Source organism: Sandaracinomonas limnophila, from assembly GCF_004005965.1.
GTDB lineage: Bacteria > Bacteroidota > Bacteroidia > Cytophagales > Spirosomataceae > Sandaracinomonas > Sandaracinomonas limnophila.
In genome coordinates, this window is the sequence record NZ_SACY01000001.1 from 403,701 (window position 1) to 634,386 (window position 230,686).

Below are 230,686 nucleotides of genomic sequence, written 5' to 3' on the forward strand. Positions count from 1 at the left end.
GAATTTGCATATTAATATTCGTGAGGAAGTTGAATATTTTTTAATTCATTCCAAGGTAATCCATGAACATTTAACAATTCCATGAACGGATCTGGATTAAACTCTTCAACATTATAAACACCTTCTTTAAACCACTCGCCTGAAGTCATTAAGGCTGCACCAATCATTGCAGGAACACCTGTTGTATAAGATACACCTTGTGCTTGAACTTCTTTGTAACAATCGGAGTGGTGGCAATTATTCCAAACATAATAGGTTGTATCTTTTCCACCTTTTATCCCCTTAATCTGACAACCAATACTAGTCTGCCCAGTATAATTTTCACCCAATGTACCAGGTTCTGGTAAAACTGCTTTTAAAAATTCTAAAGGAACAATATCCATTCCGTTAAATTTAATTGGCTGAATAGAAGTCATACCCACATTTTGTAATACTTCCAAATGTGTTAAATATTGTTGACCAAAAGTCATCCAAAATCTTGCTCTCTTTAAAGTTGGAAAGTTTTTCGTTAACGATTCTAATTCTTCGTGGTATAACAAATAGGACTCCTTTGGACCGATATTTGGGTAATCAATAGGTTTGTGAATAGACATAGGTTCTATTTCAACCCATTGGCCATTCTCCCAATATTTACCTTTTTGAGTAATTTCTCTAATATTTATTTCTGGATTAAAATTTGTAGCAAAGGCTTTTCCATGATCACCTGCGTTACAATCAATAATATCCAAATAATGCATTTCATCAAAATAATGCTTATTGGCATAGGCTGTATAAACACCAGTAACCCCTGGATCAAATCCACAACCTAAAAGAGCCATTAAACCAGCTTTTTTAAATCGCTCTTGATAGGCCCATTGCCAAGAATACTCAAATTTAGCCTCATCTTTAGGTTCGTAATTTGCTGTATCTAAGTAGTGGACTCCAGCCTCTAAACAAGCATCCATAATAGGTAAATCTTGGTATGGAAGTGCCACATTGATGACCAAAAATGGTTTTTCTTCTTTCAATAATTTTACCAATTCAGGTACATTATCTGCATCAACTTGTCTGGTTTTTATTTCAGTTGGCAAACCAATGTTTTTTGCTTCCTGAGCAATCGCATCGCATTTTTTTAATGTTCTAGATGCTAAAACTATTTCTGAAAAAAATGCAGGATTCATTGCACATTTTTTGGCAACTACATTTCCAACTCCACCTGCTCCAATAATTACAACCTTTTTAGACATACCTATTTTTAAAAATGAACGCAAAAATACAAAAAAAGAAGACTGAATAAATTATATTTTATTTAATTTTTAAAAGGTCTAATTACTTTTACAAATGATTTATTCCAAAATTTATTTGTCAAGTTATCTTCCCTTACCCCTTTTGAAGTAGAAGAGTGAATAAAGGTAATGTCAAATCCTCCTTTATTTTTTGTGACAATACCCGCATGATTGATAATGGTGCTACCATTTGTTTTAAAAAAAATCCAATCTCCAATTGTTATTTGATCTATGGAAACAGGCAATCCAAAATTAGATTGATCTTTTGATAATCTAGGAATTTCAAATCCTTCTAATTTATAGCTTGTATATAATAAACCAGAACAATCCATTCCATTTTCATCTATCCCTCCTGTTTTGTACGGTACTCCCGTAAAAGTTTTCAACCGATCAATAATTGAATTTATTTCCCTAAAAGAATAATTTTGAATGTATTCTGATTTTTCTAAACCCACAAATTGTTTAACCTTATGCCAAATACCACAAGAACTTAATCCTACACAGAATATTAAAAAAAATAGAGGCTTTTGTATTGAATTCTTATACATCCACAATAGTACTTTCTTCAAAGTAAATTAATTTACATTTAACATCTATATACCCCATTTCTTTCATCAGTGATTGATAATTTAAAATTTGATCTCGATGTGATTCTTTAGATTTACCAGTTTTATAATCTACAATTACAAACTGATTTCCCTTTTTAAATATTCTATCAGGCCGAATAATTGTTCCATCATCCTTGATGATTTCTTGTTCATTGATAAACGTATTAAATTCTGTTACCAAAGTTAAATAATCTTGATTTTCCAATAAGTTTAAAACACCATCAATAGCAGATTTATTGGCTTCAAATATTTCTTCAGGTAGCTTGTGTAATTTATCCTTGATCGCATCAGACTCCCAATTTGATAATAATTGATGAATATAATTTCCAAATTTACGTTTCTCTAAAGATTGTGAAAAGAAATCTTCTTTAGATTCTTTCTGTCGCAACAAAGGTCTTTTTTCCAAATTTCTTTCTAATTGAATTTGAAAATTTTCTTTCTTTTTAAAGGTATCTTTAAATTCATTTGTTGACTTACTGTCATTTAAAATATATTGAACAGAATTTTCATATTCATTAAAAGATTTATATTCTTTTTTTGAAAAATTATATAATAAAGTAGCTACATTTTCTAATTCATCTGTTGAAACCCAAGTACTAAAAGTGTACAAATCATATTTAGCACGAGTAGTAGCCACGTATAACATATTCAAAGAATCCAAAGCATTTAATTCTTTTTCTGATTCATATTGTTCTTTTAGGTAATCGAATTCTACCAATGCCTTTGAATTACCTGCCAAATAATGATTCCCCAAGAATTTATTGGAGACTTCTAACTCCTCAAAACCTGAAACTTGGTTAAAATCAAACCATTTTGGTGAATCTGTCAAATTAAAATCCCAATCGGCAAAGGCCATAATCACAACAGAATATTCTAATCCTTTACTTTTATGAATGGTTGAAATAGTAATTGCATCTGAATCATCTGACGGATTAATGGAAAATTTATCAATATTTTGATCGTAATAACTTACAAAAGCTTCAATACTATTAGAATTGTTTAATTGATATTCATCAATCAAATCAAGTAATTTCAATAAATAAGGAATTTCTGATTGATAGGATAAAAGTTTGAATGTATCTATTAACTGAATAATTACTGCTTTGGAGTCAATAGTTTGCATACAATTACTGATATCAAAATTCAAGGCGAAAAATTGATTTTGTAAAGAATCTTTTTTGTCAAAATTAAATTCAGTGGAACCAATTAAAATATGGTAATTAGCTAAAACAGTATAAGAATTTAGAGGTAATTTACTTTCTTGTAAAAATTTTAAAAAACTAATCACAAATCGAATAGCAGGTGAAAAATGTAATAATAATGAATCTGCAGAGGTGATTGTTATCGTTGGATCATTCAATTGAGTCAATTGTAGCGCTAGGAAGTTTGCTTCTTTATTCCCTCTAGTTAATATGGCAATATCTTTGTTTTTAAACCCTTTAGACTTAGAAATCTGAATTGTTTCGAATACATTTTGAAAATGCCAATTCCATTCCTCTTGACTGCGTCCTCTCGAATTTTTTGGCTTTAAATAAAAGGAACTTTCAATAGAAGAACATCCTTCAATTTGTGAGCTAGCGTTTTGTTTGAGTTGATTATTATAAACATTTGCAATAAGTGGAAAGGTTTGGGAAAGAAAAGTATTTTCCTTAATCCATTCATAAAAATTATTGTTAAATTTTACGATTTCCTTTGAACTCCTAAAATTATTAGGCAAATTTTCAGATTCCACATAATTTATTATATTTTCAAATCGTTCAAGGTCAAACTCATTATCACCTATTCGATTTTCAACAAGTGCTAAATTAGCATCGTTTAAAGCAGCAATTAAACTGACCTCTCCTCCACGAAATTTATAAATAGATTGTTTTGCATCGCCTACTATTAAACTGTTTTTATTAGAAGAAATTGCATTATCTAACAAAGGCATAAAGTTTTTCCATTGAAGAATAGAAGTATCTTGAAATTCATCAATAAATATATGTATATATCTTTCTCCCAATTTTTCATAGATAAAAGGAATTGGGTCTGCTGCAACAATTTGATTTATTTTTTTACTAAACTCAGAAATAGAGACTAGACCTTTATCTATTTGAAATTCATTCAAATCTTTTTGGATAAAGGTCAATAAAGTATATTTCCTCAAATTTCTTTTTATCAAATTGAGCAAAATAAATTTTTGAGAATGTAACTGATAGGAATTGTAAAATTCTGAAACAAATTGATTTAATTCTGTTGAAATTGTATCAATGGAAGTTTTTATATCTGCAGATGCTGATTTGGAATACCAAGTTTCTGTATCTATCGCAGTTTTCATGTAGGAATAGGGTTTTGCTTCCAATTGTGGATTTTCAAAATACTTGAAAATATCGTTAACAGGTCCCGTTTTCCCTCGTACAAAATCCTCTAAATTTAATCCATTGGAATGAATTAATTCAATAATTGAATTTGTTAAATCTTGTAAATATTTTAGGGAAAGCTTTTCAAAGGCAATGATTTGCTTTTCAATTTGTATGAAATCTTCTGTGCTGAATGAGGCAAGTTCCTTTTCTATAGCCATGTAATCTTCAGTAAAAAGAATCAGTAAAAATTTCTGTAAACTTTCTCGAAGATTATTCCATGATTTTTCATCTTCCACTTCTTTCATCGAAAAATCAATAAAAGCTTGTTTAAGCGATGAATCTGGGTATTGATTAATTTTATCTAAAATTTCATCAATTAAATCAGTTAATAATTTTTTATTATCTAAAACCACCTCAAATTGATCGGGTAGATTTAATTCTTCAATAAAACTTTGACTTAATTTTTGAACAAAGGCATCTATGGTCATTACAGAAAACAAACCATAATCTTGAAGCATTTGATGAAGGGTCTGATTTGCCCTATTGATTATTTCATCCTTTGAGATTTTGTCATTATTTAATTCTGACAAAATTTTAGTAATTATTTCTTCAGATTTCTCATATTTTTTTACATCTGTTTTTTCAAAAAACTTATTTTGACTTATTGAAAACAAAAATTCTACAATTCTTTTTTTCATTTCTTCAGCAGCCTTGTTAGTAAAAGTCACTGCCAAAATTTTACGAAAATACCCTTTGGGATCAACCTCAGACAAGGCCAATGTTAAATAATTTATGGTTAAGGTATAGGTTTTTCCAGCACCAGCAGAGGCTGAAAAGAGTTTCAAGGGCCTTTTATTCATCAAATTCTAATATTTATGCAATTTAAAATAAAAATAGGATTAAAAGGAATAGGGAAAATTCATTAACTTTGTATCCCGTAAACGAATAATTCTACAATACAATGTCTGCCAAAGCGACAAGCAAAAAAACGAAATATATATTTGTTACGGGGGGAGTAACATCATCATTAGGAAAAGGTATTATTGCCTCTTCATTAGCTAAGTTATTGCAAGCTCGCGGACTTAGTGTCACTATCCAAAAATTTGACCCGTATATTAATATCGATCCTGGTACTTTGAATCCATACGAACATGGTGAATGTTATGTAACAAATGATGGAGCTGAAACAGATTTAGACTTAGGACACTATGAGCGTTTTTTAAATGTTCCGACTAGTCAAGCCAATAATATTACTACCGGTCGTATTTATCATAATGTAATTACCAAAGAAAGAAAAGGTGATTATTTAGGTAAAACGGTTCAAGTAGTGCCTCATATCACTGACGAAATCAAAAGAAATGTTCTTTTGTTAGGTGAGACAGGCAAATTCGATATTGTTATAACAGAAATTGGCGGTTGTGTGGGTGATATTGAATCATTACCATTTATAGAAGCTGCAAGACAACTAAAATGGGATTTGGGTGAAAAATATACACTTTTTATCCATTTAACTTTGGTACCCTATTTATCTTCTGCAGGTGAATTAAAAACAAAACCAACCCAACACTCTGTAAAGGCACTTTCCGAATCAGGAATCCAACCTGATATTTTGGTTTGTAGAACAGAACATCCGCTACCTCAGGATATGAAGCGTAAAATTGGATTATTTTGCAATGTTTCGGAACAAGATGTAATTGAAGCAATGGATGCTGAAACTATCTATGATGTACCACTATTAATGAAGGAAGAAAAATTAGATAGTCGTGTTCTTTACAAATTAGATATCTACAACGATCAAGATTCCAATTTAACGCAATGGAATAATTTCTTAGGGAAATTAAAAAATCCCAAATTTGAAATTAATATCGGCTTAATAGGTAAATATGTTGAATTAAAAGATTCATATAAATCAATTGCAGAAGCGTTTATACATGCGGGGGCGGCCAATGAAATTAAGGTTAATGTAAATTGGATCTCTTCGGAAACCATGGATCCTGAAAATATGGATGAAACGCTAAAGCATTTAGATGGCATTTTAGTAGCACCTGGTTTTGGAGAAAGAGGCATTCAAGGTAAAATTGAAGCTGTTAAATATGCAAGAGAAAACAAAATTCCTTTTATGGGAATTTGTTTAGGAATGCAATGTGCTGTGATTGAATTTGCAAGAAATGTATTAGGACTTGAAAATGCTCATTCATTTGAAATGAATCCCGATACAGACAATGCCGTTATTGATATTATGGAATCTCAAAAAGATGTTTCTGAAAAAGGAGGGACCATGCGTTTAGGATCATATCCTTGTAAAATTGAAAAAGGAACATTGGCTTATAAAATTTACGGTAAAGCAAATATTCAGGAGCGACACAGACATCGTTATGAATTTAATAATAAGTATATGGATGCATTCAAAAAAGCAGGAATGCAGATGTCTGGAATAAATCCTGATACAAATTTGGTAGAAATTGTAGAATTACCTAATCATCCATTTTTTATTGGAGTACAATTCCATCCAGAATATAAATCAACGGTAGAGGTTCCCTCTCCTATTTTCGTTCATTTCATCAAGGCAGCATACCAACATGCATTGCCATTAATTAAGAATTCAAAAAATTAACCATGGATAGAAATTCAATAACCGGAATAGTTATTATTGTCGGAATGCTTTTAGGTTACGAATATTTTTTCGGATCAAAGACTCCCGCTCCAGAAACAAAAAAAACAGAAGCTGTATCAAAGGTATCTGTAAAAAAAGATTCTGTCACTAATCAAGTAATTTCAAAAGCTCTTGCATCAGATTCTGTTCAAGTAAAAGCACAGGATTTTATTTTAGAAAACAAGGATTTAAAAGTTACCTTAACCAATATTGGAGGGGCTATCAAAGAAATCAAACTTAAGAATTTTGAAACTTACAAAAATTACAATGATAAGTTAAAATCTGGTTTAGTTTTATTTGAATCAAAGAAAGATAAATTAGAATTAAGTTTACCTATTGCTGGTAAAAAGGTTTCTTTAAACTCTATCAATTATTCAACAGAAGGAGTTCAAAATGGAAAAATCACTTTTATTGGCTCCCTTCCTTCCGGAAAAAGTATAAAACAAATTTATTCATTAGCTAACGAAGGTTTTGAATTAAATTATGCAATAGATACGAAGGAAATTTCTTCTGAAATAAATGGATCTGAATATTCAATTAAATGGGTTGAAAATATTCAACAAACAGAAAAGGATATTAACGAGGAAAGAAAGGCAACGATTAATTACTTGATGCAAGAAGATGAAGAATTTGATAATTTGACAGAGAATCCTTCCAACAAAGAAACCGAAACTATTGCTAAATCTTTAGAATGGATTACTTTTAAAAAGAAGTATTTTATTGGTAGTATCATTCCTCAAAACTTTACATTTTCAAAAGCAGAATTAAATGCTACTCCTAATTTGAGTGATTCAGTTAATATTAAGACATTAGATGCAAAGATTATTGGTAATACTTCTGATTTACAAAAAGGACCTTTGAATTTCAAGTTATACTTTGGCCCAAATGATTATTCTAAAATCAAAAATATAGCTCCATCATTTGGTAAAAACGTAAAATTGAGTTACGATTTCTTGTTGCCTATTACTAAATACATTTATGTTCCCTTATTTGATTTCTTAGAAAGTATCATTTCAAATTATGGACTTTTAATTGTTATTCTTGTGCTTATCATTAAAATGGCACTTTTACCATTGACCTATAAATCGTATGTTTCAATGGCTAAAACAAGAATTTTGGCTCCAGAAATAGCTAAAATTAAGGAGCGTATCGGAGACGATGCAGCAAAAGTTCAACAAGAAACGATGAAGCTTTATCAAGAGGTTGGTGTAAATCCTTTAAGTGGTTGTATTCCGGTTTTAGCAACTATGCCAATTTTGATGGCAGTTTTCTTGTTATTTCCCAATTTAATAAATCTTAGACAGCAATCTTTTCTTTGGGCAAATGACCTTTCAACATTTGATTCTATTATCAATCTGCCATTTAAAATACCTTTTTATGGTTCTCATGTAAGTTTGTTTTGTTTATTGATGACTGCATCGCAATTGGCTTATGGTTATTATAATAATCAAATTACACCAGATCAGCCAGGGCAGCCTATCGATATGAAAAAGATGGCCTACATCACTCCTGTTATTTTTATGTTTGTGATGAACTCTTTCGCAGCTGGTTTAAGTTTCTATTATTTTGTTTCTAACTTGGTTACAATCGGCCAACAATTAGCTATTCGAAAATTTGTAAATGAGGATAAAATCAAAGTACTTTTAGATGAAAATCGTAAGAAAATAGCTGCTGGCGGAGGAAAAAAATCGAAATTTAGCCAATATCTTTCCAACCAAATGAAGGCGATGGAAGAAGCACAGAAAAGCCAACAAGCTAATAAGGGAAAAGGTAAAAGGTAGTAGTTAGTTGCAACCCTTGTGGTAGCTATTCTACGAACTCCGTAGGGGTTCAATTTTAAATAGCCGGCAATGAAATTGTTGGTAAATTAGATAAAAATGACATTAAGCGAACAATATTTTTTACGCGCAAAGGAAGTAATTCCCGGTGGAGTAAATTCACCAGTTAGAGCCTTTAAATCAGTTGGAGGATCACCAAAATTTATTGCTTCTGCAAAAAGAGAATATTTAATTGATGTAGATGGTAAAAAATATCTTGACTTAATTGGTTCTTGGGGACCCATGTTGTTTGGACATGCCCACCCATTTATTCAAGAAAAATTACAAGAAGCCATTCAAAACAGTTTTTCTTTTGGTGCCCCTTCCCTGAAAGAAATTGAATTGGCTGAAAAAATCATTTCAATGGTACCATCCATAGAAATGGTCAGATTGGTTAATTCTGGTACCGAAGCAACAATGGCAGCTATTCGATTGGCTCGTGCTTATACTTCAAAGGATAAAATAATCAAATTTGAAGGCTGCTACCATGGACATGGTGATTCCTTTTTAATTGCTGCTGGTTCTGGTGTTGCAACCTTAGGTACTCCTGATAGTCCAGGTGTTACTAAATCAACTGCAAATGATACCTTAACCGCAATTTATAATGATTTAGAATCTGTAAAAAAATTATTTGAAGCTAATCCAAAACAAATTGCAGCTATAATTTTAGAACCTGTAGTAGGAAATATGGGTTTGGTTTTACCCAAAAATGGCTTTATTGAAGGATTACGTGACCTTTGTAATCAAAATAATGCTTTATTGATATTTGATGAGGTAATGACAGGCTTTCGCCTTTCAAAATCGGGTTATCAAGGATTAACTGATGTTAAGCCAGATTTAACCACACTAGGTAAAATTATTGGAGGAGGTTTACCCGTTGGAGCTTATGGAGGTCGTAAAGATATAATGTCTATGATAGCACCATCAGGACCTGTTTATCAAGCTGGAACATTGTCTGGAAATCCATTAGCAACAACAGCCGGTTTAGCTATGTTGGAATTAATTGAAAATAATCCAAATATTTATACAGAATTGGCTAAAAAAGGAGCACAATTAAAAGCAGGGTTTGATAAAATTTCTAAAGATTTGAACATTCCAATGTTTGTTCAGTCATTGGGTTCCATGTTTACAGTTTTCTTTACAGCACAAGAAGTAAATAATTTTACAGATGCAAAAACATCTGATACAACTTTATTTGGTCAATTTTTCCATGGAATGTTGAATAAGGGAATTTACTTACCCCCTTCTCAATATGAATCTTGGTTTTTAAGTACAGTTATTTCAGATGAACAAATTCAATTTATCATTGATTCTGCATTTGAAGTATTAGAAAACTTTAAAAAATAAGCATGTTATTCAGTTTCATCATACCCGTTTATAATCGTCCTGATGAACTAGATGAATTATTATTCTGCATTCAGAATCAAACGCAAAAAAACTTTGAAATTGTTATAATTGAAGATGGTTCAAAAAATACTTCAAAAGATGTTGTTTCAAAATATCAATCCTGCGGATTACCAATAAATTACTTAGAAAAAGATAATGCAGGTCAAGGTTTTGCACGTAATGATGGATTCAAAATAGCTAAAGGAGATTTTTTTATCATTTTGGATTCTGACGCATTAATTGAGCCCAATTATTTACAAATTGTAGAAAAGGAAATTACAGAGCAAAAATTGGATTTATTCGGCGGACCAGATAAAGATCATCCTTCCTTTACAGCTATTCAAAAAGCTATTTCTTATTCAATGACTAGTTTGTTTACCACCGGTGGAATAAGGGGCAAAAAATCTAATGTAGCTGGTACTTTTCATCCCAGAAGTTTCAATATGGGAATTTCTAGAAAGGTATTTGAAGTGACTAAGGGATTCAAAATAACTCGAATGGGTGAAGATATTGAATTCTCCATACGATGTATCTCATTAGGCTTTAAATCAGGTTTGATTCCTGAAGCTTTTATCTATCACAAAAGAAGAACAAGTTTTGGCCAATTCTATAAGCAATTGCATTTTTTTGGCAGAGCTCGTATAAATATTGGTAGATTTTTTCCCAAAGAGTTAAAGTTGGTTCACTATTTCCCATTAGCCTATTTAATGGGAAGTTTATTTGCAATAATTTCAATTACCTTTTTTTCAAATTCTCCCATTTCACAAATTCTTTTTGGTGGATGGGTCTTATATAATTTAGGTATTTTTATTGATGCTACCAGAATCTACAAATCTATAAAAATTGGAATTTTAGCCTTAATTGCGGCAAATATTCAATTATCTGCCTATGGCCTCGGGTTCGTAAAAGAAAAACTTGGATTAATTAAAGATAAGTAGTCGGAATTAAATAATTCTTTACATAATCTTCTACCCCATCTTCTAAACTTGTAAACGCTTTGATATAACCAATTTGTTTTAATTTATTCATATTCGCCTCGGTAAAGTATTGATAGGTTTCGCGAATATCTTCTGGAATATCAATATATGAAATATTAGATTCTTTGTTAATTGCCTTGAATGTTGCATTAACTAAATCTAAAAAGGTTCTTGCCTTTCCAGAACCCAAATTATAAATGCCCGAGTTTTTACGATGGTACATTAAAAATATACAAACATCAATTAAATCCTTCACATAAATAAAATCGCGCGCCTGCATACCATCTGCAAAATCAGATCGATGCGATTTAAATAATTTCATGGCACCAGTATTTTTTACCTGATTAAATGTATGAAAAATTACAGAAGCCATTCTGCCTTTGTGGTATTCGTTTGGACCATAAACATTAAAAAACTTTAATCCAGCCCAAAAAAATGGCTTTTCATTTTGCTGTAATGCCCAAACATCAAAATCATTCTTAGAATCCCCGTATGGGTTTAAAGGTTTTAATTGTGGAATCAAAGACTCATTATCCTCATATCCTAACTCTCCTAGGCCATATGTAGCAGCAGAAGAAGCATAAACTAATGGAATTTGATATTCAATACACTTATTCCAAACTGTTTTAGAATAATTGAAATTTAACTTGTCAAAAATTGATTTATCAAATTCCGTTGTATCTGTTCTAGCTCCTATATGAAAACAAAATTCAATTTCATTATAATTGCTATCGATCCATTCAAAAAAATTGTCTCGATTAACGTATTCTTTGATTTTTTTTCCAACTAAATTTTTATTTTTTTCTTCATTTGAAAAATCATCCACTGCAATAATATAATTAAAATTCAATGAATTTAATTTACTAATTAAGCAAGAACCAATAAATCCTGCAGCGCCAGTGACAATGATCATAAATTGAAATATTTAAAGTTCAAAATTACAATAAAGACAGGAAGAATCCTTAAATTTGTAAATATTTAAAGTCTGCTAATGTTTTCCCAGACTTTTCATTTTAAACTGAAAACAAATGGTACACGTCATTCGTAAAGAACATTTCAACGCAGCTCACCGCTTATTTAATCCCAACTGGTCAGAAGAAAAAAATGATGAGGTTTTTGGACCTTGTGCGAATAAAAACTGGCATGGGCATAATTTTGAGCTTATAGTAACTGTAAAGGGCCAACCTGACCCTGAAACAGGCTTTGTTTATGATTTAAAGGAATTAGGAGATTTGATTAAAAAGGAAATCATTGACAAAGTAGATCATAAAAATCTGAATGTAGATGTAGATTTTATGTTTGGTAAAATGTGCAGTTGTGAAATTTTAGTAGTAGAATTTTGGAAAATTTTAGCTCCTAAAATTGCATCAAGCTCATCAAATGCTAAATTGCACAAAATTCATTTAATCGAAACTCAAAAGAATTCGGTTGAATACTTTGGTGAATAGGTATGAAATATTTTATCCTTGCTGGTGAAAAATCAGGCGATTTGCATGGGGCAAATCTAATTCGCGCTTTACACCAACAGGATAAAACAGCAAAAATTTTGGCTTGGGGAGGAGATGAAATGCAAGCTGCAGGAGGAGATTTATTAATTCATCATAAGGATATAGCCATCATGGGACTTATCGGGGTTTTACAAAACATTACCCGATTAAAAAGATTATTCAAAACATTTGAAGTCCAAATAAATGATTTTAAACCTGATACAATCATTTTTATTGATTATGGAGGGTTTAATTTGAAAGCTGCTAAGATTGCAAAATTAGCTGGATTCCACACTCAATTTTATATTGCACCAAAAGTTTGGGCTTGGAATTATTCTCGTGTTAAAACGATCAGGAAATGGATTGACGAATTATATGTAATTTTTCCTTTCGAACAAAAGCTTTTTGAAGATGAAGGAATAAGTACACACTATGTAGGCAATCCTATTATGGATGAACTTTCAGCGTTTAAAGTAGACAAAAATTTCTTAGCTGAAAACCATATCTCAAAACCTTTTATTGCACTTTTACCGGGAAGCAGGAAACAAGAATTAACTTATTTATTACCTGTATTTAAGCAATTAAAAGAAACTTTACCCCAATATAATTTTATTATTGGCGGGGTTAAGGAGTTTAAAAATTTGATTGAAAAAACGGGTATTCAAGCCGTATATGATAATACTTATTCCCTCTTAACTGCATCTCAAATTGCAATCGTTTGTTCGGGTACTGCCACTTTAGAAACAGCCTTATTAGGTACTCCATTAGTAGTAGTTTATAAAACTGATAATTTGTTTTACAACTTAGCTAAGTTACTAGTTAAACTAAAGTATATTTCATTGGTAAATATCATTTTGGATAAGTTAGCTATTCCTGAACTCTTACAAAATGAGGTTAATGTTTCAAAAATATCACAGCATATAGAAAGTCTATTTCCTGAAAATTCAATTGAAAGAATCAATCAATTAGAAGATTTTAAAACACTAAAAAAATTAGTTGGAGAAAAAGGGGCATCCGATCGAGCCGCTCAAATAATAATTGAAAAGGCTAAGAATTTTTCAAATAATTCTTAATCCATGATTTTTGTATGCCAGGAACCGTCTGGTAAAATTTAGCAATATCTATTTTATCTTTCTCAAAATCACCACTCGGATAATAGGGCTCATTAAGCATTACCTTCTTATTTACGAAATCAAAACCCACCATAACAATTGGTATATTGGCCTTTTGCGCGATGTAATAAAAACCAGATTTTAGTTCTTTCACGTCTTTTCTTGTTCCTTCAGGGGCCAATCCAGCGTAAAATTCATCTTTTGAATTATATATTTCTGCAATAGCATCTACCAAATTTGTATGTTTAGTTCGATCTACCGGATATCCTCCTAATTTTTTAAATATCCAACCAAAAGGACCTTGGAATAATTCTTTTTTACCCCAAAAATATATTTTGCGTTTAAGAATAGACCGTACACCCACACCCACTGGAAAATCTACCCAGGTAGCATGAGGACATACGATGATAATGCACTTTTTTAAATGGTATGGAATATTTCCCGATACTTTCCAGCCAGAAAGTTTAAATAGCCAATCAAATAGCCAATTACTCATCCACATAGTTCGAAAGTGTATTTGTTATTTGTAATAAAGATGTATTAGGATTGATCAAAATAGCTTGGATTCCAAGATTTAATGCAGTTTCTATGTTAGCTGCATTGTCATCGAAAAAGATAATATCTTTATAATCTACTTGTAAATTTTCAGCTACTTTTTGGTAAATTAATGCATCAGGTTTAACCAAACCCAATTCATAAGAAAGAAATATTTGATCAAAAAGATCAAATAAATTTTCTCCGTTTGGACCTATATTATTTTTAAAATAAATATTTGAATGAATTGAACTGGTATTAGAAAGTAAATTTAAACTTTTAAAGTTAGGTTTAAATTGTTGTAAAGTGAGGTAGCTTTCAACTGGTATATCTAATAACAAAGCATTAAAAGCTTCATCAAATTGTTCTTTAGTACATATAAGATGTAGTTCTTTCTTTAAAAACGAACGAAATTCATCCTCAGATTGATTACCACTTTCATAAGCCTCCCAAAGTCCTAATTCGTGTGTAATTTTTTTAATCTCTTCAAAAGAATATTTACTTGAATACTTTGCAAATCCTTTAAATGTCAAATCTAGATCGATTGGCAAAAGAACATTTCCTAAATCAAATAATAATACTTTTGAATTTGTCATTTATTCTTGAACAACCCCCATTTTGCTGAATTTTTCAATACGATCTAAAATTCGAACTTGAGGATTTACTTTATTTAAAGCTGTTAATTCTCTTTTAATAACTTCTTTTAGGGTTTTTGCGGCTCCATCGTGATCTAAATGAGCTCCACCCAAAGGTTCTGGAATAATACCGTCAATCAAACCATTGCTAAGCATATCATTTGCTGTCAATTTTAAAGCCTCTGCTGCTTGTTCTTTGTAATTCCAACTTCTCCATAAAATTGAAGAACATGACTCTGGAGAAATAACAGAATACCAAGTATTTTCCATCATTAGAACCTTATCCCCTACTGCAATCCCTAAAGCTCCACCAGATGCACCCTCGCCAATGATGATACAAATTACAGGCACTTTCAACATAAACATATCACGAATGTTACGTGCAATTGCTTCACCTTGACCTCTTTCTTCAGCTTCTAATCCTGGAAAAGCACCGGGAGTATCAATTAAACAAACGACAGGTTTATTGAATTTCTCTGCCATTTTCATCAATCGCAATGCCTTTCTATAACCTTCTGGATTTGGCATTCCAAAATTACGATATTGGCGTTGTTTCGTATTTCTTCCTTTTTGTTGTCCGATGAACATCACAGAAAATTCATCATCAATATTTCCAAATCCACCTACCATGGCTTTATCGTCTGCAACAGATCTATCTCCATGAATTTCAATAAATTCCGAACATATCTTTTCAATATAATCTAAAGTATAAGGACGATCTGGGTGTCTAGAAAGTTGAACTCTTTGCCAACGAGTTAGGTTTGAAAAAGTTTCTTGTTTCAATTCTAATATTTTTTCAGTTAATGACTTTACGGCTTCAGTTACATCCACATTATTTTCAATAGCCAGTTTTCTCATTTCAATTAACTTATCCTCTAACTCAGCTATTGGCTTTTCAAATTCTAATAATGTTTTCATAATGATTATTTAATGCTACAAAATTATAATTAAAGATCGAATGTTTGATTTTTTTCTGGTAAAATCACTTGATTAAAACCAAATTCTTCTAATTTATGTTTAAAATCTAACATACTTTGCTCTTCACCGTGACTTAAAAATATATTTTTAAGTTTTTTTGGATTCTGGTGACGTACAAATTCAATTAAACCTTTTTGATCCGCATGTCCAGAAAAAACATCTATTTTACGAATTTGGGCATTTACACGATACTCTTTCGTTTTAATTTGAAGGGTTTTCATTCCTCCCAATAATTCTCTTCCTAGCGTTCCTTCTGCCGCAAAACCAATTAATAAAATAGTACAATAAGAATTTTCAATATTATTGGCAATGTGTTGCTCAACCCTACCACCAGAAATCATACCAGAAGAACTAATAATGATACATGGTTCACGATAATTCTTAATTGCTTCACTTTCTTTTTCTGTTTGAAGAAAAACTAAATTGTCAAAATCAAAAAGACTATCGTTTTCCTTAGCAAAGTCTTTTGCCTCTGGATTTAAATAAGATAAATATTTCGAATATATTTTAGTTGAACTTCTACCTAATGGACTATCAGTAAATACTCTAATAGATGGCAAATTATGTTCTTCAATCAATTGATTCAAGGTGAATAATACAGCTTGTGTTCTACCTACAGAAAAAGCAGGAATAATTAATCTTCCAGGTTTATCTACACAAGTTTCACGAATTATTCTACCCAAGGATTCAATAGGAGATTCAATATCTTCATGCACACGATTACCATAGGTGGTTTCACAAATTAGATAATCAACCTCTGGAATAGCCACAGGATCAACATGTAATGGATAATCTTTTCTACCAATATCTCCACTAAAACCAATTTTTTTAGTTACTCCTTCCTCCAAAACCTCGAGTACTACATGAGCAGCTCCTAATAAATGTCCGGCAGGATAAAAAGTAATCCAGACGTTATCAATTATTTGAAATTTTCGATTAAACTGAATGCAAACAAAATTTTTAATTGCATCATCTACATCTTTATTTAAGTATAAATCTCCTTTTTTAAGAAGATTATCCATTTTCTTTTGTTTTTTTCGGCTATCACCTTGCGCAGCTTTTAATTTGCGAAGGTTTAAACTAGCAGAATCATATAAAAGAATTTCAGTTAAATCTGCAGTGGGAGATGTACAAAGGATTTGTCCTTCAAAACCTTCTCGATACAACATGGGTATATTTCCAGAATGGTCAATATGTGCATGCGTTAATATCAATAAATTTATCAACGATGCATCAAAAGGAAAGAATGTCTTTGAAGGTTCTGCTGGTTGTGAATAATCAATTGTACGTTCCATATCGGTCCCACAATCAATTAAAATCTTATAATCTTCAAGTTCCAGCATAAACATACTACCGGTAACTTGTCTGGCGGCGCCCAGAAAATGTAATTTCATATCAAACTAATTGGGGGACAAAAGTCCCCCTATTTATTCCACAAAAATACAACAAAATTTTACTTATTTTACCTCTTTCGCAAAATCTTCCTGCATTTTATCTAATTCTACTTTACTTAAATTTTTATCTGCAACAATAGTTCTATATCTAAATGTTAGTGTTTCTCCTTTTTTCAAGGTATAGTTAAGTTCTGATTTCCCATTAGAAAATACTTTAACACCTAAAGGATTCACGGCAAACAATCCATAACCTCTTGCATGCCAATAACTTGGATAAGAAACATTTTTCGGATGATCTAAAATAGCTACATTAATGGTATGGTTGTCCATTTGTCCTTCTAGATTCATCCATTTACCACGAGTTGACCATACAGCTTCTCCTGTTATACCCTCACTACTAATATAATTTCCGGTAACTCCCGTATTGTCCATTTGGGGAACTTTAGTTTCCACACCATGTGCGTCGGTAAACACATCTGGCTTATTAGAAGGCATTTCTAATTGTCGAGCCACACGAATAGCAAACATTCCATCCTTTACATCTTTAAATACAACCTGGTCAGCTGAAGCTGTTAAACTTGTAATCCGATCAATAATTCGAATATCCTTTGATCCCGAAAAAGTATAGGTAGTTTTTTCATTTAAAACTGTTGAACCTTTCCCATCATTGTCAATCCAATTTGCAGTTACTTGCAATTCCCCAGAATCTTTATTAATCTTTTTTGAGACTACTTTTTCATGAACAATAGTTCCCATTTTGTGATTTTGAAGAGAGGCTACAATGTTATTGGAGTTATTCCAATAATCAAATCCATTCACATCCTCATAATTTAACCACATTCCCACATGATGTGGGTGGTCTACACGCTCACCTGAACGCGGAGCAACAGGGTATCCCCTAGTAATTGTAGTTCCTTGAGCAGAAACAATTGGAAATAAAACAGCCTTTTTTAATACTGATTCTCCAGGATAAAAATAACTCGTAAGGAATTTACCTCCTACTAGGATATCAATTTTATGTTCAGATGTTTTTTCAACGAAGCTGACTTTTTCTTTTTGAGCAAAAGTTGAAAAAGCAGACAGTATACCGATAGTTAAAATAAGTTTTTTCATAATTCAAATTTAGTATAAAAGTAAAAAACCGAGGAAATCTCCTCGGTTTTTTTACTAAATAAAAGAAATCAAATTTTAATAACCTGTATTTTGTGGAAAACCACCATTTTCAGATAAGTCAACTTGCTTTTGAGGAATTGGACGAACATAATGTTTATCAGTAATTCCTACTGCAGCATCTGTATTATTGGCTTTAACACGCTCGATTAAATTTCCCCATCTTTTTAGGTCCATCCAACGAGTTTGCTCTCCAGCTAATTCACGAGCTCTTTCTTCCATGATCAAATTCATATCAACAGAAGTAACCTTCATTGCTTCAGCCTTTCCAGCAGCAGCTGCACGAACACGAACCATGTTAATGGCAGCAACTGCCTCATCTTGCTTACCTAACTTAAATTGAGCTTCAGCCAACATTAAATAGGTATCAGCTAAACGATGAACGAAATAATCACGACTACCATTTTCATACGTCATATCTGGACGAAGTGGATCAAAGAATTTCTTCAAAGTTGGGAACAATGCATAGTTGTAAAGAGATGGCACCAATACTTGGTACGGTTTCTTTGCTCTTTGCTCTTTAGTCCACTCAACACCTGGAATATAGATAGTTGTATCTCCGGCCTTGTAAGTTACAGAAGCTTTTGAATTATCGAATGTGGTGTTGTAAGTACCAGGTTTGTTAGACAACCAAGTATCCTTAAACGTTTTGTTGTAACGAGTATCATTTACTCTATCCGCAAAAACTGTGTTTAATAAATATGGAGTTGGTTTCAAACGCTTAAATGGACGACCATTCGCCACATCTCTTTGCATACCTGGTTGAACGTCATATTGCATACCGAAGTATAAGTGTAACTTATTTCCTTGGTTATCCACAAAACCATTAGTCAATGGATCTGAAGTATATTGTACTGAGAAAATAACCTCATCATTAATTTGATTCGCTTGGTCAAAAACTGAAGCAAAATCAGTTAATAATTTGAAACCATAGTTATTGATTACGTTATTACATAATGTAGCTGCATTTGCATAATCAGTTGCCTCAGCAAATTTAGAAGAAGCACGAGTTAAATAAACTTTTGCTAATAAATTTTCTGCTGCTGCCTTCGTTGCACGACCGAAGTCTGAAGATGCCTTCTTGTTTTCCAATGCTGGAATTGCTTCTAACAAATCTTTTACAATTTGTGCATATACATCCTTTTCAGGTGTACGTGTAGCAGTTTTAGTTGGACCCGTAGTTTCCTTTAAACGTAAATCTAATGGGCCAAACTGTTGAACTAAAATGAAATAATAATGAGCTCTCAAATATTTCATTTCACCTACTCGCTGAGCTTTAACTGCATCAGTAATTCCTGTAACAGTTGGTGCACGATCAATTACAGCATTAATTGTATTAATACCTTTGTACGTGTCATCCCATAGTTGTGCCAAAATATCAACTGATGATGTTAATTGGGAATCATAAAAATGGAAGCCCTTGTATGAACCGTCAGCACCAGCACTATAAATATCGGTACCATATTCAGACATAGTTAAACCACGTTCAGTTGCATAAAAAGAACGCAAGGGAGTGTATGCCGCATTAGTTGCAGCAATAAAACCTGGAGTTGTAGCGATATAATCATTACTGATATTTGAAACTACGGTCTCCTTTAGCATATCACTACACGAAGAGGTTCCCAACATAATAGCTGAGGCCATTCCTAGTGCTTTTAGTGTATTTTTCATATATAAACTTTTCATTATTCGTCGAATTAAAATTTAATATTTAAACCGAAAGTGCTAACACTTGTTGCAGGAGTAACGTTGTTTTCTACGTTACCATTAGAAGTTTCTGGATCTACACCATTATCTTTGCTACGATATTTCGAGAAGATAAATGGTTGCTGAATACTCGCATACACACGCAAAGAAGATAATCCTAACTTATTAGCAACTTTAGCTGGGAAAGTGTAGCCTAAGTTAATATTACGAACCTTGATAAATGAACCATCAAAATAAGAGATAGCTGTATTATAAGCAGGAAACTCTTGGTTAAAGTTCGGACGAGGATAATATGCATTCGGATTATTTGGAGTCCAATAATCAACCTTAATTTGGTTATAACGACCTTGTAGGTAGTTAGAATTTTGGTGGAATTTAGACATAATCATTTGTCCTTGACGAGTAAAGATAAAGAATGACAAATCGAAACCTTTGAAAGAGAAACGGTTTGTGATACCACCTGTCCAAGCCGGAACGTCAGAACCTAATAACACACGATCATCAGCAGTAATTTTACCGTCACCATTTGAATCAGCAACCTTAATTTGACCTACTGTAAAGCCCATTGCAACAGCCTGTGCTTTTTCAGCTTCTTGCCAAATACCTGCATATTTATAATCATAATATGAGTTCAATGGTTGACCGATAAACCAACGGTTACCTACGTCATCTTTTGCACCATTATATAATGATAAAATAGCTTCCGTATTCTTGTAGAATGTAAAATCTGTTGACCACTTAAATCCATTTGCTGCATCAACGTTTACAGTTGATAAGGAAATTTCAATACCACGGTTTCTAGTCTCTCCTACGTTACGTGTTACTGCAGCAAAACCAGTTGAAGTTGGTAATTGGTCAGACAATAACAAGTCCGTTGTATTTGTTTGGTAATATTCTAAGGATCCAGAAACACGACCTCTTAAAATAGAGAAGTCAGCACCGATGTTTTGAGAAGTTGAAGTTTCCCACTTCAAATCAGCATTACCAATTGTATTTGGACGATATCCGTATGCAGCTGTGTTATTCCAAGCATAAGAAGTTCTACTTTCCAAACCTTGAGTTTGGTAAGGAGATAAACCTTGGTTACCTACTGATGCGTAAGAAGCACGAAGTTTTAATTCATCTAACCAAGTTAAATCCTTCATGAAATCTTCTTGATGTAAATTCCAACCTAAAGCTACACCTGGGAAATTACCCCATTTAGAGTTCTCACCGAAACGAGAAGAACCGTCACGACGCATGGTTGCAGTCAATAAGTACTTTCCTTTGTAATCGTAATTCACACGAGCCATGTAAGAAGCAATCGTCCACTGAATTAAGTTTGAACCTACTCCTTGGATTGAAGAAGCATTTGCTAAATTGTAGAAAGCTTGAGTTTCTACCGGAACACCCATTACAGATTGAGTATATTGCTCAAAATTATCACGTTGCATAGATTGTAACAAAGTCACACCTAAGTTGTGATTCTTCCATTGCTTGTTATACGTCAAGATATTTTCTAAAGTATAGTTAAATCCAAAACGGTTGTCAGTAGTAGCAGTTGGGTTACCACCTTTGATATCATTTGTTAATGCACCATTGAAACGACCATTTCTAGAAATAGTAAAGTCAGGACCAAAGTTTACACGATATTTTAAACCTTCAGCAATTTGGTATTCAGCATAAATACTATTGAAAATACGATATTTCTTAGTCTCATCAATTTTAGCTCCAGGAACTACCTCATTTAATGGGTTAGTCAATAAAGCATCATCAGTTTGTTGGAAAATTAAGTTTCCAGCATCATCATACGCACGAGCTAATGGATTTTGAGAAGATAAATAACCATAAGGGTTTAAGTTCGCACCATTTGTTAATGAATACATTCCGTAAGAAGAAATACCAACTTTCAAACGCTTATTCACTTGATGATCAACATTTACACGTACTGAATAACGAGTAAAGTCTAATCCAGCAATAATTCCTTGGTCTGAAAAATAACCCGCATTAATTGAGAACTGAGTTTTTTCATTTCCACCCTGCACACCTAAAGCATGATTTTGTTGGAAACCTTTTCTAACCATTAAATCTTGGTAATCAGTCGTTCTATTTTTAGAAATACCATCCAATTCAATTGCAGTAAATAATTTTGAATCTGCATAAGCATCAATAACACCAGTTGGAACGATATTTCCATTAGCATCCTTATAAGTACCGATTGTACGACGCGATTCACGCTTCATCTCAGCATATTCAGCACCATTGAATAATTGAATCTTATCTAAAGATTGAGTTGAACCCGCATACGTGTCGTAAGAAATAGTTGTTTTACCATCCTTAGCACCTCTTTTTGTGGTAATCAAAACAACACCATTAGCACCACGAGCACCATAAATTGCAGTAGCAGTTGCATCTTTAAGGATTTCCATTGAAGCTACATCATTTGGATTCATATCTTCGTAACCACCTGAAAGAGGTATACCATCCACTACATATAATGGATCATTACCCGCATTAAATGAACGACGACCACGAATCAAAACTTTTGGCACAGTACCAGGCTTAGAACCTGACTGAGCAACGTCAACACCCGCTACCCTACCTTGCATCGCTTGTCCAAGGTTCGTAATTGGCATTTCTGTAATTTGTTTTGATGTTACAGATGAAATAGCACCTGTTGTTTGACTTTTCTTTTGTGTACCGTAACCTACAACTACTACCTCCGAAAGGGCTTTATTGTCGACACTTAAAGAAACATTGATCTGAGATTTGTTTCCAACAGATACATCTTGGTTATTGAAACCAACTGATGAAAAGATCAAAACATTAGATCCTGAAACAGAAATTTTAAAGTTTCCATTCGCATCGGTAGTAGTACCCTTACTAGTACCTTTAATTGAAACGCTGGCACCTGGGATACCTGATCCATCTTCTGAAGATGAAACTTTACCAGAAACCATTCGATCCTGTGCAAATACCTGCACTCCAATTAGTAACATAATGAAACTAAACAGGACCTTAGAAAGTAATTGTTTTCTCATAGGTAAAAAATTAGTTAAAAGATTGCAAAGTTTGATTTATTCTAAGCCAGAGTCTTGCTACCTCCTCTATACTTAGCTGTTCGGTGCTACTATTTTTAAGATTATTATCTGAACAGTAAGATAAATCATCTTTTTTTTCATTAATGATGTTTGACAAGGGACTTTCAATTCCTTTATTATTTTGAATATTTCCCTTGTTATTTTTCATTGCATTATAGAAACTACCCTATAAAGCAGTACAAAAATACTTTTTACTCAAAAAAATATAAATAAAATACCACAATCAATAGGCAAAGTCTGAACCAAGATTAGTTTTCAAACTTTTTAATGCCCCAAATATCAGATTGTAAACTGATTGAGGGTTGATTTGCATTTTGGTAGATATTTGATCAGTATCTAAATTATGGAAGTATTTTAAAGAAATTGCTTCCCTTTGTCTTTTACTTAATTTACATAAACTGTTTTCTAACAAACGATTATTAATTTTTTCACTTTCAACTTCAATCATTTTACTTTCAGCACTTTGAAAAAATTCAGTTTGATGAATAACGTAATTAAAATCATTTGAGGCCATTTTCATAGATCCTTCTAAATGACGCACTAATTTTCTTTTGATAGAAGCCATTAAATAAAATTTAACAGAAGTAGTTGGACCTAGGTTTTGATGATTTTTCCATAATTCAACAAATAAATCATGCAAACAATCTTTGATCAATTCTTTATCAGCTGTCATACTTAAACAATACGAATACAATTGCTGTACAAAATATTGATATAACTCGCCAAAAGCTTGTTGATCCCCTCCTCTTAAAGAATCCCAAAGTTTTACTTCATCAATTGCCTTTTTCATTTGAAAACTTGTAATATTTTTATTTCAACAGATCTCTGTGATGTATTAACCTGTGTAATATAAGGATCACTTTTATAAAAAAACAAAGAAAAACTATAAATTATTTCCGTAAACGTTTACGGAAACGTTTACAATCTAAAGTTTTTTCAAAACCCTAAAAAAATAAACGTTTTTGAACATTTTTTTGGAAAAATTGAAATAAAAAAGGAGCTTTAAAGAATTGAATTATTAGAAGATTTATGAATATTAAAAAGTTAAATACTTTAGATGCCAGTATGTTGGTAATGGGATCAATGATTGGATCAGGCATCTTTTTAGTAAGCTCTGATATTGCTCGTTCATTAGGTTCAACTTCCCTATTATTAGCAACTTGGATTTTATCCGCTTTTCTTACAATTACAGGTGCATATGCCTATAGCAAGCTTTCAACTGAATTTCCTAAAACGGGTGGACAGTATATCTATTTAAAGGAAGCATATTCTCCATTAATGGGATTTCTTTTTGGTTGGTCTACTTTTTTAGTGATTCAAACAGGTACAATCGCTGCCGTTGCTGTGGCTTTTGCAAAATATACAGGATATTTATTCCCTGAATTGATTAATACAAGTTCCATTGCCGGAACATTTATAAATACTCAAACTTTACTAGCAGTTTTTTCAATTATAATATTAACCTTGATTAATTTGAGAGGAGTAACGATGGCATCATTGGTACAAAACCTTTTTACATTTACCAAAATTGCATCACTTATATTTTTACTGGGATTAGGAATTTATATTGGCTTTCAAAATAATTGGATTAATCTTGAAAATATTTGGCAAACACCTAAGTCTTTTATTCCTACTACTAACAATTTCACCAATATAGGTGGATTAACTACTCTTTCTGTTTTTGGAGCTGCAATGATTGGTCCTTTATTTAGTTCATCAGCTTGGAATAATTTAACCTTTGCATCTCAAGATTTTGAAAATCCTAAAACGACCGTAGCAAGAGGCCTAGTTTATGGGACCGTTTTGGTTTGTTTAATCTACTTTCTGACAAATATTGCCTATCTGGGTATTTTACCATTTGAGGGAAATCCAAATGGTACTGATGCCCTTTCAAAAGGAATAATGTTTGCTGAACAAGACCGAATTGGTTCAGCTGCTTTAGAAGTGGCACTGGGACCCATTGGTGCTGTGGTAATGGCTGTTATGATTATGATTTCAACCTTTGGTTGCAATAATGGCATAATATTATCTGGAGGCCGTTTATTTGAAGCAATGTCAATTGACAAGTTATTCTTTAAAAATGCAGCTATTCAAAACAAAAATGGAGTACCCAAATACTCTTTGGTAATTCAATGCATTTGGGCATGCCTTTTATGCTTTTCCGGAAGTTACAATGACCTACTTGATTTTACAGTCTTTGCTATTCTTATTTTTTATTTTTTAACTGTATTAATTTTATTCAATCAAAAAATTTACCAAAACAAATTAAATCTAAATCAAAAATTATTATTTGCTTGTTATTTAACAATTTTGGTTGCAATTGCAGGAAATTTATTACTTGCAAAGACTTTTACATCAAGTATAGGACTGATAATTGTCCTTTCTGGAATTCCAGTCTATTATATATTTAAAAGAAGTCTTAATTAAAGAATCTTCTGATCTTTCAGCCATATAACCAGTCTATCGAACCATTGTTCTTGACTGGTTTTGTTGTTTAAACCAAAACCATGTCCACCATTAGGATAAATATACATTCCAAGGGGTACCTGATGATAAGCTAATGCATCTGCGTAAACCAATGTATTTTTTAATGGAACAGCACCATCATCAGAAGCGTGAACAATAAATGCTTTAGGTGTAGTTGAGGTAACATGTAATTCATTTGAAAATAAATCGACTGAGTCAATTTTTGCCTTTGCTCCTATTAAATTATTTTTGGAACCTTGATGTCCAAATTCTTTCATTGTGATCACTGGATATAATAATATTTGAAAATCTGGACGTAATGAAATCCCATCCCCAAATTCAGTAAAATCGGTTTCAAAATGTGTCGAGGCAGTTGAAGCTAAATGTCCACCAGCAGAAAAGCCCATTATTCCTATTTTATTGACGTCAATACCCCATGCATTTGCATTTTTACGAGCAATCCGAATAGCTTGTTGAGCGTCTTGAATTGGAGCTATCGATTTGTTTTTCTGTGATTTTACATCTGGTAAACGGTAATGTAACAAAAGCACATGAATACCTAATTCATTAAATTTTAATGCCACATCAGCCCCTTCGTGCGAAGCCGCTAAAATGGTGTAACCACCTCCAGGACAAATAATTACACAAGGAGCATTTTCTTTCGCTTTAGCAGCTTTAAAAAATTTATATTTAGGGATACTAACTTTAGAAATTCTTAAGATTCCGTTTGTGACAACATATTTAGAAGAATCGGGTCCTTGAATATAATTTGGAATTTCGCCAACATACAAAGGTGTAAAATCTTGTGCTACTATTGAAGTTCCCATTAGCAGTAAAATAAAGGTTAAAAATTTCATGTTATTTAGATTTATCGGTTGTAATTAAAACAACAGCTGTAAGTATGAACAAACTTGCTAACAATAATAAGGGACTTAAACTTTCATTCAAAATAATATTTCCTAAAATTAAAGCAAAAATCGGATTGACATAGGTATAGGTAGCTACCAAAGTTGCATCACATTCCTTTGATAAATAGGCAAATATTGAAAATCCAAACATTGAACCTATCAAAGCTAAATAAAAGAAAACATAATAAGCTTTAGCAGGTAAAATACTTAAATCTAATGTTTGAATATCTCCTCTAAAATAGGAAACAATCAAGGCCAATATTGCCCCAGTACACATTTGAATAAAACTAGTTTGTGTAAAGTGATACACATTTGCCCCGGTGCTTTGAATTCTAAATACACCATAATTCCAACCTAAAACTCCAAGAACCAAATAAAGAATTCCTTGTAAAAAATCTGATTCTTTTCCCGGAATTGCCAATGACTTAGAACTTGTCATTATTAAAATACCAATTAAACCTAAACTAGTTCCAATCAATTTTCTATTAGAAGGTTTTTTACCATCTATCCAAAAGAAAATAACCAAAAGTAATGGCCCTAATGCCATAAATACTGATGAAAATCCGGATGGTACAATTGAACCTGCCAATGCCATACAGCCATTGCCAATGAGAATTAAATAAAACCCGGCCATCAAATGTGTTCTAAGATGCTTGGCTTCCATTTTTTTCCAATATCCTCCTAGCAAAGAAATTATTCCTAACAGTGAACCTGCTAAAAAATTTCTAGAAAAGGTAATCATTAATGGAGGTAAATAGGAAAGTAATATACGAACACTTAAAAAGGTACTTCCCCATACTAAATAAAGCAGGCCTAATGCTAGTAATAGAGAAGGTCTTAAGGCTTTATTCATTTGTTAGTAAATCGGGTCTTCGTTGTTTGGTACGTGATAAAGATTGTTCAAATCTCCATTCAGAGATTTTTTTGTCGTGACCAGATAATAAAACTGCAGGCACTTCCATTCCTTCAAAATTTGCAGGCCGGGTATAAACTGGTGCTGAAAGAAGTCCGTCTTGAAAGGAATCAGTCAAAGCTGAAGTTTCATCACCTATGGCCCCTGGTATTAATCGAACGATTGCATCAGCTGTAACCGCTGCTGCTAATTCACCACCAGATAAAACATAATCGCCAATGGAAATCTCTTGGGTTACATATTTTTCCCTAATTCGCTCGTCAATCCCTTTATAATGGCCACATATAAAGATCATATTGGTTTTATTTGCCAAACCATTAACTATATTTTGTTGTAAGGTTTGCCCATCTGGACTAAAAAATATCACCTCATCATAGAGTCTATCTGCCTGTAGACTTTCAATAGCCTTGGATAAGGGTTCAGGCGACAAAACCATTCCTGCCCCACCACCAAATGGATAATCATCAACTTGTCGATGTTTTTTGGAAGAAAAATCATGCAAATCGTGTAAGTGAATTTCAACTAAATTATTCTTTTGCGCACGTTTACATATCGAGTGTTCAAAAAAACTCTTCATGAGATCAGGTATTACAGAAATGATGTCAATTCTAATCATTTAAATAAATATCTAATAAACCTTCAGGCAAAACGGTATTAACTATTTTATCTTTTTTATTAACCTTGGGTACAATTTCATCTGTCAAAGGAATTAACACTTCTCTTTCCTTATACATCATTACTAGTACATCTTGAGCACCTAAAGAGACAATTTCTTTAACTAAACCTAAAAGTCCCAAATTGACATCTTCTACCTGATATCCGATGACTTCGTGAAAATAAAATTGATTTTCTTTCAATTTTGGTAAAAAACTCATGGGTAAAAATAATTTTTTACCAACCAATTCTTTTGCCTTATCAACTGAATCAATTCCTTCAAATTGTATTAGATTCAAATTGGGTTTAATTTGAATATCATCTATGAAATAAGGAACCAAATCGTGTCCTTCTTGTACAAAAACAGAGGTTAATTCATCATATTCGTAAGGGTCATCTACATCCAAAAAAGCATGTAAAGCTCCTTTTATACCATGAGGTTTTGCAATTGCCCCTAATTCAAAATATTCTTGCTTAGCCATATACAAAAAAAAATCATACAAACTTGAAAACAAATTTGTATGATTTTAAGGAATTTTTAAAATTATTCAGCTGATTCTTCAGCAGGAGCTTCTGTTTCTTCAGTTGCAGCTGGAGCCTCTTCAACTGCAGGTTCTGCAGCTACTTCAGCCTCTACTTCTGGAACTTCAACACCAGTTGCCTCTTCTTCAGCTTCTTGAATTGCCTCTACAACGCTTGCAACTACTGCATCATCAGCAGCTTTGTTTTTCGCAGCAATAACCTCTGCACGAGCAGATGAAACTTTAGATTCTGCAGCCAAACGATCTGCTTTAGCAGATGCTTTACCTTTAGAAATGCTATCTAAATTTGCTTGTACTTTTGCATCTTTCTCTTTCTTCCAAGCTTCAAACTTAGCGTCTGCTTGTTCTTGAGTGATTGCTCCTTTGTTTACCCCTACTTGTAAGTGTTTCTTTAACAAAATACCATTTTGAGATAAAATACCATTTGCTGTATCTGTAGGTTGAGCTCCATTCATCAACCATTTTAATGCTTGCGCATCGTTCAAATTTACAGTTGCAGGATTTGTGTTAGGATTGTATGTTCCGATTTTCTCGATAAAACGTCCATCTCTCGGTGCACGTGCATCCGATACTACGATGTCATACATTGCTAACTTTTTACGTCCACGACGCGCTAATCTAATTTTTACTGCCATTATATATGGATTTAGTGAGGGATCTCGTCCCTCGTTATAAAAAATGTCTGCAAAATTAACGATAATTATCCTTTAATGCAAAAAAGGAGAAAATAAAATATAAGCCGAATTCTGTAAGCTAAAAGCTCTCTTATCATTTATCTTGGACTTTCATCACTGAAAGTCTCTAGCAATCTACCCATCGGCATCAGGCGAGCAACCTGTGCATTACTGCACCGACCTATTTGATTTTGCAACACGTGAGGTTTACCTAGCCAAACTTGTCACCAAATTTGCGGTGGGCTCTTACCCCACCTTTTCACCCTTACCCGAAGGCGGTAATTTTCTGTGGCACTTTCTGTGGATTTCTCCCCTTCCCGTTAGGAAGCACGTTGCTCTGTGTTGTTCGGACTTTCCTCTTTAAAAAGCGATAAGACTTTTATTTTCTCCGATGCAAATTTAAGGATTTATCAGCAATATCGGATTTAAAATTTTTCCTCTTATGAAAATACCTTCCTGTTGACTTTGTAAATTAATTAATTGAATATTACCAATTTGGTCAGTCATTCCACTATTAACCAACATTTGAGAAAAATCAATTTTGTTTTTCTCAATGCTTTCGCTAATTCTCTTTTCAACCCGTTTTGGCATTAAATTATAAGGAAATCTCAACTTTTCCTGTTCAATATTTTTACAAGTCAAATACAAAAATTGGGAATCATTATATACTTGAATAGTAAAATTTATCTTTGATTTTTTACCCAGCAACCCTTTGGTTTCAACGTATAAACCTTCCTTTTCAATACTTAAATTATCAATTTGAAGTTTACCTTTATTTAAATTAGTTAACATTGCCAACAAACTGGATTTACCGGTAAAAAACACCAACTGATTATCTATTAATCCATTTAAAGGTTTAAAATTTGCTTTTTCTCCCCCAACAGTAGAAATCCCTAAATTTCCTCGCAATTCAAAATCCCCCGTAACAGCTCTATTTTCAAATGAAAAACTTTTGGGTATAATACTAAATTTGTCATTTAGCCATTCAAATTGAGCACTCTTACGAGATATAATTTCCTGTTGAATCTTTGGTAACCAATTTTTTGCAGAAACCACAGCATTTAAATTATCCAAAATTCCTTTAGAAATAAACTCCTTTTTACTTTCAATGTATTTATCAATAATTGAACTTGCATTTACAGAAAAACCAGCAACTTTAATGCTAGGCTTTTGAAGCCAATCATAACTATAATCACATGTTTCAAAATAAATATCCGGCCCAACATTTGAGCTAATTGGAAAACTTACCTGTGCTTTGATAGTCCCCTGAAACCAACCTGCATTCATTCCTAAAACACTAGGCTTGGCTTTGAAGATTAATTGTAAATCTGAAATAAATATTTTGTCATTTCGGTATTCGATCTTTGGCGTATTATTCAATTGAATCAAAAAGGGATCATTTTCTTTTTGTTCAGCTAATATTTTACCTGGGACGAAGGCTAAACGACGTAAAAGCGAATCGTAGCTGTAGTGTATTCGAACTAACAAACGAGTGGGCTGTAATCCCAAGGTGCCATCAGTAAATGACATTTGCTTACCTTCTGGCTGATTAGGTTTGTGAACAGCACACGAACCTAAAAACAAAAAAAATCCCAGACCAATGAAAAACATTAATCTGGGAAAAATAATTCTTTTTTCCATTAGGTTAATAAACCTCCATTAACAGAAATAACTTGACCAGTAACATAAGAAGACAATTCAGAGCCTAAAAACAGACACACGTTTGCAACTTCTTTAGAATCTCCTCCTCTTTTCATCGGAATATTTTTCTTCCAATCCTCTACCGTAGCAGCGTCTAACTCTTCTGTCATCTCAGTTTCAATAAATCCTGGTGCAATTGCATTGCAACGAATATTTCTTGATCCAAGTTCTAAGGCAACAGATTTCGTAAAACCGATAATACCAGCCTTAGAGGCTGAATAGTTAGCTTGACCTGCATTTCCCTTAATACCAACAATAGAAGTCATATTAATAATAGAACCTGATTTAGCCTTCATCATTGGTTTAATACAGGCTTTAGTCAAATTAAAAACAGATTTCAAATTAACCTCGATAACTTCATCCCATTGTTCTTCACTCATTCGCATCAATAAACCATCTCTGGTAATACCCGCATTATTAATCAAAACATCAATTTGTCCAAAATCAGCCATCACCTGATTAATAAGTTCTTCTGCTTGATCAAATTTAGAAGCATCCGAACGGTAGCCTTTTGCCTTAACACCAAATGCCTCTAATTCTTTTTCCAATGCTTGTCCTTTTTCTACAGATGACAGATAGGTAAAAGCTACATTCGCCCCTGATTGAGCAAATGTGGTAGCAATTGACCTACCAATACCTCTTGACGCACCGGTCACTAAAACAACTTGATTTTCAACTAACTTCATCTTTAAACTTTTAATTTTCAAATTCAATATTTCCACTGCCCAATACCCACTACTTACTTTTCTTCTTTCTATTAAAACTCAACTGCTCCTGACCTTCTTCAAAATCAATATAAATACACTCTCCTTCTTTTAAAGCTCCCTTAAGAATTTCTTCTGCCAAAGGATCTTCTACATATTTTTGAATCGCTCTGTTTAAAGGTCTAGCACCAAATTGTGGATCATAGCCTTTTGCTGAAATTAAATCTTTTGCCTTTTCTGATAATTCTATTTCAAAACCCAAATTTAATAATCTATCTTTTAGCTTAAGCAACATAATATCAATGATTTTATGAAGGTGCTCCTTTTCTAAAGAATTGAAGACGATAATATCATCAAGGCGATTGATAAATTCTGGTGCAAAAGCCTTCTTCAAGGCACTTTGAATAGTGGATTTAGCATGTTCTTCCTGATTATCCAATCTAGATTTAGTTGAAAATCCAATTCCCGATCCAAAATCCTTCAAATCACGAGCTCCAATATTGGAAGTCATAATGATGATGGTATTTCTAAAATCAACTCGTCTCCCTAGTCCATCAGTTAAAATACCGTCGTCCAATACCTGAAGCAATAAATTGAATACATCGGGATGGGCTTTTTCAATTTCATCTAATAAAATAACCGCATACGGTTTTCTACGAACTTTTTCAGTCAATTGTCCACCTTCTTCATAGCCAACGTATCCTGGAGGCGCTCCCACTAAGCGAGATACTGAGAATTTCTCCATATACTCACTCATGTCAATTCTAACCAAAGCATCTTCTTTATCAAACAGATAAGTTGCTAAAACCTTGGCTAATTCTGTTTTTCCAACACCCGTAGGACCTAAAAAAATGAAACTTCCAATAGGTTTTTTAGGATCCTTTAAACCAACCCTGGTTCGTTGAATGGCCTTCACTAACTTTTTAATGGCATCATCCTGACCAATTACTTGTTTAGTCATTTCGGATTCCATGTTAAGTAGTTTCTCTCCTTCTTTTGTTGCCACACGTTTAACAGGAATACCTGTCATCTGCGCTATTACTTCGGCGACATGCTCATCATCTACTGTAAATCGTTTCTGTTTAGATTCTTCTTCCCACAATTGCTTTGCACGCTCTAATTCATCAATTAATTTCTTTTCTCGATCTCTTAATTGAGCAGCTTCTTCATATTTCTGAGATTTAACCACTTGGTTTTTCTCTTTTTTAACCAATTCTATTTGTGATTCTAAGGCAACAATATCTTCAGGTACAGAAATATTTGAAATATGTACCCTAGCACCAACTTCATCCAGCACATCAATCGCTTTATCAGGTAAAAAACGATCTGAAATATATCGATCAGATAATTTTACTGCGGCAACAATAGATTCATCAGTATAGTTTACATGATGATGCTCCTCGTATTTTTCTTTAATGTTATGTAAAATTTCAATCGTTTCATCAACGGAAGTTGCATCAACCATTACAGTTTGAAATCTTCTAGCCAATGCTCCATCTTTTTCGATATATTGGCGATACTCATCTAAAGTAGTTGCACCAATAACTTGAATATCACCACGTGCTAAAGAAGGTTTAAACATATTAGAAGCATCCAAACTACCTGATGCTCCCCCTGCACCTACAATGGTGTGTAATTCATCGATAAACAAAATAACATCAGTAGATTTCTCCAACTCATTCATTACCGCCTTCATGCGTTCTTCAAATTGTCCACGGTATTTAGTACCCGCAACCAAAGAGGCAATATCAAGGGTAACAACTCGTTTTCCAAACAAAACACGCGATACTTTTTTTTGAATAATTCGTAAGGCCAAACCTTCAGCAATTGCTGTTTTACCAACCCCTGGTTCTCCAATTAAAATAGGGTTGTTTTTCTTTCTACGAGATAAAATTTGGGCAACACGTTCAATTTCTTTTTCGCGTCCTACTATTGGATCTAATTTACCAGCTTCTGCTATTTTAGTTAAATCTCTACCAAAATTATCCAAAACTGGTGTTTTGCTTTTTTCTGCAGATTTTGTGCCTGTAGAACCGGCAGATGAACCCGACCCAGCCGAGTACATTCGGCTATCGTCCTCATTATCTTCCATATCCATTGATGCACTTGGTTTCTCAGATTTACTTGGATTTCCTCCTTGAAATTCAACCATTTCTTTAATCAAGTCGTAATAAACTTGATATTTTTCTAAAATCTGAGTAGCTACATTATCTTCATCACGCAAAATGGCCATTAACAAATGATCTGTTTCAACCAAATTGGTTTTAAAATATTTGGCCTCTAAATAGGTCAATCGTAATACTTTCTCCGCCTGTTTTGTTAAAGGGATATTTTGCAAACTTTTTGCTTCAGAACCTTTGCTAGTCAAAACTGTTGAGTTTTCAATATTTTGCTTTAATTGTTCTAAAGAAACTCCTGAACGTAATAGTAAATTAATACCAGGTCCTTCCCCATCTCGAATCATACCCAACATTAAATGTTCGGTACCAATATAATCGTGACCCAGACGAAGAGCTTCTTCTCTTGCGAAGGTAATAACATCTTTCACTTTATTGGAAAATTTCGCTTCCATAATAATATAATTTTAAAGCACAACAACAATGTTAGGCATTTTGTTCAATATTCAAACTCTTCAATATACTTAAACTATCTCGCCCCCTATTCATAACTAAATCGACTACTGACAAACTCTCAACAAATTCCATGCCAAAACATTGCTGATAGGAATAATCTGACACATTAATTTTTTGAACTTTCGGATGAATCAAATTATAATAAATAGAATCTTTAGATTCAAAGTCAGAAGAAAATTTAAACTGACAACTACTCCCCAAAAATTTAAATATTAATTCCAAAAGTTCAATATTTAAATCTACTAAAAATTTCTGTTTTTTTGAAAAAATATTCCATAAATAAGGTGCAAAATATTCATAATAAGCAGATTTTCCATAAGCTGCCTGAAATGCTCCTATATGCTGTTTTTGCCAATTTTGTGAATAATCAATTTGAATATCCTTTGTTAGGGTTTTGATTCCGTGCTGATGAACCTGAGGAATAATTAGGGTCAATTTTCCATTTGAAGTTAAAATTTCACATCGATTTCGAAAAGTTTGTTTTGGGAAATTTTCAAAAATTTCGAATATAATTTCTTCTTTTTGAAGTATCAACGAAATATATTCAATGGATGGTAAATAATGAAGTTCAATATGCATTCCCAAAAATAAAGTGGATATTTGTAAAATTATTAAATAATTTTCAAGGATGATAAATTTCATCAAATTACTGAGCAAATTACCTCTATTTGTACTTTATGGCATTTCGGATTTTTGCCATTTTATACTTTGTTATATTTTTCCTTATCGGAAAAAAGTTATTGATCAAAACCTGAAAAATTCCTTTCCTGAAAAATCAGAAAATGAACTAAATAAAATAAGAAATAGGTTTTATCTTTATTTCACTGATCTTTTTATTGAATTTGTCAAAGGATATTCAATGTCAAAGGAACAAATTCTCTCCAGAGTTAAAATCATTGGCGATGAAGAGGTTCAAAAAAGAATTAGTAATAAACAGCCCATTATTTTAGTAGCTGGGCACCAAGGTAATTGGGAATGGGCAATACATCGTTTAGCATTTACTAATTATACAAGCGACATTATTTACCAAAAATTGAATAACAAAAAATTTAATGATTTCACTTTACAACTTCGTACAAAATTTCCAGGAATTTTAATGATGGAAAAGCGGGAATCTATTCTTTTAACAAAGGATAGAAAGGATGTACCAAGGGCTGTTTGTTTATTATCAGATCAGGCTCCTCAAAAACCTGAAAGTGCCTATTGGACATCATTTATGAATCAAGACACTGCCTTTTTTACTGGGATGGAAAGATTCGCACGAGACTATAATTATCCTGTTTTTTACATAGAATTGGTTAAAATAAAACGAGGTCAATATGAAATGCGTTTTGAATTATTAGCCGATTTACCTCTTTCAAACATTTCAAATGGTGAAATAATTGAACGCTTTGCTAGACGATTAGAAAGATCTGTAAATGAATTTCCAGAACAATACCTTTGGTCACACAGAAGGTGGAAACACAAAAAGCCCGAACAATTAAAATTGAAATGGAATTAATAAAAACCAGAACAGTCACCTACTCCCTCTCGGATAACCTCAAAATCTTCATCAAGAATCTCAATGACTGAAGATGGCTGAAATCCGCCAATGCCACCATCTAATAAAATATCAATCTGGTGACCATATCTTTCTGTAATCAATTCAGGATTTGTAAAATATTCAATTTCAACACCATCAAATGGTAATGTAGTGGTTATCAAAGGCACTCCTAATTTTTCTACAATTTCAAGAATTGGATCATAAGCAGGTATTCTTACCCCAACAGTTTTTTTACCTTGTATTAAAATATTAGGAACCTCAGAACTTGCTGGAAGTATAAAAGTGTAAGGGCCTGGTAAATAATGTTTTAAAGTTTTAAAAGCAAAGTTGGAAACCTTTGCATATTGTGAAATATTACTAAGGTCTGGACATATAAAAGCAAATCGATTTTTATTGACCTTCACATTTTTTAATTCACAAATACGATTAACCCCAGAGACAGATTTAATAGAACAACCTACTGCATACATGGTGTCGGTGGGATAAATAATCACAGCATTTTTTTCTAGGGCTGAAACTATTTTCTGAATTACCTCATCTTTATTATTTTTTGGATAAATTTTAATGATTTCCATTTATTCAAAATAATTTGATTCCATATTTTCTTTTTCTTCTTCCCTTACCTGATCTATACTCGCATTAATTTCAAAACCAACGATTAAAATCAAAGCTATAAAATACAACCAAGCCATAAGCGCAATTAATGAACCAATAGATCCATAAACCTTATGGTAATTTGCAAAATTTACTAAATAATAGGAAAATATATTGGTAATTAAGATCGTTAAAATTGAAGCTGTGATAGATCCCACATTAAAAAATTTCCATCTTTTATGAATAGCCGGTGCGTAATAATAAATAATAGAAATTGTGAAAAAGAAAACCGAAAATGTAACAAAATATGTTATGGAAGTAACCAAATAATAATTGAAATTATAATTAATAAGGTCTTTCTGAGCTAGATATTTCACTAAAAAATTTCCAACAATAAAAACTAAGATTGCGACTAGCAAAACAAAGGTTAAAAGAAAATTTAGACCAACTGCAATAGCTCTTTCCTTCATCCATCCTCTATTTTCATTAGTTTTATAGGTCATATTGAAAGACTTAATCAAAGCCATAATTCCACTGGTACTTGCATAAAGTGCCAAAATAAAACCAAAAGAAAGTACTCCACCTCGTTTTTGTGTCACAATTTCTAAAACCAACGACGTCAAATCTTTACGTAAGTTGGGAGGAACCGTCGATTTTAAAAATCCAATGACCTTTTGATCAAAATGCTCTATGGGTAAATAAGGCAATAAAGAAAACAAAAAAATGATAGTAGGAAAAACAGCCAGAGTGAAATTATAGGCTACTGCAGCTGCGCGTACATCTATATCAATTAAAAATAGTTTACTGTACAAAATTCGTATTACTCTGAAAAAAACATAATGTTCTTCAAGTTCCTTCCAAAACAATTTCAATTCATGAAGTAATTTCTTTCTTTTCATTAAAATTTACTTTCAATTGCTGTTAATACATTCGCAGGAACACGAATAACTTTTTGTGTTTCCATTTGCATAAAGACAAGAGAAGTCTTTCCTTCATGGATTAATACACCCTCTTCGTTTTCAATTAAATAATTAAAAACAATTCGAACAGCAGGTAATTCCTTTATTTGACATTTGATCGTCAATAAATCATCATATTTTGCGGGTTGGTGATATTTGGAATAATTTTCAAATACAGGTAAGCCTACCCCAGAATCTTCAAGATCTTTGTAAGAAACCCCCAAACTTCTTAACATTTCTACACGACCAATTTCATATAAACGAGCATAGTTACCATAATACATATAACCCATTTTATCTGTATCGGCATAACATACCCTATATTTTAATTCAAATTGGAGCATTAGTTGATATTATTTTTATCCAAAGCCCTTTGATAATTAGCTGCATTCACCAAATGTTCTTCATAGGTTTTGGCAAATGAATGGTACCCAGAAAAATCTTCTTTAGCACAAAAATACAAATATTGATGTTTTTCTAAATGAAGTACTTTATCAATAACCTTAGGGTTCGGAATCGAAATTGGACCTGGAGGTAAGCCTATATTTTTATATGTATTGTATGGTGAATTTAATGCAGTATACTTACCAGTTACTCGTTTAATTGTAAAATCTTTCCAGGCAAAAACCACCGTAGGATCTGCTTGTAAAGGCATTGATTGTTGAAAACGATTCCAATATACTCCGGCAATCCGAGCTTGTTCATCACTTTTTTTACTCTCCCCTTCCACAATTGAAGCCAATGTAGCAACCTGAACAGGTGTCATACCTAATTTCTTAGATTCTTCTATTCTTGTACTATTCCAAAATTTTTTATTTTGTTTGTTCATTTTCTGCATAAATGAATCAAAATTGGATGTCCACAATACCTCATAGGTATCAGGTATAAATATTGCAGGAATAGTTTCTTTTGTAAACCCAAAAGAAGCCACATATTCACTTGAATCTAATCTTTTGTAAATATAAACTGAGTCAAATGGTAAAACTTTACCTAATTTTCCGGCTATGTCTTCCTTTAAGCGCCAGGTATTGACAACAACTTTAATAGCATCCTGACGACCATTTCTAATTTTTCGAATAAGCTCCCAATTGCTTGAGGTTTCATGAATCAAATACCTTCCCGGACGAACTTTTTCTTGTATTCCTAATACTTTTGATAGGAAACGAAAAGAAAGATTATCTCGTACTATATCATGTTTTTTTAAAGTATCTTCCAAAGTTTTAAAAGTAGCACCTTGAGGAATTAATAATTCAAAACTTTCACCTTTTTTAACGTTGAAATTGGGCGTTTTGAAAATTTGCCAAGCATAGTAAGAAAACATGGCAGATAGCAAGGCAAATACTAAAATTGCTATTTTTATTCTTTTATTGAACATTTTATAAATCTAATTTAATATTAAAACGAGTTCCTAAACCTTCCAAATCTTTTAAAACGGGGTCCAAAAGAGGAATACCTTCTATTTTTCGTTCAGCTTCTAAAATTCTTTCAGGATCTCCTGGTATTAAAACTTTCTGACCTTCAACTGCTTCTGCAGAACGGAATCTTTGAATCCATTTATCCATATCCGCTAAAAATTCCTCAATAGGCCTAAATCCATCAACGCGCATGGCACCTAAAAAATGACCTGTTCCGTTTCCTACAGAATCACCAGCCGACATAAATCCTGCGGTTGCAAAAGGTGGTACCCAAGGCCCAAAATTAGCTCCAGACAAAACTCCTGACAAAATATCTACAGCTGCTCCTAATCCATAACCTTTATGGGAACCATGTTCTCTATCTCCTCCAAGAGGCAATAAAGCTCCTCCATTTTTTATGGCAAATGCATCATTACAAGGCTTACCATCTTTGTCTTGCACCCAACCATCGGGCGTGTCCAATCCTTTTCTTTGTAATATTTCCAATTTCCCATAAGCTACCGCTGTAGAAGCAAAATCGGCAACAAAAGCGGGTTCTGTTAAAGCAGGAATAGAAATAGCGATTGGATTTGTGCCCAATAATTTCTCTTTTGAAAAAGTTGGAGTAACTAAAGGTGCTGCATGAGTCATTGCCCAACCGATCATATTCTCAGGTAAGGCTTTCATCGCATGGTACCCTGCAATTCCAAAATGGTTGGAATTTTGAACTGCTATCCATCCCGTACCTACCTTATGTGCCTTTTCCATAGCAATTTCCATTGCAAATGGTGCAACTACCAATCCTAGACCTTTATCTCCATCTATTGTGGCAGTAGATGGGGTTTGGTGTATTATTTTACATATTGGTTTAGGATTTAATCGCCCATTATCAAACAAACGAACATATCCTACTAATCTCGCAACCCCATGAGAATCAATACCTCTTAAATCGGCTGATACCAAAACTTCAGCAGCCAATAGAGCTTCCTGTTCTTTACAACCAATCGATTGGAATATTTGAACAACAAATTTCTTTAATTTGTTATGATCTACTTTCATATTAAAATCAAAGTACAAAGATAAAATAAAGAATCGGATAAAATTTAATCATTAATTTTCCGTTACATTTACAACATTATCTTCATCATAAATATGCAAACAATTCTAAATTTATTTACACAAACTTATTTTTATTGGCTTCTTTTTGGATTTTTCTTACTTGCTGTAATTATCCGGGATGTTTTCATTCAAAAATCACATACAATAACACATAATTTTCCAATTATAGGACATATACGGTATTGGATTGAAAAAATAGGTCCGGAATTACGACAATATATTGTAGCAAATAACAGGGAGGAATTACCATTTAATCGACAAGAACGTTCTTGGATTTATGCCTCTTCCAAAAATGAGAACAATTTACAAGGTTTTGGTAGTGATCAAGATTTTAATTCTCCAGGTTATATTTTTATTAAAAATGCTATGATGGGATTTAATCCTCCCAAAGACCACTTTTCAAAGAAAAATCCTGGAGTAATTCCTGCAGCAAAAGTCATGGGAACTTTTCACAATAGAAAAAGACCATACAGACCTCATTCAATTATAAATATCTCTGGAATGAGCTTTGGTTCATTGTCTGCAAAAGCTGTTGAATCATTGAATAAAGGTGCGCTTCAGGCTGGCTGTTATCACAATACAGGTGAAGGCTCTATTTCACCCTATCATACTTTTGGATCAGATATAGTTTTAAACATTGGTACTGCCTATTTTGGAGTAAGAGATATAGAGGGCAGCTTTTCAATGGAGAAATTGCTTGAAAAAGTTAATTCCTTACCTCAACTAAGAGCTATTGAGGTTAAATTATCTCAAGGAGCCAAACCAGGAAAAGGTGGAATGCTACCTGGATCTAAGGTAGATGCTGAAATTGCGGCAATTAGAGGAATTGAAATTGGGAAAGATGCTTTCTCCCCTGCTTTTCATAAGGAATTTAATACAATACCTGAAATGGTAGGGTTTATAGAAAAAATTGCAGATGCTACAGGATTACCCGTCGGCATAAAATCTGCTATAGGTAGATTAGAACAATGGGAAGAATTAGCAAAGTATATGAATAAAACAGGTAAAGGACCTGATTTTATAACTATAGATGGAGGAGAAGGTGGTACGGGAGCAGCTCCCCACGCATTTGCAGATCACGTTTCTATGCCCTTCACCTTTGCATTTGCCAAGGTGTATCAGATTTTTCAAAGAGAAGAATTAACTGATAAAATATTCTTTATTGCTTCAGGAAAATTAGGATTCCCAGAAAAAGCATTGATGGCTTTTGCAATGGGAGCCGATTCAATTAATATTGCACGTGAGGCAATGTTATCGATAGGTTGTATTCAGGCGCAAAAATGTCATACGAACCACTGCCCAACAGGAATCGCAACATCAAACAAATGGTTGCAATCTGGAATTGATATTACCTTAAAAAGTGAGCGTTTTTATCGATACCATTATACTTTGGTCAAAGAAATATCAGAAATCACCCATGCCATGGGTTATGAACACCCATGTGAAATTTCCATGGATGATTTAGAATTTTCAATGGGTGATAACAATAGAACCATTGCCATTTCAAAGGCATTAGGTTACCACAAAACAAAAATTGAATTTGATGGATTTGAAAAAATTATAAAATGTGATCATATTGGTGGCATTGGATCAAGAATTCATTTTTAAAGTTCCATAATTCCGTCAATTCAATTAATTTTGTGGGATGTTATCCATTTCAAATTTAAATTTCTACTTCGGTAGTCGCGCCTTATACGAGGGAGCCAATTTACACATCAAGCCTAAAAATAAAATTGGACTCATTGGAGCCAATGGAACAGGAAAATCGACTTTACTTAGACTAATTTCTGGCGAATATTCACCCGATGGTGGAAATATTTCTAAATCGGGAGATTGTACAATCGGTTTTCTAAATCAGGATTTACTTTCCTACCAAACAGATGAAAGTATCCTTCAGGTGGCTATGCAGGCCTTTGAAAGGCAATTGGAACTTCAAAAAAAGATAGATAAGGTTCTTCATAAAATGGAAACAAATTATGAAGATAAAGACGTTGATACCTTAGCAACTCTGCAAGAAGAATTTGAACATTTGGATGGATATACAATTCAATCTAAATCTGAAGAGATTTTGGAGGGTTTAGGTTTTTCAACAGATGACCTAAATAGACCCTTGAAACTATTTTCTGGAGGATGGCGAATGCGCGTAATGTTGGCAAAATTACTTTTACAAAAACCAGCTTTACTTTTACTAGATGAGCCAACCAACCACCTTGACTTACCTTCAATTGAATGGGTTGAAAAATACATTCAAAATTATGAAGGTGCTATTGTTGTTGTATCCCATGATAGGTATTTTTTAGATAGAACAATTGACCATATAGCTGAAGTTTCTGGAGCTAAAATTACACTTTACCCTGGCAATTATTCTTATTACATGGAGGAAAAAGCCCTTCGCAATGAAATTCAAAAAGGGGCATTTGAAAACCAACAGGCACAAATCAGACAAACAGAAAGATTTATAGAGCGCTTTAAGGCGAAAGCATCTAAATCAAGACAAGTTCAGTCAAGAGTAAAAGCATTAGACCGTTTAGAATTAATTGATGATGTAATTGATGAAAAAGCAAAGGTTAATTTCAAATTTAATTTTGGAACTCAGCCTGGTAGATTCATTTTATTTTTAGAACAAGTTTCTAAAGCTTATGGAGAAAAAGTAATTTTAAAAAATACCTCAGCTACTATCAATCGTGGTGATAAAATTGCTTTAATTGGTGCTAATGGTAAAGGTAAATCAACACTTTTGCGGATTATTTCGGGGACCGAAAAAATTGAAGGAGAAAGAAGAGCAGGCCATAACGTAATCGAGTCATTTTATGCACAGCATCAGCTTGAAAGCCTAAATGTGGATAATACCCTGTTAGATGAATTAAAAGAAACAGGTACTAACAAAACCGAAATGGAATTGAGAAGTATTTTAGGATGTTTCTTATTTTCTGGTGAAGAGGTATTTAAAAAGATTAAGGTACTTTCCGGAGGAGAAAAATCACGTGTAGCTCTTGCTAAAGTGTTAATTTCAGAAGCCAATTTCTTGTTGTTGGATGAACCCACCAACCACTTGGATATGCAATCGGTAAACATTCTTATACAGGCTCTTCAACAATATGAAGGAACATATATTGTTGTTTCACATGATCGATATTTTGTAGAGAATATTGCTAACAAGATTTGGTTCATCGAAGATCAAGAAATCAAGGAATACCCAGGTACTTTTGATGAATATGAAGAATGGCAAGCAACTAGAGAAAAATCAGATGAGAAGCCTATAATTGAAAAAGTTAAAGAAAAGAGTGAGCCAGTTAAAGTTGTAAAATCCTCTCCTACTAATGAAAAACTTATTCAACAATTAGAAGATAAAATTGTTAATCTTGAAACTCAAAAGGAAGATTTGCAACACCAAATGGCTGAATTAGCACAAAATTCTAAATTTGAAGAATTAAAACAACAGGAAATCCGTTTAAATGATATTAATTTAGAACTGACTAATTTAACGACGGAATGGGAAAGACTTCTTTCATAAAAATAATCATATTTGGCTTGTATTTGCTTTCATTTGGATCATTTGGACAAATACAATCCAAGTATTTTGAAAAATATCCAGGCATACATACCGTCTATCTAGCTCCCAATACTGAACGTTATTTAATTAAACAAAATCCTGTAATTCCGTTAGAAAATCAATCTGAATGGTTTATAAATTTTGATGATTTAGATTTAAAATATAAAAATTATTTCCTTCGAATTGTTCATTGTGATGCAAATTGGAAAGATTCTAATTTAAATGAAATTGAATATTTACAAGATTTTAATGATCAACCCATTCGTGATTTTAGAACTTCTTTAGGAACTAAGGTTCCATACAATCATTATACCGTTGAAATACCGAAAGGCAAGATTTCAGGGAATTATGTAGCCATATTATATGCCAATCGAAATACACGAGATACGGTATTTTCGATAAGATATTCCATAGTCGATCGTAAAACATCGATTTTTTCTAAAGTTAATTTTGCAAATCAAAATGAATATAGAAAAACACACCAATCCGTTTCATTAGGATTTAAATATCAAGATCAATTAATTATAAACGACGAAAGTAATTTGCATTTGACCTACAGAAGAGTAAATTCAAGTGAAAACCTTATCAAAAAACTTCCCACCCCTATTCATAATGCATCTGACAAAACTTTTTATTATCCTTTTTTCGGAACTGAAGGCCTAATTCCAGGCACTAATGAATATCGAATAATCGATTTACGAAGTGCTCAACAACGGTTAAGTTTTGTTTTTAGCTTAAACCAAGAGGGATCTATTACTTCCATAAGTACTTTTCCTGAAAGTCCGCAGGGAAATTATTCTTATACCCAAAAAAATGATATGAATGGGAATTATTTCATAGAGAATTATGAAAATCAATCTAATAATCTTTACGCAGATTATGTATACTGTGATTTTCAATTGAAAACTAAAGAAATCCTAGATAATAAAATTTACCTAAGTGGTGGATTTACCCAAATGGAAGACAAAAATAAAAATGAATTAGTCTTTGATGAATCTACTTCTATATATCGTATACAAAAGTTAGTGAAACAGGGAATTTACAATTATCAATTTACGGGTACTAAAGACGTATTTAATTATTTGGAAGGCAACTTCTCTCAAACAGAAAACGAGTACGAGGTTTTGATCTACTTCAAACAACCTGGTACTCGTTATGATGCTTTAATTGGTTTTCAGGAAATTAAATTTCCCTAAACATTAAATCTAAAGTGCATGATGTCACCGTCAATTACAACGTAATCCTTTCCTTCAACTGACATCTTACCAGCTTCTTTACAAGCTAATTCCGACTTATAGGTTTGATAATCGGCAAATTTAATTACTTCCGCACGAATAAATCCTCTTTCAAAATCTGTATGAATAACTCCAGCTGCCTGGGGTGCTTTCCACCCTTTCTGAATAGTCCATGCTCTTACCTCTTGTACTCCTGCAGTGAAATAAGTAATTAGATTTAATAAGGCATAGGAAGACTTAATTAATTTAGATAAACCTGATTCTTTTAAACCATACTCTTCTAAAAATATTTGACGTTCATCTAAATCTTCAATTTCAGCAATTTCAGCTTCAATAGCTGCACAAACTACGATAACTTCAGCATTTTCAATTGCTACATTTTCTCTCAATTGATCAACATATTGATTTCCACCCTCTGCCAATGCACTTTCATCCACATTAGCTACATAAATAACAGGCTTATCGGTTAAAAGAAATAAATCGCCAATTGCTGTTTTTCTTAAATCATCATCCATTTGGACTGAACGTGCTGAACGACCTGTTTCAAGTGCAGCTTTAAACTGTTGCAAAGCTGCAACTTCAGCTTTTGCTTTGGCATCTCCAGCTTTAGCTGCTCTTTCTGATTTAGCTATTTTTTTATCAACAGAATCTAAATCCTTCAATTGTAATTCCATATCAATAATCTCCTTATCGGAAACAGGATTTACTCGACCTTCAACATGGACAATATTTTCATCCTCAAAACAACGTACCACGTGAATAATTGCATCAACCTCACGAATATTAGCTAAGAATTTGTTACCTAAACCTGCACCGGTAGAAGCACCTTTTACTAAACCTGCAATATCTGTAAATTCAATAACAGTTGGTAAAATACGTTGAGGTTTAACAAACTCAGCTAAAACATCTAAACGCTCATCTGGCACTGTAACTACCCCAACATTTGGCTCGATAGTACAAAATGGATAATTAGCAGCTTCTGCTTTATTTGAAGAAATGGCTGAAAATAGAGTTGATTTTCCTACGTTCGGTAATCCGACGATCCCACAAGTTAATCCCATTGAAATATTTTTTAATTAAACTACAAAGATAATAAAAAAAGCCTCTGGTCTAACAGAGGCTTCATTTTATAATATTTAAGATTTTATTCCCATTTTAAATCGGAATTTGATCCATACTCCTCTTCATCTCTTGCAAATTGTGAGAAATCCACATCAGGCATTAATTCTGTTTTCACATGAGCTACAACATCTTGTAAACCCTCTACAAATTTGTCGAAATCTTCTTTATATAAAAACATTTTATGCTTTTCATAAACAAATCCATCTTCTTTCTGATGTCTTCTACTTTCTGTAATTGTGATGTAATAATCCTGAGAACGCGTCGATTTCACATCAAAAAAATAAGTTCTCTTTCCTGCTCTAATTCTCTTGGAATACAATTCCTCTCTGTCTCTTTCTTCCACTTTTAAACGATTTTAATTTATTTATATAACTCAAAGCTAATATTTTCTTCTTAGTTATTAAAATAATTCTCATGTAAATTTTAAAAAAAGCTCATCGTTAATCTTAAAATGATAAAATAAATTCTAAATAAAAAACAAAATTTATTTATCACATAATATTTCTATCTTGCAGGCATGAAGAAAAACTTCACCGTTTATTTTCTTTCAATCTTTCCAATATTATGCCTTTTATTTGCGTTACTTGAGCCCAATCAGGTTCGATCACAAAAATTAGGTGATGAGGATATTGGTATCGCCTCCTTTTATTCCAAAAGTTTTTACCATAAAAAAACTGCTAATAATGAATCATTAAAAAAAAAGGAGTTAACTGCCGCCCATAAATACCTCCCTTTTAATTGTTTAATCGAAGTAACCAATTTAAAAAATAAACGTTCAATTATTGTTCGAATCAACGACAGAGGTCCATATCGTAGAGGACGAATTGTTGATTTAACAGAAATAGGTGCCAAAAAATTAGGTTTAAAAAAAGAAGGTTTAACCCGTGTAAGAATCAAAATAGTGGGTTTTGAAAAAGAATTAATGTTGATACCTTACGACCACATCGTAATGGATAGCCCTCCAAAATTCTCTAGGAAATTTTACCAAAAAACTAAATTACGCTTTAAAAAGAAATATCGATTAAAGAAAAGGATTAGGCATAAAAAATACTTTTAACTTATCACTTATTTTCTTTTTTCATAATACTCCAAAAAAGGCTTAATATCTTCTACTCCAATTCTTTTAACAATTATATTCTTTTTGGCATCTAGTAAATAAATAACAGGTGTAGAATATACGTCAAAGGTTTTTAAAAAATCTGTATAATATTCTTCTTTCCCAGTAACTTGATTTTTGTGTATATCTATACCGTTATAAAAATCATTCGTTTTAAATTCTGCAATAAATTTTTTCCATTTATCTTTTTCCCGAACAATAGAAGCTGCTATTACAGAAACCCCTTTGGATTTTAAATAATCTTTTTGAGCAACTAATTTCGGAGTTTCTTGTCGACAATGACTACATTCTGGATCATACAAAAAAACCAAGGTGTATTTTCCAGGTAAATTATTAACCGTTACCAATTTTCCTTCTTGGTTAGTCAAATACATTTCTGGGAATTTTTTACCTATCAGTAGGGGTTTGATTATTTTAATGCGATCTCTTAATTGTCGAACCGTTGAGGTATCCCACAAAGCAGGTTCATTGATATAATATTTTTCAGCCATGTGCACAAATGCACCCTCGGTTCCAACAATTTTAGAATTTTCATACGTATTAGAAATTTTATAAATCACGTATTTCCTAATATCGGGTTGAGAAATTTTAGCTAACAAACGGTCGGCATCGTTGGCTATAGAATCTGCTTGTTGAACAACTAAATCTTCAAAATATTTATCTAATTTCTTTTGTAAAAATGGAGTACGCAACATTCGTTCATCATTTAAATCAATACGATCAAAATAATGTGATTTGTAATACGCGAATTGAAATCTATTATTATCTAGGGTATCTTTTTTAGTTAGTAAAATCTTTTTGTTACTTGGGACATCAACATCTAAAGAAGAACCTATAATTTTTGATACAAATAAATCTCGATTAGAAGCCAGCCAAGTTGTTTGGTAGTCTTTAACCTGTGTTCTAATTTTATCTAATGCTTGCTTATTATTTGCGAGAGTTCTATCTTTTTGAAGTGGTGCAAACAATTCATTCATTCTTTTTTGAAATCCAAAAAAAGCATCGTTCTCTTTAGAATTAACTATTTTCATGTTTCCAATCAAATCCAAAGTATCCGTAGAAAAACTAAAAAAAGGATCTCCAATAACAAAGTCTATAAGTTTATTCTTTGAAAAATTTACAAAGTATAAACCTTTAGGCAATTCGTCGGTTCCAGAAATGGTAAAATTTCCATTATCATCTACTTGTGCTGTATCTTTTATAACTTGTTGTGTAGAACCAAAATAATGCGAAAAATATAATTCAGATTTACCTAATCCTTTAATTTGACCTTTAATCTCAAACTTTAAGGAATTCGAAGTACCTTTGTCTTGGCCAAAAGCCAAATTCAAACTGCACAATAAACTAAATAATAAAACTACTTTTTTCATAGGCTAAAATTAACCTTTAAATATACATGTTTTTTGTCCTTTCTAAAATACTTGACCTTTTCCTATTGCCCATTTTTTGGATAATAATCAGTATAGTTATATTAAAATTTGTTAAATCGGAAAAAATCAGAAAATGTATAATTTGGGGACAATTGTTTTTTCTACTAATTCTCTCAAATGGTCGATTTACGCATTGGGTTTATAACTTATGGGAACCTCCCTATCAACCTTTTCCAAATCAAAAATATTCCTATGGTGTTGTGTTGACTGGTGGTATCATTTCTGATCTAGGGAAAAACAGTAATCTTATTCATTTTTCTTCCCATTCAGACCGTTTAATGCAGGCTGTGATCCTATATAAAAGAGGAATTATTGAACATATTTTAATTTCTGGAGGAAATGTGAGTATTCAAGGGGGATTAATTAAAGATAACACTAAGGAAACCGAAAAATCAATTGAATTTCTACGTTTGATTGGTATTCCTGATTCGTCTATCATTATGGAGAATCAATCGAGAAATACGCATGAAAATGCAGAATTCACCAAAAGGAAATTAACAGAATTAAATGCACAACAAGAAAAAATCTTATTGATTACATCAGCCTTTCACATGAAAAGATCATCTGCTTGTTTTACAAAAGCAGGTGTAGCTCATGATGTCTTTCCTGCTATAAAAGCAGGAAAGGATACCAATGCTGGTATCCTTAACGACTTTATTCCTGATGAGGAAAACTTATACAAAAACTCGCAATTAATACATGAAATAGTTGGATACGTCGTGTATAAACTAATGGACTATTGCTAAGTACTTAAAATTTCAACCATTCTGATTAAATCTTCAGAAACTGGTTTTTTCTTGGTAATAGTATCGTGGAAAGGTGTGTAAACCAATTGGTTATTAATTACACCAGCCATTACATTTTTCTCCCCTCTCAAAAGTCCTTCTAATGCACCCAAACCTAATCTAGAAGCTAAAATTCTATCATAGGCAGTAGGCATACCACCACGTTGAATATGTCCTAAAGTAGTAACACGAATATCTACTTCAGCTTTCATCATTCCTTTGATTTTTTGGGCAACTTTTTGTGCATTACCTTCTTCATCTCCTTCTGCAACTACAACAATTGAAGAAGATTTAGCTTTCGCAAAACCTTTTTCTAAGGTATTAACAATTTCACTCACAGGAGTTAAATTTTCAGGAATCATCACCGCCTCAGCTCCACCTGCAATCCCACATTGAATTGCGATATAACCAGAGTCTCTTCCCATTACTTCTATAAAAAATACACGATCATGTGAGTCAGCTGTATCTCTAATCTTATCAATTGCATCTAATGCAGTATTTACGGCAGTATCAAAACCGATAGTATAATCAGTACCGTACAAATCGTTATCAATAGTTCCAGGAGCACCTACAGCAGGAATTTTGAATTCATTGTAGAAAATTTCAGCACCCGTAAAAGTACCATTTCCTCCAATGCCTATTAAGCCTTCAATTCCTCTAGCCTTCAATTGCTCATAAGCTTTCTTACGACCTTCAGCAGTCATAAATTCTTTCGAACGAGCAGATTTCAATATTGTTCCTCCTCTTTGGATGATATTACTTACTGATTGTGAGTTTAATGGAATGATATCTCCATTAATCATACCATTATAACCTCTAACAATTCCATATACCTCAACACCATGATGGGCAGCACCACGTACAATTGCACGAATACAAGAATTCATTCCTGGGGCATCTCCTCCTGATGTATAAACAGCTATTTTCTTCATCAAATTTAATTTTCTTAAGCTAAAAGGACCAAATAAAACTTACTTTGGTCTAAATTTATATTAATCTACAAATTTAAGTGTAAAAATGGCTTTTAAAACTTATTAGCTCATTTTTTTTATATTTCAATATAAATTTATTCATAATCATTAACTTGCAGGATTAAGAAAGAATTAAATATGAAAAAAGAATCCGCTAAAAAGTTTTTGTACGAATATTTGAACAATGCATCTCCTACTGGTTTTGAAGAATCTGGACAAAAAATCTGGTTAGATTATTTAAAACCCTACCTTGATGAAACAATTGTAGATGTCTATGGTACTGCCGTAGCCGTTATAAATCCAGGTAAACCCTACAAAGTAGTTATTGAAGCACATGCCGATGAAATCTCTTGGTTTGTAAATTATATTGACGAAAATGGTTATCTATTTTTACGTAGAAATGGAGGATCAGATGCATTAATTGCTCCATCTATGAGAGCAAACATTCATACGAAAGACAAAGTAATTAAAGGAATATTTGGATGGCCGGCTATACATGTAAGAGATACGACGAAAGACAAAACTCCCTCCGTTTCAGAAATATTCATTGATTGTGGTGCAGCTAATAAAAAGGAAGTAGAAGAAATGGGAATCCATGTGGGAACTGTTGTTACTTTCGAAGATGGTTTAATGGAATTGAACAACAAATATTTAGTTGGAAGAGCTTTAGACAACCGAATCGGTGGTTATATGATTGCCGAAGTGGCTCGCAGAATCAAAGAAAATGAGATTGAACTTCCATTTACCCTTTATGTAGTTAATGCAGTTCAAGAAGAAATAGGTTTACGAGGTGCGGAAATGATTGTTCGTCGATTAAAACCGGATGTAGCAATTATTACAGACGTAACTCACGACACGCAATCGCCTATGTATAATAAAAAAACACAAGGTGATATGGCATGTGGTAAGGGCCCAGTCATTTGTTATGGTCCGGCTGTTCAAAACAAAATACGAGATTTTATCATTGATACAGCAACGGAAAAAAATATTGAATTTCAACGCCAAGCAGTTTCTCGTTCTACTGGAACTGATACAGATTCATTTGCCTATGCGACAGAAGGTGTAGCTTCTGGATTAATCAGTTTACCTTTGAAATACATGCATACAACTGTTGAAACAATTGCTATTTCAGATATGGAGGCAGTAATTGATTTAATTTTTGAATGTCTATTGAAGCTGAAGGGAAATGAAGATTGGAGATATTTTTCTTAAAGAAAAAGGGGCGAAAGCCCCTTTTTTTATTTAATATATCGTGTGAAAAATTCATACGTACGAAGCATCTGATCTATTCTTTGTCGATTGTTTCCTGAACGTGTAATTTCATGCGAAGCTCCAGGGTGACGAACATATTCAACTTCTCGATTCAAAATTTTCAAACTTTTATACAACATTTCACTTTGAATTACACCTGTTCGTAAATCATTTTCACCATGAAATATAATTAATGGAGTTTTAATATTTTGAACATAGGAATAAGGTGATTCGCGATCCAAAATAGTTTTAGTTGCTTTCTCCCAAGGATATCCTCCAAAATAATTAGGAACCAAACGCCATGCATTCCCCTCCCCCATAAATGTTGTCAATTCATACACACCTCTTTGAGCACAAGCTACTTTGAATTTATTGGTATGTCCAACCATATAAGACACCAAATATCCTGCATAGGATCCTCCTGTCACTGCTAAACGACTTGTATCCGCCCAGCCTTGTTTAATCGTTAAATTAAGGGCTTGCATCACATCATCCATAGGTCCTTTACCCCAATCGTTCACGTTGGCAGCCATAAAAGGTGTACCATATCCACCAGAACCACGTGGATTCGAATAGACTATTCCATACCCTTTAGCTGCAAAATACTGAAACTCATGCCACATACTTAATTCACCCGTTCCCCACATTGCAGTAGGTCCACCATGAATTTCAAGTAATAATGGATATTTATTTCCAGTAACATAATTAATTGGTTTCATCACCCAATAATCTATTTCCATTCCTTTAGAATTTTTAAAGGTATATTTCTCAGGTTTTGAAATGTTTTTTGTTTTCAACCAATCCGTATTCAAATTAGAAATCTGATTTTCATTAATTCCATCAAATAAATAAACTTCAGAAGGATCAGAAATTTTAGTTTTATTATATACAAACTGATTTTCAATTTCATCAAATCCTAAAATCCCTTCTGATATATCAGATTTAATATTAGTGAGAATGGCAGAATTTAAATTATAAGCTACTAAAGGTACACCCCCATGATCTTGAATGGTAAAGAATAATTTAGATCCTTCTTCATTGAATTGAATTTGAGTAAGCACACGATCCACTGGTATATTTTTTTCAGGTAAATCTTTTTCTAAATCGCAAACCACATAAACTCCATTTTGAACTTGTCCAATTTTGCTTTGAGAATAAACCAATTGCTTTTCATTTGGAGAAATTAAAACATTACTATACCTGATTCCTTCCTTAGATTTTAAAACTGTTATTTTTTGACTTAAAATATCAAATTCAATCACTTCAGTTTCTTGAGTTTTGTCGGGATGAATCAATTTATTAACAGCTCTAATCACATAAATTTTGGTTGAAGATTTATTTATTTGAAAATCTAACCAATTTTCAAAAATTGGACTCACTAAACTAGCTTCTTGATTTTTCTCTAAATCAATTTTAAACAATTGATTAATTCTGATATCAGAATTAGTTGTTGTTTCATCTTGGAAATTTAACTTGTTAAAAACTTTAGCTTTTTTATCAATTTCATTTAATTGTAAATAAGCCCTTATTTCATCTATTGATCCATTTGGATTCTTTTTAAGCTTATTATTTTGTAAAAATTGATTACTATTTATTCCTGCCTTTTCAAGATTTAAAGCAGGTAAAAGTTTCATTGGATTTAATAATGAGTCATTCACTAACTTTTGTAAAGAAAATGAAGCTAAAAAATAGATTGATTTACCATTCTTTGTCCATTCATAAGCAGCAGGAGCAATATTTGAATTACCAATTGCGAATGGCTCTCCTCCCATTCGATCTAAAAGATACAATTGGGTTTTTCCTGCCTCCGTGCGAATAAACGAAATATATTTTCCGTCTGGACTAAACGTTGCTGAACTTACATTTTTTCTACTATCGGTTAATGCTTTTGTAGTTTTATCCTTAATAGAATACAACATTAATTGATTGGTATTGTCAAATTCATTTGCATTTTCTTTATTCACAATTGTTCCATTTTGTTGGTATAAAACAAATTGTTTGTCTGGAGAAAATTGTGGATTCGTCCCCGTTTTAATTTGTAATAAATCAGTAACTAAAATGTTTTCCTTTTGAGAATAAATCAAAAATGAATCTACCAAGAAGACAAAAAATAGGAATAGTTTTTTCATAAGTTTAATTTGTGATAAAAAAAAAGTCCCAAAAACTTGGGACTTTAATTTACAATAAATTTAAAAATATTAAATCATTTTTAATATTTCTTCTCCGATTGCATCAGTTCCTAAAATCATATCTTTAGGTGTATTTGCATCAGCAATATCTTTGGTACGGAATCCTTTTTTCAATACTTGATCAACTGCGTTAATAACTGCATTAGACTCTTCCTTTAATCCGAATGAAATATCTAACAATAAAGCAGCAGATAATACCGAAGCCATTGGATTAGCTAAGCCCATACCCGTAATGTCATGAGCAGAACCATGAATTGGCTCATAAACTCCTGTTCCATCACCAATTGAAGCTGATGCTAACATTCCCATAGATCCTGCAATTTGAGATGCCTCATCTGTTAAAATGTCGCCAAATAAATTTGCAGTAACCACTACATCAAATCGCTTAGGGTCTTTTATTAAAATCATTGCAGTTGCATCTACAAATTGGTATTCAACTTCTACATCTAGATATTCCAAAGCCAACTTTTGAATTTCTTCTCTCCATAAACGTGAAGATTCCAATACATTTGCCTTATCTACCGAAACTAATTTTTTGTTTCTTGTACGAGCAGCTTCGAAAGCCTTGCGACCAATACGTTGTACCTCATAACGAGAATATTCAGCAACATCATAAGCTGTATCTCCATTATTTTTTCTTCCTTTCTCACCGAAATAGATATCACCCGTTAATTCACGGAAGAATAAAATATCAGAACCTTTTAAGATTTCAGGCTTAATAGAAGATGCACTTAATAACTCATCAAATAATTTGATAGGGCGTAAATTTGCATATAATCCTAACTCCTTACGCATTTTTAATAAACCTTGCTCAGGACGAACCTTAGCTGTAGGGTCATTGTCGTATTTCGGGTGTCCTACTGCACCAAACAAAACGGCATCAGAGTTTTTCATTTTCTCTAATGTTTCATCAGGAAGTGGATTTCCGGTTGCTTCAATAGCCACATGACCAATTAAAGCTTCATCATACGTAAATTCATGATTATATTTCGCAGCAATTCTGTCTAAAACTTTTTTACCTACTGCTGTAACTTCTTGCCCAATACCGTCCCCAGGCACTACTAATATGTGTTTTTTTGCCATTTTTTATATCAAATTTAACATTTTTTGAGTCGCTTTAATCGCTGAAACCGTTTGGTCAGAATCCAAACCCCGGGTGATAAATTCTTTCACCCCATTGTTCCAAGTAATAATCGTTTCACACAATGCATCTGTATCACCACCAGGTGGAATACGCACCGCATAATCTTTTAATTGCGGTAAAGATTTACCATTATTTTTAAATATTATTTCAAGCGCCTTCATGAAGGCATCGTATTGACCATCACCTTGCGCATGTTCCTCAAACAAATTTCCATCTATGGATATTTTCAAAGTCACAGAAGGTCTTAATTCTTTCGAATGAGTCAAAACATAATTGATAATTTGAACTTTTTCCTCGATGGAATTTGAGTCCAAAACATCAGAAATAATATAAGGCAGGTCATCTTGGGTAACTACCTCCTTTTTATCTCCTAATTCAATGATTCGTTGAGTAACCTTTTTAAGTTCTTCATCTGATAAATGAATACCTAAAGCAGCCAAATTGTTTTCAATATTGGCTTTACCACTCATTTTACCTAAAGCATATTTTCGGATCCTTCCAAAACGCTCTGGCATTAAATCATTAAAGTATAAATTATTCTTTTTGTCTCCATCTGCATGGATACCTGCTGTTTGGGTAAATACATTTTCTCCCACAACAGGTTTATTTACTGGAATTCTAAATCCAGAAAATGTTTCAACCAATTTACTTACAGAAAATAAAGATTCTTCAACTACAGAGGTTTCAATATCCTTATAAAAGTCCTTCAAGCAAGCTATTACTGAGGCAAGAGGTGCATTTCCAGCTCTTTCACCCATTCCATTGACTGTCACATGTAATCCATGAACTCCAGCTCCTACAGCTTCTAAGGCATTAGCTGTACCCAAATCATAGTCATTGTGGGCGTGAAAATCAAAATGTGATTTCGGATATCGTTGAATTAAATCAGCAATAAATTCAAAGCTTTCTGCAGGATTTAAAACACCTAAAGTGTCTGGTAAAAGAATTCTTTGAATAGGTTGTATCGTTAGGAAATCAAGAAATTGATATACATATTCCTTGCTATTTCGCATTCCATTCGACCAATCTTCCAAATATACATTCACCTTAATTCCTTTAGAAATTGCCAATGAAATAGTAGCTGCAATTTCAGAAAAATGTTGTTCTGGGGTCTTTTTTAATTGAAATTGCAAATGGTTTAGAGAACCTTTCGTCAACAAATTCATCACCTTTGCACCTGCTTTCTGCATCCAATCGACCGAAGTTCCACCATCAACAAAAGTCAAAACCTCTACTCGATCAATTGCATTATTTTGTTCTGCCCATTCTGTAATTTTCTTTACAGCCTCAAATTCCCCTTGAGAAACCCGCGCAGAAGCGACCTCAATTCTATCAACTTTTAATTCAGTTAACAACAATTGAGCAATGTGCAACTTTTCAGCAGCAGAAAAAGACACTCCGCTGGTTTGTTCACCATCGCGGAGGGTCGTATCCATTATTTCAATATATCTTTTCAAAAGAATTACTTTTTTGCAGCAAAAGATTCAATTTCAGACTTCATTGATTGTAAATAATCGATGTCGTCAAATCCATTCAACAAATTATGCTTCTTGTAACCATTTATAGCAAATGACTCAGAAGCTCCAGTAGAAAGAATAGTAATTTTTTGATCCTCTAAATTAACTTCTAATTCAGATTTAGGATCTTTTTCGATTGCTTCAAAAATTTGGTTCAAAAATTCGGGACTTACCTGAACAGGTAAAATTCCTACATTGATAGCATTTCCTTTGAAAATATCTGCAAAGAATGATGATACTACGCAACGAAAACCATAATCGTAAATAGCCCAAGCCGCGTGCTCCCTTGATGAACCAGAACCAAAGTTCTTACCCCCTACCAAAATTTTACCTGAATAAATTGGATTATTCAATACAAAATCTTGTTTAGGTTGATCATTTGAATCATAACGCCAGTCGCGAAATAAATTATCTCCAAATCCTTTTCTTTCTGTTGCCTTCAAGAAACGTGCTGGAATGATTTGATCTGTATCAACGTTTTCAATCGGCATTGGAACTGCCGAACTTTTTAATATAGTAAATTTATCGTAAGCCATTTTTTAGCAAATTAAAGATTATAAAAATTGTCTAGGGTCAGTAACAACTCCTGTAATGGCTGCAGCTGCAGCAACATAGGGAGAAGCCAATAAAGTTCTAGAACCTGGACCTTGGCGACCTTCAAAGTTTCTGTTTGAAGTACTTACCGCATATTTACCTGCAGGAATTTTATCGTCATTCATTGCCAAACAAGCTGAACAACCTGGTTGTCGTAATTCAAATCCAGCATCAGTTAAAATATCTAAAATACCTTCTTCTTTAATTTGAGCCTCAACAATGTGCGAACCTGGAACTACCCATGCAGTCACATGATCAGCTTTTTTATGTCCCTTGATAATAGAAGCAAATGCTCTAAAGTCTTCAATTCTACCATTCGTACAAGAACCAATAAACACGTAATCGACTTTTTTACCAATCATTGCATCGTTTTCATGGAATCCCATGTAATCCAAAGATTTAGCATAGGTTGTAGCGCCACCTTCTACTTCATTTGCAGAAGGAATATTTTTTGAAATACCTATACCCATACCTGGATTGGTACCATATGTAATCATTGGCTCAATATCAGCAGCGTTAAAGGTCAATTCTTTATCAAAAGAAGCACCTGCATCAGTTTTCAAAGTTTTCCAGTATGCCAATTGCTTATCCCAATCAGCACCTTTAGGAGCTAATTCTCTACCATTGATGTAATCGAAAGTAGTTTGATCCGGAGCAATCATACCACCGCGTGCACCCATTTCAATCGAAAGGTTACAAACAGTCATACGACCTTCCATGGTCATGTTTTCAAATACATCACCAGCATATTCTACAAAATAACCTGTAGCACCAGAAGTAGTCAATTTAGAAATGATATACAAGGCTACGTCTTTGGGAGTAACACCTTTGCCTAATTGTCCATTAACGTTAATACGCATTTTCTTAGGCTTAGGTTGCATGATACATTGCGAAGAAAGTACCATTTCAACCTCTGAAGTACCAATACCAAATGCAATGGCACCAAAAGCACCGTGGGTAGAAGTATGAGAATCGCCACAAACAATAGTCATACCTGGTAGGGTAATTCCATTTTCTGGACCTACGACGTGAACGATACCGTTTTTAGGATTACCTAAACCCCAGTGAGAAATACCATATTTTGCTGAATTTTTCTCCAATTGCGCTAATTGATTCGCAGAAAGTGGATCTTCAACAGGTAGGTGTTGGTTGATTGTAGGAGTGTTATGATCGGCAGTTGCAAACGTTTTTTCAGGAAATAATACACCAATACCTCTTTGTTCTAATCCTAAAAAGGCAACTGGCGATGTTACTTCGTGAATAAAATGGCGATCAATAAAAAAAACATCTGGACCATCTTCAATGTTTCTAACAACATGTGAATCCCAGACTTTATCAAATAATGTTTTTGGGGAATTGCTCATTATATCTAATTAATACTTCAAATTATCAATCTACAAAAATGCATAAAATTCCCTAAAATACAAAGAAAAAAGCCCTAATGTAAACATCAGGGCTTGAATTTTTTTGTAGATAGATTCTTATTTCAACGAATTTCCATAACCAACAATTAATACAGAAAGTAAAATAACCAAAATACCACCTATAACTGTGCGCATAGTCTTGGATGATACACCTTTCCATTCCTTAAAATATAAACCCCACAGGTTACTTGTTAAAATAATAGTTGCCATGTGTAAAATCCATGAAGAGGCACCATTTCCAAGTTTACTTTCACCCATTCCATAGAAGAAAAATTGCAAAAACCAGGTAGTTCCAGCAATTGCTGCAAAAAGGATATTTTTTTTCCAAGGACTTTCAGAATTTGTATAGTCACCAAATGTTTTATTCGAATTATTCAAATACATACACCAAATAAAATTGGTTGTAAATCCTCCCCATAAAATTACGACGAATATTACATTATTTTGAAACAATGGATCTGCTCCATTAGCAACTGCCGTGTGGGCCATTTCTTTTCCTGCCTCAATTCCAAAATTGAAACAAGCTGATAATAAACCTGAAATTACAGCTACAATTATTCCTTTACCAATATTAAATTCCTTGATACTTTCAGCTTTTTGCTCATGAGAAAGTTCATTCTCCTTCATCATACCAGCTCTTCCACAAAGAATAATACCCAGGATACAAACAAAAATTCCAAGTATAACAATTTTACCACCATCTGTTGCAAAAATTTGAGAAATTGTATCACCGCCAGCAATTCCAGTGATTTCTCTAAATATTGGTGGCAATAAAGAACCTACAATAGAACATAAACTTAGCGCAATTGACATTCCAAGCGACATCCCGAGATATCTCATAGCCAAACCAAAGGTTAAACCACCAATACCCCACAAAACACCAAATGTATAGGTCCAGAAAATAGTTGTACCTTCTGCATGAGAAATTATATCCATAAATCCAGGCACTGTAATAGCTGCCGCTATATATGGCACTAAAATCCATGAAAAAACACCTCCAATAATCCATGCAGTTTCCCAGGACCAAACCTGTATTTTGCGATAGGGAATATAAAAACTTCCAGAGGCGAAGCCACCTAAACTATGAAAAAGTAATCCTAAAATTGCACCCATGTTTAATTGTTAATTGTTAATTGTTAATTGTTAATTGTTAATTGTTAATTGTTAATTGTTAATTGTTAATGTTTAATTGTTTGATACTTTCCATAATTGATAATTAACAATTTACAATTAACAATTATAAAATCTATCCTTATAAATAACAAGGACAGTTAGATGGAAGACCGGATTATAAGATTAAATGGATTTTCAATTTGCTGTTTGGAATTTGATTTAATTAAATCTGCTGCAGTTTGCCCCATCAATTCAAAATCTGTAGAAATTGTACTTATTCCACTAAATAATAAACGTTTAATGGGAGTTTCATTGTAAGAAATCAATCCAACATCCTTTCCTAATTGAAAATTTTGTTCTAAAACGTTTTCCAAAATTGGAATCAAATCATCTTCCATCACAGTTATAAAAGCATCTCCCTTTCTAATTTTAATATCTTTACTTGAATTTAAAATTTCCATATCAAAGGCAAAATCTTTACAAAAATTGGTAAACCCTTCTACGATTTCATGCGGATAATAACTTGTATTAGGAAAAATCATCTTTAAAACCTGATATTTGGTCAATGATTCCTTTATTTCTAAAAGTGCTTTATAAATATCTTTTTCAAAATTTTCAAACACAGCACCAAAATCACCATCAATTCCTGCAGGTAATTTATCCATCAAAATCAACTTTTCTTTTGGGAGGTTATTAATTAATTGAAAAGCAATGTCGTCACTTTCCAAAAAATGAGGAATAATTACAATGTGAGAATAATCCCTGTCGCGAGATTCAATTATTCGTTTAAATAGATTGTAATCATTATTATACACATAAAAATCTATACTAGCTCCCTCACCCATTGCTTGCACAAAGGAATCATAAATTATTTTTTTGTGCCCACTCAATTTATTAAATAATAAAAATATCCGATAATCGTCTGATATTTTATCAACTTTGATAAAAAAACCTTTTCCACGAACAGAATCAATTATACCTTTTGATTTCAAATAATTGTATCCTTTTTCTATAGTTATTCGAGAAACAAATAATTCAAAACTTAATTCATTAATTGAGGGTAAGACATCCCCTTTTTTGATAGATTTATTTCTAATTCCATCTATAATAGAATCGGCTAATTGTCGATATTTTGGAGTTGACGAAAATTCGTCTAAAGAAATTACTGAAACTATATGATTATCCATTTATAAATAGGTCGCCATACAAGTTACTGTAAAAACAAAAAAACACCCAATTTCTCAGGTGTTTTTTCAAGTGGACCAGCATGGGCTCGAACCATGGACCCCCTGATTATGAGTCAGGTGCTCTAACCAGCTGAGCTACAAGTCCTCATCAACTTATTGCGTTAATGTGCTGCAAAATTAAATAAAAAAGCATTTATATGCTAATTTGAATAGAATTTTATTAATTTTCGGAAAATTTGTAAGCCCTTCATGTACCCTACTAAGATTATCAATGATCCAATTTATGGGTTTATTAAAATCAATAATCCTTTTATCTTACAATTAATCGACCATCGATTTTTTCAACGATTAAAGAGAATTAAACAATTGGGTTTAGCTGAATTCGTTTATCCAGGTGCTCATCATACCCGTTTTCATCATGCATTAGGTGCAATGCACTTAATGGATCAAGCATTAAATAATTTAATTGCCAAAGGGTACACCATTTCAGCCGCAGAGCGTGAAGCTGCAGAAATTGCTATTTTACTTCACGACATAGGTCATGGCCCATTTTCACATGTTTTAGAATATACCTTATTGCAAAAAGTTAAACATGAGGAGGTTTCTCTACTCCTAATGCATTTATTGAACAAGGAATTCAAGGGCAGATTAGATTTAGCCATTTCGATGTTTACTGGAAATTACCCAAGAAAATTCTTTCATCAACTTATTTCTAGTCAATTAGATGTTGACCGTTTAGATTACCTTTCTCGCGATTCTTTTTACACAGGAGTTCGTGAAGGATTCATTGGTTCAGAAAGATTACTTTCTATGCTAGATTTACATGAAGAGCAATTAGTATTAGAAGAAAAAGGAATATATTCTATTGAAAATTTTTTAATGGCAAGACGCTTAATGTATTGGCAAGTTTATTTGCATAAAACAGCCATTGCCGCAGAAAATATGCTCATTCAAATCTTACAAAGAGCAAAACATTTAATAGATAAAGGGGAAAAACTTTGGGGATCAGAACCCTTAATGCTTTTTTTAAGTAAAAATTTGAGCTGGGAAGAATTTTCTTCAGACCCAAAATATGTAGAAACTTTTGCAGAATTGGATGATCACGACATTTGGGCTGCCATAAAAAGTTGGAAACATTCATCAGACAAAATTTTAAAAAATCTTAGTAAACAATTTTTAGAGCGTAAATTATTTACCTGTAAATTAGGTACTCAACCCATACCTAAATCTAAGAAAAGTGAAATTTTTGATGATATTAAAAAATCCTGGGGCTTATCAGAAGAAGAATTATCTTATTTTTTAATTGAAGGTAGCACAAGTAATGCAGCTTATGTTCAAGGCGATAATACAATAAAAATTGTCGATAAACTAGGTCAAGTTGTCGAGTTAACCGAAGCATCCGATCTTCCAACTATTCAGGCATTGAGTAAGATTGTAAAAAAATACTATTTTTGTTGTCCAAAGAGCGTATATTTGCAAGGCGAATTATGCTAAATTAAAATTAATTTCGTCTCTTAATGAAATATACAGTAGATCAAATTGCACAATTAATTTCAGGAAAAGTTGAAGGTGATGGTTCGGCTATCATTTCGCAATTTGATAAAATCGAAGAAGGTAAATCAGGCAGTATTTCATTTTTAGCAAATCCCAAATACGAATCATTTTTATATGACTCCAAGGCAACAGCGGTAATTATTGCCTCTGACTTAGCCTTAAAAAATCAAGTAAATACAACTTTAATTAGGGTTGCTGACCCCTATTTAGCCTTTACCGTGTTGCTTCAAAAATACCAAGAAATGTCATCTCAAAAGGAATTTGGGATACATAAACAGGTTGATATTGATGAAACAGCACAATTACCTACCAATTTATTAGTAGAAGCATTTTCTTCAATAGGGAAAAATACATCGATTGGAAATAATACACAAATTGGTCAAAGAGTAAGCATTGGAAACAATGTTAGTATTGGAGAAAATTGTAAAATTTTCCCAGGAGTAGTGATATACAATGATGCGAAAATTGGAGATAATTGTACTATACATTCCAATGCAGTAATCGGTTCTGACGGCTTTGGATTTGCTCCCCAGTCTGATGGATCTTATACTTCAATTCCTCAATTAGGAAATGTGGTGTTAGGAAATAATGTTAGTGTTGGGGCAAATACGAGTATCGATCGAGCTACAATGGGTTCTACTCTGATAGGTAATGGAGTAAAAATTGACAATTTAGTTCAAATAGCACATAATGTAGAAATTGGTGATCATACAGTTATTGCAGCACAAGCTGGAATATCAGGTTCTGCCAAAATTGGAAAATATTGTATGATAGGCGGACAAGTTGGAATGGCAGGACATATTCAAATTGCTGATAAAACTATTGTAACAGCCAAATCCGGAGTAACCAAATCCTTTAAAACTTCAGGATTAACTTTAGGTGGTAATCCTGCAACTATCAACCACGAATTTTTAAAATCTAATGCATTTATTCGTCAATTGCCTGAAATATTTGAGAAATTAAAGCAATTGGATCATTCCGAAGAATAAGAAATATGAATAATAAACAACATACCATTTCAAAATCTGTAAGTCTTAGTGGAGTCGGCTTACATACTGGCGTAGTAGCAAATATGACTTTTGTTCCTGCTCCTGCTAATTATGGAATTAAATTTCAACGTATAGATCTTCCGGGTCAACCTATCGCTGATGCAGATGTAGATAATGTTGTTGATACATCAAGAGGTACAACAATTGAACAAAATGGTGCTAGAATAAACACTGTAGAGCATGTTTTAGCTGCAATGGTTGGTTTAGAAATTGATAATATTTTAATTCAATTAGATGGACCAGAACCTCCAATTATGGATGGCAGTTCAATCAAATTTGTAGAAGCCTTGCATGAAGCTGGATTAGAGGAGCAAGAAGCTGCCAGAAAGTTTTTTGAATTAACACAAGAGGTAAGATACAAAGACCCTTCCAAAGATATTGAATTAGCTGCTCTACCGTTAAATGATTACAGAATTGCTGTAATGGTAGATTATAACAGTAAATTTTTATCGAGCCAACACGCTAATCTTTCACACGTTAGCCAATTTGAAAAGAATTTTTCAATGTGCCGAACTTTTTGTTTCGTGCATGAATTGGAGGCCTTATACAAGGCAGGTTTGATTAAAGGTGGGGATTTAAATAATGCGATTGTTATAGCAGACAAAGATTATTCGGAAACTGAATTAGCTCATTTGTCGGAAGTAATTGGTAAACCAAAAGTTTCGGTTTCTAAAGAAGCCGGAATTTTAAATAATACAAACCTACATTTTACCAATGAAATGGCACGCCATAAATTGTTAGATGTGATGGGAGACTTAGCTTTAGTGGGCCGACCAATTAAGGCACAAATTTTAGCTTCGCGTCCTGGACATGCTTCCAATGTAGAATTAGCTAGAAAAATCAAAAAATTAATGTTGGAAACTGAGAAAAACGCAGTTCCAGTATATGATCCTAAGTTACCTCCTATTTGCTCTCATGAAAGAATCTATGAATTATTACCCCATAGATATCCTTTCCAAATGATTGACAAAATCATTTATTTAGATGATAGCTCGGTAGTTGGAGTTAAAAATGTTACAATGAATGAGAATTATTTCATGGGACATTTTCCGAACAATCCTGTTATGCCAGGGGTAATGCAAGTTGAAGCGATGGCTCAAACAGGTGGAATCTTAGTTTTAAGCTCAGTACCAGACCCTGAAAATTATTGGCCCTATTTGGTAGGTATTGAAAATTGCAGATTCAGAAAAAGTGTAATTCCTGGTGATACTGTTATTTTCAGATGTGAACTAACAGCACCTATTCGAAGAGGAATTGCAAAAATGATTGGTAAGGCATACGTTGCAGGGAATGTAGTGTGTGAAGCAGAAATGACAGCAAGTTTGGTAAGAAAATCTTAAAAACATGACACATCCCTTAACTTTTATATCTCCTTTAGCAAAAATTGCTGATAATGTTAAAATTGATCCTTTCACCGTTGTACACGAGGATGTAGAAATTGGGGAAGGTTCGTGGATAGGCTCAAATGTCACTATTTTCCCTGGAGCTAGAATTGGCAAAAATGTAAAAATATTCCCAGGGGCTGTAATATCAGCTGTTCCTCAAGATTTAAAGTTTGGAGGAGAAAAAACTACTTTAGAAATTGGTGACAATACAACTGTAAGAGAATGTGCCACCTTAAACAGAGGTACTTCTGATAGAAATAAAACTGTAATTGGGAAAAATTGTCTAATCATGGCATATGTTCATATTGCTCATGATTGTATAGTAGGCGACAATGTAATTATTGCTAATTCTGTACAAATGGCCGGACATGTTACTGTGGGTAGTTATGCCATTATTGGTGGTTCATCCGCAATTCACCAATTCTGTAAAATTGGAGCACATTGTATGCTTTCAGGAGGTAGTTTAGTTAGAAAAGATGTGCCTCCTTATACGAAATCAGGTAGAGAACCTCTAACCTATGCTGGAATTAATTCAATTGGCTTACGTAGAAGAAATTTTACTGATGAGAGAATTGCTGAGATACAAGAAATATATCGTTATGTCTATCTAAAGGGTTTAAATATCAACGATGCATTGGGTAAAATTGAAGAAAATCTTCCGGCATCACCTGAAAGAGACGAAATTTTGGAATTTATTCGTTCCTCAGAAAGAGGAATCATGAAGGGATAATGCATATTGTTGCAGAAAATTTGGAACGAAAATTTAGAAAGGAATATATCTTTCAAAATTTTTCGTACACTTTTCACTCAGAAAATTCTTATGCAATAACAGGACCCAATGGATCTGGTAAATCTACTTTAATGAAGATTTTATCAACATATTCCCTTCCCACAAAAGGTTCCCTAAAGGTTTTTAATGAAACTAAAGAACTAATAAATCCAGATCATCAGCATCAATACATTTCGTTTGCGGCACCGTATACCCAACTAATTGAAGAATTTACCCTAGAAGAACTAATTGATTTTATTCTTCCCTTAAATTACATCCCAAATACTTATTCTATCCAGAAATTTGAAGAATTTATTGAACTAAAACCCGATAGAAATAAATACATTCAAAATTACTCTTCTGGGATGCGTCAGAAAATAAAATTAGGTTTGGCTTTAATATCAAATCGACCAATCCTCCTTTTAGATGAACCCTGTACAAATCTTGACAGGCATGCAAAAAATTGGTTTTTCAAGAAATTATCAGAAAATGAAAATAAGCTAATAATTATAGCTTCAAATGAGGAGGAGGAAATTAATTTCTGTAAAAATCAATTATCAATATTGGATTTTAAATAAAAAATTTTGATATTTTTTTTGTCCCTAATGTTAAAAATATCAAATTAATTCCAATAAAATATAGTAAATCTGAAAGAGTTAATACTCCTTTGCCAATACCATCAAAATGTGTTTTAAGTCCAAATTGCTCCATATCCACCGAAACTAAGGATTTAATTTCTGAGGGCAATTGCCAAAAAATATAAATACTTGCTAAGCCTAAAACAAATGCTACAGATTGTTTTTTCGTAAATAATGAAGCAACAGAAGCAATTTGAATAAAGGTTAAACTGAGTAACATAATGGCAATGTATTGTCCAAATACTATATAATAATCTAGTTCACCATTAATTGATAATTTTTTAATAGAATAAACATATAATAAGGTAGGAAACAAAATAATTATCGAAACAGCAAATGCTCCTAAAATCTTACCTAAATATATTTTTAAATAAGAAATAGGTAAAATCCTTATTAAATCCATTGATTTATTTTCTTCCTCTTCAGCAAACAAGCGAATCACCAAAACGGGTATAAAAACCAATAAAAACCAAGGTAAAAAGTTGAAAAAAATTGTCATTTCAGCAAAACCGAATTCCAGTAAATTACCTTCCAAAACCCAAGTGTATAATCCCAAAAGGATAAATAAACTTAACAAAATTCCAACACCTAAAAAGGAAGAAAAGAATTGAACAAATTCTTTTTTGATGATACTGTACATTATTCAAAAATAGATTTTTCCTTTTTCATTATACCTGAAACAATTAATCCATAAATAAAATACAGGACTACCGACATAAATACAATTGCGACAAATTGAACACCCGGACCTATAAATAGTTTGGTCATCTTAACAGCTTGATCTATTTGACTTTGAGACATTCCTTGTTCCTCATACTTTTCGATCATCATATTCAATTGTTTGGTTGTGGAACTATCGTCTATGAAGCTTAAATAAATGTAATTAAATCCACCAGAAACTAATCCAGAAATTGCCCCTAAAAGTGTAGATAAACCTAATCCAGTACTATATTTCAATTCATCCTTATTAGCTTCACGAAATTCACGAATTGCCAAAACAAGAAATGTTACGGAAATTACTAAACTCAAAATCGAACTAACCCAAGCATATGATTCTTGAAATTGATCTAAAGAACCTGAATATTTATAAACAACTGTAAATAAAAAGCTAACAAGAGCATTAATTAAACCCCATTTTAAGGCTATAAAAGTATAAGAAGGTGTCTGTTGAATTTCGGATTCCATATTACAAACGTTTGTAGTAAAGTGAGATTAATAAGTTAGGTAAAAATCCTAAAGCAATTTTTTGTACAAATTCATCTTTTGCAATACTTCCTGCCGTGATACCTTGCACTCCTTGTACCAATTGAATTAAGTACTCCTTCCCCTCTCGAGATTCAATTTGAGGAGAATATTTCTGAATTTCAGCAATACTTTGTATTACAAACTGCTGTAAAACTTCCTTTCCTGTAAATGATTCATAAAATAAATGCCAACCATAGGCTCCAAATCCACCAACTAAAACAATTAAGGCATATTGATAGGCAAATAATTTTAAAAAATGGTATTTTTCTTGAGAATGATCCTTTGAATATCTATATACTAAAAACCATTGTGCGACTAATAAAAATACAAAAGTGGGTGCTTTTTTACCACCAAGAGGAATTACATTTAATTGATACAAAACATAACAATAAATCGCACTTAGTAACAAAACTGCAAACGTTAATAAGCCCAAATTTTTCCAATTCCAATCCTTCATAAACTATTTAAATACTTGAATAATTTGGGTTTTAAAATTAAAGCCAAAGTAGGGCGAATTTTTAGATAAACTTAAATTAGTACTTTCTTTGAATTCGACAGAAGATTTTAAGTCAACAATTGAACCAACAATTGATTTACCAATTTCTAAATCATCATCCTTAATTCCTAACAATTTTTTAGGATTAGAACTTAATGCTAAACTTACTGTTTTAATATCTTTTGAATTAAATCCTTCAAAAGCACTTTGCATCAAGGTTTGAATACCAATCACACCAAAGGATGCCAAATCAAATTCGATTTCTTTTAACTCTACTTCTATCGGATGATGGTCAGAGACGATTGCATCAATTGTACCGTCTAAAACTCCGGCCTTCAGAGCCATTTTATCCTCTATCGTGCGTAATGGAGGTTTTATTTTAAAATTAGAATCAAAATCTGAAACAGCATTTTCATCAAATAACAAATGTTGACTACTTACTGAACATGTTACAGGCAAACCCTTAAATTTCGCTTCTTTGATCAATTCCACAGATTCTTTTGAGGAAATACAGTAAAAATGTAAACCAAAATTTGGATTTAAATTTCCAAAAGAATGTTTAATCACATATTCCAACAAATCCAAATCGCGTTTGATGGATAATACTTCACTTATTGTTGGAATACCTTTCAATCCAGTTAATGTACTTTGTAAACCTTCATTTATTTGTCCAAACATTGATAAATTATCATTGTTTGGCTGTGAATAAATAACAACATCCTTTGTCATCAAATATTGCAAACATTTTAAAAACAGGTCTGCATTTTGAAGGGTTGAATCTTTATGTGAAAAACCTTTCACCCCAGCACTTGCCAAATCCATTAAATCGGCAAAATTTTCACCCTTGTTGTCAACCGTCAATGGAGCCATTGGTATAAACCTTGGAAAGGAATCCTTATTTATACCTTTAATATATTCAACACTTTCTACAGTCTGGGTTGGAAATTGCCCTGTTGGTAATAATTGAACATAATGAATTCCTCCGGCTATTGATGCATTTTGAAGGCTAGTCCAAGTTTCTCGATGTTCATTTCCTGGAAGGGTATTATGCACACGTAAATCAACCAAAGCAGGTAAAATGGCCAAATCCTTACCTTCCACTAATGTGTCAGATTTTTGAATGGGAAGGTTATCACCCATTTCCAAAAGTTTACCTTTTTCAATTCTCAGGTCAACCTTCTTTCCAAATGATTTGGATTGATTAAATAATACCGTAATTGCTTTATATATTGTTGCCATATATTCAAAAAAAAGCCCTGATAAACAGGGCTTCAAATCAATGTCCTACAAAACCTTTATAGGTCGCTACATCCATTAAAGTATCTAGTTCAGATACATCAGATGGTTTTATTTTCACAATCCATCCTTTTCCAAAGGGATCTGAATTGATTAATTCCGGTGAATTTTCCAATTCAGAATTAAATTCAACAACTTCTCCCGAAATTGGCATAAACAAATCTGAAACAGTTTTAACAGCTTCTAAGGAACCAAATACTGCATCCTTATTTAATGTTTTGCCAGCTGAATTGACATCTACATAGATAATATCACTTAACTCTCCTTGAGCAAAATCACTTACACCAACAATTGCTACCCCCCCATCCATTTTAACCCACTCATGCTCCTGGGAATACTTTACGTCTGATTTAAAATCCATAATTTTTAGTTTGATACAAAGGTCGATATTTCTTCTATTTTTTGCAAATCAAATTTCATATATAACCCGGAGTTTCACTCCAGGTTATAATAAGTGAACCCCTGCGGGGTTCGTTGCATTTTTCACTTTCAATTTAATCTATTCACTTAAACTGTACCTAATCTGAAATCCACCTGCTACAGTAGAACGATAAAATGAATTAGAAACCAATGGATTGTTAAACATCTTATCAAAATAGGCTGTTACCGACAATTTATTATTCACATTATAAGATATCTGCGGTCTAAATTGAAAATTAATAAATCCTTGGGTAACAATTGTTTCAGCATCTAATTTTCGTTGAAGTGTTCTTGTATCGCGTATTGTTAAATTACAATTGAAACGAAGATCATTCGGTAATTTCACCTTCTTGCCATTTACCGTAATAGGTAAAGTTAAATTAGCCTTGGTAAAGCCAATTGAAACAGTTAAATCTTTATTCGACAATTCTGCTACCTGTGAATTCGATAAATTCAATCCTACACTTCTATCCTGAGCATATTCAAAACGTAAACTTACTTTTGATTTTGTAACAGCATTAAATCCTATCAGTGGAGCAAACCTTTCTGTAAATGTTAGGGTACTCATTACATACACTGGAATTAAGGTATTAACTGTAACCTTAGTACCCTCTACCATTACTTGTTTTTGTTCAAAACGAGTGGATAATGGATATAATAAAGATTTTAAAGTCAAATTTAAATAATCATTATAAAAACTTCCATAATCCAAAGAGGAAACAAAATTACCAACAGAATAAGTAGAGGTATAGGAATGATTTAAACTAAATGAACTAAACTTTTTAGAAATAAAAGGAAAAATATTTAATCCATTATAATCAACTCTCCAATTAGGAAGTGGTAAATCATAGAACGGACTAAATTTAACATTACGAGGATCTAAACCGGAATAACTTGCAAAAAATGCTGGTACTAATACATCTTGCGAATTAATATTGTATTCTCCAATTCCTCCTTCATTTCCCATAGTATTTTTATAGGCAGCTTGTAATCTTTCAAGTAAAATAGATCGATTTTGTCTAAAGTTTTCAAATACTACATTCGGATCTTTAAAGGCTGTCATAAAGGATAAAAAAGACATTGAATAATTACCCGAACGAATAGGAGATTGATGCTGAAAAACACCCGTACTATCTGGTCGGAAAAACTCTTGGTAATTATCCCCTCTTGTATAATTTCCTTCTACCTGAATTTTTAAATCTTTATTAGGTTCTAATTGAGTCACATAAGTAAATCGTTGATTGGATATTTGAGTAAATGGTATATTTTGCTCTTTACTCTTTGTCAACCAACCGCCGGCTTTTGCCTTATCTAATATTCCAAAATCCTGACTACCACTTACAAAATCAAAGCCAGGTGCCCCCCAATTACCATTCATTCCCAAAACACCTGAATTTGGTAAAAAACCTGGTAAGGTAGTTGATTCATTGATTGAATAATTCACTTGAATTCCTCGAAGGGTTAATAATAAACGAGTCAAAGATTTAGCTACATTTTTTTGAGGAATTTCAAGTTCTTCATCATCTCCAGGACTTCGGGCCACATCTTTGCTATAATATTTAGGAGAACTTGCCCACCGTAATGCACGGATTCTATTATAAAGTGATACAAAATCGACTTTACCAGTTACAGTTCTGTCGCGACCATTCTTAATAATATTTCCAAATAAATTACCCGCATCATCACGTAAATCAAAACTATTTGCCATATAGTTAAAATTGATTTTATGTGAATAATCTAAATTCATCCAATCGGTCAATGGTGTTTTTTGAAGAGGCAAACGATACACAAATCCTGCTTGCTGATCGAAACTTTTGGTACGTCCAAGATTTCGAATATTTATCATAACCGAATCTTTCCATTTCTCTGAACCCGCCTCGCCAAAAGGTTCATCGATAATTGAATTAGCCATTGCGGAATAATTAGCAACAATACTTTTAGTTAAGTTCCAATTTAAAGCATATTGTCGATTAAAATACCAATACTTTTCAAACTGAGGAGTAGCCGCTGCAAAGGTTTCATCGCGCATTTGTGTTTTTAAGAAACTCCTATCCATATCCATTCGAACAGAAATAGAAGAGGGAACTAAATTAAAGTTAATATCCCTAATGAGTGGTGCAAAATTTGAAGTACCTTTTAGTTTTTTAAAGGGTTCGACATAACCTGTTTGTGCAGAATAAGAATATATGAAACCTCCCTTGTATGAACTTTGACGAAAATCAGCCATTAAAGGACTCGTGCGAATCATTTCAGAAAAAGCATAATTGAAGGTAAAATTTGACAAATCCCAAATAAAATTATGCTTTGCCGTATTTGATCGAATTTTTCTAACATTAGAAAAATTATAACCACTTCTAACAGTATTATCTTCAGCTGTTAATCGTAAATTATTTGCATCTAAGCCCCCTTTAAAATTCTGCAAAGAAGCGATTGAATTTTCAAGAAAAATATCCGGATCAAAGGGATCAAATTTTGGACTGATATTTTTTCTGTCGTAGGTTATATAAAATGGAATTTTTAAGTTCCAACTCTTTGGTAAAAATCTTTCTAGACTCAAAGAAGCTGAAATTCCATATTCAATATTATTATCTCTAGATCGTTCGGATATCTTTGTTTGAACTCCACCAAATCCATAATTTTTAAAGGCCCCATTCAAATTAACAGTACCCAGATCTGCTAACTTAATTGCCATTTTTCCAATAGCTGCATCACCAGATGTTTGGTCAAATCCATTAGTTCTTAATTCATCAAACCAAACATTGAAATTTAATGGAACTTCTGAACCTTGGTTTTTTACTCCAATTACAACATTCATTACAGCGCTAAGGTCTGGATTACCACGTACATAAATAACATAATTGGAATTTGGAATTTCATATCTATACTTTTCTTGATATCCCCTACCTTGTTGACTATTTCTAGCTGTTTTGGCTTTTTTCAATAAATCTAAATCAATATCAAACTCATTCTCCAAAGGCCAAACATCTACATCGACAGCAGATTTTTTCGCCAAGGTCAAATTCGTTTGTACAATTTCATAATAATTATCTGTCACATCAGTTCCTAAACGCATAAAAACTGCTGCTTTTGATAAATCACCTTGCTTAGTAATTGGATGCTCTTGCATGGATACAAACATTTTCAAGCGTTTGTAATTTAACATATCAACGATTGTATTTTTAAATACAGCACGTGATTTACCATTTTTAAGATTTTCAACTTTTAAACTTAGCGATTGCTCATTTAATCTTGCGTTATTAATAGTTGTAATATCCTGATCACGAACAAAACCTGGTGGAACAATATAAGGAATGGCATTACCAGCAGAAACGCTATTTTCTTCAATATTAGCAGTTCCTACAATAAATTTAGTCTCAGGATCAGTTTCTGCTTCATTATTAATACCACCTGTTTTATCTAAATTTCCGACAAATTTTCGATAAGAATATCCTGAAAGTTGTAGTTGTGCAAATCGTAAAATAACAGGATCTGAAAATTCACTTAACATCATTCGCATGAAACGAATGGATTTAAAAGATTTTCCTGGATAGTTTTCTTTTAATGGGATTCTAAATAAATACCAAGTAGCATTACCATCATTTACCTTATCAACTACATATTTGTTATTATCTAATGTATTTTTTTGTAAATCTATTTCATAAGAATAATAATTCTCAACTTCATTTACTGTGTTGTCGTTATTTAAATCTTCTCTATCGGGTTGAACTGTGTTGGCTTGAGAAACATTATTTGAATTTGGATTATCCGTGTTGGGGGAATTTTTCTCAAGCCCCATATAATTTTTATAACGCTCAATAATACTTGCTTTTTTTGTATTTAACTTTTCATCTAAATAAAATTGGTAATCATCGTTGGCTGGGTCTAAGGTAGATATTGACTTAGCTGTACCATCCGTAATTTTATTTAAATAATCTGAAAATTTAGTTAGTTCAGAAGGTATCGAATTATCTGAAGAATTATTAGGCAATCCATCTAGTCCAACATCTTGTTTATCTCTCCCTGAATTATCAAACGCATTAATTACAAATTGTCGTTTAGGTGCAATACCAAATTTAGTATCATAATAATTTACATCTTTTTGTAAAATTTCATTCGATGGAATACCATTTTCAAAATTGGAATAGGAATCAGGAATGAAATCTTCAGAAACGTCACCCAAATGGAATGTTAACTTTCCTCCTAAAGACCCTCCAGCCAATGGATTTGTATTTCCATCTCGAATTCGACCTGCCTCTCCAGAAATAAATGGATCCATCAACCAAAATTCTAATGTTTCTACATTTGCATTTTCAAAATCAGTATCTGAAGTTATGGCCCTAGTTATTACACCAAAATTTTTCTTTGGATTTTGATTTAATACGACTAAACCATTTTGAGCCTTTAGGTTTGGATTAAAATTATAAATACCTCTTTCAGAAGGAAAATAGGATACATCTAAAACTCCTAATGGTAAACCAGTTATATTATTTGCAAAATCTTTTCCAGGAAATAATCCCTTAGGTGATACACTTCGTTCATAGGCAAAAGAAGAAACATCCTCAACCCCAGGTACAGAAATACCAAAACTTCCCTGCCCATAAATGGACGCATCAACGGTATATGCAGAAATTTTTGCGCGATTAAAATTTGATTCCAAATTACCCCTAGTCAAAGAATTACTTCTTAAGTAATCTTCAGGTACAGAACCTGGCTTCCAAGCCGTTGGATTGGAATTAAAATTATAAATAACGCGAGTTGCTTCAAAGTCATCAATAAATGCATTTCCCTGCACTCGATCATTTACATTAGGAATTAATTTTGCATATTCCCCTTGAAAATCAATAATTGATGCTTCTTTTGTGGAAACAAAAGGTAATTTATCAAATAGATTAGTGATGAAATTTGATTTTTTCACAAATGATGCATCTACCCCTAAAAGAGTGTTATTTACAGGTTCATTTCCGATGGCAACTCGTCTAAAAAATGCCGGAGGCGTTTCACTCATGTTTTGTACAGTAGCTCCCAAACGCATATCCTTACTTACAAAATAATCCAATCTTGTACCTAGGAGTGTCCTAACTTGGTTAGAAAATAAATCAGGCTTTTCGTAACAAACCCTTATTTCCCTTCCAGAATTAAATACACTTTCATTAATTATTTTTACCTTACCTGTTGGGTCTACCATAAAATCAGAGCCTTGACTTAAGGATTGCCCCCCTGCTGTAACAGTAACTGATTTTGGATCTACACCAAAGGGTAAACTAATATCTCCACCTATACCCGATTGATAAGAACCTTTTATAAAAAATTTATTCTTGGTCGTAACTTGTGCTGCATCGGTCATTGTATTGGTATACAATTCATCGAATCCGTATTTATTTACATCTACTTTCGATTTTAGAAAATTGGATGAAAATGGTTCTAAAACAGGGAAAATAATTTTACCATTTTTAGAATCAATAGTAATTTCATCAACGAAATCGTAATTACCATCTTTTTGAGAATCACCTGCAAAATTCAATTTATCAAATCCTAATCCCTCTACCCACGGTACATCCTTATAAATACCAATACCTTCAATCATATTGGTATTATCAATACCTGTTTTATCATCTTTATAAACTATTTTTAATTGAAAACCCTGCTTATTAATAGCATTTGTATTTAATGAATAAATATTTTTCATCATTAAATCCCACATTTCCTTACCCTTCGACTCTTTTAACTGATTCCTCAAGGTTGATGATTTCAATAATTTCAAAAAGATCACTTGATCATCTTTACTGGCTTGGTAATCTTCTGTTAACTCTCCAACTTTATATTTACGACCATTAACCGTATATTCATAAGCAACAGCCAAAACCTCATCATTTCTAAGGGGTGCAATTAAGGAAATATAACCTAGTTGGGGATGAAATTTAAATTCTCTTTCAGACAATCTTTTTGCCCCACGAATAATATCAAAATCCAACCCACGCTGATACGATGGAAAATTCTTCTGAATATCCTCTGCTATTTCATTGGCCTTTCTTTCAGAATTTTGAACTATTTTCGTAAAGCTCTCATTATTAGCCGCAGGAGCATTATTACTTTGTTTGTCAATATCATACAATGCCGCCAAGTTCCTCAGTGTTTCAGTATTCTGTGTACGATTTGTTACATATACTTCAACTCGGGTAATTTGAACTCCACTCAATATAACAGGAAGCTTTCTAAGATTTTTTTCATAATTATCTCTAAAATATTTAGACAAAAAGAAATTTCGATTTTCATCATATTGCTCTGCACGAATCTCATATCCTCTTCCTTGGGTACCTCCTTTTAAATTAATACAATCTTGCTTTGAGCGCTGTTGGGCAGCAACTAATGTTACATCTAGGTTACCAAAACGCATTAATGTTTTAATTCCAAATAAATTTTGTACTCCAGGAATCAATTGAGAATTTAGCGTCCATGAGGTATTACCAACCTCTATATTTTGTAAAATATCTTCCTCTTGGGTTTTCCAATTTAATTTTAATTGGTTTTGAAAATTAAAACTAGCCTTGGTATCAAAATTGGTATTCAAATTTAATTTATCGCCAATTTTACCTTGGAAATTAAATTGAGCTTGTTCATTAAAATATAAATTACTAATTCTTCGTAATTGAATTGGAACTGCAGGATTATCAACAAATTGACTCATGTATCCTACATCCAATAATAAACTTCCATTGGGCTTGATAGAAATTTCACTTCCTCCAAAAATACGATCTATTGAAGGTGGCAATTCAATTTTTGGAAACAAGCCCCTAGATTTCATAGAATTATCGCCATCCAATGATTTTGAATATGCAGACCAAAAACTCCGATTTACCTCTCTATTTTGTTGTTGATTAAAATCCGAAAACTGTGTAAAACTTTGATTAGATAAACTTGATTTCCCTATTTTTTCTTGGGACACAACCTTCCCCTTATTTACCTGAATAGACTTTTTAAGTGACTCATTAGAATAATAATTAAAAGGAGATTTACCTTTAATTTGATTACTAAATGTAGAATTTTTGCTTTTAAATTGATAGTTAGGTCTCCTCCCACTTTTAATAACAGTTGTATCAATACTTGTAGATTGTCCCCAAAGTAATATTGGTACTAGATTTAAAAAGAAAACATTTTTACTTAAAAATTTAATCAAGTGGTTCACAGATAAACAATTTAGATTAATTTAACGAAGGGCTAATTTTATTAAATCTTCTATAGAACACGATGGATTATTTTTCAAAATCAAATCAATACTCTTTTCAGCAGAACTTTTAGGAATTCCTAAAGTTACTAAGGCTGCTAATGCTTCTTGTCTTACCAAACTTGAACTTCCTTTTGGAAGATCTACATTTGCTAAAAGGCTATCTTTCTTTGATTTATCTTTTAATTCTAAAATAATTCTTTGCGCAGTTTTTGAACCAATCCCTTTAATGGATTGAATCATTGTAACATTTTCATTTGCAATCCCAGCTCTAATTTCCTCTGCAGAAAATGAAGATAACATAACTAAAGCTGTGCTTAAACCTACTCCTGAAACAGAAATCAAATCTAAAAACATATTTTTTTCATTCAAATCAGAAAATCCCACTAAAGTGTGAGCATCTTCTTTAATTTGCAAATGTGTAAATAGTTTTATAGCCTCTTCTCCTTCTTTGAGGGCATCAAAAGTTTGTAAAGAAATTTTGCACTCATATCCAACCCCATTAACATCAATGATCACTTGGGTTCTATCTTTATAAGCTAATTTACCTTTTAAATAAGCAATCATATTAAGAAATTCTAAGTTTCATACCAGGTTTAATAACAAGGGTACGCAATCGATTTAATTGCTTTAATTTTTTCATTGTAAGTCCATCATATTTTGCTACGATATCCGACAAGGTATCTCCTGGCTTAACTTTATGAAATTTAACTTTTTTCTTAGAACTTTTGGGAGCAACATATTGACTGATTAATTCGGATGATTTTTTAATGGAATCATTTTTGGCTAATTCTTCAACCGTAATCCAATTTTTCTCTAAAACCCAAATTAATTGGCCTTTTCTAACCTTATTTCTGCGTATGTGGTTAATCCGTTTTAAATCAAATAAACTAATATCAAATTTTCTAGCAACTTCATAGATATTCTCTCCCTTTTTTACCTTATAACGTACTTTTTCAAAATGTAAAACTTTTGTTAAGCTAGTAGCCAATCCTTTTCCGTCGCTTGATGCAGAATCTAATATTGCCTGACGATTTGCTTTTATGAATTCTGATTTAAATTTTGGAATTCTTAAAACATAATTTTTAGAATTTTGAGGCAAGAAATTTGTTAAAATTTGTGGATTTAAATGTTTTAAAGTATCTAATCCAAACCCTGACAATTGTGTAAATGTTGCTAAGTTTTTATATCCTGAAACAATAAGCGTATCGGAAGGAATAAAATAATTCTCTTTTTCGGGATGAATTGCATAGTCCCAATTGTAATTCATCATGTAGGTGATTGCTATAAATTGAGGAACGTAAGCGCGAGTTTGCTTAGGTAGACAATTATAAATATCCCAGAAAGTATCTCCTTTACAATTTCGAATTGCCCTTTTTACATTACCCATACCTGTGTTATAGGCTGCTAAAACTAAATGCCAATCACCGAAAATACTATACAATCTCCGCATATATTTACAAGCGGCTTCCGTTGCTCTTTCTGGATCAAATCGCTCATCAATCAAAGGATCAACTCGTAAACCAAAATCCTTTGTGGCTGTATAAGGCATAAATTGCCATAAACCTCCTGCCCCTTTATTTGAAAGTGCTCGTGGATCTAAGCCAGATTCGATCAAGGACAAATACTTTAATTCATCAGGCAAATTGTATTGCTTCAAATACTTTTCATACAAAGGAAAATATAAATCCCTCTTTTCAAGCATTCTTTGAGTAAACTCTGATTTTTTAAATGCAAAATATTCAACAAACTGATGTGTTTGAAAATTATAATCCAAAGGAATTTGATTATTCATCTGTTTCAAACGTGCTTGAATAATTCCAGGATCAATCATCCAATTTGTTGGTCCTCCCTGTTCCACTTGGGCGAGTGAGTCAATTACTTTTGAATCTAATATAGGTTGATAGGAATTCCATACTTGTGCCTTTGCATTTTGCAAAAACAGCAAATAAAAAAATAGCCCAAAAAAATATTTAAAATTCTTCATTAAACTAATTCCTTACTTAATGCTACTATTTGTTTTTCATCAAAAGCCTTACCCATAATTTGAAAACCCATTGGCATACCTGAATCATCGTTTCCCATTGGAATAGAAATAGCAGGTAATCCTGTAACGTTTGCTTGAACGGTAAATAGGTCACCTAAATACATCTGAATGGGATCTAAGGTTTTTTCTCCAATCGAATAAGCTGTTGATGAGGTCGTAGGAGAAATTATAAAATCACAATCTTTCAAAATAGTATCTGTGTAATCCTTAATCAATCTTCTAACCTTTTGTGCTTTTGTATAATAGGCATCAAAATAATCTGCACTTAACACAAAAGTTCCTAACATAATACGTCGCTTAACCTCCTCTCCAAAGCCTTCAGATCGTGTTTTTTTGTACATATCTATTAGATTGTGTGGATTTTGCGTTCTATGCCCAAATTTCACACCATCAAATCTTGACAAATTAGAACTTGATTCAGCTGTGGTCAAAACGTAATAAGTCGGTAATAATTGTTCCAAATAAGGAAAATCAACTGCTTTAACTTCATAACCCAAACTCTTCAATTGCTCCAAGCGATCAAAAAAAGCATTTTTAATTTCAGGTTGTAAACTTGAATGCTCAACTATTTCCTTAATATATGCTACTTTCTGTGTTTTTGTATAATTTCTTGCTGTTTCAAAAAGTGTACTATCGTTTCCATCTTCCCCAGCAATTACCTCCATAACCAGGTCCAAATCCGAAACAAACTTTCCCATTGGACCTATCGTATCAAATGATGAGGCATAAGCAATTAAACCCCAACGAGAAACTTTGCCATAAGTTGGTTTTAATCCAGCAACACCACAAAAAGCAGCTGGCATTCGAATAGACCCACCAGTATCCGTGCCTAGAGAGACCTGACACATATCTGCTTGCACGGCTACAGCAGAACCACCAGATGAACCTCCTGCAACTTTAGATTGATTTTGAAAATTCAAAACGGGTCCATAAGCTGAATTTTCATTGGTAGAGCCCATTCCAAACTCATCGCAATTTTGGCGACCAATAATAATTGCATCCTCATCCAACAATCGTTGAACAGCTGTTGCCGAAAAAGTAGATTTAAAGGTATTTAAGATTTTGGAACCTGCGTAAGAATGATGGTTCTCGTAGCAAAGTAAATCCTTAATTCCCACTACCATTCCTGCTAATTTACCTGCTGTTCCTGACTTTATTTTATTATCTACCTCTTTTGCACGTTGCTTCGCTTCATCACCATATACCTCCAAAAATGCATTTAAATTTTTATTATTTAACTCAATTCTATTTAAAAAAGATTCAACTACCTCCAAACAGCTTATAGAACCTTGGAATAATTGCTTGCGTAATTCAGTATAAGGAACAGGAATATAATTCATCAAAACAGGGACTATTTTAAACACAAAAGCATAGTTGAATTTCTCCAACTATGCATTTATCAAAACAAAAATGATTATTTTTTTGTCTCGTCTAATTCTTTATTAATTTGATCTTTCACTTCATTTTTAGCATCGTTAAATTCACGAATACCCTTGCCTAAGCCCTTCATTAATTCAGGTAATTTCTTTCCACCAAAGAATAATAATAAGGCAAGACCTATCAAAATCATTTCGCTTCCGCCCATGTTTCCCAAAAACAATAATATACTTGCTAAGTTCATTTTATTTTAAATTTAAATTATGTAAAGTTATTAAAAAAAATCCAATTTAAAGGCATTATTCTCTAGTTTTTGCAAATTCATCCACCTCTTGTTTGATAGAATTGAATAACCAAAGAACAAGTGCCAAATCATCTGTAAAACCAATTAATGGCAACACATCTGGTATAAAATCAAATGGCGATACGAAATAAGCCAAAACTGCCAAAATCTTTATCAGGGTCTTGGTGGGTATTTTACGATAAGTCCCTTGAATGTAGGCTTTAATCATCTCAGAAAACAACAAAACGTAATGATTTAAAAGATTAACAATGGTCATGTTTTTTTCAGAGGCCAATTCAGCAACTTTTTCTACACTAACTTTGACCAATTTCAACATACCAAGTTTATCATTTTTCAACAATACCTCTCCTTTTTCCAAGGCTTCTTTGAAGTATTTTGATTCAATAACGCGGTCTAATAGTTTCATAGTATCACAGAATAAAAATAAATATAACAATTTATTCCCATTATTATTATTTTTGTGAATTGAAAAATTTTTTAAATACATATAAACAATGAAAATAACTGTAGTTGGAGCAGGTGCAGTAGGTGCAACTTGTGCAGACAACATTGCCAGAAAAGAATTGGCAGATGAAGTAGTATTATTAGATATTAAAGAAGGTATTGCTGAAGGAAAAACATTAGATATGTTCCAATGCGCTTCTTTGATGGGTTTCGACACAAAATTAATCGGTTCTACAAACGATTATTCTAAAACAGCAAACTCAGATGTTGTTGTAATTACTTCTGGTTTACCAAGAAAACCAGGTATGACACGCGAAGAATTAATTGGTGTTAATGCAGGTATCGTAAAAAGTGTTGTTGAAAACATCTTAAAATACTCTAAAAACCCAATTATTGTTATCATTTCAAATCCAATGGATACCATGACGTATCTTGCAAAATCAGTAGCAGGATTAGACAAGCACCGTATCATCGGAATGGGCGGAACTTTAGATTCAGCTCGATTTAAGTGTTATTTATCAAAAGCAATGGATGTTTCTATCAATGATATTTCTGGAACAGTTATTGGTGGACATGGCGACACTACAATGATTCCTTTAACTCGTTTAGCTACATACAACGGAGTACCGGTTTCTCAATTCTTAGATGCAGATACTTTACAAAAAGTTGCTGCTGATACAATGGTAGGTGGTGCGACTTTAACAGGTTTATTAGGTACTTCAGCTTGGTATGCTCCTGGTGCTGCTGGTGCTGCATTAGTAGAAGCTATCGTTCGTGATGAGAAAAAAATCATGGCTTGTTGTGTTTCTCTTGATGGAGAATACGGACAAAAGGATATTTGCTTAGGCGTTCCAGTTGTTTTAGGTAAAAACGGTTGGGAAAAAATCGTTGATTATAAATTAACTGACGACGAGCAAGCTGCATTCAATAAATCTGCAGATGCAGTAAGAAACATGAATGCGGTGTTGGATACGCTTTCTCTTTAATTGTTAATTGTTAATTGTTAATTGTTAATTGTTAATTGTTAATTATAAATTTATATAACCTATAATTAACAATTAACAATTAACAATTATTTTGCTCTAATCGCTATTACAGGATCCAATTTAGCTGCAAACCAAGCAGGAATAATTCCAGATAGAACTCCAATAATACTTGAAATCACTAAACCTTTTGCCATATTGGCAATACTTAAACTCATAGGTAAAAATTCTTGAGGGATAAGTGTTATCATAAACACCAAAAATAATCCCACTACTCCACCTATCAAGCTTAAAAATACTGCTTCAAATAAAAATTGAAACAATATAAAATAGTTTTTAGCCCCTAATGACTTTTGAATTCCAATAATATTTGTCCTTTCCTTAACTGAAACAAACATAATATTTGCGATTCCAAATCCTCCAACTAATAAGGAAAATCCAGCTATTAAAGCACCTGCTAAATTTAAAGTGGTAAAAATGGAATCAAAAAATTGATTCATACCATCCAATCTATTGATGGAAAAATTTGCTTCTTCCTTTGGTTTTAAGGAACGTAAACTTCGTAATAAACCAATGATTTCAGCCTCTAATTCTTCCTGGTGGCTATCATTATCGAAAGCCTTAAATCCAAAATCTGCAGAAGGTTGAAATTTTTGAAAAGACTTGGCAAACGTTGTATAAGGAATAAAAACCTTTTCATCAGGTGAACCTCCCATAGATAAACCATCCTCCCCTTTGCGTTCCAAAATTCCAATAACTTGAAATTTAATCCCATTTAATTGGATCGTGTTACCAATTGCAGGAAGACCATTAAACAAATTTTCTGCAACTTTAGCACCAATTATAACTACATTTAAACCATTTTCGGATTCAATTGGTAAAAAGTATCTTCCAGTAAAAACCGGAATAGAAGTAATTTGATTGTAGTCATAAGAAGCACTGTTCAAATTAACTGTCATACTACTACTCCCATTAGAAACATTAATGGTTCGACCTCCATCAATTATTGCAACGGCAGAAGCTTTAGTTAAATTTTCTTTCAAATACTTAAATTCTGAATATTTCATTTCAGGTCTATTTAAATATTTCCACCATGGATAATTATTCGACATAATCCAAGGCCATTTTCCTACATAGATAACTCCAGTTCCAGCGAATGAATCTATGTCGTCCCGAATTTTTTTGTTTAAAGAATCAACTGCAGTAAAAACCGCCACAATAGCAAAAATACCTACACTTACTCCTAAAAGAGACAAGGTGGTGCGCATTACATTGGACTTTAAAGCTTGATATGCGAAAACTAGACTTTCAAAAATTTGTCGAAGCACAAGGATAAATTAAATTTTCCTAAATTACACAGATTGTTTTAAAGTTTTGAAAAATTCGGATAAAAGTACATATACAAGGCTAAGTGGATGTATCTTTGTAAGATTGGAGAATAATTAATAATTTATTTAATGAGTATTACAGAAAGAAATATAACTTCCTTAAAAGAAACCTTTTTAGGAGAGGTTTATTTAGATAATTCTCCCGAAAGTGAATTGCAAAAAAGAATTTATGCTACTGATGCATCGGTATATCAGGTTAAACCCAAAGGTGTAGTAAAACCGTACACTAAAAAGGATATTCAGCGTATTATTCAATTTGCCAATCAAACAGAAAACAAAATAATTCCAAGAGCAGCTGGAACCTCATTGGCAGGTCAAGTTGTTGGCAGCGATATTGTTGTTGAGGTATCAAAAAATTTCAATAAGATTTTAGAAATAAATCCAAAAGAAAAATCAGTTTGGGTTGAACCAGGAATTATTCGAGATGATTTAAATAATCAATTAAAAGAATATAACTTATTTTTTGGTCCTGAAACCTCTACTGCTAATCGAGCACAAATTGGTGGAATGCTAGGAAATAATTCCTGTGGATTACATTCAATAGCTTGGGGAAATACCCGAGATCATGCATTAGAATTAAAAGCATATTTAAGTGATGGTTCAGAAATCCACACTAAAGAATTAAGTTTAGAAGAGTTCTATGCTAAAACTCAACTGAAAAATTTAGAAGGAAAAATATATTCTGAAATTCATAGGCTTTTAAATAATCCAGAAATTCAGGAATTAATTGAACAAAATTTTCCCAAAAAATCCATCAAAAGAAGAAATTCTGGCTATTCATTGGACGCTCTATTAGAGATGCAACCCTTTAAACCCAATGGAAAAAATTTCAATCTTTCTGCCCTTTTAACTGGCTCTGAAGGAACTTTGGCATTTGTTCATTCAGCCAAATTAAATTTAATTGAAAGTCCAGAAAAAGAAGTAAAACTTTTATGTATTCATTGCCATTCTGTTCAAGAAGCAATGCTAGCTAACATTGAAGCATTAAAATTAGAACCATTAGCTTCAGAGTTGGTTGATGATTTCATATTGTCCTTTACAAAAGGACATCCTTTATTTGAAAAAGATAGAGATTTTATTCAGGGTGACCCTGCTGCAATTTTAATGGTAGAATTTAGAAATTCGGATGAAAGTAAACTCACAGAAAAAGTAAATAGCCTCATCAAACAATTATCAGAATTAAACATTGGATATGCTTATCCTATTTTATCTAATGAGGCGATTGCACATGGTTGGGAAATTAGAAAAGCTGGATTGGGTCTAATTCGAAATTTAGTAGCTGATGAACAAGCAGTAAATCTTATTGAAGATTGTGCGGTAGATCCACTGGATTTACCTTATTACGTTGCAGACATTGAAAACTTACTTAAAAAACATGAAGTAAAAGCTGCCTTTTATGCTCACGCAGGAGCAGGTGAATTGCATATTGAGCCATTTTTGGATTTAAAAACTACAGAAGGAAGAAGAAAATTTCGAGAGATTCTTTCTGAAACAGTTGAAATACTCAAAAAATACAAAGGTGCATTAAGTGGAGAACATGGGGATGGTCGCTTAAGAGGTGAATTTATTCCTCAACTAATGGGAGAAAAAGTATATCAATTATTCAAAGACATTAAAAATTTATTTGATCCAAAAAATATATTAAATCCCGGAAAAATAGTTTACACCCCTCCTATGGATGAGGATTTCAGATTTGAAATTAACAAATCAATCAAATTTGAAAATCTAATTTTTGATTATGGCGAAATAAATAATCCTTTACGATTAGTAGAGAAATGTTCAGGCTCAGGTGATTGTAAAAAATCACATCTATCGGGTGGCACTTTGTGTCCTAGTTACATGGCAACCCTAAATGAAAAAAATAGCACACGGGGACGGGCCAATGTATTACGACAAATTTTAACAGAATCAAATACAAACGGATTTGAAAATAAAGAATTAAATGAAGTTTTAGATTTGTGCTTATCTTGTAAGGCGTGTCTGACAGAGTGTCCTTCTGGAGTTGACATTGCACAATTAAAAGCTGAAGTACTAGCTCAACAATATGAGAAAAAAGGAATTCCTTTCAAGGTTCAAATGATTGGGCACTTTCCTAAAATTCAAGCATTTTTCAGCCCAATTGCACCACTATATAATCTGGCTATTTCCTTACCTATTATTTCCAATTTAATCAAATTAAGTTTAGGCTTTTCTCAAAAAAGAAGTTTGCCAAAATTACATTTTCAAACCTTAGAATCATGGTTTAATTCCTATACAAATAGGAACCAAAATCAGAATTTTTCTAATGGGAAGATAGTTTTATTAGCTGATGAATTTACGAATTTCAATGATGTAGAAATTGGACAAAAAGCTGTTAAACTTTTAAATCAATTAGGATACGAGGTTTTAATTCCTTCAAATATTGTTTCGGGTCGCTCCTATTTATCAAAAGGTATGGTAAAAACAGCCAAGAAATTGATGGAAGATAATTATGATACTCTTTCCAATCCCGAATTCTCTAATTTACCTATTGTTGGAATAGAACCAAGTGCATTGGTAACTTTTAAAGATGAAGGTCCTAAAATAGTTTCTAAAAATTTTAACGCAATTGCTTTAGAAATTAAAAGTAGAACCCTATTAATTGATGATTTTATAAGTGATGAATTCAAAAAGGGGAAAATTTTAAAATCAAATTTCACTCAAGAATCCCGAAAAATAAAAATACATGGACATTGTCACCAAAAATCTGTTTTAGGATTAAGTAAAACAAGGTTAGCCTTGGAAATTCCAGAAAATTATTCAACCGAATTGATTCCTTCAGGATGTTGTGGAATGGCTGGTTCTTTTGGGTATGAGGCAAAAAAATTTGATTTATCACAAAAAATAGCTGAATTGGTTTTGTTTCCAAGCCTCAGAAAAATACAAAAAGGTGAAATCATTGCAAGTAATGGTACATCTTGTCGCCACCAAATTAAGGATGGACTAAAGTTAGAAGGCAAACATACAGTAGAAATTTTATTTGATGCACTAAAAAAATGATACAATTTAATTTATCCTTATTTATAGATAATAAAATTGAGCAACAGGCGATTACTGCTTTGACCAAAATTATTTTACCTGAATTAAAAAAATGGAAAGATATTAAGGCTACTCATTTATTTTCGATTGATTCGCATCAAGAAAAGGATTCGATAGGTTTAAGTATTCAATGCCTTATACCAAATTCAAAAGAGAAAGAGATACAGGATAAAATTGTTCAATTAATAAACGGCTTTTTTCAGGCTGAATTCCCAAATCAATTTGTCTATTTCTCAAGCCAATTAAGTCTTAAATATTCCAATCAATTGGATTAATATTGTTTTTTTCTAAGTATTCATTGGCATTTTTAAAACAATTTGAACCGAACCACCCACCCTTATTGGCTCCTAATGGTGAAGGATGTGCCGTTTTAATAATAAGGTGTTTTTGTGCATCTATTAAATTTTCAAATTTATGCGCAAAATTTCCCCAAAGCAGAAATACCAAATTTTCTTTTCGATCACTCAATACTTGAACAGCATTTTTTGTTAACTCTTGCCAACCTAAATTTACGTGTGAATTTGGCTCAGATTCTCGAACAGTTAAACAAGCATTTAATAAAAGTACCCCTTGCTTAGCCCAATTAACTAAACTACCTGAAGGTCTAAAATTTATTTGATTATACTCTAAATCTATTTCTTTAAAAATATTTTTCAAAGAGGGTGGAAAGGCAACACCTTCTGCAACAGAAAAAGATAACCCTTCAGCTTGACCTTTTTGGTGATATGGATCTTGTCCAATAATTACCACCTTGGTTTCATGAAAAGAACAAAGATTAAAGGCATTAAATATTTTTTCTATGGGAGGATAAATAATATACTTATCAATTTCTACCTGTAAAATGGTATTCAAAGAATCCCAAAACGCATTTAAAGACAAAGGTAAAAGAACATTTTTCCAATCATTTGTAAACAAATCTTGTAACTTTGTTGTATTAATAGAATTCATGAGCGAGGCAATTTCAAACGGTTTTGTAATAAAAGTAGAAACAACACAATTGTTGAACCAAGCAATACAAAAGCCTTTTATTCATTTTTTTAGTTATCAAATTACCATAAAAAACCTCAATCCCTTCCCTGCAAAATTAATTGGTAGATTTTGGAAAATATGGGAAATGGGTGGAAAAATTGAACAAGTTTCTGGTTTAGGCGTAGTAGGTTTACAACCCATTATAGAACCCAATACTTCTTTTACCTATACTTCTGGATGTCCACTTACCACAAATTTAGGGAAAATGTCGGGGCATTATAGCTTTACTAATGTACAATCGGGTGAAAACTTTCTGGTAAAAATTCCACCTTTTGAATTAATAGCGAATAACTTATTAAATTAATGTATCAGTTAATTCAAAGAATCATATTTTTTTTAAAAGCTCAAACAGCACATGGATTGCATTCCCCCTTAGTATTTGACTTATATACAAAGGTAATCAACCCCAATTTATGGCCGTTTCAAAAAGACATTTTTGATGTTGAACTCGAAAAATTTATTGAAAGTAAATTCGAATTAAAATCATTTAAGTTATTAAAAATCAACAACATAAATGAATTAAATAATTTTAATCCTACTAAAAATCAGGTGGTCTTAATACATGAACCCTTTAGAAATAAGCTATTTAAAGAAAAAGTAGAATTAGTAGCTCAAAATGAATTCTTTAATTACATTATTCACTTTTTCCATGGGTCAATATTTATTTCGAGCGAATTGGCACCCCGACAAACATTTTATTTGAAACACATGCAATAAAAAAAGGGCCGAAGCCCTTTTTCTTATTTTCCTTTCGCAACTTCCACCATCACTCTTCTACCCTTAATTGTTGCCCCAACCATTTTATCAACAACGTCTTTCACATATTCTTTCGGTACATCTACATAGGTATGTCTATTTTCAATTTGAATATGTCCTAATGCATTACCTGGAATACCGGTTTCTCCAGCAAAAGCACCAACAATATTTGAAGGGCTAATTTTTTCATTGAAACCAATATTTACAAACAAACGAACCATGTTATCATCTGAACGATATGGTTTTCCTTCACGGTCGAAACGTGGACCTCTATCTCCTCCGCGGTCACGATCTCTTCCTCGGTCATCTCGACCATAACTTCCTCCTCTTCTATCTCCACCACGGTCTCTTTCAAATCGACCAGCTCCTCTGCGATCTCTGTCTCTATCACCTCTACCCCCACGATCATCGCGATCACGACCATATTTTCTAGATTGACGATCTAACTCTCCATCAAGGTTTTCATCTGCAAATTCATTTTTTGCAACCCCCATGTTCATTTTCACCAATGCTGAAACAACTTGTTCCGTACTGCATCCTGCATGGTGTAAAGCTTCTAAAACATCATCAAATAGCTCTAATCCACCTTCCTCAATAGTTTCTTTAACCCTTTCAATGAACATTCCCTTTTTAATACCAACTACGTCAGTAAAGGTTGGAATTACACCTTTTTCAATTTTCACTTTGGTGTAGTTCATGATTTCGCGCAAACGATTTCTTTCAGAACCAACCACTAAAGTAAATGCCTTACCCGATTTACCTGCGCGACCTGTACGGCCAATACGGTGTACATAATATTCTTCATCTAAAGGAATATCGTAATTAATAACTCCATCTACATTGTCAACATCCAAACCACGTGCAGCAACATCTGTAGCAACGAGAATATTTACAGAACCTGAACGAAAACGGTTCATAACCTGCGTACGTTGATTTTGTCTTAAATCACCATGCAAACCCTCTGCAGCATATCCACGATTCATTAATTCTTCAACAACCTCATCCACACGTTTTTTCTGATTACAGAAAATCAATAACAATTTTAAATTGTAAAAGTCGATTAAACGAGTGGTAACTTCCATTTTCGCTTTTCCTTTTACATCAAAATAAAGTTGTTCAATATTATCATTTGTGATTTCGTTTTTAACAACCTTCACTAATTTTGGATTAGTTAAATAACGATTTGTTAAAGCCATAATAGGCTTAGACATTGTAGCAGAAAATAATACAGTCTGGCGCTCATCAGGTAATTCTTCCAAGATACTTTCAATATCTTCTCGGAATCCCATATCTAACATTTCATCAGCCTCATCTAAAACGATTTTAGTAGCACGCTCTAATTTTAAAGCCCTGCGCTCAATTAAGTCAATCACACGACCAGGAGTACCCACAACAATGTTTGCTCCGGCTTTTAAAGACTTAATTTGACGCTCAATGGAATCTCCACCATAAACAGTTGTCACCCAAACACCTTTAATGTGCTTAGAAAGTTTCTTCATTTCCTCTGTTACCTGCAATGCAAGTTCACGCGTAGGACAAAGAATAATTGCTTGAACATATTTTTCAAAAGGAACAACATGCTCAATTAAAGGAATACCAAATGCTGCTGTTTTTCCAGTACCCGTTTGGGCCTGACCAATTACATCTCTTCCTTCCAAAACGAAAGGAATTGCTTCTGATTGAATGGGTGAAGCAAATTCAAAACCCATTTCTTTTACTGCTTCCATGATACCCTCAGATAAAGAGAGCTCATCAAAACGAACTTTTTGACTCATATCAATAATTAATTACGGTGATAAACACATCCGTAGTTAACTCTTGACCTAAAATCCCAAAAGGATAAATATAAACAAAAAGAGTTTCGCGGATGTATTTTGTACAAATAAAATGCAAAACTACTTCATTTTCATTAGAATAGCAAGAAAATTGTATTTTTTTAATATTTTACTTCGAGACCCTAAATACAACTTGCGCATTTAATGCGATTGAATTGTCGGGTTTCACCTCCAAGGTACCCGATTTAACTTCAATTCGAATTGGTGACAATCCTTCCCCAACTAATCGATTTTTCAAAATAAAACCCCGCTTTAAAGCAGCTTTAGTTCCCTGGTCTGAAAAAGTAAAAATTTCTAACTTAGAATTTTTATTCGTTTGTAAACCCTCAACGAATCGTTTGAAAAAATAATCTTTAGTAGTACTTATTTGATCGTTCGAGTTATCAAAAGAAAATTCATAAGTAGGAAGTAATAACTTTTCAGTTTGAGTTGAATCCATTAAAAATGAATGCAAAGTTACAATTGCGGATTGTTTAGGTAAAACAAAATCCTTACCACCTGGCCAAGCAAGTATTTGTGTTGAATCCGAATCTAATTTGGCAGAATCTACCACAGCTTGAGTTAGACTATCATTTAATTTATTTAAACTATCTAAAGGGATTATTTCCTCCGATTCAAAACTAACCTCCTCCTCGTTTGATTTTCGAACCAGAAAAAACAAGGAAATTCCAACAAATATTAAAATAACCAAAGCTATACCAATATTTTTTGCACTTAATATAGCAGAAAAATTAGTCTCCGAATATTTCTCAACATCTTCATTAGACGTATTCAATGAATCTAAATCCACTTTAAGTACATCATTTAATAATAAAATATCAATAATTACTTTCTGAATTTCTGGAGAAATATGATCTGAGAATTGAGATTTAGATTGTATTACATTTTGACAAAAAGCAGTAAAATCCGAAAGAGTATCTTCTTCTTTTTTAAACTCAATAACTAAGACTCCTAAGAAAAAAGCTAGCCCTTTCATTACAACTGAACTTTTGCAATTCAATTTTTGGGATATTTGAAGGGCTAATGCACTTTTTTTATCAGGGAATAAAATACCCATAACTGATTCCCCATAGGCTACAATTGTGCCTTCTTGCTTACCAATACTCTCCGCTGTCTCAATTGAAATATCAGCTTTTACCTTATGCTTCAAAAAATTAATCAAAGCATTATAGCGAATACGATTGGAAATAAGTTTTAGAATTCCTCCAACGGCAATAGACTGAAAAATTGGGATTAATTTATTTACCTCTCCTTCCTTCTCTCTCGTAAGAACTTGAATTCGCTGATTTACAAGTTTTAAAACATCTTCCCCAATAGTAACAATCATTTCTAAAATAAATTTTTCGCAAAACTACTATTGTTTTTTTAACTTTACTTTATGAAAAAGATTTTATTTATTGATAGAGACGGAACAATTATTATTGAACCGCCTATTGATTTCCAAGTTGACAGTCTAGAAAAGTTAGAATTTGTTCCAAAATCCATCTCAAATCTCGCTAAAATTCAAAATGAAACAGATTTTGAATTTGTCATGGTAACGAACCAAGATGGTTTAGGAACCGATTCATTTCCTGAAGAAACATTCTGGCCTGCACAAAATAAAATGATTTCTATCCTACATTCTGAAAACATTCAATTTGGCAATATTCACATCGATTCAAGTTTTCCAGAAGAAAACAAACCTACCCGAAAACCTGGTACAGGGATGCTAAGTGAATATTTTGGGGAAACTTATGATTTAGCTAATTCTTTTGTAATTGGTGACCGATTGACCGATTTAGAGTTAGCAAAAAATCTTGGTGCGAAAGGTATTATCATTGGTAATATGGAAGTCCCAACTAATTTGAAACCCTATTTGGCACTTCAAACAAACTACTGGGACGAAATTTATTTCTTTCTTCGTGTACCAGAGAGAAAAATAATTCATACACGCATTACACATGAAACTCAAATTCAGATTGAATTAAATTTAGACGGAAAAGGAGTTTGTAGTATTTCAACAGGAATTCCTTTTTTCGACCACATGTTAGAACAAATAGGAAAACATGGTTCTATTGATTTAACTATTCAAGCTAAAGGTGATTTACATATCGATGAACATCATACCATAGAAGACACTGGTATTGCCCTTGGTGAAGCCATTGCATTGGCATTAGGTAATAAAAAAGGCATTAACCGCTACGGATTCCTACTACCAATGGATGATTGTTTGGCTCAAGTAGCCCTAGATTTCGGTGGTAGAAACTGGCTCGTTTGGGAGGCAGAATTTAAACGTGAAATGATTGGACAAATGCCAACAGAAATGTTTTATCATTTCTTTAAGTCATTTTCTGATGCATCTAAATCTAATTTAAATATCAAGGCAGAAGGAGAAAATGAACACCATAAAATTGAAGCCATTTTTAAAGCTTTTGCAAAAGCAATTCGATTAGCTGTTCAAAGAGATTTAAAAAATTTAGATTCTTTACCGAGTACCAAAGGAATACTTTAAAAAATTATTTAACTTTGTAAAAAATTAAAAAACACATGGGATATTCAGGAGCAGCATTTTTTATTGTACTATTTGCAATTTCAATTGTTATAGGATCAAAACTTCAGAAAATTTATAAAGAGAGAGGAAAGTAATCCTCTCTTTTTTTATAAAAATCCCTCATCTACAAAACTTAAATACTTATTATCACCTACTATTAAATGGTCAATAAGTTTTACATCTAAGTTTTTCCCAGCTTCATTGATTTTTTCTGTTAATTGTTTATCCGCCTGACTTGGAATTAAATTTCCAGAGGGGTGATTATGCACCACGATTATTGAAGATGCTAGGTAATTTACAGCGGCCTTAAATAAGAGCTTTAAATCAACTAGAGTACCTGCCACCCCACCTTGACTTAACTTTTCTATTTTCAAAACTCGAGACGCCCGATTGAGATAAAGCACCCAAAATTCTTCATGATTTAATTCTTGAAAAATGGGTCGAAACAACTGAAAAGCATCAGCACTTGATTGAATTTTAGTCAATGTATTTTTTGCCTCAAAAGATGCAATCCGCTTTCCTAATTCAAAACAAGCTGCTAATTGAATTGCTTTGGCAACGCCAATCCCCTTAAATTTTTGGAAATCTTCAATTTGAAGTCGGGAAAGATAAGTTAAATCTCCTTGTACAAATTCTAATATTTCTGAGGATAAAACTAAAACAGATTTCGAAGGAATTCCTGAGCCTAAAAGAATGGCAATCAATTCAGAATTGTTTAAAAATTCTTTTCCAATATTTTTTAGTTTTTCTCTGGGGCGGTCCTCAACCCGAAAATCTTGAACCCGTTTATAAGTATATTGATTAGTGGTCATTTTCTTTTCAAGATAGGCATAAAAAACAAAAAGCCCATCTTTCGACAGGCTTTTATCAGTATCTTGGTAATCTACAATTAAGCAGCTAATTTATTAACTAATTTCGCTAATTTAGATTTTTGGTTGGCAGCTTTATTCTTGTGGATAATGTTCTTCTTTGCTAATTTATCTAAAGCAGAAGAAACTTGCTTGAATAAATCTACGATAACCAATTTATCAGTCGTAGCTCTTAATTTCTTGATTAATGTACGAGTTGATTTGTGCTGATAACGGTTGCGTAAACGCTTTGCTTCATTTGCTCTAATTCTCTTAATTGCTGATTTATGATTTGCCATTGCTAAAAAATAATTTCTCTTTTCTAAAATTGAAATGCAAAATTAAGTAATTTTTAAATAAATATCAATACTAACCACAAAAAAATACAAATGAAATCTACAATTCTATTTCTCTTGGCTTTACTTTTAATTCCAATGATCCTATTTTCAGCACCTTGGGGATTTTTTGCTCATAAAAAAATCAATCAGTTGGCCATTTATTCTGTCCCCACGCCCTTCAACATATTTCTAAAAAAACATTCTCTCCTACTGCAAGAATATGCAGTTTTACCTGATGAGCGCCGCTACATAATGGAAGAAGAAGCCCAAAGACATTACATTGATTTAGACCATTATGATTTAACAAAAATTAAATTTTTGAATCTTAAAGAGGCAGAAAGTAAATATAATAAGGATAGCTTATCTGCACATGGAATTGTAGTTTGGCATATACCCATTGCTTATGAAAAATTAAAATTTGCATTAGCCGAAAAAAACATAGAAAAAATTATTAAATACGCCGCAGAATTGGGACATTATGTGGCAGATGCGCACGTTCCGCTTCATACCACCTCTAATTATGATGGACAAAAAACTGGACAAACAGGTATCCATAGCTTCTGGGAATCAAGAATTCCAGAAATTTTAAATCAAGATTTGGAAGAATGGTTAGGCCAAGCAAAATATATTTCAAACGTACAGCAAGAAGCCTGGGAGTATGTTTTAGGATCAAACGTCCTTGTGAATAAACTACTTGAATCCGAAAAAAAACTTTCTAATAATACAGCAGCTAGTAAAAAATATACATTTGAACAAAAAGGCAAAACCTTGATAAAAACCTATTCAAAAGAATATTCTCTCGCCTACCACAAATTATTAAATAGAAGCATTGAAAATAGATTTTCAGCAGCCGTTCTAGCTGTTTCTAGCCTTTGGTATTCTGCTTGGTTAGAAGCGGGACAACCAAATTTGAATTAATTTTTGCAATTTTGTAAAATGAAAATAGAAAAGTTTATCAAATTAAAACCCGGCAAAGAAGGACCTCTTAAAAGGTTTCATCCTTGGGTATTTTCGGGTGCTATCCAACAACAAAGCAAAGATTTAGTAGATGGAGATTGGGTAGAGGTGTTGGATTTCAAAAACAATTTTTTAGGAATTGGACATTTTCATTTTGGAAGTATTTCAGTAAAAGTAATTTCCTTTACCCCTATTGAATCTTTTGAAAATCTATGGACAGAGAAAATTCAAAATGCTAAAAATTTAAGAGAATCACTCCCCATTGGCGATACGAATGCCTATAGATTAATTCATGGAGAAGGAGATGCATGTCCAGGTTTAATTATAGATTTCTATAATGGGGTTTTTGTTATTCAAGCACATAGCATAGGAATTCATAAAAACATTGAACTAATTAAGGAGGCTATTTTAAAGGTATTTGGCAAAAAAAATGTTATTGCAATCTTTGACAAAAGCAAGGAAACTTTGCCAACTGAATATGCCTCTGGCATTAGTAATAATTATTTGGTGGGAAGTGCAGATGTTCCTTTTAGCGTAAAAGAAAATGGAATTAAGTTTGCTATAAACTGGGTAACTGGTCAAAAAACTGGATTTTTCTTAGACCAAAGGGATAACAGAGAACTTTTAGCACGATTTGCAAAAGGGAAAGATGTGTTAAATACCTTTTGCTATTCTGGAGGATTTAGCCTTTATGCCTTACAAGCTGGTGCAAATAAAGTAATTTCTTTAGATGCATCGGCAAAGGCTATTGATTTAGTAAAGGAAAACATTCAACTGAATCATTTTGAGAAATTCAATCACGAAGCCATTGTGGGCGAAACACTACCTTTTTTACGTCAAAATAAAGAATTGTTCGACATCATTGTTTTAGACCCTCCTGCTTTTGCCAAATCATTAAATACCAAACACAAGGCATTACAAGGATACCAACGAATAAATGAATTAGCTATGCAACAAATTAAACCCAACGGTTTATTGTTCACCTTTTCATGCTCCCAAGTAATTACTCGAGATTTATTTTATAATATGTTGGTGGCATCTGCTATTCAATGTGGAAGAGAAATTCAAGTCATACACCAAATGAATCAAGGGGCTGATCATCCAGTAAATATTTACCATCCAGAAAGTCATTATTTAAAAGGATTTGTATTACGAATAAAATAAAAAAAGGAGGCCATTGCCTCCTTTTTTGTTAAAAACTTAAGGGATTTAATCAATAAATCTAAATAATCTACTCCATCTGATTTTTCCAGAGAATAATCCTTTATTCGGATCTAAGGACATCCAAATAAATACAGGTTTACCAACTACGTGGTCATAAGGAACAAATCCCCAAAAACGTGAATCTGCCGAATTGTGTCGATTGTCACCCATCATGAAATAATAATCTTGTTTAAAGGTGTAATCTGTTAAAATAACACCATCTTTTTTGATTTTACTACCCTCAATTGTAATTCCTTCATTAGATTCATACTTTTGAATTGCTTCTCCATAAGTAGAAACATTTTGAGGAGTTAAAACAATTTTCATTCCCTTAGCTGGAACTTTTAATGGACCATAAAAATCACGATTCCATTTAAAATTAGTAGTATCATGCGGAAAGAAATCTGGAGCTGTCAAACCTTTTGGGTCTTTAAATGAATTATAGTCAACTGTAGCACCTTTTAATCGAGCTACAATTTCATTTACAACAGTTTTACTTGCATTCACCTTATAGCCTACTAATGAATTAGTTGAATCAGCCAAAGGAGCCCAATCGGCAGCTTCTAAATTATTGTACACATCTGGGGCGTTTCTAACTCCATATTCATCAAAAAAGGCATCATCAAGAACCTCTTTGGTTTTAATAAAAACAGGATGTTGCATTCTCTCAGGATTAGCCATTGCTTTTCCGTTGACAAAAACTTGTTGATCACGCACTTCTAAAACATCTCCGGGAGTACCAATACATCTTTTTACATAAAACGTACGTAAATCCACTGGTGCATCACCATCTACTTCGTAATTAGGCACATTGAAAACTACAGGATCTCCTGATTTTATGGAAGAAAAACCTGGTAAACGATAAATTGGCAAATTCAACCATCTCAAATAACTTGGAATATCAGTAAACCATATTTTTTGGTGAGTTAATGGCAATTGCAAAGGTGTTTTAGGTGTTCTGACTCCGTAATGCAATTTACTCACAAACAAAAAATCACCAACCATCAATGAGCTTTCCATGGATGGTGTTGGAATTGTATAAGCCTCAAATAAAAAGAAACGAATCAAAGTTGCTGCCACTACAGCAAATGTTACAGAATCTAACCATTCTCTAAATGGCGATTTTTGTTTTTTAGGTTTGGTATTTGTATTCATAATTTATAATTCATAACTCATAATTCCAAAAGGTTTTCCATTCCAAGAATACCTTTTTTATCTTTTACCCATTCTGCTGCGATTACTGCACCTAAAGCAAAACCTTTTCGAGAAAAGGCTTCATGTGTGATTTCTATCTGGTCGACTTTTGATATATATTTTACTGTATGCGTTCCAGGTATAATCGATTCTCTTTGGCTCCAAATTGCAACTTCATTTTCCTCAGGAATTTCATTATTTACCCATTTTGTTTTAGTTGGATAAGCATCAATAATACCTTCAGCTACTGTAATAGCAGTTCCACTTGGACTATCCTTTTTTTCTAAGTGATGAATCTCGTTGGTGTAAATATCATATTCCGAATGATTTTTCATTAAACCAGCTAAAAACTTATTCAATTTAAAGAATAAATTAACGCCAATGGAATAATTAGAAGCATAAAAGAAAGTAGAGTTGTTAACTTTTGTTAAATCCTCTATTTCTGCTCTTTTTTCTAACCAACCCGTAGTTCCACAAACCACTGGAATATTTTTTTCAATACATTTAACTAAATTTCCGAAAGCTGAAATAGGATTTGAAAACTCAATGGCTACATCAACGTCCTGAATAGACAATTGATCTAAATCATCCTGATTATCAACATCGATTTTAGCAACGATTGAGTGACCTCTTTCTACGGCGATTTTCTCAATCTCCTTACCCATTTTCCCGTATCCAATTAATACTATTCTCATGCTATTTATTTTAACTGAAATGTCAGGTTAATTCCTGCCATCAAATTATTTTGATATGGATTAAAATCAAATTTAGGTTTTAATTTCAAGCTAATATCGTCTGAAATGTCAAATGTACGCAAATGTGCGCTAACATTTGCATCTACAACGTTAAATGCCCAGGCAACAAACATTCCAATGTAGGTATAGTCGCGATTTCGATGAAATCCATCTACAATCCTTTTAAGTTGATTGGCATCCAAATCCCTTGCTACTCCATCTTCATAAGTTACAGATACGGTAGAGGGCGGTGAATAACTTGTATCTTCTGGATGTGGAGAAACTATCCAGTAATAATCTTTATATTTTTGATATCTATCATTATTATATTTTGCAATTAAACCCAAGGTTATAAATGCACCCGCTACCAAAGGTAATTTCCAATATTGACGATTATAGGCTTGCCCCAGCCCTGGTAATATTAAGGAACGAATTGTAGCAACACGTGGAATAATTTTATGTTTTGGTATTTTGGATAACGAAATAGTATCCATTTTACTTTTTTGAAGCGTGTCAATAGTAATATCTTTTGAAAGCAAAGATTGAGAAAGGAATAAAAACAAAAAAAAGAAACTTGAACGAGAAATCATCTATTTTTGAATACTTTTCAACAATTCGTTTAACTCATCTTGCGAATTGAAAGGAATTTTAATTTCACCTTTTCCCTGTTCATTAATTTTGAAACTAACTTTCGCATGAAAGAATTGTGCAAAAGCAGCTTGATATTTTTTTACATCGTTTGCATTAAAATCTCCTCCTTTAGGTAAAATACTAGGTGAATTAGGCTCACGAATTGCTTGTTCTAATTTCCTAACCGACCACTCTTCTGCAATACAACGTTCAAAAAGATTCATCTGAAGTTCAGAATCATCTAAAGAAACCAAACATCTTGCATGCCCCATAGATAATTTTCCGTCACGAATTGAAATTTGAATTTCAATTGGCAATTTTAATAATCGAAGATAATTAGTAACCGTTGATCTATTTTTACCTACACGTTGACCAAGTTCCTCCTGCTTCAAGCTACACTCATCCATCAATAATTTGTAGGATTGTGCTATTTCCATGGCATTTAAATTCTCCCGTTGAATATTTTCAATGAGAGCCATTTCAATCATTTGTTGTTCGTCTGCTGTACGAACATAAGCAGGTATTTTATCTAAACCAGCAATTTTTGAGGCTTGTAAACGTCTTTCACCTGAAATTAATTGAAATTTCTTAGGTGCAATTTTACGTACTGTAATAGGCTGGATAATACCTTGAACTCTAATGGACTCTGCTAATTCTTGTAGCGCTTCTTGTTCAAAATGCTCCCTTGGTTGATATGGATTAGTTTCTATAAAATTCAATGGAATTTCTTCCATCATACCAATTGATTCAATCCCATTTCCTAATTCATTGTTCAAATTAGAACCCAAAACACTGCTAGAATCTTCCAACAATGCACTTAATCCTCTACCTAATCCAATTCTTTTCTTTGAATTTGCCTCTTGTTTTGCGCTCATATACTATACGGTTTCTAACAACCCGTTTTTTCTAACTATTTCTTTTGCCAAATTCAAATAACTAATGGAACCTTTACTTTCTGCATCATGTAAAATAGCAGGAATTCCAAAACTTGGGGACTCCGACAAACGAATATTTCTTGGAATTATTGTATCAAATACCATGTTTTTGAAATGTGAATTCACCTCATTAACCACCTGATTGGAAAGTCGAAGTCGTAAATCATACATGGTCAACAATATCCCTTCAATTACTAATTTAGTATTTAATCTAGATTGAATAATTTTAATCGTGTTTAACAATTTACCTAGGCCTTCTAAAGCATAATACTCACATTGTACAGGAATAATTACAGAATCTGCTGCAGTTAAACTATTTATAGTAATTAAACCGAGTGAAGGACTACAATCCATAATGATAAAATCATATTGATTGCGAATAGGCTCCAACACTTCCCTCATTTTACCTTCACGATTAGCCAAATTAATCATTTCTATTTCCGCACCAACCAAATCAATATGAGAAGGAATAATTTCTAAATTAGGCAATTCGGTTGCGATAATACTTTCAGAAATACCTGCAAGTCCCACCATGCACTCATAAATACTATTTTTAACTTCTTTGGGATTCAAACCTAAACCAGAAGTGGAATTAGCTTGTGGATCAGCATCAATTATGAGTGTTTTATAATCCAAAGCTGCTAAACTTGCCGACAAATTTATGGCTGTGGTGGTTTTACCAACGCCTCCTTTTTGGTTAGCAATTGCAATGATCTTACCCATATTACTGATTTATGATTTGGCTCAAACGAGGAAACAATATTACAAAATTCCTCGGAATTTTTTGGAGGCTATTACCGAATTTTAACATATTTATTTTCTTTATCTACTTCTATCAAATAGAAACATATTGATATTAAATTGTAAATTGCCGGAAAATTTGATTTAATGACACAAACTAATACTTCTCACCCCAAAGGCCTTTATGTATTATTTTCCGCAGAAATGTGGGAACGTTTCAATTTTTATGGCATGCGTGCCCTACTTACCCTATTCTTAGTCAATGCTTTAGCTTTCAGACAAGATGAATCTTCCATCCTTTATGGTGGATTTCTAGGTTTAAGTTATATCACTCCTATGCTAGGTGGTTTTATTTCAGATAGGTATTTAGGAAATCGAATTTGCATCATTATTGGAGGTTTAGTGATGGCAACAGGACAATTATTTTTATTCAGTTCTGCCAGCACATTTGCTATAGACCTTTCACTTGCCACCAATTTAATGTGGACAGGATTGGCCTTTTTAATATTTGGAAATGGCTTTTTCAAACCAAATATTTCTTCAATGGTTGGGCACTTATATGAAAAAGGGGATTCAAAATTGGATGCTGCATTTACCATTTTTTATATGGGAATCAATTCTGGGGCCTTTTTGGGCATGTTAATATGTCCAATTTTAGGAGATGTGAAAAATGCTGACGGCACTAGAGTAGTAGAAGCATTTAAGTGGGGATTTTTAGCAGCAGGAATGGCAATGCTAATTGGAACTATCAGTTTTTACTTTTTAAAAAATAAATTTATAGTAAATCCTAAAGGTGAAGCCATTGGTACCCGACCACAATTTTCCGAAACAGAAATTGAAAAATCAGAAACAGAAAAAGCCGATTTTGGAACAAAATCTATTATTATTACTCTTTTAGTTTTTAGTGGGTTTGTTACATTTTTCCATTTGATGTTTCAAACAGCAGAGCCTAATGTAATTAAAGATTGGATTTATCCTGTAATTTATTCTGCAGGAATTAGTTTAGCATTTTTAATAATGACCGACAAAACAATCACAAAGGTAGAAAGAGACAGAATGTTTGTCCTTTATATTATTTGCTTCTTTGTTATATTTTTTTGGGCAGCATTCGAACAAGCCGGTTCCTCTTTAACTTTCATTGCAGATCAGCAAACTGACCTTCATATTTTTGGAATTGAATTACCTCCAAGCTCCATTCAGAACGCAAATTCATTCTTTATTATTTTCTTAGCCTTTCCATTTAGTTGGTTATGGATGAAACTTCAAAAAAGAAATTTAGAACCCAATTCTCCAACTAAACAATCTATCGGATTATTACTTCTTTCAATTGGGTATTTAATTATAGCCTTTCGAGTAAAAGATTTGGGAACAGAAAAAATGAATGTAATTTGGTTGATTCTTATGTACCTATTTCACACAATGGGTGAATTATGTTTATCGCCAATAGGCTTATCATTGGTTTCAAAATTAGCACCTAAAAGATTTTCTTCCCTACTTATGGGGGTTTGGTTTTTAGCAAATGCAGCAGGTTATGCACTTTCTGGAACTTTAGGAGCATTATTACCACCGCAAAAAATCAATTCATCCACTATTTTTCCTTCCTTTGCAGGTTTTCAAATCCATAATTTATATGAATTCTTTATGGTATTTGTGATTTTATCTGGAGTAGCAGCAATTGCACTTTATTTATTATCAATTGGACCATTGAAACGAATGATGCATGGAATTAGATAATTATTAATTATTAATTATTAATTGTTAATTGTTAATTGTTAATTGTTAATATGCTGAAACAGTATCGTCTCCGCGGGAATCGGCGCCACCTTGTAAATTTTTGTTAGGTAAAACCAATATACCCTCCACTAAACCAATTCCTCCAATTGGTGTGAAATTATATCCTTTTAAGGTAAGGCGTTGTATTTGTTCATCATTTAAACGTCCCTTCTCAAAAGTGACCTTATCAGGCATCCATTGGTGATGGAATCGTGGAAATTCAACGGCCTCTTGCATATTTTTACCAAATTCTAAAACATTTAATGTTGTTTGAAAGACCGAGGTTATAATTGTAGATCCACCTGGAGTGCCCACAACCATTTTTAATTTTCCATTTTCTTCAATAATAGTTGGAGTCATACTAGACAACATCCGTTTATTGGGTTGAATCTCATTGGCTTTTGAACCAATTAATCCATATAAATTAGGGGATCCAGGCTTTGCAGAAAAATCATCCATTTCATCATTTAATAAAAATCCAGCACCTCCTACAAACACCTTACTGCCATAAGAATTATTCAAAGTTGTGGTAATTGAAACTGCATTTCCTTCCCCATCTACAATAGAATAATGTGTAGTTTCTGGACTTTCATATCCTGGAAATGATCCATTTGAAATTTCAGTGCTCAAACTAGCCTTTTCAAAAGAAATATTTTTCATTCGAGAATCTGAATAATTTGTATCCAATAAATTTTCAACAGGAACTTTCACAAAATCAGGGTCACCCAACCATTTGGCACGATCAGCATATACACGTCGCTCTGCCTCAATCATAACCTGAAGTGTAGAATCCGAATTTGAACCCCATTTTTTTAATGGATAACTTTCAACCATTTCTAATAATTGCCCCAATGCCACTCCACCAGAAGATGGTGGTGGCATACCAATAATTTTATAATTTTTGTAATGGGTTTCTATTGGATTTCTCCAAACTGCTTGATAGGCCTTCAAATCCTTTTTTCGTATTAATCCTCCAGATTTTCGATTTTCTTTAGCAATTAAGCGCGCGGTTTTCCCTTTATAAAATCCTCTCCAACCCTTTTCTGCAACACGTTCTAGGGTTTTTGCCAAATCAGATTGAACGAACAAATCCCCTTTAAGCCAATCACCAGAATCTTTTAGCATATAATTTTTACCAGGATTATATTTCAAAAAATCATTTTTTTGTCTATTCAATCCACGAGCTTCTTTTTCAGTTAATGGTAAACCAGCTGCTGCCAATTCAATAGCTGGATTCACTAATTCTTTCCAAGGTAATTTTCCGAATTTTTGATGCATTGCAAAAATTCCAGCCACTGTACCTGGTACACCAACCGATAAAATCCCTGCTTGTGATTTTTCTGGAATAATATTTCCTTTTTCATCTAAATACATATCCCTACTTGCCTGAATAGGAGCTTTTTCTCTATAATCTAATGCATAATTCTTACCCGATTTATCTCTGTAAACTAAAAATCCACCACCACCAATATTACCGGCGGCTGGATGACAAACTGCTAGAGCGAAATTCACGGCAACGGCTGCGTCAATTGCATTTCCACCCTTTTTAAGAATATCTAAACCCACCTGACTTGCAACGGGATGAGTTGATACCACCATTCCGTTTTTACCTTCAATCAAAGGCTTAACAGTAGTTTGTGCATAAATAAAAGTTGAAATAAATAAATTAAGAAGTGTAAATGTTATAGTTTTCATAATTCAATAAGGAATAAGGAAACAAATTTAAAGAAATAGCCTTAACTTTGTCGATATTTTATATTGTTTCTAACAAATCGAATTATTAAAGTGGATATTTTTGAAAAAGTAGTAAAAAATATGGGGCCAATCGGTTCTCATGCACATTATTCTCATCATTATTTTTCTTTCCCAAAATTGACAGGCGAATTAGGGCCTAAAATGAAATTTATGGGCAAAGAAATGCTTAATTGGTCCTTAAACAACTATTTAGGCTTAGCTAACCACCCAGAAGTAAGAAAAGCTGATGCAGAAGCAACGGCAAAATACGGTTTAGCCTACCCAATGGGTGCACGTATGATGTCAGGAAATACAGATGAGCACGAAGAGTTTGAAAGACAATTGGCAGAATTCGTAGGAAAAGAAGATGCATTTTTGTTGAATTACGGCTACCAAGGAGTAATGTCTGTAATTGAATGCATGGTTGACCACAAGGATATTATTGTTTACGATGCTGAATCTCATGCTTGTTTGATCGATGGAATTCGCTTACACAAGGCTAAAATGGGAAAATATTATAAATTTAACCACAATGATATGGATTCTCTTAGAAAGAATCTAGAACGTGCAACAAAGGCTGTAGCTGAAACAGGTGGTGGAATTTTAGTGATCACAGAAGGTGTTTTTGGGATGTCCGGCAAAGTTGGTTCTTTAGATGAAATAGTTGAAATGAAAAAAGATTTCAATTTCCGTTTGTTAGTGGATGATGCTCACGGTTTTGGAACAATGGGTGCGAATGGCAAGGGAGTTGGCGAGCATTTAAATTGTCAAGAAGGCATTGATTTATATTTTTCAACATTTGCTAAGTCGATGGCAGCGATTGGTGCATTTATTGCCGCACCAAAAGACATCATCATGTATTTAAAATATAACATGAGATCCCAAACTTATGCCAAGGCATTGCCTATGCCATTTGTTATAGGTGGAATGAAGCGATTAGAACTTATCAAAAAACATCCTGAATTACGTGAGCAATTATGGGCAAATGTTCGTTCTTTACAAAAAGGATTAAAAGAAAAAGGTTTTGATATTGGAGAAACAACTTCGCCAGTCACACCTGTATTTTTACATGGAGATTATGACATCAAGGCAGTAACTGCATTAGTTCGTGATTTACGTGAAAATATGGGAATCTTCTGCTCAATAGTAGTTTATCCAGTTGTTCCTAAAGGACAAATCATGTTGCGTATCATTCCAACTTCTTCACATACACAGGAAGATATTGAATACACTACAACTTGTTTTGCTGAAGTACAAAATCGTCTAAAAAATGGCTATTATCGCCAAGATTAAGTGATTTTTAACAGCTTTTCCCCTTTTTTTGTTATTTTTTTACTTTTTTTTGAATTTTTTAAATAAAATAATTTGTGGGTAATAAGAAAATTGCTAAATTTCGCTTATTAATGCTTTTAAGGGGGCATTTTTAAACAATCTTATTTTTTACAACCTAAAAATTCAAATTAACATGAGCAGATTTGCACAAGTAAAAGACTTAGTTATGTCATTAGAGGCTGACTTCGAAAAATTCTATGACAAAGGAAATTCAGCAGCTGGAACACGCGTAAGAGGTGGTTTACAGTCATTGAAGACTTTAGCACAAGAAATTCGTACAGAAGTTCAAAATAAGAAGAACGCTGGTAAATAATTCGAAGGAATTGTTCAATAAAAAAAGCCTGAAATATTCAGGCTTTTTTTATGTTAAAATAATTCTTGATTTGAAACGGTTGCAATTCCATCTACCATAATCTTCCCTCTTTCTAATTCAAACACTTGGGTGGAAATTTCTGCAGAATGTTTTTTTTCATCTATAGATAAAATTTCAAAATAAGCTCTATACTCCTGCCCTACATAAATTGGACGTTTAAATTCTGTCATTTGTTTCAAATATACAGAACCATTGCCTGGAAAATCCATTCCCATTACTCTAGAAAATATACTATTAACCAAGGCACCATGAACAATAGGTTTCTTAAATGGTGTAGTTGCTGCAAATTCTTCATCAAAATGTAAGGGGTTAAAATCACCACTTACTTTACAAAAGTCATTTACATTTTCTTGATTAAAGGAAAATTTTAATTCGAAGTTTGATCCAACAGATAACATAATATTAGTATAATTAACGAACTTTGTAAAAAAAGTATTGAATGATTTATTTTATTTACAATCCTAATTCGGGCAGTAAAGGTACATTGAATTCAGAACAAATTTTATCAAAACTGAATAAAATACCTAATTCTAAGGTATTAATAACCCAATATCCAAACCATGCTACAGAATTTGTAAATGAAATACTTCCTTTAAATCCCGAAAGAATCATTGCCATAGGTGGAGATGGAACAATTAATGAAGTAGCTAAAAATTTAATTGGAACACAAATTCCCTTAGGGATTATACCAAAAGGTTCAGGAAATGGATTAGCTAGACATTTAGATTTATATAAACCATTTGATCAGGCTTTAGAAATTGCTTTGAAAAGTCAAAATTTTATAAACTCAGATGTAGCCTATTTTAATAATAAACCATTTTTCTGTACTGCCGGCATAGGTTTTGATGCGGCAGTAGCAAATGATTTTTCAAAAAGCAAAACAAGAGGTTTTATTAATTATATCATTTCAAGTTTTAGAATTAATAATTCTTATCAATCTATTGAAGTAAAATTTGAAAATGATAAATTCTTCGAACCCTATTTTTCAATAACCTTTGCCAATGCAAACCAATTTGGAAATCACGCTTATATTTCTCCAGGTTCTAATCTAACAGATCAAAATTTTGAGCTTATAAAAATCAAGCCAATCAATTTCTTCAAAAAAATTCAACTTGGAATTAGTCTATTTTTAAAAACCATTGAAAATCAGAATTTTGTAGAACTTTCTTCTACTTCAAATTGCAAATTAAAAGCTAAAGGAAATGGGTTTTATCATTTAGATGGCGAAATAGGTACTTGGGAAAATTTAGAACTAAACGTTTCCATCCAATCAGAGGCATTAAAAATCATCATCCCAAATTAAAATTATACAAAACGCTGACTATTAACACTTTACGAGTTATTTGTAATTATTCCAAACTATTGAATAAAAAAAATATTCAAAAAAAATCAATATTTTTTTCTTATACTTTTTCAAGCCAAAGTGCTAAATTAAGGAGGTTTAATTGCACAATTTTAAGGTGCAAATTTTAGGACCTTTTTTTTTATAAAAAAAGTAAAATAAATATTTTTTTAGAATTTGCAGCATCTATAAATTTTACTATTTTTGTCTCCCCACTAAAAAAACTGTTACGTTTTTTTTGGATTACCTACCCCAACAAAATAAATGATTTGAAATCCAGCAAAAAGATCGAAATCTTCTTGCCTAGAATAATATTGTCTAAAAAATTTAAATGCAATCTGAGTTAAACAAAGTATGGGCCAACTGTTTAAGTGTCATCAAAAGTGATCTAAACGAAAGCAGTTATGCGACTTGGTTTGCTCCAATAGTTCCTTTAAGATTTGTCAATAACACACTTACCATTCAGGTTCCTTCCCAATTTTTTTACGAGTGGCTTGAAGATAATTATGTAAATGTTTTACGAAAAGCCATTGATGTAGCCATAGGACGCCATGGATTGCTTGAATATTCAATAGTTGTAGATAAAGGCGATAAGAAAAACCCTCCGATTTCCTTCAATATTCCGAATCAAGTTAGTTCGAATAATACATTTGGGAATAAAAAAATTGAGGTTCCATCGAAAAGTCCTTTTCAAACTACTCCAACGGAGACACTTGAATTAGAATCATATTTAAATCCTAAATATACATTTGATAAGTTTATTGAAGGAGATTGTAATCGTTTGGGTAGAGCAGCGGGATTAGCTGTGGCCAATAAACCAGGTTTAACATCTTTTAATCCTTTAATGATTTATGGTGGAGTTGGTTTAGGTAAAACCCACCTAATTCAAGCCATTGGTAATCAAATTAAAAGTGATTATCCAGGTAAATTTGTATTATACGTTTCTACAGAAAAATTCACGAATCAATTCGTTAATGCAATTAGAAATAATTCAATTGAATCTTTTACTAATTTTTACCTTCAAGTAGATGTATTAATTATAGATGACGTACAGTTTTTATCTGGAAAAGAAAAAACCCAAGAAACATTCTTTAACATTTTTAATCATCTACATCAATCTGGTAAACAAATTATTCTTTCCTCTGATAGAGCACCACGCGAATTGAATGGAATGGAAGATCGTTTGTTATCTCGTTTCAAATGGGGATTAACAGCTGATTTACAACAACCAGATTACGAAACTCGTATTGCAATCATTCAAAAGAAATTACAAGATGATGGCATACAAATTGATTTTGAAGTTTTAGAATACCTAGCCCATACAATTCAAACAAACGTTAGAGAATTGGAAGGTGTAATCATTTCCCTAATGGCCCAGGCCTCTTTAACGAGAAAAGACATTGATTTAGAGTTAGCCAAATCAACTCTAAAATCAATTGTAAATGAACAAGAGAAGGAATTAAGTGTTGAAAATATTCTTGACGTGGTTACCACTTATTTTGAAGTAGACATGGATACTTTAAGAGGTAAGTGTAGAAAAAAGGAAAATGTTTTTCCTCGACAAGTAGCAATGTACCTTTTAAAAGAATTAACTAACCTACCATTAAAATCAATTGGATATCATTTTGGTGGCCGCGACCACAGCACAGTTATTCATGCGGTACAGGCAGTTTCAGAAGCAATGGAAACAGATAAATCCATTGAGAAAACAGTCAGAAAGTTGTACGGTAGATTTCATTAAAACAAAAATGGTTGCTTTTCAGCAACCATTTTTGTTAGTATCAATCTTCGCTATTCTCATTATCAAGTAATAAGGAATCATCTCCTTTAACTTTTTCTTTTATTTTAAGTTCAAGTTCATCCATCAATTCAGGATTATCCTTAATCAAATCTTTTACTGAATCTCTTCCTTGACCTAAACGATTTCCAGCATAGGAGAACCATGAACCTGATTTATCAATTATTCCTAAATCAACACCTAAATCTAAAATCTCACCAGCTTTAGATATTCCCTCACCATACATAATATCAAATTCTACTACTTTGAATGGAGGAGCCATTTTATTTTTAACCACCTTTACGCGGGTTCTGTTACCCGTAATTTGGTCAGCGCTTTCTTTAATTTGTCCAGCTCTACGAATATCCAAACGAACAGAAGCATAAAATTTCAAGGCATTTCCACCAGTTGTAGTTTCTGGACTACCAAACATAACACCTATTTTATCTCTCAATTGGTTGATAAAAATGCAACAACAACCTGTTTTATTAATAGTACCCGTTAATTTACGTAAGGCTTGTGACATCAAACGAGCTTGTAAACCCATTTTAGAATCTCCCATCTCCCCTTCAATTTCAGCTTTAGGAACCAAGGCAGCAACGGAGTCAATTACGATAATATCTATTGCACCAGAACTAATCAAGTGTTCTGCAATTTCCAAGGCTTGCTCTCCATTGTCTGGTTGAGAGATTAATAGGTTTTGGGTATCAATTCCTAATTTCTCAGCATACGATTTATCAAAAGCATGTTCAGCATCCACAAAAGCCGCAATACCACCATTTTTTTGCGCCTCAGCAATACAATGCATGGTCAAAGTAGTTTTACCTGAAGATTCTGGGCCATAAATCTCAACAATCCTTCCCCGTGGAACCCCACCAATTCCTAAGGCAAGGTCTAATCCTAATGAACCTGTAGAAATTACTGGAACATCCATCACCTTGCTATCGGAAAGTCGCATTACTGTTCCCTTACCATAAGCTTTATCTAACTTCTCTAAAGTTGTTTGTAGAGCTTTTAATTTTTCTGAAGCAATTGAGGATTGCTCGCCTGTCTGTTTTGCCATATAATTGTTCTCTAAATTTGAGTTGAACAAAAATAGGGAATAGAAATTAAATTTTTAAACAATAAACTGATATTATATTCTGTTTAATTGATAATTTCGTTGACAATATTTCTACCCATTGAAACAAATTTCACTTTTACTATTTATATTATTTAGCCTACTTCCCAAATTATATTCTCAGGAGGTACAGGGATTATTTCCTGGTGAAAAATTAACCTACAAAATCCACTTGGGTTTTATTCATGCTGCGGAAGCAACGATAAAAACAGCCCGACAATCCGAAACCATTTCTAATAAAAAAACTTATAAAATTGAAGTATTTGGCAAAACCTTAGGCATTTTCAATCTTTTAACTCCAGTTGAAGATTATTGGTCTGCCAATTTAACGGCTGATGATTTACTACCTTTGAGAACGGAATTCAGGAAAAGAGAAGTTGGATACAGAAAACAAGAAAGTGTTCAATTTTTACCGGAAAAAGAAATTGCTAAAATACATTCTCAGCAAAATAATCCCACTGACAAAATTCAGGAAATTTCCAAAACATGTAGAGACCTGATTTCTGGTTATTTCTTTTTAAGAAATCAAAATATTAATCAAGCAAAAGCTGGACAAAAATTTACTGCAAAGATTTTAATGGATAGTAAAATCTATGATTTATGGGTCATAGTTAAAGGAAACGATACCATTGAAAATAATTTAGGCAAAAGAAATTGCGTTAGGGCATCAATGGTTTTACCTAAAAACAATTTATTTGAAGATCAGGATGCCATTCGTATTTGGATCAGCGATGACAAATATCAGGTTCCTTACAAAATAGAGGTTCAATTAAAATTTGGGCATTTAAGCATCGATTTGGTTGACTACCAAATTAATGATAAAAAAATTTATTAATCTTTTTTCAAGGCCTTCGCATAAACCTCCAAAACCCTAGTGCGTGCAAATTCATGTACAACTATAGGTTTAGGATAATTAAATTCTTGAAATTCAGGAACCCATTTTTTGATATATTTTAAATCTGGATCAAACTTTTTGGTTTGAAGTTCTGGATTAAATACTCTAAAATAGGGTGCAGCATCACAACCTGATCCAGATGCCCATTGCCAACCACCATTATTTGCTGAAAAATCAAAATCAAGTAATTTTTCAGCAAAATAGGCCTCACCCCATCTCCAATCAATTAACAAATGTTTAACTAAAAAACTAGCAACAATCATTCGTACACGATTGTGCATAAATCCGGTAGAATTTAACTCTCTCATCCCTGCATCAACAATTGGATAGCCAGTTTTACCTTCCATCCACGCTTTAAATTCGACTTCATTGTTTCTCCATTCTATAAAATCATAAGCGGGTTTAAAGCTTTTGCCGTTTGAAATATGTGGAAAATGAAATAAAATATTGAAATAAAAATCTCGCCAAATCAATTCATTCAGATAAACCTCAGAATATTTAGAGGCTATTGCAACTAATTTCCTAATAGATATAGTTCCAAAACGAAGATGTACAGATAGATGACTTGTGGCATCTAAAGAAGGGAAATCTCGATTTGCACCATAACCTGGCAACAATTCCAAATTAAGTGCAGAACTAGGAAACGATAAATTAGTTTTTTCAAAACCGATGTCCGATAAACTTGGAAATTCAAAATCTGATTGAAAAAAGTTTACAATGGTTTCAGAAGGATAATGGATAATTGGATTTTCTTGTAAAGCTTTCTTCCATCTACGTGAATAAGGAGTATATATTGTGTAAGGAGTATTTTGTCCTGACAAAACCTCATTTTTCTCAAAAATAACTTGGTCTTTAAATGTATGAAAAGAAATATTTTGTGTTTCGAGAAAAGTTTTAATCGAAGAATCCCGTTCGATAGCGTACCCTTCATAATCATGATTGGTGTAAACTGAATCTATAACAAATTCATTCACTAATTCTTGATAGGCTTCAATGGGCGATTTAAAAAATACTTTTAAGGAAGACTTAAATTCATGTAAATGTGAATTTACTTGTTGAAGACGCTGATGAATAAATTCAACTCTAGCATCTTTTTTAGAAGGTAATTTTGATAGAATATTGGGGTCAAAAATAAAAATTGGCAAAATAGGAAGACCCAACTTAGATGCTTCGAATAATCCGTGATTATCCTCTAATCTTAAATCTCTTCGAAACCAAAAAACAACTATTTTATCTTTTTTCATGCCTCTAAGTTCTGAAATAATCGCTTTTAAAAAAATAGCTTGACAAGCCCCCCTTTGAAATTGTATATTTGTAGCTTATATAAAAAACATCCAAGTTTTAATTTTCAAAACGTATGAAATTATCTGAATTCAGATTTGATTTACCCCAAAGTTTAATTGCACTACATCCAGCTGAAAATAGAGAAGATGCTCGAATGATGGTTATCAACCGTAAAAATAAAACGATTGAACATAGAAAATTCACAGATATCGTAGAATATTTTGGCGAAGGTGATGTAATGGTTACCAATAACACAAAAGTTTTTCCTGCACGCTTGTATGGAAATAAGGAAAAAACTGGTGCTAAAATTGAGGTATTTTTGTTAAGAGAATTAAATCGCGAACATCGTTTATGGGATGTTTTGGTAGATCCAGCTCGTAAAATCCGTGTAGGTAATAAATTATATTTTGGCGAATCTGATTTAGTTGCTGAAGTAATTGACAACACTACTTCTCGTGGTAGAACCATTCGATTCCTATATGATGGAGATCATGAAGCTTTAATGAATGCGATTCATGAATTAGGAGAAACGCCACTTCCTGATGAAATTCGTTCGAAGAGAGAAGCAAATGATGATGACAGAGAGCGTTTTCAAACCATTTTCGCAGAACATATTGGAGCGGTTGCTGCCCCAACAGCAGGTTTACACTTTTCAAAAATTGTAATGAAAAGAATGGAATTGAATGGTGTAACCTTCACTCCTATTACATTACACGTTGGTTTAGGTACCTTTAGACAAGTTGATGTTGAGGATTTAACTAAACACAAAACAGATTCTGAGCAATTCATGATTCAGCCTGAAACCTGTGAATTAGTAAATGAGGCTATTGATAATAAAAAACAAGTTTTAGCTGTTGGAACAACTGTTTTAAAAGCGCTGGAATCTTCAGTTTCTGCTAGTGGACATTTAAAACCAATTGATAGTTGGACGGATAAATTCATTTTCCCTCCTTATGAATTCAAAATTTCTACAGCTCTATTAACCAATTTCCATTTACCTGAGTCAATATTATTAATGATGGCATCTGCATTTGGTGGCTATGAGTTAATACAGGAGGCCTATAAGCAAGCAATTAAAGAAAAATACAGATTCTTCTCTTACGGAGATGTTATGTTAATCATTTAATAAACAAAGGTTTATTTTGAAAAAGTATGTCATAATTGTTGCTGGGGGCTCAGGCTCTCGAATGGGAACAGATGTTCCCAAACAATTTTTGATGCTTCAAAATAAACCTATTTTACTACATACAATAGAAAAATTCGTACAAACTGTACCTGAAATTTCTATTGTATTGGTTTTACCCAAAAGTCAAATTTCCTATTGGATCAATTTATGTTCTGAACAAATCCATATACCAGCGCATGAAATTGTAACTGGTGGAGAAACCAGATTTCATTCATCTTACAATGGGATTTTGTCGATTCAAGAAGATGAGGCACTTGTGGCTATTCATGATGGTGTACGGCCCTTTCCTTCTGAAAAATCTATTCTGAATGCATTTCAACAAGCAGAAGAAAAAGGAAATGCGGTATTTGCTGTAGACAGCAAAGATTCCATTAGAAAATGGAATGCAAACAAACAAAATTTTGAGGCTGTAAAACGAGAAGAAATAAAAATTATTCAAACACCTCAGATCTTTAAACTAAGTAGCCTTCAAGAGGCGTTTAATAAAGGATATAAACCTTTTTACACAGATGATGCAAGTGTAGTTGAAAACAATGGCGAAGAGATTCATCTAATTGAAGGAAATTATGAAAACATTAAAATAACAACTCCAGAAGATTTATTATTGGCTGAGGTTATTTTAAAAAACAATTAAAAAATGGATAAATTTTGGCCTAATATAGGCGAAAGAATTTTAAAACATAAAGTAATAATTCTCATTCTTATTGCAATTGCAAGTATAGGATTTGGGTTTATTGCCAGTAAAATTCAACTGAGTTATGAATTAGCTAAAATTCTTCCAAAAACAGACCCTCGCTTTCAATTGTATGAAAGTTTTAAAAAGAAATATGGTGAAGATGGTAGTGTAATTGTAATTGGTTTAGAAAATAAAAATCTTTTTACACCGAAAGAATTTAGTCTTTGGAAAAACTTAAATGATTCTTTAAAAAATCAAAAAGGAATTAAAAATGTTGTTTCCTTAAGTAATATCCCAGAAGTATATATAGATTCAAGTACAAATACATTTCAAACAAAAAGTATTTGGGGTAAAGACTTAACTATCAACCAAATTCATTTAGATAATTTTAAATCCAAATTAGAAAGACTTCCAATTTTCAAAAACTTCCTTTTCACTGAAGATTTTGAAAATCATTTAATGCTTGTTACGCTCGACCAAAAAACGATAAATGATAAAAGCAGAATAACACTCGTTAAAAAGGTTAAAAAACTAGGCTCAGCTTATTCTCTAGAATCTGGACATACCTTGCATTATTCTGGAATGCCCTATATTCGAACGGAATTAACAGCCCAAGTAACCAATGAATTATTTATCTTTTTGGGATTAGCCATTTTAGTTACTTCTGTAATTCTCTTCTATTTTTTTCGATCTTTCCAAGTTGTATTTTTCGCTTTAATCGTCATTTTAATTGGCATTATTGCCTCATTGGCAACCATTGTATTATTTGATTATAAAATCACCCTGTTATCTGGCTTAATTCCGCCTTTGATTGTAATCATTGGAGTACCCAACGTTATTTTCTTATTGAATAAATACCACGAAACCTATTTACAAACCAAGGATAAATTATTTTCTTTAAAGGAAAGTGCTTCAAAAGTTGGAAGAACCTTGTTTTTAGCCAATTTAACAACTTCCATTGGCTTTGGAGTTTTTGCATTTACAGGTTCAGCATTATTAGTGGAATTTGGGATTGTAGCTTCTTTAAATGTTATGATAACATTTGCCATTTCCTTGCTTTTAATTCCAATTTTCTTCTCCTTTTTGAAAGTTCCTCAAGAAAAAGATTTAGCACATTTTGAAAGCAAAAAGGTAACAAAGGTTTTAACCAATGTTGAAAAATGGGTTTTTTACAACAGAAAAGGCATTTATGCACTAGTTTTCGGAATTGTACTAATCGGAATTTATGGGATTACAAAAATAAAAGCTATCGGTTATATTGTTGATGACCTACCTCAAGAAAATGCCATTTATACAGATTTAAAATACATTGAAGAAAAATTCAAAGGTGTAATGCCTTTTGAAATTTCGATTGATTCTAGAAAAAATGGACAAGCATTGAGTACTGAAATATTAACGAAAATCAAAAGAACAGAAAAACTCATTGCAAAATATCCAGAATTCACCAACGGTCTTTCCGTTTTAACTGCAACTAAATATTTGTACCAGGTATATAGAGGTGGAGATCCTAAATATTTCATTTTGCCTGGAATTGATGAATTAGCCAAATTGAAAGACTTCCAATCTAGTTTGAAAGGAAAGGATAATATGTTTTCCGGTTTTATTGATAAAGACAGAAGGTACACTCGTGTAAGTTTTCAAATGCGCGATGCAGGAACTGTTCGAACAAAGGAATTATATGAAATTTTACAACCCAAAATAGATTCCATATTTAGGACAGATTCAGAAACAGGTGAAATCCTTTCAGAAAATAATCCAAAAGCATACCATGCAGAAATCACAGGAAATGCGGTTGTAAATAGTTTCCAAAACGATTATTTACAAAGGAACTTGATAGAAAGTACCATTACTGCCATTTTACTGATTTGTCTTTTGATGGCCTTTTTATTTAGAAGTTGGAAAATGGTTATCATTAGTACACTACCAAGTTTAATTCCTTTAGTCATTACTGCCGGACTAATGGGCCTATTTAATATTGCTCTAAAACCTAGCACCATTTTGATATTTTCAATTGCATTTGGTATTTCTAGTGATGGTACAGTTTATTTTCTGACCCGCTACAAGGAAGAATTTGCTAAAAACTCAAATGATATTAAAAAGGCAATTCAGTTAACCATACAAAATACGGGTGTATCAATGTTTTATACAGCCATGATTTTATTTTTTGGATTTTTCATTTTTACTGCATCAACCTTTAAAGGAACCCAGGCATTAGGTATACTAGTTTCTATTACCCTTCTGATGGCTATGGTTTGTAATTTGATTTTACTACCATCATTTTTAATGAGCTTGAATAAAAAAGAAATTGAATCGATCATTAAGGAAGAAATATGATAGCTGAAAAATCTAGCTCCATTTATACTATACCTTTTTGGCTTTTATGTTCAAGTAATTTCTTGTTTTCAGCAAGTTTTTCTATGATAATCCCCGAATTGCCCGATTATTTGGCATCAATGGGCGGAAAGGAATATATTGGATTTATCATTTCATTATTTACTTTAACGGCAGGATTATCCAGACCTTTTTCAGGTAAGTTAACAGATCATGTGGGTCGAGTACCCATAATGGCATTGGGTTCGATTGTTTGTTTTATTATAAGTGGTTTTTATACAGTTGTACATAGTGTTTGGGGATTTTTATTGCTTCGATTTTTACATGGAATGTCGACAGGCACCAAACCAACTGCAACAGCTGCCTATGTAGCTGATGTCATACCGGAAGATCGAAGAGGTGAAGCACAAGGAACTTTAGGGATTTTTACTGCCACAGGAATGTCTATTGGACCAGCCATTGGAGGTTTTTTGGCAAATTCCTTTGGTTTAGATCCCATGTTTTACATTTCAGGTCTTTTTGCCTTATTATCCATTTTAATCTTATTAAAATTAGAAGAAACTTTACCTCCTACGATGAAGCGTAAATTTTCTTTAAAATTATTAAAAATCAATTGGTCAGATGTATTTGAACCTAAAGTTGCCCCAGTTTTTTGGATCATGCTTTTGGTTTCATTTTCCTCAGGTGCAGTTTTAACCCTAGTTCCAGATATATCAAAATCAGTTGGTATCAATAACAAAGGACTATATTTCAGTATTTATACCATTGCCTCCATTGTTGTTCGCATTTTCTTTTCAAAATCATCTGATAAATACGGAAGAATACCCGTTTTAATCTATTCATGTATTTCTTTAGCTATAGGAATGTTTTTGTTGGTCAGTAATCCAACGCCTATCGCATTAATTTTATCTGCCATATTTTATGGAATCTCCTGGGGATTCAATACCCCTACACTTGCTGCTTGGACCAATGACTTGGGAGATGCAAAACACATGGGAAGAGCCATGGCAACGATGTATATAGCTTTAGAAGCAGGTATAGGAATTGGCGCTTATATCAGTGGTTATATTTACCAAGGAGATTTATTAAAAACCCCACTACCCTTTCTCCTTTCTGGACTACTAGCATTACTTTCTCTAATTGTTTTAAAATTAAATGCCAGCAACTGGACATTAAAATAAAAATCCGTAAACGATTACAAGTTTCAACTTTTTGTATTATTTTTAGTAATCGTATTACTTTATGAATAATTCTTATCGGATGTTCTTCAAATAATACAAAAGTTTGAAATTTGTGACATTAAAAATCAATTTATGCAATCGAGTGAATTAGAAAAATTATTTCCGGCGGAAGGAGCAATTCCTAAGGAATATGCTTTAGAAAAACCCATTGAACAAAGAGAATATTTGGTTAATGGAGAAATGAGACAATGGAAAGGTAAGACCCAAGATGTGTGGTCTCCTATTTATATTAAAACTGACAAAGGTTTGGAGCAAAAAAGAATTGGCTCCTACCCAATTACAGATGCTACCGATGCCATGGAGGTATTGTATGCTGGAGTAAAAGCCTATTCAAATGGTCGGGGAGAATGGCCATCCATGAGCGTTTCAAAGCGTATTGAATGTGTGGAAAAATTCACACAAAAGATGATCCAAAAAAGAGACGAAGTTGTCAAATTATTAATGTGGGAAATTGGTAAATCTTTAGCTGATTCTCAAAAGGAATTTGATAGAACGGTTCAATACATTTATGATACAATTGGTGCTTTAAAAGACATTGATAGAACTTCCTCTACTTTTTTAATTGAAGAAGGAATCATTGGTCAAGTTAGACGTTCTCCATTGGGAGTTGTCTTGTGTATGGGTCCATTTAATTATCCTTTAAATGAAACCTTTACAACTTTAATCCCAGCATTAATAATGGGAAATACGGTTTTATTCAAACCACCAAAACATGGTACATTATTGCATTATCCTTTATTAGAAGCATTTAAAGATTCGTTTCCTGCTGGTGTTATTAATACCTTGTATGGAAGAGGAAACAACATTATTCCTCAATTGATGGAGTCAGGCAAAATAGATGTTTTGACTTTAATTGGATCTTCTAAGGTAGCTGATAAATTAAAGAAAATGCACCCGAAAGTAAATCGTTTACGTGCAATCTTAGGTTTAGATGCTAAAAATGCTGCAATTGTTACCGAAAGTGCGCAATTAGAAAACGCTATCAATGAATGTGCTTTAGGTTCTTTATCTTTTAACGGACAAAGATGTACTGCCATTAAAATTATCTTTGTACATCGTTCTTTAGTAGATGAATTTAATAAAGGCTTAGCAGAGAAAATTGAACAATTGAAAGTAGGTATGGTATGGGATAAAGGTGTCCAAATCACACCACTTCCAGAGCCTAACAAGCCGGCGTATCTAAAAGAATTAATTGAGGATGCTAAATTGCATGGTGCAAAGGTTTTGAATCCACACGGAGGAGAAAACTATAAATCCTTATTTTTCCCTGCCTTATTGTACCCAGTGAACAATAAGATGAAGATTTGGGAGGAAGAGCAATTTGGTCCAGTGGTACCAGTTGTACCGTTTGATGATATCATGGAGCCAATTGATTACATCCACGAATCTTCGCACGGTCAACAAGTAGCAATTTTTGGAACGGATGTTAATCAAATTTCTTCTTTAATTGATGAAACAGTAAATCAGGTATCTCGTGTAAATGTAAATGCACAATGTCAACGAGGACCTGACTCCTTCCCTTTCACAGGAAGAAAAGATTCTGCAGAAGGAACATTATCAGTAACTGCTGCTTTGCGCTCTTTCTCAATTAGAACTGTTGTTGCAACAAAGGCAAATCAGTTGAATAAAGACATCGTGAATCAGATTGTGGAAAATCAGCAGTCGAATTTCTTATCGACGAGATTCATATTATAATTGTTAATTGTTAATTGTAAATTGTTAATTGATAATTATAGATTAATTTTAAGAGGAGATTTATTCTCCTCTTTTTTTATACTATCATATCAATTTAAGTCAAACATTAATGAAACTACTAAAATTAATTCCATTTGCCTTTCTAGCCCTAATATCTTGTACCACTTTAAATCCATTTACTGGCCAAAAGACTCTAGGGGTTTCAAACCAAGAATTATTTCCCTTAACATTTCAGGAATATGATAAGTTTTTATCAGAGTCAAAAGTCATTAAAAACACCAAAGAAGCTAAGCAAATAGATTTAGTAAGAGAAAAATTGGTAAAAGCCGCCCAATCTTATTTAGCAAAAAAAGGGTTTCCAGATTATTTAAAAGATTATAAATGGGAAAGTAAATTAGTAGATGACAAACAAGTAAATGCTTGGTGCATGCCCGGTGGAAAAATAGTTTTTTACACGGGAATACTTCCTATTTGCCAAACTGAAGCTGGCATAGCTACAGTAATGGGGCATGAAATTGCACACGCCCTGGCCAATCATGGTGGGCAACGCATGAAAGCATCTGAATTGCAACAATATGGAGCACTGGCAATTTCAATAGCAACTGCCAAAAAAGATACTAGTACTCAAAACACTTGGCAACAATATTACGGAATTGGAACTCAAGTAGGAATTATGTTACCATTTAGTCGTTCTCACGAAACTGAAGCAGATAAAATAGGATTAATTCTTATGAAAGAAGCTGGTTACAATTTACAAGAAGCCATCAAATTTTGGGAAAGAATGGAACAGAAATCATCAGGATCTGATGTTCCTGAGTTTTTAAGCACACACCCAAGTCACGAGAGAAGGATTGCGAATTTGAAGGAGGAGATAAATAAATTATAAGTTAAAAGTTGAAAGTTGAAAAAAAATAATTTTCAACTTTCAACTTTCAACTTACAATGTGGCGCGTTGACTTTTAACAGTTGCGTCGGTAATAAAATCGTCGTAGGTCATTAATTTATCAAGATGACGATCTGATCCTATTTCAATAATTCTATTGGCTACCGTATTGGTTAATTGATGGTCGTGACACGTGAATAAAACAGTACCAGGGAATTCTATCATTCCGTTGTTAAGAGCAGTAATAGATTCTAAGTCTAAGTGATTGGTAGGCTCATCGAATAAAAGTACGTTTGCACCGGACAACATCATTCGAGAAAACATACATCTTTGTTTTTCTCCACCTGAAAGAACAGTACATTTCTTTAATGCCTCGTCACCTGAGAATAACATTCTTCCTAAGAAACCACGAATAAAACTTTCATCTTTTTCAGTTGAATATTGTCTTAACCAATCAACTAAATTCAATGAATCTTCTTTAAAGTATTTAGCATTATCATTTGGCAAATAGGTTTGAGTAGTTGTAACTCCCCATTTAAATTCACCGCCTGTTGCCTGTTTTTCACCCATTAAAATATCATATAGAGCTGTGATTGCTAATGAATCCTTTGCTAAAAAAGCAACTTTATCTCCTTTATTGATGGTAAAACTTAAGTTTTTAAATAATGTAACTCCTTCATCAGTAGTAGCTGAAAGATTTTCAACGGATAACAATTGATCTCCTGCCTCTCTTTCAGGCTTAAAATTGATAAATGGATATTTTCTTGAAGAAGGTTGAATATCTTCAACTTGTAGTTTATCCAACATTTTTTGTCGAGCAGTTGCTTGCTTAGATTTTGCAACGTTTGCAGAAAAACGACGAATAAATTCTTCTAATTCTTTCCTTTTCTCCTCCGTTTTCTTGTTTTGGTCAGATCTTTGTCGAGCCGCCAATTGAGAAGATTCATACCAGAAAGTATAGTTACCACCGTATAATTGAATTTTTCCAAAATCAAGGTCCGCAATGTGGGTACAAACATTGTCAAGGAAGTGACGGTCGTGGGAAACTACAATAACCGTATTTTTAAAATTCATTAAGAAGTTTTCTAACCACAAAATGGAATCAATATCCAAGTTATTGGTAGGTTCATCGAGTAATAATATATCTGGATTACCGAAAAGGGCTTGAGCTAATAAAACCTTTACTTTATCTGAACCATTTAATTCTTTAAGAAGCGAATAGTGCAAATCTTCTTTTACACCTAATCCACTCAATAATGAACCAGCTTCAGATTCAGCTTCCCAACCATTTAATTCAGCAAATTCAGCTTCTAAATCGGCAGCACGATTTCCATCAGCTTCGGTAAAATCTTCTTTCAAATAAATGGCATCTTTTTCAATCATGATATCGTAAAGACGCTTATTACCCATAATTACAGTTTGTAAAACAGGAACCTCTTCGTATTCAAAGTGATTTTGCTTTAAAAAAGACATCCTTTCTCCCGAATTCATTGAAACAGAACCCGTTTGAGATTCCAATTCTCCTGATAATATTTTTAGAAAAGTAGATTTTCCAGCGCCATTTGCACCAATCAAACCATAACAATTGCCTTCAGTAAATTTGATATTTACTTCTTCGAACAATACTCTTTTCCCAAAACGTAGGGAAATATTTGAAACCGATAACATATTTTGAAAATTTAAGGTGCAAAATTACTCAATTTTTACTTAGAAAAAATCGAAAAATTATTCCTTATGAATAAAATTTTGCAATTTACAGGTCAATTTACCTTGGCTTGAACCGCAATTCAAAGAAAAGTGCAATTACAAATTCGATTAAGTGAATCCGGAATAACAATTAAAAATCAAACAAATGAAAGTTTGACTCAAGAATTTATTTCCTGGAAAAATTCAGAAAATGTTAAGCAAATACTTGAAAACAAATTCGGAATCTCGCCCCTATCTATCCAAAAACTAGAGGTTGAAATTGAAAATTCTTTGTTTTTATTAATTCCCACTACCTATTATTCTACCTTATTTTTAAAAAGATTTTTAGAGATTTCTTTTGGAAAGAACGAATTGGATAACATGGAAGTACATTCGCAAGAGGTAGAAAAGGAAAAAAGTCAATTAGCCTTTTTGGTTTCTTCCAAATGGAAGGATTATTTATCATTTCATTTTCCTTTGGCTAAAATTAATTACCACCATTTCATAGGTAATCAATTAAACCAATTGTCGAAATTCATGCGAAACCAGTTCCATGTATGGTTTACAAACGATATTGCTTATGTCATTCTTCGAAAAAATAGCAAATTGCAATTAGTTAATGCTTTCGAAGTAAAATCTGCTATTGAATTGGCCTTTTATTTGCATTCAATCCGTGACACCTTTGATGTGAATTTAAACAAGGAAACTTTCACTTTTTATGGGTCTGAAAGTTTAAGTAATGAATTTAAAAACGAACTTTTAAAGTATTCTATACCGACAAATTCTTATGAAAAGTCCTAAAATTGCTTTTTTCCCAGGCTCCTTTGACCCCTTTACCAAAGGACATGAAGATATTGTTTTAAGGGCCATTGGTTTATTCGATGAAATTGTAATTGGGATTGGGCACAATTCTAACAAAAATAGATATTTCAAATTGGAGGAAATGCAAGCCTATATTGAAGAAACATTTAAAGGAAAACCTGTAAAAATTATTTCTTATCAAGGTTTAACTGCAAGTGTGGCAAAGCAAGTTGGAGCTAAATATATTTTAAGAGGATTAAGGAATACTACGGATTTTGAATACGAAAACTCAATTTCTCAGGTAAATAGACATATCAACGAAGATTTAGAAACTATTTTCCTAATTACCTCACCACATTTAGCACCTATTTCATCTACCATTATCCGCGATTTACACAAATACGGAAGTCCAATCGATGAATACTTACCTTATAAATTAAAATCCTAACAACTGAAAGTTTTGAATTACATATCGAATGGATGAATAGGTATTTGTCATACTTTTATTCATTTGTTGAACTGTTTGCCATTCCACTTTATCGATATTCTCTTCCGTTTGAGCCGTTAAATTATTCTGATCTTTGGACTTCATCAAATACCATTTGGTCTTTTTCAGAACTAATTGATTCTTATGGGTATAGGTATGGTAAGTTGAACAAATTTTATCTATCAGATTAGCATCTACATTACATTCTTCTTTCACTTCACGAATTGCGGCAACTTTAAACTTCTCACCTTTCTCTAATTTACCTTTAGGCAAATCCCATTTTCCTAAACGGTGAATCCACAATACCTTTGTTTCTTCATTTACAACAACACCACCAGCTGCTTCAACCATTTGATACAATGCCTTTACTTTAGATTTAGCTTCCTTTTTATTCTCACAAATCACATATAATGAGCTAAACTTTAAATCAGATTTCTCGTGCAATTGTAAAACAACCTTTTCCAATTGATTAGCGGTAACATTCAATAAACAAGTATGGCCAATGAATTTTTCCACACGAATTGTTTGTAAACGAGCGTCTAAGATTAAATCAAAATCTTCATCTTGTTGTAGAGATTTAGCTTTAGATTTTTTAAGAATACGAACCGGGCGGTCGTCGATAAAAATTACCATCAAAAGATTTATTTGTGAGCAAAAATAAAAATTCTTTACAAAATGCAGGAATTAAATTTTAAATTTGTGTGTAAAGTGATTAATTCAACAATGGAAAATATAAGTATTCAACAAGAAGTTGCCCAACATTTATTAGAGGTTAAAGCAATCCAATTAAGACCCAATCAACCCTTTAAATGGGCTTCAGGTTGGAATTCACCAATTTATTGCGACAATAGAATATCACTTTCTTATCCGAAAACAAGAACTTACATTAAAAATGCTCTATCAGCCGCTGTCAAAGGTTATTTTCCAGAGGTTGAAATAATTGCAGGTGTTGCAACTGCAGGTATTGCACAAGGGGCATTAGTTTCTGATTATTTAGATTTACCTTTTTGTTATGTTCGCCCGGAGCCCAAAAAACATGGAATGGGGAATCAAATTGAAGGTAAAATTGAAAAAGGACAAAAAGTAGTTTTAATAGAAGATTTAATTTCAACTGGTGGAAGTTCCCTAAAAGCTGCTGAGGCTTTGATTGAAGCAGGTGCAGAGGTATTGGGAATGGTGGCGATTTTTTCTTATGGTTTTGAAATTGCAGATCAGAATTTTAAATCAAAAAATATTCCATTTTTTACTTTAAGTAATTATGATGTGTTAATTGAGGAGGCTGTAAAATTAAATTATGTTACGGAACCCCAATTGGTAACACTTCAGGATTGGCGTGTAAATCCATCAGAATGGAGAAAGGAAATTTAAATTAACATATATCGATTCCCAGGTATTGCCTTAATCAGTCCATCGCATTCAAGCGAAAGGCAGATTAAGGCAATTTCTTTTGAAGTCAAATTAGTTTTCCATACTAATTCATCTATGGATAAATCTCCTAATTGATGAATAGCCGCCAATATAGCAGATTCATTTTGTGTAAATTTTGAGAAATCTAATTCAATTTGCTTAGAAAAATTTAAATCATTTTCTCTAGACCAATTCATTTGCTTCATTAATTCTTCAAAACCTAAATATACAATTGCCTTATTATTCGCAATTAATTGATTGCAACCCATCGAAAAAGGCCTATCCAAATTCCCCGGAACAGCGAATACTTCTTTGTGATAATTATTTGCAAAATCAGCAGTAATTAATGCTCCACCTCTTTGAGCTGCTTCTACTACGATTAAAGCATCAGAAAGTCCAGCGATAATGCGATTACGCATGGGGAAATAACGCGCATCTGGTTTTATGCTAGGTGGATGTTCTGCAATAAGTCCACCATTTTGCAAAATACGGTCTATGTACTTTTTATGTTGGAATGGATAGATGTGGTCAAAACCACCAGCTAAAATAGCATAATTTGTAATTTGATTTTCAATACAATTTACATGCATACAAATATCTATTCCATAGGCCAAACCACTTATAAAATTAGCATTGGTATTTTTACTTTCACTGACCAATTGTCCAACCACTTTTTTTCCATAATCTGTTGCCATTCGAGTACCCACCACTGCAAGCGTTTTATTGGAATTTGGAATTTCACTTCCTAAAAAATACAAAACCAAAGGAGCATCATAAAGCGATTTTAAACGATGAGGGTAATTGTCATCTGAGTATATAATAATGTAAACCTCCTGCTTTTGGCAAATTTGGATTATTTTTAAAGCTTCATGTAAATAAAGAGCATTTTTAATTTCTCTAATAAAAGAATGTCCAACACCTGGGATCTTTAACAATTCCTTGGTAGTTGCTTCAAAAACCATCTGAGCAGTTCCAAAATGAGCAATTAATTTTCGGGCAGTAATAGACCCAACGTTTTTCAATAAAGTTAAGGCAATAAAATATTGCGTTTCAGAAGTAGTGGTTAGCATTTAGCTAAGTTAAGCTAAACCTTTTAAATATTGTCTTTTAAAACTTGTAAAAAATCACGAATTTCAGTTAACTGATTAATCATGCTTTGATTTTCATTTTTAGGCACTCCTTTTTTGTTGATTGCCAACTTAGCCCCTTCAATGGTTAATCCCTTTTCATCTATTAACTCAACCAGCAATTTAATTTTATGAATATCTTCTGGAGTATATTTTCTTGTTCCAGATGCTTTTCTTTTCGGACTCAAATGAGGAAACTGTGATTCCCAATAACGAATTTTTGATGTCTTCACACCAAACATATCAGCAACTTCAGAAATGATATAATATTGCTTAGTTAACTCCATAATTTCCAAAAAAAGCCGTATTTTTGGGGTTTGAAAAAGAACAAGACTCAATTTACAATATTTTCAACGATTACCCAATGACCTCTACAGAGATCCGCCAGCAATTTTTAGATTTTTTTAAATCGAAAGGACATTTAATCGTCCCATCTGCACCCCTTGTTGCAAAAAATGACCCAACCCTGATGTTCAACAACTCTGGTATGGCACAATTCAAGGATTTCTTTTTAGGAAATGGAACCCCTCCTTCTAAAAGAATTGCAGATACACAAAAATGTTTACGCGTTTCAGGAAAGCACAACGATTTGGAGGATGTAGGATTTGATACCTACCACCATACGATGTTTGAAATGTTGGGCAATTGGTCTTTTGGAGATTATTTCAAAAAAGAGGCTTTAACCTGGTCTTGGGAACTTTTAACTGAGATTTTCAAACTACCCAAAGATAGAATTTATGTTTCTGTTTTTGAAGGTTCTGAGGCGGAAGGTGTTCCATTTGATCAAGAAGCCTTTGATATTTGGAAGGCAATTGTTGGGGAAGACAGAATTATTTTAGGAAATAAAAAAGATAATTTCTGGGAAATGGGTGAAACGGGTCCATGTGGTCCTTGCTCAGAAATTCATATCGATTTGCGAAATGCAGACGAGGTCGCAAAAACTCCCGGTAAATCCTTGGTCAATGCGGATCATCCGCAAGTAGTAGAGATTTGGAATAATGTATTTATGCAGTTTGAACGGATGGCAGATGGTTCTTTGGTACCACTTCCAGAAAAACACGTAGATACGGGAATGGGATTTGAGCGTTTATGTATGGCAATTCAAGGGAAACAATCCAATTATGATACAGATGTGTTCCAAGGGACCATTCAATATTTATCAAAAAAATGTGGGGTAGCCTACGGAAAAGATAATTGGTCAGACATAGCCATGCGTGTAATTTCAGACCACATTAGAGCAATTGCATTTTGCATTGCAGACGGACAATTACCATCTAATGCAAAAGCTGGTTATGTAATCCGTAGAATTTTACGTAGAGCGGTTCGTTATGGATATACCTATTTAAACTTCAAGGAGCCATTTTTGTACGAATTAGTGCCACTTCTTTCAAAACAATTTGCGGGAGTATTTGATGAATTATCTTCTCAAGAATCATTTGTAGCAAAAGTTATTCAAGAGGAAGAAATATCCTTTTTAAGAACTTTGTCAACCGGGCTTGTTCGTTTAGACAAATTGATGCAAGACACAAAAGCTGCCAATAAAACTATTTTATCTGGTGAAGATGTATTTGAATTAAATGATACTTATGGATTTCCTGTTGATTTAACAGCCTTAATTGCACGTGAAAATCAATTAGCAATTGATGAAGAAGGTTACCAAAAAGCTTTAGCACAACAAAAAGATCGTTCACGTAAAGATGCCAATGCAAGTGCTGAAGATTGGGTTATCTTGAATGATGAGGAAGAAGCGAGTTTTGTAGGTTATGATTTATTTGAAACATCTACACAAGTTTTAAAGTACCAAAAAATTCAAAATAAAGCAGGTATTCAATACAAAGTGGTATTGGAAGAAACACCGTTTTATGCAGAGTCGGGAGGACAAGTTGGAGATATTGGAACCTTACATTTCCAAAATTCCAATACAATCATCCAAGTTATAGATACCAAAAAGGAAAATGACTTGGTGGTTCACATGGTGAATAATCCAATGATTGAAAAAGTAGCTGAGGAACCTTTAGTAGCTAAAATCAATCAGAAAAGAAGAAGAGCCATTACACAAAACCATTCGGCAACACACCTAATGCAAGCTGCCTTGCAATCGGTTTTAGGTAAACACGTTGCACAAAAAGGTAGTTTGGTGAATGAAGAAATCCTGCGTTTCGACTTCTCCCACTTCCAAAAAGTTACGCAGGATGAAATTTTGGAAATTGAACGTTTGGTCAATGAAAAAATAGCTCAAAATATACCATTGCTTGAAGAAAGAAACGTAGCTATAGAAGATGCTAAATCAAAAGGTGCTATGGCCTTATTTGGTGAAAAATATGGCGATTTTGTTCGTGTAATTACCTTTGGAAAAGATTTCTCTGTTGAATTGTGCGGAGGAACACACGTGCCAGCAACGGGTGAAATTGGCTTATTTAAAATTATTTCTGAAAGTTCTGTGGCAACTGGCGTAAGAAGAATAGAAGCAATCACTTCTCAAAAAGCTTATGAATTATTGAGTGAGCAGGAACTAATCATTGACCATTTGAATGAATTATTAAAATCTCCAAAAGATTTAATTAAAGCAGTGGCACAATTGGTTGAAACTAATTCTAGTTTACAAAAAGTAGTGAGCAATTTTCAGCAAAAAGAACTGGGAATTTTAAAGACATCTTTAGTATCTCAAATAAAAGAACAAAATGGTATTAACTATTTAGTGAAACAAATTGATGTACCAAATGCAGATGCCTTGAAGAATTTAGTTTTTGATATTGTAGGTAATCAGGATAATCATTTCTGTTTATTAGTAGCTGAATTAGAAGGAAAAGCAAGTTTGGCTTTAGCCATTTCAAAGAATTTAGTGGATGCTAAAGGACTAAACGCTGGAAATATCATCAGAGAATTGGCCAAAGAAGTACAAGGTGGCGGAGGAGGCCAACCATTTTTAGCTACAGCGGGTGGACAAAACCCAGCTGGTCTTCCAAATGTATTAACAAAAGCTATTCAGTATCTATAGTTTTAATTTATGAAATTCTTGCCTTTCGACGAATTAGTACCCGTAATGGATCAAATGAGTCAGGATGGGCAAGAATTTTCATTTATAATTGATTATAAAGGGGAAAATGCTGCGATAACCACAAAACTTAGAACAACAGATTACGCTGATGAGACCACTAATGAAACTGATGAATATTATTTAAAGAAAAAGGTCATTCCTTTTGAAGAATATAAAGTCAAATTTGATCAGGTTCAGTCGGCTTTGCGATTGGGAAAATCCTTTTTATTGAATTTAACCCAAGAAACGGAAATTGAAACCAATTTGAGTTTGGAGCAAATTCACCAAAAAGCTAAAGCAAAATATAAGTTTTTATTTCCCAATCAATTTGTTGTTTTTTCTCCAGAAACGTTTATTCAAATAAAAGAAAATATCATTTTTTCTTTTCCGATGAAGGGTACCCAAAAAGGTGCTAGTGAACTTGCAAAATCACAACTTTTGGCAAATGAAAAGGAAAATGCAGAGCATGCAACTATTGTTGATCTGATACGAAATGATTTAAGCAGAGTTGCCTTCCCTATTCAGGTTGACCATTTTAAATACATAGAAAAAGTACAAACTCACGAGGGCGATTTATGGCAAATGTCTTCACAAATTTCTGGCAAAGTTCTTCCTAATTTTAAAAACAAAATTGGAAGTATTTTACGAGAGCTATTACCTGCAGGTTCCATAACAGGCGCACCTAAGAAATCTACTTGCGATTTAATTGAAGAAATAGAAGGCTATAAAAGAGGATTTTATACGGGAATAATGGGTACATTTGATGGTAAAAATTTGGATTCAGCAGTTATGATTCGATTCATAGAACAACGTGGAAATCAACTATTTTTTAAAAGTGGTGGAGGAATAACTATATTTTCAGAAGTAGAGAAAGAGTACCAGGAATTAATTGATAAAATATATTTACCTTTTTAATGTTTGATTTACTAGAAACTTTTCAAATTAAAAATGGAGCAATCCAACATCTTCATTACCATCAAAAAAGGGTAAATGAAGCATTTTTGGATTTATATCAATTAGATAACGCCTTTTCTTTAAAAGATTTTTTCGAACAACAGGAATTACCTTCAGAAGGAATATTTCGAGGGCGATTACTTTATGAAGAGGAAATCAAATCTTTTGAGATATTACCATATACTGAAAAAATAATTAAAACATTTACGTTGATAGATGTAGAAGAATATGAATATCCTTACAAATGGGCAGACAGAAGTTTTTTTGCATTTCATTTACAAAATAATCCAGAGGTAGATGAAGTTATATTTCATAAAAATGGTTTGATCACAGATTGCACCATTGCCAATTTGGTTTTTTGGAAAGGTGAAAAAGCATATACTCCCAAACAACCTTTGTTAAATGGAACAACTAGAACTAGGCTATTGACAGAAAATAAAATCCAAGAAATTGATATTTTTGTGAAACAAATCCACGAATTTGAGCGAATTAGCTTGATTAATGTATTTAGAGAATTGAATTATGAAAATTCACTTTCGCTAACAGATTGCATTGTTTAATTTTGAACTGAAATGAGTTCAGAAAAATCTCCCAGTTTTTTATTGCATCAAAAATTTCCTTTTGAACCAACACCCTCGCAAGCGGCATTGTTTCAAAAATTAGGAAAATTTATCCAAAATAAAGATGAATGGTCGGCCTTGACATTTATCATTAAAGGATATGCTGGAACGGGAAAAACAACTTTCATTTCAACCCTCATAAAAATCTTACCTCAATTTGGCTATAAATCACAATTAATTGCCCCCACAGGCAGAGCAGCAAAGGTTATGGCCAATTATTCAAAGAAAAAGGCCAGTACGATACATAAAAAAATTTACCGACAAGTTAGTAACTCACATACAGGCAACTTATCCTTTCAAAGAATTCCGAACTACGCCACAAACACCATTTTTATTGTTGATGAATCTTCAATGATTTCCGATGAAAAAGAATTTGGTAGCAATAGTTTATTGGGTGATTTAATTGAATTTGTTTTTACCAATCCTGAAAATGGACACAATGGAAATAAACTAATATTTGTTGGCGATACGGCCCAATTACCGCCAGTAGGAACTCCACTTTCTCCTGCCCTTTCCAAGGATTATATTCATTCGAATTTCCATATGGAAGTAGATGAACATGAGCTAACGGATGTGATGCGTCAGGAATTACATTCTGGCATTCTTTACAATGCAACTCAATTGCGTAATTTATTGAATCAGCAATCGAACACCATACAATTTCAAACCAAGGCATTTAGGGATTTCTTTAAAATGAATGGAGAGAAAATGGAAGATGGAATGAATTATGCGTATCGTAAATTTGGCAAAGAAAACACCATCGTCTTAACCCGATCCAACAAAAATGCTGTTCAATACAATAGATATATAAGAAATACCATTTTGTACCAAGAAGATGAAATCTCTGCTGGAGATTTGATCATGATTGTTCGAAACAATTATTTTTGGTTAGATGAAGACTCCCCTGCCGGATTTTTGGCCAATGGTGATTTTGCCGAGATTTTAAAAATTAAGCGAGAGGAAGAAATGCATGGCTTTCGATTTTTGAATGTCGAATTGCGATTATTAGATTATGAGGGACATGAACCCGTAGAAGCTAAAATACTTCTTGAAACACTATATTCAGCAGAAACCTCTTTGAATAAAGAACAATCGAAAAAACTTTACGATTCTGTTTGCGAAGATTACGCAAACATTGGAAAGAAAAAAGACAGAAATGAAGCTATCCGAAAAGATCCTTATTTGAATGCCCTTCAGGTCAAGTTTGCTTATGCTTTAACTTGTCATAAATCGCAAGGTGGACAATGGCCTGCGGTTTTTGTAGATCAAGGATTTTTAAAAGAAGAACAAATTGATTCAGAGTTTATTCGTTGGATATACACTGCTATTACTCGTGCAACTCACGAAGTTTTTTTGGTTAATTTTAATGAGAAATTTTATTCTTAGAGTTTAGTACTTGAAATAGAATCGTTTAATTTTCCCCAACGCTTTTCAAAATTATCAACCAAATCGACCAATAAATCCTTTAGATTTTCTAAACGCTCCTCTCCCAAAATATCTCCTACTTCTTCGTCTAATTTCTTTCTAGATTCCTTTAAAATTTCTAAAAACTTATCTCCCTCAATTGTCTTTCCAATCAAAATTGCCCGAGAATCATTCGGATGTTTAGTGGTTTCTACAAAATTTTTGGAAATTAATTCTTTGATTAAAACACTTACAGCTTGTTTCGACATTTCTAAGCATTTTACTACTTCAGAAACAGCAATAGGCTCATCCTTCAAATTCATCATGACCATTACATGTCCAATTTTAATATGCTCATAACCCTTCGATTTCAAATACTCAGCATTCAAGTGTTTGATAAATCGGTAAGAACGAACCAATAAGCGGGCAAGAATATGTTTTGAATCTGCTTTTTTCAAAAAAAATCTAATTTTTGTACAAAAATAATGAAAAAAAATAAATATTAGTCAACTTACTTGACAATCTTTAAAAAGCTTTGTTATTTTGTCAAAAAATAAAATCTCTATGTCAAAAACAGAAAAAGCAAAAAGTAATTTACCCAAAATCATTCTTGGAGTAGTCCTATTAGTTGCAGCCATTTATGGTTTCAACAAATACAGATATGTAAGTACACATGAAGACACGGATAATGCACAAATAGAGACCTATTTTGTCCCTGTTTTAAGTAGAGCCTCAGGATATGTAAAATCTGTACACATAAACGATTTTGAAGAAGTAAAGAAAGGCGATACGCTTTTAGTAATTGATGATACGGAAGCGCAATTGGCATTAGAGGAAATGAAAGCGGATGTGGAACAAGCTAAAATTGAAATTGAAAATGCAAAAGCAAATTTATCAAATTTAGAAAAAGGATTGATCGCACAGAAATCACAAGTTACTGCTGCCCAAGTTGGAGCAAGTAAATTTGAGCGTGATTTTACAACTTATTCTACTTTAGAAAAGAATAAGGCCATTACCCACCAACAATTATTAGAGATTAAGGACCAAAAAGACTTAGCCGACGTAAAATTAACGGGTGCGAAAGCAGAATATGCAAGTACCGAATCAAAGAAAGCCATCTTAACTTCACTTTTAAGAAAAGCTGAAAATGCATTGAAATTAAAAGAAATCAAGGTTAAACAACAAGAATTAAAACTAAGTTACTTTGTTGTTTTGGCACCAGAAAATGGAAAAATTGGTAAAAAATCAGTAGAACCTGGACAATTCATTCAGGTTTCTCAACCATTGATGACAATTGTTGACGATTCGCAATATTGGGTGGTTGCTAATTTCAAGGAAACACAAGTTGGAAAATTACAAGTGGGTCAATCAGCTGAAATTGTTTTAGATGCGTATCCTAATGATAAAATTGAAGGAACTATCGTTTCTATTTCAGAATCAACTGGAGCAAAGGCATCTTTATTGCCTCCGGATAATGCTTCTGGAAACTTTGTGAAAGTAGCTCAACGCGTTCCAGTTAAAATTGCAATCAAAGATTTAGCCAAAGTAAAATCAATGTTGAGAGCTGGTTTGTCATTAGAAGTTTCTATTCCTGTAAAGTAATATGGCAAAACCACAAGGATTTGCGAAAGTAATCATTGTATTAACAACGATTACCGCTGCCATCATGGAATTGTTGGATACCACGATTGTGAATGTGGCCTTGAACCAAATATCTGGTTCACTGGGTGCAACAATTGAAGATATTGCTTGGGTAATCACAAGTTATGCGATTGCCAATGTAATCATTATCCCCATGACTGGCTTTTTAGGAGAATATTTTGGTCGAAAAAATTATTATACCACTTCGATCATCATATTTGGTATTGCTTCGTATTTCTGCGGAATGAGTGACAGCCTATGGGAGCTTGTCATGTGGAGATTTATCCAAGGAATTGGTGGAGGAGCACTCCTATCCACTTCACAGGCAATTTTATTTGATGCATTTGATGCTGATGAAAGACCTTTGGCATCTGGATTTTTTGCCATGGGAATTGTAATGGGACCTTCTTTAGGACCTGTACTTGGAGGTTGGATTGTAGATAATTTAAAATGGTCAGACATTTTCTTTGTCAACATACCTATTTGTGTTTTAGCAACCGTATTAACCATTGTTTTCATTGAACGAAAACCTGGTGAAGGAACGCATAAGGATAAAATCAAAATTGATTATCCCGGAATTTTACTGTTAATGTTATTTGTTGGTTCAATTCAGTACATATTAGAAAAAGGTGAAGGAGAGGGATGGTTTGAATCTAGAACTATTACCCTATTAACCATCACCACAATATTAGGATTAATCGGATTCATTTGGAGGGAAAAAACAACAGAACACCCTGTAGTAAATTTGAATGTATTCAATAACAAAACATTTGCTATGAGTTCTATTTTTACGGTAGTAGGTGGTTTTGGTTTGTTTACTTCAGTTTTTGTTTATCCATTAATGGTTCAACGTATTAATGGGTTGACACCTACCGAAACAGGATGGTCGCTGATGTTACCTACATTTTTAGGGGTATTCCTCTTCCCTGTCATTGGTAAATATTTATCAACTGGTGGTAAACCTATTCCATTTATGGTTGCAGGAATATGTATTTATGTGATTTTCGGATTTATCGGTGGAAGTTCCACTGCTGATATGGGCAGTGCAGATTTTTTCCCTATGCAAATGTTGCGTGTTGTAGGAGTATCTATGTTGCAAATGCCACTGATTAATCAAGCCGTTGCCGGTTTAGAGCCTAAAGATTTTGGCTCAGGTATTTCGATATCGAATATGATCCGACAATTGGGTGGAGCTTTTGGAATTGCGGTTGCCAATAATTATGCCACATCGCGTGCTGCACAGCACAGAAGTGATTTATTAGCGAATATTACTCCAGAAAATCCACTATTTCAACAACGTTTTCAAGGAATTGCATCCATGATTCAACAGAAAACTGGTGATGCCTTTCAAGCAACGCAAGTTGCCTACAAGAATATTGACCTAATTGTAACCAAGCAAGCCTATTATTTGGCTTATTTGGATACATTCAGGTTAGTATCCATCATTTTCATCTGCATTTTCCCTTTTGTGTTTTTATTAAGAACACCTAAGAGGTCACAAGCAGAAATTAACAAGTTAAATAAAGCAGCAGAAGAAGCGCATTAATATGAAAAAACTTATCATCCTTTCTGGAATCCTTGCATTATCCTTTTTAGGCAATGCACAAAACTCCGATTTGAACACACTCATTAACGGAATTCTTGCTAATTCCTCAGCATTGAAAAGTCAGAAATCTCTATTAAAAATTGGAGAAGTTAAAACTCAAATTCAGGAGTCTATGGCCAAACCTGTTATTGGAGCCGATTTGGGAGTTACGCGAATAGATCCTGTGGCAAAAGCAAATTTCAATGGAATGAGTTTGCAATTTCAACCAAACATGAATTATACAACGGGTTTTTCTGCAAATCATGTGATTTATGATTGGGGTAAAAATGCAATTGCAATTGAAAAAACACGTTTGGAGAATGCTGTTACTGCGGCTCAAATTGAAAGTCAAGAGTCAAATTTAGCCTATCAAATAACCCAACTGTATTATCAATTCCAATTATTGAATAAAAGTTTGTTCGTTCAAAAAAATCAACAAAAGCGATTAGAAGAACAATTGGATATCATTTCGAAACAAGTAAATTCTGGCATTAATTTAGAATATGAAAAAATTGCACAGCAGGTTCGAAATCAAAATCATTCGGTTAAAATAGCGGAGATTGAACGACAATTATTTGATTTGTTAGATTATCTTTCGACCCTTTATGGAAAAGACGCGAGTGGACTTTTGAAAGACCAATCAATTAGTCCAGACAAAAAATACATCTCCGAGCAAACATTGACTCATAATTTAGATTTGCAGTCATATTCAGCACAAGAAGTATTAGCCAAAAAGGAAACTGAGTTTTCAAAAGGAGGCAATCTTCCATCTTTGGCAGGAATTGCCACGATTGGGGTGAAAAATGGCTATGTTCCTAGATTAAATGGAGAAACTCCTGCATTTTCAGATGATTTCCGTTTAAACTCGGTGTTAGGTATAAAATTAAACATCCCGATCTACTCAGGCAAAAGAACTGATATGCAAACTCAAATTGCGAAATTAAATGAAGAACGAATTCAATACCTTAAAACAGATACTGAGAAAAAGTTAAGTTATGCTGAAAGAAGTGCCAGAAACACTTTAATTACCATGATGCAACGCATTGATGCTCAGGAAAAAGCAGTACAACAAGCACAATATGCTTTAAAGTTGGCATCTGATAGATATGCTCAAGGGTTGATCAAAAAAATCGAATTAGATTTGGCTGAAAATTTAGTGGAAGAGGCACAATTGTCGCTTGTACAATTTAATTATCAAGCCAAAAAACAAGAGGTAGAATTAAGAAAAATAATAGGGGAAACTTTCTGGAAGTAACCCCTATTGGTAACCCTCTAACCTATTAAACGTACATCTAACAATTCACCCTTCGAAAGGCTTAGGCCTTTGGAGAGTGAATTGTTTTGTTTACAGGCCTCTTCCCATCCTAAATTCGCCAATAGTTGCACATACGGCAAAGTCGCTTGGGTTAGAGCCAAAGTAGAGGTTTGCGGAACCGCACCTGGCATGTTTGCCACACAATAGTGTACAATTCCATCAATTTCAAAAATTGGATTTTCGTGTGTGGTTGGTTTACATGTTTCGATACAACCACCTTGGTCCACAGCAACATCTACCAAAACAGTTCCCTTCTCCATTCTAAGCAAATCTTCTTTTTTGATTAAATGAGGTGCTTTTGCTCCATGCAACAACACAGCACCAATGATTAAATCAACCTTTGCCAAATGCTCCTGAATGGCATAAGAAGTCGAAAATTGGGTATCAACATTGGGCGGTAAGGTATCTTCTAAAAAACGTAAACGACTTAAATTGGTATCCATTATTGTCACATTGGCACCAAGACCTGCTGCCATTTTTGCAGCTTGCGTACCAACAACTCCCCCACCTAAAATCAACACATTAGCGGGTTTAACTCCTGGAACCCCACCCAACAATTTTCCTTTCCCTCCTTGTGGCTTTCCCAAATAATAGGCACCTACTTGTACAGCCATTCTGCCAGCAACTTCTGACATTGGAGTTAAAAGCGGTAAACTTTTATCGTCATTCTCAACTGTTTCATAAGTAATACAAATGGCTTTTGAGGCTAACATAGCTTCTGTTAATTCCCTTGAAGCAGCAAAATGAAAATAAGTAAAAACTATTTGATTTTCTTTTATAAGTGGAAATTCAATATTTTGTGGTTCTTTGACTTTTACAATCATTTCAGCAATTGCATATACCTTAGCTGCAGAATCTAAAATTTTAGCACCAGCCATTTCATAAGCATCATCTGAAAATCCAGAACCGACACCCGCCTGGGTTTCAACATACACTGAATGTCCATTTCCAACTAAAGAATGGACACCTGCAGGAGTAAGTCCTACACGATATTCTTGAACCTTAATTTCTTTTGGGACTCCAATGATCATGATGTTTTTAGTTTTAGTGATGAAGTAAAAAAAGAACGACCACCGGAAAAAGTCCAGTGGTCGTTACCATTGATGAAGTATAATACCACACAAAGGTAAGCAAACCTAAAAAATTTCCGAAGAATCAAAATAAATAAGTATATTTTTCTGTAATTTTAAAAACGACAGAAAATTTTTCTGTATAACACAAACTTAATAAGTACAAACCGAAAAAAATTTTGAGAAATGAAACATTTGCTTGACCCCTTAGATATTAAAATATTAAAACTTCTTCAGGAAAACAGTCAAATTACAACTAAAGAGATTGCTGAAGAGGTAAACTTATCAATAAGTCCTACGCACGAACGCATCAAAAACTTGGAAGAAATGGGTTTTATCATTAAGCAAGTAGCTTTATTAAACAGAAAGATGCTGAATTTGGGTTTGATGGTACATTGTCAGGTCACCTTGGAAAAACAAAATCGCACTAATTTCAATGAATTTGAGAGAGCTGTACAAGCATTTCCAGAAGTTACGGCCTGTCAGTTAATTTCCGGGAACTTTGATTATCATATAACTGTTGTATGCTCAGATGTTGATTCTTATCACCGATTTTACCAAGAGAAACTTTCGGCTTTGCCCTCCGTGGCACACATCAATAGTTTGTTTGTAATGAATGAGGTGAAGAATAGTACGAAACTACCTATATAAATAATTGTTAATTGTTAATTGTTAATTGTTAATTGTTAATTGTTAATTGTTAATTGTTAATTCTTAATTGTTAATTGTTAATTGTTAATTCTTAATTGTTAATTGTTAATTGTTAATCGTTAATTTTTGATAGTTTATTGTTAATTTTGTAAAAATTAATTCACCATTAATAATTAACAATTAACAATTAAAAAAGGGGTCGACCGGTTTTGACAGCTTAAACGGTTGATGGTAAGCACGTCGGGAGTTGTAGGTATTTCCTGTTAAAAAAACCTTCGAACAATAGCTGGCAATACTTCGTATGCCATGGCTGCTTAATCAGGAAGATTAACCAATAGCCATCGTTCAGCCTCTTTCAAACTCTGCCGAGGAGGGCATCTGAGCGTCGACATGCAGAGTCGATAGGTGTGATTTCTTTAAACACTTGTTAGTATCCAAAGAATAAGTTAACAATGTGGCTGGCTGCTGGCCTGCTGTTAATCGAAAATTAAAAGCAACTAAACGTGTAGAAAGCTATGGATTGTTAGGTTTGGACGAGGGTTCGAATCCCTCCGACTCCACAAGATTAAGTGAAGAGTGAAAAGTGAAGAGTGAAAAATTTAATTTTAATTTAATGAATAACTACTTCAGTGGGAATTTTCTATACGGGGATGATTTTAATGAAAATCAAATCTCCGTATGGTATGAAGAAGAATTAGAATACGCAAAACTTTATCCTAATGAAGGTTTATCTGAAGAATACCCCTACCATCAATTAAACATTCTAAATGGTTTTAACTATTTACCATCAAATCAAACTTTTGACACGGTTGTAAGTTTTGGAGGTGGATTTTGTGAAGAATTATCCCCAATAAAAAATAAGTTAAAAAAAATATATGTAATTGAACCTTCTGATAATTTAACTCAACTTGAAAATTTTGGAATTCCACTCAATTACATTAAACCAAGTATTAAAGGTAATATTCCTTTGGAATCAAATTCAGTAGATCTAATTACCTGCTTTGGGGTTTTACATCACATTCCAAATGTTAGCTATGTAATGGCTGAATTATATAGAATTTTAAAGCCCGGCGGTTATATTTTAATACGAGAACCAATCAAATCAATGGGAGATTGGACAAAATTCAGACCAGGCCTAACTAAAAATGAAAGAGGTATTCCTAAAAAAATATTTGATAAAATTATTATAGAATCTGGATTTGGGATAATAAAATCTTCGTATTGTTTTACCAAACCATTAGATTTATTTTGGGTAAAAATATTTAAAAATCACCCTTATAATGATAAAAGATATATTTACCTAGACAGGTTTTTAGGTAAAATTTTATCATTAAATTATAGATATCATTCAAAAAACACCCTTAATAAAATAGGACCTGCTTGCAATTTTTATGTTTTAAAAAAATAATTTCAAAATAGCTCCATCACTGCTTTTCCTTTCCCATCGGGAGTGGTATAAAATGGTCTTTTTTCAATTTCAACATTCGTATCAGGTTTGATACCCAAAGTATGATAAATGGTTTGATGTATTTCCGCTATCCGAACAGGATTTTCAATGGTTTTACACGGCCGTTCATCAGCGGTTTTTCCATATACATTTCCTCGTTTAATTCCACCACCAAACATTAACATCGAACAGCCGTCTGTAAAATGTCGATGCATGCCGTAGAATTTCATTTCACTGATTTTATCTGGCTGCGCCACTTGTTCTTTTACGGTAGCCCCTGGTCGACCTTCCATCATCATATCTCGACTAAATTCGCTGGCTAAAATCACTAGGGTTCTATCCAAATGGCCAGTTTTGTCTAAATCTTTAATCAATTGCGCCACCGGACCGTCAATCATCGCTTTCATTTTTTCCAATCGGGTATGTCCGTTCTCATGCGTATCCCAGCCCACAAAAGGTTCATATTCGGTGGTAACAGAGATAAATCTTGCTCCTTGTTCAGTTAAGCGACGGGCCAATAAACATCCCAGGCCAAATCGACCAGTATTATAAATATCATACGATTCTTTTGGCTCATCTTTTAAATTGAATGCCTTTGCCTCAGGCGAATTCAATAACATATAGGCCTGTTCCATCGAACGCTGTAAGGATTCTTTCTGGTAATCACTGCCGACTTCACCCCAAGCACTTTTGTTAATTAAATTTTTATACAATTGATTTCGACCTTCAAATCGTTTCAAATCCATACCAATAGGAGGACGAACGCTATCTAAACCTTGACTTGGGTCCGGAATAAAAAAAGGTCCAAATTCATTTCCTAAAAATCCCGCCGTATGGAAGGCCTTCAGTTCTTCAGATTCCCCAACGGTAAAACGTTGTCCAATATCTATAAAAGATGGAATTACAGGGTTATTAGGACCTTTCAATTTGGCAATCCATGCCCCAATGTGTGGTGCTGCTACCGTTTGTGGTGGCTCGTAACAGGTATGCCAATTGTATTGGTGTCGAGAATGTAAGATAAATCCTAAATCGGCTGCCACATAAGAACGAATCAAGGTTCCTTTATCCAATACCTTACCAATTTTCTCCAAACCTTCAGAAAAATGAATACCATCTAATGCTGTAGGAACAGATTTAAAGGTACTCAATACCCGATTCGCGTCCATATCCTTTTCATAAGGAGTAAATTGCTTTGGGTCAAAGGTTTCTGTATGTGCCATCCCTCCTGCCATCCAAAGCAAAATAACGGTGTCGGCAGAGGCTACCATCTGTTCCGCTTTATTCCCAAAATTTAAGATGGGGGCACCTGCACCCATTGCGGCTAAACTAGCAAGGCTAGCTTTAGTTAAAAAATCTCTTCGATTAAAAGGCTGGATCATCTTCTAAGGAATAAATTGAAATTCTGGTAACAAAAACATTGCCCAAGCTAAATCTTGCACAGATGCAACTTGTGGCTTTTTTCCAAGGTATTTGATAGCAACTGCAAGTTCTTTTACAGTAGGTTTTCTACCTAGAGATTGTTGATACAAGGTTTGAACTAACTGTTCGCTCAAAGGATATCGCTGTACCCAATGAGAGGCTCCATCCAATAGAGCTTGATTAAATTTTACCCCATTCGTCAATTCCAAGGCTTGTAATAAATTACCTTGCACATTTCGATTGGTTGTAACATTTTCGCGTGTTGGTCGACCCAATGCCGTTAAAAATGCATCATTTTTAACAAGAGAAGCCCTTGCAAAGGGAATTTCTTTAAATATTTCTTTGGGCAAAGATTTTTTGGCTATCATCGAATCTGTGTACAAAGGATGAAAAACCTGACTAAATCCATCGGCAAATTGTTCAGCACTCAGGCGCCTTCTCAATGGTCCTTTAAAAACAAAATTAGAAGCAGTGACAAACTCTTGGGATTTCACCCCTATCGCTTTCATTTGATAAGTTTTTGAACTTAAAATAAAACGAATTAAGCGTTTGATATCAGTACCATTGTTGGCGAAATCATAAGCCAACCAATCCAATAAATCTTGCGACCATGGCGCATTGTCCATCGCATCAACAGGCTCCACAATACCTCTTCCCATCAATTGTGCCCAAATACGATTGACAAATGTTCGGTACAAACGACCATTCTTTTTTTGTACAAATATTTCCGAAAGTTGTTTCAATCGTTCCTCTTTTGAAACAGAGGCATTTATTTTTCCTAAAGCCGGATATAAAACACCATAAGAAGCCATTTTACCAGTTGGCAAATCGCATTTATGAATCTCCAAAGCTTTGGTAGAAAAAACATTAGCAAATGCATAGGACTCTTCAAGTTTCCAATCACTTATAAAAGAATCATGACAAGAAGCGCACTTTAAATTCAGTCCCATAAACACCTGCGCCACATTCTGAGCTGCCTGCATGGGTGCACTTTGACTTGAATTTACCGTTCCCCTCCAAATAATTCCTTTGATAAATCCTTCTGATTCCTTTTGGGGATTAATTAATTCCCTTACCAAAACATCAAATGATTTATTATTTTTTAGAGAAGCATATAGCCAATGTCCAATTTGAGATCTTCCTCCATCAATATAACCAGGACCCGCATAATCGTTTCGTAACAAATCGTTCCAAAAACTCAACCAATGTTGGGCATAAGCTGTATTTTGATTCAATAATTGATCCACCAATTGTTCTCTTTTATGAGGATTAATGTTGGCTAAAAAACGATTTACTTCTTCGGGACTTGGTAACAGCCCTATCACATCTAAATAAACTCTTCGAATGAATTGTGCATCTGAAATGGATTGTTTAAAAGTATTATTAGATGATTTCAAATAGGTAAAAACAAAACGATCAATCGGATGATTAATACCCTTTACGATAGGCAAAATTGGATTCCTTGGAGCTAATTCTGCTACCCTATATAAACTTTTCTCGGGTCCAGATGGCCAGGTTGCACCTGTTTTTATCCAATATTCAAGTAATTCAATATCTTCTTGGGGAACTCGTTTCCCTTTGGTTGGCATGGCATCATCATGACCATCCGGTAGTTTAATCCGACGGATCAAATCACTTTTTTCTGGATATCCTGCAATTAAAACTGGTCCGTCCTCGCCACCTTTGAAGATGAACTCCTTTTTATCCAATCGCAGTCCCCCTTTGGTTTTTGTAGCATTATGACAGGAATAGCAAGAATGCGCCAAAATGCTTCGAACTTTGATATTTAATTCAACAATTTGTTCTTCAGAAAGGGATGAATTGACAACTGGCTGTACCGGAGATTCCATCCATTCATCTAAAATAGCTTTCGATTGAACATTCTTTTGAGAAACTTTGTTTTGAATTTTACTATTCGTTGCAGTTTCTGCATTAATCCAATCCTCTAACAATTTTATTTCAGCTGCCGTAGGCCTTTTGCCTTTTGTAGGCATGGCATCATCGTCGTCCTTTGGTAATTTTATTCGACGAATCATTTCACTTTTTGAGGCATTACCAAGAACAATTGCTGGACCATTTTTCCCTCCTTTTAATGCAAATTCAAGATTATCTAAGCGTAATCGACCCTTTGACTTTTTAGGTCCATGGCAATCGAAACAATACGATTGAAGTATTTTATGTGATTGATTTCTAAGCAACTCTAAGGAATCGTTAAAATTATTAAAATCTTTGGAATCCTTTAAATCAGGTAAATCAGTGGTTATGGATTCTTCAGGCATTCGAACATATTCTCCACCAAAATAGCCAGCTAATGAAACGCTAATTATCGATAAAGCCAAAAATATTCGATAGGATTTAATCTCGTTATAAAAATGGGCAATAAGTGCAAAAAATATCCAAACACCAGAAGAAATTCCTGACCACAAGTGCTTTTGAATTAAAACTCCTTCATCACCTTCCTCCCAATATAATTGTAGTCCTAATGCAATTGAAATAAGTGATGAGCCAACTGCCACATACAAAATAATGCGGGCTGTTAATTGAAACTCATCTTTTCCTTTTTTGAAAGATAAAATTTCCAATAATCCCAAGACAAAAGGCAAACTAATAGGAAAATGCACTACTAATGGATGTAGTTCACCAATTTTTGTCCAGAATGAATTTAATTGCTCCATTATACAAACAACAATTTGTCCTATTTTTTCTAATTATAATAATAACAAATTTTACACAATTGTTTATCTTTAGTTATGAAAAAAATAATAAATACATTCTTTCAATTAGCTCTATTTTGTATTGCAATACAAATTAATGGTCAAACATTACCTGATAAGAAACCGAATGTAATCATAATTAATATGGATGATATGGGTTATGGAGACACCGAACCCTATGGAGGTACAGGATACAAAACACCCAATTTTAATCGTTTGGCAAAAGAAGGGACAAGGTTCACCCATTTTTATGCCGCACAAGCAGTATGTTCACCCTCTCGGGCTGCCTTATTAACAGGATGTTATCCGAATCGAATCGGAATGAGTGGTGGAGCTTTGATGCCTTGGGCCAAAAAGGCATTAAATCCAAAAGAAGAAACAATTGCCAAACTTTTAAAAAACAATGGATATTCTACTGCGATGTTTGGAAAATGGCACTTAGGTAGCAAACCAGGATATTTACCGCTTTCTTATGGTTTTGACCAATTTTACGGAATTCCTTATTCACACGATATGTGGCCTGTTGATTATGAGGGCAAACCAATTACAGATACCACAAATTGGAAATCCAAATATCCCATTTTACCTATTTATCAGGACAATACCATTGTAAAAACGATTACTAATTTAGAAGAACAAGGATTATTGACTACTACCCTTACCCAAAAAGCAAAGGAATTTATCTTAAATAATAAAAAGAATCCTTTTTTCTTGTATTTGGCACACCCCATGCCACATGTTCCTTTAGCCGTTTCACCTGCATTTAAAGGAAAATCAGGTGTGGGGTTATTTGGAGATGTTATTTCAGAAATCGATTGGTCAATTGGACAAATTGTAGACTTATTAGACAAAACGAAATTATCTAATAATACATTACTTATTGTAACAAGTGATAATGGTCCTTGGTTAACCTTTGGTAATCATGCTGGCTCTTCAGGGGGACTCAGAGAAGGGAAAGGTACTGCATGGGACGGTGGGACTAGGATACCATTTTTTGTCCGGTGGCCGGGTAAGGTAAAGCTAGGAGAAATAAATAACGAATTATTGACTCAAATGGATATTTTACCAACTATTGTTGCCGCAACTAATTCAAAACTTCCCAAGGAAAAAATTGATGGTTTAAATTTTCTACCATTACTTTTAGGTAAAACTTCAAAATCACCTAGAGACCGTTTTTATGTTTATTACGATCAAAATAATTTAAAAGTTATTCGATATAAAAATTGGGAATTAGTACTTCCTCATACCTCCCAAGCCTATTCTGCAGGGGAACCAGGTAAAGATGGTAAACCAGGCCCTACACCCTATATAAAAGTACCCATGGCATTATATGATTTGATTCACGATCCTGGAACTGTTTATGATGTGCAAAAAAATTATCCTGAAATAGTAAAACTCATCTTAGGTTTTGCCGAACAAGCAAGAGAAGACCTCGGAGATGATTTGGTAAAAAGACCAGGAAAAAATATTAGAAAAGAAATTGAATATTAACCCATAACTCATAACTCATAACTCCTCCCCCGGCCAATATTCCTTCTCCTTCCCTTTCAAAACATCGTCCTTGTAAAATAGCACCTCCTTAAATTGTCCATCCACATACATTTGAGCTTGGTCTTTGAAATGTGGATTTAGGATATTGCCTGATTCGCCACCAGCCAAAAGCGATTTTGCCTTAATCTTTTTGCCAAATTCTACCGCACAAATAAAACTATTGCCACCGTAGCCGTATCGCTTTTTTGTACCAAAGGTTTTACTGTTGAAAGATGGTAAACTGCCCCATTGGGAAGATGCAAATGGAGAAGCAAGACTTTCCTGCAAATCATCAAATTTAAAATCCAATTTGTTTTCAATTCGTTGAAATCTATTCAAATCGCCCCAAGCAACTTTCCAAGTACCAAAATTTGTTTGCAAGGTTGACATTACTTCTTTCATCCAATTTAATTTTTGTTCACTAGAGATAGAAAGAAGCATACTTTGTAATTCTTTAGGTAAATCAACCGGGCTTGTTTTACTCTTTAGTAAATAACTCATTACTTTTTCGCCCCATAAAATGGCTATTGTGGTGGCAATGGATTCTTTTGAAGAATTTCTATCCCAATTTTTCAATAATTTAGACGCATCAAATAAATCTGGACTAATTTCCTTTTTTTGATCAATAGTTTGTAGTAATGATGGAATCAAGACATCAAATGCAGCTAAATGTCTATCATAGCCTATTGTACGTAATTCATCCAAATCAATTTTTTGAATCGAACTAAATAATCTAACCGCGTTTATCCCTCTGAAATTTTCTACATCAGGCGACATATAAGTTGGAAATTTACTAGCATCTATCATCCCTATTCCAGCTGCAGTAAACGGAGTTGAATTACAGTTCTGTAACCATCCATTGCTAGGATTTTCAAAATGTACTATTTCTTTTACCGAATGTAAACCTTGCCACTCTGTAGCTTTTGTTGTACCATCTACTATCCCAGACCAATCAAATTTTGGATTTCTTTTCGGCATAAAATTACCGTGCCAATAGGCAATATTACCCTCCCTATCTGCATAAACTGTATTATTCGACACATTTGCGCGTAAATCTAAGGTTTTCTTAAACTCAGCAAAAGATCTTGATTTTGTTCTAAGCCAAGATTGCATTAGGGCTTTCAAAGACCTGTTATTCGACTTCATGGAAATCCAATGATCATTTTGCTTTGCCATAATTGGTCCATGGTGTGTGGAATAAATGGTGAAATCCTGATGTTCTATGCCATTTGCACTCTTATAATAAATGCGAGTTTTTTTCTCCTTAACTGGTAATTGCTTGCCCTCATATAAATAGGAATTCAACCACGAGGGTTGAATCTTGCTCACTCTGCTCACTTGATTACTATTCAACCCCAAGGGTTGAATCTGTTCAGAATACAAATCCGCTACATCAGCATTGCTTGAGGTATGCATCCATCCACAATTTGGATTGAATCCTTGATAAACAAAAAATTGTCCCCAGGTAACAGCTCCATAGGCATTTAATCCTTCTTCACTTACCAAATGCACCTCCGGTCTGAAATAGAAAGTCACATGTGGATTAATATACAACATTGCATTTCCACTTTTACTTTTAGCAGGAGAAATAGCAAATCCGTTGGATCCAGATAGATTATTTTCTTCTAATTTCTGATTCATATAGGCTAAATCAGAGTTTTTACCTTCATAAAAGTTCTTTATATCAGAGGCCTTTAAATTACTGGTTTGAATAGCAGAAATACTTCCATCGGTGTAGGTCAAAGGAAACCATGGATGAAACTTAGCTAAAACTGCAGGTTTAACTTCAGGATGTTTATACAAATAATAATTTACGCCATCTGCAAATGCATTCAAAAGTTTTTTAAGCCAAATGGGAGATCGATGATAATCTTTTACAGATTCCGTGGAATCGATGACCATTTTAACTAAAAGATCATCATAAATACCCTCCTTACCTTTAATTTCACTCGTTCTTCCCAACATGGTGATGTAATTCATTTCCACCCGTTGAAAATCATCTTCACATTGGGCATACATTAAACCAAATACCACATCTGCATCTGATTTTCCATAAATATGGGGTACACCAAATTTATCGCGAATGATTTTAACGTGTTTGGCTTGTGTTTTCCAATGATCAATTTCATTTTTAGTAAACCCAAAACTTTGGATTGTAATCAACAAGAAAAATAAAAGATATTTTTTCATAGAATTAATCGTTTATCGCATGATCAATTGGAATAGAAAGTCCTTTGTATGTTTTTTTAGCAGTCCAATCTTCCTCAGGAACTTGCCAAAAGGAATCATTTGCAGGTAATCCCAAAATCAAAAAAGCTTCTGAACATAAATACAAACTACCTGTTGAAATGTAAACTTCTCCAATTTCTGGTTGAAATCCGGCAATGCCTAATCGCAACCAACCGTCTTTAGTAAATGTACCGGATGCCTCCATTTGTCGTTTAATAACTTGATATAACAAACTTCTCACTTGTCCTTCTGAAACTCCATGTGGCAACATTTTTCGCTGAGCTACCAAAGATAAGGCTTGTAAATTTCCGAAACGGTAAGCCAAAGAACGACCTGTAATTGGGTAAGTTGCTTCTGGAGAAATCATTCGTTCTTGAATTTCTGCGTACCTCACCATACGTTTAGATTGGAGTTCTAAACTCAAATTTGTTGACACATTCATTGCTTTCATTTGTTCCAAAATTTCAAATAACATCGGATGAATCACAAAACTATTGTAGTAATCAAAATGAAAATCTTTACCATCACCATATACCCCATCTCCTTTGTACCATTCTGCATGTTTTTGAATGGCATAATCTATTTTACTTTGTTCACAAGTACCCGTTAATTTTAATAATAAAGTTTCTACCATCCCTGAAAATAACAGCCAATTACTTTGTCCAGGAGTAGTTTTCCGAGTCAATTGCAAGGCTTTTATCAAATTCGATTTAGTTTCAGCATCTAATTTTGCAAGCAATTGATTGGGGGCTCTTAAGAGTCCTTGACTTAAAAAAGCTGCATCTACCAACGATTGTCCAGGTTGATGGAAATTTAAATAATCTGGGGAATTGGGGTTTACGCCATTTTTTAAGGATTTCAAAACTAACTCAAGGTATTTGACTCTTAATTTACCTTCAGAAGATTCATCCGGACCTAATTCTAACCAAGGTGCCATACCTGCTACCAAGCGTCCGAATCCTTCTAAATAGGTTGAATTGTGGATAGATTCTCGCCCATTGTTACTTTCAACAGGCATATTTTTCTTCAAAGTATTTTGACTGAGATTTACTAAAACAGGGTCAGCAATTTTTATGAGAGTATTTATTAAATATTTTCTTTGCTTTAGCCCAGAAGAGCCAAATGTGGTAAAAAAAGAAAAGCCCATACAGAGTAGGACAATAATTTTTTTCATAGTTTTGATTTTGCGTTTAGAAATTTACTGAATACTTTTTTATATAAAACTATTAAAATGAAAAAACTACTATTAATCGCATTACTTTATACTCCTATTATAGGATATGCTCAACACAAATATGCTGCTAAGGATATTGAAGGTCGCTGGGACTTAACTCTACAAAATAAGGAAAAGAAACAACCTTCTTGGTTAGAAATAACTCATTCAGGTTTAAAAAATTTTACAGGACATTTTGTAAGTATTAATGGGAGTTCGCGCCCCATTTCAATTGTTCATGTAAAGGAAAATAATATTTCATTTGCAATTCCACCCCAATGGGACAATAGTACCAAAGATTTAACTTTTGAAGGAACAATTACTGGAAATACTATTTCAGGAACCATTGTTACATCTATGAATGAGTTAGTTCCATTTACGGGAAAAAGAGCTCCTGTATTAATTTCAAGCAAAGAACCGAAATGGTCTAAACCTGTTTCTCTTATCAATACCAAAGATTTAAGTGGCTGGGAGGTACTTGGATCAACAAATCAATGGGTGAATTCAAATGGGATTTTAAAAAGTCCAAAATCAGGTTCCAATATTAAAACAAAAGAAAATTTTAAAGATTTCAAGTTACATGCAGAAGTAAGATATCCAGCAGAAAGTAATTCCGGAATTTATTTGAGAGGCAGATATGAAATACAAGTAGCTGATAGTTATGGTTTGCAACCTGCAAAAGATCAAGCTGCAGCAGTTTATGGATTTGTTCAACCTTTAGAAATGCCCATAAAACCAGCAGGCGAATGGCAAGTATACGATATTACTTTGGTAGGTCGAGTAGTAACAATTTCATTAAATGGCAAAACGGTTATTTACAAAGCTGAAATACCAGGCATTACGGGTGGTGCATTAGATGCAAATGAGGAAGAACCAGGACCGATAATGATTCAAGGAGATCATGGACCAGTAGAATATCGAAATTTACAGATTAGCAAGGGAGAATAAAAAAAGGGGCAAAAGCCCCTTTTTATTTTAATAACGTTTTTTATCTGGAATTAACCATCCCAACCAGAGGCCACACAATCCCCAGGATGCCAAAGCATCAATCAAATCGGCTCTAATTTCATAAGAAGGATACCATACATGTAAGGTATAAAAAGAATTTGCAAAAACTATAATTCCTACAAATAATGCACTAATAAAAATAGATCCGAAGGTTTTAAATTTAAATCGATTGACCAAAAGTAAAAACAGAAATACAACTAGTACATCTGTCAGAAAACTTCTTACCATACTCATACCCATATTCATTTTATAAGTTGGATAATAAGAGATTCTTGCCCAAGGTTTTCCTTGAATACTTTTAGTAAATGCTTCAACTTCCTCTAAATTGGCCGAATTTTTAGGACGAGGTAACATATATCCTCCACCTTCTTTTAAGTGAGTGGAAAGATAATTTAAAATAGAATCTTGACTAGCTGAATATTGTTGAGCGGGTTCGTGAAGATTGAGCGCCATTTGAGAGGCAGCCTGACATAAAAAGAAAATTAAACCTCCTACCAATGCTCCAAGTAGAATTTTTTTCATAGTTTTTTTTAAGATTTTTTAAATTTACAAAACAAAGTATGCCAATTTAAGTAAAAAAAAACTAAAAATTGTCTAATTTTTCATTTTAGTACTTATTTGGACAACTTCAAATATTCTGTACCTGCTAACAAAAAACAACCTAAACCAAAATCTTCAAAATTTGGCACTGAGTTAAAAGTTACAGGTTGACCATCTTTTGGTTCTTTCCCTGTTCCTTGCACATTTCCTAAAAAACCACTAGGGTGAACACAGGTCAATAGTCCTTTCATTGCAGATTCTAATGGTTTAGTATATGTTTTTTTATCTAATAAGCCTGTTCTCATTCCATAAGAAAATCCATAAGCAAATAATGCAGTTCCTGTCAGTTCTGGACCACCAAAATTAGTTGGATCCTTTAAACTCACAGTCCAAAATCCATCATTTCTTTGTAAAGGCAATAATGCTTTTGACATATTTTGAAACATGGTAACATATTCCTCGCGATGAGGAGAATTTGCCTCCATTTGTTCTAAAGTTCTAACTAAAGCAGCATACACCCAGGCATTTCCTCTTGACCAAAAACATTTTTCACCATTCGGTTCTTTGTAAGGTAAAACAAAATCTTTATCCCTAAACCACAAAGCCTCTTGCGGGTCATACAAACCATTAACCGCATGCTTATTTTTAGTAAATGCATATAAATCATACATTTTTTCCCAATAGGCATTGTCCTTGTACATTTTAGCCAATCGAGCATAAACTGGCATACTCATTTGTAAACAATCTACCCAGGACCAATCGTCGGCCTTGGTAGAATATACCATATTATCAATATTAGTTTTAATTGGTTTAATCAAAGAAGAATCTCCTTTTCCCATTAAGAACAAATCAATATATACTTGGCCACATGCCTGATTGTCTGCATTACGTGTATTTATTTTACCGTCACGTAATCCCCATTGATGAAAGTTGCCCCAATCCATCATATACTTCATATCAGATTCTTTGGGATCCAATTTGTATAATTCCATCAATCCTTCGTAAAATACAGCGCGCGTCCAAATGTTGGAAGGACGAGTTCTATCGGGACTTACAATTACTTGTCCTACATCTGGCCATTTAGTTTGAAAATAGGATTTTGCCAAATGCATTTTTTCTAAAATAACTTTGTTTGGAATTTTGGCAAATGAAATTTGAGCTAATAAAATAAGGCTTACAAAAAATATTTTTTTCATGGCATGTAAAATAAGGAAGTCAAATCATCGCTTACTGGAGAATTATCCGGATTGGTTTTCATAATATCAGCCATATAGGCCCACCATTTTTTCATGATTGGGTGATTAGGTAAATCGGCTAATAAATCCAGATTGGGTGTTTCTAAATAAGCAAATAGCGTGAGAGATTCTTCGTCAAGAAAAATTGAATAATTGGCAATTCCGAAAGTTTTTAAATAGTCTGAGAGTTCAGGCCAAATCTCATCGTGGCGTTTTTTATATTCCTCGATATATCCAGGAAAAAGATACATTTTAAAAGCCTTTCTTTGCATAATTTTTTCTTTTAAAAGAAAAAAAGAGTAAAAACTTACTCTTTCAAAATATCCATAAATTCTTGTAAATGTTGGTCTGTAAAATCTAAATGAGTTACAAAGCGTAAGGAATGATTTCCAAATGCATTGCACAAAATTCCTTTATTTTTTAAGTCGTTTACCACTTGGGGTGCAAGTAAATCACCTCTTAATTCTACAATTACGATATTTGTATCTACAGGAAGAACATTTTTTATCCAAGATAAATCTTTACAATATTCGCCAATTTTTTGCGCACGCCTATGATCCTCTTTCAAGCGATCAACCTGATTATCGAGGGCATAAATACCTGCAGCTGCCAATAGTCCAGCTTGTCGCCAACCACCTCCAAATCTTTTTCTAACTCTTTTAGCTTTTTTAATAAATGCCTCGGTCCCTAACAAAACCGAGCCAATTGGAGCCCCAAGACCTTTAGATAAACAAACAGAAATAGAATCAAACCATTGTCCATATTGTAAAGGTGTTTGTCCTGTTGCTACCATTGCATTAAAAACTCGAGCCCCATCTAAATGCAAGGGCAATTTATTGGCCTTACAAAAGGAAGAAATTTCATTCAAAGATTCCGTTGAATAAACACTCCCCCCTCCTTTATTCATAGAATTTTCTAAACTTACTAAAGCGGATTCGCAAAAATGAATGTCATCTGGCGAAATAGCTTCTTTGATTTGCGTAACTGATATACGCCCTAAATCTCCTTTTAATAATTTTACTGAAGCTCCCGCATTTGCCATGATTCCACCTCCCTCATAAAAATAAATATGAGACATCGCATCACAAATAACTTCTTGGCCTTTTCCAATATGTGCTGCAATGGCAATTTGATTGGTCATTGTTCCAGAGGTGGCAAACAAAGCTGCTTCCATTCCAAAAAGATTTGCTACTTTTTGTTCTAAGGCCTTTACTGTGGGATCCTCATTAAAAACATCATCACCTAATGGAGCATCGAACATAGCCTGCTTCATGGCAGGTGTAGGTAAAGTAAATGTATCGGAACGAAGTTCTATTGCCATTTTAAAACTGTTTTAAATAAGACACTTTAGCCAAAAAAGCCTTTTGTTTTTGTAGAGTTAAATCATCTCCCATGTGTTCCACTTGATTTAGGACCAAATAGATGTATGACAAGGGTTTGTACTCCCAGGAAACACGTAAATTTAAAGATTTTAAGTCATTTAGTGCATTTTGCTGATAAAATCCAATCATTTGTAATCGTGGATTAATTGCCAATCGGCTTTCAATCATCCAAAGATTGATATTTTTTGATTCTCGTAAAATTCCCAAATCTTTAATTTCTGATCTATTTAAGGTAAGTCCAAAATTCACATGAGGAATGGGTGCAAAATTGGTTTTGACTAAATATAATCGAGTGGAACCATTGTAGTAATTGCCTATATCAGCATTCAACATATAGGAAAACTTTTTACTTTGGTCAGAAGAAATCATTAATCCATTTCGAATATAATCATATTGTCCTTTGGCAATTTGAACTTCCAATGGTTTAAAATCAGATTCAATATTTTGGTGTTGGAAAGCTGTAAAAAATCCAATCATTCCACCATTTGATAGGGTTATCCAAGCTGGTGTAACCAAAACACTACGCTCTAACAAATGCATTGTAGATGCACTATGATAAATTTCTGTGTAAATACCTGGTTCTAATGAACGAAGCCATTTGGGATACCACGATTTTCTCATTTGGTAATAGGCACCCTGACTATTTGATAAAACATTATTCCTAGAAACAAATCCCATGGCAGGAGTGTACTTATCATTGATATAAGTTTGGGTCCAATAAAAACCAAGAGAATTGGTTCGGTACATTATTTGATTGTATTGAGCAATACCGGTATTCGAATTAGTCGTATTACTTGTTAAAGATACCATACCAGCATAATACATTTTAGCAGATAAACGTACAAAAGCATCTGCTGCATAAGTATTTTCAGTAATTAAATTGTTTAATTTACTGGTAATGATTCCCCCAAAACGATTTTGCTTACCAAAATTATGCGACAATCGTGCAACACCAAAATCAGTAAATTCTGCACCGTCTGCAGCACCTTGTCGCATTAAAATAGCCCCGATATTGTTTTTATCAGACCTATAAACATATCTACCTCCTGCTATAATAGGTACTGGATTTACGTCTTTATCCAATCCAATTGTTCTACTAAAAAAAGGTCGGATATTCATAGAACCGCCCATTACTTCATCAATGGGTGCTAATCCTGCTGAAAATAAGGATGCATTTTCTAAGAAAAACTGTCTTCTTTCTGGAAAGAAAACAGAAAATCGGGAAATGTTATTAACTTGTCGATCGACATCAGCCTGCGCAAAATCCGTATTAAAGGTAAGGTCTAAAATATTGTTATTATTAATTGCCCATTTCACTTCCCCTCCCATTTTAAATTCTGAGACATTTTTATAACCTACTTCAGAACCATTGTTATTAACATCAGCAAATAAGATATAAGGAATGGCTCTAATATTTGTTATGGATGGTTCTGGAGGAGTAATGTTAACTAATTGTCCGGCATAATCCATTCGTAAAGGTGAAAATGCTCGAGGAACAGGAGACCAAACATTTAATTCGTTAGAGGTTCTCCTATTTCTAAAAAAATTGATACCCCAATTTTGGGTTTCGTTATTTTTTACACGAGGATATCGTAATGTACTCCAGGGAATGGCAAATTCAGCTATCCAAGCAGTATCCGCGCGGTGCGTACGCACGCGATATAAACCATCCCAATCTACATCAAATTGTAAATCATCAAACGACAATAAATCACGCTGAGCCCCATATGCATTCGATTGCATAACAATTGCATTTCTTTTATCATTAAATGCATCAAATGCAATACCAAACAAATCCTGTTCCCCGAACATAAAATCACGTTTTAAGTTAGGAGCTCGGTATTTATTTTTTCCGATTGTGTCTTTATTAATCACCCCAACGTATAAAAATTGAGGAGAACTTAGAATTTTAACTTGGGTTTCAAAACTTGCTTTATTGCCTTGAAATGGCTCAACTTGAAAATTTAAATGTACAGGTTTCGCTAAATTCCATTCAGATTCATCTAAATGACCATCTATCTTTAATGATTTATTTAATGGATAGGCTTCTACGGATTGTTGTTTTTCTGAAGGGATAAAAACAGCTTGGGCAAACGAAAAATTAGTAAAAAGGGCTAAAAAGCCCACTAAGAAATATAACTTCAAAATTATTTAGTTTGGATGATAAACAAATTTACGAAATCCAACTATTTTTTCTGAATCCAAAGCGCATAAGTTCGTATCAGGACAGGCAGGCCAACCAAGAACAATCCTGCGAAATAATAAGAAGCTATAATCAACCCGATTGCAGAAACAATGAATGCGTATTTCAAATAAACAGCCCAAATATCTTTCTTTTTTGAATTTGCAAACCAAAATACCAAAGGGAAATTTGTTGGAAGCAACATTAAACAAGAGGCATTCCACGACATTACCTCATGGTCTGTTCCTGTTGCTAAAAAGAAAATTAGCCAGGCAAATAATCCATAGACAGTAAATAAAATTTTGTCTAAAGTGAATTGAAATTTAAATTGTTTGATAGATACAAACAATACAAAAAGTGAAACTAAAAAAAGTACAATTATAGGCCCCATTGGGTTTATTTTACCCAACAAAGTGTCTTTTTCCTCATATATTGGAACAATTTCTTTTACCAAAGGTGCATTTCCATTTTTGGCAAAATTAAATGCATAATAAAGGTTATCTGGCAAATAAGTCGATTGAGAGGCACTAGCCTTTACATCGGAACGATAGCCCAGAGCTAAATTCATTCCAAAGGTTACCCAGGTATTATATGGAAGATATTTATTCATCCATTGTCGATATGATAAAGATTGAAGAGAATCTATTTGTCCCCAAGGCACCCGGATACCCTGTTGTTTTTCAAAAACATCTCTGATACGAGAAGAACAATTATCGTAAAAAAATTTGTATTGATATTCCTTATTTTGGGGTAAGAGATTAGTTTCTAAACGTTGAAAGATTTCATTTCTTTGTACAAGATTTAAATCCAATTTTTGGGCTACCATAGTCCGGTGCTCATAATTTGAATAAAAATAGACAACATCCTGAAACTGATTAGCGCTGATGGTATAGGGCAGAGTACCTTTTAAAAATTTCCAATAAAAATTATCTGTATTAAAATCAAAGGTACCATAAGAATAGGCCTTATCTATTCCATTTTCAGGATCTTGAATCAAAATCATGCTATGGCCAAATCGGGAATACAATTCCTTCCCTGGTGCTACAGTAATTAAGGAAATACTTGATTGGGGTCCTAATTGTCCAAATACTTGAACAGAAAGCAACAAAAAAAAGATAAATTTTTTCATTAGTTTGATTTACCTGAAATAACCAATACCATTTCACCTTTCACTTTTTCAGGATGTAGTTTAAAATAGGCTAATAATTCTTCTGCAGTCCCGCGATGCATTTGTTCATGCAATTTAGAAATCTCACGAGCCAACATAAGTGGTCGGTTGGGATCTATAAATTCAATAATTTGTTCAAGTGTTTTAATAATTCTATGAGGAGATTCGTATAAAACAATTGTCCTCTCCTCCTCAGCCATTTGCTTAAAACGCGTTTGTCGACCCTTTTTGTGAGGTAAAAATCCTTCGAAAACAAATCGGTCTGTTGGGAACCCTGAATTAACCAAAGCTGGCACAAAAGCTGTAGCCCCAGGCAAGGTTTCAATCTCAAAACCTTTCTCCAAACAGGCTTTAACTAATAAATATCCAGGATCAGAAATACCGGGAGTTCCTGCATCCGAAACAAGTGCTAGTGACTTTCCGCTCTCCAACATTTTTAAAACACCGGAAACTCCTGCGTGTTCATTGTGGGCATGATGTGCCATTAAGGGCTTTGAAATACCTAAATGTTTCAACAAATTACCCGTATTGCGGGTATCCTCCGCCAAAATTGCATCAACCTCTTTCAGAACTTTAATAGCCCTTAAAGTAATATCATCAAGATTTCCGATAGGAGTTGGTACGAGGAAGAGTTTCATAACTCAAAGGTACTAATTGTTAATTGTTAATTGTTAATTGTTAATTGTTAATTGTTAATTGTTAATTGTTAATTGTTAATTGTTAATTGTTAATTTGATGTAAGCCCAAAGGGCTTAACTTGCTTAACCCGGGGTGACAACCCCGGGAATATAAAAAAATAGTGACTCCCTACAGACATAAAAAAAGCGCATCGTTTGATGCGCTTTTGGTAGAGAGTGAGGGATTCGAACCCCCGGACCTGTTACAGTCAACAGTTTTCAAGACTGCCTCAATCGACCACTCTGACAACTCTCTATCTCGTTTGAGAATACAAAAGTAATGCAAATTTTAAATTTATGCAAACCTAAGTAGTCCCCTTTTCTGAAAATATTTTCTCTTTCATCCATTCAATTCGTTTAATTTGCTCATAATCAAAGGGAATCCAATGTATTTTAATTCCACTTTTTTCCATTTTTCTGAAAAAAGTCATTTGCCTTTTGGCGTATTGTTGAATGGCGATGGTCAAACCTTTGATGAATTCTTCTGTATCAATTTTATTTTCCAGCAAATCTGCCAACCATTTATATTCCAATCCCAACCACCGCATTTGGTCGAAAGTTACTCCTTGTTTTAGTAACCTTTCTCCTTCATCAATCAAACCTTCATCTATCCTACTTAATAATCGTTTCTGGCATCTACTTCGCCTTTCTTCATAAGGAGGCGCAAGACCAAATACAATAAATTCTCTATTCAATTCAATGGATTTTTCTAAAAAAGGTGGTAAACGAGAAAATGTATAATCTTTTAAAAGAGATTCAATATACAAACCAGTTCCACCGCAAATAATGACTGAATGACCTCTTTTTTCAATATCTTGAATCTTTTGATAGGCATCAAATTGAAAATGAGCAACGGAATATTCCACTCCTATTTCTTTTGAATCAATCAAATGATAAGGAATTGTATTACCTGCTAGCTGATATTCCTTCAAATCTTTACCTGTACCGATGTCCAAACCTTTGTATAATTGTCGAGAATCAGCAGAAATAATTTCAGCATCGATAGCATGAGCCAAAGCAACAGCTAAAGAAGTTTTTCCAGAAGCCGTTGGGCCTAAAAGCACAATTAAAGGTAATTTAGGATTTGGCATACCGCAATTTATAATTTCCCAAATTAAATTCCGCTCCCAATTGAAAAGGTTCAGTAATTTCTTCCAACACAAAACCCATACCTCTTAGCCCCTTAGAGTCGTTGGTTTCAATAGCCACGTAAGTCATTATATCATCAAAATGTTCGACTTCCTGTAAATATTTTAAAACTTTAGTTAGTCCACCAACAATTCTAATTTCAGGCAGGGTAGCAAAACGCGACCATTCAATAGATTTGTCTCCTTCAAATCCAACTTTTTTTCTTGAAATATTTTTACCAAAAACGGCTACAGCCAAAATTTTTGAAAAATTATATTTTTGAAAACGAAAAGCTCGATGTGCTGGAATAGAAATTGAAAAATATTTACGTCCCTTGCAAAAACCTAATAAATGATTAGTTTCCAAAAAATCTTTTGCTACCTTTTCAGAAATTTGCTCAACAACTAAATCCCTTGCAAAAACAGAAATAAGTTTAGTTGTTTTATGAACAATTATCTTGCGAATCAAATCAGATTTATTTTCCCATACTTGTTCTCGAACAACAAAAACGGAAAAACCTTTTTTACGCAATTCTAATACTTCTTTTTGTAATTTTTGTGCAGCAATTTTTGTAGTATTTTCAGAACTTACATAAAAAACAAGTAGTTTGGCTTTTATATGCAAAAAGCTTTGATTAGCCTGTATTTCAAAGTTATTTTGTTCTAAAAATTTCGAAAAATTTGCAAGAGAAGAATTCAAAAAATATCGATTAAATTTTACAAAGATACTTGTAATTGAGTAGAAATAGACACAATTCGACTTTGAAAATACATATAACTAAATAGAATAAAACTATGGATTACCGTTTTGAATCGAGCAGCAGAGAGGTTTCAAGATTTACAACACAAGAATTACGTGATCAATTTTTGATTGAAACCATTTTTCACGCCGATTCTATTCAATTAACATACACCATCTATGACCGTATGATAATTGGTGGCGCAAAACCCATCAATCTAGCATTAGAATTGCCTAATCCTGATAAATTGAAAGCTGAATATTTTTTGGAACGCAGAGAAATGGGGGTTATCAATGTAGGTGGAAATGGAAGTATTGAAGTGGATGGAACTTCTTATGAATTAAGTAAATTAAGTGCCTTGTATATAGGTAGAGGAAGCAAAAAAGTGGTTTTCAAATCGGAATCGAAAGAAAACCCTGCTTTGTTTTACATTTTATCTTCTCCAGCGCATAAGGAATATCCAACTCAAAAATTGGATAAAAAAGATGTGGTAACTGTTACCTTAGGAAGTTTAGAAACCTCCAATCACCGTACAATTTACAAGTATATTCACAACGAAGGCATACAATCTTGTCAGTTAGTGATGGGATTAACCATTTTAGAGCCTGGTTCTATTTGGAATACTATGCCAGCTCATGTGCATGATAGAAGAATGGAAGCATATTTGTATTTTGATGTCGATCCGCAGCATGCAGTATTGCATTTAATGGGACCTGCACAAGAAACTAAACACCTTTGGGTACATAATCACCAAGCAATTATTTCACCACCTTGGTCGGTGCATAGTGGTGCCGGAACCAAAAATTACTCCTTTATTTGGGGAATGGCGGGTGAAAATAAAGATTATACTGATATGGATTTTTCAGAAATTATTGAATTGAAATAAAATGAAAAAATTACTTGTTCTTTGTCTTTTAGGTTTTTCAGCTTTTGCGCAAGAAAAACCTTTTTCTGTTCAAATGGCTGAATCGTTGATGCATACTCATCCTGATTCAATCACTGTCAAACCTGGAAAACCAGCTGGTTGGGATTATGAGCAAGGATTGTATTTAAAAGCATTAGAAAAGGTATATCAAAGAACTGGAGATGCGAAGTATTTCAATTACATTCAGAAAAATATCAATTCTTTTATAGACGAAAAAGGAAATATTCGTACCTATAAAATGGATGAGTACAATTCTGATAACATCACCACAGGACGCATGTTGTTGTTTTTGTACCAAGAGATGTCGGATGAAAAATACAAATTAGCGGCTGAAAAATTACGTTCGCAAATTTATCACCAACCACGAACTACTGAAGGTGGATTTTGGCACAAACAACGATACCCTAATCAGATGTGGTTAGATGGTTTATATATGTTAGAACCTTTCTATGCTGAATATGGAACAATTTTTAAGCAAGATAATTGGGATGACATCGTAAAACAATTCCAACTATGTTACCAAGGTACTTTAGACCCTAAAACTGGACTTTTATATCATGCCTATGATGCAGCCAAAGTGCAGCCATGGGCCGATAAACAAACTGGTAAATCGCCAAATTTTTGGGGAAGATCGATTGGCTGGTATATGATGGCATTAGTTGATGTTTTAGATTATATGCCAACCAATCATCCGAAAAGAGGAATTTTAGTTAAACAGTTAAATGATTTATCAAACGCAGTTGCTAAGATTCAAGATGCTAAATCTGGACTTTGGTACCAAGTGCCGAACTTTCCTGGCAGAAAAGGAAATTATTTAGAAGCCTCTTGTGCCAATATGTTTGTTTATGCTTTTGCAAAAGGTGTTCGTAAAGGATATTTACCAAGTAACTTTTATCAAAAAGCACAAAAAGGTTATGCAGGAATATTGAAGGAATTTATCACAAAAGATGCAAATGGATTTATTCATTTGGAAAAAACAGTAACAGTTGGTGGATTAGGTGGCACCCCCTATCGTGATGGTTCTTATGAATATTATTTAAGTGAGCCTTTACGTCAGGATGATTTAAAAGGTGCTGGTCCATTCATTTTGGCTTCATTAGAAATGGAAGTTGCCAAAGAATTACCTTTAGGAAAAGGTAAAAAAGTGGTAATGGATTACTATTTCAACCGAGAATACCGTAAAACTAAAGAAGGGAAATCGGAACGTTTCCACTACACTTGGGAAGATCGTAAAGACTCTGGAATGCATTTGTGGGGAATTCAATTTGAACAATTAGGGGCAGAGTTAGATAGTTTGCCAGTAGCACCAACAGCAGAAAATTTAAAAGGTGCTGATGTGTATATCATTGTGGATCCTGATACACCAAAGGAAACGCCTAATCCAAATTATATTCAAGCAAAAGATGTACAAAATATTGTACAATGGGTGAAAAATGGTGGTCATTTAATCATCATGGCAAATGATACGACAAACTGTGAAATTACTCACTTGAATACTTTGATGAAGGAATTTGGCATTGAATTCGGTGGACCAAATCGCAACATGGTTCAAGGAAAAAACTGGCACCAAGGTGCAGTACCAATACCAGCCAATCATGAAATTTTTTCAGACATGCAAAAGATTTACATCAAAGAAATCTCCACCTTGTATTTAAGTAAAACGGCTAAATCGAGTGTAGATCACGAAGGTGTTTCCGTTATTGCAACCGCAAACGTAGGAAAAGGAAAAGTATTTGCTGTGGGAGATCCTTGGTTGTACAACGAATACACGAACAATCGCAGAATTCCATTAGATTATGAGAACTTCCAGGCAGCTAAGAAATTGGCGGAATGGGCGTTGAAATAGTTATGGGTTATGGGTTATGGGTTATGGGTTATGGGTTATATTTTTTATTCATAACCCATAACTCATAACTCATAACTAAAATCTATATCCTGTTCTTTTTTTCATTTCATCAATACTTATTTCGTAGGTTCGCCAATTTTTATTCGGAGAATGCGTATTAGGAATCCAAACACAAATATATTGATTGTCATATTTAACTACTTTCCAACAATAAGTTGGAATAGGGACATTGTTTCCAGATAATCTATCTTTGGAACCTATACCTCCAGTGTAGATACTTAAGAAATAGCCTTTTTTAGCCAATTTTCTACAATACTCTTCTAAAAACTTCCAAGGTCCACGATTTACTTCAGGAGTTTGTGGAATCATATTTGACATCAAAAAAGTTTCTTGATTCAAATAAAATTGTGCCGTTCGATCTTCTGAAGGGCAAAGATGTCCTCTGTCATATCCAGAACCTTTATAATCATCTGAATCGGCCTTTTGAAATGAACTTGGAAGGTACTTATCTTCTCTAAAATCATTGCTTCTCGGAACGGGTCCAATATCTGTTGCACTTAATGTCCAAGCTACCCAATTTGCCCGACCTTCGTTGCCGTTGTAAGACATAATATAGCCTTTTTTAACCTCTAAATAGTTTGATGTAGAAGCAGTTGTTGCTCCTGAGATATTTAGGAGACCTTGAAGTTGAAGAAGGAGTAATAGTAATAACATAAATTTTAGTGGAAAATAGAAAGTTGAAAGTTGAAAGTTGAAAGTTGAAAGTTGAAAGTTGAAAGTTGAAAATTGTTAAATTTTAATTTTCCACTTTCAACTTTCAACACTCAACTTATTTAATCCTCTTCACCATTCCACTCACTGGAACGTCAATAAATCGACCTACTTGTTTCCCATTTTTGATACAAATAATGCGCATTAAATCGGCATCTTTTGGAACAATTACTTGTGTATTGTTAGCAATTGGGTAGAATTTATCTGGATACGAATAATCAAAACTATAATGGAAGGTCACTCCTTCTGTTTCTGGAGTTAAATTAACCATAATTTCACCTAAAGAATTTCTTGAGAATTTAAAAATTGGCTCATACATAGAAGGAGCATATTTTTTCTCAGCAACATCAAATCGTTCAAAATGTTTTTCGGTACGATTGATAAAATCATTCCAGTTTTTATTCGCCAATGGTGACCATAAACATTCTGCAATTGCAAAGGAACGAGGATAGGTCATATACTGGGCATGACGATAGTTGAACAATTGTTCTGACCATAAATTTGCTTGTCCACCTTTAACCATATCTGCTTTTACACCTGCAGGTACTGGATTAAAATCGTACGAATCTTTTAAACGAACTGCTCTGTACACTGGTGGTTCAATAAAACCATCTCCTTGCATTAGGTCTATGTACACATTATCATTTGGTGTCATAACTACCGCATGTCCCTCGTTAGATGCTTGAATACCCCCAGCTATACCTCTCCACGACATGACCGCTGTACTTTTTGGTAAGCCACCACCTTCCAAAATCTCATCCCAACCTAACATTTGCTTACCCTTAGAGGTCACTATTTTTGACAAACGACGCATAAAATACGCTTGAACTTCCTGCGAATTTTTCAAACCCTCACGTTTTCTAAGCTCCAAAATTTGCGGATTTTTGTCCCAATAGTTTTTCGGACATTCATCTCCACCTATGTGCACGTATTCAAACGGAAATAATGGCGCAATTTCCCCAAAAACTTTATCTAAAAACACATATACATTTTCATTAGCCGGACAAAGTGTATTGTCTTGTAAAGCTTCTGGATGACCATGTGACCAATCTATAAAGGGCTCACCAGAAATCACTTGGTAATCCTTAGCCTCCGGAGTACAAGATAATTCTGGATAAGATGCAACGGCTGCCATTGAGTGTCCAGGAACATCTACTTCAGGCATAATATCTACAAAACGCTCTTTAGCATATTGAACAACCTCCTTGATATCTTCTTGGGTATAAAAACCACCATAGGTACGTGGTTCATCTTTTCCAGGTTTAGAAAAGGTAGTAAAACGACCTTCCTTTTTTACATTAAATGCACCCTTTTTTGTTAAATTAGGGTATGATTTTATTTCGATTCTCCAACCTTCATCATCTGTTAAATGCCAGTGCAATAGATTGTATTTATACTGAGCCATTTCATCAATAAACTTTTTCACTTCATCTTTGGTAAAAAAGTGACGCGCAACGTCGAACATCATCCCGCGCCATTCGAAACGAGGATAATCAGTAATTTTTGCAAAAGGAACAGAAATGGTGGCTATAGCAACTGGACTAGCAGATTCTACTTCCTTTGGTAATAACTGGTAGAATGTCTGAATTCCGTAAAATAAACCCTTAGCTGAATTTGCTTGAATTTGTACCCCTTTGGTATCTACAAGGATGTTGTAACCTTCCTTTCCAAGTTCAGCATTTGCTGTAGAATTGATTTGCAAACGGATATTGGTAAGTGCAGTTGCAGTTGATGCAGGCTGAATCCATTGAATTTTTCTACCACCCAAATTCGACAATTTAGTTTCCAATGTTTTAAAAGCAGTTTTTAAAGCCTCATCCTTTGGAGCTGCAATAATTATTGACTTTGGTAAAAGATATTTACCCGTAGGGTATTCAGATTTTACAGGAATTGGAATAATTGCAGGTGTTTGTGCCCACAAATTACATGTAAATGAAAATAATAGGACTAAAATAAGAAATCGCATTTTTATATAATTAAATAGTGAATAATTATTAAAGTTGCTTGAAAATATAAAATTTTCCAAATGGTTTTGTAAATTTGCTTTTACAAGCATTTAATATACTAATAAAATCACAATGAATGAATCGTTAAACCTTGCTAATCAGCAAGTTGAGTTAACTCATGCTATTGACTCTGTCTGGGTGGCTCTATGTGCAGCATTAATTTTTCAAATGGAAGGAGGCTTCGCTTTATTAGAAGCTGGATTTGTACGTTCTAAAAACGCTGTTAGTATCATTGCCAAAGTAATGATCGACATCATGTTTGGAGGAATTGCCTTTTACATCGTGGGATTTGGAGTGGCGTACGGAAAATCTAATGGATGGTTTGCCTTTGATTTTGGAATATCAAAAGAAGATTTAGGTTTGGGATTAACAATTTCCAACTCGCTTTTCTGGTTTATCCAAATGGGATTTGCCATTGCAGCCATTTCGATCGTATCAGGTGGTGTAGCAGAGCGAATGAAAATGTGGTCTTATGCAGTTTTTGTTTTTATATTTTGCACGATCATGTATCCTTTGGCAGCCAATTGGGTTTGGAATCCACATGGATGGTTATTCTTAAGAGGATTTAACGACTTTGCTGGTTCTGCAGCAGTTCATGCAATGGGGGGATTTGCAGCCCTTGCTGGTGCAATTGTATTAGGACCTAGAATTGGAAAATACAACGAAGATGGTAGTATCAATGCCATTCCAGGACATAATTTAACCCTTTCCGCTGTAGGTGCATTCATTCTATGGTTTGGTTGGTTCGGGTTCAATCCGGGTTCAACTATGGCTGCCGTTGGAAAATGGGATTTAATTGGTAAAGTAGCTACAAACACCTTCCTAGCATCGGCAATGGGTGGAATTGCAACTATTTTCTATACGTTTATGCGTTACAAGAAAGTGGATATCACCATGGTAATCAATGGCGTTTTAGCCGGATTGGTAGCAATAACTGCAGGTTGTAATGTGGTGAGTGCAAACTCTGCTCTATTAATAGGTATTGTTGCAGGAACTATTGTTGATATGGCTGTTGTAATTGTTGATAACATGAAAATCGATGATCCGGTAGGTGCAATTGCAGTACACGGAGTAAACGGATTTTTCGGTACGGTAGCAGTTGGCTTATTTTCAGAAGCTAATGGATTGTTTACAACCGGGCAAACAGATCAATTAATTACACAAATCCTAGGAGTTAGTGTAATTAGCATTTTCTCATTCGTTTTAACCTTCGTTTTATTTCACATCATGAAACGCACAATTGGCATTAGAATCTCTCATAAAGAAGAAAGTGCTGGAATTGATGCCGTTGAATTTGGTGTGGAAGCTTATACAACCTTTGAATAATTAAGAAACAGGAACCATGAAAAAAGTAGAAGCGATTGTAAAACCCTCGAAATTAAAAGCCATTCAGAAAGGCTTAATAGATGCAAAAATCCCTTGTATGACGGTTGTACCTGTTCGTGGAGCAGGCTTGCAACAAGGTTATTCAGAGATTTATAGAGGTACAGAAAAATCGATGATTTTATTACCTAAAGTCATGATTATTTGTGTGGTAAGTGACGAAAACCTTGAAAAATGTATTGAAGTCATTTTAGACAATGCCTCTGAAGGCAATACTGGAGATGGAAAAATCTTCGTATATGATGTAATAGACGCTATCCGAATCCGTAATAGAGTACGCGGAGGAGATGCTATACGATAAAGTGAATTAATAATAGATTGTGTTGTTAAAGCCTCAGGAGTTTCTCTTGGGGCTTTTTTATAAGGGAGGTATGAGGTATGAGGTATGAGGTATGAGGTATGAGGTATGAGGTATGAGGTATGAGGTATGAGGTATGAGGTATGAGGTATGAGGTATGAGTTATGATGTCTGACTTTCAACTCTTAATTTTTAATTCAAAAAACTAAATTCCTCTTACCTATTACCTCTTACATCTTCAAAACCGCAATCCTAACAAACATCTCCTCCTTGTACCAATTGAAAGTTCTTGTTTTTTTGATCATTTGCGCATGTTGTCGCGTTTTATAGGCAAATTGTTCCAATGCTTCTTTGGATTCCCAAACGCTTATAGTGGCTTGTTCTACCAAAGGCAACTCTCCCACTCCTTTTGCGAATAATAATCCATCTTGTAATTCAATATTTTTGGATGACTCCGGAACGTTCATCCAAAACCTCCAAGCTTGAGTCCAGCGAATACTTGCGCGTGTAATTACAGCTATTTGACCCGTAAAATCATCTGGCAACTCCTTAAATTCAAAAGGCTGCCTGCCATTCCAAGTGCCATGACCTTTTATTGCAAATCCATCAAAAACTTTAATTTCAGAAGCGAAAGAGGCTAACTTACCCCAACGCACATTTTTTTCAAAAAAATCTTTAGATCCTTTTTCCGACTCAAAAACACCAATGAATGCATATGTTGAAAAATCTGGCCAAATAGAAAATCCATTTCCTTTGCCAACACCCATGTGTTTCACAAACTGCAATCCCTCTGCCTGCCAAGGATTTCTCATTGTTTGACCCATGAAAACTAAGGCTTTACGTTTATTATCAAAACCATTAAATTGTAAAAATCGTAAACAGACTTGTTGCATAAATCAAAGATAAGTGTATTTTTTACAAAAATTTTATTGATTAATGAAACAAATATGATTCGGAGAATGTTATAAAAGTTATGGATCGTTCCCAAAGAAAAGGTTTTTATTTCAAAGAATATGAAGCGCCAAATATTTCTCCTTTTGAGAAGTTATTTGGTATTTTCAAAGAATTAATTACCCATACTTCTGGAGATTTTGATGAAGCCATTGATTGGCTACGTGAGTTGGATAAAGAATATGAGCTAACCGATTCAACCTATACCATTGAAGACTTCATTGAAGACTTAAAAGCCAAAGGATACATCCGAGAAGAGATTGATGAAAATGGTGCTGGAGGTAATGTAATCACTGCAAAAACAGAAAGAGCTATTCGCCAACATGCCCTAGATCAAATATTTGGCGACTTACAAAAAAGCGGCTCAGGGAATCATAAAACAAAAGGTTCAGGTGGAGGAGAAGAGCAAACGGGTGAATTCCGCTCTTATCATTTTGGAGATAGCTTAGAAAAAATTGCGATGACCGAAAGTCTCAAAAATGCACAAACTAATCATGGTTTAGGCAATTTTGAATTAACAGAAGACGATTTGGTGGTGGAAGAAACTCATTTTAAATCACAAATGAGTACCGTTTTAATGATTGACATCTCCCACTCCATGATATTATATGGGGAAGACCGCATAACACCAGCCAAAAAAGTTGCCATGGCCCTGGCTGAATTAATCACAACTCGTTACCCAAAAGACACACTTGATGTGTTGGTATTTGGCAATGATGCATGGCCGATTTCCATTCAAGACATCCCATACGTCAAAGTGGGACCCTATCATACCAATACGGTAGCAGGTCTGCAATTGGCAATGGATATGTTGCGTAGAAAACGCAATACCAACAAACAGATTTTCATGATTACAGATGGTAAACCCAGCTGTATCAGAGAAAAAGACGGAACCTATTACAAAAACAGTTTCGGCTTGGACCCGTATGTAACCGAAAAATGTTACACCCATGCGGCACAGGCTCGAAAATTACACATACCCATAACAACCTTTATGATTGCGCGTGATTCCTATTTACAAGAATTTGTAGATAAATTCACAGAAGCCAATCAAGGAAAAGCATATTTTACAGGCCTAAGAGGATTAGGAGAAATGATTTTCAAAGATTATGAAAACAATAGAAGGAAACGACTTAAGTAAAACCATTACAACCTTTGGCGCTTTAAAAGCGGCTGGTTACCAAACCAAATCTATCAAAGATGAATTGAGAGACAATTTAATCTCCAATTTAGAAAAAGGTATCAATGTATTTGAGGAAGTACATGGTTTTGAACATACGGTTATTCCAGAATTGGAAAGAGCCATATTAAGTAGGCACAATATAAATTTTTTAGGATTAAGAGGACAAGCCAAAACTCGACTTGCTCGTTTGCTGATTCGACTGTTAGACGAATATATTCCTTATGTAAAAGGCTCTGAAATTAACGACGATCCCTTCCATCCTATTTCTCGTTTTGCACAAGAGTTAATTGCAGAAAAAGGTGATGAAACTCCAATTGCATGGCTACACCGCTCAGAGAGATTTGCAGAAAAATTAGCGACCCCAGATGTAACCGTAGCCGATTTGATTGGAGACATTGATCCCATCAAAGCTGCCAATTTAAAATTATCTTATGCAGATGATCGTGTGATTCATTACGGCATGATTCCGAGGGCGAATCGCTGTATATTTGTCATTAACGAGATTCCAGATTTACAAGCAAGAATACAGGTTTCCCTATTTAATATTTTACAGGAAGGCGACATTCAAATCCGAGGATTCAAACTTAGGTTGCCCTTAGATATGCAATTTATCTTTACGGCTAATCCAGAAGATTACACCAACCGAGGAAGTATTGTAACTCCATTGAAAGATCGTATTGGTTCTCAAATATTAACTCATTATCCTGAAACGATTGAGATAGCACGTAAAATCTCTACACAAGAAGCCAATTTAAATAAAACCCAAAAAGAGAAAGTACATGTTCCTGAGTTAGCATATAATCTCTTAGAACAAATCGTATTTGAAGCTAGAAGAAATGATTACGTTGATTTGAAAAGTGGTGTGAGTGCACGTATGAGCATCAGTATGTTGGAAAGTCTTATCAGCACAGCGGAGCGTAGAGCACTGATTTGTGGAGAAAAACAAACGACCGTTCGAGTGGCTGATTTCTTAGGATTGATACCGGCCATTACTGGAAAAGTTGAATTGGTATATGAAGGAGAGCAAGAAGGCGCAGCTTTTGTGGCCAATGAGCTCATCCATGAAGCCATAAAAAGTTTATTTAGCACACTTTTTCCAAAGATTGAAAAGTTAAGTAAGAAAATTGAAACTACCCCCTACACAGCACTTATTGACGCCCTTTATGCTGAAGGCGGATTGGTATTATATGATGAATGTGATGCAAAAGAATACCAAAGTACCCTAGGAAGTGTGAAAGAGTTGGATCAATTAATTGAAAAATTTCAAAAAAACACAGGCAAAGCAGATCGAGATTTCTTAAAAGAATTCATCCTTTGGGCGCTTGTTGCTTACAACAAATTAGGCAAAGAGCGATTTACGAATGGGTTTCAGTTTAGGGATTTGTTGAATGTACTATAAAATTTTTTGATTAATTTGAAAAAAAAGGCCAGGAAACCCCGACCTTTTTTGTGTACTACTTGTATCTAAATTAATTATCTTTCTAGCAATTTCTCCAAGCGCTCCAGGCGCTTGTTTTGTTGCTCTAGTTGTTCTTTTAATAGTTGATTCTCTTTTTGTACATCTTTCAATTTAGCTTCCTGCTCTTGAACAGCTTTTACTAATACCGGTACAATTTTTGAATAATCAACGGTTTGTGCTTTGATGGTACCATCTGTATTCAATGCATCTTTTTCACCCGTAACTGCATACGGAATCACTTGTTGCAATTCATGGGCTTTCACCCCATACGATCTACTTCCATCTACTTTCCATAGGTAATCATAGACCTTGATGCTATCTAATAATTTGGAACCATTGAAATCTTTGAAATCTGTTTTTAAACGATAATCGGAGGTTGTATTATAGGTAGTTGCTGTAGTTGTAACAGAAATTGTACCTACAACAGTGGGTGAATCTCCTTTATGAAAGGCAATCATATTATTACCAGCAGTTCCAATTGACCATAAATTAAAAACATTATTACCACCTGCCTCTGATTTGAATGTAAATCCATCTTGGCCACTTGGAGATAATACACTAACTGTTGGTGTAGAATAAGATGAAATTAATTTTTTGGTTGAAGAATTAATTAGTAATGAACCATTATTAGAAGAAGTGGTTGATGTTCCCATGGTAATAACAACATCTCCACCAAAACCCGACCCTGCTGCATTACCTGAGGTAATATTTATATCTCCACCTTTGTTATTTCCACCAGTACCGGCATTTTGTGCGGCAAAGGTAGCGTTGTTTCCATCGGTAGAAGCTGCTGCTGTATTAGGTACAACTGTTAGCGCACCCATGATTTGTGATTTTTGAGTGGAGGTGTTTCCTATTACCGTAGTATTAGAACCCAAACCTACTGCCGTGGCAGTATTCGAATAACCCGAAATTACTATTTCATTGGTTTCACCATCATCAGCTGTACTAACTTCGTTACCAATTAAAACATTCCCACTCCCAGCAGTCAAATTTTGCCCAGAGCCGATATAAACACCCGCTTTATTTCCTAATATAACATTGTTAGAACCTGTTGTTAAATTGGTACCCGCCGATGACCCCAAAAAGGTATTGTTATCTCCCGAATTAATAGCATACCCCGCGCGTGCACCAATAGCGGTATTGTAAGAGCCTGTCGTATTATTTCGTAAAGAAATAGTTCCCATCGCTGTGTTTTCGGTTCCAGTCGTAGTATTCAATAAAGCCATATTTCCAAAACCTGAGTTATTGGCTCCTGTGGTTGCAGCCGTTAATGCATTGTAACCAACTGCCGTATTGGCATCGGCCGTATTCATTTTTAAAGTTGCATACCCTATCGCTGTGTTTTGCTTAGATGTTGATGCCGTAAAGAGCGAATTATAACCCACAGCCGTATTGTAATAACCGGTCGTATTCGCTGTTAATGCAGAAACTCCAATAGCGGTATTGTCAGATACCCCATTTCCCCCTTTACCAAGGGTCAAACCATTAACCGTTAAATCTGAGGTAAAGGTTTTCAACCCTGCAAAAGTTTGTGCCGCAGTCGTTACAACCCCTCCATTGGTTCCATCTGCAGGGGCTAAGTTTAAAACGCCCGAGCTTATACTCGCCCCGTTTGCAGTAGATGTTCCGCTAATCGCTCCCACACTAGAAATACCTCCAGCAGTAGCCCAAGTAGCTAATCCCGTTGCATCTGAAGTTAGCACTGCTCCAGCGGCTGGAGAACCACCCGTTATTTTAATTTGCCCATTTACTTGTACTTGTCCTGCAGTTCCACCCGTACCCGGTGTCAATATTACATTTCCACCGGTTCCTGTACCTACCCCATTACCCGCTGTTAAATTCAAATTTCCACCATTGTATGCTGTTGTAGTGGCATTCTGCGCAGCAATGGTCGAGCTGTTCCCGTGAGCTGAAGTGAGAGCGGCATTAGGAACCACCGTCAATGCACCCATAATTTGTGATTTTTGGGTAGAAGTACTACCTATTACTGTTGAACCAGTCCCTAAACCTATCGCATTGGCTCCAATAGCAATTTCATCTGAACTATTTGCCGTACCTTGGGGTTTAGCATTATACCCCATAAAAACACTATTGGATGAATAATAAGTTGTGGAGGTAGGACCCGAAGAATACCCTAAAGAGGTATTATAACTTCCTACTGTATTATAATACAAGGAATAATATCCTAAGGCGGTATTACCAATACCTGTTGTCATATTGTATCCAGACTGTGATCCAACTACTGTATTGTATCCACCAGTGTTACCAGAAGATAAAGCTCTATAACCAATTGCTGTATTATCATTTGTTGAAGTTGCAGTACTAGCATAAAGAGATTGATAACCAATGGAAGTATTGTTTGAACCTGTTTGATTATAAAAACCTGATGAATTTCCAACTGCAACATTATACATGCCGCTTGTATTATTTTTTAAAGAAGATTCACCTAATGCTGTGTTATCTGAAGAGGTATTAGAGAACATTGCATTGTCGCCAATTGCCGTATTCCGACTACCACTTGAATTTAATTTTAAAGTACTATTTCCAACTGCTGTATTTGAAGTACCATTTTGATTTGAATATAAAGAATAATAACCCATTGCTGTATTACTTCCTCCTGAGGTGATTGAATTTAAAACACTAACACCCACCCCAGTATTAGAAATAAGATTAGAATTACCAGCACCAACTCGAAGGCTATTTGAATTTACATATAAATCTGAATTGTTCACTTTCACTTTTCCATATAATCCAGAAGCTCCTGGGGTTAAATTAATATCACCACCAGTACTATTTCCAGTTCCAGCAATTATATTGATATTCCCTCCATAACCCGTACCAACACCATTACCTGCCGTTATGGACACACCGCCACCACCAAATCCTGTTGTTGTGGCACTTTGTGCAGCTATACTCGTTGACGCACCAGCGGCTGCACTAGCGGCAGCAGTAGGTGAAACGGTTAAAACACTCGTTAAGGTTTTGGCACCTGCAAAAGTTTGTGCGCCTGTAGAAACCAAACCTGGATTTGTACCATCAGCCGGTTGCAAAGTCAAGGTAGACCCTGAAATACTAGCGCCATTGGCATTAGGTGCTGTTCCCACTGGCGCCATCGTGGTAACCCCTGAACCTCCACTAGACCAAGTAGCCAATCCATCGGCATCTGAGGTTAATACTTTTCCTGCACCAGGTGTTCCTCCTGTGATTTTAATTTGACCATTAACCTGAACAATACCTGCCGTTCCGGTTCCTGTTTTGGCTCCTGGTGTTAAATTAATATTACCCCCATTGTTATTTCCACCTGCTCCTGCGTCTTGTGCTGCAATCGTAGAACTGTTTCCATCGGTAGAAGCTGCCGCAGTATTAGGCACAACCGTTAGCGCACCCATGATTTGAGATTTTTGGGTGGCGTTGTTACCCAATAAGGTGGTATTATTACCCAGACCTACGGCACCTGCTGTTCCATTATAACCAGCAATAACAATTTCATTTGTTTCCGCATTTGCTGCTGGACGTACATCGTAACCGATCAATACTGAATTTAATCCAGTTGTATTGTTTCCGTTAGTACCCGTACCGTAATAGAGGCCAGATTGATAACCTAAAAAGATATTATTAGCTCCCCCTGTAACCGGACCATAGCCTAAATTTCCACCCGATAAATAACCGATTGCCGTATTATTATCAGATCTTGCATAACGTATAGCAGAATAACCCAGAGCAACGTTATTATTTGAACGGAGATCAGCGCCTGCATAAAAACCTGCAGATAGATTATTATTTCCTGTAGTATTTGAACCTAATCCTGAATAACCAATAGCAGTATTATATGCACCTGTTGTATTTGAACTTAAGGCTGCTCCCCCCATCGCAACATTAAAGTTACCAGAGGTATTTGCTACCAATGTATTTGAACCAAATCCAGAATTATACGTCGCGCCTGAACCTGAACCATTTCCAGCTCGATTATTTCCAATCATGATATCAGAACTAAAGGTTTTATTTCCTGCAAAAGTTTGAGTAGTAGTGGTAACCACACCTCCATTAGTACCATCAGCAGGTGCTAATTTTAAAACTCCAGAGGCAATAATTGCCCCATTAGCAGTTGAAGAAGCATTAATGGTACCAACACTAGTAATACCTGTTGGAGCAGCCCAAGAAGGCACCCCACTTGCCAAGGTTAACACTTGACCATCTGTACCCTTAGCTAATAAACTTGTTGTACCTGCAGCAGTTTGATACGGCACTGAACCTGCAGCACCACCTGCGATATTTGTGGCAGTGGTTGCTGAAGTGGCAGTGGCAGCATTTCCACCAATACTTAAATTAGCAACAGGTGTTGTTGAGGTAACAACCAATGGAGCAGTTCCGGTGGCAACGGTAGAGGTTAATTGTCCGGAAACACTTAAACTCGTTCCAGTAGCTGCTCCTAAAACTGGTGTTACTAAGCTTGGAGATGTAGCACGTACTACATTACCAGAACCTGTAGTTGCAATTTCTTCTATCACCCCTGCACCAGTTGTGGTACGTCCTAAAACAACATTTGATGCGGATACATTTTGAATTTTCGCGTAGGTAATATTTGCATCTTTTACTTTTGCGGTTTCAATGGCATTATCTGCTAAATCGCCTACCACAATTTCTCCATCTTTAATTTTAGCAGATGTAACTGCGTCTGCAGCTAACATACTTGTAAGTACTTTTCCAGAACCAATTGCCGTTACACCTGCATTGGTCATGGTAACATCCCCTGAAGGAGTCACTTCAGTTGCCACATTACTTGCATTTCCTAAATAGATTTTTCCATCTGCAAGTGTATTGATAGCAGCATCACCTGCGTCAACATAATCTTTAATGGTTTTCACAGCAGGATACTTAGTAGTAGAAGCTGCATCGGTAGTCAAATCGGTACTTAGATTGGCAGTTGCTTGTGCGCCTAATGCAGTTAAAGCCGCTCCTGCAGTACTTGCTCCTGTTCCACCTTTTAAAATGGATAAGGTACCTGACACTGCACTAATAGGTAAATTCGTTGCGTTTGTTAAATCAATAGCAGAAGGAATACCCAAATTAGGTGTTACCAAGGTTGGATTGGTAGCACGAACCACATCTCCAGTACCCACGGTACCAATTTCTTCTACAACACCTGCTCCAGTTGACACACGACCTAATACCTTGTCCGTGGCAGAAACATTTTGGATTTTTGCATACGTTACTTCTGCATCTTTAATCTTTGCTGTAACAATCGCATTATCGGAAATGACAGGGGCGGCTGCAGAGGAACCGGTTCCTGCCAAATCGCCACCCAATTGTATTTTTCCTTTAACCGAACTGGATGCATCAGGAGTTGCTGGAGACACTTGGGCATCCACATAATCCTTAATGGTTTTTACCGCTGGATACTTCGTTGTAGAGGCAGCATCTGCACTTAGGTCGTTACTTAAATTAGCCGTTGCTTGTGCCCCTAAATTCGTCAAAGCATCAGCAGCAGTTGTAGCACCCGTACCGCCATTTGCGACTCCGATCGCAGTTCCATTCCATGTTCCACTTGTAATTGTTCCTAAAGTCCAGCCATTCGTACCATCATGTTGCGCACGAATATTTCCTTGTCCATCGGCTAAAATTATATTTCGAGTGAGCGTAGGGGATAACGCTACCGTACTACCCACATTGGCTCCTAAAATGGTATTTTCAGAGCCTGTCGTAAGGCCTCTTCCACTTGAATTTCCGAGAATTGTATTATTGGTTGCGCTGGTTAATTCATAGGCGGAATTTTGACCTAATACCACATTGTATGATCCATTGGTAAAACTTCTTCCAGCTTCATAACCAATTATTACGTTAGAGATTGGTTTGACTGCAGAGAATAATGTATTTGTACCAATAGCTATATTATTATCTGCTCCACTAGTTACACTACCATTCATGTTTAGGGCAGCATAGCCAATACCGATATTGTTTATCCCTTTGATGAATCCACCGGCACTCAGTCCAATGACTGTATTATAATTGCTATTAATATTGTAGCCAGCGCTGTTTCCAATAACAGTATTTCCTGTTCCGGATGTATTTTTGTTTAGTGCATTTGAGCCAATTGCAGTGTTACTAGTTCCACTGGTATTTTCAAACATTGCTAATCCACCAATTGCTGTATTATTAAAACCAGTCGTATTTTTATTTAATGCTTTATTACCAACGGCAGTATTTAAACCTGTACCTGAATTTGCTGCAGCCAATGCATTTAATCCTAATGCTGTGTTGCTAGAAGTTACGCTTGTTCCATTTGTTCCTACACCTACCGTTATTCCATTCACCGTTAAATCATAAGCTCCTAAATTCACCGCCTGTGTCGCACCTGTGTAGGGAACTCCCGTAATACCTGAGGCAGAAGTCCAAGTATAACCACCTGAACCATTTGAAGTCAAAAACTGATTTGCAGATCCTGTAGCTAACAAAGCAGTTGTTCCTGCTGCGGTTTGATACGGAATACTACCTGCCGCACCACCCGCAATATTAGTAGAAGTGGTGGCTGTAGCTGCATTGCCTCCAATACTTAAATTGGCTACTGGTGTAGTTGAGGAAACTACTAAAGGAGCTGTGCCAGTAGCTACCGATGAAGTCAATTGACCTGTTACAGTCAAGCTTGTACCTGTTGCTACTCCAATTTCGGGTGTTACTAATGTAGGTGTATTGGCACGTACTACATCTCCTGTTCCTGTAGTAGCAATTTCTTCTACTACTCCAGCACCTGTTGACACACGTCCTAATACTTTATCTGTCGCACTTACATTTTGAATTTTAGCGTAAGTTATGTTAGCATCTTTTACTTTGGCAGTCTCCACGGCATTGTCAGCAATAGCAGCTGTCGTTACTTTTCCAGCACCAATGGTTGCCGCAAAACTTCCTGTTCCACTCCCTGTTACATCTCCTGTTAAGGTAATCGTTTGGTCGCCTGTATTGGTCCCCGAAGTAGTTCCTAATAAGGTTAATTGGGCATCCGTCACATAATTTTTGTCGGTGCTGGCAGCGATGTCAGCCGTTGTTGCATCGGCACCAGCGGTTACCAAACCTTTAGCATCGTAGGTGATTTTTGTTTTTGTTGCGCCTGTGATAGCCGCATTGGGAGCGAGATAATCAGTCCCCGCTGCAGCAGCACTCACCACGCCTGAACCATTCGCTTTTAAGATACCATTGCTTGTTCCGGCTCCTCCGTAATTGTTGCCAATTACAGCACCTTTCCAAGTGGCACCGTTGAGGTTTCCTGTCAAATAATTGTCGGTAATAGAAGGATTACCTATTGTTACGGTATTCGATCCATTACCACTTACGTCATAACCAATTACAATTTCATTTGTACTTGAATTTAGTTTTGCCTTGGTTGCATTACCAATATATAAACTCTGATTCGAAGTGGTCAACATTGAATTTGAGGAAGAATTGGGACCATAATATCGTCCAGCGCCTAAACCAATAGCGATATTATCTGAGCCTGAAGTTAAATAAAAAGAGGAACTGGTACCGATTGAAGTATTTCCAAAACCGTTTGTATGTGCAGGAATAGCAGATAAACCAATAGCCGTATTCCAAGCTCCACCAATATTCGCTTTTAATGCTCCACTTCCCACGGCAGTATTACTATATCCAGTGGTATTGGCTTTTAAACCTTGGTAACCCAAGGCCGTATTATTTGTTCCTGAAACTCCACTCACTGTATTGCTGGATAAGGCCTGATTTCCAAGAGCAGTATTGCTAGCATCTGCCCCTAAACCTCTACCTACAGTCAAACCATTCACCGTTAAATCATAAGCTCCTAAATTCACCGCCTGTGTCGCACCCGTATACGGTACACCCGTAATGCCTGAGGCAGAAGTCCAGGTGTAACCTCCTGTTCCATTCGAAGTCAAGAATTGGTTCGCTGTTCCTGTAGCAATCATGCCTGTCGTTCCCGCAGCTGTTTGGTACGGAATACTGCCGGCAGCACCACCGGCAATATTTGTTGCTGTAGTGGCAGTGGTGGCTGTTGCTGCATTTCCACCAATGCTTAAATTGGCAACAGGAGTAGTGGAGGTAACTACCAAAGGTGCTGTGCCAGTTGCCACCGAAGAAGTTAATTGACCAGTAACTGTCAAACTCGTACCTGTTGCTGCTCCAATTTCAGGTGTAACTAATGTAGGTGTATTGGCACGTACTACATCTCCTGTTCCTGTCGTCGCAATTTCTTCAATGACACCAGCTCCTGCTGTTGTGCGACCTAACACCTTATTGGTTGCGGATACATTTTGAATTTTCGCGTATGTTATATTCGCATTCTTTACTTTAGCAGTTTCCACAGCATTATCAGCTAAATCGCCTACTGCTATTTCTCCGTCTTTAATTTTTGCTGAAGTAACTGCGTCTGAAGCGATGGAAGCTGCAAAACTTCCTGTTCCTGTTCCTGTTACATCACCTGTTAGAGTAATTGTTTGGTCACCTGTATTTGTACCACTTGTTGTACCAGAAACAGTAGCATCACCTGAAACGGTTAATGTTTTGGAAGTGGTACTACCTCCTGCTATGGTGAATCCAGTTGTAAGGGCAGTTGGAGTTAATCCATTGATACTGGTGGCAGAGGCTACTCCCAAAGTTGGCGTTACTAAGGTTGGACTTGTTGCTCTAACTACATTTCCGCTACCAGTAGTTGCAATTTCTTCAATAATACCTGCTCCAGATGATACACGACCCAAAACCTTGTCCGTAGCAGAAACATTTTGAATTTTTGAAAAGGTAACATTGGCATCGGTAATTTTAGCAGTAGTAACGGCTCCTGCATTGATTTTAGCCGTGGTAATGGCATTATCTGAAATAATAGGTGCTCCAGCAGTAGTACCTGTTCCTCCTAAATCGCCTGCCAACTGAATTTTACCTTTTACTGTTGTGGTGGCATCAGGTGCACCAGAGCTTACAGAACCATCTACATAATCTTTAATGGTTTTTACGGCTGGATATTTCGTTGTAGAAGCTGCATCAGCTGTCAAATCAGTGCTTAAATTGGCAACACTTTGTGCACCTAAAGCTGTTAAAGCTCCTGTGGCTGTTGTAGCACCAGTTCCACCTTTGGTAATTGCTAAAGTACCAGTAACTGCACTTAATGGGACATTGGTTGCATTCGTTAAATCAACTGCAGAAGGAGTTCCTAAATCTGGACTTACCAAAGTTGGACTCGTTGCTCTAACCACATTTCCGCTACCTGTCGTTGCAATTTCTTCAACAACACCTGCTCCAGTTGATACACGACCCAACACTTTGTCCGTGGAAGAAACATTTTGAATTTTGGCATAAGTCACATTTCCATCAGTAATTTTTGGAGTTGTTACAGCTGCTGCATTGATTTTAGCAGTAGTAATAGCATTATCTGAAATAATAGGTGCTCCAGCAGTAGTACCTGTTCCTCCTAAATCGCCTGCCAACTGAATTTTACCTTTTAAAGTTGTTGTGGCATCAGGTGCACCAGATGTCACTGAACCATCCACATAATCCTTGATGGTTTTTACGGATGGATATTTGCTTGTAGATGCTGCATCAGCGGATAAGTCGGTACTTAAATTGGCTGTTGATTGTGCACCTAAATTCGTCAACGCTGCAGTAGCAGTTGTCGCTCCAGTTCCTCCTTTGGTAATTGCTAAAGTACCTGTAACTGCACTTAATGGAACATTGGTTGCATTGGTTAAATCTATAGCAGATGGAGTTCCTAAATCGGGAGTTACCAAAGTCGGACTCGTTGATCTAACAACATTTCCGCTACCTGTAGTTGCAATTTCTTCAATGGTTCCTGCTCCATTGGAAACTCGGCCCAATACCTTGTCCGCCCCAGAAACATTTTGAATTTTAGCATAGGTAACATTGGCGTCTGAAATTTTTGCAGTAGTAATCGCATTGTTTTGAATAGTCGTTGCAAAACTTCCTGTTCCAGATCCAGCAACATCACCTGTTAGTGTAATCGTTTGGTCACCGGTATTCGTTCCACTTGTTGTACCAGAAACGGTTGCATTATCAGTTACAGTCAAGGTTTTAGAGGTTGTACCACCTGCAATGGTAAATCCTGTAGCTTGTGCGGTTGGTGTTAATCCGTTAATGGTGCTTGCTGAAATGTTACCTGCAGCAAAATTTCCGCTGGCATCACGGGCAACAATAGTAGAAGCGTTATTAGCTGACGTTGCTGATGTTGCTGAATTACTTACCTTTCCTGATGTAGCAATCGTTGCTAATTTGGAATCTACAATGGCGGCAGAACCGGAAATATCCGCATTCACAATTTCTCCATCCTTTAATTTCGCAGAGGTAATGGCATTATCTGTAATAATAGGTGCAGCAGCGGTTGAACCCGTACCGGCTAAATCGCCCCCTAGTTGTATCTTTCCTTTGATTGAACTTGTTGCATCAGCAGTACCTGAAGATACTTGTGCATCCACATAATCTTTAATGGTTTTTACGGCTGGATATTTTGTTGTAGAGGCTGCATCGGCAGTGATATCTGTCGATTTATTTGCGGCATCCTCTTTTAAATTTAAGGCCGTTTGTTGCGCTGTTGAAACAGGCTTATTCGCATCAGAAGTATTATCCACATTCCCTAAGCCTACTTTTGCAGCGGAAATACCTGTTGCAATTTTAGCATCTGTGATCGCACCTGAGGCTACTTTGGATGTCGTAATGGCATTATCTGAAATCACAGGAGCAGCTGCGGTTGAACCTGTACCCGCTAAATCACCGCCTAATTGAATCTTTCCTTTTACAGAACTTGTCGCATCAATAACTCCCGAAGAAACCTGTGCATCCACATAATCTTTGATGGTCTTAACGGCTGGATATTTAGTCAAGGAGGCTGCGTCTGTCGTAAGATTGGTACTTAAATTTGCCAAACTCTGTTTAGCATCTAAGGCTGTCTGTTGAGCGACAGAAACAGGTTTATTCGCATCTGAGGTATTGTCTACATTGCCTAAGCCAACTTTTGCAGCGGAAATACCGTTGGCAATTTTTGCATCCGTGATTGCACCCGAGGCTACTTTCGATGTCGTTACTGCATTATCTGAAATCACAGGTGCGGCAGCGGTTGAACCGGTTCCTGCTAAATCTCCCCCTAATTGAATCTTACCTTTTACCGTACTTGTAGCGTCAGCAGTTCCTGAAGAAACCTGGATATCTACATAATCTTTGATTGTCTTAACAGATGGATATTTAGTCGTAGAAGTTGCATCTGCATTGATGTCGGTCGATTTATTGGAAACATTTTCCTTCAAATTCAAGGCAGTTTGTTGTGCCGTAGACACTGGCTTATTAGCATCTGAGGTATTATCCACATTTCCTAAACCAACCTTGACTGCAGAAATACCACTGGCCAATTTTGCATCGGTAATCGATCCATCTGCAATGGAAACTCCTCCAGAAACCTGCGCATCTACATAATCTTTGACCGATTTAACAGATGGATATTTTGTATTAGAAGTAGCATCTGCTGTAATGTCTGTACTTTTATTCGTTAAATTCTCCTTCGTATTTAAATTAGCTTGTGAAGGAAATCCAGCTGTTGCGGCAAAAACATAATTTTGCACTGCTCCTACAGTAGGATATTTGGTATTGGAACCATTATCGGCAGCAATGTTAGTCGACTTATTGCCAATATTTTCATAGGTAGTACCTAAATTATTGATTGCATTATTTGTAGCTTCCGTTAAATTTTGAACATAAGCCACCTGACTCGCCGTATTATTGATTCGATCTGTTTGAGTCGCAATCGAATTATTAACATCATAAATACTGTTATTAATCGCAACAATGCTTGATGAGTCTTTTAGAACACGTGTATTAATAGTTGCAATCGTAGAAGAAAAATTTAGGGAATCACTTTTAATCTTTGTATTAATGGTTGCTATCCCTTGATTAATACTTGCAAATTGAGTCGAACTAGCTTTCTGGTTCGAATCAATTTTTGCTGTATTTCCTACAATAGCAGCGGTATTATTCGAAATATCACTACGGATGGGATTCAAATCTTTATCAATTAGGAATCCTGGATCATTAATAAATTGACTCAAATTAGTAGGTGCATATCGAACATTCTTATAATCAACCGATGAAGCGTATAACGCGTAAGGTGTAAAATTTAATGGTTGATTGTTGGAAACAGTTGTAAAGGATGCTCCACCATTAAAACTTACTCCTACGGTTAAGGATTTAATTTTATCATCCCAAACAATTGCATCAAATGTGGTATATTTACTAGTAGATTTGTTAACTGTTCCAGCACCAATTACAACATTCACTAAACCAAATTCATCCGTTGTGGTTTTTTGAGTTTCTTCATAATCTACACCTTCAGGACCCTTTAAAATAAATTTTAAAGTTACAGACCCATTAGACAAAGGTTGACCACTTGCCGAATAACCTGGAACCTCAACCGGTTTAGGATCTAAAATAACAGCTTGATAATTTAAGCCTTTATTTTGACCGAAAGCAAATGTTGTTATAAGTCCAAAAATGAACGTTTTAATGAGCGTTTTCATAATATAATAGAACTAGGATAACCTATTTTTTAAAACTTTGATAATCGAATTCCGATGGAATAATTAGAAGAATTGAAATTCAAATAACTTTGTCCTGTCGGATTTTGATGATTTGTTGATGATTTTTGATATTGAATAAACATAGAAAAACGATCTGCAAGACGTTTATTTATTTCTACAGAATATCCTGTAAAAAATTGAACAGGCTTGAACATCTCATTTTCTGAAAGGTCTAAATATTTATTATTTAGCAACTGGGTACCAGACAACATTTTGGATAATCCCAAACGAACAAAAAAATTCAAATAATACCCTCTACTCAAATTAAATTCAGGACCGAACCCCACAAAGGCTCCAGCAAAATGTGTATTGTATGCTACTGAAACAGTTTGGAAGTCGCCAACAGCATTGAATTCTTTGAGATCTACTCCATATTCATAATGGAGTTGACTAGCAATTTTCCCAATTGCTGGATGATTATTAAAGAAAAAGGCAGATTTCGAAAATTTAGAAATCATTTGAATCGTATCAAGCAAGACATTATTCCTTGCAAAAGAAATTGAAATACCTCCCTGAGGTTTCATAAAATCTGCTTGAAGTCCAGATGAATTGACAAATTGATAGGATGAATTGTTAATCCCGACATTCCATTTCCAGGATTGAGCATGAAGTGTAGAATTAATAAATAGATACAATAAAACAAATAAAAAAATCTTCATATAGATACAATTAAGAGCACTTAAGGAAACTGGTTTATCACCTTAAACACATCAAAATTGTCAATATTTAGAATTAGAAATAACTTTTTAAGGTTTACACATGTCCAGTTTTAAAAATATTGGACAAGTCAGTTTTTGAAAAACAATTGGACAAGAGTATTTTTGAAAGTATGATTTTTAAAAAAAATTAGTCTAAATATTTTAATTTCATACTGTTATTTTTAAAAAATAATAAATTTAATATGATTGTAATTTTAGCAATTTACGCAGGGATATTATCAGTAGCTATGGCAATTTATAATTACCGTATTAATAAAAATGCATTATTTATTTCAAATATTATTTTAATATTCGCCTCCTATAGTGTAACACACTATCTTTGTCTTTATAGTACAAATCCTTTTTTAATTGCAATCTTCTTAGGTCATTTCACGCCTTATTGGTATTTAATTGGTCCATCTGTTTACTTATATACTCGAAACACCCTTAACGATGAAACGCGAATTAAAAAGTCAGATATATGGCATTTGATTCCTATGCTGGTCCACTTCATCAATATGGTACCCTATTATATCAAACCATTTGAATTAAAATATCAATATGCTGAATCACTTATTCAAAACATTGATAATATTAAATTTTATGGAGGTGGATTTATATATTCAACAACATTTGCACACATAGAACGTGGATTACTGGGAATTGGATATACACTAGTAAGTGGTTTTTCACTTATTAGATATTATAAATCTAAAATTGTAGGAAAACAAAACAATTTAGTATTTATATGGCTCATCGTTATGCATGTAATTATTTTGGTAACAATGAGTAGTTATTTTTCGCAAACTTTACTTTTACTATCACATAAATTAACCATCCCAAAAATTGAATCAACGTTATCACATGTGATTGCCTGGGTTTCTTTTTTTATCTTACCTACATCCTTATTATTATTTTTTCCTCAGATATTATATGGCATGCCAATAGCAAACTATATTAAACCCAAAAAATCATCAAAAAATCAATCCAAAATCTCCTCAGATCCCCTTGTTGATACAACGAATATGATTCTTAATTATATTCAAGAAAAAAAACCGTTTTTAAATCCTGATTTTGACGTAATTGATATTTCAAATGAACTTGAAATACCCAAGCATCACATCATTTATTGCTTCTCAGAAATTATAAAAATTAAATTCACAGCCTATCGTTCACTACTTCGGGTGGAATATGCTAAAAAACTGTTAGAATCTGGCAAAGCCAACTCCTATTCCATGGATGGCATCGGTCAACAAGCTGGTTTTCCTTCAAGATCTACCTTTTATGCCACGTTTAAGGCTGAAACAGGTATGACACCGAATCAATACTTGGAGAATCTTGGAAATAATTAAAGGAAGGTAATTTCTTCTATTTCCCAATACAGAATTTCCCAAAAATATTTTTAAGCAGATCATCATTTGAGATAGTTCCTGTGATCTCCCCTAAGTGGTAAAGGGCATGGCGAAGGTCCTGGGCAACAAAATCGCCTGAAAGATCGGTGCGGAGTGCATTTAAGACTTCAATTAAGGTCTCTTTAGTTTGTAGTAGTTTTTGATAGTGACGAACGTTGGTCACTAAGGTTCCTTGATCGTTCAATTGGTGGATACCCACAGCATCTAATAGAGTTTGCTCTAATGTATCCAAACCTACTTGCTTTTTGGCAGAAATGGGAACTATGTACTCAGCTAACTCTACCCAATCAGATGATTTAAAATTCACTTCATCCGTTTTGTTTAACAATAAAATAAGTGGCACCTCTAAGTCGGAGTATTCCGACAAAACTGTTTGCAAAGACATTGGACTTTCTTGGCTTAAATCTGCCACGTAAAGCACCAATTGAGCCTTTTTAACCCATGCATTGGTACGCTCCACTCCGATGGCCTCAATTACATCTGTTGTCTCGCGCAATCCTGCTGTATCTACTAAGCGGAAACGAACTCCCCCCAACAACCACTCATCTTCTAAACTATCGCGTGTAGTACCCGCAATGTCGGAAACAATGGCTCGGTCTTCTTTTAAAAGCGCATTTAAAAGTGTGGATTTCCCTGCATTGGGTTTTCCAATAATAACGGTGGCAACCCCATTTTTAATGGCATTACCCGTTTTGAAACTATCTAAAAGGGGTTGTAATTTCTCCAATAATTGAAGCACTAAATTTTGTAAATCTTCGCGATCTGCAAACTCAACATCTTCCTCCGAAAAATCTAATTCCAACTCAATCAATGAGGCAAAATGAATTAATTGTTCTCGTAAAAGTGCTAATTCTTTCGAAAAACCTCCTCTTAACTGGTGCATGGCAGCACGCTGTGCTGCTTTGGAGTCGGCAGCAATTAAATCTGCTACAGCTTCTGCCTGGGCAAGATCAAAAGCGCCATTCATAAAGGCACGTTGTGTAAACTCTCCTGGTTGAGCCAATCGAGCTCCTTGTTCAACTAAGCACTGAATAACGGATTCTAAAATATAAGGAGATCCGTGACAAGAAATTTCTACTACCTCCTCTTTGGTATAAGATTTAGGGGCCCTAAATAAAGAAACCAAAACTTCATCCAAAACTTGGGCTTGGTATTCTATACGACCAAAATGAAGTGTATTACCCTCTTGCTTACTTAAATCTTTTCCTTTAAACACCTCATTCACCATTGCAATAGCATTGGGGCCCGACAAGCGAATCACACCAATAGCACCAACTCCAGCAGGAGTTGCCAAGGCAATAATGGTATCAGAAATGTTCATTAAAGTAGATTTTGCAATTTCATGGCTACCGACATATCCCCAGAAATTTTAACTTTTCCGGTCATAACGGCCATCATTGGATTAATTTTACCACCCATTAAATCCGAAAAGGTTTCTTCTGTAGCAGCAATGGTACAATCTGCATCCACATTTTCATTAGTTACCGTTCCGTCGGCATTAACCACTATAATCCCTCCTGGAAAAGAAAATTTAAAAGAAACTCCTAATGGGCCGCGAGAAGCAGCCAATGCTTTTATACGTTCGTCGATTTCGTTGAATGTCATAAATTAAAATTTTACAAAGTTACAATTTAATCCCTAATCACGTCGGCAAATACTTGCAAAATCACAATATTTACACTTGTTTAGGTCGTCTGTTTGAACAAAACCTACATCTGTACGTAAAAGTTCATTCACCCAAAATTGAATTACTTCATTAGACTTACGTAAGAAATGCTCTCTCGACTCCCCTTCTTCAAATTCTAAATTAGCTTGTTGTACCCCAGCATTTAAATTTCTAAATGAAATAATACCTGGATTTATACTTTTAATAGCATTTTTATAGGGATTTAAAAATTCTTTATCAGAAGTTTCTTTTTGCAATTCATTGACTAAAAATACCTTGTAAAGCCATAGTTGAATCAGTTTATCTTTAACCTCATAGCTTGTAAGGGCCTCTAACAAATTTCCAGCCAATTTATAGGAAAGATCTCTCCCCTCTACTTTTCCTGTTTTAAAATCTATTATTCGTAATTCGGTACCCGATACAACATCTAATTTGTCTGTTCTACCCTGAAAATTTACCTCCAAATTAGTACCCCCTACTTGCACAGTTGTTTGGTATTTAAATCCTTCCTCTAGTTTCAAAATCTTAATAGGCGTTTGGGTCCAAGTAGGCATTTGTGTAAAATATCTGTTTAAAATATTCTTTGCTACTTCCTGCAGGATCACATTAAAACCCCGCTCCACATCAAAAGCACCAACCTCCTCTTCAATTTTAAGCAATGCAACTTCAAGTGTATTCTCCAAAGAATCTATGATAGTTGACCAATTAACTTTAGAATAATCACCTTGAAAATCTGTCAAAATTTGCTCATCAATCAACTCCAAAACCTTATGCACCCAGGTTCCAAAAACATTTGCACCCATTTCATCTTGCAATTGCGTTTCTGTTCGCAATCCAACCACTTTTGAAAAGTAATATTTATAGGAACAAGAAATGAAGGTATTTAAGGTAGATGGAGAAAGTCCGCTATCACTCGATAAATTCTGTTTAATGCGTTCAACAATCTCTGGTGACTTTTCAATTACTCCCCATTGAGCTCCACTTGGCAAAGTTCCCTTAAACTCAGCACTCAATTCTTTCCAAGTCAAATTTGGATTTGAATCCTTCCAAAATATGCGCAATTGCTTCAAAAACCTACTTTCTTCTTTAACAGACGACTTTTCTGTGGGTTGAATATACGATAAAACGATTTCTTTAGGTCTTTGCAATAAACGATGGAAATGGTAAGATGTTACAGCATCTGCCTGTGTAAATGTGGGCAGGTCAAAAATAGCCATGCGTGCAATATCTGCAGGAATCAAACTATTTCGTTTTTGCGCGGCTGGTAAAATCCCTTCATTAACTGACAGAATAATCACTCGGTCAAAATCCAAATTTCTTGTTTCCAATAAACCCATTACATGCAAAGTACGTCTTTCAGGGCCCTCAAAACTTATTTTTTGCTGCAAAATCAATTGTTGCAATAATTTTTTACCCGACTTCAAATTTAAATCTTCACGATGTTCCAAAACCTTTTTCAGGTATTGAATTTGCTCAGAAACCAATGCTAAGGCGTCGTATTGATAATCCCATTGCTGATCGTTTACCTTGTTAACTAATTCACGAATCAAAAATTCGGTTTGCTGCAAATAGCTTGAAAATCCTGGGATTTCTTTAAAAACTAAATACTTGAAAATTGGAAAATCACCAAAAAGTGTTTCCAATTTGGAAAAAGAAATTCGGAAATCAAATTTCTCAGTTAATGAAGAAAAACTTGATTGAAAATCCTTTCCATATTTAAATTTAATTTGTTGAAAATATTGGACTATTAAAGGATTTTCGAAACATTTTTGCAACAAAGGAATAGAATATCGCAGATTATTTTGATGCTGGATAACCTCCCAAATTGCCTCTATCAAGGAATAAATATGCGTCTTTTTAATCGACAAACCCATGGTAATATTCAGACGATCTGCATATTTACCTAAATAATTCAGCGCCTGCTCCAACAAATTCTCATCTCCCAAAACCAAAGCTATTTGTTCCTCTTCTCCGTATTCTTTGGCCCATTGATCAATAAATTGCAATGCACCGTAAATCTGTCCACTTGGATTTTCATATCCCAACACATTTACAGTTTTTGGATCCTCTAAAAAACGATTTTCAATCCATTGAAAAGGTCCTTTTGACAAAAATTTCTTTGAAAGCGGATTCGCATAATCTCTCAACCAATTCCCTGCCCTATGGTACGTATTTTCAATATAAAATTTATCTACATCCCAAAGAGTTTCGGCCTTATCTGTTTCTAAACAAAGTCGAATTAATTCCTCTTCAGATTTGGATAAAGCATTAAATCCAATAAAATACAATTTTTGATAGTCAATTGGAAGATTTTTGCCAGCCTGTAAATGATTGACCAATTTGCGAAAAAACATTCCACGGTACCCAATTCCATCATACTCTAATTGGGTTTTCAATTGTTGGTAAACTTGACTTAGTCGATCATACAACTGAAAATACTTTTGGGTATTAGGTGTTATAAACTTATTCAAATCTTGCTCGCCGTATTCCCTACCCCATCTTTCGATGGTCTTAACTTCTGACAAAAAATCATATAATTGATTCGGATCAACTAAATACATATCAAGTAAATCAAAATCTCGAAGCATTAAATTTCCCCAGGAAACGAATTTATCAAAACTCATTTCGGGTTCTAATTCCTTGAAAATATCGTAGGCTTTGAAAAGTAACTCAATTGGCTCTATCAATTCACCACCCGACATTTGCAAAACAAAATCTTCAATAGCAAAAACTTTAGGAGCTATAAATGTTTGTTTTATTTGTTTCGCTAATTCCTTTTTTATATACAAGGCAGAACGTTGGGAAGGTAAAACCAGAACAATTTCTCTCAAATCTGAAACATTGTGTTTAGACAAAAGATATTCGGCGGTTTTCCCTAAAAAAGTCTGCATAAATTTAATTTAAGAGCTCAAATTTAGTTTTTCAAAAAGAAATAAAAAACTACATTTCAGATAATTACTGACAAAATTTAGTCGAATAATAACCAGCGGACCCCATATCCAAAAGAACGATACATGGCAGGATGTAAATAGGCGGTGTAGTGGTTGTTGCCTAGCAAGCCCTGAAGGGCATTTGCATATTTAAAAAACAATCGAACGCGATTGATACGAATATTTACATAAGCATCCACCTGAGCAAATGCCGGTAATTCTAGATCATTTTGAATAAAATATTGTTGCAGGACAGGTTGATATGCTGGAGCTTTGTAAGCAGAATTATAGTGCAAATCTAAGCCTAATTGGGTATAAAGTAATTTTTTATATTGCAAATCCACTGACAAATTACCTTGAAAAATTAATTCTGGCGCTCGAAATACATCTGGACCCGTTTGCTTGTTCCAATATACATTGGCCATTACGTTCCATTTATTCCATCTGGCACCAGTTTCAATTTTTGGTCTAAAAATCCCCAACAATTCATTGGTTTGAATTGGATTGGTTTTGGAATCAAAATAAATGATTCCTGTAATGGATTGAACAGTTAAACCAGGATTAAAATAGGTACTTTTCTTTCCAAAATGGAAACTTCCATCGATTTCATCACTGACAATATTTTCAAATTTTTTATCCCAACGGTAGGCGGTATTGTACGTCCATGTACTTACGAAAGACGGACTTGCAGAAGTATGTTTGGCCTGTACTGACAACAATGGGGTTTCTAATTTAGCATTCAAAAAGAAATCCGAACCAATTAAATATTCTCCTTGCGCTTCAAAATCATATTTTTGACCAAAGGACTGTTTTAATTTCAATCCAACATATTGCTCAAAACGATCTTTGCTGGCATTTTCAACAGCATTAAAAGCCGACCAATATCTCTGTTTAAAATAGGCTTGGTAATTAAATCCTCTATAAATACCTTTTAAACCAGTTTTATGAGCATATTCCTTCCATTGAATTTCATTATACAGAGAATCCTTATCAGGTGCCTGAATGTACTGAATATAGGTTTTAGGATAAAAACCATTTGCCAAATTAGACTGAAAAGCCATGTCTTTGAATTGAATCTTTCGATTTTCTACATCAATCATCTGAAACAATTGCAAACCCTTAAACCCTTGGAATTCGTGATAAACATGAAACTTTATAAACTTATCATTACTTTCTGTAACTCCATCCTCCAGTAGGGCTGCATTGTCGCTATATTTCAAAATATCCAAGGCCGTTAAATTTCCTAATTTAACCCCACCTTGATCTTTAATGCCTTGATCAAAGTAATTGATATGCCCTAAAATTCTGTATTTCTTGTTTTTAGATTGGTAATTCGAATGCAAGACCAGGCCCCATTGACCTGTTAAGGTTTTATCACCCGTTTTATATGCTGCATCACTTAAATTTTTATCAGAAACCATCCTTTGTAAATCAAAGCCGATATTCCAAAGTGAATCAACATTTCTAGCAAATGAAAACCGAAGAGTAGTTTGTCCACCTGCACCTAAATAATATTCAACATCTGAAAAAGGAGATTTAGTGTTGTAATAATTAATATCCTTTGTTTGAAAAGCATAGGGCAAATAGGCATTATAGCCAGATTGCACACCTATTGTTGCAGGTGATTGCCAAAAAATAGAACGTAAAGCGGTACCTTGATTCCCTAAATCTTGTAAAAGGAATCCAGACTTTTCTGTATATAAATATCTTTGGAAAAGTGTTAAACTGGTGTCAGGTCTATTTTTAGCATTTAAACCATTCAAGATTTCATCCTCTTTAAAAGAATAAACTGAATGGGGACCATATTTTAGCCGAGTGCTGTCATCTAAAGCAGCTCTGCCCGTTTTTTTCGAATTTTGATTCGTAGTTTTAGGTGATTTAGGATCAGGAAAACCTGAATTATTCATGGAAGAATTTCCAAAACCATTGGTTCCTTGCGAAGTAAATTGAGCATATACTGCCTGGTAAGAAATAAAAACAAGAAGAATCGCAAGCAATTTTTTCACGGCACAAAGGTACTAAATTTTAATTCCTTTCTAAACCGAGAACCTTCCAAAATTCTGCCTCCTGTTGAATAAAATACATTTCCATAGGTAAATAGCTCAATTTTGCTTTTAAATGAGGATATTCATCCAAATAAGGCAAAAGACGAACATAATCTTTTTGGGTAGTGATGATTCCTTGTACATCTGACATTTGTTTCGCTTTTGATTCAAATTCCTGCAAATCATTTACCGTAAAATCGTAATGATCTGGAAATGTTTTACAGCCAATTAAATCGAACCTATTTGCAATTTCAGAGAAGAATAATTCGGGGTGAGCAATACCTGCTACTGCGTAGAATTGAAGAATTGGGGAATTGAAGAACTTACCCACTGGCTCACTGGCTAACTGGCTCACTGGCTCACTAGCTAACTGGCTCACTGGCTCACTATATCGTATCCCTGTAAAAAAAACCGGAATCTCCCAACCTGCAATCTGTTGTATTTTGAAGGTTATTTCATTTATTTCTTGGTGAGAGAGATCATTGGGACATTTATTCATCAAAACCAATTGGGCTCGATTTAATCCAGAAATATCTTCACGCAAACGACCCAATGGCAGTAACTCATCTGAATAAAATGGTCTTTGATAAGTCGTACAAACTATGTTGAAGTCGGCTCGCAAGGCACGATGTTGAAAGGCATCGTCTAAAATAATCGACTGAGTTTTGGGTTTTTCAGTTAAAATTTTTTGAATAGCTTTTACTCTATTTTCACCTAAGGCTAATTCTAAATTGGGGAATGCCATACGATAGGTTAATGGTTCATCTCCAATGGTAGAAGCTGTTTCAACAGCTTTTGCCCACAAAAAGCCTTTGGTTTTTCTTCCGTAACCTCTACTCAAAACGACAGGAAATTGTACTTCTCGCCAATTTTTTAATAAATAATGAACTACGGGACTTTTTCCAGTTCCTCCAACAGCTAGGTTTCCAACAACAATTATTTTATTATTGGGAAATGAAAAGGATTTAAACCAGCCTTTATCGTAAAAATAATTGCGTATTTGAGTAATTAACCCAAATAATATAGATAATAAATAGAGCGGGATTCTTTTCATTGTCCCAAAAGTAAAAGGAATGATTTTGTTGACAAAATAACAAATTGATAAATTGCAGTATGAATGAATTAAAATTCAACTTTTTTGAAAGAAATTTACAATTTCACTTTGAAGCAGGAACCTCCAGAGGAATCTTAACCTCCAAAAAATCTTATTTTTTCGAAATCCAACATCTTGATAAAAAATACATTGGTGAAGCAGGACCTTTAAGAGGCTTAAGTCCTGAATTCCAAGAAGATTTAATGGAAGAGTTTAAATTGAGCATTCAAAATCAATTAAAACTTGGCATTCCGCAAACAAGCGCTGAATTAAAAGGGCAATTAACAGAACATCCTTTTAAAGAACCCTCCTTTCAAATGGCCTTTGAAATGGCCTTTAGAGCTTATTTTAATCAAGAAGAAGAAATATATTTCAACAATTCATTTTCTCAAGGAAAAAGCAGTTTGCCAATCAATGGTTTAATTTGGATGGGAACACCTGATTTCATGCTTCAACAAATTGCAGAAAAGTTAAACGAAGGATATACCTGTTTAAAACTAAAAATTGGAGCAATAGATTTTGAAAAAGAATTGGAAATACTAAAAAGCATTCGAGAAAAATATACTTCAGATAAAATCACACTTCGCGTAGATGCAAATGGTGCTTTTGCACCCAGTGAAGCTCTTGAAAAGCTACAAAAATTAGCTGTATTTGATTTACATAGCATTGAACAACCCATTAAAGCTGGGCAATGGTCTGCAATGACTGAATTAATTCAAAATAGTCCTATACCAATTGCCTTAGATGAAGAATTAATTGGCATAAGAAATAAACAAACTAAAATTGAATTACTAGAAACTACAAATCCACCTTTCATTATTTTAAAACCAAGTTTATTAGGAGGATTTTTCGAAACTGAGGACTGGATTCAATTAGCAGAAGAAAGAAATATCAAATGGTGGATCACTTCCGCCTTAGAATCAAATTATGGATTAAATGCTATAGCCCAATTTACAGCAAACTTCCCTATCACAATGCCACAAGGACTTGGAACAGGGAAGCTGTATTCTAATAACTTTTCTTCATCATTACAAATTTCAAAAGGGAAAATTTTGAATTATGCTAACGCTCAGCTCTGCTGAGTGTTGATTATTTACAAAACATTTTGTTTTGTTGAAACTAATAGTTTCATTCATATTATGCACTCAGCAGAGCTGAGCGCAAGATTTCACTTTTCACTTGAAAAAACAATCTCCATCTTCTTCGGAGTAATCAACAAAACTCTCACTGGAGCAGGAAGAAGGACTAAACGGGCAGCGGCAGCAGGATCCTCAATCCATTCCACTTCCACACCTTCTTTTTTACCAATTTCAATTTCACCGTCTTCCGTTTCAACAAATTTCTTTGCTAAATAAGCTGTAGGTAACAATACATCCGATTCTGGAGCATGCTTGTCGTGCACCTTCTCTAAAATCTTCTCTAATTCATCTCCATACGTTTCATTAAAATCGTCTTCTAAATCATGTAACATCTCTTCAACATCATCATAATTTTCGTCAGAGTAATTCAACTTACTTAACTCTAATCGTTTCTCTAAAATGGCTAACATCGCCTGATCAATCTTATTCATACTAGTAATTTATCCAATCTATATTTTTCTTTAATAAATCTAATGTTTGTTTACCTTCTGGGTATGACTTGTTATCATACATATATTCCCATGAGGCTAATGGAGGTAAACTCATCAAAATAGATTCTGTTCTCCCATTGGTTTCTAGGCCAAATTTCGTACCTCTATCATGCACCAAATTAAATTCTACATAACGGCCCCTGCGCAACAATTGAAAATCCTTTTCCTTTTTTCCAAAAGGTTTTAAAGCATTTTCAACCATTAAATGGGAGTAAATATCTGCAAATGACTCTCCTACCGACTTCACAAAATCAAAAACTTTCATTTTTTCTTCTATATTTTTCGATTTTACATAATCAAAAAATATTCCACCTATGCCTCGAGTTTCCTCACGATGCGTATTAAAAAAATAATCATCGGCCCAAGTTTTAAACTTTGGATAATACGATTTATCATGTTTATCACAAACCTTTTTCAATTGCTGATGAAACCATTTTGCTTGTTCAGGGATAACAATATGAGGTGTTAAATCAATTCCTCCTCCAAACCAACTTTCGCCATTACTCAATTCAAAATAACGAACATTCATGTGAATAATTGGCACCCAAGGATTCATCGGGTGCATTACAATAGAAACTCCAGAGGCAAAAAAATCCACTTCTTCTTTCAACTGAAGGCTACTCACCATTTTAGGATGTAAAGGTCCAAATACTGCCGAAAAATTTACACCAGCTTTCTCCAGAATATTTCCATTTTTCAACACTCTAGAACGTCCACCGCCTCCACCTTCACGCTTCCAAGCATCTTCTTTAAAACGACCTTGTCCATCCGTTTCTTCAATCTTTTTACAAATTGAATCTTGCAAATCTTTAAAATACTCAGCAAAAAACTCTTTTCTCATATTTACTATTTGGGTTGATTCTGAGCAGAAGAATCTGCATTTGCACCATTTTGATTTTCTAAAAGTGAATTCAATGAATCCAATTCAGAATCTGAAACTTGTAGAGAATCAGGCAAAGTGCTGTAAGAACCTTGACAATTAAAATCTTTTTTAACCACCCGTTTATCCAATTTGTCGAATGCAACTGGGATATAATTTGATAAACTTGGATCATTCACTACTTTCACTAAATATCTTTTGTACAAAGGCAAGGCTGTTTTAGAACCTTCTCCCAAAGCACCAGACCTAAAGTGAATTGACCGATCATCTCCACCAACCCAAACACCCGTTATCAAATTATGGGTCATACCAATAAACCAACCATCCGAATGATTGGAAGTTGTACCCGTTTTGGCAGCATGCGCAGGCGCGTATCTATTCTTACGGTCATATAAAACTTCTCCTTCATTCCAAAGTAAGGAACTACCTGTTCCACCTTCATACACAACACCTTCCAACATGGAACGAACCAATTGTGCGGATTCCTTTTTAATTACTCGATAAGAAACAGGTTCAAATTTCTGAATCGATTTACCGTTTTGGTCTTTGATCTCAGTAATCAACATAGGTTCAACGTGAATACCTTCATTGACAAAGGCAGTGTATGCCCCAATCATTTCATATAAGGAAACATCAAAAGACCCTAAACCAATAGAAGCAACAGCCTTCAATGGACTCTTAATTCCCATTTTTTGTGCATAATACATTACAGTATCGGGTCCCACCTCGTTGGTTAATTTGGCGGTAATTGAGTTAATACTTTTTGCTAATGCTCGCTTGATAGGCATCATGGAGTATGAAAAAGTCCCATCAGCATTACTAGGCCTCCACATTTTCTTTTCACCCTTTTCTTCTACTTCAATTTCGAAAGGTTCATCTTTCATCATGTAACACGGAGATAAGTCCTTCGGACCATCAATAGCCGCCGTATAAACAAATGGCTTGAAGGTAGAACCCGGCTGACGTTTTCCCTGCTTTACGTGGTCATATTTGAAATAATTGAAATCTAATCCACCTACCCAAGCTTTAATTCCTCCTGTATAAGGATCCAACGACATCATACCAGCTTGTAAAAACTTTTTATAATACTGAATCGAGTCAATGGCGCTCATCGTACGCTTTTCTTCTCCAACTGCATTTCGAGAATACACCCACATATCTCTTTTCACGTTTTTCATGTAATACCAAACAGAATCTTCTCGAGCAGGAAAGCGCTTTTTCAAGGCTTTGTAATATTCTGTACGCTTAGCAACCGTGTCGATAAATCCTGGAATTTCCACACCATGTTCATCTACCCATGGATTTTGATTTGCCCAGTGGTTATCAAAAGTCTTTTGCAAATTTCGCATACCATCTGAAACCGCCTCTTCAGCATGCATTTGCATTTTGGAATCAATTGTGGTGTAAATTTTTAATCCATCCCGATACAAATCAATTTCCATTTCATTCTCCTTTGCCCACTCTTGAATGTATTTCGCAACTGCTACTTTGAAGTAATTTCCTGTCCCATCAAATGGCGACTCCAAGTTTGGTTTTAACACAATGGGTAAAGCTGAAATGGAATCATAAGCAGCTGGTTTTAAATATCCCATTTTAACCATTTGCGACAAAACAACATTTCTTCTTTTCCAAGCTTTGTTTTCATTCAAAGGTTTGCCTTCGTAGCGAGAAGGATTATACGTTGTTGTTGCTTTTTGTAAACCAATTAAAATGGCAGCTTCTTGTATATTCAAACTATCTGGAGATGTGCTGAAATAGGTTTTTGCAGCAACTTTAATTCCGTAAGCATTATTGCCATAATCTACTGTATTCAAATACCATAAAATAATCTCATCCTTGGTGTAAAAACGCTCCAATTTAATGGCGGTCACCCATTCTTTCGATTTGTAAATCAATTTGCTCAATCCTGGTATGTACCCCAATAAACCCGTCTTAAAGAATCCTTTCTTCACACGAGTTTTGAATAAATTCTTTGCTAATTGTTGAGAAATGGTACTTCCTCCTCCTCTATCGCCCCCTTTAATCATACCCACAGCTACACCAGCCCATGCCTGAAAATCGATACCCGTATGCTCATAAAAACGAGAATCTTCTGTGGCCACTAATGCTTTAACTAAATAAGGTGAAATCTTTTTGAAGTCGCGAATTGGAGTTCTATTCTCAGCAAAGAACTTCCCTAACAAAACACCATCAGCCGCATAAATTTCTGAAGCTTGAGATAATTTTGGATTCTGTAATTCATCAACTCCTGGCATTTCGCCTGTTAGAAACAAAAAATTTGTATTGATCACAAAAAGGTAAATTCCAATATATAAAACTGTTTTACCTGCAATCTTCCAAAGCCTGACAATTGGACGATAATATTTTGATTCTTTATCTACCTTAGAATCATACCAAGCTTCTACTTTTTGCCAATTTAATTGTACAATTTGTTCAACATCATGGTATTTAGCTTCTAATTTTGAAAATTTAGATGCACCTAAGATTTTTTTTAGGCCAGCCAAAAGAATAAAAAATAATTTAACAAGTAGGCTTATCACAACTTGTTTAATTTTATTCCAGAACTGAAAAATTTTCTTGAACATATATTCTTTAAGGCTTAATCAATCTCTAATTGCTCTAAGATACTCATTAAATCTGAAAAATCTCTGAATCCGGGTCTATCCTCTTCTCCTGATTTAATTTCTATACCTTTTACAGAACTTTCATCTACCCAAGAAATCAATTCACTTTCCTCCACATCAAATCCGATAATGATTGGATATTGAGCAGCCCAAATTTCTACAGATGATTTTAATCCTTCATAATCCAATTCATCAGAACATGTTAAAACAAATGCCTCTACATAAGGTGCATTTGCGGCAAAGGCAGCTGGTAAATTAGCTGTTGAAATGTCAATTTTCTGAAGAATGGGTAATCCTAAGGCTTTTACTTGATCTAAATTTACACTTTGACTCACCTGAACCTTATCTGGCTGATATAATTCAACATTTTGTCTGATGGCATCAATTGATAAGCCTTCCATCTCTCCTACTATTTCTACTCCTGCTAACCAAGATTTTATTTCCAAAAATTTAGCATGCTCTATCGCAGGAAATGGAAATCCTAACATTTCTACTCCCATACCTGCACAATAACGAGCATCTGACAAATTTTGTAAACCTGTAACCTTTACTGTTGTTTTTAACATTTCTTTATTAATTATCCCAAATACTTCCCTTTTTGTAGGACTTTAAAATCCATCCACCACCAATTACATCATCACCCTCGTAAAATACTGCCGCTTGTCCAGGCGCAATTCCAGCCACCTCTTCTGTAAATTCCACTTTTATTTTATCAGTGTCTTGAACAAGATGTCCAATGGTTCCTGAATCTTTGTAACGCACCTTGGTTAATGAATCAAGTCCTCCAGTAGGTATTTCAGCATATTTCTGTAGATTCAATTGTCCAACCACCATAGCTGTCCGATTCAAATCTTCTATTTTACCTATTACTACTTCATTGGTTTCTTTTCGTATTTCTGTCACAAAGGCAGGAAAGCCAAATGCTTTTCCAAGTCCTTTTCGTTGACCGATGGTGTAAAACGGGTACCCCTCATGCTGACCAATCACTTTACCTTCTTGATCTACAAAATTTCCACCTTTCACCTGCTCTTCTAACTCAGGCACTCTTCTTTTCAGAAATCCACGGTAATCATTATCTGGCACAAAACAAATTTCATAACTCTCAGATTTGTTAACCAAATGAACAAATCCTCTTTGTTTTGCTTCTTCTCTAATTTCTTGTTTGGTCATTCCACCCAAAGGCAAAAGAGTACGCGCTAAACTTTCCTGAGAAATACCCCACAACACATAACTTTGATCTTTCAGCACATCTACCCCTTTAGAAATCACGTATCTACCATTTTCTTGACGAATTTGAGCATAATGACCCGTTGCTATGAATTCACAGCCCAGTTGGTCGGCTCTACGTAATAGAGCATCCCATTTAATGTGCGTATTACACATCACACATGGATTAGGCGTACGAGCCTCTAAATATTCGTTAGTAAAATAATCGATAACAGAATCGCCAAATTCCTCTCGAATGTCTAAAATGTAATGTGGAAAACCGAGGGAAACCGCAATGTGTCGAGCATCATTGATAGAATCTAAGGAACAACAACCTGTTTCTTTTTTATCTCCTCCTGAACTTGCATAATCCCACGTTTTCATGGTCATGCCTACTACTTCATATCCTTGTTCATGCAACAAGACCGCTGCAACTGAACTATCAATACCGCCGCTCATGGCGACTAAAACTCTTCCTTTTGTGCTCATGCTTTTCTTTTCAGGTTGAATGCCTGACGAATTCCTACAAAATTAAGCAAATTCTATGATTTTTTCCGTTCCATCTGGATAACTTCCACATCAAAAATCCTTTTTTGATCAATTTTTAATTGAACAGCTGTTTGAACAGGATGAAATCCATGTTGTCCTGCCGCCCCCGGATTAATAAAAAGCATGTTGTTTCTTTTTAAATCGCGCTTGATTTGTAAAATATGTGAATGTCCACAAATAAATATATCTACAGCACCTTTTGAAAAAGTTTCGATAGCATCAGGTTTATAGGATGAAGGAGCACCGGCAATATGTGTCATACCCACCACCAGACCTTCCACCTGAAACTTTAATATTTTGGTATACATTCGTCGCAATATTGCACCATCGATGTTACCATATACTCCACGAACAATTTTACCTTTAGCAATGATGTAATCTGCAATTTGCTCAGAACCCCAATCTCCGGCATGCCAAACTTCATCACAAGCATCTAATGCTTCATTTAACCGAGGGTCCCAAAAAGAATGTGTATCTGAAACAATTAAAATTTTCTTCATCTATTTGTCCTTATGAAGAGAAATTAATTTTTGATTGGAAATCAATTTATTTTCCTTCCACTCTATTTTCTCAGCATTTAGAGCCTCAACAACAGAAGAAGGTACATTTTGTACCCATTTCGGCTTGCCTGCATCTACATAAGCAGAATACCAAAAACTTGCAACGCGCTGTGAAGCCTGAAGCATTCTATTGTGAACACTTTTTCCTAATCGATTGCTATAGGCCTGAATGAATTCCTTTGTATAATATTGAGAGGTTCTTCCATTTCTTACCACAGGATATGTCTTTTTATCTGCGCCAATTTGAGCCGTTACCTCCTTTTCCACTTGAAACATTTCAGGTAACATTGCATGACTTTCTTTTAAAATTTCAAAAATAAAATCCTGTGGATTTTTGATGTATTCCGCTTTTTGTTGTTTCGACAAATCATATCCATTAATATCATTTTCTGGAACTAAACTTTCCCATAGCACATGCATACCCTTTTGCCCTGTCAGTTGTCCATCATGATTTTTAGTAGTGTGTAAAGGAACATGGGCATCCGACACATAATGACCTAAATCGGCAGCATAAAAAATCACTGAATCTCTTTGTTCAGTTTTAAATGCATTTACCATTTTTTTATAAACAATAAAAACCTCCCAAGGCACAAGTCCTTCTTGTTTCAGACTATCTAAAGTATATTTTGCTTGTGCCTTTTTAAAATCGTGAGGAATTGAGTTCAAATAATCTGCACCAAATAAAGTGGCATCCATATCCAAATAATGCTTCGGATCTTCAGATTTATCCTCATTTCTACGTAAATCTGGTCTGACGGAATGTTTTACCAAATACGCCTGATTTTGGTAAAAAAATCCACCAAGTTCTTCTGGAAGTGTATAAATGGAAAGTTGTTGAAGTGTTTTATGGGCCAAAAATCCCCAGGAACTTAAAATTAGAGTTCCGAATAAAATAAATGTAATACAGATTTTAGTTTTCATTGTTTATAGTTTGTATAAATTCCTTAGGCGATTTGCCAAATTGTTTTTTAAAGGCCCGAGTAAAATAACCTGGGTCATTAAATCCAACCTTGTAGGCTACTTCCGAAATATTAAATTCGCCCGTTTGCAATAAATCTTTGGATTCTTTTAAACGGATGGATCGAATAAATTCATTACCAGAGAATGAGGTTATATTTTTCAATTTACGATACAACTGCATTTTACTCATATCCATCCCCTTTTCTAAATCATCTAAATTCAGTTCTGGATTCGACATGTTTTCAATGACAAATTGGGTAATCTTTTTCAAAAACTCATCTTCAAATACAGGCAAATTTTGTTCCTTTTGTAAGCCCTCTTGAAACAAGGTTTGTTGCCATTTCATTCGCATACGCTCTTTGGCTTCCAACAATTTATTTACGCGTATTTCAAGAATTTCCGAATTAAACGGTTTACTGATAAAATCATCTGCCCCTGACTGCATTCCTTCAATTTGACTTTCCTGAGAACTTTTAGACGTCAAAATTATCATTGGAATATGACTAGTTTTATGATTATTGCGTAATGCCTTACATAAATTGACACCCGACATCCCCGGCATCATCCAATCAGTAATAATTACATCTGGTATTGTTTCTAAAGCCAACTCCATGGCCTCTTCACCTGACTCAGCTTGAATTACTTGGAATTTTTTGGAGAAAATATCAACTACAAACGAACGTAATTCCGAGTGATCATCGACCACTAACATTACCTGCTTATCTGAAGTTAAATTAGGTTTAGTTGGTAAAATACTTGCTACAAGCTGTACATTTTTTAACTCCTCAGATTTGATGAACCATTCTTTCTCAAATGAAATTTCATGAACTGGTAATTCAATGGTAAAGGTACTACCCTCTCCCAAAGTACTTTGAACTGCAATTTTACCACGGTGCAATTCAACCAATTCTTTGCATAAAGAAAGACCTACACCAGTACCCATAATAGAAATATCATCAGGAATTTGATAAAAACGATCAAAAATATGCGGAAGGTGATTAGATGATATCCCTTTACCAGTATCAATTACCTCTATAATAACCTTAGACGGCACTTTTTCAGGACCATATTCTATATGCAAAGAAACTCCAATTTGCCCTTCTTCTGTGGTGTATTTAAAAGCATTTGAAAGCAAATTACTAATGCATTTTTCTAATATATCTGAATCATACCAAACTAATAAGGATTTAACAGGAGGCTTCCATTTCAAGACAATATTTTTTTGAACAGCGTAACTTTCAAAACCTGAAATGATGGCATCAAGCTGTTGAATCAAATCATTTTTTGCAATAACAGGATTCTGTTTTCCCGATTCAATTTTAGACAGATCTAACAATTGGTTTATCAATTGTAATAATTTCTTTGCATTTTGGTGAATAGAACTTATTCTTGATTTTTGCTCAGTTGAAATGGAAGTGCTCTTCAAGAAATATTTTTCCAATGGAGAAATAATAAGTGTTAAAGGCGTACGAAGTTCATGGGAAATATTAGTAAAGAAGTGAGTTTTTACTTGTTCCAATTCCTTAATTCTTTCCTTTTCAATTTCTTTTAAGCGTAAATCTGTTTTAAAACGCTCACGGATTTTAATTTCACGAATAAAAACATAAAATCCTGCAGCTAAAGCCAAAACATATAAAATATAGGCCCACCAAGTTTTATACCAAGGCGGTAAAACTGTGATAGGTAATTCAAAATATTTTTCTCCCCAAACTCCATCTGAATTCGTGGCTTTTACCTTAAAAATATAATCACCCGGACTTAAATTGGTATAAGTGGCGGTTCGTTGAGTTCCTGTGTAATTCCAATCCTTTTCAAAACCCTCTAAATAATAGGCATATCGATTGTTTTTAGGTCGTTGATATTCTAAAGCGGCAAATTCTAAACTAAATACTGAATGTTCAGGTTTTAAGGTTAAGTGATCAGTATATAATATATCCACTTTCAAAGGAGAGTTTTCATCTTGGGGAGAAACTAATTTATTAAAGATTCTCAAACTGGTCACAGAAATAGAAGGCACCTCTAATTTCATTCGAAGTGAATCAGCTTTGATAAAATTCAATCCATTCACACCTCCAAAAAACAACCAATCTTTAGAATTTTTTGCAAAAGAATTGATCAAAAATTCCTTTCCTTGTAAACCATCAGATTCGTCAAAATTGATAATTTTAAATGTATTTCCATCTATTTTTGATATACCCCCATTGGTTGTTACCCACAAAAACCCTTTAGAATCTTCCAAAATAGACCTAGGTGTATTACTTGCCAAACCATCTGATTCAGTAAAAAGTCGAAATCCTTTTCCTTCACCATTGTACAAATGCAATCCACCCCCATTGGTTAAAATCCACATTCGTTTTTTAGAATCTTTATAAATACCGGTTATAAAATTGTAGCGCAAACTATTTGGGCTATTATTTTTTTCTAAAATTTCAAGTTTATTTTTGAGGATATCGTAAATATATAGTCCTGCCCCAGAAGTACCTATCCAAATTTTTTGATGGTCTTCAACAAAAACCTTCGTAATATTTTTACCGGCTAAATTCTTTAAACCCAATTCAGGATAAGGGGTATAATATTTTTTAGTTTTAAGATCGAAGGCAATCAATCCAATTCCAGAAGTACCTAACAAAATCCGGTCTCCGTCTCCACAAATAGCCGACAAGTTCTTTGAATAATTATCTAATAAATAGGGATACTCAACCTTTTTCTTTTGAGCCGTTATTTCCATCAAACCCTTTTGCCAAACACCAATCCAAATACTTTTAGTTTTAGGATCCGCATAATTTAAATTGACATCAAAATCATTAGTCGTTCCTAATTTATTGGTAGATGAGCTATTTAAAATATGTTCAATCTTCCCCGACTTGTAATTAAAATAAGAAATACCAAAATTACTACCCACCCAAACTCCTTGCTCATCATTTACGGTTAAGGTTGTAACCTTATTACTTAACAAACCTTGCAATGTATTCGGTTTGTATCTAAAAACAGAAAAACGAGGTTGTTGAAAATAATTGATATTTAATCCAGCCTCCCAAGTACCAATCCAAACATTGGAATTGTTATCTGTAAACAAAGATGTCACGGAATAGGAACTTATTCCTTTTTCTACATCCGGATTGGAAGGAATATATTTATACTTCCCAAATTGCTCTTTGTTTAAAATGAAAATACCATTATCAGTCCCCAGCCATAAATTACTATTGGCATCCTTAGTTATAGATGTCACATTATTATCTCTCGATTTCGGTTCTACGGAATTGTAAAACACTCGTTTAATCCATTGCTTTTGAGGATTAAATTCAAATACACCTCCACCTTCCGTGCCCACCAATAAATTTCCATTGGAAAGTTCATAAATTACACGAATCCGGAAACCTAATTTTGTTTTATTAGGACCTAAATCGAAAGGTATGGAAGATTTTTTACCAATTAAAGCAATCAATCGACCGTCGGTAGTACCTACCCAAACAGAACCATTGGAATGCTTAATAACCCGTGCAACATTTTTTACATTAGCGTCCTTGATATAACTTTCCTCAGCAATTACTTGATTTGAAAGAATATCATAAACAATAGTACCAAGCTCCGGATAAGCAACGCAAATTTTATTACCCCCTAAACTTGCAATAGATGAAACAGATAAATTAGACCAATCAGCTCCATTATATCCTTTTCCTAATCGAATAATCTCCCCTGTTTTACTTATAATTTTATTCAATCCAGCCCCCCTTGTTCCAACCCACAAATTTCCTTGCTCATCTTCAGCGACACTGAAAATATCACTTCCACTCAAGGATTTAGGATTTGAAGGATCACTTTTAAAAACCTTAAAATTATATCCATCGTATCGACTTAATCCATCGGCTGTAGCGAACCAAAGAAATCCTTTTTTGTCTTGAATAATTTTAACAACCGTGTTTTGGGAAAGTCCAGAATTGGAGGTCAAACGCTCAAATCGTTGCTGGTATTGGGCAAATAAACTTCCAGAAAACAGAATTAGAACCTGCCAAAGGAATACTTTCAAGAAAATTGAGCCAGAACTTCTCATCTTTCAAAAATAGGGAAAAATCTTTCAAAACTTAATTTCTGCAACATTTATCCAAGTTTTTGAAAGATTTATCCCATATCATCCTTTGTATGTATCCTAAATTTGAAATATAATTTTATAGTTCTTAACAGAGTTTAGAAATGATTAAAACATTTACCGCTTCTATTGGAATTAAAAATCCGGATAATAAATTGCCGAAGTACCAGCAATTGATTAATTCCTTGTTACAAGATATTGAAATGGGTGAATTGAAAGCTGGCGAACGACTGCCTTCTATTAATGAAGCTTCAGAGGAATGTTATTTATCAAGAGATACGGTAGAAAGAGCCTATACAGAATTACATAAAATGGGGGTAATTACTTCCATCTTCAGAAAAGGTTATTTTATATCTGATTCAAAAGTTAAGGTTAAGACAAAGGTTTTATTATTGGTGGGAAAAATTACTGACAGTAACAAAATCCTATTTAATACACTTTCAGAAAGTTTAGGAAAAAATTACACTGTTGATATGTTAACTTTTGGTTACAAAACCAAAAATTTCCAGGAAACCATCAATCAACAATTGGGTAATTACCATTATTATGTCATTTTACCCCATTTGGTTGAAGAAAATGAAGATACCTATAAAACTTTAAAGAAAATTGCAGGAGATCGTTTAATTGTTTTAGAAAATGGATTCTCTAACCTGCAACATCAATATTCCAAATTGGTACTATCCAATGTGTTCAATTTAGATTCAGTCTTTAAACCTCATACAAACCTATTTAATAAATACGAAGGGCTCTCATTGGTTTTATCAGATGATGATTATTTAGATTCTGATATCATAACCTCCTTGAGAAACTTTTGTGCAACACTCCGTTTAGATTTCCAAGTATTGGATGGTTTAGAAGATGAGGACTTCGAGAAAAATCAGATTTATTTAAGCTTAAATGAAAATGATTTGGTTCGCACCATCCAATATGCGGAAAATGAAAATTGGCAAATCGGAAAAGATATTGGAATTATTTCCTTTAACGATTCTCCTTACAAATCCATTTTGATGGGAGGCATTTCCGTAATCTCACTTCAACAAACCGAAATAGCTAAAAAAGCTGCAGAAGGCATTAAAAATATGACACGTATTAATGAAGAAATTCCCATCTCATTCATTCCAAGAAAATCACTTTAGGGTTTAATTTTACTTAAATGAGCAGTGATTTTCATTGCTCATTTTTTTTATTTATATAGGCCAATGACCTTTTGATCCCCTTTAATTTTGTACGCTTAATTGCAGAATATCGAAACATTTCTTTAAACAAATCTTCAGAAAGTTCCTCCCAATCAGATTTAGACATGTCTAAAAAATTAGTTTGAGGCAAAAAATCAGGTTCATTATGCGATTTTGCATGTCGATTCCATGGACAAACATCCTGACAAACGTCACAGCCGAAAATCCAATCGTCAAAATCAAGCTTCAAATGGGCTGGTAAATTTTCTTTTATCTCAATGGTCAAATAGGAAATACATTTAGAGCCATCTACTTGATAAGGCGTAATTGCCTCAGTGGGACAAGCCTCAATACATCGCGTACATGTACCACAAAAATCTTTTATAGGTCCATCTGGCTCAGCCTCAATATCAATAATCAATTCTGAAATAAAGAAAAAACTACCCTTTTTAGGCACAATTAAATTGGCGTTTTTACCAATCCAACCCAAACCCGATTTTTGCGCCCAAGCCTTTTCCAACACAGGTGCAGAATCTACAAACATCCTACCTTCAAAATGGCCTATTAAAGTCTGCAACTCATCCCAAAGAAATTGCATTTTTGCTTTGATTACCTCATGGTAATCTTTCCCCCAGGCATACTTAGAAACTTTAAAAGCAGAAGGATTTTGAAAAACCTCAGCTGGTGGAAAGTAATTATATATCAATGAAACCACTGTTTTACTTCCCTCTACTAATAGTGTAGGATCTAAACGCTTATCAAAATTTCGTTCCATGTAAGACATTTCTCCATGGTACCCTATTTTGAGCCATTGCTCTAATCGAGAAGCCTCATTTTCCAAAAATCCAGCTTTAGAAATACCACAAAAGGTAAATCCATGTTCTTGGGCTTTTGATTTTATGAGTTGGGAGATTTCTGCTTTAGATAAGGGCATTCGTAAAATTACACATCAAAAAGAATATGTCAAACTGTCAGAAATACTTATTTGGAATAGTTTTTGCTTCTACAAGGCGAGATATTAATTTTGCATAATGAAAAAGGAAGAAAAAGAACTAAACGAACAAGAAGAAGCAAATTTAGGAACCGAAGAAAATGCCCAAGAACAAGCTGAGGCAACAAATGAGGCTCCAGTAGATGAATTAGCAGAATTAAAAGATAAGTATTTACGACTTTATTCTGATTTCGAAAATTTTAGAAAAAGAACTGCCAAAGAAAAAATTGATTTGATTCAAACGGCCTCGGCTGACTTAATTACCGATTTATTACCAGTCATTGACGATTTTGACAGAGCGATTCAAAATTCACAAGAGGGCGAAATTTCAGAAGGTATTCAATTAATTTTTTCAAAAATCAAATCTACTTTGCAAAACAAAGGCCTAAAAGAAATGGAGGCCAAAGGTGAGGTTTTTGATGCAGATTTTCATGATTGTATCACGCAGTTTCCTGCACCTTCTGAAGAAGATAAAGGAAAAGTTATGGATGTGGTAGAAAAAGGATATATTTTAAACGAAAAAGTGATTCGATTTGCAAAAGTTGTAGTCGGAAATTAATAAAATGGCACAAAAAAGAGATTATTACGAGGTTTTAGGCGTATCAAAATCGTCGACTGAGGAGGAGATTAAGAAGGCTTATCGGAAAATGGCCATTAAGTATCATCCAGATAAAAATCCCGACAACAAAGAGGCTGAGGAAAAATTCAAAGAAGCCGCAGAAGCCTATGAGGTATTAAGCAATCAACAGAAGAAAGCGCAATACGATCGTTTTGGCCACGCTGGCATGGGAGGAGCTGCAGGTGGCGGATTCAATGGTGGTGGAATGAATATGGAGGATATATTCTCCAACTTCGGTGATATTTTTGGTGATGATAGTCCCTTTGGTAGTTTTTTCTCCGGTGGACGCGGAGGCGGAGGTGGAAGAAGACAACGCCGAGGAAGTGACCTTCGTATCAAATTGAAGCTTAATTTAGAGGAAATTGCCAACGGAATTGAAAAGAAAATCAAGGTAAAACGCCATGTTGCTTGTAAATCTTGTTCGGGAAATGGATCTAAAAATGGTACAGATTTAAAATCTTGCCAAACGTGTAACGGATCAGGACAGGTTCGTAGGGTTCAACAAACGATGTTGGGACAAATGATGACTACTTCTACTTGTCCAACTTGTAACGGTGAAGGAAAAAGTGTAGGAGCAAAATGTGATGTTTGTTTTGGAGAAGGTAGAGTATTAGAAGAGGAAATCATCCCAATCAAAATTCCCGCAGGTGTTGCCAATGATATGCAATTATCTATGTCGGGTAAAGGTAACGTACCTCCTCGTGGTGGAGTTGCGGGTGATTTGTTAATAGTTATTGAGGAAGAGGAGCATGAGTTTCTTAAAAGAGATGGTAATAACGTAATTTACGACCTTCATGTAAATTTTGTAGATGCAGCTCTTGGAACCTCTGTTGAAGTACCAACTATTGGTGGTAAGGCAAAAATCAATTTAGAACCTGGTACTCAAGGTGGGAAAATCCTCCGACTAAAAGGAAAAGGTATTAAGGAACTAAATGGTTATTCTACTGGGGATGAATTAATCCATGTAAATATCTGGACTCCTAAAACTTTAAGTTCTGAAGAAAAAGAAACTTTAGAAAAATTAAGAGACTCTCCGAATTTTATTCCTAATCCAGGAAAATCTGATAAAGGTTTCTTTGATAAAGTAAGAGATATGTTTAGTTAAAAAAAGGGCTGCGTTTGCAGCCCTTTTAATTTAATTGGTCTTAGCAATCTGTTCATTGAACATCGCTTCCAACTCCTTATATTTTGCAGGGGCCACATTGTATTCTTTCAAAGAAGAAACGACCATATTCATTTCGTATAGGCCAATCTGTATTTCTCTTTGATAATGACCTACATTCGTATCAAAATAATAAGTTAAAGCCTTATTATTTCTCCTCACAATAGTATTTGCCATATCTAAGGCTTTCTTTTCATCCTTACATGCCAAATATAGACCAACCATACTTGCAGAGAACTGATCATAAGGAATAACCTTATCAGGCATAACTGAATCTAAATGATCCAAAACTTTTTTCGCTTCTGAGTATTTTTCCTCACGCACCAATTGTTCTGCTAAACGATAAATATTTAAACGAGCAGTTACTGAAGGAATACCTAAATAGAAATCGCCGTGATAATAAACTTTCTCGTTGTTCAGATTTCTCCAATACATCTTATGCATGAAGTTATCTGTCATGATTTTGGTATTCACAAAACCATCCTTTGCTCCTGCTATTTTAAAAGGCATCAATCGGTAAGCATAACCTTCTAATTGCATACTTTCTTTCAAACCTAAATATTGCTCGGAAGGTAAAGTAGCTGCGAAATAGATTGGACGCGTCCAACCATTTAAAGCATTGTTTGAAATAATTTCTAATTGAATAAGTTCACCTTTAAAAATATTCTTTTGTGGCAATTTCCAAGCTAAAGAACCCGACAAGAATGGAGTAAATTCTTTTGGGAACCACTTAGAGGCAGCAACCTTTTGAATGTCAACAGGAACAACCACAGAATCAGATGGGAATGTATTGATCATTTCTCCTGCTTGTGTTTGTGCTTTGATACGCTCATCATTGTTTCGAACCAATTCCAAATAATCTGGTAAAGACATTGCTGCAATACCCGGATTCTCATTGTACATAATTTGGTCGTTCACACCCTCCAAAAACAATTCTTTGTTTAATTTAATTGGCAAAGCAGTAGAAAAATAAGTTTTACGCTTCATCTGATCTATATACCAATCTGTACCTAAAAGGGACAAATTACACACGCGAACATCCGTTCTAAATCCTTCAACCTCCTGCAAATACCAAAGTGGGAAAGTATCATTGTCTCCACCCGTAAATAAAATAGCATTCGGAGCACATGAATTCAACATATTTTTGGCAAAATCAATTTGGTGGTAACGTCCACTTCTGTCGTGATCGTCCCAGTTTTGTGCAACCAAAATAACAGGTGCAGAAAGTCCAAAAATAGAAACTAAACCCCAACGTAAAGTATTTGACGTTCTAAACTTTTGTAAAAATTCATACAATTGCATCACTCCTAAACCTGCCCAAATAGCCATAAAATAAAAAGAACCAACGTAAATATAATCACGCTCTCTAGGCTCAGATGGGGGTGAATTCAAATACACAACCAAAGCAATACCACTCAGGACAAACATCATGATGGTTATCAAAAAATCTTTTTCGTTTTTATTGTATAACAAATAAAATCCAAGTAAAACTAAAATCAGAGGCAAGAAATAATAGTTATTTCTCGCTTTGTTATCCTTTAAAACCTCAGGCATTTTAGATGTATCCTCAAATGAATTGATTGCCCAAGCATCCTGAAAATCAGATGTTCTTCCTACAAAATTCCATAACAAATAACGCATGTACATGTGCCCCATTTGATGCGTAAACATAAACTTTAAGTTATCTCCAAAAGTAGGTTTTTGTCCCGGTGGAATTCCCAACATCTCTTGATACAAGGCCACGTGCGCTGGAGAATTTGAATAAACACGAGGCAATAACATTTGTTGATCCTTCTCGTAAACATATTTAGGTTTATGCGTATAAACTTCATATTTACCATCCTTCATTTTATACACATCTTCCCCATTTTCAAAGGATTCAACTTGTGCAGTAAATATTGGACCATAAATTAAGGAACGTTCTCCATATTGCTCTCTTTTCAAATATTTTAAGAAATTTAAAATATTCGAAGGGTCATTTTCATTAATAGGTGGATTATAACCTGAACGAACTAGGGCTACTGTATAGGTAGAATAACCAATCAATAAAAACACCAAAGAGAATAATGCCATATTCAAAACCAACTTTTGCTTTTGGTAAGAATAGTAAATCCCAAAAACAATAGCACCAATAAATAAAACTAGGAATGTTAAGGCACCAGATCCATAAGAAAATCCTAAACTATTTACGAAGAATAATTCAAATTTAAAGGCTAAACTTGGAAGGCCTGGAATAATTCCAGAATTGATAATTCCTAAAATAATTAAACCTACAAAACTTGCAACAAATCCGCCATTCAAACTTGGCTTAGCATTCTTTTTGAAATAATACAATAAGGCAAGTGCTGGCAAGGTTACCAAGTTTAATAAATGGACTCCGATAGATAAACCCACTAAATAGGCAATAAACAAAATCCAACGATTGGCAACTTGTTCATCTTCTTGTAACTCCCACTTAAATGCAGCCCAAACAACAATTGCCGTAAAAAAAGAAGACATTGCATACACCTCAGCCTCTACTGCAGAAAACCAAAAAGTATCTGAAAATGCATAGACTAATGAACCGACAAATCCTGAAAACAATAAAATATAGCTTTCGTTTTTACTTAAATCTTCAAATTTCTTATTAAGTATTTTTCGACCAATCATTACAATTGTCCAATGCAAAAACAAAATAGTTAAAGCTGAGGTAACCACAGATAACATATTCACCCAAAAGGCAACTTTTTCCAGGTTTCCAAGTGCTAACAAAGAAAACATTCTTCCCAACAACAAAAACAAGGGTGCTCCAGGAGGGTGAGGCACTTGTAATTTATAAGCACAAGCAATGAATTCACCACAATCCCAAAAAGAGGCTGTTGGTTCGACTGTTAATGTAAAAGTGATTAAAGAGATAACAAAAACCAGCCATCCCGTAAGGTTATTTAATCGTTGAAATGATTGCATAAGATTTAATTTGATGCAAATTAATGCTAAATATGTTAAGTAAGAGGTTAAAATTCGTTAATTAAATTGTTTCAAAAAGCGAACGTCATTTTCTGTAAATAATCGTAAATCTTTGATTTGGTATTTTAACATCGTGATACGCTCAATTCCCATTCCGAAGGCAAAACCGGTATATTCTTTGGAATCAATACCCACATTTTCCAACACATTTGGGTCAACCATTCCAGCGCCAGCAATTTCTACCCACCCAGCTTGTTTACACACATTACAACCCTCTCCTTTACAAATCAAACAAGTAATATCCATTTCTGCACTTGGCTCTGTAAAAGGAAAATAAGAAGGACGGAATCGTACTTTTGTATCCTTACCAAACATTTCCTTCGCAAAATGATATAAGGTATCTTTTAAATCCTTGAAACTAACCTTTTTATCAACATAAAGGCCTTCAACTTGATGAAACAAGCAATGAGCACGTGCTGAAATAGCCTCATTTCGAAACACACGACCCGGCATTATGGAACGAATTGGAGGTTTTTGGTATTCCATCAAACGAATTTGTACGTTTGATGTATGCGTTCTTAACAAAACATCATCTTGCACGGCTCCTTTACCTTTTTCAATGAAAAAAGTATCTTGCATTTCACGTGCAGGGTGATTTTCCGGAAAGTTCAAGGCTGTAAAATTGTAAAAATCTTTTTCAATTTCTGGACCATCAGAAACGGAAAAACCAATACGGTTAAAAATTTCAATTATTCGCTCACGAACCAATGTCAAGGGATGCATAGTTCCTTGCGCAAAAGGTCCAGAAAGTGTCAAATCCGAGGGAATTTCAACCTTACTTTTTTTAGAATTAAATGATTCCTGGGCATTTTGAAACTTTTCTTCAGCTGCATTTTTGACAGCATTAAGTGCCTGACCTACTTCTCTTTTTAATTCATTAGGAACATCTTTTAAGCCCTCAAACAATTCTGCTAAACGCCCCTTTCTTCCTACAAATTGAATTCTAAATTGTTCTAAAGTTTGTTCATTTTCAATAACAAACGCCTCAATCTCTTCTCTGATTTTTGCAATTTTTTGATTCATCTTTTTTATAAAATCTTAATTCCAAGGGTTGCCTGGAATACATTTGGCTTTTGACTTAAATCACCCAAATAGGTTGGTAAACTACTTGTATTAATAATATTTTGAAGGCCTCCCTCGTAACGAACATCTAAGGTTAATCCTAATAAAGTCACACCCGCTCCGACCTGATACGACAAAGTAGATTTTTTCAAACCATCACCAGAAACATAAGAAGAATATGCATTCTTCAATGCGTCGCTTAAACCAGAATCTTGTGAAATGTAATTGGAAAATAAAGGTCCCCCCACAATATGAAAAAGTCCCATTTTATAACCAATTAAAACAGGAACATCCAAGGTTGTATATTTCATATCAAACACATTACCAGTCATAACGCCAATGGGATTAACTTTTAATTGACCACCTTTTTGTGAAAACAATACCTCCGGCTGTATAAACAATTTTCGACCTAATCGAAGACTTGCTCCTAAAACATAGCCTTGATTAGTTGCTAAACTTTCATTTATCACACTACTAAAAGAACCAGCTTCAGTTTTTATCTGCGACATATTCAAGCCCCCTTTTATTTGTAGGCTAAAAATATTTCCAGTTACTAAACTCTTTTGTGCCATTACTTGTTGTGAACTTGCAAAAAAGTAAACAAGAGCCAAAAGACAAATCGATAAAATTCTAAACAGTTTTCTCATAATTTTAGAAATTTAATTATAAAATTAGCCATTTTCAGGCGAAAAAAATAAAAAAACCACAGAGAACATTAATTTTGAGAATTAATTAAACAAAGTGGCTAAAAGTAAAACGACATTTTTTTGTCAAAATTGTGGACACAACTCACCAAAATGGTTAGGAAAATGCCCTTCATGTAACGAATGGAATACATTTGTTGAAGAATTAGTGGAAACAGTCAAGCATCCTGCTGATGTTTGGAAAAAAAATCAAGGACCTCGAATAAGTCCCAAACCGCGACTTTTAGATGAGGTGCCCATGGAGGATGTTCCAAAAATCAATTGTTCAGATAATGAATTTAACCGAGTATTAGGCGGAGGAATTGTACCAGGTAGCTTGGTGCTAATTGGTGGTGAACCAGGAATTGGAAAATCTACGCTCCTACTTCAAATTGCTCTTCAATTAATTGGACCTAAAATTTTATATATTTCAGGAGAAGAATCAGAGCAACAAATCAAATTAAGAGCAGAGCGACTAAACTTCAAAAACCCAAATTTATACTTGCTCCCAGAAACAAATACACAACAAATATTCAAACATCTGGTTGACTTAGAGCCAGATTTAATCATCATTGACTCCATTCAAACCTTATATTCAGACCAAATTGATTCCGGACCAGGAAGTGTTTCTCAAATCAGAGAATGTACTGTTGAATTAATGCGATATGCAAAGGAATCAGGTGTACCCATTTTTTTAGTCGGACACATTACCAAAGAAGGTTCAATTGCAGGTCCTAAGGTATTAGAACATTTGGTAGACACTGTTTTACAATTTGAAGGAGATAGAAATTTAATTTATCGCATTTTACGTACCACTAAAAATAGATTTGGAAGCACTTCTGAATTAGGTATTTATGAAATGCTATCAGAAGGACTTCGACCTGTGGAAAATCCATCAGAAATTTTGCTATCTCCCCGAGAAGAACAATCCAATGGCATTGCCATAGGTACGCTTATGGAGGGCAATAGACCTTTGCTAATTGAAATACAATCTCTTGTAACTCCAACAAATTACGGAACCGCCCAAAGAACCGCCACTGGTTTTGATGCAAAAAGATTAAATATGTTATTGGCTGTTTTGGAAAAGCGTGGCAATTACAAATTAGGTACCCAAGATGTTTTTTTAAACATTACAGGTGGAATAAAAGTCGATGACCCTGCACTTGACCTGGCAGCATGTATGTCGATCGTAAGCTCTTTTAAAGACAAACAAATTTCGAATACAATCTGTTTTGCGGCAGAAGTTGGTTTAGGTGGTGAATTACGCACAGTAACTCGATTAGATGCAAGAATTGCAGAGGCTGAAAAATTAGGCTTCACAGAAATTTGGATCTCAAAATTCGCTAAAGGAAATTTACCCAAATCACCTAAAATTGAAATAAAACAAGCAGGTAATATTGTTGAGGTAATAAGGAAAGTTGAAAGTGGAAAGTGAAAAGTTGAAAGTTCTTGCGCTCAGCTGTGCTGAGTGCATACTATGAATAAAACTTGTAGATTAAACAAAACATATGTTTTGAAAATATTCAACACTCAGCAGAGCTAAGCGTCTTTCACTTTTACCTTTCCACTTTTCACTTATATTTCACTTCCACCAAATGCAATCCATGAGCAGGCACGGCTCGCCCCGCTTGATTACGATCTTTGGATTGAATAATTTGATGTAAATCTTCTGGTTTTAATTTTCCTTCACCTACCTCCAAAAGTGTGCCAACAATTGCACGAACCATTCCACGTAAAAATCTATTGGCTTGAATGGTAAATTTTAAAAAATCACCCTCTTCTGTCCAAATGGCCTTTTGAATGGTACAATCGAAGGTGAAAACATCCGTTTTAACTTTAGAAAAACATTCAAAATCTATGTATTGAAATAAAATTTGACAAGCCGCATTCATGGCTTCTAAATCCAAAGGTGCCTCAAACCAATAGGTATCATGACGTCTTAAAGGAGTTTTTTTTCGAACTATCCAATAATGATAGGTGCGGCTTAAAGCATCAAATCGGGCATGGAAATCATCTGCAACTTGCTCAATTGAAATAACTGCTAAGGCATGTGGAAGCATACGATTGAGTCGATATACCCAATCTTTTTGAATAGGAACAGGACAATCAAAATGTGCAAATTGTTGACTAGCATGAACGCCGGCATCAGTACGCGAACTACCAACTACCTCTATTTTACGTTGCGCTAAAATGGAAAGTTTCTTTTCCAATTCCTCCTGAACCGTTAGGGCATTCGGCTGTATTTGATAACCAGAAAATGAGCCACCATCGTAAGCAAATTGAATTAGATAGCGGCTCATTTTAATTATTAATTGTTAATTATTAATTGTTAATTATTTTTTCAAGGGCAGTATCATAAGAGATGTATGCATCTTTAATAGAACTTATTACATTTCCATTAATTTTTGCATCCGCACCTTTTACAGTTCCTAAATATTGAGAATCAACTTTCAGTCCATTCAATATAGCTTCAAATTTATCTTTATTTTCAGGTTTTACTGAAACCAAAACTCTACTTTGTGCCTCACCAAACCAGAAAGCATCATTTCTAACTGATAAATTAGTTGCAGCAATATCAAATCCTAATTGTCCTGGGAAAGCTGACTCTACTAAAGCAACCATTAATCCACCATCTGCTAAATCGTGCGCAGAAACCAATAAACGCTCTATATTCAATTGTGCAATTGCTTTTTGTACCAATTGCTCATAAGCTAAATCAAATGCAGGTGAAGGCGATTCTTTAACTTTTTGATAGGAATATAAATACTCAGATGATGCGATATCATTCACTGATTTACCTACCAAATAAATCAAATCGCCTTCAGCTTTAAAATCTAAACCTAATTTTAATTCAGGTTGTTCCAAAATTCCTAACATTCCAATAGTTGGAGTTGGGAAAACTGGGCCCTCATCTGATGATTGGTTATAAAAACTCACGTTTCCACCTGTTACTGGAGTTTCAAATGCTTCACAAGCCTTTTTCATACCTTTAATAGCTCCTACAAACTGCCAATAAACTTCAGGAATATAAGGATTTCCAAAGTTCAGGCAATTGGTAATAGCTACTGGTACACCACCCGAACAAACAATGTTTCTTGCTGCTTCTGCCACTGCAATCGCACAACCTTCTTCAGGATTTGCCTGAACATATCTTGCATTGCAATCAACCGTGATCACGATTGATTTATCGGATCCATGAACTTTTACTACCGCTGCATCTGAAGGTGCATTGGTATTTCTGTTGGCACGACCAATCGTAGAATCATATTGTTGCGCAACCCATTTTTTCGAAGCGATATTAGGGTGATTCATTAAGAAATTCAATACCTTTCCTAAATCCTTTTCCTCAACATCTTTCACTGAGTTTATATCAAATTCTTGATATTTCTTAAAATAAGCTGGCTCTTTGTATTCTCTATGATATACAGGGGCTCCACCACCTAAAACTAAATCATCTGCTGGCACATCTGCAACCAATTCTCCGTTTTGGTAAAAACGTAAACGCTTCGAATCAGTCACCACCCCAATTTGCTCACAATTCAAATCCCACTTATCAAATATATCCTTTGCAATCTCCTCTTTTCCTTGCTCCACCACAATCAACATACGCTCCTGAGATTCAGATAATAAAATCTCAAATGGTTTCATGTTGGCTTGTCGAGTAGGAACTTTTGATAAATCAATTTCCATTCCATGCTCACCTTTGGCCGACATCTCAGAAGTCGAACAAATAATACCCGCTGCACCCATATCCTGAATACCAATCACACAACCTGATTCAATAATTTCTAAAGTTGCTTCCAACAATAATTTTTCTTGGAATGGATCTCCCACCTGAACAGCTGGCAATTTCTCAGTAGATTTTTCAGAAATATCTTCTGATGCAAAACTAGCACCACCAATACCATCTTTACCTGTTGCAGAACCAACGATAAACACGGGATTACCCACTCCATAAGAAATAGCAGAAGCTTGTTTTCCTACCTTTAAAATACCTGCAGAAAACGCGTTTACTAAAGGATTTACTGTATAGCAATCATCAAAAAACACTTCACCACCTACCGTAGGAATACCGAAGGCATTGCCATAATCGCCAATACCTTTTACCACACCTTTAACCAACCATTTGGTTCTTGGCAAATTAATATTTCCAAAACGCAAAGAATTCAATTGGGCAATTGGTCGAGCACCCATCGTGAAAATATCACGATTAATACCCCCAACTCCTGTTGCAGCACCTTGATATGGTTCTAAGGCAGATGGGTGATTATGTGATTCTATTTTAAAAGCACAAGCTAAACCAGACCCTATATCAACTAAACCTGCATTCTCCTCTCCAGCTTTTGCTAACATTCTTGGAGAATCTTTCGGCAATGTTTTCAACCAAACAATTGAATTCTTGTAACTGCAATGCTCTGACCACATGACAGAGAAAATTGATAACTCAGTAAAATTGGGTTTACGACCTAAAATTTCTTGGATTTTGTCAAATTCCTCGGGCAAAAGACCTAATTTCTTTGCCGTATCTACTGTTGGTAAACTTTCGATAGATTCCACTAAAAATGTATTTTGATTAAAATTTAGCTACAAAAATAACAATTTTTAGCGGTAAAAAACAGATAATTAACAGATAAAATCAAAATTGTTTTTTCATTTTTTCCCAATCTTCCATCGTATCCACATCTTGAAAAGCAAGACCCAACTCAACAGGCTGAATCAACTCGGGATGCTCCTTCCAAAAAGTACCCAGCCCTTTTTCACCTTTCCAATTTTTAAATAAATAAAGAAGTGATTGGGGAATCAAAACGGGAGGCGCATTTTGACCTTTGAAATTTGAAACAATTGCTAAGTTTTGATTTTGTAAAAATTGATTGATTAGATATTTCAAATGAAAGCCATTAATATAAGGCATATCCACCAAATGCACTAAAACATGACTATTTGAACCAATTTTCTCAAGGCCAGCAGCCAAACTAGAACCCATTCCATCCTCCCACTGTTCGCACTTATATTCATGTAAATTACTGAAATCCTTTTGCAATCGCTTGATAATTTTATGACAAGCACTTACCTCAGCACCTAAAACTACTGTAACTTCATCGCAGGTTTGCAACAAAGCCAAAGCCGACCATTCCAACAATGTTTTTTCTTGAATTTCCAAAAGCTGCTTAGGTTGACCCAAGCGTTTTGAAGCTCCTGCTGCTAACAATAATCCGTGAATCATAAATAAAATAGAAAATAGGTTTAGGAAATTTACACATTAATTTCTGTTAGTACAAAAAACAATTTTACCTTTGTAGATGCTTTCAAAGGAAGAAATATCATTTATCCAAGAACATCAAAATGATGATTTATTCCAATTGGCTCTTCAAAAAAGCAAATTCCCCAATTTGGATTTACCCAAATTGATTTTCCAAATTCAATCAAAAAGTAAGCATAAAAATAAATTGCCTATCTGGAGTTCCAATCCAGCCATTTGTTTGCCAGTTCAACTTTCCTTAGAACAATCTTCTTCTGAGGCTACTGCACTTTTTAAAGCCCAATTTATTTCAGGAAACATTGCCGATTTAACGGGCGGTATGGGTATAGATAGCTGGGCATTTGCCCAAAATCCCAAAAATCAAATTTCCTATTTTGAAATAAATACTGATCTAGCTGCCTTGACGAAGGAAAATCATTCAATTCTTAATATTTCTAGCATTCAGCATTACAACCAAGATGGTATTTCTTTTATCCAAGATAATTACAAAAAATTTGATTGGATTTACTTAGATCCAGCACGCAGGGGTCCTAAGGGTGAAAAAGTTTTTTTGTTAAAAGATTGTACCCCTAATGTTACAGAAACACTTCCTTACCTAAAAGAAAACACAGGTTTGCTCTTAAAAGTCTCTCCTATGCTAGATATTGATTTATGCATTAAAGAATTAAATGGAATTTCAGAGGTTCATATTGTATGTATTCAAAACGAAATAAAAGAACTCCTATTTATAAAAAAGGGCATCTCAAGTTTTGACCCTGAAATAAAAATTTGGGATTTATCTTCTCCGGAAATTTCAGTATTCTGTGGCAAAAAGTCTACTGAAAAAAATCAAGAAATTGATTATTCCGAAACTAAAGACTTTCTTTATGAACCTCATGTAGGGATTTTAAAGGCAGGCTTTTTCAAATCGTTGAATTTATACAATATCCAAAAAATCCAAACAAACACTCATTTATACACTTCAGCTTCAGAAATTTCAAATTTTCCAGGAAGAAAATTTAAAGTTTTAGGTAAAGGAAATTTAGATAGAAAATGGATTGAAAAAATTGTTCCAGAAGGTAAAATCAATATTTCCTGTAGGAATTTCCCATTAAAACCAGAGGAAATTCGGAAAAAATTAAAATATCAAGAAGGTGGTAATTTTTACCTTTTTGCCTACAAAAACCATAACAACATTCCAGAGCTAGCAATTTGCCAAAAAACTTATTAAAATACTCCTTTTAAATCCCGAAAAAACAATAACTTTGTTTGTTATTATTTAAATGAATCTCATGAAAAAAGTTGCAATCATTTTATTCTTAATGGTTCTTTCACAATTTTCCTTTGCACAGGTTTATTCTGGAATTGCTGAAATTGAAAGTGCAAAACGTGAGGGTTTTTATTTATATACAGGTGGAGATGCAAATGATCTAGAAGAAAGCTGGAAATCTTATTTAAAAGAATATGGAGCCGTTGAAAAAGGTCGAAACGGAGCCATTTTAGCTTCTAATAGTAAAATACCAGGTATTGAAAAAAAAGGATTCACCATTTCTTCTAAAATATTTACGGAAGGAAATAAAAATAAACTTTTTGTTTCTATTGGTTATTCAACAGAAGAATTTATCAAATCTGGACATAGTGATTATCGTGCTGCAAGTAATTGGTTAGAAGACTTTGCCAAACATTTTGGCTTAGAAGAAAATGTGCGATCTGAGCAAAGTAAATTAAACGAAGTTTTGGTCCAAAAAAATAAAATAATCAAAAATGGTGAGCGATTGGTACGAGAACTTGATGCCAATGCCAGACAAACAGAAATGTTAACTAAAAAATTAGAAGAAGAGAAAATAAAGAAAGAAAAAATAATCACTAATCAAGAACAAAATAAATTAGATTTAAAAACAATTGAAGAATCTGTTCTTCAGCAAACAAAGAATCTAGAAACCGCTAAATCAAAAATCAAATGAAAAACTTCAAAATTTACCTATTCGCTAGTATTGCTTATGCTGGACTATCAAGCTTTGGCCTTGTTAACCATGCAGATTTAATAAAAAATTCTTCAAAAATTATTCCATTAGATTCCCTTCAAAATCAATCAACTGTAAGCATGAGCTTAGTGGAGAAAGAATCTAAGTTATTTATAAATAAATCCATCAACAAACCTAAACAAGAAGAGGAAAAAGCAAACTCTATAAATTTAGTTTCAAAAGTAGCTTATTTTATCTTGTTGGGAACTAAAGCTATTTTAACCTCCCTCCTCAAGTTGTTTACTCTTTAAAAACTATATGAAATTAACTTTAACAAATAAAATCATAATTGGTTTTGTTTTGGGACTTATTTTAGGTGAAATATTTTATTTAGGCTTAAGTCCAGAAACCGCCCAATCAATTGCTGTAAAAGTTCAAATACTCTCAAAAGTATTTTTGCGATTGATTAAAATGATTGTAGGACCTTTGGTATTCTGCACTTTAGTTGTAGGAATTTCTAAATTAGGTGATTTTAAATCAGTTGGTAGAATTGGTCTTAAAACGCTAGGATATTTTTACTTTGCAACCATTTTATCTTTAGTTACAGGATTAGTAGTAGTTAATATTACAAAACCAGGAAGTATCCAAAGTTGGCCTAAGCCAGATGCAGGTACTCAAACGGGTATTGATGCTTCAAAAACTAAAACCTTAGAAGATTTTATTATTCACATTTTTCCAGATAGTTTTTTTAGATCCTTAGCAGAAAATGAAATCTTACAAATTGTTATTTTCTCTTTATTCTTTGGTGTTGCCCTAGGCTCTGTGGGAGAAGTTGGTAAGAAGTTAACACATGTATTTGAAAACATTTCTGAGGTAATCTTCAAAATGGTGAATTATGTAATGGAATTAGCTCCTTATGCTGTATTTGCAGCTATGACCACTGTTGTTTCCAACAAGGGATTAAGTATTTTATTAAGCTACGGCTATTTAATGTTGTGTTTCTTTGGGGGATTAGCCTTTTTTACTGTAATTATTCTCTGGGCGATCTGTATTGCAAATAAAATCAATTATTGGGCCTTGATTCGAGAATTGAAAGATGCTTTGATGCTTTCATTTTCAACAGCGAGTTCTGAGGCATCTTTTCCTCAAACCATTGCAGCCTTAGAAAAATTTGGCTGTTCTAGACGAATCGTTGGATTCGTTTTACCTTTAGGTTATAGCTTTAATTTGGATGGATCTATGTTGTATATGACCTTTGCAACCGGATTTATTGCACAGGCTTATGGAATCCAATTAAGTTTAGAACAACAAATTACCATGTTATTAACCCTCATGATAACTTCCAAAGGAATTGCTGGAGTACCAAGAGCTTCTTTGGTTATTATTGCAGGTACTTTAACTATGTTTAATTTACCAGCAGAAGGAATTGCATTATTATTAGGAGTTGACCCATTTTTAGACATGGGTAGAACTATTACCTCCGTAGCTGGAAACGGTGTTGCAACCTGCGTTGTATCCAAATGGGAAGGTGAATTTACTCCTCAATCTTCAAATGTCTGAGAAACAGCTTTTTTAGCAGGAAAAATAGAAGCCAAAAAAGTTATAAATACAACAAGAATGGCCGTAGCTACAAAATCGCTCACGGCCATTTTTATTGGGTAGGCATCTAAAATACCATTTTGAATACCCATTTTTACAAAGCCATAAGTCAGTTGTAACCATCCCAAACCAAACCCCAAACCAAGTCCCACAATTGCTCCAGAAAAACTTATCAGAAAGCCTAAGAACAAGAAAACCTTAAACAATTGTGGCTTAGATATTCCCATTGCCAAAAGAGTTTTTAAATCCTTTTTCTTTTCAATCACCAACAAGGAAAGCGTATAAAAAAGGGTAAATGAGGCTATAAACATCACAAAACCCATAATAAGAAATACAAACAACTTTTCAATATGCACCGCCTGTAACAGGCTTGCGTGAAGCTCTTCTCGGCTTTTAACCTCAAATTTACCACCAACTACTTTTTGCAAATCAGCTTTTACTTGTTTTTCATCGAAACCAGCTTTGCCTTCAATTTCGATAGCGCTAAATTCTTGATTTTTACCACAAAGTTCCTGCATCCAATCTAAAGGCACTACTACAGTTTGTTGATCAAATCCATTTTCTACAGCTAAAACTCCCGATGGAAAAATAGTATTAGACCGAATTGTATTTTGTGTAAGAGCAAAATTCTTTAGGGCCATATGGTCAGGATATAAAACCTCCATGGGTTCAAAAACATCTTCAAAACTTAAACCAAGGTTCAAAAAAACTCCCAATCCCACTAAAGCAAAATTATTTATTTCTGTGGAATCCTTTAAAAAATATCCTCCTTCAACTACAGATTTAGATAAGCGATTAGATTGAATAAAAGAAGGGGCCACCCCTTTTAGATTAACCACCAATTCCTTACCCTTATATTTAACCAAACCTTGATCTTCTAAAATGGGAATTACAAAATTGACATTTTTTATGGCCTTTATTTTATCAAGAAATAAAGAATCTTGCTGAATCCATAGACCATCTTTAGCTGTAATTTTAAAATCAGGATCAAAAGATTTGAATAAATCTTTTTGAAAATTTTCTAATCCATTGAAAACGGATAAAATAAGTACTAATGCCATAACCTCTACTCCCACTCCAATCATCGAAATTTTGGAAATCAAGGAAATAAAACTGGCTTTACTTTTAGTGGTAAAAAATCTACGTGCAATAAAAAAGGATAAACTAATCATCTAAATCATCGTATTCATTTTCATTGATTGTTGATTCTTTAGGAATCACTAATCCTTCAAAAAGTGAATCAATTTTAGCAGCATATTCTGCTGTATCATCAATAAAAAAACTCAAGTGAGGAATGATTCTAACCTGGTGGCGAATTTTATTAGCTAATTCGTTTCGAAGCATTTTTTGCTTGTCGTTAATGGTATTGACCATTTCCTGTGGATTTTCAACCAATAAAAAACTTAAATAACAACGCGCAACGGATAAATCTGGACTCACCTTCACATCGGTTATCGTAACCATTCCATTTCCAATTACATCTTTAAGAGATTTTTGAAAAATATCACTTAAATCTTTTTGAAGCTGTCTTCCAAATTTCTGTTGTCTCTTGCTTTCCATTTTACACTAATTACAAACAAATATCCTACAAAGTTCTAAATAATAATTGGATTCCCATTAATTTAGCAGTCTGAAATATAAAATATGTTACGTTTTTTAAAATCAGGGTCTAGTATTTCCTTGCTTTTATTTATTGCCGCTTCGTTTTTTTTTATTTATTCAAAAATAGAAAATCACTCCATCCCATTTGCCTGGGAATTAAGATATTTCCTTTTGGGAGAAAAATTAAATCAAGGATTCAGATTGTATCAAGATATTTTAGAAAATATAGCTCCTGCTTCAGCTGCCATCTATTCCTTGCTACATTTATTTTCAATACCTTTAAAATTAACTCCCCTAATCGCTATTGGTATTATAGGAATTCAAGGAATCATTTTTCAACTTACCATTCAAAAGTTTGATTTATTACCCAAATTGGGCTATTTACCTTTTATGCTTTATGTTTCCATGTTCTTTATTAGTATGGAATTATGGAGTCTTTCTCCCGCCCTTATGGGATTAACTTTTTTAATTTTAGCTTGGAATGAAATCGTTTATCAACAAAGAGGCTTACAAGCGAATGATCGTGTTTTCCTGATTGGCCTTCACTTAGGGCTTGCCAGTTTGTTTTTTTTTAGTTACGCATTTTTTTTATTGTGGGGACTTTATGCCTTAATTGCTTATACAGGAGTGAATTTTAGACAAATTATCTTATTTTTAGTAGGATTTATTTTTCCCTATTTAATTTCTATATCCTATTTAAATTATACTGAAAATTTAGGCTCATTATTTCAAGTATTTCAGGCCTCAGCTTTTCATTTTAACGTTATCAAATCAAAAGATTTATATCATATATTTATCAGTTATTTGCCAGGACTAACCATAGCTTTAATGGGCTTCTACATCCTTTTAAGCACTAATAAAATTCGAACAAACGCTAAAAAAGCCCAGCAAAGTAATTTTGCATGGATTATTTTAAGTATAATTCTACTTTTTACCCTTCCCAATTATTCAAGGTATAACTTGGTTTTCTTCATTCCAGGATTTTGTTTAATCGGGTTTCATATTTTTTTCCTTTTCAAAAAGCCATGGGCTCAAGAATTAAATATTTGGATTACTATTTCATTGCTATTTATTAGTCAACAAATAGAATTTAAACAAGACAAATCAGAATTTTTAAAACCAGGAAAACTCCCCTTGAAAAACGAAAAATTATTGATTTTAGGTCCTCAAATTGAAGAATATTTAAACAATAAAATGTCGGGACCCTTTATCAATTGGGAATTATCTAAAAGCCTTTTTGAAAACATCAATGATTACGAAAAGGTTATAACATTAACTGAATTGTTTGAAAAAAACCCGCCAACATACATTTTTGATCCAGAGAAAACTTTTAAAAGAATACAAACAAAAATTCCCAATATTGGTTTAAAATATCGGGAATTTGGTAATAATATTTTTAAAAGAGTTGATTAACAACAAGAGATTTTATTCACTCTTCCTTGGTGTCTTCCTCCCTCAAAAGGAGTTTCTAAAAAAGTATCTATACAGGCTTTGGCTTCTTCCAAGGAAATAAAACGAACAGGTAAGCACAAAACATTCGCATCATTGTGCTGACGAACTAATTTAGCCACTTCTGTATTCCAAGCTAATCCTGCACGAACACCTTGATGTTTATTCGCAGTTATAGCCACACCATTTGCACTTCCACATAACAACATTCCAAAAGTAAATTCACCTTTTTCAACTGCCTCTGCCACAGGATGAGCAAAATCTGGATAATCAACTGAATCTGCTGAATAGGTACCAAAGTCCTTCGCTTCTATTCCTTTAGAAGCTAAATGTTGAATTAAATCGGCTTTGTAATCAAAACCTGCATGGTCACCTCCAACGGCAAATGTAATAGTTGAATTCATAATCGTATTTTTTACAAAAGTACAATCTCTAGGATTTATACCCTAAAAATTCTTTAACTGAAAGAGTATTAAAGGTATTTTTTTTCAATAAGCCACCTTTTCTGGCAATTTCCACTCCATATTTCATATCCAGGATACCCTTTATTTCATGCGCATCTGGATTAATTGAAATCATAGCACCCTTTTCTTGAGCTTCATAAATAAATCGCCAATCTAAGTCAAGACGATAAGGACTAGCATTCAATTCAATCACCACTCGATTAGCTACACAGGCATCAATAATTTTACTCATTTGTAAAGGATACCCCTCTCGAGCAAGAAGTAAGCGACCCGTTGGGTGACCTAATATGGTAGTGTATGGACTTTCAATGGCTTTTAATAATCGAGGCATTGCCTTTTCTAAATCCATTTGCAAATTGGCATGCACGGAAGCAACTACATAATCGAAACTAGATAGTATGCTTGCATCATAATCAAGTGATCCATCAGGCAAAATATCGGCTTCGATACCCTTTAATATTTTTATATCATTTAGTTGGTTATTGAGTGCATCAATTTCCAAATGCTGATCAGCAATCCGCTCCGGTTTTAATCCACCGGCGTATGCTGCATATTGACTATGATCTGCAATTCCAAAATAGGATAACCCTATTTCCCTACAGGCCTCAGCCATTTCCAACAAAGAATTCTTCCCATCAGAATAAGTTGAATGATTGTGCACACAACCTTGTAAATCTTCAAAAGTGATTAAATCGTCAATTTGATATTTGCTGGCCCAATTCAATTCCTCTAATCCCTCACGCATATTGGGGATAATGAAGGGAATATTCAAAGCATCATAAATGGATTGTTCAGTTGAAAATGCTCCCTGCAATTTCATTTCATCAAAACCAATTAAAGCCAAATGAGCAGGATTTGAAGTCAATTTCAACGATTGAATAGCCCAATCTTTTTCCTCTACAAAATACAATTGAATCGGAATTAAATGGCCTTTTAGATTTCCTCTCCAGACAAATGGACTCGAATTTTGAAAATCTTCTTCTAATTCTTCTATTTCACTCAAAACTAAAGACGCACCAAAGCCACCATCCGACAATAACATAAAATCCAGGGAACTGATAATCTCGCAATTTCTACCTAATTCTCCAACGATTTGTACTTTTGAAAATTTGTTTAATAATAAAGTCGAAATATCTTCTGCCAAATGATGCCCTTTATCCAATCGAAGTTTGCTTGCATTTTGTTTTAGGAACAAAATATAATGCATTACATTCGACTGAATAGCCTCTGAAATTCCTTTGATTTGAACCAATTTCCCTTCTTCACAGGCAGCTAACAACTCATCTAATTCAGTAATTCCTAAATCGCGCCAAATAGCTTGAACTTTTTTAGGTCCTAGTCCTTTTATTTTCAGAAGATTTAAAAGTCCAGCTGGGGTTTGTTCCAATATGCCTTCTAAATCTGAACAGGTTCCCGTTTGAGCAACATCTCTTATGATTGAGATTACAACTTTACCCACACCCTGCAGAGCTAACAATTCATCTTCAGTAGCCTTAGCAATTGAATTTGGGAATTTATCTAATGCTCGAGTGGCAAAGGCTAAATTTTTACTTTTAAATTCATTTACTCCATGGAGATCCCATAGTTTCACCAACAATTCTAATTGATCAACAATGAACTCGTTTTCCATAGAATTTAGAATAAATTGATTTGGTTTGATTTCTGAAGGGCTCCCTCATGTTCTAATAACCATTTTTTTCTCCACAATTCACCACGATAACCTACTAAAGCGTTATTACTACCAATGATTCGGTGACAAGGAACAACCAATAAAATGGGATTTTGACCATTGGCATTTCCTACTGCTTGAGAAGCCTGAGATTGCCCAATTTGTTCAGCAATATCGCGATAAGACTTTGTTTCTCCAGCCGGAATTTCCAGCAGTGCCTTCCAAACCTTTTGTTGGAATTCTGTTCCGGCCGTCATATCCAATGGCAAATCCATTTGATAAGCTCCATTTTCGAAAAACTTTTCTAATTCACTTGTGATTTTAAATCCTAGAAAATCCAAAGTTTGATTCTCAGTGGCAGTTTCTCGATTCACAAACTGTAAAGAATTTACACCTTTTTCGGTGTATTGTATTTCTATGATCCCGATGGGAGATTGAAAGTATATTTTTTGTAACATAAGCTACAAAAATACCTGAACTTTCTAAATAATCAATTTCTCCTAAATTAATACCTTTAAAATAATTACAATATAAACCAATAGGTTCCAAGCATGCAAAATAATTAATCTAAAACCTACATTTCTTCATGTAAAATCAGTCCTCTTTTTAGCATTTCAAAATAATGCCCCATGGGTTCAAAAATAGTAATATTAGAACTTTTAGGTAATACTGATTTTACATTTTTATACAAATAATAAAATTTAATATAATTTTCTATTTCTGCATTTAATTTAAATTTATTTTCACATTGATTAAATTCAGGCATATTTCCCCCATGGGACCAAAAGGGTAAAACAAACCAATGGTTAAGTTTTTTGTTTTTTGAAATAGTATATAAACCACTTGTATTTTTAATGTTTTCTTTGATCTTAACTTCAATTATTTTATCCAAATCTCCAAAATATTCAAGTTGTTTTATTTGCCCAAAACTATTCACTTTGAAAACAAATATTCCAAAATTATTTTTACAAGTAATACTATCAGGGATAGGAACATTTTTAATTAGATCATTCATTAAGGTAATATAACAATGGTCTTCAAATTCATTATTAGGTTTTCCCTTGTAATAAAACGGAGAAAATTTGTTCATTTTACTAAAACTATTACCTTTAATTGGCTGATTTGATTGCCCCGATAATGTGAATAGATTTATAAAAATTAAGACACTAAAAAAATTGAACTGTTTCAAGCTAATTAATTTTATGTATAAACCTACATTTCTTCATGCAAAATCAGTCCTTTTCTTTCCATTTCATCTAAGTGTCCTTTATATCTTAAAATAGTAACTGAAGTGAAATTTGGCAGGGCAATTCTTAATTTGTTAATAATATCAAATAATTTATTACCGGAATCATTTTCATTTTTTATAATCTCATAATTTGGACAATTTCTACTTTCCTCAATCATATCTAATCCATTAGATTTAAATGGCAAAACAAACCAATGAAATTGTTCTTGAGAATTATATTTAGGTTTCACAAAACGGTTTTCAGTTTTTTGGATATTAAATTTAATTTTCTTCACAATTGAACTATCCAAATCTCCAAAATATTCTAGTTTTTCTATTTTACTATATTTATTAACCTTGAAAAGAAAAATACCAATATTATTTCGGCAAACAATATCCTGTGGGATAGGGACATTTTTCACTAAATTTTTTTCTAATGTAACATAACAATGGTTTTCAAATTCATTATTTGCCTTGGAATTATAATAAAATGGCGAATTTTTAGATATAGGTTTAAAATCTTCTAAACCTTTTTCTAGGTTAAATTCAAGAATTTGTCCCGAAACAATCGATCTAGAAATCAAATATATTACAATGAATAATATATTTTTTTTAATAACAATAGGATCCATGGATAAAAATAATTTAAAACTTACATTTCTTCATGTATAACTTGACCTTTTTTTTCCATTTCACGCAAATGTGATAATCCTCTCAAAACAGTAATAGATTTATTATTCTGAAGAATTTTATATTTTATATTTAAAACTTCATTAAATATTTTAATGTGATTTAAATACATTCGAACTTCCCCTTCAGATCGACAAAAGTTTACATCAAATCCCCAAGAAAAAAATGGCACAATAAACCAATGAAATTGTTCTTTATTTTTAATTTTAGGCAATACCCATTTTCCTTTTGTAGCTAAAATATTTTTGTTTATAGTTTGACGAATTGTGTCTGATATATTTCCGTAGCTATTTAAATTTAAAATATTTCCTGAGTTATTTACCTTAAAAATAAAATATTCAAAATCTAAACGACAATTTATGTCTTTGGGGATTGGAATATTTTTAATTAAATCTTCTTCTAAATATTTATAACAATGATCAAATTTTTCAGTATTAATTCTTTGATAATTATAATAAAATGCCTCTTTATGTGAAATAACTTGATAATTATTTAAGTTAAACAAGTCAATTTTTTGTGCAAAAACATTATCCTGAAAAATTAAATTCAAAATAACTAACATAAAAATTTTAGAATAAAATCTAAATCTATTTGCAGTAATCCCCATAGGTATGATTTTTATATTGATTAGCTTTAAATAAAATTACGTTTTGATCTGAAATTGGAATTCGTTTAAAATAATTAGTTTCAGTCAATCCACTTAAAATAATATCATTTGCATAATCTTTACAATTTGGATAAAATTTTACTAAAGAATTAACTGCAGTAAATAAATAATTTTTGGTCATTTGTTCATGCTCCCAATCAGACCCTCTGTTATTAAACATTTCAGTTAAATGTGCATGAATAACCTCATGAAAAATAATGGACATGATTTTTTCTTTTGAAAATTTTGGCAATTCATTATTATCTAAATAAATTTTATAAACATTTTCTTTTGATGTTTTTACAAATTCTCCATATCGATTATTTTGAGACAATGGTTTTTCATAAAAAGTCAAGTGAATAGTTCGACACAAATTAAATTGTTGTAACATATAAGTCATTTCATTTAATAAGTCATTATTATGTAATAATGTTTCCAAAACATTAGATAAACAAGGAGTACTTAATTCATTATTTACAAAAGTTGCTTTGCCAGAGATTTGCGCCAAAAATAATTCATTTGAATCCCCTCCTCCTCCGCCAGAAATTAAATCTGATGAAGAAATATTTATAAATCCAAAATTTTGCAATCTAATTGTTGGAATAATAAAATATACATTTCGCCCCAAAGTTGGTGCATAACAAAAAACTTCATCTAACATGGTGGCCTCCAGATTCTTTAAATGATTTAAACTGACATTCGTTATTCCCTTTTTATTAGCTAACGAGTTTAAATCTGTCTTTTGTGAGGATAAATTATCAATCACGTTCAAATCTTCATTTTGGGAACAAGAAAACAAAATGAAAATCAGAAAAATTGGTAGGATCCATAGTGGTGGTTGATACGCATTTTATAAGTGTTTAGGGTTTCATTTGTTGATACAAATTTTGACACCCCCCACTTATACGTTTACTTATATTTACTTATAAATTATATCGAATTCTATATAAATTATAAGTAAAAAATAGATTTGAATTGCAAACAAATCGTTAATTTTAAGAATCTAACTACTAATTATGAATAAACTATTCCTCGGACATAATATCCGTCAAAAACGACTTTTATTAGGAATTAAACAGGAAGCATTGGCTGCAGAAAGTCAAATGACCCAAGCCAATTTATCTCAAATTGAACAAGGAAAAATCTATCCTTGTTTGGAAAAACTTCAAAAAATTGCAGAAATTTTAGGTACAAGCATTGAAAACTTAAACGCACCTAGCAAAAGAAAACATATACTTTCTACATCAGAAAAACATGAAGAAAAATTACATGAAGATACCTTTAAACAACTGATTGATGCAAAAGATGAAATAATCAAATCTCAAATTCAAATAATCGAACTTTTAAAAACAGAATTAGTACGTTTAAAAACTATAAAAAACCCATAACTCATAACTCATAACCCATAACCCATAACCCATAACTCATAACCCATAACTAATAACCTATAACCCATAACCCATAACCCATAACCCATAACCCATAACTAATAACCTATAACTCAAATTTGATTCCTCACTAAATCCTCCATTGTCTCCCTCATTCTAATGATTCTCGCTTCACCTCCATCAACCAACACCTCCGCTGGTAAAAAACGAGAATTATAATGCGAGGCCATCGTGAAACCGTATGCACCTGCATTGGCCATAGCGATGAT

General features: G+C 33.9%; 187 protein-coding genes, 2 tRNA genes, 2 other RNA genes and 1 pseudogene (2 of these 192 only partly in view). 71 read left to right on the forward strand and 121 right to left on the reverse strand.

What is annotated here, in order from left to right; all coding sequences use genetic code 11:
• The 4 genes from nspC to EOJ36_RS01830 all read right to left on the reverse strand — a co-directional run.
• Positions 1-10 carry the beginning of a carboxynorspermidine decarboxylase gene (gene nspC, locus EOJ36_RS01815; protein WP_127802309.1) on the reverse strand. Its footprint begins 1,127 nt before the window's first position, so the window shows 10 of its 1,137 coding nt (coding positions 1-10); its start codon is at positions 8-10; the stop codon falls past the left edge of the window.
• A 1-nt stretch (position 11) separates the two neighbouring features.
• The gene (locus EOJ36_RS01820) at positions 12-1,226 is read right to left on the reverse strand and encodes a saccharopine dehydrogenase family protein (RefSeq protein WP_127802310.1); all 1,215 of its coding nucleotides are present in this window, start codon (positions 1,224-1,226) and stop codon (positions 12-14) included.
• A gap of 62 nt (positions 1,227-1,288) precedes the next feature.
• Positions 1,289-1,834 (reverse strand): C40 family peptidase, encoded by a 546-nt coding sequence (locus EOJ36_RS01825; RefSeq protein WP_127802311.1) that lies wholly within the window; start codon positions 1,832-1,834, stop codon positions 1,289-1,291.
• Positions 1,806-5,075: a UvrD-helicase domain-containing protein gene (locus EOJ36_RS01830; RefSeq protein WP_127802312.1), complete on the reverse strand. Its 3,270-nt coding sequence runs from the start codon at positions 5,073-5,075 to the stop codon at positions 1,806-1,808. Before EOJ36_RS01830 ends, EOJ36_RS01825 begins: the two co-directional genes overlap by 29 nt.
• A gap of 101 nt (positions 5,076-5,176) precedes the next feature.
• Here EOJ36_RS01830 and EOJ36_RS01835 point away from each other — a divergent pair, with 101 nt between their 5' ends.
• The 4 genes from EOJ36_RS01835 to EOJ36_RS01850 all read left to right on the forward strand — a co-directional run bounded on the left by EOJ36_RS01835 (position 5,177) and on the right by EOJ36_RS01850 (position 11,009).
• Positions 5,177-6,829, forward strand: coding sequence for a CTP synthase (locus tag EOJ36_RS01835; RefSeq protein ID WP_127802313.1), 1,653 nt, complete (start codon positions 5,177-5,179; stop codon positions 6,827-6,829).
• Between the two features lie 2 nt (positions 6,830-6,831).
• Entirely contained in the window at positions 6,832-8,649 is a 1,818-nt protein-coding gene (gene yidC, locus EOJ36_RS01840; RefSeq protein ID WP_127802314.1) for a membrane protein insertase YidC, read from the forward strand.
• 96 nt (positions 8,650-8,745) lie between these two features.
• On the forward strand, positions 8,746-10,032 hold the full coding sequence (hemL, locus tag EOJ36_RS01845) for a glutamate-1-semialdehyde 2,1-aminomutase (protein ID WP_127802315.1): 1,287 nt from the start codon (positions 8,746-8,748) through the stop codon (positions 10,030-10,032).
• 2 nt (positions 10,033-10,034) lie between these two features.
• Positions 10,035-11,009, forward strand: a complete 975-nt coding sequence (locus tag EOJ36_RS01850) for a glycosyltransferase (protein ID WP_127802316.1) — start codon at positions 10,035-10,037, stop codon at positions 11,007-11,009.
• Here the strand turns inward: EOJ36_RS01850 and rfaD are convergent.
• Positions 10,996-11,961, reverse strand: a complete 966-nt coding sequence (rfaD, locus tag EOJ36_RS01855; RefSeq protein ID WP_127802317.1) for an ADP-glyceromanno-heptose 6-epimerase — start codon at positions 11,959-11,961, stop codon at positions 10,996-10,998. The two genes, EOJ36_RS01850 and rfaD, sit on opposite strands and share 14 nt — an antisense overlap.
• A 115-nt stretch (positions 11,962-12,076) precedes the next feature.
• Between rfaD and EOJ36_RS01860 the strand changes: the two genes are divergently transcribed.
• The gene (locus EOJ36_RS01860; RefSeq protein WP_127802318.1) at positions 12,077-12,496 is read left to right on the forward strand and encodes a 6-pyruvoyl trahydropterin synthase family protein; all 420 of its coding nucleotides are present in this window, start codon (positions 12,077-12,079) and stop codon (positions 12,494-12,496) included.
• A 2-nt stretch (positions 12,497-12,498) separates the two neighbouring features.
• Positions 12,499-13,608, forward strand: coding sequence for a lipid-A-disaccharide synthase (gene lpxB, locus EOJ36_RS01865; RefSeq protein ID WP_127802319.1), 1,110 nt, complete (start codon positions 12,499-12,501; stop codon positions 13,606-13,608).
• Here lpxB and EOJ36_RS01870 read toward each other — a convergent pair.
• The 8 genes from EOJ36_RS01870 to EOJ36_RS01905 form a co-directional block, all read right to left on the reverse strand.
• Positions 13,583-14,143, reverse strand: a complete 561-nt coding sequence (locus EOJ36_RS01870) for a 1-acyl-sn-glycerol-3-phosphate acyltransferase (protein WP_127802320.1) — start codon at positions 14,141-14,143, stop codon at positions 13,583-13,585. The genes lpxB and EOJ36_RS01870 overlap by 26 nt on opposite strands.
• Positions 14,136-14,777: an HAD-IA family hydrolase gene (locus EOJ36_RS01875; RefSeq protein WP_127802321.1), complete on the reverse strand. Its 642-nt coding sequence runs from the start codon at positions 14,775-14,777 to the stop codon at positions 14,136-14,138. Before EOJ36_RS01875 ends, EOJ36_RS01870 begins: the two co-directional genes overlap by 8 nt.
• The gene (locus EOJ36_RS01880) at positions 14,778-15,734 is read right to left on the reverse strand and encodes an acetyl-CoA carboxylase carboxyltransferase subunit alpha (RefSeq protein ID WP_127802322.1); all 957 of its coding nucleotides are present in this window, start codon (positions 15,732-15,734) and stop codon (positions 14,778-14,780) included. It lies immediately after the preceding gene.
• Between the two features lie 29 nt (positions 15,735-15,763).
• Entirely contained in the window at positions 15,764-17,188 is a 1,425-nt protein-coding gene (locus EOJ36_RS01885; protein ID WP_127802323.1) for an MBL fold metallo-hydrolase RNA specificity domain-containing protein, read from the reverse strand.
• A gap of 63 nt (positions 17,189-17,251) precedes the next feature.
• Positions 17,252-18,301, reverse strand: a complete 1,050-nt coding sequence (locus tag EOJ36_RS01890; RefSeq protein WP_127802324.1) for a DUF6807 domain-containing protein — start codon at positions 18,299-18,301, stop codon at positions 17,252-17,254.
• A gap of 75 nt (positions 18,302-18,376) precedes the next feature.
• Positions 18,377-20,029, reverse strand: a complete 1,653-nt coding sequence (locus EOJ36_RS01895) for a RagB/SusD family nutrient uptake outer membrane protein (protein WP_127802325.1) — start codon at positions 20,027-20,029, stop codon at positions 18,377-18,379.
• A 26-nt stretch (positions 20,030-20,055) separates the two neighbouring features.
• Complete coding sequence (locus tag EOJ36_RS01900; protein WP_238944386.1) at positions 20,056-23,043, reverse strand: SusC/RagA family TonB-linked outer membrane protein; 2,988 nt, start codon at positions 23,041-23,043, stop codon at positions 20,056-20,058.
• A 325-nt stretch (positions 23,044-23,368) separates the two neighbouring features.
• The gene (locus EOJ36_RS01905; RefSeq protein ID WP_127802327.1) at positions 23,369-23,935 is read right to left on the reverse strand and encodes an RNA polymerase sigma factor; all 567 of its coding nucleotides are present in this window, start codon (positions 23,933-23,935) and stop codon (positions 23,369-23,371) included.
• Positions 23,936-24,174: 239 nt separating this feature from the next.
• On the opposite strand from EOJ36_RS01905, the gene EOJ36_RS01910 reads away from it, so the two are divergent.
• Complete coding sequence (locus EOJ36_RS01910) at positions 24,175-25,572, forward strand: APC family permease (protein ID WP_127802328.1); 1,398 nt, start codon at positions 24,175-24,177, stop codon at positions 25,570-25,572.
• Here EOJ36_RS01910 and EOJ36_RS01915 read toward each other — a convergent pair.
• From EOJ36_RS01915 to EOJ36_RS01960, 10 genes are all read right to left on the reverse strand, one after another.
• Complete coding sequence (locus EOJ36_RS01915) at positions 25,569-26,468, reverse strand: alpha/beta hydrolase (protein WP_127802329.1); 900 nt, start codon at positions 26,466-26,468, stop codon at positions 25,569-25,571. The genes EOJ36_RS01910 and EOJ36_RS01915 overlap by 4 nt on opposite strands.
• A gap of 1 nt (position 26,469) precedes the next feature.
• Entirely contained in the window at positions 26,470-27,372 is a 903-nt protein-coding gene (locus tag EOJ36_RS01920) for a DMT family transporter (RefSeq protein WP_127802330.1), read from the reverse strand.
• Entirely contained in the window at positions 27,365-28,045 is a 681-nt protein-coding gene (gene trmD / locus EOJ36_RS01925; protein WP_127802640.1) for a tRNA (guanosine(37)-N1)-methyltransferase TrmD, read from the reverse strand. The genes EOJ36_RS01920 and trmD overlap by 8 nt, the downstream gene beginning before the upstream one ends.
• On the reverse strand, positions 28,041-28,568 hold the full coding sequence (rimM, locus tag EOJ36_RS01930) for a ribosome maturation factor RimM (protein ID WP_127802331.1): 528 nt from the start codon (positions 28,566-28,568) through the stop codon (positions 28,041-28,043). The genes trmD and rimM overlap by 5 nt, the downstream gene beginning before the upstream one ends.
• 62 nt (positions 28,569-28,630) lie before the next feature.
• Entirely contained in the window at positions 28,631-29,263 is a 633-nt protein-coding gene (locus EOJ36_RS01935) for a 30S ribosomal protein S16 (protein ID WP_127802332.1), read from the reverse strand.
• Positions 29,264-29,347: 84 nt separating this feature from the next.
• Positions 29,348-29,689: RNase P RNA component class A (gene rnpB / locus EOJ36_RS01940), an RNA gene on the reverse strand.
• 12 nt (positions 29,690-29,701) lie between these two features.
• Complete coding sequence (locus tag EOJ36_RS01945) at positions 29,702-30,943, reverse strand: hypothetical protein (protein ID WP_127802333.1); 1,242 nt, start codon at positions 30,941-30,943, stop codon at positions 29,702-29,704.
• Complete coding sequence (fabG, locus tag EOJ36_RS01950; RefSeq protein WP_127802334.1) at positions 30,943-31,689, reverse strand: 3-oxoacyl-[acyl-carrier-protein] reductase; 747 nt, start codon at positions 31,687-31,689, stop codon at positions 30,943-30,945. The genes EOJ36_RS01945 and fabG overlap by 1 nt, the downstream gene beginning before the upstream one ends.
• Before the next feature lie 49 nt (positions 31,690-31,738).
• Positions 31,739-34,279 (reverse strand): ATP-dependent Clp protease ATP-binding subunit, encoded by a 2,541-nt coding sequence (locus EOJ36_RS01955; RefSeq protein WP_127802335.1) that lies wholly within the window; start codon positions 34,277-34,279, stop codon positions 31,739-31,741.
• Positions 34,280-34,310: 31 nt separating this feature from the next.
• A complete protein-coding gene (locus EOJ36_RS01960) occupies positions 34,311-34,982 on the reverse strand; it encodes a WbqC family protein (RefSeq protein WP_127802336.1) in 672 nt (223 codons plus the stop codon).
• On the opposite strand from EOJ36_RS01960, the gene EOJ36_RS01965 reads away from it, so the two are divergent.
• A complete protein-coding gene (locus EOJ36_RS01965) occupies positions 34,969-35,841 on the forward strand; it encodes a lysophospholipid acyltransferase family protein (RefSeq protein WP_127802337.1) in 873 nt (290 codons plus the stop codon). The two genes, EOJ36_RS01960 and EOJ36_RS01965, sit on opposite strands and share 14 nt — an antisense overlap.
• Here EOJ36_RS01965 and EOJ36_RS01970 read toward each other — a convergent pair.
• Genes EOJ36_RS01970 through EOJ36_RS01990 form a run of 5 tightly spaced genes read right to left on the reverse strand, consistent with a single transcriptional unit; the run spans position 35,838 to position 39,889 of the window.
• Positions 35,838-36,458 carry an L-threonylcarbamoyladenylate synthase gene (locus EOJ36_RS01970; RefSeq protein WP_127802338.1) on the reverse strand — a complete coding sequence of 207 codons (621 nt, stop codon included), beginning with the start codon at positions 36,456-36,458 and terminating at the stop codon, positions 35,838-35,840. The two genes, EOJ36_RS01965 and EOJ36_RS01970, sit on opposite strands and share 4 nt — an antisense overlap.
• Positions 36,459-37,376 carry a YihY/virulence factor BrkB family protein gene (locus EOJ36_RS01975; RefSeq protein ID WP_127802339.1) on the reverse strand — a complete coding sequence of 306 codons (918 nt, stop codon included), beginning with the start codon at positions 37,374-37,376 and terminating at the stop codon, positions 36,459-36,461.
• Entirely contained in the window at positions 37,376-37,780 is a 405-nt protein-coding gene (locus EOJ36_RS01980) for an acyl-CoA thioesterase (RefSeq protein WP_127802340.1), read from the reverse strand. The genes EOJ36_RS01975 and EOJ36_RS01980 overlap by 1 nt, the downstream gene beginning before the upstream one ends.
• Positions 37,780-38,811, reverse strand: coding sequence for an endolytic transglycosylase MltG (gene mltG / locus EOJ36_RS01985; protein ID WP_127802341.1), 1,032 nt, complete (start codon positions 38,809-38,811; stop codon positions 37,780-37,782). The genes EOJ36_RS01980 and mltG overlap by 1 nt, the downstream gene beginning before the upstream one ends.
• A 1-nt stretch (position 38,812) precedes the next feature.
• Positions 38,813-39,889: an Ldh family oxidoreductase gene (locus EOJ36_RS01990; RefSeq protein ID WP_127802342.1), complete on the reverse strand. Its 1,077-nt coding sequence runs from the start codon at positions 39,887-39,889 to the stop codon at positions 38,813-38,815.
• A 93-nt stretch (positions 39,890-39,982) separates the two neighbouring features.
• Between EOJ36_RS01990 and EOJ36_RS01995 the strand changes: the two genes are divergently transcribed.
• The 3 genes and pseudogenes from EOJ36_RS01995 to EOJ36_RS02005 all read left to right on the forward strand — a co-directional run bounded on the left by EOJ36_RS01995 (position 39,983) and on the right by EOJ36_RS02005 (position 44,698).
• Positions 39,983-41,557, forward strand: coding sequence for an FMN-binding glutamate synthase family protein (locus tag EOJ36_RS01995; protein WP_127802343.1), 1,575 nt, complete (start codon positions 39,983-39,985; stop codon positions 41,555-41,557).
• Positions 41,558-41,594: 37 nt separating this feature from the next.
• Positions 41,595-43,188, forward strand: a pseudogene (locus EOJ36_RS02000) (ABC-F family ATP-binding cassette domain-containing protein); the annotation flags it as partial.
• 253 nt (positions 43,189-43,441) lie between these two features.
• Positions 43,442-44,698, forward strand: coding sequence for a type IX secretion system plug protein (locus EOJ36_RS02005; RefSeq protein WP_127802345.1), 1,257 nt, complete (start codon positions 43,442-43,444; stop codon positions 44,696-44,698).
• Here the strand turns inward: EOJ36_RS02005 and ychF are convergent.
• Positions 44,695-45,798: a redox-regulated ATPase YchF gene (gene ychF, locus EOJ36_RS02010; RefSeq protein ID WP_127802346.1), complete on the reverse strand. Its 1,104-nt coding sequence runs from the start codon at positions 45,796-45,798 to the stop codon at positions 44,695-44,697. The two genes, EOJ36_RS02005 and ychF, sit on opposite strands and share 4 nt — an antisense overlap.
• 83 nt (positions 45,799-45,881) lie before the next feature.
• Positions 45,882-46,202, reverse strand: a complete 321-nt coding sequence (locus EOJ36_RS02015) for a DUF3276 family protein (protein WP_127802347.1) — start codon at positions 46,200-46,202, stop codon at positions 45,882-45,884.
• 174 nt (positions 46,203-46,376) lie between these two features.
• Between EOJ36_RS02015 and EOJ36_RS02020 the strand changes: the two genes are divergently transcribed.
• Complete coding sequence (locus EOJ36_RS02020; RefSeq protein WP_127802348.1) at positions 46,377-46,916, forward strand: septal ring lytic transglycosylase RlpA family protein; 540 nt, start codon at positions 46,377-46,379, stop codon at positions 46,914-46,916.
• Between the two features lie 8 nt (positions 46,917-46,924).
• Here the strand turns inward: EOJ36_RS02020 and EOJ36_RS02025 are convergent, their stop codons facing one another.
• The gene (locus EOJ36_RS02025; RefSeq protein WP_127802349.1) at positions 46,925-48,346 is read right to left on the reverse strand and encodes a TlpA family protein disulfide reductase; all 1,422 of its coding nucleotides are present in this window, start codon (positions 48,344-48,346) and stop codon (positions 46,925-46,927) included.
• A 152-nt stretch (positions 48,347-48,498) separates the two neighbouring features.
• Between EOJ36_RS02025 and EOJ36_RS02030 the strand changes: the two genes are divergently transcribed.
• Complete coding sequence (locus EOJ36_RS02030; protein WP_164847809.1) at positions 48,499-49,152, forward strand: YdcF family protein; 654 nt, start codon at positions 48,499-48,501, stop codon at positions 49,150-49,152.
• Here EOJ36_RS02030 and pfkA read toward each other — a convergent pair.
• Entirely contained in the window at positions 49,149-50,123 is a 975-nt protein-coding gene (gene pfkA, locus EOJ36_RS02035) for a 6-phosphofructokinase (protein ID WP_127802351.1), read from the reverse strand. The two genes, EOJ36_RS02030 and pfkA, sit on opposite strands and share 4 nt — an antisense overlap.
• A gap of 177 nt (positions 50,124-50,300) precedes the next feature.
• Here pfkA and EOJ36_RS02040 point away from each other — a divergent pair, with 177 nt between their 5' ends.
• Complete coding sequence (locus EOJ36_RS02040) at positions 50,301-51,374, forward strand: M42 family metallopeptidase (protein ID WP_127802352.1); 1,074 nt, start codon at positions 50,301-50,303, stop codon at positions 51,372-51,374.
• Positions 51,375-51,400: 26 nt separating this feature from the next.
• Here EOJ36_RS02040 and EOJ36_RS02045 read toward each other — a convergent pair whose 3' ends face one another.
• The 8 genes from EOJ36_RS02045 to EOJ36_RS02080 form a co-directional block, all read right to left on the reverse strand.
• A complete protein-coding gene (locus EOJ36_RS02045) occupies positions 51,401-53,542 on the reverse strand; it encodes a S9 family peptidase (RefSeq protein WP_127802353.1) in 2,142 nt (713 codons plus the stop codon).
• A 69-nt stretch (positions 53,543-53,611) separates the two neighbouring features.
• Entirely contained in the window at positions 53,612-54,685 is a 1,074-nt protein-coding gene (leuB, locus tag EOJ36_RS02050; RefSeq protein ID WP_127802354.1) for a 3-isopropylmalate dehydrogenase, read from the reverse strand.
• Between the two features lie 3 nt (positions 54,686-54,688).
• Positions 54,689-56,182 (reverse strand): alpha-isopropylmalate synthase regulatory domain-containing protein, encoded by a 1,494-nt coding sequence (locus tag EOJ36_RS02055; protein WP_127802641.1) that lies wholly within the window; start codon positions 56,180-56,182, stop codon positions 54,689-54,691.
• A gap of 26 nt (positions 56,183-56,208) precedes the next feature.
• A complete protein-coding gene (gene leuD, locus EOJ36_RS02060; RefSeq protein ID WP_127802355.1) occupies positions 56,209-56,799 on the reverse strand; it encodes a 3-isopropylmalate dehydratase small subunit in 591 nt (196 codons plus the stop codon).
• Between the two features lie 18 nt (positions 56,800-56,817).
• On the reverse strand, positions 56,818-58,221 hold the full coding sequence (gene leuC / locus EOJ36_RS02065; RefSeq protein WP_127802356.1) for a 3-isopropylmalate dehydratase large subunit: 1,404 nt from the start codon (positions 58,219-58,221) through the stop codon (positions 56,818-56,820).
• A 117-nt stretch (positions 58,222-58,338) separates the two neighbouring features.
• Positions 58,339-59,394 carry an L-rhamnose/proton symporter RhaT gene (gene rhaT, locus EOJ36_RS02070; protein ID WP_127802357.1) on the reverse strand — a complete coding sequence of 352 codons (1,056 nt, stop codon included), beginning with the start codon at positions 59,392-59,394 and terminating at the stop codon, positions 58,339-58,341.
• A 158-nt stretch (positions 59,395-59,552) separates the two neighbouring features.
• Positions 59,553-60,581, reverse strand: a complete 1,029-nt coding sequence (locus tag EOJ36_RS02075) for a GntR family transcriptional regulator (protein ID WP_127802358.1) — start codon at positions 60,579-60,581, stop codon at positions 59,553-59,555.
• Between the two features lie 71 nt (positions 60,582-60,652).
• Positions 60,653-60,726 (reverse strand) — tRNA-Ile (locus tag EOJ36_RS02080).
• A 104-nt stretch (positions 60,727-60,830) separates the two neighbouring features.
• Here EOJ36_RS02080 and EOJ36_RS02085 point away from each other — a divergent pair.
• The 5 genes from EOJ36_RS02085 to EOJ36_RS02105 are packed head-to-tail and all read left to right on the forward strand — an operon-like array spanning position 60,831 to position 65,916.
• Positions 60,831-62,075, forward strand: coding sequence for an HD domain-containing protein (locus EOJ36_RS02085; protein ID WP_127802359.1), 1,245 nt, complete (start codon positions 60,831-60,833; stop codon positions 62,073-62,075).
• A gap of 23 nt (positions 62,076-62,098) precedes the next feature.
• Complete coding sequence (lpxD, locus tag EOJ36_RS02090; protein ID WP_127802360.1) at positions 62,099-63,124, forward strand: UDP-3-O-(3-hydroxymyristoyl)glucosamine N-acyltransferase; 1,026 nt, start codon at positions 62,099-62,101, stop codon at positions 63,122-63,124.
• Between the two features lie 5 nt (positions 63,125-63,129).
• Positions 63,130-64,524: a bifunctional UDP-3-O-[3-hydroxymyristoyl] N-acetylglucosamine deacetylase/3-hydroxyacyl-ACP dehydratase gene (locus EOJ36_RS02095; RefSeq protein WP_127802361.1), complete on the forward strand. Its 1,395-nt coding sequence runs from the start codon at positions 63,130-63,132 to the stop codon at positions 64,522-64,524.
• A 4-nt stretch (positions 64,525-64,528) separates the two neighbouring features.
• Positions 64,529-65,299, forward strand: a complete 771-nt coding sequence (gene lpxA, locus EOJ36_RS02100) for an acyl-ACP--UDP-N-acetylglucosamine O-acyltransferase (protein WP_127802362.1) — start codon at positions 64,529-64,531, stop codon at positions 65,297-65,299.
• Between the two features lie 20 nt (positions 65,300-65,319).
• On the forward strand, positions 65,320-65,916 hold the full coding sequence (locus EOJ36_RS02105) for an ABC transporter ATP-binding protein (RefSeq protein WP_164847810.1): 597 nt from the start codon (positions 65,320-65,322) through the stop codon (positions 65,914-65,916).
• Here the strand turns inward: EOJ36_RS02105 and EOJ36_RS02110 are convergent.
• The 11 genes from EOJ36_RS02110 to EOJ36_RS02160 all read right to left on the reverse strand — a co-directional run bounded on the left by EOJ36_RS02110 (position 65,909) and on the right by EOJ36_RS02160 (position 80,789).
• Entirely contained in the window at positions 65,909-66,616 is a 708-nt protein-coding gene (locus tag EOJ36_RS02110; RefSeq protein WP_127802364.1) for an ABC transporter permease, read from the reverse strand. The genes EOJ36_RS02105 and EOJ36_RS02110 overlap by 8 nt on opposite strands.
• Positions 66,616-67,161 (reverse strand): DUF4199 domain-containing protein, encoded by a 546-nt coding sequence (locus tag EOJ36_RS02115; RefSeq protein WP_127802365.1) that lies wholly within the window; start codon positions 67,159-67,161, stop codon positions 66,616-66,618. The genes EOJ36_RS02110 and EOJ36_RS02115 overlap by 1 nt, the downstream gene beginning before the upstream one ends.
• A gap of 1 nt (position 67,162) precedes the next feature.
• Positions 67,163-67,678 carry a DUF4199 family protein gene (locus tag EOJ36_RS02120; protein WP_127802366.1) on the reverse strand — a complete coding sequence of 172 codons (516 nt, stop codon included), beginning with the start codon at positions 67,676-67,678 and terminating at the stop codon, positions 67,163-67,165.
• A gap of 3 nt (positions 67,679-67,681) precedes the next feature.
• On the reverse strand, positions 67,682-68,956 hold the full coding sequence (locus tag EOJ36_RS02125; RefSeq protein ID WP_127802367.1) for a dihydroorotase: 1,275 nt from the start codon (positions 68,954-68,956) through the stop codon (positions 67,682-67,684).
• A gap of 37 nt (positions 68,957-68,993) precedes the next feature.
• A complete protein-coding gene (gene gcvH / locus EOJ36_RS02130) occupies positions 68,994-69,374 on the reverse strand; it encodes a glycine cleavage system protein GcvH (RefSeq protein WP_127802368.1) in 381 nt (126 codons plus the stop codon).
• Positions 69,375-69,512: 138 nt separating this feature from the next.
• Positions 69,513-76,616 (reverse strand): T9SS outer membrane translocon Sov/SprA, encoded by a 7,104-nt coding sequence (gene sov, locus EOJ36_RS02135; protein WP_164847811.1) that lies wholly within the window; start codon positions 76,614-76,616, stop codon positions 69,513-69,515.
• 21 nt (positions 76,617-76,637) lie between these two features.
• The gene (gene ruvA / locus EOJ36_RS02140; RefSeq protein ID WP_127802370.1) at positions 76,638-77,222 is read right to left on the reverse strand and encodes a Holliday junction branch migration protein RuvA; all 585 of its coding nucleotides are present in this window, start codon (positions 77,220-77,222) and stop codon (positions 76,638-76,640) included.
• A 1-nt stretch (position 77,223) separates the two neighbouring features.
• The gene (locus tag EOJ36_RS02145; RefSeq protein WP_127802371.1) at positions 77,224-78,642 is read right to left on the reverse strand and encodes a lytic transglycosylase domain-containing protein; all 1,419 of its coding nucleotides are present in this window, start codon (positions 78,640-78,642) and stop codon (positions 77,224-77,226) included.
• On the reverse strand, positions 78,642-80,042 hold the full coding sequence (gatA, locus tag EOJ36_RS02150) for an Asp-tRNA(Asn)/Glu-tRNA(Gln) amidotransferase subunit GatA (RefSeq protein ID WP_127802642.1): 1,401 nt from the start codon (positions 80,040-80,042) through the stop codon (positions 78,642-78,644). Before gatA ends, EOJ36_RS02145 begins: the two co-directional genes overlap by 1 nt.
• Before the next feature lie 74 nt (positions 80,043-80,116).
• On the reverse strand, positions 80,117-80,323 hold the full coding sequence (locus EOJ36_RS02155) for a Sec-independent protein translocase subunit TatA/TatB (RefSeq protein ID WP_127802372.1): 207 nt from the start codon (positions 80,321-80,323) through the stop codon (positions 80,117-80,119).
• Positions 80,324-80,378: 55 nt separating this feature from the next.
• Complete coding sequence (locus tag EOJ36_RS02160) at positions 80,379-80,789, reverse strand: YkvA family protein (RefSeq protein WP_164847812.1); 411 nt, start codon at positions 80,787-80,789, stop codon at positions 80,379-80,381.
• An 88-nt stretch (positions 80,790-80,877) separates the two neighbouring features.
• Here EOJ36_RS02160 and mdh point away from each other — a divergent pair, with 88 nt between their 5' ends.
• Positions 80,878-81,813 carry a malate dehydrogenase gene (gene mdh, locus EOJ36_RS02165; protein WP_127802374.1) on the forward strand — a complete coding sequence of 312 codons (936 nt, stop codon included), beginning with the start codon at positions 80,878-80,880 and terminating at the stop codon, positions 81,811-81,813.
• Positions 81,814-81,899: 86 nt separating this feature from the next.
• Here mdh and EOJ36_RS02170 read toward each other — a convergent pair whose 3' ends face one another.
• On the reverse strand, positions 81,900-83,078 hold the full coding sequence (locus tag EOJ36_RS02170; RefSeq protein WP_127802375.1) for an ABC transporter permease: 1,179 nt from the start codon (positions 83,076-83,078) through the stop codon (positions 81,900-81,902).
• 189 nt (positions 83,079-83,267) lie between these two features.
• Here EOJ36_RS02170 and EOJ36_RS02175 point away from each other — a divergent pair, with 189 nt between their 5' ends.
• Together EOJ36_RS02175 and EOJ36_RS02180 are read left to right on the forward strand one after the other, a co-directional pair.
• Positions 83,268-86,216: an FAD-binding and (Fe-S)-binding domain-containing protein gene (locus EOJ36_RS02175; protein WP_127802376.1), complete on the forward strand. Its 2,949-nt coding sequence runs from the start codon at positions 83,268-83,270 to the stop codon at positions 86,214-86,216.
• Positions 86,213-86,530, forward strand: a complete 318-nt coding sequence (locus tag EOJ36_RS02180) for a hypothetical protein (RefSeq protein WP_127802377.1) — start codon at positions 86,213-86,215, stop codon at positions 86,528-86,530. The genes EOJ36_RS02175 and EOJ36_RS02180 overlap by 4 nt, the downstream gene beginning before the upstream one ends.
• Here EOJ36_RS02180 and EOJ36_RS02185 read toward each other — a convergent pair.
• Positions 86,505-87,203 carry a uracil-DNA glycosylase gene (locus tag EOJ36_RS02185; protein WP_127802378.1) on the reverse strand — a complete coding sequence of 233 codons (699 nt, stop codon included), beginning with the start codon at positions 87,201-87,203 and terminating at the stop codon, positions 86,505-86,507. The two genes, EOJ36_RS02180 and EOJ36_RS02185, sit on opposite strands and share 26 nt — an antisense overlap.
• On the opposite strand from EOJ36_RS02185, the gene apaG reads away from it, so the two are divergent.
• Positions 87,202-87,588, forward strand: coding sequence for a Co2+/Mg2+ efflux protein ApaG (apaG, locus tag EOJ36_RS02190; RefSeq protein ID WP_164847813.1), 387 nt, complete (start codon positions 87,202-87,204; stop codon positions 87,586-87,588). The two genes, EOJ36_RS02185 and apaG, sit on opposite strands and share 2 nt — an antisense overlap.
• Positions 87,589-88,024: 436 nt before the next feature.
• Here apaG and EOJ36_RS02200 read toward each other — a convergent pair whose 3' ends face one another.
• Positions 88,025-89,815 (reverse strand): DEAD/DEAH box helicase, encoded by a 1,791-nt coding sequence (locus tag EOJ36_RS02200; protein ID WP_127802380.1) that lies wholly within the window; start codon positions 89,813-89,815, stop codon positions 88,025-88,027.
• Between the two features lie 169 nt (positions 89,816-89,984).
• Complete coding sequence (locus tag EOJ36_RS02205) at positions 89,985-91,202, reverse strand: hypothetical protein (protein ID WP_127802381.1); 1,218 nt, start codon at positions 91,200-91,202, stop codon at positions 89,985-89,987.
• Between the two features lie 51 nt (positions 91,203-91,253).
• Here EOJ36_RS02205 and hisB point away from each other — a divergent pair, with 51 nt between their 5' ends.
• Positions 91,254-92,366 carry a bifunctional histidinol-phosphatase/imidazoleglycerol-phosphate dehydratase HisB gene (hisB, locus tag EOJ36_RS02210; protein WP_127802382.1) on the forward strand — a complete coding sequence of 371 codons (1,113 nt, stop codon included), beginning with the start codon at positions 91,254-91,256 and terminating at the stop codon, positions 92,364-92,366.
• Between the two features lie 146 nt (positions 92,367-92,512).
• Here hisB and radC read toward each other — a convergent pair whose 3' ends face one another.
• Both radC and rpsT read right to left on the reverse strand, forming a co-directional pair.
• The gene (radC, locus tag EOJ36_RS02215; protein WP_127802383.1) at positions 92,513-93,217 is read right to left on the reverse strand and encodes a RadC family protein; all 705 of its coding nucleotides are present in this window, start codon (positions 93,215-93,217) and stop codon (positions 92,513-92,515) included.
• A 77-nt stretch (positions 93,218-93,294) separates the two neighbouring features.
• Complete coding sequence (gene rpsT / locus EOJ36_RS02220; protein WP_127802384.1) at positions 93,295-93,552, reverse strand: 30S ribosomal protein S20; 258 nt, start codon at positions 93,550-93,552, stop codon at positions 93,295-93,297.
• Between the two features lie 90 nt (positions 93,553-93,642).
• Between rpsT and EOJ36_RS02225 the strand changes: the two genes are divergently transcribed.
• Complete coding sequence (locus EOJ36_RS02225; protein WP_127802385.1) at positions 93,643-94,509, forward strand: zinc dependent phospholipase C family protein; 867 nt, start codon at positions 93,643-93,645, stop codon at positions 94,507-94,509.
• 18 nt (positions 94,510-94,527) lie between these two features.
• On the forward strand, positions 94,528-95,712 hold the full coding sequence (locus EOJ36_RS02230; RefSeq protein ID WP_127802386.1) for a class I SAM-dependent rRNA methyltransferase: 1,185 nt from the start codon (positions 94,528-94,530) through the stop codon (positions 95,710-95,712).
• Between the two features lie 45 nt (positions 95,713-95,757).
• Here EOJ36_RS02230 and lepB read toward each other — a convergent pair whose 3' ends face one another.
• Genes lepB through EOJ36_RS02255 form a run of 5 tightly spaced genes read right to left on the reverse strand, consistent with a single transcriptional unit; the run spans position 95,758 to position 99,967 of the window.
• The gene (lepB, locus tag EOJ36_RS02235; RefSeq protein ID WP_127802387.1) at positions 95,758-96,906 is read right to left on the reverse strand and encodes a signal peptidase I; all 1,149 of its coding nucleotides are present in this window, start codon (positions 96,904-96,906) and stop codon (positions 95,758-95,760) included.
• A 17-nt stretch (positions 96,907-96,923) separates the two neighbouring features.
• Positions 96,924-97,640: a 4-hydroxy-tetrahydrodipicolinate reductase gene (gene dapB, locus EOJ36_RS02240; protein ID WP_127802388.1), complete on the reverse strand. Its 717-nt coding sequence runs from the start codon at positions 97,638-97,640 to the stop codon at positions 96,924-96,926.
• Between the two features lie 5 nt (positions 97,641-97,645).
• Positions 97,646-98,269, reverse strand: coding sequence for a DUF5683 domain-containing protein (locus tag EOJ36_RS02245; protein ID WP_127802389.1), 624 nt, complete (start codon positions 98,267-98,269; stop codon positions 97,646-97,648).
• Entirely contained in the window at positions 98,270-99,184 is a 915-nt protein-coding gene (locus tag EOJ36_RS02250) for a ParB/RepB/Spo0J family partition protein (RefSeq protein ID WP_127802390.1), read from the reverse strand.
• A 3-nt stretch (positions 99,185-99,187) separates the two neighbouring features.
• Positions 99,188-99,967, reverse strand: a complete 780-nt coding sequence (locus EOJ36_RS02255) for a ParA family protein (RefSeq protein ID WP_127802391.1) — start codon at positions 99,965-99,967, stop codon at positions 99,188-99,190.
• 165 nt (positions 99,968-100,132) lie between these two features.
• Here EOJ36_RS02255 and EOJ36_RS02260 point away from each other — a divergent pair, with 165 nt between their 5' ends.
• A complete protein-coding gene (locus EOJ36_RS02260) occupies positions 100,133-101,719 on the forward strand; it encodes a peptide MFS transporter (protein ID WP_127802392.1) in 1,587 nt (528 codons plus the stop codon).
• Between the two features lie 45 nt (positions 101,720-101,764).
• Here the strand turns inward: EOJ36_RS02260 and ggt are convergent, their stop codons facing one another.
• Positions 101,765-103,453 (reverse strand): gamma-glutamyltransferase, encoded by a 1,689-nt coding sequence (ggt, locus tag EOJ36_RS02265; RefSeq protein ID WP_127802393.1) that lies wholly within the window; start codon positions 103,451-103,453, stop codon positions 101,765-101,767.
• Between the two features lie 90 nt (positions 103,454-103,543).
• Between ggt and EOJ36_RS02270 the strand changes: the two genes are divergently transcribed.
• Positions 103,544-104,785 (forward strand): aminotransferase class I/II-fold pyridoxal phosphate-dependent enzyme, encoded by a 1,242-nt coding sequence (locus EOJ36_RS02270; RefSeq protein WP_127802394.1) that lies wholly within the window; start codon positions 103,544-103,546, stop codon positions 104,783-104,785.
• A gap of 172 nt (positions 104,786-104,957) precedes the next feature.
• Positions 104,958-105,137: a histone H1 gene (locus EOJ36_RS02275; protein ID WP_127802395.1), complete on the forward strand. Its 180-nt coding sequence runs from the start codon at positions 104,958-104,960 to the stop codon at positions 105,135-105,137.
• A gap of 53 nt (positions 105,138-105,190) precedes the next feature.
• On the opposite strand, the gene EOJ36_RS02280 is transcribed toward EOJ36_RS02275, so the two are convergent.
• On the reverse strand, positions 105,191-105,595 hold the full coding sequence (locus EOJ36_RS02280) for a MaoC family dehydratase (RefSeq protein ID WP_127802396.1): 405 nt from the start codon (positions 105,593-105,595) through the stop codon (positions 105,191-105,193).
• Between the two features lie 41 nt (positions 105,596-105,636).
• On the opposite strand from EOJ36_RS02280, the gene EOJ36_RS02285 reads away from it, so the two are divergent.
• Together EOJ36_RS02285 and dnaA are read left to right on the forward strand one after the other, a co-directional pair.
• Positions 105,637-106,500, forward strand: a complete 864-nt coding sequence (locus tag EOJ36_RS02285) for a diacylglycerol/lipid kinase family protein (RefSeq protein WP_127802397.1) — start codon at positions 105,637-105,639, stop codon at positions 106,498-106,500.
• Positions 106,501-106,870: 370 nt separating this feature from the next.
• Positions 106,871-108,280: a chromosomal replication initiator protein DnaA gene (dnaA, locus tag EOJ36_RS02290; RefSeq protein ID WP_127802398.1), complete on the forward strand. Its 1,410-nt coding sequence runs from the start codon at positions 106,871-106,873 to the stop codon at positions 108,278-108,280.
• Positions 108,281-108,320: 40 nt separating this feature from the next.
• Here the strand turns inward: dnaA and recA are convergent, their stop codons facing one another.
• A complete protein-coding gene (recA, locus tag EOJ36_RS02295) occupies positions 108,321-109,379 on the reverse strand; it encodes a recombinase RecA (RefSeq protein WP_127802399.1) in 1,059 nt (352 codons plus the stop codon).
• A gap of 118 nt (positions 109,380-109,497) precedes the next feature.
• Here recA and EOJ36_RS02300 point away from each other — a divergent pair, with 118 nt between their 5' ends.
• Positions 109,498-110,271 (forward strand): DUF3108 domain-containing protein, encoded by a 774-nt coding sequence (locus EOJ36_RS02300; RefSeq protein WP_127802400.1) that lies wholly within the window; start codon positions 109,498-109,500, stop codon positions 110,269-110,271.
• Here the strand turns inward: EOJ36_RS02300 and EOJ36_RS02305 are convergent.
• Positions 110,268-111,575 (reverse strand): cryptochrome/photolyase family protein, encoded by a 1,308-nt coding sequence (locus EOJ36_RS02305; protein WP_127802401.1) that lies wholly within the window; start codon positions 111,573-111,575, stop codon positions 110,268-110,270. The genes EOJ36_RS02300 and EOJ36_RS02305 overlap by 4 nt on opposite strands.
• Positions 111,576-111,688: 113 nt before the next feature.
• On the opposite strand from EOJ36_RS02305, the gene queA reads away from it, so the two are divergent.
• The 6 genes from queA to EOJ36_RS02335 all read left to right on the forward strand — a co-directional run bounded on the left by queA (position 111,689) and on the right by EOJ36_RS02335 (position 119,630).
• The gene (gene queA / locus EOJ36_RS02310) at positions 111,689-112,741 is read left to right on the forward strand and encodes a tRNA preQ1(34) S-adenosylmethionine ribosyltransferase-isomerase QueA (protein ID WP_127802402.1); all 1,053 of its coding nucleotides are present in this window, start codon (positions 111,689-111,691) and stop codon (positions 112,739-112,741) included.
• Between the two features lie 16 nt (positions 112,742-112,757).
• On the forward strand, positions 112,758-113,435 hold the full coding sequence (locus EOJ36_RS02315) for a 2-C-methyl-D-erythritol 4-phosphate cytidylyltransferase (protein WP_127802403.1): 678 nt from the start codon (positions 112,758-112,760) through the stop codon (positions 113,433-113,435).
• Positions 113,436-113,438: 3 nt separating this feature from the next.
• Complete coding sequence (locus EOJ36_RS02320; protein ID WP_127802404.1) at positions 113,439-115,811, forward strand: efflux RND transporter permease subunit; 2,373 nt, start codon at positions 113,439-113,441, stop codon at positions 115,809-115,811.
• Positions 115,808-116,989, forward strand: a complete 1,182-nt coding sequence (locus tag EOJ36_RS02325) for an MFS transporter (protein ID WP_127802405.1) — start codon at positions 115,808-115,810, stop codon at positions 116,987-116,989. The genes EOJ36_RS02320 and EOJ36_RS02325 overlap by 4 nt, the downstream gene beginning before the upstream one ends.
• Before the next feature lie 132 nt (positions 116,990-117,121).
• Positions 117,122-118,744: an NADP-dependent glyceraldehyde-3-phosphate dehydrogenase gene (locus EOJ36_RS02330; RefSeq protein WP_127802406.1), complete on the forward strand. Its 1,623-nt coding sequence runs from the start codon at positions 117,122-117,124 to the stop codon at positions 118,742-118,744.
• A gap of 109 nt (positions 118,745-118,853) precedes the next feature.
• Entirely contained in the window at positions 118,854-119,630 is a 777-nt protein-coding gene (locus tag EOJ36_RS02335) for a M48 family metallopeptidase (RefSeq protein WP_127802407.1), read from the forward strand.
• Between the two features lie 51 nt (positions 119,631-119,681).
• Here the strand turns inward: EOJ36_RS02335 and EOJ36_RS02340 are convergent, their stop codons facing one another.
• On the reverse strand, positions 119,682-121,295 hold the full coding sequence (locus tag EOJ36_RS02340; protein WP_127802408.1) for an ABC-F family ATP-binding cassette domain-containing protein: 1,614 nt from the start codon (positions 121,293-121,295) through the stop codon (positions 119,682-119,684).
• A 129-nt stretch (positions 121,296-121,424) separates the two neighbouring features.
• On the opposite strand from EOJ36_RS02340, the gene EOJ36_RS02345 reads away from it, so the two are divergent.
• Positions 121,425-122,114, forward strand: a complete 690-nt coding sequence (locus tag EOJ36_RS02345) for a DUF3822 family protein (RefSeq protein WP_164847814.1) — start codon at positions 121,425-121,427, stop codon at positions 122,112-122,114.
• Positions 122,101-122,562: a pantetheine-phosphate adenylyltransferase gene (gene coaD, locus EOJ36_RS02350; protein WP_127802410.1), complete on the forward strand. Its 462-nt coding sequence runs from the start codon at positions 122,101-122,103 to the stop codon at positions 122,560-122,562. The genes EOJ36_RS02345 and coaD overlap by 14 nt, the downstream gene beginning before the upstream one ends.
• Here coaD and EOJ36_RS02355 read toward each other — a convergent pair.
• On the reverse strand, positions 122,551-123,234 hold the full coding sequence (locus tag EOJ36_RS02355) for an NUDIX hydrolase (RefSeq protein ID WP_127802411.1): 684 nt from the start codon (positions 123,232-123,234) through the stop codon (positions 122,551-122,553). The two genes, coaD and EOJ36_RS02355, sit on opposite strands and share 12 nt — an antisense overlap.
• Positions 123,235-123,324: 90 nt before the next feature.
• Here EOJ36_RS02355 and pyrE point away from each other — a divergent pair, with 90 nt between their 5' ends.
• Positions 123,325-123,969 (forward strand): orotate phosphoribosyltransferase, encoded by a 645-nt coding sequence (pyrE, locus tag EOJ36_RS02360; RefSeq protein WP_127802412.1) that lies wholly within the window; start codon positions 123,325-123,327, stop codon positions 123,967-123,969.
• Here pyrE and dprA read toward each other — a convergent pair.
• Both dprA and EOJ36_RS02370 read right to left on the reverse strand, forming a co-directional pair.
• Positions 123,966-125,078 carry a DNA-processing protein DprA gene (gene dprA, locus EOJ36_RS02365; protein ID WP_127802413.1) on the reverse strand — a complete coding sequence of 371 codons (1,113 nt, stop codon included), beginning with the start codon at positions 125,076-125,078 and terminating at the stop codon, positions 123,966-123,968. The two genes, pyrE and dprA, sit on opposite strands and share 4 nt — an antisense overlap.
• 23 nt (positions 125,079-125,101) lie before the next feature.
• Positions 125,102-125,422, reverse strand: a complete 321-nt coding sequence (locus tag EOJ36_RS02370; protein WP_127802414.1) for a MerR family transcriptional regulator — start codon at positions 125,420-125,422, stop codon at positions 125,102-125,104.
• Between the two features lie 77 nt (positions 125,423-125,499).
• Between EOJ36_RS02370 and alaS the strand changes: the two genes are divergently transcribed.
• Genes alaS through EOJ36_RS02390 form a run of 4 tightly spaced genes read left to right on the forward strand, consistent with a single transcriptional unit; the run spans position 125,500 to position 131,132 of the window.
• Positions 125,500-128,133 carry an alanine--tRNA ligase gene (gene alaS, locus EOJ36_RS02375; protein WP_127802415.1) on the forward strand — a complete coding sequence of 878 codons (2,634 nt, stop codon included), beginning with the start codon at positions 125,500-125,502 and terminating at the stop codon, positions 128,131-128,133.
• A 9-nt stretch (positions 128,134-128,142) separates the two neighbouring features.
• On the forward strand, positions 128,143-129,087 hold the full coding sequence (locus tag EOJ36_RS02380) for an aminodeoxychorismate synthase component I (protein WP_238944376.1): 945 nt from the start codon (positions 128,143-128,145) through the stop codon (positions 129,085-129,087).
• A complete protein-coding gene (locus tag EOJ36_RS02385) occupies positions 129,087-129,686 on the forward strand; it encodes an aminotransferase class IV (RefSeq protein WP_127802416.1) in 600 nt (199 codons plus the stop codon). The genes EOJ36_RS02380 and EOJ36_RS02385 overlap by 1 nt, the downstream gene beginning before the upstream one ends.
• A 12-nt stretch (positions 129,687-129,698) precedes the next feature.
• Complete coding sequence (locus tag EOJ36_RS02390) at positions 129,699-131,132, forward strand: ATP-dependent DNA helicase (protein WP_127802417.1); 1,434 nt, start codon at positions 129,699-129,701, stop codon at positions 131,130-131,132.
• Here the strand turns inward: EOJ36_RS02390 and EOJ36_RS02395 are convergent.
• Positions 131,129-131,608 carry a MarR family winged helix-turn-helix transcriptional regulator gene (locus tag EOJ36_RS02395; RefSeq protein WP_127802418.1) on the reverse strand — a complete coding sequence of 160 codons (480 nt, stop codon included), beginning with the start codon at positions 131,606-131,608 and terminating at the stop codon, positions 131,129-131,131. The genes EOJ36_RS02390 and EOJ36_RS02395 overlap by 4 nt on opposite strands.
• Before the next feature lie 106 nt (positions 131,609-131,714).
• Between EOJ36_RS02395 and EOJ36_RS02400 the strand changes: the two genes are divergently transcribed.
• Genes EOJ36_RS02400 through EOJ36_RS02410 form a run of 3 tightly spaced genes read left to right on the forward strand, consistent with a single transcriptional unit; the run spans position 131,715 to position 135,631 of the window.
• A complete protein-coding gene (locus EOJ36_RS02400) occupies positions 131,715-132,752 on the forward strand; it encodes an HlyD family secretion protein (protein ID WP_127802419.1) in 1,038 nt (345 codons plus the stop codon).
• 1 nt (position 132,753) lies between these two features.
• A complete protein-coding gene (locus EOJ36_RS02405) occupies positions 132,754-134,337 on the forward strand; it encodes a DHA2 family efflux MFS transporter permease subunit (protein WP_127802420.1) in 1,584 nt (527 codons plus the stop codon).
• A 1-nt stretch (position 134,338) separates the two neighbouring features.
• Positions 134,339-135,631 carry a TolC family protein gene (locus EOJ36_RS02410; RefSeq protein ID WP_127802421.1) on the forward strand — a complete coding sequence of 431 codons (1,293 nt, stop codon included), beginning with the start codon at positions 134,339-134,341 and terminating at the stop codon, positions 135,629-135,631.
• A 17-nt stretch (positions 135,632-135,648) separates the two neighbouring features.
• Here EOJ36_RS02410 and ald read toward each other — a convergent pair whose 3' ends face one another.
• Entirely contained in the window at positions 135,649-136,722 is a 1,074-nt protein-coding gene (gene ald, locus EOJ36_RS02415; protein ID WP_127802422.1) for an alanine dehydrogenase, read from the reverse strand.
• Positions 136,723-136,947: 225 nt separating this feature from the next.
• On the opposite strand from ald, the gene EOJ36_RS02420 reads away from it, so the two are divergent.
• The 3 genes from EOJ36_RS02420 (at position 136,948) to EOJ36_RS02430 (ending at position 138,820) form a co-directional block, all read left to right on the forward strand.
• Positions 136,948-137,412: an Lrp/AsnC family transcriptional regulator gene (locus tag EOJ36_RS02420; protein ID WP_127802423.1), complete on the forward strand. Its 465-nt coding sequence runs from the start codon at positions 136,948-136,950 to the stop codon at positions 137,410-137,412.
• A 195-nt stretch (positions 137,413-137,607) separates the two neighbouring features.
• Positions 137,608-137,975: a transfer-messenger RNA gene (gene ssrA / locus EOJ36_RS02425) on the forward strand.
• A 50-nt stretch (positions 137,976-138,025) separates the two neighbouring features.
• A complete protein-coding gene (locus EOJ36_RS02430) occupies positions 138,026-138,820 on the forward strand; it encodes a class I SAM-dependent methyltransferase (protein WP_164847815.1) in 795 nt (264 codons plus the stop codon).
• 2 nt (positions 138,821-138,822) lie between these two features.
• Here EOJ36_RS02430 and EOJ36_RS02435 read toward each other — a convergent pair whose 3' ends face one another.
• Positions 138,823-140,238 carry a DUF1501 domain-containing protein gene (locus tag EOJ36_RS02435; RefSeq protein ID WP_127802425.1) on the reverse strand — a complete coding sequence of 472 codons (1,416 nt, stop codon included), beginning with the start codon at positions 140,236-140,238 and terminating at the stop codon, positions 138,823-138,825.
• Between the two features lie 3 nt (positions 140,239-140,241).
• The gene (locus EOJ36_RS02440; RefSeq protein WP_238944377.1) at positions 140,242-142,953 is read right to left on the reverse strand and encodes a DUF1549 domain-containing protein; all 2,712 of its coding nucleotides are present in this window, start codon (positions 142,951-142,953) and stop codon (positions 140,242-140,244) included.
• Between the two features lie 75 nt (positions 142,954-143,028).
• Between EOJ36_RS02440 and EOJ36_RS02445 the strand changes: the two genes are divergently transcribed.
• Entirely contained in the window at positions 143,029-144,483 is a 1,455-nt protein-coding gene (locus tag EOJ36_RS02445; protein WP_127802426.1) for a sulfatase family protein, read from the forward strand.
• Between the two features lie 15 nt (positions 144,484-144,498).
• Here the strand turns inward: EOJ36_RS02445 and EOJ36_RS02450 are convergent, their stop codons facing one another.
• On the reverse strand, positions 144,499-146,712 hold the full coding sequence (locus EOJ36_RS02450) for a penicillin acylase family protein (protein WP_127802427.1): 2,214 nt from the start codon (positions 146,710-146,712) through the stop codon (positions 144,499-144,501).
• Between the two features lie 4 nt (positions 146,713-146,716).
• Positions 146,717-147,925: a DUF2264 domain-containing protein gene (locus tag EOJ36_RS02455; protein WP_127802428.1), complete on the reverse strand. Its 1,209-nt coding sequence runs from the start codon at positions 147,923-147,925 to the stop codon at positions 146,717-146,719.
• Positions 147,926-147,982: 57 nt separating this feature from the next.
• On the opposite strand from EOJ36_RS02455, the gene EOJ36_RS02460 reads away from it, so the two are divergent.
• On the forward strand, positions 147,983-148,912 hold the full coding sequence (locus EOJ36_RS02460) for a 3-keto-disaccharide hydrolase (RefSeq protein ID WP_127802429.1): 930 nt from the start codon (positions 147,983-147,985) through the stop codon (positions 148,910-148,912).
• A 27-nt stretch (positions 148,913-148,939) separates the two neighbouring features.
• Here EOJ36_RS02460 and EOJ36_RS02465 read toward each other — a convergent pair whose 3' ends face one another.
• From EOJ36_RS02465 to EOJ36_RS02510, 10 genes are all read right to left on the reverse strand, one after another.
• Positions 148,940-149,494 (reverse strand): hypothetical protein, encoded by a 555-nt coding sequence (locus tag EOJ36_RS02465; RefSeq protein WP_127802430.1) that lies wholly within the window; start codon positions 149,492-149,494, stop codon positions 148,940-148,942.
• Positions 149,495-149,586: 92 nt separating this feature from the next.
• Complete coding sequence (locus EOJ36_RS02470; protein WP_127802431.1) at positions 149,587-150,708, reverse strand: glycoside hydrolase family 88/105 protein; 1,122 nt, start codon at positions 150,706-150,708, stop codon at positions 149,587-149,589.
• Positions 150,705-151,019, reverse strand: a complete 315-nt coding sequence (gene rhaM, locus EOJ36_RS02475) for an L-rhamnose mutarotase (RefSeq protein WP_127802432.1) — start codon at positions 151,017-151,019, stop codon at positions 150,705-150,707. The genes EOJ36_RS02470 and rhaM overlap by 4 nt, the downstream gene beginning before the upstream one ends.
• Before the next feature lie 35 nt (positions 151,020-151,054).
• Complete coding sequence (locus tag EOJ36_RS02480) at positions 151,055-152,068, reverse strand: threonine aldolase family protein (RefSeq protein ID WP_127802433.1); 1,014 nt, start codon at positions 152,066-152,068, stop codon at positions 151,055-151,057.
• Between the two features lies 1 nt (position 152,069).
• The gene (locus EOJ36_RS02485) at positions 152,070-154,274 is read right to left on the reverse strand and encodes a carbohydrate binding family 9 domain-containing protein (RefSeq protein ID WP_164847816.1); all 2,205 of its coding nucleotides are present in this window, start codon (positions 154,272-154,274) and stop codon (positions 152,070-152,072) included.
• A gap of 41 nt (positions 154,275-154,315) precedes the next feature.
• Positions 154,316-155,440, reverse strand: a complete 1,125-nt coding sequence (locus tag EOJ36_RS02490) for an Lnb N-terminal periplasmic domain-containing protein (RefSeq protein WP_127802435.1) — start codon at positions 155,438-155,440, stop codon at positions 154,316-154,318.
• Positions 155,440-156,117, reverse strand: coding sequence for a 16S rRNA (cytidine(1402)-2'-O)-methyltransferase (gene rsmI / locus EOJ36_RS02495; RefSeq protein WP_127802436.1), 678 nt, complete (start codon positions 156,115-156,117; stop codon positions 155,440-155,442). Before rsmI ends, EOJ36_RS02490 begins: the two co-directional genes overlap by 1 nt.
• A 207-nt stretch (positions 156,118-156,324) precedes the next feature.
• A tRNA-Ser gene (locus EOJ36_RS02500) sits at positions 156,325-156,412 on the reverse strand.
• 49 nt (positions 156,413-156,461) lie between these two features.
• Positions 156,462-157,247: a tRNA (adenosine(37)-N6)-dimethylallyltransferase gene (locus tag EOJ36_RS02505; protein ID WP_127802437.1), complete on the reverse strand. Its 786-nt coding sequence runs from the start codon at positions 157,245-157,247 to the stop codon at positions 156,462-156,464.
• On the reverse strand, positions 157,234-157,983 hold the full coding sequence (locus EOJ36_RS02510; RefSeq protein ID WP_127802438.1) for a hypothetical protein: 750 nt from the start codon (positions 157,981-157,983) through the stop codon (positions 157,234-157,236). Before EOJ36_RS02510 ends, EOJ36_RS02505 begins: the two co-directional genes overlap by 14 nt.
• 95 nt (positions 157,984-158,078) lie before the next feature.
• Between EOJ36_RS02510 and kduI the strand changes: the two genes are divergently transcribed.
• Positions 158,079-158,909, forward strand: a complete 831-nt coding sequence (gene kduI / locus EOJ36_RS02515) for a 5-dehydro-4-deoxy-D-glucuronate isomerase (protein WP_127802439.1) — start codon at positions 158,079-158,081, stop codon at positions 158,907-158,909.
• A 1-nt stretch (position 158,910) separates the two neighbouring features.
• Positions 158,911-160,794 (forward strand): glycoside hydrolase family 88/105 protein, encoded by a 1,884-nt coding sequence (locus EOJ36_RS02520; RefSeq protein WP_127802440.1) that lies wholly within the window; start codon positions 158,911-158,913, stop codon positions 160,792-160,794.
• A gap of 75 nt (positions 160,795-160,869) precedes the next feature.
• Here the strand turns inward: EOJ36_RS02520 and EOJ36_RS02525 are convergent, their stop codons facing one another.
• Together EOJ36_RS02525 and EOJ36_RS02530 are read right to left on the reverse strand one after the other, a co-directional pair.
• On the reverse strand, positions 160,870-161,508 hold the full coding sequence (locus EOJ36_RS02525) for a DNA/RNA non-specific endonuclease (RefSeq protein WP_127802441.1): 639 nt from the start codon (positions 161,506-161,508) through the stop codon (positions 160,870-160,872).
• 115 nt (positions 161,509-161,623) lie between these two features.
• Entirely contained in the window at positions 161,624-163,531 is a 1,908-nt protein-coding gene (locus tag EOJ36_RS02530; protein ID WP_164847817.1) for a beta-N-acetylhexosaminidase, read from the reverse strand.
• A 112-nt stretch (positions 163,532-163,643) separates the two neighbouring features.
• On the opposite strand from EOJ36_RS02530, the gene EOJ36_RS02535 reads away from it, so the two are divergent.
• Together EOJ36_RS02535 and EOJ36_RS02540 are read left to right on the forward strand one after the other, a co-directional pair.
• Positions 163,644-164,897 (forward strand): ammonium transporter, encoded by a 1,254-nt coding sequence (locus EOJ36_RS02535; RefSeq protein WP_127802443.1) that lies wholly within the window; start codon positions 163,644-163,646, stop codon positions 164,895-164,897.
• A 16-nt stretch (positions 164,898-164,913) separates the two neighbouring features.
• Complete coding sequence (locus EOJ36_RS02540) at positions 164,914-165,255, forward strand: P-II family nitrogen regulator (RefSeq protein ID WP_127802444.1); 342 nt, start codon at positions 164,914-164,916, stop codon at positions 165,253-165,255.
• A gap of 227 nt (positions 165,256-165,482) precedes the next feature.
• Here EOJ36_RS02540 and EOJ36_RS02545 read toward each other — a convergent pair whose 3' ends face one another.
• Positions 165,483-166,145, reverse strand: a complete 663-nt coding sequence (locus EOJ36_RS02545; protein WP_127802445.1) for a DUF3291 domain-containing protein — start codon at positions 166,143-166,145, stop codon at positions 165,483-165,485.
• Between the two features lie 80 nt (positions 166,146-166,225).
• Here EOJ36_RS02545 and EOJ36_RS02550 point away from each other — a divergent pair, with 80 nt between their 5' ends.
• Together EOJ36_RS02550 and EOJ36_RS02555 are read left to right on the forward strand one after the other, a co-directional pair.
• The gene (locus tag EOJ36_RS02550) at positions 166,226-167,344 is read left to right on the forward strand and encodes a vWA domain-containing protein (protein WP_127802446.1); all 1,119 of its coding nucleotides are present in this window, start codon (positions 166,226-166,228) and stop codon (positions 167,342-167,344) included.
• Complete coding sequence (locus tag EOJ36_RS02555) at positions 167,313-168,785, forward strand: AAA family ATPase (protein ID WP_127802447.1); 1,473 nt, start codon at positions 167,313-167,315, stop codon at positions 168,783-168,785. The genes EOJ36_RS02550 and EOJ36_RS02555 overlap by 32 nt, the downstream gene beginning before the upstream one ends.
• 74 nt (positions 168,786-168,859) lie before the next feature.
• On the opposite strand, the gene EOJ36_RS02560 is transcribed toward EOJ36_RS02555, so the two are convergent.
• Positions 168,860-181,381, reverse strand: a complete 12,522-nt coding sequence (locus tag EOJ36_RS02560; protein ID WP_127802448.1) for a tail fiber domain-containing protein — start codon at positions 181,379-181,381, stop codon at positions 168,860-168,862.
• Positions 181,382-181,410: 29 nt separating this feature from the next.
• The gene (locus EOJ36_RS02565; protein ID WP_127802449.1) at positions 181,411-182,100 is read right to left on the reverse strand and encodes a hypothetical protein; all 690 of its coding nucleotides are present in this window, start codon (positions 182,098-182,100) and stop codon (positions 181,411-181,413) included.
• 242 nt (positions 182,101-182,342) lie between these two features.
• Between EOJ36_RS02565 and EOJ36_RS02570 the strand changes: the two genes are divergently transcribed.
• On the forward strand, positions 182,343-183,491 hold the full coding sequence (locus EOJ36_RS02570; protein ID WP_127802450.1) for a helix-turn-helix domain-containing protein: 1,149 nt from the start codon (positions 182,343-182,345) through the stop codon (positions 183,489-183,491).
• Positions 183,492-183,507: 16 nt separating this feature from the next.
• On the opposite strand, the gene mnmE is transcribed toward EOJ36_RS02570, so the two are convergent.
• From mnmE to lpxK, 5 genes are all read right to left on the reverse strand, one after another.
• Positions 183,508-184,872 (reverse strand): tRNA uridine-5-carboxymethylaminomethyl(34) synthesis GTPase MnmE, encoded by a 1,365-nt coding sequence (gene mnmE / locus EOJ36_RS02575; RefSeq protein ID WP_127802451.1) that lies wholly within the window; start codon positions 184,870-184,872, stop codon positions 183,508-183,510.
• On the reverse strand, positions 184,872-185,156 hold the full coding sequence (locus EOJ36_RS02580; RefSeq protein WP_127802452.1) for an SCP2 sterol-binding domain-containing protein: 285 nt from the start codon (positions 185,154-185,156) through the stop codon (positions 184,872-184,874). Before EOJ36_RS02580 ends, mnmE begins: the two co-directional genes overlap by 1 nt.
• Positions 185,157-185,189: 33 nt before the next feature.
• The gene (locus EOJ36_RS02585; protein ID WP_127802453.1) at positions 185,190-188,108 is read right to left on the reverse strand and encodes a PD-(D/E)XK nuclease family protein; all 2,919 of its coding nucleotides are present in this window, start codon (positions 188,106-188,108) and stop codon (positions 185,190-185,192) included.
• A gap of 77 nt (positions 188,109-188,185) precedes the next feature.
• Positions 188,186-190,144 carry a putative porin gene (locus tag EOJ36_RS02590; protein ID WP_238944378.1) on the reverse strand — a complete coding sequence of 653 codons (1,959 nt, stop codon included), beginning with the start codon at positions 190,142-190,144 and terminating at the stop codon, positions 188,186-188,188.
• Positions 190,145-190,172: 28 nt separating this feature from the next.
• The gene (gene lpxK, locus EOJ36_RS02595; protein WP_127802455.1) at positions 190,173-191,246 is read right to left on the reverse strand and encodes a tetraacyldisaccharide 4'-kinase; all 1,074 of its coding nucleotides are present in this window, start codon (positions 191,244-191,246) and stop codon (positions 190,173-190,175) included.
• Positions 191,247-191,305: 59 nt separating this feature from the next.
• On the opposite strand from lpxK, the gene EOJ36_RS02600 reads away from it, so the two are divergent.
• A complete protein-coding gene (locus EOJ36_RS02600; RefSeq protein ID WP_127802456.1) occupies positions 191,306-192,367 on the forward strand; it encodes an o-succinylbenzoate synthase in 1,062 nt (353 codons plus the stop codon).
• A gap of 86 nt (positions 192,368-192,453) precedes the next feature.
• Here EOJ36_RS02600 and EOJ36_RS02605 read toward each other — a convergent pair whose 3' ends face one another.
• From EOJ36_RS02605 to EOJ36_RS02640, 8 genes are all read right to left on the reverse strand, one after another.
• Complete coding sequence (locus EOJ36_RS02605) at positions 192,454-192,855, reverse strand: hypothetical protein (protein WP_127802457.1); 402 nt, start codon at positions 192,853-192,855, stop codon at positions 192,454-192,456.
• A gap of 1 nt (position 192,856) precedes the next feature.
• Entirely contained in the window at positions 192,857-193,756 is a 900-nt protein-coding gene (hemF, locus tag EOJ36_RS02610) for an oxygen-dependent coproporphyrinogen oxidase (protein WP_127802458.1), read from the reverse strand.
• 5 nt (positions 193,757-193,761) lie between these two features.
• The gene (locus tag EOJ36_RS02615) at positions 193,762-196,299 is read right to left on the reverse strand and encodes a transglycosylase domain-containing protein (protein ID WP_164847818.1); all 2,538 of its coding nucleotides are present in this window, start codon (positions 196,297-196,299) and stop codon (positions 193,762-193,764) included.
• A gap of 95 nt (positions 196,300-196,394) precedes the next feature.
• Positions 196,395-196,985, reverse strand: coding sequence for a beta/alpha barrel domain-containing protein (locus tag EOJ36_RS02620; RefSeq protein ID WP_127802460.1), 591 nt, complete (start codon positions 196,983-196,985; stop codon positions 196,395-196,397).
• Positions 196,986-196,992: 7 nt separating this feature from the next.
• Positions 196,993-198,114, reverse strand: a complete 1,122-nt coding sequence (mnmA, locus tag EOJ36_RS02625; protein WP_127802461.1) for a tRNA 2-thiouridine(34) synthase MnmA — start codon at positions 198,112-198,114, stop codon at positions 196,993-196,995.
• A gap of 53 nt (positions 198,115-198,167) precedes the next feature.
• Complete coding sequence (locus EOJ36_RS02630; RefSeq protein WP_127802462.1) at positions 198,168-198,674, reverse strand: metallophosphoesterase family protein; 507 nt, start codon at positions 198,672-198,674, stop codon at positions 198,168-198,170.
• A complete protein-coding gene (locus tag EOJ36_RS02635; RefSeq protein ID WP_127802463.1) occupies positions 198,675-199,655 on the reverse strand; it encodes a zinc dependent phospholipase C family protein in 981 nt (326 codons plus the stop codon).
• Positions 199,645-203,745 (reverse strand): hybrid sensor histidine kinase/response regulator transcription factor, encoded by a 4,101-nt coding sequence (locus EOJ36_RS02640; RefSeq protein WP_127802464.1) that lies wholly within the window; start codon positions 203,743-203,745, stop codon positions 199,645-199,647. The genes EOJ36_RS02635 and EOJ36_RS02640 overlap by 11 nt, the downstream gene beginning before the upstream one ends.
• A 140-nt stretch (positions 203,746-203,885) precedes the next feature.
• Between EOJ36_RS02640 and EOJ36_RS02645 the strand changes: the two genes are divergently transcribed.
• The gene (locus EOJ36_RS02645; protein ID WP_127802465.1) at positions 203,886-204,917 is read left to right on the forward strand and encodes a GntR family transcriptional regulator; all 1,032 of its coding nucleotides are present in this window, start codon (positions 203,886-203,888) and stop codon (positions 204,915-204,917) included.
• Positions 204,918-204,948: 31 nt separating this feature from the next.
• On the opposite strand, the gene queG is transcribed toward EOJ36_RS02645, so the two are convergent.
• Positions 204,949-205,890, reverse strand: coding sequence for a tRNA epoxyqueuosine(34) reductase QueG (gene queG / locus EOJ36_RS02650; protein ID WP_127802466.1), 942 nt, complete (start codon positions 205,888-205,890; stop codon positions 204,949-204,951).
• A 97-nt stretch (positions 205,891-205,987) separates the two neighbouring features.
• On the opposite strand from queG, the gene EOJ36_RS02655 reads away from it, so the two are divergent.
• Both EOJ36_RS02655 and dnaJ read left to right on the forward strand, forming a co-directional pair.
• A complete protein-coding gene (locus EOJ36_RS02655) occupies positions 205,988-206,506 on the forward strand; it encodes a nucleotide exchange factor GrpE (RefSeq protein WP_127802467.1) in 519 nt (172 codons plus the stop codon).
• A gap of 4 nt (positions 206,507-206,510) precedes the next feature.
• Positions 206,511-207,671 (forward strand): molecular chaperone DnaJ, encoded by a 1,161-nt coding sequence (gene dnaJ, locus EOJ36_RS02660; protein ID WP_127802468.1) that lies wholly within the window; start codon positions 206,511-206,513, stop codon positions 207,669-207,671.
• Between the two features lie 30 nt (positions 207,672-207,701).
• On the opposite strand, the gene EOJ36_RS02665 is transcribed toward dnaJ, so the two are convergent.
• The 3 genes from EOJ36_RS02665 to EOJ36_RS02675 are packed head-to-tail and all read right to left on the reverse strand — an operon-like array spanning position 207,702 to position 212,443.
• A complete protein-coding gene (locus EOJ36_RS02665) occupies positions 207,702-210,674 on the reverse strand; it encodes a glycosyltransferase family 117 protein (RefSeq protein WP_127802469.1) in 2,973 nt (990 codons plus the stop codon).
• 57 nt (positions 210,675-210,731) lie between these two features.
• Positions 210,732-211,757: a phenylalanine--tRNA ligase subunit alpha gene (gene pheS / locus EOJ36_RS02670; protein WP_127802470.1), complete on the reverse strand. Its 1,026-nt coding sequence runs from the start codon at positions 211,755-211,757 to the stop codon at positions 210,732-210,734.
• Positions 211,758-211,762: 5 nt separating this feature from the next.
• On the reverse strand, positions 211,763-212,443 hold the full coding sequence (locus EOJ36_RS02675; protein ID WP_127802471.1) for a porin family protein: 681 nt from the start codon (positions 212,441-212,443) through the stop codon (positions 211,763-211,765).
• Positions 212,444-212,537: 94 nt separating this feature from the next.
• On the opposite strand from EOJ36_RS02675, the gene radA reads away from it, so the two are divergent.
• Positions 212,538-213,914, forward strand: a complete 1,377-nt coding sequence (gene radA, locus EOJ36_RS02680; RefSeq protein ID WP_127802472.1) for a DNA repair protein RadA — start codon at positions 212,538-212,540, stop codon at positions 213,912-213,914.
• Between the two features lie 136 nt (positions 213,915-214,050).
• Here the strand turns inward: radA and truA are convergent, their stop codons facing one another.
• From truA to EOJ36_RS02695, 3 genes are all read right to left on the reverse strand, one after another.
• Positions 214,051-214,779: a tRNA pseudouridine(38-40) synthase TruA gene (truA, locus tag EOJ36_RS02685; RefSeq protein ID WP_127802473.1), complete on the reverse strand. Its 729-nt coding sequence runs from the start codon at positions 214,777-214,779 to the stop codon at positions 214,051-214,053.
• Between the two features lie 22 nt (positions 214,780-214,801).
• Positions 214,802-217,036, reverse strand: coding sequence for a phosphoribosylformylglycinamidine synthase subunit PurL (purL, locus tag EOJ36_RS02690; RefSeq protein WP_127802474.1), 2,235 nt, complete (start codon positions 217,034-217,036; stop codon positions 214,802-214,804).
• 79 nt (positions 217,037-217,115) lie between these two features.
• The gene (locus EOJ36_RS02695) at positions 217,116-217,703 is read right to left on the reverse strand and encodes a nucleotidyltransferase family protein (RefSeq protein WP_127802475.1); all 588 of its coding nucleotides are present in this window, start codon (positions 217,701-217,703) and stop codon (positions 217,116-217,118) included.
• Between the two features lie 76 nt (positions 217,704-217,779).
• Between EOJ36_RS02695 and EOJ36_RS02700 the strand changes: the two genes are divergently transcribed.
• The 4 genes from EOJ36_RS02700 (at position 217,780) to EOJ36_RS02715 (ending at position 221,242) form a co-directional block, all read left to right on the forward strand.
• The gene (locus EOJ36_RS02700; RefSeq protein WP_127802476.1) at positions 217,780-218,949 is read left to right on the forward strand and encodes a class I SAM-dependent methyltransferase; all 1,170 of its coding nucleotides are present in this window, start codon (positions 217,780-217,782) and stop codon (positions 218,947-218,949) included.
• 61 nt (positions 218,950-219,010) lie between these two features.
• Positions 219,011-219,682 carry a hypothetical protein gene (locus EOJ36_RS02705; RefSeq protein WP_127802477.1) on the forward strand — a complete coding sequence of 224 codons (672 nt, stop codon included), beginning with the start codon at positions 219,011-219,013 and terminating at the stop codon, positions 219,680-219,682.
• Positions 219,679-219,993 carry a hypothetical protein gene (locus tag EOJ36_RS02710; protein ID WP_127802478.1) on the forward strand — a complete coding sequence of 105 codons (315 nt, stop codon included), beginning with the start codon at positions 219,679-219,681 and terminating at the stop codon, positions 219,991-219,993. Before EOJ36_RS02705 ends, EOJ36_RS02710 begins: the two co-directional genes overlap by 4 nt.
• A gap of 7 nt (positions 219,994-220,000) precedes the next feature.
• Complete coding sequence (locus EOJ36_RS02715; protein WP_127802479.1) at positions 220,001-221,242, forward strand: dicarboxylate/amino acid:cation symporter; 1,242 nt, start codon at positions 220,001-220,003, stop codon at positions 221,240-221,242.
• Here EOJ36_RS02715 and EOJ36_RS02720 read toward each other — a convergent pair.
• Entirely contained in the window at positions 221,224-222,453 is a 1,230-nt protein-coding gene (locus tag EOJ36_RS02720) for an FtsX-like permease family protein (RefSeq protein WP_127802480.1), read from the reverse strand. The two genes, EOJ36_RS02715 and EOJ36_RS02720, sit on opposite strands and share 19 nt — an antisense overlap.
• On the reverse strand, positions 222,446-222,841 hold the full coding sequence (gene rbfA, locus EOJ36_RS02725; protein ID WP_127802481.1) for a 30S ribosome-binding factor RbfA: 396 nt from the start codon (positions 222,839-222,841) through the stop codon (positions 222,446-222,448). Before rbfA ends, EOJ36_RS02720 begins: the two co-directional genes overlap by 8 nt.
• An 84-nt stretch (positions 222,842-222,925) precedes the next feature.
• Here rbfA and EOJ36_RS02730 point away from each other — a divergent pair, with 84 nt between their 5' ends.
• Positions 222,926-224,296, forward strand: coding sequence for a hypothetical protein (locus EOJ36_RS02730; protein ID WP_127802482.1), 1,371 nt, complete (start codon positions 222,926-222,928; stop codon positions 224,294-224,296).
• On the opposite strand, the gene rpiB is transcribed toward EOJ36_RS02730, so the two are convergent.
• The 7 genes from rpiB to EOJ36_RS02765 all read right to left on the reverse strand — a co-directional run bounded on the left by rpiB (position 224,293) and on the right by EOJ36_RS02765 (position 229,795).
• Positions 224,293-224,736: a ribose 5-phosphate isomerase B gene (rpiB, locus tag EOJ36_RS02735; RefSeq protein WP_127802483.1), complete on the reverse strand. Its 444-nt coding sequence runs from the start codon at positions 224,734-224,736 to the stop codon at positions 224,293-224,295. The genes EOJ36_RS02730 and rpiB overlap by 4 nt on opposite strands.
• A 28-nt stretch (positions 224,737-224,764) precedes the next feature.
• Positions 224,765-226,426 (reverse strand): DNA polymerase/3'-5' exonuclease PolX, encoded by a 1,662-nt coding sequence (locus EOJ36_RS02740; RefSeq protein ID WP_127802484.1) that lies wholly within the window; start codon positions 226,424-226,426, stop codon positions 224,765-224,767.
• Between the two features lie 5 nt (positions 226,427-226,431).
• Complete coding sequence (locus EOJ36_RS02745; RefSeq protein WP_127802485.1) at positions 226,432-226,923, reverse strand: methylated-DNA--[protein]-cysteine S-methyltransferase; 492 nt, start codon at positions 226,921-226,923, stop codon at positions 226,432-226,434.
• A gap of 116 nt (positions 226,924-227,039) precedes the next feature.
• Entirely contained in the window at positions 227,040-227,654 is a 615-nt protein-coding gene (locus EOJ36_RS02750) for a hypothetical protein (RefSeq protein WP_127802486.1), read from the reverse strand.
• Between the two features lie 23 nt (positions 227,655-227,677).
• Positions 227,678-228,325 carry a hypothetical protein gene (locus tag EOJ36_RS02755; protein ID WP_127802487.1) on the reverse strand — a complete coding sequence of 216 codons (648 nt, stop codon included), beginning with the start codon at positions 228,323-228,325 and terminating at the stop codon, positions 227,678-227,680.
• A 20-nt stretch (positions 228,326-228,345) separates the two neighbouring features.
• On the reverse strand, positions 228,346-228,990 hold the full coding sequence (locus EOJ36_RS02760) for a hypothetical protein (protein WP_127802488.1): 645 nt from the start codon (positions 228,988-228,990) through the stop codon (positions 228,346-228,348).
• Positions 228,971-229,795 carry a hypothetical protein gene (locus tag EOJ36_RS02765; protein WP_127802489.1) on the reverse strand — a complete coding sequence of 275 codons (825 nt, stop codon included), beginning with the start codon at positions 229,793-229,795 and terminating at the stop codon, positions 228,971-228,973. Before EOJ36_RS02765 ends, EOJ36_RS02760 begins: the two co-directional genes overlap by 20 nt.
• 250 nt (positions 229,796-230,045) lie before the next feature.
• On the opposite strand from EOJ36_RS02765, the gene EOJ36_RS02770 reads away from it, so the two are divergent.
• Positions 230,046-230,417, forward strand: a complete 372-nt coding sequence (locus EOJ36_RS02770; RefSeq protein ID WP_127802490.1) for a helix-turn-helix domain-containing protein — start codon at positions 230,046-230,048, stop codon at positions 230,415-230,417.
• A gap of 113 nt (positions 230,418-230,530) precedes the next feature.
• Here the strand turns inward: EOJ36_RS02770 and lysA are convergent, their stop codons facing one another.
• Positions 230,531-230,686, reverse strand: the 3' portion of a protein-coding gene (lysA, locus tag EOJ36_RS02775; protein WP_127802491.1) for a diaminopimelate decarboxylase. 1,077 nt of this gene lie beyond the right edge of the window; the window shows 156 of its 1,233 coding nt (coding positions 1,078-1,233); its start codon lies off the right edge, out of view; the stop codon is at positions 230,531-230,533.

Coding starts and splice junctions, on each gene's coding strand:
- EOJ36_RS01820 (WP_127802310.1), bottom strand. CDS start 1,226: ATGTCTAAAAAGGTTGTAATTATTGGAGCAGGTGGAGTTGGAAATGTA.
- EOJ36_RS01830 (WP_127802312.1), bottom strand. CDS start 5,075: ATGAATAAAAGGCCCTTGAAACTCTTTTCAGCCTCTGCTGGTGCTGGA.
- EOJ36_RS01835 (WP_127802313.1), top strand. CDS start 5,177: ATGTCTGCCAAAGCGACAAGCAAAAAAACGAAATATATATTTGTTACG.
- yidC (WP_127802314.1), top strand. CDS start 6,832: ATGGATAGAAATTCAATAACCGGAATAGTTATTATTGTCGGAATGCTT.
- hemL (WP_127802315.1), top strand. CDS start 8,746: ATGACATTAAGCGAACAATATTTTTTACGCGCAAAGGAAGTAATTCCC.
- EOJ36_RS01850 (WP_127802316.1), top strand. CDS start 10,035: ATGTTATTCAGTTTCATCATACCCGTTTATAATCGTCCTGATGAACTA.
- rfaD (WP_127802317.1), bottom strand. CDS start 11,961: ATGATCATTGTCACTGGCGCTGCAGGATTTATTGGTTCTTGCTTAATT.
- EOJ36_RS01860 (WP_127802318.1), top strand. CDS start 12,077: ATGGTACACGTCATTCGTAAAGAACATTTCAACGCAGCTCACCGCTTA.
- lpxB (WP_127802319.1), top strand. CDS start 12,499: ATGAAATATTTTATCCTTGCTGGTGAAAAATCAGGCGATTTGCATGGG.
- EOJ36_RS01870 (WP_127802320.1), bottom strand. CDS start 14,143: ATGAGTAATTGGCTATTTGATTGGCTATTTAAACTTTCTGGCTGGAAA.
- EOJ36_RS01875 (WP_127802321.1), bottom strand. CDS start 14,777: ATGACAAATTCAAAAGTATTATTATTTGATTTAGGAAATGTTCTTTTG.
- EOJ36_RS01880 (WP_127802322.1), bottom strand. CDS start 15,734: ATGAAAACATTATTAGAATTTGAAAAGCCAATAGCTGAGTTAGAGGAT.
- EOJ36_RS01885 (WP_127802323.1), bottom strand. CDS start 17,188: ATGAAATTACATTTTCTGGGCGCCGCCAGACAAGTTACCGGTAGTATG.
- EOJ36_RS01890 (WP_127802324.1), bottom strand. CDS start 18,301: ATGAAAAAACTTATTTTAACTATCGGTATACTGTCTGCTTTTTCAACT.
- EOJ36_RS01895 (WP_127802325.1), bottom strand. CDS start 20,029: ATGAAAAATACACTAAAAGCACTAGGAATGGCCTCAGCTATTATGTTG.
- EOJ36_RS01900 (WP_238944386.1), bottom strand. CDS start 23,043: ATGTTACTAATTGGAGTGCAGGTATTTGCACAGGATCGAATGGTTTCT.
- EOJ36_RS01905 (WP_127802327.1), bottom strand. CDS start 23,935: ATGAAAAAGGCAATTGATGAAGTAAAACTTTGGGATTCTTTAAGAGGA.
- EOJ36_RS01910 (WP_127802328.1), top strand. CDS start 24,175: ATGAATATTAAAAAGTTAAATACTTTAGATGCCAGTATGTTGGTAATG.
- EOJ36_RS01915 (WP_127802329.1), bottom strand. CDS start 26,468: ATGAAATTTTTAACCTTTATTTTACTGCTAATGGGAACTTCAATAGTA.
- EOJ36_RS01920 (WP_127802330.1), bottom strand. CDS start 27,372: ATGAATAAAGCCTTAAGACCTTCTCTATTACTAGCATTAGGCCTGCTT.
- rimM (WP_127802331.1), bottom strand. CDS start 28,568: ATGGCTAAGCAAGAATATTTTGAATTAGGGGCAATTGCAAAACCTCAT.
- EOJ36_RS01935 (WP_127802332.1), bottom strand. CDS start 29,263: ATGGCAGTAAAAATTAGATTAGCGCGTCGTGGACGTAAAAAGTTAGCA.
- EOJ36_RS01945 (WP_127802333.1), bottom strand. CDS start 30,943: ATGGAAAAAAGAATTATTTTTCCCAGATTAATGTTTTTCATTGGTCTG.
- fabG (WP_127802334.1), bottom strand. CDS start 31,689: ATGAAGTTAGTTGAAAATCAAGTTGTTTTAGTGACCGGTGCGTCAAGA.
- EOJ36_RS01955 (WP_127802335.1), bottom strand. CDS start 34,279: ATGGAAGCGAAATTTTCCAATAAAGTGAAAGATGTTATTACCTTCGCA.
- EOJ36_RS01965 (WP_127802337.1), top strand. CDS start 34,969: ATGATAAATTTCATCAAATTACTGAGCAAATTACCTCTATTTGTACTT.
- EOJ36_RS01960 (WP_127802336.1), bottom strand. CDS start 34,982: ATGAAATTTATCATCCTTGAAAATTATTTAATAATTTTACAAATATCC.
- EOJ36_RS01970 (WP_127802338.1), bottom strand. CDS start 36,458: ATGGAAATCATTAAAATTTATCCAAAAAATAATAAAGATGAGGTAATT.
- EOJ36_RS01975 (WP_127802339.1), bottom strand. CDS start 37,376: ATGAAAAGAAAGAAATTACTTCATGAATTGAAATTGTTTTGGAAGGAA.
- EOJ36_RS01980 (WP_127802340.1), bottom strand. CDS start 37,780: ATGCTCCAATTTGAATTAAAATATAGGGTATGTTATGCCGATACAGAT.
- mltG (WP_127802341.1), bottom strand. CDS start 38,811: ATGTTCAATAAAAGAATAAAAATAGCAATTTTAGTATTTGCCTTGCTA.
- EOJ36_RS01990 (WP_127802342.1), bottom strand. CDS start 39,889: ATGAAAGTAGATCATAACAAATTAAAGAAATTTGTTGTTCAAATATTC.
- EOJ36_RS01995 (WP_127802343.1), top strand. CDS start 39,983: ATGCAAACAATTCTAAATTTATTTACACAAACTTATTTTTATTGGCTT.
- EOJ36_RS02005 (WP_127802345.1), top strand. CDS start 43,442: ATGGGAAAGACTTCTTTCATAAAAATAATCATATTTGGCTTGTATTTG.
- ychF (WP_127802346.1), bottom strand. CDS start 45,798: ATGGGATTAACTTGTGGGATCGTCGGATTACCGAACGTAGGAAAATCA.
- EOJ36_RS02020 (WP_127802348.1), top strand. CDS start 46,377: ATGAAGAAAAACTTCACCGTTTATTTTCTTTCAATCTTTCCAATATTA.
- EOJ36_RS02025 (WP_127802349.1), bottom strand. CDS start 48,346: ATGAAAAAAGTAGTTTTATTATTTAGTTTATTGTGCAGTTTGAATTTG.
- pfkA (WP_127802351.1), bottom strand. CDS start 50,123: ATGAAGAAAATAGCTGTTTATACATCAGGAGGAGATGCCCCAGGAATG.
- EOJ36_RS02040 (WP_127802352.1), top strand. CDS start 50,301: ATGAAAAAAGAATCCGCTAAAAAGTTTTTGTACGAATATTTGAACAAT.
- EOJ36_RS02045 (WP_127802353.1), bottom strand. CDS start 53,542: ATGAAAAAACTATTCCTATTTTTTGTCTTCTTGGTAGATTCATTTTTG.
- leuB (WP_127802354.1), bottom strand. CDS start 54,685: ATGGCAAAAAAACACATATTAGTAGTGCCTGGGGACGGTATTGGGCAA.
- EOJ36_RS02055 (WP_127802641.1), bottom strand. CDS start 56,182: ATGGATACGACCCTCCGCGATGGTGAACAAACCAGCGGAGTGTCTTTT.
- leuD (WP_127802355.1), bottom strand. CDS start 56,799: ATGGCTTACGATAAATTTACTATATTAAAAAGTTCGGCAGTTCCAATG.
- leuC (WP_127802356.1), bottom strand. CDS start 58,221: ATGAGCAATTCCCCAAAAACATTATTTGATAAAGTCTGGGATTCACAT.
- rhaT (WP_127802357.1), bottom strand. CDS start 59,394: ATGGGTGCAATTTTAGGATTACTTTTTCATAGTTTAGGTGGCTTCGCC.
- EOJ36_RS02075 (WP_127802358.1), bottom strand. CDS start 60,581: ATGGATAATCATATAGTTTCAGTAATTTCTTTAGACGAATTTTCGTCA.
- EOJ36_RS02085 (WP_127802359.1), top strand. CDS start 60,831: ATGTACCCTACTAAGATTATCAATGATCCAATTTATGGGTTTATTAAA.
- lpxD (WP_127802360.1), top strand. CDS start 62,099: ATGAAATATACAGTAGATCAAATTGCACAATTAATTTCAGGAAAAGTT.
- EOJ36_RS02095 (WP_127802361.1), top strand. CDS start 63,130: ATGAATAATAAACAACATACCATTTCAAAATCTGTAAGTCTTAGTGGA.
- lpxA (WP_127802362.1), top strand. CDS start 64,529: ATGACACATCCCTTAACTTTTATATCTCCTTTAGCAAAAATTGCTGAT.
- EOJ36_RS02110 (WP_127802364.1), bottom strand. CDS start 66,616: ATGTACAGTATCATCAAAAAAGAATTTGTTCAATTCTTTTCTTCCTTT.
- EOJ36_RS02115 (WP_127802365.1), bottom strand. CDS start 67,161: ATGGAATCCGAAATTCAACAGACACCTTCTTATACTTTTATAGCCTTA.
- EOJ36_RS02120 (WP_127802366.1), bottom strand. CDS start 67,678: ATGAAGGATTGGAATTGGAAAAATTTGGGCTTATTAACGTTTGCAGTT.
- EOJ36_RS02125 (WP_127802367.1), bottom strand. CDS start 68,956: ATGGCAACAATATATAAAGCAATTACGGTATTATTTAATCAATCCAAA.
- gcvH (WP_127802368.1), bottom strand. CDS start 69,374: ATGGATTTTAAATCAGACGTAAAGTATTCCCAGGAGCATGAGTGGGTT.
- ruvA (WP_127802370.1), bottom strand. CDS start 77,222: ATGATTGCTTATTTAAAAGGTAAATTAGCTTATAAAGATAGAACCCAA.
- EOJ36_RS02145 (WP_127802371.1), bottom strand. CDS start 78,642: ATGAAGAATTTTAAATATTTTTTTGGGCTATTTTTTTATTTGCTGTTT.
- gatA (WP_127802642.1), bottom strand. CDS start 80,042: ATGAATTATATTCCTGTTCCTTATACTGAATTACGCAAGCAATTATTC.
- EOJ36_RS02155 (WP_127802372.1), bottom strand. CDS start 80,323: ATGAACTTAGCAAGTATATTATTGTTTTTGGGAAACATGGGCGGAAGC.
- EOJ36_RS02160 (WP_164847812.1), bottom strand. CDS start 80,789: ATGAAACTATTAGACCGCGTTATTGAATCAAAATACTTCAAAGAAGCC.
- mdh (WP_127802374.1), top strand. CDS start 80,878: ATGAAAATAACTGTAGTTGGAGCAGGTGCAGTAGGTGCAACTTGTGCA.
- EOJ36_RS02170 (WP_127802375.1), bottom strand. CDS start 83,078: ATGCGCACCACCTTGTCTCTTTTAGGAGTAAGTGTAGGTATTTTTGCT.
- EOJ36_RS02175 (WP_127802376.1), top strand. CDS start 83,268: ATGAGTATTACAGAAAGAAATATAACTTCCTTAAAAGAAACCTTTTTA.
- EOJ36_RS02180 (WP_127802377.1), top strand. CDS start 86,213: ATGATACAATTTAATTTATCCTTATTTATAGATAATAAAATTGAGCAA.
- apaG (WP_164847813.1), top strand. CDS start 87,202: ATGAGCGAGGCAATTTCAAACGGTTTTGTAATAAAAGTAGAAACAACA.
- EOJ36_RS02185 (WP_127802378.1), bottom strand. CDS start 87,203: ATGAATTCTATTAATACAACAAAGTTACAAGATTTGTTTACAAATGAT.
- EOJ36_RS02200 (WP_127802380.1), bottom strand. CDS start 89,815: ATGAGTCAAAAAGTTCGTTTTGATGAGCTCTCTTTATCTGAGGGTATC.
- EOJ36_RS02205 (WP_127802381.1), bottom strand. CDS start 91,202: ATGATTGTTACTATTGGGGAAGATGTTTTAAAACTTGTAAATCAGCGA.
- hisB (WP_127802382.1), top strand. CDS start 91,254: ATGAAAAAGATTTTATTTATTGATAGAGACGGAACAATTATTATTGAA.
- radC (WP_127802383.1), bottom strand. CDS start 93,217: ATGACCACTAATCAATATACTTATAAACGGGTTCAAGATTTTCGGGTT.
- rpsT (WP_127802384.1), bottom strand. CDS start 93,552: ATGGCAAATCATAAATCAGCAATTAAGAGAATTAGAGCAAATGAAGCA.
- EOJ36_RS02225 (WP_127802385.1), top strand. CDS start 93,643: ATGAAATCTACAATTCTATTTCTCTTGGCTTTACTTTTAATTCCAATG.
- EOJ36_RS02230 (WP_127802386.1), top strand. CDS start 94,528: ATGAAAATAGAAAAGTTTATCAAATTAAAACCCGGCAAAGAAGGACCT.
- lepB (WP_127802387.1), bottom strand. CDS start 96,906: ATGAATACAAATACCAAACCTAAAAAACAAAAATCGCCATTTAGAGAA.
- dapB (WP_127802388.1), bottom strand. CDS start 97,640: ATGAGAATAGTATTAATTGGATACGGGAAAATGGGTAAGGAGATTGAG.
- EOJ36_RS02245 (WP_127802389.1), bottom strand. CDS start 98,269: ATGATTTCTCGTTCAAGTTTCTTTTTTTTGTTTTTATTCCTTTCTCAA.
- EOJ36_RS02250 (WP_127802390.1), bottom strand. CDS start 99,184: ATGAGCGCAAAACAAGAGGCAAATTCAAAGAAAAGAATTGGATTAGGT.
- EOJ36_RS02255 (WP_127802391.1), bottom strand. CDS start 99,967: ATGGGTAAGATCATTGCAATTGCTAACCAAAAAGGAGGCGTTGGTAAA.
- EOJ36_RS02260 (WP_127802392.1), top strand. CDS start 100,133: ATGACACAAACTAATACTTCTCACCCCAAAGGCCTTTATGTATTATTT.
- ggt (WP_127802393.1), bottom strand. CDS start 103,453: ATGAAAACTATAACATTTACACTTCTTAATTTATTTATTTCAACTTTT.
- EOJ36_RS02275 (WP_127802395.1), top strand. CDS start 104,958: ATGAGCAGATTTGCACAAGTAAAAGACTTAGTTATGTCATTAGAGGCT.
- EOJ36_RS02280 (WP_127802396.1), bottom strand. CDS start 105,595: ATGTTATCTGTTGGATCAAACTTCGAATTAAAATTTTCCTTTAATCAA.
- EOJ36_RS02285 (WP_127802397.1), top strand. CDS start 105,637: ATGATTTATTTTATTTACAATCCTAATTCGGGCAGTAAAGGTACATTG.
- dnaA (WP_127802398.1), top strand. CDS start 106,871: ATGCAATCTGAGTTAAACAAAGTATGGGCCAACTGTTTAAGTGTCATC.
- recA (WP_127802399.1), bottom strand. CDS start 109,379: ATGGCAAAACAGACAGGCGAGCAATCCTCAATTGCTTCAGAAAAATTA.
- EOJ36_RS02305 (WP_127802401.1), bottom strand. CDS start 111,575: ATGAAAAAAGATAAAATAGTTGTTTTTTGGTTTCGAAGAGATTTAAGA.
- queA (WP_127802402.1), top strand. CDS start 111,689: ATGAAATTATCTGAATTCAGATTTGATTTACCCCAAAGTTTAATTGCA.
- EOJ36_RS02320 (WP_127802404.1), top strand. CDS start 113,439: ATGGATAAATTTTGGCCTAATATAGGCGAAAGAATTTTAAAACATAAA.
- EOJ36_RS02325 (WP_127802405.1), top strand. CDS start 115,808: ATGATAGCTGAAAAATCTAGCTCCATTTATACTATACCTTTTTGGCTT.
- EOJ36_RS02330 (WP_127802406.1), top strand. CDS start 117,122: ATGCAATCGAGTGAATTAGAAAAATTATTTCCGGCGGAAGGAGCAATT.
- EOJ36_RS02335 (WP_127802407.1), top strand. CDS start 118,854: ATGAAACTACTAAAATTAATTCCATTTGCCTTTCTAGCCCTAATATCT.
- EOJ36_RS02340 (WP_127802408.1), bottom strand. CDS start 121,295: ATGTTATCGGTTTCAAATATTTCCCTACGTTTTGGGAAAAGAGTATTG.
- coaD (WP_127802410.1), top strand. CDS start 122,101: ATGAAAAGTCCTAAAATTGCTTTTTTCCCAGGCTCCTTTGACCCCTTT.
- EOJ36_RS02355 (WP_127802411.1), bottom strand. CDS start 123,234: ATGGTAATTTTTATCGACGACCGCCCGGTTCGTATTCTTAAAAAATCT.
- pyrE (WP_127802412.1), top strand. CDS start 123,325: ATGGAAAATATAAGTATTCAACAAGAAGTTGCCCAACATTTATTAGAG.
- dprA (WP_127802413.1), bottom strand. CDS start 125,078: ATGCTAACCACTACTTCTGAAACGCAATATTTTATTGCCTTAACTTTA.
- EOJ36_RS02370 (WP_127802414.1), bottom strand. CDS start 125,422: ATGGAGTTAACTAAGCAATATTATATCATTTCTGAAGTTGCTGATATG.
- alaS (WP_127802415.1), top strand. CDS start 125,500: ATGACCTCTACAGAGATCCGCCAGCAATTTTTAGATTTTTTTAAATCG.
- EOJ36_RS02380 (WP_238944376.1), top strand. CDS start 128,143: ATGAAATTCTTGCCTTTCGACGAATTAGTACCCGTAATGGATCAAATG.
- EOJ36_RS02385 (WP_127802416.1), top strand. CDS start 129,087: ATGTTTGATTTACTAGAAACTTTTCAAATTAAAAATGGAGCAATCCAA.
- EOJ36_RS02390 (WP_127802417.1), top strand. CDS start 129,699: ATGAGTTCAGAAAAATCTCCCAGTTTTTTATTGCATCAAAAATTTCCT.
- EOJ36_RS02400 (WP_127802419.1), top strand. CDS start 131,715: ATGTCAAAAACAGAAAAAGCAAAAAGTAATTTACCCAAAATCATTCTT.
- EOJ36_RS02405 (WP_127802420.1), top strand. CDS start 132,754: ATGGCAAAACCACAAGGATTTGCGAAAGTAATCATTGTATTAACAACG.
- EOJ36_RS02410 (WP_127802421.1), top strand. CDS start 134,339: ATGAAAAAACTTATCATCCTTTCTGGAATCCTTGCATTATCCTTTTTA.
- ald (WP_127802422.1), bottom strand. CDS start 136,722: ATGATCATTGGAGTCCCAAAAGAAATTAAGGTTCAAGAATATCGTGTA.
- EOJ36_RS02420 (WP_127802423.1), top strand. CDS start 136,948: ATGAAACATTTGCTTGACCCCTTAGATATTAAAATATTAAAACTTCTT.
- EOJ36_RS02430 (WP_164847815.1), top strand. CDS start 138,026: ATGAATAACTACTTCAGTGGGAATTTTCTATACGGGGATGATTTTAAT.
- EOJ36_RS02435 (WP_127802425.1), bottom strand. CDS start 140,238: ATGATCCAGCCTTTTAATCGAAGAGATTTTTTAACTAAAGCTAGCCTT.
- EOJ36_RS02440 (WP_238944377.1), bottom strand. CDS start 142,953: ATGGAGCAATTAAATTCATTCTGGACAAAAATTGGTGAACTACATCCA.
- EOJ36_RS02445 (WP_127802426.1), top strand. CDS start 143,029: ATGAAAAAAATAATAAATACATTCTTTCAATTAGCTCTATTTTGTATT.
- EOJ36_RS02450 (WP_127802427.1), bottom strand. CDS start 146,712: ATGAAAAAATATCTTTTATTTTTCTTGTTGATTACAATCCAAAGTTTT.
- EOJ36_RS02455 (WP_127802428.1), bottom strand. CDS start 147,925: ATGAAAAAAATTATTGTCCTACTCTGTATGGGCTTTTCTTTTTTTACC.
- EOJ36_RS02460 (WP_127802429.1), top strand. CDS start 147,983: ATGAAAAAACTACTATTAATCGCATTACTTTATACTCCTATTATAGGA.
- EOJ36_RS02465 (WP_127802430.1), bottom strand. CDS start 149,494: ATGAAAAAAATTCTACTTGGAGCATTGGTAGGAGGTTTAATTTTCTTT.
- EOJ36_RS02470 (WP_127802431.1), bottom strand. CDS start 150,708: ATGAAAAAAATATTTTTTGTAAGCCTTATTTTATTAGCTCAAATTTCA.
- rhaM (WP_127802432.1), bottom strand. CDS start 151,019: ATGCAAAGAAAGGCTTTTAAAATGTATCTTTTTCCTGGATATATCGAG.
- EOJ36_RS02480 (WP_127802433.1), bottom strand. CDS start 152,068: ATGGCAATAGAACTTCGTTCCGATACATTTACTTTACCTACACCTGCC.
- EOJ36_RS02490 (WP_127802435.1), bottom strand. CDS start 155,440: ATGAAAAAATTTATCTTTTTTTTGTTGCTTTCTGTTCAAGTATTTGGA.
- rsmI (WP_127802436.1), bottom strand. CDS start 156,117: ATGAAACTCTTCCTCGTACCAACTCCTATCGGAAATCTTGATGATATT.
- EOJ36_RS02505 (WP_127802437.1), bottom strand. CDS start 157,247: ATGCCAAATCCTAAATTACCTTTAATTGTGCTTTTAGGCCCAACGGCT.
- kduI (WP_127802439.1), top strand. CDS start 158,079: ATGGATTACCGTTTTGAATCGAGCAGCAGAGAGGTTTCAAGATTTACA.
- EOJ36_RS02520 (WP_127802440.1), top strand. CDS start 158,911: ATGAAAAAATTACTTGTTCTTTGTCTTTTAGGTTTTTCAGCTTTTGCG.
- EOJ36_RS02525 (WP_127802441.1), bottom strand. CDS start 161,508: ATGTTATTACTATTACTCCTTCTTCAACTTCAAGGTCTCCTAAATATC.
- EOJ36_RS02530 (WP_164847817.1), bottom strand. CDS start 163,531: ATGCGATTTCTTATTTTAGTCCTATTATTTTCATTTACATGTAATTTG.
- EOJ36_RS02535 (WP_127802443.1), top strand. CDS start 163,644: ATGAATGAATCGTTAAACCTTGCTAATCAGCAAGTTGAGTTAACTCAT.
- EOJ36_RS02540 (WP_127802444.1), top strand. CDS start 164,914: ATGAAAAAAGTAGAAGCGATTGTAAAACCCTCGAAATTAAAAGCCATT.
- EOJ36_RS02545 (WP_127802445.1), bottom strand. CDS start 166,145: ATGCAACAAGTCTGTTTACGATTTTTACAATTTAATGGTTTTGATAAT.
- EOJ36_RS02550 (WP_127802446.1), top strand. CDS start 166,226: ATGGATCGTTCCCAAAGAAAAGGTTTTTATTTCAAAGAATATGAAGCG.
- EOJ36_RS02555 (WP_127802447.1), top strand. CDS start 167,313: ATGAAAACAATAGAAGGAAACGACTTAAGTAAAACCATTACAACCTTT.
- EOJ36_RS02560 (WP_127802448.1), bottom strand. CDS start 181,381: ATGAAAACGCTCATTAAAACGTTCATTTTTGGACTTATAACAACATTT.
- EOJ36_RS02565 (WP_127802449.1), bottom strand. CDS start 182,100: ATGAAGATTTTTTTATTTGTTTTATTGTATCTATTTATTAATTCTACA.
- EOJ36_RS02570 (WP_127802450.1), top strand. CDS start 182,343: ATGATTGTAATTTTAGCAATTTACGCAGGGATATTATCAGTAGCTATG.
- mnmE (WP_127802451.1), bottom strand. CDS start 184,872: ATGAACATTTCTGATACCATTATTGCCTTGGCAACTCCTGCTGGAGTT.
- EOJ36_RS02580 (WP_127802452.1), bottom strand. CDS start 185,156: ATGACATTCAACGAAATCGACGAACGTATAAAAGCATTGGCTGCTTCT.
- EOJ36_RS02585 (WP_127802453.1), bottom strand. CDS start 188,108: ATGCAGACTTTTTTAGGGAAAACCGCCGAATATCTTTTGTCTAAACAC.
- lpxK (WP_127802455.1), bottom strand. CDS start 191,246: ATGAAAAGAATCCCGCTCTATTTATTATCTATATTATTTGGGTTAATT.
- EOJ36_RS02600 (WP_127802456.1), top strand. CDS start 191,306: ATGAATGAATTAAAATTCAACTTTTTTGAAAGAAATTTACAATTTCAC.
- EOJ36_RS02605 (WP_127802457.1), bottom strand. CDS start 192,855: ATGAATAAGATTGATCAGGCGATGTTAGCCATTTTAGAGAAACGATTA.
- hemF (WP_127802458.1), bottom strand. CDS start 193,756: ATGAGAAAAGAGTTTTTTGCTGAGTATTTTAAAGATTTGCAAGATTCA.
- EOJ36_RS02620 (WP_127802460.1), bottom strand. CDS start 196,985: ATGTTAAAAACAACAGTAAAGGTTACAGGTTTACAAAATTTGTCAGAT.
- mnmA (WP_127802461.1), bottom strand. CDS start 198,114: ATGAGCACAAAAGGAAGAGTTTTAGTCGCCATGAGCGGCGGTATTGAT.
- EOJ36_RS02630 (WP_127802462.1), bottom strand. CDS start 198,674: ATGAAGAAAATTTTAATTGTTTCAGATACACATTCTTTTTGGGACCCT.
- EOJ36_RS02635 (WP_127802463.1), bottom strand. CDS start 199,655: ATGAAAACTAAAATCTGTATTACATTTATTTTATTCGGAACTCTAATT.
- EOJ36_RS02640 (WP_127802464.1), bottom strand. CDS start 203,745: ATGAGAAGTTCTGGCTCAATTTTCTTGAAAGTATTCCTTTGGCAGGTT.
- EOJ36_RS02645 (WP_127802465.1), top strand. CDS start 203,886: ATGATTAAAACATTTACCGCTTCTATTGGAATTAAAAATCCGGATAAT.
- queG (WP_127802466.1), bottom strand. CDS start 205,890: ATGCCCTTATCTAAAGCAGAAATCTCCCAACTCATAAAATCAAAAGCC.
- EOJ36_RS02655 (WP_127802467.1), top strand. CDS start 205,988: ATGAAAAAGGAAGAAAAAGAACTAAACGAACAAGAAGAAGCAAATTTA.
- dnaJ (WP_127802468.1), top strand. CDS start 206,511: ATGGCACAAAAAAGAGATTATTACGAGGTTTTAGGCGTATCAAAATCG.
- EOJ36_RS02665 (WP_127802469.1), bottom strand. CDS start 210,674: ATGCAATCATTTCAACGATTAAATAACCTTACGGGATGGCTGGTTTTT.
- pheS (WP_127802470.1), bottom strand. CDS start 211,757: ATGAATCAAAAAATTGCAAAAATCAGAGAAGAGATTGAGGCGTTTGTT.
- EOJ36_RS02675 (WP_127802471.1), bottom strand. CDS start 212,443: ATGAGAAAACTGTTTAGAATTTTATCGATTTGTCTTTTGGCTCTTGTT.
- truA (WP_127802473.1), bottom strand. CDS start 214,779: ATGAGCCGCTATCTAATTCAATTTGCTTACGATGGTGGCTCATTTTCT.
- EOJ36_RS02695 (WP_127802475.1), bottom strand. CDS start 217,703: ATGATTCACGGATTATTGTTAGCAGCAGGAGCTTCAAAACGCTTGGGT.
- EOJ36_RS02700 (WP_127802476.1), top strand. CDS start 217,780: ATGCTTTCAAAGGAAGAAATATCATTTATCCAAGAACATCAAAATGAT.
- EOJ36_RS02705 (WP_127802477.1), top strand. CDS start 219,011: ATGAAAAAAGTTGCAATCATTTTATTCTTAATGGTTCTTTCACAATTT.
- EOJ36_RS02710 (WP_127802478.1), top strand. CDS start 219,679: ATGAAAAACTTCAAAATTTACCTATTCGCTAGTATTGCTTATGCTGGA.
- EOJ36_RS02715 (WP_127802479.1), top strand. CDS start 220,001: ATGAAATTAACTTTAACAAATAAAATCATAATTGGTTTTGTTTTGGGA.
- EOJ36_RS02720 (WP_127802480.1), bottom strand. CDS start 222,453: ATGATTAGTTTATCCTTTTTTATTGCACGTAGATTTTTTACCACTAAA.
- rbfA (WP_127802481.1), bottom strand. CDS start 222,841: ATGGAAAGCAAGAGACAACAGAAATTTGGAAGACAGCTTCAAAAAGAT.
- EOJ36_RS02730 (WP_127802482.1), top strand. CDS start 222,926: ATGTTACGTTTTTTAAAATCAGGGTCTAGTATTTCCTTGCTTTTATTT.
- rpiB (WP_127802483.1), bottom strand. CDS start 224,736: ATGAATTCAACTATTACATTTGCCGTTGGAGGTGACCATGCAGGTTTT.
- EOJ36_RS02740 (WP_127802484.1), bottom strand. CDS start 226,426: ATGGAAAACGAGTTCATTGTTGATCAATTAGAATTGTTGGTGAAACTA.
- EOJ36_RS02745 (WP_127802485.1), bottom strand. CDS start 226,923: ATGTTACAAAAAATATACTTTCAATCTCCCATCGGGATCATAGAAATA.
- EOJ36_RS02755 (WP_127802487.1), bottom strand. CDS start 228,325: ATGGATCCTATTGTTATTAAAAAAAATATATTATTCATTGTAATATAT.
- EOJ36_RS02760 (WP_127802488.1), bottom strand. CDS start 228,990: ATGGGGATTACTGCAAATAGATTTAGATTTTATTCTAAAATTTTTATG.
- EOJ36_RS02770 (WP_127802490.1), top strand. CDS start 230,046: ATGAATAAACTATTCCTCGGACATAATATCCGTCAAAAACGACTTTTA.